Origin of the sequence: Kitasatospora sp. NPDC089913 (genome assembly GCF_044748625.1) — a bacterium.
In the GTDB taxonomy this organism is placed as follows: Bacteria; Actinomycetota; Actinomycetes; order Streptomycetales; family Streptomycetaceae; genus Kitasatospora.
In genome coordinates, this window is the sequence record NZ_JBIVGI010000002.1 from 121,075 (window position 1) to 351,760 (window position 230,686).

Here is a 230,686-nt window from a genome sequence, read left to right on the forward strand (position 1 = left end):
AGGGCCTCGTCGTGGACGAAGAGCCGAACGGTGACCTCGGGCGGACCGGCGATCTCGACCAGTGCCTCGTGCGGTATCGCGGCGAGTTCGTCCGCACCCGCGCCCGCGGCGTCGGTGCCGACCAGTCCGGCGAAGGTCCGGTCCCGGCCGATGTCGTGGGTGGTGCTCACCTCGCGGGCGTGCCGGGCGGCCATCGCCTCGACCGCCAGGACGGCGCTCTGGGTGGAGGGCAGCGGGGGGTGGGGCATCGGGCGGTCCTCTCGTCGGCGGGCGCGGGCTCGACCTCGGGCGCGGGTTCGATGTCGGGTTCAGGCTCGAGCGGTCGGGGCCGATGACCCGGGGGCCAGTGACTCGGCAGCGGTGATGCGGCCCCGCCCACCCCGCCCCGGTCGCCCGGCCCGGTCGATCATCGTCGTTCGATCATCACATTGGTCGATTTGATGACAGCAGTCGCGGGTGCTCCGGGCACCAGCTCCAGTTCCTCCGCCGACTCCCGGCTGATCAGCGACACCACGCGGAAGGGCCCGGCCTGGATCTCCACCTGGGCGGCGACGTCGCCCAGCACCACGGCGGTGACGATGCCCGGGAAGCGGTTGCGGGCCGAGGAAGGACGACCCTCGGCCGCGGCGGTCTCCGGGCGGGCCAGCTCACGCGCGAAGGCGGCCAGTCGGGCGCCCGCGATGATCCGGTGGCCGTGCTCGTCGCGCTCGGCGGCGACCCGGCCGGCGTCCACCCAGCGGCGCATGGTGTCGGCGCTCACGCCGAGCAGCGCGGCGGCCTCGCCGATCCGGTACGGGTTGGCCGGTGCCCCTGGGTGGCCCATGGTTGCGACTCCTGACGGTGGTTCGGACGGTCCGGCGGGCGCGCGGCCCGACGGGCGGACCGCTGATCGGGCCGACCGTCCGTCGGCCGGCCCGGGCCCGCCGCCCATCCTGCCGCACCGGGCACCCACCCCGTGAAGCCCCGGTCCGCGCCGGCCCCCACCTCACCCCCCGCCGCCCGCCCCCTCACCTCCGCTGCTCGCCTCCTCCTCGGCGTCGGCTCGAGCGCTCCTCCCGTCCTCCTCGCCCCCGCCGCTCTCCGGCCCCGCCCCCCGGAACACTTTGCAAAGTCCCGTCAACCTTGCGACGAAACACTTTGCAAAGTCGCATCGGAGCAGCTCAGCAGCACTTCGCAAGGCCCCGGCGGCCTTGCCCGAATGCACTTTGCAAAGTTCTGTCAACCCGGCTCCGGGGCACTTTGCAAAGTCCGCCCGGCCCGCCCGAAGAGGCACTTTGCAAAGTGGGGAACTTTGCAAAGTTTCGTCAACCCGCCCCGGCGCCCGCCGCTACGGCTCGCCGAAGAGGTCGCGGCGGACGGCGTCGCCGGCGGTGAGGACCGCGCCGCCGAGGATCGCGCCGCCGCCCGCCTCACCCGCGCGGACCTCGGTGCGCACCGGCGAGAGGGCGGCCAGCCGCCGTTCCACCCGGACGGCGAGCTCCTCCCCACCGGCCCGGCCGACCTCACCGCCCAGCACGACGCAGCCGGGGTCCAGGACGACGCAGATGGCCGAGGTGCCGAGCGCGATCCGCTCGGCCAGCTCGTCGAGGAAGGCCGCGCCGGGCCGCCCGTCGCCGAGCGACTCGAGGGCGGCGCGGACGGCGGCCTCGGCGGCCGCCGCGTCGTCGGCCGGGTCCGCGGGCAGGCCGTGGGCCCGGGCCAGCGCGCAGACCGCCGCACTGCCGACCAGACCGTGGAAGCCGCCCTCGCAGCCGGTGGCGGTGGGCAGCGCCGTGGTGCCGGGCACGGGCAGGAAGCAGATCTCGCCGGCGCCGCCGCCGACGCCGCGGCGCAGCCTGCCGTCCAGCACGACCGCGGCGCCGACGCTGTGGCCTAGCCAGACGAGGACGAAGTCGTCCCGTCCCCGGGCGGCGCCGGTCCGGTACTCGGCCCGCCCGGCGAGGTTGACCTCGTTCTCCAGGATCACCTCGGTGCCGGGCAGCTCGCGCAGGGCGGCGAGGAGGTCGGCGTGCCAGGCGGGAAGGTCGCCGGTGGACTGGAGCCGCCCGGTGGCGGGGTCGACCAGGCCGGGGGCGCCGACGGCGACGGTGTGCAGGTGCGGGACCTCGGCCCGGCGGGCGGTGTCGAGCAGGGTGCGGACGATCCGGTCGGCGGCGGCGCGGTGCGCGGCGGGGTCGGCGCCCGGGTCCTCGACCGCGAGGTCGGCGGCGGCCAGGGTCCGCCCGGCCAGGTCGGCGACGACCAGGGAGACCCCGCCGGAGCGGACGTCGAAGGCGGCGAGGTGGGCGCGGGAGGCGACCAGTGCGTAGAGGCGGGCGTTGGGGCCGCGCCGCTGCTCGCCGCGTTCGCCGACGACGGCGACCAGGCCGCTGCGGCCGAGCCGGTCGAGCAGGTCGGCGACGGTGGGCCGGGAGAGCCCGGTGAGGTCGCGCAGCTCGGTCGCCGTGAGGGGTCCTTGGTCGAGCAGCAGGTTGAGCGCCAGGCGGTCGTTGATCGCCCGGGCGGTGCTCGGGGTGGCCGTGCGCGCGGTGGTCATGGCCGCACATCCTTCCAGAGTCTTTCTATCAGGGTCCCTTCCTGATAATTTATCGAACCGTCGCCCGGCGCACCTTCCGGACCAGCGACCGGCCGGGCACAGCCCGCCGCCGCGACGCCGCCCGCTGACAAGCGCGGCCGTCGGCAGGACCATCGAAGCCACCGTCCACGGGGCACCGCCGCGGCACGCGGCGGGGAGGGAAGAACCGGATGACCACCAGCCCGACCACAGGCCCAGCTCCCCTGGGCACGCCGGACGCCGCCCGCCGGGCCCGCGTCGCCGTCGCCCTCGTCTTCGGCGTGCACGGCGCCGTCGGTGGCACCTTCGTCAGCCGGATCCCCTGGATCCAGCACCATCTGGGCCTCTCCCCCGGCCAGCTCGGACTGGCCCTGGTGATGCCGGCGATCGGCTCGTCCCTCGCCATGCCCCTGGCCGGCCGCTTCGTGCACCGCTGGGGCGGACGGGCCGCGGTGCGCGTCCTGCTCTCGCTCTGCTGCCTGAGCGTCGCCCTGCCCGTACTCGCACCCTCGCTGCCGGTGCTCTGCCTCGCCCTGCTGGCCTACGGGGCGACGGCCGGCATGTCCGACGTGGCGATGAACGCGCAGGGCGTGGAGATCGAGCAGCGGCTCGGCCGCTCGATCATGTCCGGGCTGCACGGCATGTGGAGCGCGGGCGGCCTGGTCGCCTCCGGCATCGGCATCCTCGCGGCCCACCGGTCCTTCGACCCGCGGCTCCAGCTCGCCGTGGCGGCCGTCCTGCTGCTGGCCCTCGCCCAGCCGGTCTGCGCCGCCCTGCCCGATCTGCGGGCGCCCGAGCAGGCCGAGGAGCCGCCGCGGTTCGCCCTGCCGCCGCGCAGTTCGCTGGTGATCGGCATGGTCGGCTTCTGCGCGGTCTTCGCCGAGGGCGCGTCGATGGACTGGAGCGGTGTCTACCTGCGCGACGTCACCGGCGCCTCGCCCACCGTGGCGGCCGCGGCGTACACGGCGTTCGCGCTCACCATGGCGGCCGGCCGGCTGGCCGGCGACGCGGTGATCGGCCGGATGGGCGCCGTCCGTGCGGCCCGGCTCAGCGGCGCCGTCGCCACGACCGGCGGTCTGCTGGTGGTCGTGGCGGACCGGCCCGCGCTCGCGATCCCCGGTTTCGCGCTGATCGGGATCGGCGTCGCCGTGGTCGTCCCGCTGGCCTTCGCGGCGGCGGGCCGGATCGGCGACAACCCGAGCCAGGCCATCGCAGGGGTCGCCACCGTCACCTACACCTCGGGGCTGATCGCACCCGCCATCGTCGGCGGCCTGGCCCAGGCGTCCTCGCTCACCGTCTCCTTCGGAGTGGTCACCGCGCTCTCGTTCGCCCTGCTGCTCGGGGCCGGCGCGCTGCGCCGGGCCGAGGGCGGCCGGACCCCGGGCGGCACGGCAGCGGCGGCCGCGGCGGGCGGTCCGGGCACCCGGGAACCGGTCGTCGGCGAACGGTCCGCGCGGGAAGCGGTGACCGGGGGCTCCGGGCCGAACGCCCCGGCGGGCTGACCCCGGGACCACCCGCGTTCACGGCCGGGCACGCACCCCGCGTGCCCGGCCTCCGCGCGCCCGAGGCCGGATCGGCCGGCGGGCTTCTAATCTTTCGTCACATCGCGTGCAACCTCTTCGGGCCGCCGGCCGTCGGTCACCTCGGCACCGCGTTCTCGAAGCCACCCATCGAGGGGAACCCCATGACCCGCCCTCGCTCCGCCGCCGCGCTCGCCGCCGGCGCCCTCACCCTCACTCTCGCCGCCGTCCTCGCGGCGCCGGCCACCGCCGCCCCCGCTCCCACCTCCGCGTCCCGGCCCGGCGGCCCCGCCGACCCCATCGGCTCCGCCCGCCCGAGCGGCTCCGCCACCACCGCGGCCGCAGCCGCCCTCGCCGCCACCGCCCCGATGACGGTCATCACCGCCAACCCCTCCGACACCCAGAAGTGCCTGGACGTCACCGGGCAGAGCACCGCCTCCGGCACCCTCGTCGAACAGTGGACCTGCAACGGCGGCACCAACCAGCAGTGGTACTGGACCGAGGCCGGCGAACTGGTCAGCGTGGCCAGCGGCAAGTGCCTGGACATCCCCCGGTTCAGCACCGACGGGGGCGTGCAGGCGATCATCTGGCCCTGCAACGGCGGCGCCAACCAGAAGTGGACCCAGACCCTCGTCCACCACGCCGGTGTCTACAACCTGACCAACGTCAACAGCGGCCTCAACCTGGACGTCCAGGGTGCTTCCCCGGCGGACGGCACCCCGGTGATCCAGTGGCCGCAGACCTACGGGCTCAACCAGTGGTGGTTCTACGGGTCCGTGCCCACCGCCCGGGGCTGAGCCCGGCCGCTCCGCCCTCCCCGTCCGCCCGGGACCACCCACGTCCCGGGCCGGCGGGCGACCCCGTTACGCTCGAACGGTGCCCGCACCCGTGACCTCCCCGCCGCCGCCCGGCCCCGCGCCGGCCGACGGCTCCGCCACGGCCATCGGATCCGTTCCGGCCGACGGCCCCGCACCGGCGACCGGATCCGCCCCGGAACACGGCGCGGCTCCCGTCGGCACCGGAACCCCGACCCCGGCCCCGGCCCCGGCCGAGGGGCAGCCGGCCCGCTCGCCCTGGCCGCGGTTCGCCGTACTGGTGGCGATCCTCGGCGCGGCGGCCGGATCGCTGCTGCTGTGGAGCCCCACCGCCCTGCTCGACGGCGGACTGTCCCACGGGATGCCCTGGTACTGGCGCGGACCCCTGTTCGCCGCGGTGTACGCGGTGGGAACGGTGGCGTTCTTCCCCCGGCCCGCCCTGAACGCGGCCGCCGGACTGCTGCTCGGACTGCAGGAGGGCCTGCTGCTCGCCGTCCTGGGCACCACCCTCGGCGCGGCCGCAGCCTTCGGGCTCGCCCGCTGGCTGGGACAGGACGCGCTGCGCCGCCTGCTGCGCGGGCGCGTACTGGTGGCGCTGGACCGGCGCTTCACCGACCAGGGCTTCCGCAGCGTCCTGCTGCTCCGGCTGTTCCCCGGCCTGCCGTTCCAGGCGGCCAACTACGGCGCCGCCGTCTCCGGGGTCCGGTTCGGCTCCTTCATCGGGGCGACCGCGCTCGGGGTGGTCCCGGTCACCGCGGTCTACGTCGCGGCGGCGGCCACCGCGCGCGAGCCCGGATCGACCGGCTTCCTGCTCTCCGTCGGGGCGCTCGGACTGCTCGGGCTGGCGACCCTGGCCCAGGTCGGACGGGCCGCTGCCCGGCGGCGGCGCACGGTTACTGACTGAGCGCCGGGCGTCCGATCCGGCACGCCGGGCGCGCGGGAGATCAAATCCGCTCGGCCGGTCGGGGTCGTTGTCGGTCCCGTGTGAAATCGTTCCCGCATTGTTGACAGAAGGTCAATTGCGCGGTGACCGCGACCGATATGGTCTACGCGCGCAACCGTACGTCGTTCCCCCGCGTCGCAACTGGTGCCCGGGTCCACCCGGGGCCCCGGCGCGGCGCGACTCGTACGGACCGCGCGAGCGGGCACGACACCGGTGATCAGTGCGATACTCGGACAGTTCCGACGAGTGGATGACGTGTCAAAAGGACACGCGCACCGGGGGACCTGTACGGAACAGAGGCAGGGAGGCGCGGCATGGGAGCACTTCGCGACGAGCACCACAACGGGTGGCTGATGCCCTCCGGGAGCTACCCGGCCGCGGTGTACGACGACGAGTGGGTCGAGCAGGAGACGGTGTCGTCCTCGCCCGCCCCGACGAAGATCGTCTCCCTGCGGCCGACCGGGTTCGAGGCGGCCCGTACGGTCGGCGAGCACATCCGGGCGAGCATCCCGGTCGTCATGGACCTGACCGAGATGGAGGAGGCGGAGGCCAAGCGCATGGTCGACTTCGCCTCCGGCCTGATCTTCGGCACCCGCGGCGGCATCGAGCGGATCGCCAAGCGGGTCTTCCTGCTCACCCCGGCGGAGGTCGAGGTGATGGTCATCGACCGCCCGCTCGACGAGACCGGCTTCTACAACCAGAGCTGACCGGCGGCCGCGCGGACCGCGGCGCCCACGACCGGGGACGGCACTCGCCGTCCCCGGTTTTTTGCTGCCCGCCGACGGCCCACGGCCCGCTTCCCGTCCGCTGCCCGCCACCCGCCCGCCCGCCGGTCGCCCCCGCCCGCCGTCCGCTGCCCGGGACCGGACAGCGATGGCTCGATTGAAGCACCAAGGATAATAATGAGACATCCATGTCTCATTCGGAGTACACTCGCCTCATGGCCACCGACCGTGACTCCGTTCTCGAAGCCGCCGTCGGCGTGCTCTCCCGCCGCCCGACCGCCCATCTCGACGAGATCGCCCGCACCGCGGGCATCAGCCGCGCCACCCTGCACCGGCTCTTCCCGGGCCGGGACGCGCTGATCCGCGAGGTCGGCATGCTCGGGCTCCAGCGCTTCGGCGCCGCGCTCGACACCGCCGCCGTCGAGGAGGGCGACCCGCACGCCGCGCTGCGCCGCCTGGTCGACGCGGTGGTCCCGGACGCCACGCTCTGCGCCTTCCTCGCCGGGGAGAACCAGCTCTACGACGACGACCGGGTCAACGACCTCTGGGAGTCCCAGATCGCCCGGATGCACGCCCTGTTCCTCCGCGGACAGCAACAGGGCGTGTTCCGCGTCGAACTCTCCGCCGCCTGGCTCAGCGAGGCCTTCTTCGACCTGGTCGCCGGGATCGGCTGGGCGATCCAGGACGGCCGGCTGGCCCCGCGCGACGCCGCCTTCTCGCTCGCCGAGCTCTTCCTCGGCGGCGCGCTGCGCGCCCCGCGACCGCTCTGACCCCGCGGCCGCCCCGACCCCCCGCGCGCCACCGATCCCCCACACCCTCACCCCACCTGCCGCACACCGGACCGGAAACCGGACACCGATACCCATGAGCAGTACCGTCCACCTCCAGCCCCGCCAGCGCTGGACCGGCCTCGCCGTCCTCGTCCTGGCCGTCACCCTGGTCGCCGTCGACGCGACCGTCCTCTCCCTGGCCATCCCCTCGATCAGCGAGACCCTGCGTCCCAGCGGCACCCAGCTGCTGTGGATAGGCGACGCCTACTCCTTCGTGCTCGCCGGACTGCTGGTCTCGATGGGCTCGCTCAGCGACCGGATCGGCCGCAAGCGCCTGCTGCTGATCGGCGCCACCGCGTTCGGCGCCGCCTCGCTGCTGGCCGCGTACTCGCCCTCCGCCGGCTGGCTGATCCTGGCCCGCGCGCTGCTCGGCGTGGCCGGGGCGACGATCATGCCGTCCACCCTGTCGCTGATCCGGACCCTCTTCCCGGACGACCGCGAGCGGGCCACCGCGATCGGCATCTGGGGCGCCGCCGCGACGGCCGGCGCCGCGCTCGGCCCGGTGGTCGGCGGGGTGCTGCTGGAGCACTTCTGGTGGGGTTCGGTCTTCCTGCTGAACATCCCGGTGCTGGTGCTGCTGCTCGTGTTCGGCGCCTGGCTGCTGCCCGAGTCCAAGGACCCGAACCCGGGCCGCTGGGACGTGCTGAGCGTACTGCTCTCGCTCGCCGGTGTGATCGGCGTGGTCTACGCGATCAAGGAGGCGGCCGCGCACGGCGTCCTGCGCTGGGACGTGCCGGTCACCGCCGTACTGGGCGCGGTGGCGCTGACCGTGTTCGTCCGGCGCCAGCTGCGGCTGGACACCCCGCTGCTGGACGTCCGGCTGTTCCGCGACCGCCGGTTCACCGCCGCCGTGCTGGCCTCGCTGATCGCGCTGATCGGGCTCTCCGGCGTGGTCTTCGTGACCTCCCAGTACCTCCAGCTGGTCCGCGGCTACCCGCCGCTCAAGGCCGGCCTGGCCGAGCTGCCCGCCTTCGCCGGCGCGGTGGTCGGCGGTCTGCTGACCGCCCGGCTGGTGCGCCGCACCGGGGCCCGGACGGCACTGACCGCCGGTCTGCTGGTGATGGGTGTCGGGATCGGCATGCTCGGCTGGATCCAGCAGGACTCCACCTATCTGCTGCTGGCCGCCGCGTTCCTGCTCGTCGGCACGGCCGAGGGTGTGGTGTACACGCTCGGTGCCGACCTGGTGCTGACCGCCGCGCCCGCCGACCGGGCGGGCGCAGCGTCGGCGGTCTCCGAGACCGCGTACGAGCTGGGCACCGCGCTCGGCATCGCCCTGGTCGGCTCGGTGGTCGGCGCCCTGTACGCGGGCCGGCTGGTGGTCCCGGCGGGGGCGGACCCGGCGACGGCCGCGCAGGCCGGCGAGTCGCTGGGCGGTGCGGTGGAGGCGGCCCACGGGCTGCCGGACACTCTGGCCGGACCGCTGCTGGAGAGCGCCAGGACGTCCTTCGTCCACGGCGTCAACGTCGCCGGGATGCTGGCGGGCGCGCTGCTGCTGGGTGCGGCGGTGCTGGCCTGGCGCCTGCTGCGGGGGCTGGGCGACCGGACCGTCGCGGGCGCCCCGGAGCTGCCGACCGCGGCGCCGGAGCCGGAGCGGACCCCGGTGCACTGACGACCGGTGCGCCGACCCGCTGAGGCACCGACCCACCGGCGCGGGCCGCTCCCGGAATCCCCGGGGCGGCCCGCGCCGTCGTGCGTTCCCCGCCGGTCGGAGTCGGCTCAGCCGGAGTCAGGGCAGCCGGTCGGTGTACTCGATCAGCATCCGGCGGCTGTTGCGCAGTTCCATCAGCGGTGTGCCGTCCTGCGCGTACACCTCGGTGCGGACCCGTTCGGTGTCGACGTGCTCCTCGCGGACGGTCCGCCGGCGCTCCCGGTGGCGCAGCTGCGACCAGGCGTACGCGTCCGCCCGGCCGAGCCGGTACACGGCCCCGAACCGGGCCGGGCCGGACCGGGCCGGGCCGGGCCGGACCGGACCGGGCGGGCGGCTGTCGCTCAGCCCGCGCCGAAGGGGAGTTCCAGTTCGGCCCAGACCACCTTGCCGTCCCTGGTCAGGCGGCTGCCCCAGCGCTGGGCGAGTTCGCTGACCAGGAACATGCCGCGACCGCCCTCGTCCTGTTCGGCGAAGGGGCGCAGCTGCGGTGTCTGGCCGCCGGTGTCGGCGACCTCGACGGTGAGCACCCGGTCGCGGAAGAGCCGCAGCCGGCGCGGGGCGTCGGCGTGCAGCAGGGCGTTGGTGACGAGTTCGCTGACCAGGAGTTCGGCGTAGTCGGCGAGGGCGGACAGGCCCCAGTCGGCGAGGGTGCTGCGGGTGAAGCGGCGGGCCTTGCCGGGGAGACGGCCGTCGCCGGTGAGCGGGAGGGTGGCGACGCGGTCGGTGGGCAGGGGCAGTGCCCGGGCCATGATCATGGCGATGTCGTCGTCGCTGCCGCCGCTGACCAGTGCGGCGAGCACGGCGTCGCAGTTCTCCTCCAGGGTGCGGCCGGGGCCGGACAGGGTGCGGGCGAGCAGGTCGATGCCCTCGTCGAGGTCCTGGCCGCGCCGTTCGACCAGGCCGTCGGTGTAGAGGGCGACCATGCCGCCTTCGGGGAGGACGAACCGGACCGATTCGAAGGCCACGCCGCCGACGCCGAGCGGGACGCCGGGCGGTGTGTCGATCCGCCGGGAGGTGCCGTCCGGGGCGACCCAGACCGGGGGCAGGTGGCCGGCGGAGGCGATCTGGAGGGTGCGTTCGAGCGGGTCGTAGACGGCGCAGACGCAGGTGGCGAACTGGCCCTCGCCGATGCCGGAGGCAGTCTCGTCCAGGCGGGTGAGTACCTGCTCGGGCGGCATGTCGAGGGTGGCGAGGGTTCGGGCGACGGTGCGCAGCTGTCCCATGGTGGCGGCGGCCCTGATGCCGTGTCCCATGACGTCGCCGACGACGAGGGCGACCCGGCCGCAGGAGAGCGGGACGACGTCGAACCAGTCGCCGCCGACCTCGCTGGTGACGCTGGAGGGCAGGTAGCGGTAGGCGATCTCGAGGCCGAGGGTGCGGTGGATCTCCTGGGGCAGCAGGCTGCGCTGGAGGGTGAGTGCGGTCTCGCGTTCGCGCCGGTAGAGCCGGGCGTTGTCGATGGCGAGGGCGGTGCGGGCGACGAGTTCCTCGGCGAGTGCGACGTCGGAGGCGGTGAAGGGTTCGGGGTTGCGCATCCGGATGAATTCGGCGCCGCCGAGGACCATGCCCCGGGCGGTGACCGGGAGCATCAGGTAGGAGTGGATGCCGGCCGCGAGGCCGGGGGCGACGCGGTCGGGGCTGGCGACGAGGCCGCGCAGGACTTCTTCGTCGACGTGGGCGCGCAGCAGGGGGCGGCCGCTGCGCAGGCACTGGTTGTAGCTGCGGCCGGGGGCGTATTCGGTGACTTCGCCGACGGTGTCGACGGCGTGCACGAGGCCGGTCTCGTAGGATTCGCCGACGGCGACGGCGCGCAGTTGGACGCTTCGGTCCTCGGGGATGGGGGTGGGTTCGGCGCCGCGCAGGACGGTTTCGAGCAGGTCGACGGTGGCGAAGTCGGCGAATCTGGGGACGACGGCCTCGATGAGTTCTTCGGCGGTGCGCTGGAGGTCGAGGGTGGTGCCGATGCGGGCGGTGGCTTCGGCGATGGTGGCGAGGCGTTCCTGGGCGCGGGCGGCGCGGGCTTCGGCCTGGAAGCGTTCGGTGACGTCGATGATCGAGGAGCAGACGCCGAAGACGCGGCCGGTGGAGTCCTCGAGCCGGAAGTAGGAGGCGGACCAGGCGCGGTCGCGGCGGGGGTCGCCGGGGACGCGGCCGTGCGAGCGGGCGTCGACGACGGGTCGGCCGGTGGCGAGCACCTGCTTCATGATGTGTTCTATCTCGGCGCTGTTGATGCCGGGCAGGACGCTGCTGATGCGGCGGCCGAGGTGGGCGGCGACGGGTACGCCGTTCATCCGGGCCAGGGATTCGTTGAGCCGTACGTAGCGCAGTTCGGTGTCGTAGACGGCCATGCCGATCGGGGACTGGCCGAAGATGCCGTCGAGTACGGCGAGGTCGGCCTCGACGCGGTGCAGGGCGGCGGTGTCGGAGGCGGTGGCGAGCAGCAGCAGGGTGCCGCCGGGTCCGGCGATCGGGTAGGTGCGGAATTCGAGGTCGACGGTGTGGCCGTCGCGATGGCGGACGGGGAAGACGCCGGTCCAGCCTTTGCCGCTCATGATGCGGGCGAAGAGTTCGAGGACCTCGGGGCGGTCGCTGTCGTCGGTGAGCAGCCGGGCGGCGTGGTTGCCGACGGCTTCTTCGGCGGTCCAGCCGAGCAGTGCTTCGGCGTCCTCGCTCCAGTGCAGGATCAGTCCGTCGTCCTGGAGCAGGGCGGTGGCGAGGGGGACGAGGCGGTGGCCGTCCGGGCGTGCGGGGGCGGCGCCCGTTCGGGGGCCGGTGGCGTCGGGCGCGTCGGTCGCGTCCCACTCGTCTCTCCGCATGATCAGGCAGCACCCCGGTTCGGCTCGTGCCCGGCCGGGCGGGCCTCGTGGTCCGTGCGGCCGGGGTTCTTCTCCAGACTGCACGGACATGGTCCGCCCGGCGACCCCTTGGTGAGGGTTACCGGTCGGGCAGGTGTACGGGCGTCATGGGCCTACCGGGCGCAGCGTACTCTCAAGAAGGCTCGCCCACTGCCGGATCACTCCGGATCGTCGGAGGCTGTCGTCGGTGAGGAGATTGGCGAGGCCGAGGCCGCGGGCGAGGTCGAGGGTGGCCTGGACGGTTTCGCGCACGCCGGGTCGGCTCTCGTCGGCGCCGAGGAATTCGAGGGCGGCGCGGTGGGCCTCGCGTCCGACGTGTCCTTCCAGTCGGATGATGCGTTCGCGCAGTGGTTCCTCGGTGGCGGCGGCGACCCAGAGCTGGAGTGCGGCGCGGAAGAGCGGGCCGGTGTAGAGGCGGACGATCATGCCGACGACGGCTTCGGTGCGGGCCGGGCCGGCGGGTGGGAGCGTGTCGGTGTGGGCGCGGACGGCGGCGAGGCGTTCGGCGGTGACGTGCTCGACGGCGGCGGTGAAGAGGTCCTCCCGGGTGGGGAAGTGGTGCTGGGCGGCGCCGCGGGAGACGCCGGCGCGCTCGGCGACGACGGCGACGGTGGAGCCGTGCCAGCCGAGCTCGGCCAGGCAGTCGACGGCCGCCGCCAGCAGCCTGGCGCGGGTGGCGCGGCTGCGGTCCTGCTGGGGGGTGCGCGCGGCGGCGGGGTGGGTGGTCATCTGCGGCGGCGGTTCCTGTCCGTGCGGGGGCGGGCGGCTGGTCGATCCTCGCAGACGGCGGTTCGGGTGGTGCGGGGTCGGGGTGGGGTCTCCTCGAGGGGGGTGGCGCGGGACGGGAGGGCTTCTGCGCGGGGACGGGGGCGGAGTGGGGACGGGGTGCGGACGGGAGGGGCATTCGCGCGGGGACGGGACGGGGGCGGGGGCGGTGCGGCCGGGTGGGTGGGGGTGGCGGCCGGGCCGGTGCGCGGGCGGCTCAGCCGGCGGCGGCCGCCTCGCGCTCGCGCAGTTCCCGGCGGAGGATCTTGCCCGCCGCCGACTTGGGGACGGCGTCCAGGAACTCCACCGCCCGCACCTTCTTGTACGGCGCGACCTGGCCGGCCACGAAGGCGGCGACCTCCTGCTCGGTGAGGGCGCTGCCGGGGGCCCGGACCACGAAGGCCTTGGGGCTCTCGGTGCCCTCGGCGTCGCGCACCCCGATCACGGCGGCGTCGGCGATCTGCGGGTGGCTCAGCAGCAGCGCCTCGAGTTCGGCGGGGGCGACCTGGTACCCCTTGTACTTGATCAGCTCCTTGACCCGGTCGACGATGTGCAGGTAGCCGCGCTCGTCGACGAAGCCGATGTCGCCGGTGTGCAGCCAGCCGTCGGTGTCGACGGTGGCGGCGGTGTCGGAGGGGCGGCCGAAGTAGCCCTTCATCACCTGCGGGCCGCGGATCAGCAGCTCGCCGCGCTCGCCGGGGCCGAGGTCGGCGCCGCTGCCGTCGAGCGCGGCGACCCGCAGTTCGGTGGAGGGCAGCATCCGGCCGACCGAGCCCGGCGAGGGGTCGGGGTCGCCCGGGGACATCACGTGGCTGACCGGGGACAGCTCGGTCATGCCGTAGCCCTGGAGGATCCGCGGCAGCCCGAGGCGGCGGGCGCAGGCCTCGGCGAGTTCGCCGTCCAGCGGGGCGGCGGCGCAGAGCAGGTACTGGACCGAGGACAGGTCGAACTCCTCGACCAGCGGGTGCTTGGCGAGGGCGAGCACGATCGGCGGGGCCGCGAGCACGGACTGCACGCGCTGGTCCTGGATGGTGCGGCAGAACTGCTCCAGGTCGAAGCGGGGCAGTACGACCACGGTGGCGCCGCAGCGCAGCGGCTGGTTGAGCAGCGCGGCCAGCCCGTAGATGTGGAAGAACGGGAGCACCGCGAGCACCCGTTCGCCCACCTCGGGACGGAACACGGCGTCGGTCTGGGCGAGGTTGGTGGCGATGGACCGGTGGGTGAGCATGACGCCCTTGGGCAGGCCGGTGGTGCCGCTGGAGTAGGGCAGCACGGCGACGTCCCGGCCGGGGTCGAGGTCGATCGCGGGGGCGGGCCCGGTGGCGGCGAGCAGGTCGGCGAGCGAGAGGTGGCCCTCGGCGCCGTCCAGGACGACGATCCCGGCGAGTTCCCGGCCCTCGGCGGCCAGCTTCTCGGCGGCGGCGCGGGCGGTGGGCAGGAACGGCGACACGGTCAGCAGCCAGCGGGCGCCGCTGTCGGCGAGCTGTCCGGCGAGTTCGCCGGGGGTGGTGAGGGAGGAGACGGGGGTGACGGTCGCGCCGGCCCGCGTGGCGCCGAAGAAGGCCATCGGGTACCGGACGGTGTTGGGGCTGAACAGGGCCACCACGTCGCCCTGGCGGACGCCCGCTTCGGCGAGGCCGGCCGCGACCCGGCCGACGGCGTGGAGGAGCTGCGCGTAGCTGACCGTCTCGCCGGTGATCCCGTCGACGAGGGCGGGCCGGTCACCGTGGCGCTCGGCGTCGCCGAGAACGGCGTCGTGCAGGGCGAGGTCGACGATGCCGACGTCCGGGAATTCGCTGTGGAACACCAAGGCGTGCCTCCTGTGCGGTAGTTGGCGCGGGGCGGGGCGACCGGCGGGAGGTCCTGTGCGACCGGCCGTACGGCGCGCGGACAGGAGCATACGGACAGTGGGCGGTCGGTGCGCCCCTGTGACGGACGTTTGGCGGAGCGCGCGGGGCGCAGGGGTGGCGCGGTACGGCGAAACACGAGGTGGGGCCGGGTCGGCGGTGCGCCGGGGTGGTGGGGCGGGCACGATCCGGTCAGATGCCAGAACGATGATGCGACGATCTGTTCGAGGGCGAATCGGGTGGCGGGGCCAGGGGGCGGGCCGGGCGGAGGGGCCCGGGGGCGGGCCCGGATCAGTACGACTTGGGCAGACCGAGGGTGTGCTGCGCGACGTAGTTGAGCACCATCTCGCGGCTGACCGGCGCGACCCGGCCCACCCGGGTGGCGGCCAGCAGCGCGCCCAGCCCGTACTCCTGGGTGAGGCCGTTGCCGCCGAGCGTCTGCACCGCCTGGTCGACGGTCCGGGCGGCCGCCTCCCCGGCGGCGTACTTGGCCATGTTCGCGGCCTCGCCCGCGGCGGCGTCCTCGCCCGCGTCGTAGAGCAGCGCGGCCTTCTGGGTCATCAGCCGGGCCAGTTCGATCTCCACCGCACACTGGGCCAGCGGGTGCGCGAGACCCTGGTGGGCGCCGATCGGGGTGGACCAGACGACCCGGGTGCGCGCGTACTCGACGGCCCTGCCGAGCGCCTGCCGGGCCAGCCCGAGCGAGAAGGCCGCCGTCATGATCCGTTCGGGGTTGAGACCGGCGAACAGTTGCAGCAGTCCGGCGTTCTCGTCGCCGACCAGTGCTTCGGCGGGCAGCCGCACGTCGTCCAGGAAGACCTGGAACTGCTTTTCGGGAGCGACCAGTTCCATCGGGATGGGCCGGTACTCGAAACCGGGCGTGTCGCGCGGCACGACGAACAGGGCGGGCTTCAGCTTCCCGGTCCGGGCGTCTTCGGTGCGGGCGACGAACAGCACGGCGTCGCAGTGGTCGATGCCCGAGACGAAGACCTTCCGGCCGGTCAGCAGCCAGTCCTCGCCGTCGCGGCGGGCGACGGTGGAGATCCGGTGGGAGTTGGAGCCGGCGTCCGGCTCGGTGATGCCGAAGGCCATCCGGCGGCTGCCGTCGGCCAGACCGGGCAGCCAGTTCCGCTTCTGCTCCTCGGTGCCGTAGCGGGCGATCACGGTGCCGCAGATCGCCGGGGAGACGATCAGCAGGAGCAGTGGGCAGCCCGCGGTGCCGAGCTCCTCCAGGACGATCGCGAGGTCCGTGATCCCCCCGCCGCCCCCGCCGTACTCGGCGGGGAGGTTGACGCCGAGGTAGCCGGCCTTCCCGGCCTCGGCCCAGAGCTCGTCGGCGGGCCGGCCGGCGCGGGCCCGGCCGAGGTAGTAGGCGGAGCCGTAGCGGTTGCCGAGGTCGGCGACGGCGCGGCGCAGGGCGACGCGTTCGGGGGTCTCGATCAGCTGGCTGCCGGGGGCGGTGGTGCGCGGTGCGGACATGGCTGGTCCTTCCGGGCGGTTCTTCGGCGGGGGTGCGGGGCGGGCTTCCGCGGTGGGTGGCGGTACGGGGGTCGGCGACGCGGTGCTCCCAGGACGCCGGGTGCTCCAGGACGCGGGGGTTTTCAGGACGCGGGGGTTTTCAGGACGTGCGGTGCTTGAGGACGCGGCGGGGCTCCAGGACGTGCGGGCTTCAGGACGCGGGCTGCACGACGGCGAGCAGGGTGCCGAGTTCGACCTGCTGTCCGGGAACGGCCCGGAGTTCGGCGAGGACGCCGTCGGCCGGGGCGGTGACCTTGTGCTCCATCTTCATCGCCTCCAGCCAGAGCAACGGCTGTCCGGCGGTGACGGTGTCACCGACCCCGGCCGCGACGCGGACGACGGTGCCCGGCATCGGGGCCAGCAGGGCGCCGGGGTCGGTCCGGCCGACGGGGTCCGGGAAGCGGGGGAGCGCCGTGAGCACGGTGCTGCCGAACGGCGTGTCGACGTACACCCGGTCGCCGTGGCGGGCGACCTCGTAGGTGCGCAGGACCTCCCCCTCGCTCAGTACCACCCGCTCGGCGGAGGCCTCGGCCAGGACCACCCCGGGGTGCCCCTCGGCCCGCAGCCCGTCCCGGGTGAGCCGGTAGCGGACCACCGACTCCGCGCCGTCCTCGGTGCGGTAGCGCCTGACCTGGGGCTGGGACGGCAGATTGCGCCAGCCCGACGGCAGTGCGCCGGTCCGTGCCGCGGACCGGGCGGCCGCCTCGGCGAGGGCGGCGGCCAGCGCCGCGCGTCCGCTGCCCTTGGCGTCCGGCGCGAGCAGCCCGGCCGCGTGCTCGGCCAGGAAGCCGGTGTGCACCCGCCCGGCGAGGAAGGCCGGGTGGCGCAGCGCGCGGACCAGCAACTCCCGGTTGGTGGACGGTCCGTGGACCCTGGCCCGGGCCAGCGCGTCCGCCAGTCTGCGGGCGGCGGCCGTGCGGGTCGGCGCCCAGGCGATCACCTTGGCGAGCATCGCGTCGTAGTGCGGGGTGATCTCGCCCCCTGGCGCGAACCCGGGGTCGAGCCGCAGTCCGGACTCGCCCGTCGAGCTGAACTCCTCGTGATCACACACGAGTTCGAGACGGTGCAGGGTCCCGGTGGCGGGCTGCCAGTCCTTGGCCGGGTCCTCCGCGTAGAGCCGGGCCTCGACGGCGTGCCCGGTGGTCGGCGGCGCGTCCGGGCCGGGGAGCTTCTCCCCTTCCGCCACGGCGAGTTGGAGTGCGACCAGGTCCAGTCCGGTGACGGCCTCGGTGACCGGGTGCTCGACCTGGAGGCGGGTGTTCATCTCCAGGAACCAGAACCGGCCGTCCTCGGCGAGCAGGAACTCGGCGGTGCCGGCGCCGGTGTAGCCGATCGCCCTGGCCGCGCTCACCGCCGCGGCGTGCAGGGCCGTACGGACGTCGTCCGGGAGGCCGGGGGCCGGGGCCTCCTCGATCACCTTCTGGTGGCGCCGCTGCAGTGAGCAGTCCCGGTCGCCGACCGCCCAGACCGTGCCGTGCGCGTCCGCCAGCAGCTGGACCTCGACGTGCCGGCCGGTCGGCAGGTAGCGCTCGCAGAACACCTCGTCCGAGCCGAAGGCCTTGGCCGCCTCCGCCCGGGCGGCGTCGAGTTCGGCCGGCAGGTCGGCGAGGTCCCGGACGATCCGCATGCCGCGTCCGCCCCCGCCGGCGGCCGCCTTGACCAGCAGCGGCAGGTCGGCCTCGGTGGGGGCGTCGAGCGCGTCCAGCACGGGCACGCCGGCCTCGGCCATCAGGTGCTTGGCGGCGGTCTTGGAGCCCATCGCGGCGATCGCGGACGGCGTCGGCCCGACCCAGCACAGGCCGGCGTCCAGTACGGCCTGCGCGAACCCAGGGCTCTCGGAGAGGAATCCGTACCCGGGATGGACGGCGTCGGCACCGGCGTCCAGCGCGGCGCGGACGATCAGGTCGGCCCGCAGGTAGGTGTCGGCGGGCGCGGCGCCGGGCAGCCGGACGGCGCTGTCGGCCTCCCGAACGTGGGGGGCGGCCGCGTCCGGGTCGGCGTACACGGCGGTGGTGGCGATGCCGAGTTCGCGGCAGGTGCGGAAGATCCGGCGGGCGATCTCGCCGCGGTTGGCGACCAGCACGTTGGTGATCGGGGGGTTGGTGATCGGGGGGTTGGCGGTACCGCGCCGGTGGCCGGTGCCGCTCAGGTCGTCGGTGCCGCTCAGGTCGTCGGTGGTCATCGCGGGAAGCTCCCTCACATCCGGAAGACGCCGTAGCCAGGTGCGCCCTCGACCGGCGCGTTGTGGATCGCCGAGAGGCAGAGCCCGAGCACGGTGCGGGTGTCGCGCGGGTCGATCACCCCGTCGTCGTAGAGCCGGCCGGACAGGAACACCGGCAGCGACTCGGCCTCGATCTGCTGCTCCACCATGGCCCGGATCGCGGCGTCCGCGTCCTCGTCGTACGGCTGCCCCTTCGCCGCGGCCGACTGCCGGGCGACGATCGACAGCACCCCGGCCAGCTGCTGCGGCCCCATCACCGCCGATTTGGCGCTCGGCCAGGCGAACAGGAACCGCGGTTCGTAGGCGCGCCCGCACATGCCGTAGTGCCCCGCCCCGTACGAGGCGCCCATCAGCACGGACAGGTGCGGCACCCGCGAGTTGGCGACGGCGTTGATCATCATCGCGCCGTGCTTGATGATGCCGCCCTGCTCGTAGTCCTTGCCCACCATGTAGCCGGTGGTGTTGTGCAGGAACAGCAGCGGAACGGCCCGCTGGTTCGCCAACTGGATGAACTGGGCGGCCTTCTGCGACTCCTGGCTGAACAGAACGCCCTGGGTGTTGGCCAGGATGCCGACCGGGTAGCCGTGCAGACGGGCCCAGCCGGTGGCGAGGCTGGCGCCGTAGCGCGGTTTGAACTCGTCGAAGTCCGAGCCGTCGACGATCCGGGCGATCACCTCGCGCGGGTCGAACGGGACCTTGAGATCGCCGGGCACGATGCCGAGCAGTTCCTCCTCCGCGTACTTCGGCGGCTCGGCGAACCGGTCCGGATCGGGACCCGGCTTGCGGTGGTTGAGCCGGGCGACGATCCGGCGGGCCAGCCGCAGCGCGTCCGGCTCGTCCAGCGCGAAGTGGTCGGCCAGGCCGGAGACCCGGGCGTGCATCTCGGCGCCGCCGAGCGACTCGTCGTCGGACTCCTCGCCGGTGGCCATCTTCACCAGCGGCGGTCCGCCGAGGAATACCTTGGCCCGTTCCTTGACCATCACGGTGTGGTCGGACATGCCGGGCACGTAGGCACCGCCGGCCGTGGAGTTGCCGAAGACGACGGCGACGGTGGGGATCCCGGCGGCGGAGAGCCGGGTGAGGTCGCGGAACAGCGCGCCGCCGGGGATGAAGATCTCCTTCTGACTGGGCAGGTCGGCGCCGCCGGACTCGACCAGGTTCACCAGCGGGAGCCGGTTGGTGAGGGCGATCTCGTTGGCCCGCAGGGCCTTGCGCAGGGTCCACGGGTTGGAGGCGCCGCCGCGCACGGTCGGGTCGTTGGCGGTGATCACGCACTCGACGCCCTCCACCACGCCGATGCCGGTGACCAGCGCGGCGCCCACCGGGTAGTCGCTGCCCCAGGCGGCGAGCGGGGAGAGTTCCAGGAACGGCGAGTCCTCGTCGACCAGCAGCTCGATCCGCTCACGGGCGAGCAACTTGCCGCGCCCGCGGTGGCGTTCGACGTACTTGGGTCCGCCGCCGGCCAGGGCCTCGGCGTGCTCGCCGTCCAGGTCGGCGAGTTTGGCGAGCATCGCCTCCCGGGACGCGCCGTACTCGGCGCCGCCCGGGTCGAGGTGGGTGGGCAGGACGGTCACAGCAGGGCCTCCGGGATGTCGAGTCGGCGCGAACGCAGCCACTCCCCCAGCGCCTTCGCCTGCGGGTCGAAGCGGTGCTGGGCGGCGACGCCCTCGCCGAGCAGGCCGGTGATGGTGAAGTTGAGCGCGCGGAGGTTCGGCAGGAGGTGCCGGGTGATCGGCAACTCCGCCGTTTCCGGCAGGAGTTCGCGGAGCAGCTCGGTGCTGAGGGTGCGGGAGAGCCACTGCCAGCCGGGCTCGTCCCGGGCCCAGACGCCGAGATTGGCGTCGCCGCCCTTGTCGCCGCTGCGGGCGCCGGCCACCAGGCCGAGCGGAGCCCGACGGGTGGGCCCGGGGTCCGCTCCGCCGGACACCGACGCCTCCGCCTCCGGGCCCTCCCGGGCGGTGGCGGTTGCACTGGCGGTGGCGGTGGCACTTGCACTGGTCGTGGCAGTGGCAGTGACCGGCGCGGGCGGGACGGCCACCCGGCGCCCGTCCGGCAGGACGGCGGTGTGCTCGACCTCCCCCGCCCCGATGTGCGCGGCCTCGAACACCCCGTACGGCGCGCCCGGCCCCGGCGGGGCGGTGAGATGGAAGCCCGGGTACCCGGCCAGCCCCATCTCGACTGCCACCCGGCCGAGTTCGCGTCCGACCCGGGCCGGGTCGGCGTCCCTGGCGGTGAGCCGCAGCAGCGCGGAGGCGGCCTCCTCGGTGTCGGCGTCGGCGTGGTCGGTGCGGGCCAGTGTCCACCGCAGTCCGGCCGGCCGCCGGTCGGCCGCCAGCCCGTCCTCGAACTGCCGCCGCACCAGGGCGGCCTTGGCCTCGATGTCGAGCCCGGTGAGGACGAACACCACCTCGTTGCGGTGGCCGCCGAGCCGGTTGAGCCCGGCCTTGAGTGTGGGCGGGGGCGCCTCGCCGCGCACTCCGGAGATCCGCACCCGGTCCGGCCCGTCCGCGGTGAGCCGGACGGTGTCCAGGCGCGCGGTGACGTCCGGGCCGAGGTAGCGCGGACCGTCGGTCTCGTAGAGGAGTTGGGCGGTCACGGTGCCGACGGTGACCGCGCCGCCGGTGCCCGGGTGCTTGGTGATGACGCTGGACCCGTCCGGGTGCAGCTCGGCGAGCGGGAATCCGGGCCGGGTCACGTCGTGCTCGCGGAAGAACGCGTAGTTGCCGCCGGTGGCCTGGGCGCCGCACTCCAGCACGTGCCCCGCCACCACGGCACCCGCGAGCGCGTCCAAGTCCTCGGCCCCCCAACCGAAGTGGGCGACGGCCGGGCCGACCACCAGCGCCGCGTCGGTGACCCGCCCGGTCACCACCACATCGGCGCCGCCGCGCAGGCACTCGGCGATCCCGAACGCCCCCAGATAGGCGTTGGCCGCCAACAGCCCCTCGGGGAGACCGAGTTCCTTGCCGCGCGGCAGCAGATCATCACCCTCGACATGGCCGACGGCCGGATCCAGCCCCAGACTCTTCGCCAACTCCCTCACGGCGTCCGCCAGTCGCGCGGGATTCAGCCCACCCGCGTTGACCACGATCCGCACCCCGCGCTCCAGCGCGAGTCCGAGGCACTCCTCCAGCTGCCGCAGAAAGGTCTTCGCATAGCCGAGCGAGGGGTCCCGCAACCGGTCCCGCGCCAGGATCAGCATCGTCAGCTCGGCCAGGTAGTCGCCGGTGAGCACGTCCAGCGGCCCACCGGTGAGCATCTCCCGCATCGCCGAGAACCGGTCCCCGTAGAACCCCGAAGCGTTCCCGACCCGCAGCACCGCCCGGTCACCCACCCGGGCCTCCGACCCCACGCGCACGCCTACCCCCAGAGGTGGCCCAACGATCGCCGTCGGTGAGCACACTGACACCCACCGGGAGAAAAAGCAATCACGCCTGCTTGTTTTTCTCCCGGCCCCCGGGCGATCAAGGCGCTCGCGTTGTGACTGTCAGCGATAGTTGGCGGTTGTCATCGGTAGTTGGCGACCAAGGCGAGCACTAACCCTGAGTCACCGACCCTGGCGCGGCGAGCTGTGCTCAGCGGAGGACGCCACCCCGTGTCACAGTTCATACGTATCAGCACCCGCGATGGTGTCGACCTGCCATCCTCATTGGGCTGTCCGATCGGGAGTCATGCGAGGAGGCCAGGAGTGGGATGGGGAGCTGGCGGGCTGGGCCAGGGGCCGCTGGGGGTACTGGGAGAGACATATGACCAGTTGCTGTCGCTGTCAGGTCTGACCGAAGCGCAAATCAACGCGCTAGACCTTGCAGGACTGCACGAGGCACTTTCGCGGGTCAATGACGCCATCGCCCGCCCTGATCAATTTCCGAAAATTAACTTCGCAGCGCACAGCGGAAAGATCTCATCGATCCTCGCCGACCGCCCCGCTGAAGGCGCGATGGGGGTACTTCCCCTTCTTCTGCACCGCAAGCGCCTAATCCTGGAGCGGATCACCGAGCTGCGAAGCCAGGAGAAGATCAGTGGCTTGCGCGAGCTCATTGATCGGATTCCAGACGAGGAGACCAAGCAAGCTCTTAGCGAGCGGCTGGCAGCTCTTGAGGTGGCTGCCTCCGAGGTGGAGCATCTGGATCGCGATGCAACAGTACAACAGAGCGAACTTGAGTTTCGGCGGGAGCGGGAGCTTGCGGAACTGAGAATGCAGCTGTCCGAGCGCCGCTGGAAGCTACGTTCAGCACAGCTGGCGCGCGAATCGGTGGCCCCGATGATCGGTGCTGCGCTTCTCGTGGGCCTTGCGATCACCCTCATCATTGCAATGTTTACAAACGTTGAAGTATCCGCGCTCATAAGCAACAGCTTCCTGATCGTCCTGGGATACTTCTTCGGTCAGACGAGCTCCGACCCCCGATCGCGCCGACAGGACAGCAGCGATAGGGATGGCACCTGACCGAATTTACAGACTCAAATGAGCTAGCAGCTGGACGGACATCCATTAAATGTGACCGTTGGCGACAGTGTCGATCAGCAACCGCTGGTTCCGATCACATTCGGAGATCCATTCCTCCATGCGAATGGGACGTGCTGTCCTGTGAGTCATGGGTACGGAAGTCGGGCTCGGGATTCGTTCGGATGTGTGCGGCCTTGATTCTCTGATCAGGCCATACGCGGGTGAGGCGGCGGTCCGGGACCGGCTGCTGCTTGACGGCGGCCGGGCCAGCCGGTGGGCGACGTCGTGGACGATTGACGGTGATCAGGTCGTCTGGCCGGTGCGGGACTTGGGGTCGGTGGCGGTGTTGTCGTCGCAGCCCGTGCGGCGGTTCACGTGGCTGCCGCGGCAGTTGCACCGGCCTGGGCTGGAGTTCCTGGTGTCGACCGGGCGGATGCATGGCTTCGAGTCGTTGGAGGAGCGCTCGCTGCTACTGGTGCTGGACTTCGTCGGGGTGGCGGAGGTGTTGCCGCAGCCGTTCCGGTTGGACTTCGAGCACGTTGGCGGGCGGTCGGCGCACGTTCCGGACTTCCTGGCGGTGATGCCGGACGGCGGGCGATGGGTGCTGGACGTTCGGCCCGTCGGCCTGATCCGGGACGACGACCTGGTGAAGTTCGCCGCGACGCGGGAGGCCACGGCGATCGCCGGGTGGCGCTACAGCGTGGTGGCGGGGTGGCGGCGGCACGTGCTGGGCGTGGTGGACGCGCTGTCGGCCCGGCGGCGGCCGCGTTCGGACCGGCTCAGGCTGCAGCCGTTGCTGCTGGAGCGGGCCGAGCAGGGGCCGCTTAGGTTCGGTGACCTGGTCGGTTCGACTCCGTGGCCCGCTCCGGCCCGGGCGGAGGCAGTCCACCTGCTCTGGCACCGCCGTCTGGGCGTCGACCTGGCCGCGCCACTGGGCGACGGCTCGCTGGTCTGGGCCGGCGGCGACGCGGCGGCTGCGGGAGGCGAGTCGTGACCCGCGGCATCCTGGTCCTGGCACCCGGGTCGGCCGTCGAGGTCGACGGGGTGGAGTGGACGGTCGAGGTGGTGGAACCGCAGGTCGGCCGCATCGTGCTGGCCGGCGCGGACGGCAGCCGCGAGCGCCGGTCGCTGCGCTGGTTGGTCAACCACCCAGGCGTCCGGCCTGTCCTGGCTCCCGGGGCGGCCCCGGTTCTCAGCGGCCGACAAGGCGTCGCCCTGAGCGACCTGACCGAGGAACAGCTGATCCGGGCCCGGATCAGGGCCAAGCACGTGCTGGAGGCCGAGATCGGCTTCCGGGCGGACACCCGTCGCGGGCCCTGCCGGGCGAGCCCCGACTCGCCTACGACCCGGAGAAGACGTCGGTGGGCGAGCGGCGCCGGGCCAAGGCGGCCGAGGTCGCGGCGATGCCCGCAGTCGAGGCCGCCGCGCTGGGCATCCGGTTCATGAGCGAGCGGACGCTGGAGCGCCTGGCCGGGAAGAGCGGCCGTGAGCTGGTGCTAGCCTGCGCGGACGGCCGGTGGACCCGGGCCGGAGGCGGGCATCCGAGTGTCACGGCGGAAGTCCGGGAAGGGATCTTCGCGGTCCGGCAGGAGTCGCTGCGGCGGTCCCGGATGACCATGGCCGCGAGGCACCGGCTGCTGCACCAGTACGTCAACGAGGTGTTCCCCGACTTCCCGCTGGAGGACGTGCCGTCCCGCAACACGTTCGTCGCGGTCTGGCGGGAGTGGTTCGGCCCTGACGGCGCGCGCCAGCGCTACGTCCGCACCGCGCAGACGGCGGAGACCGGACAGCGGGTGGTCGTTCACCGGCCGGGCCAGGTGGTCGCGCTGGACTCGACGCCGCTGCCGGTGAAGGTCCGCGAGTCGGTGTTCGGCGAGCCGGCGTCGGTGGTGCTCTCGATCGCGCTGGACCTCTACACGCACTCGCTGGTCGCGTTCCGCCTGACGCTGGTGTCGGACACCTCGGTGGACATCGCGATGCTGCTGCGGGACGTGATGCTGCCGCTGCCGATGCGCGAGGGCTGGGGCGAGGAAATGGAGTGGCCCTACCCGGGCGTCCCGGCCTCCGTGGTCGCGGAGTTCGCGGGCCACCGGGTCGCCGCGCTTCCGTTCTTCGCGCCGGAGACGGTGACCACCGACCACGGCGGCCCCTACAAGAACCACCACCTGGTCGACGCCCAGCAGGTCCTGGGCTGCAACATCCTGCCGGCTCGCGCTCTGCGGGCCAGCGACAAGTTCGCCGTCGAGCGGGCGTTCTCCTCGATCAAGACGCTGCTGCTGGAACACCTGCTGGGCTTTACCGGCACCGATGTCGCCGACCGGGGCACCGATCCGGAGGCGGACGCGCTGCTGACGATGCCGCAGATGGAGCACGTGATCGCGACCTGGATCGTCAAGGTCTGGCAGAACCGCGTGCTGGGCGAGTACGCGCCGGCCTGGGGCCCGGGCGAGGAGCACAGCCCGAACTCGCTGTTCGCCGCCGCCGCCGTGCAGGGCGGGCTCGACCTGGAGATCCCCTCGCCCGAGCTCTACTACCAGCTGCTACGCGGCCACCACGTCAAGATCCACCAGGGCCGCGGGGTGAAGATCCGCGGGCTCTACCACCACCACCCGGTGCTGGAGGAGGACCGCTTCCGCGGCCCGTCCTCGCGCGGTGGCCAGCACAAGGGCCGGTGGCTGGTCCGCTCGGACCGGCGCGACCGCCGGTCCGTGTTCTTCGAGGACCCCGACGAGCCGAACCGCTGGCACACTCTGCGCTGGACCGGCCTGCCGCCCGAGGGCGAGGTCCCCGCGTTCTCCGACGCGACCGCCACCAGCCTGCTGGCCGAGGTCCGCGCCCGCGGCATCTCACCGCGCACCGACACCGAGCTGCTGCCCGTCCTGCTGGAGATCCTCGGCTCGGCGATCCCGGTCGAGAAGTGGCCGTCCCGGATGACCAAACGCGAGAAGACCGGCCGCTCGCGCCGCACCGCCCAGGCCGCGGCCGCCGCGACGGACCGACCCGCACCCGCGGAGACGCCCGCTCCCCCTGCGGACAACGTGGTGGCCTGGCCCGTCGAGGCGGCGGCGGTCGACGCCGCAGTCGATGCCGAGCGCCGCCGGCTGCGGGAGGCGGGCGTCGTCCGCGCTCCCGTCCCGCCTCCACGGCTGGGCGACAGCCTGCGGCGCCGCCGCTTGTTCGCCCTGCCGCCCGATGACGGCTCCGAGGCAAGGGAGAGTCGTGACCGACCCCATCGGGCAGCCGCATCCGCTCGGCGCGATCCTGGCCGGCAAGCCGCCACGGCGCGACACCTTCGACGGCTGGCAGCACTACCGCGCCAACCGCCGGGCGTTCGTCCCCGCGCCGGTGCTGACGCTGGACCAATGGCGGTCCCTGAGCCCCCGCCAGCGGGCCCTGCACGATCTGCACCGGACGGCGACGCACGCCAACCTGCCGCTGCAGGAGACGCCGATGGCGCTGAAGGTCTCCCGCCTGCTGTCCCGGCGAATCCTCGGCAACGCGCTGCAGCGGACGGCGGCGACCTGGCCGGGGGTGATCGTTGGCGGATGGGGCTACCAGGGCAAGACCGAGACGGCCTGCGAGGTCGCCGCGGAGTTCGAGGACACCTGGCTGGAGATGAACGACTTCGTGAATCCCGGCCTCCAGCGCGGAGTGCGGGCCCTGCACGCCCCGGTCGCCTACGTCCAGACGCCCGTCAAAGCGACACCGAAGAGCACCTGCGAGGCGATCCTGGCCTTCTTCGGCGCTTCCACCGAGAACATGACGCTGCCCCAGCTCATCCGTCAGGTCGCCGGGGCCCTGGACGACCACGGCGTCCTGGTCCTGATCCTGGACGACATCACCCGCCTGCGGCTGCACCGCGTCGACGACCAGGACACCTTCGACCTGGTCCGGGCGTTCATGAGCATGAACGTCACCCTGGTGCTCGTCGGCGTCGACATCGTCGGGTCCAACCTGCTGCGACGGGCCAGCTGGGACAAGCGGAGCCGGCAATGGGCGATGCCGCCCGCAGCAGGAGGCCGCGTCCACGGCCTGGAGATCACCCAGACCGAGCGCTGGTTCGACTTCGTCGAGATGGAGCGTTTCCGTTCCACCACGCCCGCCCAGATCCAGGCGTTCCACGACCACCTCGTCGGTCTGGAGTCCTCCCTGCGGCTGTTCAACGCGGCCCCGGGCATGCTGACCGGCGGCAGCATGCCGGAATACCTCATGCGCCGCACCAACGGCGTCATCGGCATGCTCGACCGCCTGCTCCGCGGCGGCGCCGACGAGGCGATGGACAGCGGCAGGGAACTGCTCGACGAGGAACTGCTCGACCGCATCGTCGTGAGTCTGGACGACCCCGGCCGCGACCCCGGCGCCGGCGAGGTCCCCAGGTCCCGACAGCCCCCTCGGCTCCGGCAGCGGCCCGCAAACCCAAGGCCACGGGACCCGGCCGCGGGGGGCGCAACACGGTCTTCGACGACGACGGCCCCCTGCCCGCGCAGGCAGGGGCCTGACCGGTGGACGACATGCCTGCCACCCCACTGCCCCGCAGCCTGGAGCCACTGCCGGGCGAGAGCCTGACCGGCTTCGTGCTGAGGCTCTCCCACCGCCTGGACCTGCGGCCGACCCAGGTCATTGACCTCACCGGCCTGGCCACGCCCGGTATGACAAAGGCCGCCCGCGCGCCCGCCCGGCTCCTCTTCATACTCGAAGCCGGTGCTCAGGCCCGGTTCGCCCGGCTGGCCCGGCTGAGCAGGGAGGAAGTCAACCAGCTCACGCTCTGGCGCTGGGCCGCCCACTACCCGCCGATCGCCGACGCGGCCGGGCGGCAGGGCGAGTGGACCAGGCTCCGCTTCCTGAACCGGGAGTGGGTGCTCCCGACGTCCACCCGCTACTGCCCGCAGTGCCTCGCGGGCGACGCCAGCGACATCCAGCGCCAGCACGGCGGGCCCTGGAAGCTCGAATGGCGCCTGTCCATCGTGTTCGCCCGCCTGGAGCACAACCGCCTTCTTGCGGACGTCTGCCCGGGCTGCCGCCTCCCGGCCCTGACCGGTGGCTCCACGACCAGCTCCATCGGCCACGGCCTCATCCCCGGCCCCGGCCGGCCGATCCTGCACCCCGCGCAGTTCCGGAACATTCCCGACAGCGAAGCCCGAGGAGTGCCCTGCGGGACCCGGCTCGACTCGGCCGAGATCGCAACTGCCGCCCTCGCCCCGGAACAGGCCGCCCTCCAGCGCAGACTGCTGGAGATGCTCTCGCCGGGCGCCGATCCTGCCGCGTCGTTCCATGCCTTCGCCGACCTGCGGGCCGCTGCCGCGATGATCACCGCAACCTGGCCGAAGGCCGCCGCCCGCTCGCAGCTCCTGGAGAGCGAAGGCGACTTCACAGTCCAGGGACTTCCCTATCCCAGCAGGCGTCTCCCAAGGAAGACCGGAGGCCGCTGGGGAGGGGCCCCGCACACCAGCCAGGCCGCCGCCTGCGTTCTCCGCCTTGCGGACGGCCTCGTCACGCTGCCGGCCATCGAGCTCCGCCAGGCGATCAGCGATCTCATGACGACAGCACCCAGCCTGCACGCGCCCGAATGGGGCCGGACCTGGGCACTCGTCCGCGACGACTGTTCGCCGTCGTTCCAGCGCGAGCTTCAGCAGGGGTCCCGACGTCGATTCTCTCCGGCCGTCCAGGAGGTCGATACCAGCCTGGTGATCCCCGTCCGTCAACGCGGCTACCTACCCGACCACATCCCGCAGCGACTCCCCCGCGAATGGATTGAGATCCTCCTGGTCAACGGGGCTCCCCGCACGATCGGAGACGTCCTCAGCCGCTTCCGTCGCGCCGCGGCAATCCACCTTGTCCAAGCCACGGACGGCACCACGACAGCCGACGCCGCACGGTTCCTCGGTTTCCCCCGACACGAACCGCCGCCCGGCCTCCTCGCCCTCACGCCCACCGCGGACCATCCCTGGACCGAGAAGCACGTCACCGAGCAGCTGCCGGAGGCGTTCGAGGCCCTGGCCCTTTACATCGCCGGCCAGTCACATCCCGTTGACTACCACGAACGGCGCCAGCAACTCGCCTTCTGGCACCTTCCCCAAACCGACTGGGAGAACATCACCGGGCAACTGCCCCCACCCCGCCAGACAGGGCACCGCTACGGCGACAAGCTGCACCGCGAATGCGCCTCGGCCTACATCTGGGCCCGGACAACCAGCGGCGAGTGGAGATACGCACCGATCTTCCGGCCGCCGCTGTCCCCGGTCGCGCTCCACATCAACCAGCCCAGCGTCCGGCACGCGCTTCTCCGACTCATCGACAAACGGCGCGATCGCTACTACACCGCGCTCCGCCAGGCCCTGAACGAGTACGCCCAGGCACTCGCCGCCCCGCCCACACCGTCAGACGATCACCGTCTGTCATCACCAAGCGGAATGCCCGCCAACTACCACTGACAAATCCCTCCGCGACCTCCACAGACGCACAGGCCATCCGCCAACTACCGATGACAGTCACACGCGTTGTGACTGGCAGGGATAGTTGGCCATTGGCGGAGATAGTTGGCCAGGGGGCGATCAAGTAACTGTGAGTTACGAACAGGTTCGGAGATCCACCACCGGCCCGCACGCGGGGGTGGTGTCGTATGCCCATGGGTACGGAGACTGCACCCCGAGTCCGTTCTGACGAGTGCAACTTGGTCCATCTGATCGCGCCGTACGGCGGTGACAGCGCCTGTCGACCTTCCACTTTCTGCGACAATGCATCCTAACTCGCGAGCCGAACATGGCTTCACGGCTAATTATTTGAGGAGTCGGAAGCGCGGTTGAACAGCCCATGCCCGCAGAAACTCTGCCGTGCCGAAAACAGTCGGCCACGGGCTGCCCGTCATAGCGAGCACACCCGGAAGACCCGCCACCACGTCAACCTGGTCATCCAGTAGCTCAGCACTAGCGACGCCGCCGACCACGTCCATGATGGCGGCCGTCAACAGGGCCGTGGTGATGTGATCGATCGGCCTATTGCATCCGGCGATGACGTCCACTGCGTGTGTCGGGCTGAAGCCAATGAGCGGTTCCAGGTTGGGGCCATCCGCGTGCTCGGCCTCGAAAATCTCCTCGTCCCCGATTCCGGGCCCCATGATGTGAACCAGAAATGGCCGGCGCCCGTCGACTTCGCCCAGGTCCGTGACGCCGATCCGATCGGCGACTACGTTGAGGTCGTAGCCACCAGGACGCTTCTCCACGAACCAGGCCGACGAGCCCACCAAGACATCCCGGAGCCGCTCGACTGTCGCGGCAGGAACCGCCTCGGCCAACTCAATCACCAATACTGGACCACTCACAGCGGGAGCCTACTGAACTTGCACTCCTGACATTGTCGGGGCACTGACTCCTGTGCCCAGGTAAGTGCAAGGTCGCGCGCTCAGATGGTGTCCTCGCCTGGGGTCATGTCGTACTCGTCCACGTCGAGCTCGGCGTCGACTGCGGCGAGGAAGTCCAGGACATCGCGCTCCAGATGCCAGCCGAAGAGGTTGGGCGTGTCGGGAGCGTCCGGGTGGCTGGGCGATTCGTCGTGGTCGGTGTCGTTGAAGTAGCGCACGACCTGCAGGACTGCCCCGCCGCCGCCATTCGCCAGTTGGCCCACGAGCTCGGCTACGCGGGCCGTGTGGGGCCGGAGCCTGCAGAGGAGCCGGGCGATCTGTTCGTCGACGCTCAGGCCGGGCTCCCGGCAGACGACCTTCCAGCGGTGGCTGGCGGGAATCGCCTTCGGCTCGGTGAAGCGGCTGCCGCGGACGGACACTTCGTCAGGGGTGATGCCCAGTTGCGAGGTCATCTCGTCGGCGGAGACGTATTGGCTGAACAATGCGAAGTACGCGTACTGGCGGAGAGGCATCCGGGGATGATAGCGGTGCTAGGAGCGCGCGCCGAGCGGGATTTATGCAGGTGGTCCCAGGGTCGGCGGAGACGCGAGTTCGGCGTCACCTGAGCAGTCCCCTTCGCCGCAGCTGCAGCCACGTGGGACCATCCGGTCATGCGTCTGATCGCCGATGGGACCACAGCCGCCTCACGCTTGGTGCTCGTGAACGAACTCGAAACCGATGACGGATACGCCTTCGAGCTGGACAGCCCACTGTTCTTGGCAGTTGGCGATCGGGTCGGCTTCGAGGCCGGCAACCTCGTCGTCGCTCGCGCGAGCGGTGAACGGATCCGGCGCGCTGGCTTCTGGTCCACGCGCTGCCGGATCGGCAATTGCCGCCCCGCCACCACCTCTTGAGCTCGATGTCGGGCTCACGAAGGTGGCCGCAGCCACCGACGCGCTGCGGCAAGATTCACCTCGGCGTCATCGCTCCATGAGCAGACCTCCAGCCACGACAGGTAGCCTCCCTGCGCGAAGACCAGGACTTCGCCAGGGCACTCGCCGGATTCAGTGAAGAGCTGTGCATCAGCCGCTACCACGGTGCCGGGGCCGGTCGGTGCGGGCTCCACCTCGCTGGTGTCGAGCTCGAAATAGGCGGTACCGCACCCGCATGTGCAACGGGATTTCACGCTGAGTCGTGGAACCTGCTGTCGGAGCGCAACGTGAACTGGTTGGTCCGTACTCAGGACGCGCTCAAGCACATCGGCTACGTCATCGGGCAGGCTCTCGGTCATTCCGCCACCGTAGCTGACCAGCGCATTCTGGCTCCGGCCAGTCCCGGCTCGTTGAGCGTGGGGCAGCCTGGGCGCGAACGTCCAGCGCCAGGTCGGTGCCCGCGAGGCGGCCACCGGTGACCTCCGGTCGGCGCTACAGCGCCTTCAACTTTCGCAGCAGTCATGGCCAGCTGGCCAACCGCAGCCTCCGCTACCTTCCGTGATCGAGTACCCACGGCATTGGCCAGCTATCGCTGCCCAAAGTGGCCAACCATCACTGCCAACTCACCCCACCACCCGCACAGAGCACGCGTTGACTGGCCGACTATCCCTGCCAGTCACACACGTCTCCACGGGAACACCGGTTGCCCGCCCTCACCCGGCCGGACGAGGGCTCCGGGACCGGAGGACGAGCTTCGGCCTTCCCCGCCGACGCAGCACGCCGCCCCGGAGCTGCCGTCGCCCCGCGTGCAGCGACCGGGCCGGATCGTGACACATTCCGGCAGGTCGCGCGCATCTCCCTCGGCCTGCGGGTCAGGGCCCCTGACGGCGGGTCGCAGCCGTCAGGGGCCCTCGTCGCCCGGTCAGTCGGAAGGGGTCGTCGGGCACGAGAAGACGGGCGCGTCGGGCTTCGCGCCGGACGCGCTCAGCCTGGCGAAGCCCTTCAGCGCGGGGGAGAACGCCAGGGTGGCCTGGACCGTCGCCCGCAGGGCGGTGGGGCGGTCGAAGCCGGTCGCGTCGTACGGGACGGCGCCGCGCTGATCGGCGGGCGCGCCGCAGCGCAGTTGGCGCGGCTCCAGCCACTTGAGGGCCCGGTAGCCGCCGCTGGAGCCGACGGTGAAGAGGGTGTGGGAGACCCGGCCGGTGGTCACGGCGTTGGGCTCGGTGGCGCCGGGGGACACGAAGCCGCCGTCCGGACGCTGCCGGTTGACCAGCCAGCCCGTCGCGTGCCCCGAGGAGCCGGCGGGGTTGCCGGCGTTGTAGCCCTGGATGCCGAGCGCGGTGGCGTCGGGATCGCCGGTGCAGGTGGCCGGGCTGCCGAAGGAGACGGGATAGCCGCCACCGCTCGGCACGCACTGCGCGGCGCCCAGGAAACTGCGGGCGATCGACGGGACGCCCGCCGCGGTGCGGGAGAGGGCGATCAGGGCGAACGACTGGCTGGCGATGTCGCTGCGGTCGCCCGCCTGCGTGCGGTCGGCGAAGCGGCCGTTCGGGGCCATCAGCGAGCGGAGGCGGGCGACCAGGTCGACGCCGCCGAAGTCCGTCGGATCCAGCCCGCGGACCTGGGCGAGCAGCAGCAGCTTCGCGGTGGGGCCCGCGTACGCCTCGGTGGTCCCGTCGCCCAGGTAGTCGGCGAGGACGTCGGGGCGGGCCAGCCAGGCGGTGGCCCGGGCCGCGGCGTCGTCCGCGACGGCCGCCGCGGCGAAGGCGAGCACGGCCTCGACGGTGAGGTCCTGGTCCGGGCGGACGGTGCCGTCGACGATCCTCTCGAAGTGGTCGCCGTCGACGAGTTGGCGGGCCAGCCAGCCGGCCGCCGCCTCCCTCGGCACGGAGGTCGTGCCCGGGACGGCCGAAGCGGACGAGGCCGGCAGAGCGGACGAGGCGGGCTGAGCGGGCGCGGCGAGCGCGGGGGCGGTCGGGAGGGACACGACGGCGGCGGCCAGCGCCGGTGTCGCGAGCAGGCGGAAGAGCCGGTGGCGCAGGGGCATGGGGTGCCTTTCCGGGCGCTGGGCACGGGAGTTCCGCCGGGCGGGGCGCGACCCGGCGAGCCCCGTCGTCGGAGGCTTCGTCCGACGGTCCATCATGTTCGCGCGGCGGAAAGAGGGTCAAGGCTCCTCCGTGTCCGGATGAGGACGGCCGGGAGGGGATCGTCCGCAGACGACCACCCCGGATCCGACCGAACGGCAGAGCCCGGGGCACCACCCCGTCGGACCACTACCCGGCCAGGCGCGCCAGGGCCAGGGAGTGCGCGCGGTCGAGTGCCTGCGCGGCGTCGCAGGGGACATCGGGGCGGACGCCGGTGCCCTCCCAGTTGGTACCCGAGACCGGGTTGACCGCACGGGCGATCGGCACGCTGAGCTCCAGGTTCGGGTGCACCGTCCAGCCGTTGCGCGGGTGGGCGCCGCCGCGGGTGGTCTCGCCGACGATCTCGGCGCGTCCGAGCTGCTGGAGGTCGTAGGCGAGCTCCTCGCCCGCGGAGAAGGTGTTCCCGCTGGTCAGGACGTAGAGCGGCTTCTCGGCACCGAAGCGGGCGCCCGGCACGAACGCGGGCGTCCAGGACTGCTCGGCCACTTCGCCCTGGCGCTTGAGCATGGTGTTCAGATGGGTGCGGCCGGCGAGCAGGTGGGCGCAGACGAAGGCCACCGTGCCCGGATCGCCGCCGAGGTTGCGGCGCAGGTCCAGGACGAGCGCACTGGCCGGCGCCACCAGCGTGAGCGCCGCGGTCAGCGGCTGCGCCGCCCAGTCCAGCGGGAACATGTGGGACGAGATCTCCAGCACCGCGACGCCGCCGTCGAGCAGTTCCACACGCGGAACGCCACCCAGGGACGCGTCGAAACTCCGCCGCATCTCGGCGAGCACGGCCTCGCCCTGCCCGGGCGGCACCGGCACGGCGTGGTGCTTCAGGGCGAGGTGCAGGTCGCCGTTGACGGACCGCAGGTCCTCGGTGATCGCGTCGGCCAGCTCCTCGGCGGACCCGGCCGGGTAGGCGTCCTCGGCGTTCCGCCGCCTCAGCAGGTCCGCCAGTTCGCGGGCGACCTCGGGGAAGACGTAGTGCTCGCGGACCAGGTCGGCGACCGACTCGACGACGGCGGCGGTGTCCAGCGCGGGTGCTGATGTGGTGGAAGTCATGGGAGGGAGTGAATCAGCGGCTTGCCAAAGCGTCAAACATACTTAACGCTTGATCGGGTGAGCCATCAATCGGACGAGAGCGTCCAACGGATCAGCACGCCTCGGCAGCACACCGCACTCGCCCACCCCACGCGTCAGCGTCTGCTGTTCGCGCTGAGCGGCGGACCGTCGACGATCAGCCGGCTGGCCGCGCAGCTGGGAGTGAACAAGGGCAGCGTCTCCCACCACCTCGGGGTGCTGGGCGAGGCGGGGCTGATCCAGGAGGCGGGAACGCGAACGGTGCGCGGCGGCACCGAGAAGTACTACCGGCGGTCCGCGGAGCGGCTCGTCGCCGCCGAGCCCCGGGCCGAGGGCACCGCCGCGCTGTTCGGTGCCGTCGCCCAGGAGCTGGAACGCTCCCCCGTCGGCCATTTGCTGACGCTTCGTCATATCCGGCTCAGCCCGGCCAGGGCGGCCCGGCTCGCCAAGGCGCTGGCCGAAATCGTCGACGGGGCGGAGGAGGAACCGGAGGGCGGGCCGGTGCACGGAGTGCTGGTGACGCTGTACCAGCAGGCCGGGCCCCAGGGGCCGGCCGGGACGTAACGGCCGGGCCTGGACGTAACGGCCGGGCCGGGGCGGCCGGGGCAAGAGGCGGCGGCCGGAAGGGGTTCACTTCGCGGAGATGCTCCACTCGCCGCCGTCGGCGGCACCCGCGGCAGTGAGGGCGGCCCAGGCGCTGCCGTCGAGCCCGAGTGTGTCGAGGAGGTAGCCGGAGATCGCGTCGGCGACCAGCGCGACGCGGGCCGGGTCCTCGTCGGTGGTCTCGGCGACCGCCTCGCCGGCGATGCCGCCCAGGGTGTGCTCGCCCTCGGCGACGGCGAGCAGGCTCTTCGGGGACGGGCCGAGGTGGTAGGCGTCGGTGAACCAGTCCGGCCCCCGGGTGGAGAGCCGCGACCGGTCCTTGCCGCCCGCGACCACCAGGGTGGGGAGGGCCATGGTGGAGTAGTCCGGCCTCATGAACGGAAGGTGCTCGACGGCGAACGGCGTGAGCGTGTCGCCGGTTCCGGTCGCGGCGATCAGCGCTCCGGCCGCGACGGCGGGATGGGAGAAGTCCTCGCCGGGGACGCCAGCGGCGTCGAGCACCCGCGCACCGAGGACGGCGCCGGCCGTCTGGGCGCCCCAGGAGTGGCCGACGACCGCGATACGCCCACGGTCGACCCGGTCCTCCAGGCCGCCCGCCCGGCGGAGCACGTGGTCGAGCCGGTCGAGGACGGCGTGGAGGTCGGCGATCCGCACCCGCCAGACGGTGCCGAAGCGCGGGTCCTCCCAGCCGATGCCGTTGCGGCGGGAGTCCAGGTGGGTGGGCTGCACGACGACGAACCCGGCCGCCGCCCAGCGGTCGACGAGGGGCTCGTACCCGTCGAGGGACCAGGCGTTGCCGTGCGAGAACACGATGACGGGAAGGTCCCGGCCCGACAGCGGGGCGGTGACCTTGACCCGCAGTTCGATGCCACGGCCGGGCGCGGGCACGACGATGGGCTTGACCGCGACGATCCGCCGGTCCAGGGGGTCTACGGGCATGGGGGACCTGCGCTTTCTCCGGGAGGGGGCTCTGCCATAATTTGGCGGAGCAGCGTTCCGCCAATCTAGCGGAACATCGTTCCGCGAGTAAAGGAGAAGCCGGTGCCGGAACCGGTCGGAGTACGTCAAGCACAGGCCCGGCGCACCCGCAGCGGCGTGCTGGCGGCGGCCGCCGAGGTCTTCGTGGAACAGGGGGTCCAGGCCCCGGTCCGGGACATCGCCGAACGCGCCGGCGTCGGCGTCGGCACGCTCTACCGGAACTTCCCGACCCGGGCCGACCTCGTCACCGCCGTCTACCGGCACCAGATCGACACCTGCGCCGCGCTCGCGCCCCGGCTGCTGGAGGAATCGGACTCCCCGTTCACCGCGCTGACCCGCTGGGCGGACGCGTTCGTGGAGTTCCTGGTGACCAAGCACGGCCTCGGCGCCGCACTGGGCTCCGGCGATCCCGGGCTGGAGAACCTCCACACCCTGATGCTCGACACCCTGGTCCCCGCCTGCGCGACGCTCCTGGACGCCTGCGCGGCCGCCGGCGAACTCGAACCCGGCATCACCGCCTACACGTTGATGCGCGCCATCGGGAACCTCTCCATCACCGGCCCCGACTACGGCCGGGCCGAGGCGACGCGCATGGTCGCCGCCCTCCTCGCGGGGTGCCGCAGCACGGCGTAGCCACGGGGAGGGGAAGGCGCTCGCAGGCCCGCTCGCCGCACCCGGGCCCCGGAGCCCGGGTGCGGCGAGCGGGCCTGCGACCGGGGAGGATGGGGGGCGGCGAGCGAGCCGGTCGCGACGACGAAGGAGAGGACCGCATGGCAGCAGTCGGGGTGCACCATCCCAAGGAGGACGCGGAATTCGACTTCGTGCTCGCGCACGTCGACGGTCCGGCGCTCCTGTACTTCTGGGGCGTGTGGGCCGCCGCCTGCAAGAGCCTGGAACCGGTGGTCAAGGACGTGGCCCGCGCGTACGCGGGCCGGGTCGCCGTCGTCCGCACCGACATCGTGCGCTGCCCGGCGGCCACCGAGCGGTACGAGGTGCTGGGCGCGCCCACCTTCGTGCTCGTCCTGGACGGCGAAGCGGTGGCCACCACGACGGAGGCGACCGACGGGGCGGGCGTCCGGGCCTTCCTGGACGCCCACCTCCGACCCGTCGGGGACGGCTGACGGACGCGGCCCGGACGGAGTCCCCGGGCCGCGGGCGAGGACCGTCCGGGCCCGGCGTCCGGCACGGAAGGGCCGACCGCGGCGGCCTTCGCGCCTAGGATCGGGCGCATGATCGTATGGCTGAACGGCACCCACGGTGCGGGCAAGACGACGACGGCCGCGCTGGTGCAGCCACTGATTCCGGACTCCCGGGTGTTCGACGCCGAGAAGGTCGGCGAGACGCTCATGGACATCACGCCGGGACTGCCCGGCACCGACAACTTCCAGCACTGGCCGCCGTGGCGGCCGCTCGTGGTGGAGACGGCGCGGCGGGTGCTCGACTACACCGGCGGCACCCTGGTGATGCCGATGACCGTCCTGGTCGAGCGGTACTGGCGCGAGATCGCGGCGGGCCTGGCCCACCACGGCATCCCCGTGCGGCACTTCGTCCTGCACGCCGACCAGGAGACCTTGCACGGGCGGATCCTCGGGGACACCGTGCTCGGCCCCTCGCCGTTCCGCCTCAGGTATCTGGAGCCCTACGCCGAGGCGGCCCGCACCTGGCTGCACGCGGAGGCCGAGGTCGTCGACACCACGCACCTCACGCCCGCCCAGGCCGCCGGGCGGATCGCGGCCGCCGTCACGAGCTGAGCCGGGCGGCGGGGTCGGAGGCGGCCTCGGAGGCGGTGCCGGAGGCGGCCTCGCCGGGCACGTCGGGGGCCGGGGGCGCGGGGCGGGTGCGCTCGGCCCAGCCCACCAGCGGCGTGGCGGCGGCGCCGAGAGCGGCGAAGAAGAGGCCGAGGAGCAGCCAGCCCGTGTGGCCGAGGCCGAGGACGGCGCCGGTCAGGACCAGCGGGGCGAGGGCCTGGCCCGCGTTGAAGCCGATGCCGAGGAGACCCTGGTACTGGCCGTGGGCGTGGTCGGGCGCGAGGCCGAAGCCGAGGGCGTAGCCGGCCGAGGACTCCCACACCTCGCCGAGGCTGTGGAGGGCCACCGCGAGCACGGCGAGCACCGGCGCCACCCAGGCGGGGACGTCGGCCGTCAGTGCCATCAGGGGGCAGCTGAGGAGGAACATCAGCCCGGCGAGGCGGAAGGCGCGCCCGCCCTGACGGGGGGTCTCCACCTTGGCCCCGAGCCTGCTCTGGAGCAGCACGCAGATGCCGCTGTTGATCGCGTAGATCGCCGCCACGGTCCAGCGCGGTGCGTCGGTGTGGGCGCTGATCCAGATCGGCAGGAGCAGCGAAACGGTCTGGTACTGCAGGCCCATGGCGCTGTAGAGGGCGACGAAGGACACGTACGGCCGGTCCGCCAGGACCGACCACTGGCGGTGCTGCTCGGGCCGGGGCAGCGGCGGGTAGGCGGGGACGCCCAGCAGGACGACCAGTGCGGCGCCGGCGAAGCTGGCGGCGTTGGCGAGGATCAGCGCGGTGTAGGCGGCGCGGGTGTCGATCTGGAGGGCGACGGCCGCGCCCAGGGTGCCCGTGACCACGCCGAGGTTGACGTAGGTCCGCAGCCTGGCCCGGAACGCGGCGGGCCGCTCGCCGCCGACCCTGGCGATGAGCGCGCCGCCCGCGGCGCCGCCCGCCGTGGCGGCCAGCCGGTCCACCGTGGCCAGCAGGACGAACACGGGCCAGCTGTCGATCAGGACGAACGCCGCCATCGAGGCGGCCTGGACCAGGAAGGCGATCAGCCAGATCACCCGCGGCCCGTACCGGTCGGCCAGGTTCCCCGCCGGTATGCCGGCCGCCAGGCCGCAGAGGCCGGCGATCGTCAGGCCCGCACCGACCTGGGTGGCGGGCAGGTGCGCCACGAGCGTGAAGTAGAGGACGGACGCGGCGTTGAAGAGGCCGTTCCCCACCCGGTTGACGAAACTGGCGACGATCAGGGCCCGCTGCGGACCGGCCTCGGACTCCTCGGACACCTTCCGGTCGGCCCCCCGCTTCATCATGATCATGCCGAGGAGGCTAACAGGGCGCCTCGGGGCACCCTCCGGCGCACCGGCCGTTCGCACACCTCGCGGTCCGTGGGCCTCTCCGGGACGGCCGTCAGGGCCGTCAGGGCCGTCAGGGCCGTCAGGGGCGTCAGGGGCGTCAGGGGCGTCAGGCCGGGACGAGGGCGTCCCACTGCTCGCGGGTCGGGCCGTCGTGCGTCGGCTCGAAGTCCGGACGGGCGGCCAGCCAGGCGGTGACGCTGCGGGCGACCTCCTCGGTCGTGTAGGCCTCGCCGGGCGTCCGGAGCAGGTGCCGCACCTGGGCGCGGGCGCGCATGACGACGGGATCGTCGAAGGCGCACGCGGCGAGCGCGGCGGCCCGCCGGTCCGTGGACTCCGCGCCCTCGGCGAGGCGCTGCCCGGCCACCCGGTCGGCCGCCACCTGCGCGTCGAACCACGGACGCAGCGTCCGCACCGACCAGTCGTGGTAACCGCCCGGGTCGGCGGCCGTCTCCTCGACGTGGCCCGCGAGGTACTGGGCGGCGCGCAGGCCGAGGGCGGCGCCGTGGCCGAGGGTCGGGTTGGTGTGGACGAGGCTGTCCCCCGCGTTGACCAGGCCGGTGACGACGGGGCCCTCGTCGTCGACGAGGGAGGTCCAGCGATTGTCCAGCCCGGCCATCGCCAGGACGTCCGACAGCGGTTCGGCGGCCAGGTCGAGCCAGGCGGCGGTGGCGGGGAAGCTGCGGGCGACGGCCTCGAACACGGCCGGGTCGGTGAGCGCGCCCCGGGTCGGGTCGGCGGTGGAGACCACCACGTTCACCGCGAAGGTGTCGTTGTCGGAGGGGAAGACCCCGGCGAGCGCGAACGGCGCGGACGAGCCGTTCCGCAGCCGTCCCGGGTCGCGGGGGCCGTCCTCCCGCACGCGGTACCAGCGGCAGAGGTAGGCGATCCGGGCGCGGTGGCTCTCGACGACGGGCGGACGGCACCCGGCCGCGACGAGCAGTGCGGGGACGGCGGAGCGACGGCCGGCCGCGTCGACGACGAGGTCCGCCGGGTGGGTGTCCGCGCCGACCGCGACGCCGGTGACCCGGGCGGGGCGGCCCGGCGCGAAGGTGAGGCCGTCGACCCGGCGGCCGCGCCGCACGTCGACGGTGGGCTCCCGCCGCACGGCCGAGGCCAGGGCGGCCTCCAGCACGATCCGGCGGGTGCGGAGGGTCACCAGTTCCTCGTCGCCGTCCCGGTGCGGCGGGTGCTCGTCGAACCAGTCGAACTCGTGGTACTCCCGGGCGCCGCGCGCCAGCAGGTCCGCGTAGACGTCGGGCGCCTCGGCGCGCAGCACCGTGCGCACCGGTGCGAGCAGGGAGTGCGGCTGGACGGCCTGCGGGACGCGGGGGCGGTCCCAGTGGAAGAAGTCCCGGTGCAGGTCCTCGCCGGCTTCGCGGGTGTCCTGCTCGAACAGCGTGACCGCGTGCCCCCGCCGTCCGAGCATGAGCGCGACCCCCAGGCCGCCGATGCCGCCACCGATCACCGCAACCCGCGCCACTGGCTCCCCTTCGCGTCGTGTTGCGGGTGGAGCCTACCGCTCGATGATCTTGGGGCGACGGCCGGGGGCGGGCGACGACCGGGGGCGGGTGATGCGGGAGGGTGATGCGGGACGGGCACGGCGACGCGGGCGCGATGCGCGACGGCCGGGACGGGACGGGACGGGACGCGACGGGCGGGACGCGTGACGGGCGGGGCGCGGTGGGGGCAGGATGAGGCCCATGTGCGGTCGATTCGTCTCCACCACCACTCCGCCCGATCTGGCGGAACTGCTGCGCGCCTCGCTCTGGCCCGCGACGGAGGCGCTCGCGCCGTCGTGGAACGTCGCGCCGACCGACGAGGTGGCGAGCGTGCTGGAACGGGTCGACCGGGAGACCGGGGAGATCACGCGCCAGGTGCGCTCGCTGCGCTGGGGACTGGTGCCGTCCTGGTCGAAGGACCCGGGCTCCGGCGCGCGGATGATCAACGCGAGAGTGGAGACCGCCGCCGAGAAACCGGCGTTCCGCAAGGCCTTCAAGGAGCGGCGCTGCGTGGTGCCCGCCGACGGGTACTTCGAGTGGCGGCCCGTGCCGGCGGCGGACGGGCGCAAGGGGTACAAGCAGCCCTACTACCTCCACCGGCCGGACGGCGGCCTGCTGCTGATGGCCGGGCTGTACGAGTTCTGGCGCGACCGCACGGCCCCCGAGGACGCGGACGCGTGGCTGGTGACCTGCACCGTGCTGACCACCGAGGCGACCGACGCGGCCGGCCGGGTCCACGACCGGATGCCGGTCACCCTCACCGCCGACACCCTGGACGCCTGGCTCGACCCGGGCGTCACCGACCCCGCCGAGGTCCGCGGCCTGCTGCACGCACCGGCGGGCGACCTGCTGGTGCGACCGGTCGCGACCGCGGTGAACAGCGTCCGCAACGACGGACCGCAGCTGCTGGACGCGGTGCCGGACCCGCTGCCGGACGTGACCGGCGGCCACTACGCCTGACCCGGCGGCGCGGCGGGCCGGCGCCGACCGGAGGTTCTAACGTCCATCCGCGTTGTTCTTAGAATGGCCGGATGGAGGACATCGACGCGATCGCGGTGCTGCAGGACCCAGTGCGGCGCCGACTGTACGAGTACGTGGTGGCGCAGGGCCGGGAGGTCGGCCGCAACGAGGCGGCCGAGGGCACGGGGGTGGCCCGCACGCTCGCGGCGCACCACCTCGACAGGCTCACCGAGGCCGGACTGCTGGAGAGCGGCAGCCGCCGGCTGACCGGCCGCTCGGGTCCGGGGGCGGGCCGGCCCGCCAAGGTGTACACCCGGGCCCGCGCCGAACACGCGGTGTCGCTGCCCGCCCGTGACTACCGCACCGCCGCCGAACTCCTCGCCGGGGCGGCCGAGGCCGCCGGGCTGGACCTCGCACTGCACGAGGCCGCGCGCCGCCGGGGGGAGGCACTGCGCGGGACGGAGCCGCCCTGCGGCGACCTCGACCGGGCGATGGAGCTGCTGGCCTCGCGCGGCTACGAACCCTACGCGGTGCGGGCCGAGGACGACGCCGACAGCGGCGCGGCGACGGCCGTCCGGATGCGCAACTGTCCGTTCCACGCCGTCGCCGAGCAGTTCCCGCCGCTCGTCTGCGGCATGAACCTCGCACTGCTGGAAGGGCTGCTGGGGACGGACGGGCCGGTCCGGGCACGGCTGGACGCGCGGCCGGGCGAGTGCTGCGTGGTGGTCGAAGCTTCTAAAAACAATGACGATTGACATAGAAACTCGGGCCGTGCTGGGATGGGGCATGACCTCGCCCCTGCCTGCCCAGCTCGCACAGCTGAACGTCGCCACGCTGCTCCACCCGATCGACGACCCGCGGATCGCGCCGTTCGTCGCACTGCTCGACCCGGTCAACGCCGCCGCCGACGGGGCGCCCGGCTTCGTCTGGCGGCTGGTCGAGGACGGCACGGACGACGCGACCGGCCTGCGCCCGGCGGGGGCGGACGTCGTCGTCAACCTGTCGGTGTGGGAGAACCAGGACGCCCTGTGGGAATTCGCCTACCGCAGCGGGCACTTGGAGGCGATGCGGCGACGGCGCGAATGGTTCGCACGGCACGTGGAGGCGCATCTGGTGCTCTGGTGGGTGCCCGCCGGGCACCGCCCGGACGTCGCCGAGGCGCTGGAGCGGCTGGCGCACCTGCGGGCGCACGGGCCCTCGCCGCGCGCGTTCACCTTCGCCTCCGCGTACAGCGCCGAGGAGGCCCGGTCGGTGACGGCCTGACGGCCTGACGGCCTGACGGCACGAACGTGCGAAGGCGCGAAGGCGCAACGGCCTGAGGGTGCAAAGGCACGACCGGCCGGGAGGAGGACCGGGTCAGACCAGCGGCAGCGCCATCTCCAGTTCGCGGGCGGCCGGGTCCAGCGGGTACGGCTTGGTGCCGCCGGTGAGTTCGAAGCCCCGGCGCCGGTAGAAGGCGGCGGCCCTGGCGTTGTCCTCGTGCACGGTGAGCAGCAGGCGCCGCGCACCCGTCTCCCGGGCCCAGGCGACGATCGCGTCCAGCATGCCGTCCGTCACCCCGCGCTCGCGGCCCCGGTGCTCCGGGTGGACCCAGACGCCGACCAGCAGCGCCGTCCCGGGCTCGGGCGTGAAGGCGATCATCGTCCCGACCCACTCCCCCGCCCCGGCGCCGTCGTCGTGCACGGCCGCCAGACCGACGCTGCCGGGCTCGTTGACCCGGCGGATCCGGGAGTGCCACTCCTCGTCGCCGTGCGCCAGTGCCGTCTCGTAGGTCTCCAGGAAGGCCATCGGGGTGTCCAGCAGCTGCGCGAGGCGCACCGCCCGCAACCGCTCCCAGTCCGTGTCCGTCCGGCCGATCCGTTCGATCCGGTAGGTCATGACGGCCCTCCCCGCAGTGGTCTCCGCTTCGGCACAGGAGCATAGGCACCCGCCCGGGACCGGCCGTCACCGGGGTATCGGTGCAGTTCAGGGGCCGGTCGGAGCCCGTCCGAGCGGATAGGGTGCGGTGGAGAACGCCGCCCCCGCGGTGGAGGCCGCCGCCCCCGCCGGCGGAGACCGCCCCTGCCGCCCCTGCCGATGGAGATCCGCCATGCCGACCGCCCACGCCGCCGCAGCGCACGATCCGTCCGGACCGTCGATCGCACGGTTCGGGCTGGGCACCGCCGCCGTCGGACGGCCCGGGTACATCACGCTCGGCCGCGATCTCGACCTCCCGGCCGAGCGCACCGTGGAGGCGCTGCGCGAGCGGACCCACGCCCTGCTCGACGCCGCTTTCGCCGCCGGTGTGCGTTACTTCGACACCGCTCGTTCCTACGGCCGCGCGGAGGAGTTCCTCGGCGCCTGGCTCGCCGCCCGGCCGCTCGCCGCGGCCGAGGTGACGGTCGGCAGCAAGTGGGGCTACACGTACACCGCCGACTGGCGGGCCTCCGGTGTGCCGGTGCACGAGGTCAAGGAGCACTCGACGGCCGTCTTCGACCGTCAGGTGCGGGAGAGCCTCGCTCTGCTGGGCCGCCGTCCGGACCTCTACCTGGTGCACTCGGTCACGCCGGACAGCCCCGCGCTCACCGATCCCGCGCTGCACGCCCGGCTGGCCGAGCTGGCCGCCGACGGCGTGCGGGTGGGCCTGTCGACCAGCGGCCCGGAGCAGGCGGCGGCGGTCCGGGCGGCGCTCGGGGTGACGGTGGACGGCCGTCCCCTGTTCGGCGCCGTGCAGTCGACCTGGAACCTGCTGGAGCCCTCCGCCGGACCGGCGCTGGCCGAGGCGCACGCGGCGGGCCTGCTCGTCGTGGTCAAGGAGGGCATGGCCAACGGCCGGCTCGCCGACCGCAACGCCACCGGTCCGGACACCGCCGCCCTGCGCGAGCTCGCCGCCCGGACCGGCGCCTCCTGCGACGCCCTCGCGCTGGCGGCCGTCGCCGCGCAGCCCTGGGCGGACGTGGTGCTCTCCGGCGCGGCCACCACCGACCAGCTCGCCTCGAACCTGGACGCCGTCGGGCTCGCCCTCGACCCCGCCGCGTCGGCCGCTCTGGCGCCGCTCGCCGAACCCGCCGAGCAGTACTGGGGCACCCGCTCGGCGCTGCCCTGGGCCTGACGGCCGCGGAGCCCGGGCCCGGGCCGGCAGCATCCCCGGGACGTCAGCGCGGGGCGCGGCGGACCGTCAGCATGTCCTGGGTGTGACCGATAGCGTAGCCGCCGTCCGGCCGGGCGAAGTGGCGTTCGACGTAGGCGGTCAGTTCGTCCCGGTCGGGCAGCCGGTCCAGCACGGCCAGGTCGGCGACGTTCACCATGAATTCCGCGACGTCCACCGCCTCCGCCAGCCGGTCGGTCCGGTAGTGCAGGTCGAGCGTCTCCAGCGCCACCGTGTGCTCCGGTCCCTGTTCCGCCAACTGCTCGGCGAGCGGCCGCAGGTCGTAGCGCACGCCGGCGAAGTGCGCGGCCATCCGCATGCAGGGGCTCTCCGGGTTCTGCAGCACGACCAGCAGCGTCCCGCCGGGCGCCACCCAGTCCAGGACCCGGCCGACGGTGCGCAGCCAGTCCCCCGGCGGCACGTAGTAGAGCACGTGGGAGAGGTGGACGAGGTCCGCCGGCCCGGGCGGTTCGGCGGCGTCGATCCGGGCCGGCAGGACGAGGGCGTCCGGGCAGACGGTGCGCAGCCGCTCGCGCATCACCGCGCTGGGCTCGATCGCCACCGTGCGCTCGAAGTACTGCGCGAGGTGGGCGGTGGTCCGGCCTTCGCCGGCGCCGACGTCCAGCAGGACCCGGCGGCGGTCCAGGCCGGTGGCGACCTCGGTCAGCCGGGCGTGGGTGAGGGGCTTCTCGTCCGTACCGGCGAGGAAGAGCTCGAACGCCCGGCGGTAGGCCGCGCCGGAGGTGTCCAGGACGCGCAGCGGGCCGGTGGCCGCGTGCGGCGGTGCGCCTACCCCCGGGGCCCGGGCCTCGCCGGCCTCCCTGCTCGTGCCCGCTCCCGTGCTGGTCGTCCCCATCGTGCGGTCTCCTCGTCGACGCGGCGTGTACGGCCGGACCAGTCCAGCGCTCCGCCCCGCCCCCGCCGCGCAGGCACGTTCCTGCCCGCGTGTCGTGGAACGCGCACCGTCCGCCGCTCCGGGGCCGTCCCCGGCCTGCGTCGACGACGCCGTGCGCCGACCCCGGCCGGACCGCCGCCGTCCGCTCACCGTGCATGTCGTGGCCACGTCCGCGATCGTCGCGCCCGGCACGCTCGGGGCGACCGGCGGGGCGCACCCCGCACCCGCCCGGCGCCTCCCGCACCACCCCGCCGGAAGGAAGACCACCACCCGTGTCCCGTACCGCCCGCCCGCGCCACTACCTGATGTGCCGTCCGACGCACTTCACGGTCGACTACTCGATCAACCCGTGGATGGAGCCGGCGAAGCCGACCGACGCCGACCGCGCCGTCGCCCAGTGGGAGCAGCTCCACGCGCTGTTCCAGGAGCTCGGCCACACCGTGGAGTTGATCGATCCGCTGCCCGGCCTGCCCGACATGGTGTTCGCGGCCAACGGCGCGACGGTGGTCGACGGCACCGCCCTGGTCGCCCGGTTCCGGCACGAGGAGCGCGCGGAGGAGGCCCCGGCGTACGTCGAGTGGTTCCGTTCGCGCGGCTACCGGGCGGTGCACCGGGCCGAGTTCACCAACGAGGGCGAGGGCGACTACCTGCTGGTCGGCGAACGCCTCCTGGCCGGCACCGGCTTCCGCACCGACCGGCGGGCGCACGCCGAGACCGAGCGCGTCCTCGGCCGCCCCGTGGTGACCCTGGAGCTGGTCGACCCGCGCTACTACCACCTGGACACGGCGCTCGCGGTGCTCGACCACGACGAGGTCATGTACTACCCGGCCGCCTTCTCGCCCGAGAGCCGGCGCACCCTGGCCGGGCTGTACCCGGACGCCGTGCTCGCCACCGACGAGGACGCGGCCGTCTTCGGCCTCAACGCCGTCTCGGACGGCAGCCGGGTGGTGCTGCCGGAGGCGGCGGTCGGGCTGGCGGCGCGGCTGCGCGAGCGGGGCTTCGAGCCGATCGGGATCGACGTCACCGAGCTGCTCAAGGCGGGCGGCAGTGTGAAGTGCTGCACCCTGGAGCTGCGCGGGGCCCCGGCCTGACGGGTCCGGACCGAACACCTGACGGGACCGGACCGAACGCCGGGCGGCGCACCGGACCGAACGCCGGGCGGCCCGCGAGGGGGTGGCGGCGCGGGGCTCGAGCGGCAGGTCGAGGGCGCGCGGGCGGCCGCGGAAAACCGGATGCGGCCCCCGCACCACCCGGTGCTACTGTCGTCCCGGCCGGCCGCGGGACTCCGGTGCGACTTCCGGAATGTGCCTTTAACGCAATGATTCGCAGCTCGTACCCCCATTCCCCGGCCGGCCGTCCTCGTCGACGACCGCGCCCGCCCGGGTCCGTGGCGCACGTCCGCCCGGGTGGTCCGGCTCCCGGCGTGGGCCGGCCGGAGCACCCGGGCGGGAGGCCGGTCAGAAGATGATCCGCCAGCTGTCGATGCGGCCCGAGTCGCTGCGGTACATGTCCTGCACCCGGAGCCGCCAGGTGCCGTTGGCCTGCTGGGCGGAGGCGTCCACGGTGTAGGTCTCGACGACGTCGTCGGCCGAGTCGCCGATGGCGGCCTTCTTCAGCGGGTACACGGTCCCGTCCGGGCCGATCAGGTCGACGGCCAGGTCACCGCGCCAGGTGTGCTTGATGTCGACGCCCACCTTGAGGTCGCCGGGCGCGGCGCCCGGGATCCGGTCGACCACGATGTCGGAGAGGACCGCCGGGCCGCCGTCCGGGATCGGCACGGCGGTGGCGTTCGCGAAGATGCCCCGGGAGACCTTCCAGGTGAAGGTGGTCGAGAGCCGCCGGTTGTGGGAGGCCTTGGCGGTGACGGTCACCGTGGAGGTGCCGGCCGCGGTCGGGGTGCCGGTGATGCGGCCGGTGACCGGGTGGAGCTGCAAGCCGTCGGGGAGCCCGGTCGCGTGGTAGGTGACGGCGCCGGGGTTGAAGTTGATCGCCTTGACCTCGAGCGCGGCGGGAGCGCCGACCTCGGTGATCTGGTCGGCGACGGGGTCGAGGAGCAGGCCGTCGACGACGCGCGGGCCGACGTTGATCGCGGCCCAGGCGTTGGCGGCGTTCATGTAGGTGGGGCTGAGCTGCCCGTACAGGTCGGCGGTGGCCCGGAGGGTGGCGGTGCGGGCGCCGGCGTAGTCGGTGGACGAGGTCATGTAGGTGGTGAGCGCCCGGTACCAGATCCTGGCGGCGGCCTCCCGGCCGATGCCGGTCACCGGCAGGCCGTCGGAGGTCGGGGAGTCGTAGGCGACCCCGTTGACGGTCTTGGCGCCGCTGCCCTCGGAGGCCAGGTAGAACCAGTGGTTGGCCGGGCCGGAGGAGTAGTGCACGTCGACGGTGCCGAGGTCGGCCGACCAGGCGTCCCGCGACTTGCCGTCCTTGGAGGGCTTGTCCATGTAGCGCAGCGGGGTGCCGTCACCCCTGATGTCGATCTTCTCGCCGACCAGGTAGTCGCCCTGGTCCTCGGGGTTGCCGGCCCAGAACTCGATGGCGGCGGCCATGATGTCGGAGGTCGCCTCGTTCAGGCCGCCGGACTCGCCGCCGTAGATCAGTCCGGCGGTGGCGGAGGTGATGCCGTGGGTCATCTCGTGGCCGCCGACGTCGATCGAGGTGAGCGGCTTGACGTTGCCCGCGCCGTCGCCGTACGTCATGCAGAAGCAGGTGTCGGACCAGAACGCGTTGACGTAGTTGCTGCCGTAGTGCACCCGGGTGTAGGCACCGACGCCGTCGTCCTTGATGCCCTCGCGGCCGTGGACGTTCTGGTAGTAGTCCCAGGTGAGTTGGGCGCCGTAGGCGGCGTCCACGGCGGCGGTCTGGCGGTTGCCGACGGTGCCGTCGCCCCAGGTGTCGGTCGGGTTGGTGAACAGCGTCCTGGTGGAGCTGGTGCCGTTCAGGTCGTAGGTGCTGTGGCCGCCCCGGGTGGGGTCGGTCATCGCGTAGCCGCCGCCGTCGGCCGCCGAGGTGCCGATGGTGACCTGGCCGGAGTACTTGCTGGTGCCGAGGCCGGTCTCGATGCCCTGGTACTCGAAGATCTTCTTGCCGGAGTCCGCGTCGGTGACGACGTGCAGCTCGGAGGGTGTGCCGTCCTCCTGGGTGCCCGTCACGACCGTCTCCCACGCCAGGCGCGGGGTGCCGGAGCCGGCCCAGACCACCTTGCGGGCGTCGCCGGCCGCCGCCCCCGCGACCTTGGCGTCCGCGGCGCCGGCCAGCGCGAGGCCCTTGGCGCTCTCGGCGCTCTCCCGGGGGCCGGTGTCGACGGCGATGTCCGCGCCGGTGGCCCGGGTGACGCTCCTGATCGCTCCGCCGGGGGCGGCGTGCACGACGAGGTCGCCGCCGAGCACCGGCAGTCCGTCGAAGGTCCGCTCGTAGCGGGTGTGCACGGTGCCGTCCGCGTCCCTGGTGACGCCCCGGACGACCAGGGCCTCCTTCGGGCCCAGCTTCAGCGCGGCGGCCGTGCTCGGCCTGTTCGCGTCGGCGGCGGCCAGCAGGGCGCCGCGCTGCGCGGCCGACAGCTTCGCGGGCAGCGCGCCGGCGATCGCCTGCGGCGCGGCCTGCACCCCGGTGGGCGCCCCGGCCGGGGTGTCCGCCGCGGCGGCGGCACCGGCGGGCAGTGCGGCCACGACCATCGCGGCACCGGCGATCAACGCGCTGACGGGGAGGGACTTCTTGCGGAATCGAGTCACACGGAACTCCTTCTGCGACGGCCGGGTTCAGGCGGCCGGAGTCAGCCGGGCGGCCGAGAGGGGTGGCGCCCGGTAGAGCTGGTGGTTCGACTGGCTGGAACGGCCTTCCAGGTACTCGCCGCGCGACGCGGCACCCTGGCAACTGCCAGTGCCCCGGCGGCGACGGACGGTACACAGTGCCATTCTTGGTGAGGGCATGTCATCAATGCCGGAACAAGTTGGCCGAAATGCTCCGCCGACGACCGAGGCGTGCCCGCACGGACCGGCCTGCCCGCGCCCGCACCTCCGCCAACCCGTCGAGGGAGCCGCGCCCGGTCGGTCGTGCGGGCCGGGAAATCGGGTTGGCCCATCCGATTCGTCCCGATAGCATCCGGGGACCGGAGGGGCGACCGGCGCCGTGAGGGTGCTGGTCAGCAGCGTGACAGACCAGGGGGGCGGTCCTTGTGGAGACGTACGGCGACCTCGTCGCCGCCGAGGACGTGCTGCTGTTCGTCAACGCGGCGATCACCGGCACCGGGCAGCGCGAGTTCCACAGCGGGGCGGACGAGCAGCGACTGTCGCTCGAGTTCCTGCACGAGTACATGCTCGTCAACTACCGCGGCCCGTACGCCGCCGCGCTCGCCCTCGACATCAACGACCACAACGCCGCCCTGATCGTCCGCCGCCTGCTGGAGAGCTCCCGCGAGGCCACCGAGGAGCAGCGGCGCACCGAGGGCCGGCTGATCGCCCGTCGGCTGCGGCTGCTTCCGCCGCAGCGGGTCTACCGGCTGATCGGCGAGCTGCGCCGCGCCAAGGTCAACAACCGCCGCACCCGGGCGATCCTGCGCGACTGGCTCGCCGCCCGCCCCGACCAGGCCCTCGACGCCGTCAAGTACCGCGCCGGGCTCAAGCTCGCGCTGCGCCACACCCATCTGCGCCCCGTCGCGGAGGAGACCGGCGACTTCTTGTACGCCCCGCGCCGGCGCCCCCGGTACGCCGCGCCGCTGCTGGACGCCTGGCGGCGCGCCCACTACGAGCAGGGCGCGCTCTACGAGCTGCCGTACACCGTCGCGGAGGGCTTCGCCGACCGCCACGGCATCCCCCGGGCCGCCTTCCTGCGGCGGATCGAGCCGCGGCTGACCGGACTGGAGCGGCTGCGCCTCCAGGAGTCCGCCCGCACGCTCGGCGCCACCGCCGTCACCGGCGACGCCGGCGCGCTCGCCCGGATGCCGCTCACCCGGCTCGCCTCGTACGTGCTGAGCCTGCCGCCGGCCGACCGGAGCGCCCGCCGGACGGAACTGACCGAGGCCCTGCGGGGCGCGGCACGCCGGGCGGTGCGCGCGGCCGGGGCGGAGGAGGGCGGCTGGGGCCGGGTCACGGCCGTGCTCGACGACAGCTGGTCCGCGTACGGCTCGGGCGTCAAGCGCCGCCGGCCGCTCGCCGCCTCGCTCGCCTGTCACTTCCTGCTCGCGGCGCTGGCCGGCGAGTACACGGCGCTGTGGACCTCCGGGCACGGCGACGCGCTGCTCGCCCGCCCGTCCGGGCCGACCCCGCTCGGGCGCCGCATCCTGGACGCGCTGGACACCGCGCCCGAGCGGCTGGTGATCGTCTCCGACGGCTGGGACAACGCCCCGCCGGGGCTGGCCGCCGAGGTGCTGCGGGTGTGGCGCACCCGGCTCGACCCGGAGCACCGGACCAGCATCGTGCACCTCAACCCGGTGTACGACGCGGAGGGGTTCGACGTGCGCCGGCTCGCCCCGACGGTGCCCACCGCCGGGCTGCGCGACGCCGAGGACCTGCCCGCCCTGATCGAGTTCGCGCGTTTCGCCGAGGGCCGGACGGACCTCGCCGAGCTGACGGCGCACCTGGCCGCCCGCACCGAGCGGTTCCTGGCGGCGGGCGGCGCGGCAGCGCGCCCGTCGGCCGCCCGTCCGGCCGACGGCGTCGGGGGCGGGGCCGGGGTCGGGGACCGCGACGAGGTGGACCGCGACGAGGTGGACCGCGACGTGAAGGACGTGAAGAACGCCACCGACGAGACCCCCGAGGAGACCGCCCGATGACCACCACCCCGGCCGCCCCGGCGTTCCGCCTCGACCTCACCGGGCTCGACACCCGCCCCGCCCAGGTGTGGGGCGGCGTGCGCCTGGTGCCGCTGGTCCGCGCCGAGCCGATCGAGGACCTCCGGCTCCACCAGGAGCTCTACGAGCCGGAGTACACCGCCGTCCCGGTCGGCCGTCGCACCGACTACCTCGCCTTCGTCCCGCACGGCTTCGTCGCCGACTGGACCCGCGACGGCACCCCCGCCGCCGCCTACGGCACCCGGCTCGACGCGCCCTCCGCCATCACCGCCAGCACCCCGCCCGAGCGGATCCGGGTACGGCCGCCGCGCCGGATCGCCAAGCGCGAGAACCGCACCCGGCTGCGCTTCCTGCCGCTGCACCTCGCTCTGGAGGGCTATCTCGCCCTGCACTTCGGCGGCCCGTCGATCGCCTGGGAGGAGTACTCCGAGCGCGCGCTGCGGCACGGCCTCTCGCCGCGCGCCGAGGAGGCGTACGCCGGCGACCGGGTCCGCGGCCTCGCCGACGCCCTGCGGGTCTTCGAGATCCACCCCGGCCAGTGCGGCCTGGTCGTGTACGTGGCCGACGCGCTCGCCGCGGCCTTCGTCGTCCCGCACCCCGACGACTACCGCGCGCTGCACCGGACCCTGCTGCTCGACCTGTTCGGCGAGCTGATCCACCACTACGCCCTCCTGTCCGCCCCCGTACCGGACTTCCGGGCCGATCTGCGCACGGCCGGTCCGGTGAACTCCCTGGCGCAGCTGCGCACGGCCGTCGACGGCCAGGAGCGCGAGTGGGCGGCCTTCCACGACGACACGATGGCCGGCGGTCTGCTGGACCCGGACTACCGGGCGCGGACGGTGCGCCGCCTGGGCCGATTCACCCTGGACCGGTTCCTGCCGGAGTTCCGCCCCAAGCAGGAGAACCACATCGGCGAGGCGATCACCGACGAGCACGGCCGCCTCGCCTACCTCAAGACCTTCCGGCTGTCAGAGGCCCAGGTCCGCCGCGGCCACCTGCTGGACCGCCTCGCCGCCCACGACTGGCACCTGCCGACGGCCGCCACCGCCCTCGGCCTCACCGAGCCCCAGCTCGGCCTGCGCCTCGAATCCGCCGGCTTCGGGAGCCTGCTGCGCCAGGACGTCCTGGACGGCTACCGCCGCGCCGCGCGCCGGTAGGGCGGCGCGGCGCGCCGGGCGCCGGTAGGGCGGCGCGGCGCGCCGGGCGCCGGGCGCCGGTAGGGCGGATCTCCGTGTCGGACGCTCCGGTCGGGCGGCTCCGCGCGCCGGGCCCGCCCGCCCCTGCGGCAGCCCCGCCCGGGCACTACCCCGCCCGGGCATGGTGCCGGGGGCGGGGCCGGGGGATGATGGGAGAAGGTTCGCAGAAGGACGGTCGGCGATGCCGAGAGGAACCGGACGGCCGGCGGGCCGGGCCGTGGTCCCGGCGCTGCTGGCGTCCGTGGTCGCGGCGGCGTCGGTGCTGCTCGCACCGGCGGCGGGCGCGGACACCTCGCTCCGGCTGAACCCCGGGCACGGCGCGGCGGGAACCGGCGTGACGATCGACGGGGCGGGCTTCGGCGACTGCCTCCCCGACACGAAGTCCGTGCGCTTACGGTGGGACACCGGCACCGACCTGGGCACCGGCCCGATCGGCGCGGACGGCAGCATCCACGCGTCGTTCACCGTGCCCGCGAGCGCCCGCCCTGCTCCGCACCGGGTCACGGCCTCCTGCCGGGTCTTCCCCCGGCCCAACCTCCGGGCGCCCGAGGCCCAGGGCCTCCGCGGCCCATTCGACCTGACGGCCTCCGCGACGTTCACCGTCGACCCCGCCGCACCGGGGGTCCTCACCCTCGACCCGGCGAGCGGCACCGCCGGCCGGACCTTCGTCGCCCACGGGAGCGGATTCGCCTGCCCCGCCGGTGAGCCCGTCGTGCTGCGCTGGGAGCAGCGGGAACTCGGCCGGGTCGCGGCGCCCGACGGGACCTTCGAGCAGCGGCTCACCGCTCCCCCGGACGCGCCGCCGGGCGCCCACCCGGTGGCGGCCGCCTGCGAACCGTCCACGGACCACGCGACCAGCGCGGCGTTCACCGTCCTCGCGGCCCCGGGGAGCGGTGCTCCGGCGGGACCGCTGACCGGGCCGTCCGACAAGGCGCCGGCCGGCGGCCCCGCCGGCACGTCGAACGGCAGGGCGGGCGCGGGAGCCGCACTGCGGGTGGAGCCGGGCGCCGCGCTGCCGGGGCAGCCGGTGGTGCTCACCGGGAGCGGCTACGCCTGCCGGGGCGGGGAGGCCGAGCTGACCTGGAACGGCGTGGTGTGGGAGCACGTCGGCACCGGCTCCGGCGGCGGGTTCACCGTGACCACCCGGATCGCGGACGACGCCAGGCCCGGCCGCTACCACCTGCGGGCGGTCTGCCCGGCCCACCCGGAGGCGGACGGTCGGACGGACTTCGAGGTCCTGTCCGCGGAGACCGGCGGCGGGTCGGGGAGCGGGTCCGGCGGCGGGTCCGGCGACGCGTCACCGACGGCGCTGGTGGTCGGCCCGACGGCGGGCGGCGCCGTGCTGCTCACCGCCCTCGCGGGCACCTACGTGCTCGGCCGCCGCCGGGGGCCGAGCTGGGCGTCCGCGCACGTCTCCGTCGCCCCGGTGGCCGGTGAGCCGCCGCGACCGCGGGTCGAGGAGGCCGCCGACCCGGCCGGTCCCGGCCTGACCGTCCGGCTGGAGCCGCGCCCGGACCCGGGCACGCACCGCGTCGAGGAGACGCCGGGCAGGGGGACACCGAGCCAAGAGGCAGCGGGTGAGGGGGCGGCGGGCGACCGGACGCACGTCGAGCGGCCGCCCGCCGGGGGCCCGCCCGCCGTCGCCCGCGAGGAAACGGAGGAGCAATGAGCACCCCCGCCCTGACCGATCCGGCCACCGCCCGCGAGCTGCTGTTCGGGGCCGCGCCCGGCAGCGCCGTCGAACCGCTCACCGCGTCCCTGCACGCGCGGGACACCGTCGGTGCCCTGCTGCACGGAATCCCCCGGCTGACCGGTGCGGCCGGGCAGGCCGTCGAGCGCGAGGTGGCCACCGCGCTGGACCGCCAGCTCGGGCGCGACCTGTTCGGTTTCGCCGCCGCCGGCTGGTCCCGGTACACCGCCCTGACCGCGGCCGCCCGGCGCCCCCGGGCCGATCCCGCGTCGGAGGAGGTGGTGGCACTCGTCGACCACCGCATCACCTCGACCAACAGCCCGCGTGTCGATCTGCTCGTCGACGGCACTCCGGTCGGCTCGGTCCGGATGGAGCTGACGCTCGTCATCGAGCTGGCGGGCATCGTCGCGGTGGTCCGGCACGACCGTCTGGTGGCGCTGCGCGCCGGCAGCTGCACCGTCACCGGGACGCTCACCGTGAACCGGGAGAAGATCGTCCAGCGCAGCCGCAGGTACGACCTCCCGGGCGCGGTGACCCTGCGGAACGGGATCCCGCTGCTCGCGGACGAAACGGCCCCGCCGGGAGCCTCTGCGGGAACGGAAACCCCGGCCGCGGCAGGAGCGGAAACCCGGGTCGGGGCAGGAACGGAAGCCCGGGCCCGGGCGGAGACCGAACGCCTCCCGCAGGCCGACGAAGGCGCCGCGGCCCGGGCCCGGGCGGAGACGGAACGCCTTCCCCGCACCGGCCACCGGGGCACCTGACGGACCGTGCGGGCGGGGCGACGGGGCGGCAGGTCGGCGGCGGGACGGACCTCCGGCAGGGGTTCGCCACCGCCCTGCGGACCTGGCCCCGGCCGAACGTCGTGGTCGTTCTGACGGACGGTCAGACACCGTAGCCGTCCGCGAAGCCGTTCTGCCGGACGGTGGTGGGCCTGTTCGGCCGGCCCGGCCGGTGGAGCGAGGACAGCACCGAGTACCGGCGGACGGAACCCCCCGACTGGGCGCGGGTGGTGACCATCGGGTCGGCGGCGGGCTCCCGCTCCTGACCGCCCGCGAGCCCCCGCCCGCACCCTCGCTTCCCCAACTCCTTGACGAAAGCATGACATTGACGCACCATCAAGCTCGCGGCGCCGCATCTCCTCCAACGTTCCGTCCCTACGGACCCCCCACAGGAGGACAGTCATGCGACTGCCCCGCCGAGGGAAGCCCGCCACGGCCACCGCCGTCCTGCTGGCGCTCGCCCTCGCCACCCCGCTCAGCATCCAGGCCGTCACCCCGGCCGCCGCCGTCCAGCCGGACTCCGTCGCCTCGGCCGGCGACGCCGACAGCGTCCGGCAGTACCGCCTGGACGGCCCGCGCACCGTCGCCGAACGCACCGCCGTCGCCGCCACCGGGGCCTCGGTCGACGCCGTCCGGGCCGACTCGGTGACGGTCACGGCCACCGCCGCCGAGGCCGCCCGGCTGCGGGCGCTCGGCTGGTCCCCCGTCCCGCTGCCGGGCCCCCGCTACGGCGACGGGCCCGGCGGGCAGGCCGAGTCCGGCGCCGCGCTGTACGACTTCCCGTCCGCCGACTCCGGGTACCACAACTACGCGGAGGCCGCCGCCGACATCGACGCCGTCGTGGCCGCGCACCCCGACATCATGAGCAAGCGGGTCATCGGCACCTCGTACGAGGGCCGGCCGATCGTCGCCGTCAAGATCAGCGACAACGTCGGCACCGACGAGAACGAACCCGAGGTGCTCTTCACCGCCCACCAGCACGCCCGCGAGCACCTCACCGTCGAGATGTCGCTCTACCTGCTGCACGAACTCGGCGACAAGTACGCCACGGACAGCAGGATCGCCAACGTCGTGAACAACCGGGAGATCTGGGTGGTCCCGGACCTCAACCCGGACGGCGGCGAGTACGACATCGCCACCGGCCGCTACCGCAGCTGGCGCAAGGACCGGCAGCCGAACACCGGCAGCAGCAGCGTCGGCACCGACCTCAACCGCAACTGGAACTACAAGTGGGGCTGCTGCGGCGGCTCCTCCGGCTCCACCTCCAGCGAGACCTACCGGGGCAGCGCGGCGGAGTCCGCCAAGGAGACCAAGGTGGTCGCCGACTTCGTCCGCACCCGGGTGGTCGGCGGCAAGCAGCAGATCACCGCGGCGATCGACTTCCACACCTACAGCGAGCTGGTGCTCTGGCCGTTCGGCTGGACCACCGCCAACACCACCACCGGCATGACCGCCGACGAGTACAACACCTTCGCCACCCTCGGCCGCTCGATGGCCTCCACCAACGGCTACACGCCGGAGCAGTCGAGCGACCTCTACATCACCGACGGCTCGATCGACGACTGGCTGTGGGGCGCCCAGCGGGTGTTCGCCTACACCTTCGAGATGTACCCCGGGCCGAACGGCAGCAGCGGCTTCTACCCGCCGGACGAGGTGATCGGGCGCGAGACCAGCCGCAACCGGGAGGCGGTGCTGCGACTGCTGGAGACCGCCGACTGCGTCTACCGGGCCATCGGCAAGCAGCAGCAGTACTGCGGGATCGCCAACTGAACCACCGGTAGGACCGGTTGACGACCACAGGCCCGGTCGGTGCTCCCCGGGGAGCATCGACCGGGCCTTCCGCATTGCCCCCCGCCTCCCCTCCCGCCCACTCTCCCGCCCCCGTTCCGTCGCCCACGAAGCGGTGCATGTCACTTCGTTCCGGCCAAACCGCCGCGTCCACCGGTCAGAACCGGCCCGCACCCGCCCGGGTACTGACGGGCCGTCATTCGGAATGCAAAGATCCCCCCAAGGAATGTGACATGTCACAGTGTGCGCACCGGACTTCACCGGCGCGCCGCACGAGGGAGGGAACCGCTCCATGAACCGCCTCACCACCGCCGCCCTGGCGGGCGCCGCCGGCCTCGCCGCGCTGACCGTCGGCCTGGCCCCCACCGCCACCGCCACCGGTCCGGTGGGCCCGGCCGGGCCCACCGGCACCGTCACCTGCGGCACCCCGGGCGCCCCCGGCTTCCTGCGCACCCGTGCCTGTATCGAGGTCAGCGGCACCAACGTCCGCCTCTACGGCCAGGTCGCCACCACCGACCCGGCCTGGGTCGCCCAGAACGTCGGTTTCACCATCACCGGCTCCACCCCCGCGCTCCCGCCGCAGCCGCCCCTCAACCTGACCGCACTGGTCCCGCCCGGCGGCGCCACCGTCGGCGACCTGCTGCTCACCGTGCCCTGCGGCAACACGGTGACCTCCAGCTTCAGCGTCAACAACGGCGGTTGGCCGCCCTCGACCGCGACGGTCTCGGCCTTCGTGCCCTGCTGACGCCCCGTCCGGTCCCACCCGCGCGGCCCGGCCCGTACCGGGGCCGGGCCGCGCGCCCACCCCGACCGCGCCCACCCCGACCGCGTTCCCGCTGGTCCGGCCCCTCTATGGTGTGACGGTGAGTCTTCATGTGATCGTCGGACACGGACCGGCCGGAGCGGCCACGGCGCGACTGCTGGCCGAGCAGGGCCACACGGTACGGGTGGTCACCCGGTCCGGGCGGCCGACCGAGCCCGGGATCGAACACCTCGCCCTGGACGCCACCGACACCGCGCGACTGACCGAGGCCGCACGGGGAGCCGCCGCGATCCACAGCTGCGCCGCACCTCCGCTCCCCCGCTGGACCGCCGACTGGCCTCCCCTGCACACCTCCCTCCTCGCCACCGCCGAGGCGACCGGCGCCGTGCTCGTCATGCTCGGCAACCTCTACGGCTACGGCCCGGTGGACGGCCCCCTCACCGAGGACCTCCCGCTCGCCGCCCCCGGCCCCAAGGGGCGCCTCCGGGCCTCGCTCTGGGAGCAGGCCCGCGCCCTCCACGAGGCGGGCCGCATCCGCGCCGTCGAGGTCCGCGCCTCCGACTTCTTCGGCCCCGGCGTGACCGACGGCGGCCACCTGGCCGGCCGCGTCGTCCCCCGCCTGCTGGCCGGCAAGCCGGTCAGCGTCCTCGGCGACCCCGACGCCCCGCACAGCTGGACCTACCTCCCCGACGTGGCCCGCACCCTGGCCGAGGCCGCCACCGACGAACGCGCCTGGGGCCGCGCCTGGCACGCCCCGACCGCCCCCGCCGTCCCGGTCCGCCGGATGGTCGACCTCCTCGCCGCCGAGGCCGGCGTCGCCCCCGTCCCCGTCCGCCGCCTGCACCCCACCGTGTTCGCCCTGGCCGCCCTCGTCACCCCACTCCTGCGCGAACTCCGCGAGACCCGCTACCAGTTCGACCACCCCTTCGTCGTCGACGCCGCCGCCTGGGAAGCCGCCTTCAGCACCCGCCCCACCCCCCTGGACACCCAGCTCCGCGCCACCCTCACCTGGTGGCGCGACCGTCCGGCGGCCCGACCGGGCAGGTAGACCGCGCGAGGCCGAGGCCCGGTGCCCCGCGCCGTCGGAAACCGTCGCCCGGCCGGCCGGCCGGGGACCGTCCCGCGGGCGGACCGGAGCCATGGTGCCGGGTTCGTGGTCCCGGGCCGACGGCGTGGCCGCGCCCGAGAAGCGGGCCCGAGGAGCGGGCCCGGGAGGGCGGCAGGCATCGGCGGCCGATTCAGCCCCCCGGCGTGGACGGCACCGGGTCGGGCGCAGGGGCGGTGCGCCGGAGGCGGCGGAACGGGAGGGCCGGCCGGACCGGGCCTGCGGGACGACGCGCGGGCCCGGTCCTCGAATCCCTCGCCCGTACGGCTGCGACGTCGAACGGCGTGCGGCCGTGCGGCCGTGCTTCGTGCGGCCGAGCGGCGTGCGGCAGACGGCCCTGCGGCCGGGGAGGTCGGTGTCAGAGGGCTTCGATGCGTTCGACGATCAGTTCGCAGAGCTCGTGGGTGCGCAGGGCGTCGTGGGCGTCGAGGGTCTTGCCGGTGCGGACGGCGTCGAGGAAGGTGAGGACGGCCTGTTCGATGCCGCGCTGGCGGGCGACCGGGACCCAGTCGCCGCGGCGGCGGACGGTGGGCTGGCCGCGGTGGTCGACGACGTCGGCGAGGTTGTGGACCTCGCGCTTGGAGTCCCCGCCGGAGACCTCGAGGATCTCCTCGGTGGAGCCGGACATGCGGTTCATGATGCCGAGGGCGGTGAAGCCCTCGCCCGCCAGGGTGAGGACCACGTGCTCGACCAGGCCCTCGCGGACCCGGGCGCGGACGTCGACGTGCTCGATGTCGCCGGGGACCAGGAAGCGCAGCGTGTCGACGACGTGGATGAAGTCGTCGAAGACCAGCGGGCGCGCCGCCTCGGGCAGGCCCTCGCGGTTCTTCCGCAGCAGGACGAGGTCGCGCGGGCGTTCCTTCGCCTGGACGTTGGCCGGCGCGAACCGCCGGTTGAAGCCGACCATCAGGGAGCGGCCGGTGCGGTCCGCCAGGTCGACCAGGCGGCGGGAGCCGTCGAGGGTGTAGTCGAGCGGCTTGTCCACGTACACGTCGACGCCCGCCGTCAGCAGCTGCTCCACGATCGGGACGTGCTGGTCGGTCGCGGCGTGCACGAAGGCGGCCCGGATCCCGCTGCCGATGAGCTGCCCGAGGTCGGTGAAGCGCCGCTCGGCCGGGATCCGGTGGGTGTCGCCGATCCGGTCCAGCTTGGCGCCGTCCCGGGTCATCAGCCGCAGGTCCAGACCGGGCAGCGCCGTCAGGACCGGCAGGTACGCCTTCTGGGCGATGTCCCCGAGGCCGATCACCCCGACCGGCAGCAGGGCGTCGGGCGCGGCGTTCGAACTCATCCGGATCTCCACGGGTGCGCGGGGGCAGCTTCCGCCCCCACCCTATGCACCGGCCCTCGAGCGGGACGAACCAGGCACCGGGCTGCGACGACGCGGCCGGGCGCCGGACCGGTGCGGACGCAGCGCGGGCGCCCGCGGTGGCGGACCTGACGGGACGCCGGGTCAGACCGGGTGGACGCGGGCGCGGCGCAGCAGGTAGGCACCGGAGGCGGCGGCGAGGACGGCCATGCAGGCGGCGAAGACCAGGCCCGCGTCGGCGAGGCCCAGCGGTTCGGCGAGCAGGCCGACCCCGATGACGGGGACGGAGATCCCGAAGTAGGCGACCACGAAGAGCGCGGAGAGGGCGCCGCCCCGGTGCTCGGCGGGGGCCGCGCCGGCGATCTCGCCGACCGCCCCGCGCAGGCCCATGCCCTGCCCGGCGCCGCCCACCAGGGCGCTGAGCACCAGCGGGGCGAGGAGCGTCCACGCGAGCGAGGCGGCCAGCAGCGCGAGGCCCGCGATGAGCACCAGGCAGCCGAGCGGGATCGCCCGGGCGGAGCCCAGCCGGGGCACCAGCAGTTGTCCGAGCGTGGAGGCGAGGAAGGCCGCGAAGACGATCAGGCCGACCACCGCGTGGTTGTCGATGCCCAGACTCTGCCCCAGGAAGGCCGGGGTGACCGAGGTGAAGACCCCCAGCAGGGAGAAGCCCGCGAAGGCCGCGATCGCCGCCGGCACGAACACCCCGCGGACCTCCGGCGGCAGCGACGGGCGCCGCGGCCGGGCGGTCCGCAGCGGACGGGCGCCGTCGACGGTCTCCGGCAGGAACCAGGTGACCGCGAACGAGGCGGCCAGCAGCACCAGGTGCACGACGAACGGCAGGACGAGCGGCTCCGGCGCGTACTCGGCGAGCAGGCCGGACAGCAGCGGACCGCAGCCGAGGCCGCCCATGTTGGCGGCGGTCGCGACGAAGCCGGCCCGGGCCCGGCGGTCGGGCGGGGCCAGTTCCAGCACGTAGGCGGTGGCGGTGCCGGTGAACAGGCCCGCCGACAGACCGGACAGCAGGCGTCCCAGGCAGAGCAGCGGCAGGCCGCCCTCGGCGAGGAAGGCGACGGCGCTGCCGGCGGCGAGCGCGAGTCCGCAGAGCAGGACGGGGCGGCGGCCGACGCTGTCGGAGACGTTGCCGACGAGCAGCAGCACGCCGATCACCCCGAACGCGTAGACGGCGAACACCACCGTCACCATCAGTTCGGAGAAGCCGATCTCGTCCTGGTACAGCCCGTACAGCGGGGTGGGCAGGGTGGTGCCCGCCATGCAGACGGCGAAGGCGGCGGCGGCGCCGAGGTAGCCGGGGTGACCGGCGGCGGGCGGGCGGCGGGTCCGGCGGTCGGTCATCCGCCCACGGTAGGCGCCGGGGCGGGACGGCGGCGGCCCGGTGGCCGGTGGCTGCGCCGAATGGCCGAGGCCCGCCGGCCCCGGCCGGTCGGCGGCGGGCGCGGCGGGCGGGCGGGCGGCGTGGAGGACGGCGCGGCGGCGGTCGGGGTCAGCGGTCGAGGGTCGCGGGCGCGCGGGTCACCGGTTCGGGAGCGGGGCCGGGCCCGGGCAGGGGCCCCGGGGCCGGGTGCGGGTCGGGTCGCGGAGCGGGCGGCGGGAGCGGGTCGGGCTCCGGCGGCACCGGGCCGGGCGGCCTCGGGTCCGGCCCGCCGGGACCGGGTACCGGGCCGGGCAGCGGTCCCGGCCCCGGCGCGGGTCCCGGGCCGGGGGGCGGGGTGGGGCTGGGCGGGACGGGGTCGTTCGGGGGGATTCCCACGGTCGGTCGTTCCTCTCCGGGTCCGGAAGCTCTGCCACCGCGCGGCTACCCCGTCGGTGTCGGCCCACACCCGCTGCCGTCCGACGCCGGGGAGGGCTCGGGCGGCACCGGGCCGGGCCGGACCAGGCCGGACCAGGCCGGACCGGGTGCCGGTCAGAGCGCGGCGCGGTGGAGGGCGGCCAGCATGGCGGCGACGGCGACGGTGACCGGGGTGGTGCGGGTGCGGCGCTCGGCCCAGCGCCAGTCGCCGTCGGGGTTGACCTCCAGGAAGACCGGGGTGCCGGCGCTGAGGAGGAAGTCGAACGCGCCGTAGCGCAGGGACATCGCGGCGGCCAGGGTGCGGGTCGCGGCGGCGACCTCCGGCGGGGGCGACGGCAGAGCACGGACACCGAGCCGGTCGGGCGCGGTCCAGGGGTCGGCCGGGTCGGTCTTGGTGACCTCGAAGGCGTGCAGTTGCCCACCGACGAAGTAGACCCGCAGTTCGGCCTCGTGCTCGACGTACTCCTGGACGATCACTGGCGGTCCGGGGCGCGGGCCGCCGGCCAGGTCGGCCCGGTCCAGCACGGTCGGGAAGATCCCCTGCAGCCGGCCGGGGACCGGCTCCACGAAGTGGTGGCCGGCCGCCTTGACGACCACGCGCGGGCCGTCGAACTCGTCGCGCACGAGGTGCGGGTCGGTGGTCAGCACGGCACGCGGCGCCGCGACCCCGTACCGGCGGGCGAGGTCCAGTTGGCAGAGCACCCCGGGGCGGTCGGGGCGGACCGCCGTCCCGGAGATCGCCGCCAGTTGGGCGGCCGCCGCCTGCCACGAGTCGCGGAGGAAGGCGCCGCGCGGCGTCCCGGCGGTGTCGGTGCCCTGCGGGACCGGGCCGCCCAGGAGCGCCGGACCGTCGAACCCGGCCGGGTCGAGGGCGGTGGCGGCGAAGTGGCGGATCCAGGTGACGGTGGGGGTCAGCTCGCGCCCGTTCAGCCGGACGGCGCGGCTGTCGGGGGCGATCGTCAGGGAGGTCGCGGCCAGCTCCTCGGCGTTCAGGCGGGCGGTGCGGATGCCGGCGCCCGCGAGCAGGTTCCGCACCGGGTCGAGGTCGGTGTCGCAGGCGCGGCTGAGCAGCAGGACGCAGGGGGCCGGTCGCGGGCGTGCGTCCAGGGTGCGGGCGGGGTCGTCGAGCTGGGCGAGGAAGGGCGAGCGCGGCGAGCGGGACGGGCGGGGCGCGCGCGAGGCGGGCGCCCCGGCGGGGCGGTCAGGCATCGGCGTCGGCGGTGGCCGTGGCGGCAGGGGTGGCGGTAGCGGTAGCAGTGGCGGTGACGGTGATGTCGGCGGTGGCGAGCAGGTCGTCGGCCATCGCCAGCAGCTTGCCGACGGTCGCGGCCACCTGGTCCGGGGCGCCGGGGAGCCGGTCGGCGACACGTTGCAGCACCGCCAGGTCGAAGGCCGCCGCCTTGCCGGGCACGGGCGCCGCCGCCACCGGGTCGGGGGCGGCGGAACGGAGGGTCACCAGGAGTTCCAGCACCGTCGCCATCTCGGTGGCCAGCAGGCCGAGCGAGGCCATGTCCCCGAGGTCGCAGCGCGGACGGCTGTCGCGGTCCAGCACGGACAGCACCCCGATGCAGTCGCCGTCGCAGATCAGCGGGGCGGCCATGATGCTGCTCGGCACATAGCCGGTGGACTCGGCGGCCGAGCGGGCGAACTGCGGGCTGTCCGCCACGTCGTCCACCACCACCGGCTGGCCGGTCATCAGCGCCCAGCCCGCGATACCGGTGCCGGCCGGGAAGCGGCTGCCCAGGAGATGGTGCTCCCCCTCCCCCGCCACCGCCTCGAAGACGAGGTCTCCGTCGGCCTCGTCCACCAGCAGCACGGAGGCGGCGGCCGCGCCGAACACGCTGCGGGCCACCTCCACGATCGACTGGAGCAGTCTGCGTTGCCGCAGCTCGGCACTCTCCAACGGGTCAGTCGACACGCGCACCTCCATCGGGTACGGCTACGTTCTCAGCGGCCAGGTAGAGGACGGACTTGAGCTGGAAGGGGGTGAGCGAGCGGTGCTTGCTGAGAATGAGCGCGCAGATACCCGCGATGTGCGGGGTCGCGAAGCTGTTCCCGGTGCTGAGCAGGTGGCGGCCGCCGGGTCCGGCCACCGGCACCCGTACACCCCGGGCGTAGAACTCCACCGGCGGTGACGGGTTGTAGTAGTACGTCATCGGGTTGGGGCTGTCGTGGCTGGCCACCGAGATGACCGAGGCGAAGGGCCACGGGTAGCTGCGCACCGGCATGTTGTGGGCGGAGGCGACGATGACGCAGCGGCGGAAGTAGGCGGAGTCGGAGAGGTCGCGCAGGGCGTCGCAGAACTCCGCCTTGGTCGTCGACAGGCTCATGTTGATGACGTCGTAGCCCTCCTCGATGGCCCAGGTCAGCCCGGCCAGCAGGGCGGCACCGCTGCCGTGCCGGCCGCCGGACAGGACGCGGACCGAGGTGAGCGCAGCGCCGGGGGCGACGGAGCGGATGACGCTGGCGCAGGCGGTGCCGTGGCCGGCCGCGTCGCCCGGCTCGGTCGGGGTGACGGTGAGGGTGCCGTCCTCGGCGCGCACCACGTCCATGGCCCGGTCGAGGCCGCCGACCAGTGGGTGTTCGGCGTCCACGCCGCTGTCCAGGACGCAGACCCGCACGCCGGAGCCGTCGGCGCCGCCCCAGGCCCAGTCCTGGGTGAGGTGGCCGCCGAGCGGGCTGACGTCGAAGGGCTCCTGGGGCACGACGGAGACCGGCATGCTCCAGGCGGGCACTCCGGGGAAGTGGTCGCGCGGCGGGCGGCGCCAGGGCGGGAGGTGGAGGTCGGTCATCGTCGGGCACCTCCTCCGGTGCCGGGCGCGTCGGGTGGGGCGGGCACCTTGGGCGGGGCGGGAACGTCGGGTGGGGCAGGCACGACGGCAGGGGCAGGCACGCCGGGTGGGGCAGGCACGCCGGCAGGGGCAGGTGCGGCGCCGCCGGGGGCGCCCGTTCCCCCGGCGGCGAGCCAGGCGCGGACCCGTCCGGCGGGCAGCGCGGCCCCCTTGGCCTCGAACATCCGCAACGCCTCGGTCCCTTCAGCCGTCGCCCGCTCGGCCCGGCCGGCCGCGCGGAGCACGATCGCCAGATCGAACAGCGTCTCCCCGACCAGGCACGGGTCGTCGGAGTCCTCGCTCAGCCGGCGGGCCGCCGTGGCGGCGGCGACCGCCTCGGGGTGGTCGCCGCGGGCGGAGGCGAGGCGGGCGCGCAGCGCCGTCGCGCCCAGCCGGGCACGCGGGTTCCCGCCGTCCCTGCCGCGGTCCCGCTGGTCGTTGTCCCTGCCGCGGTCCCGCTCCCCGGACTGCTCGCCGGGCCGGCCGCCGGGCCTTCCGTCCGGACCGTCCGGCGGGTCGAGCGCGGCCAGTGCGACGGCGGCGGCCCCGGTCCGGCCCTGGGCGAACAGCTCGCGGGCGATGGCGACCTCCGTGGTCCGGGTGTCCGGGGCGCGCTCGGCGGCGCGCAGCACGCCGAGGCTCTGCCGGTAGCGGGCCTCGGCGACCTCGTGGGCCCCGGCCAGCGACTCGACGAAGCCCGCCGCGTCCAGCACGACGGCGTCCGCGAGGTCGGTGTGCACGTCGTGGGAGCAGGTGAGCGCCTCGGCGAGGGTACGGCGGGCGGCCGCCACGTCCCCGGCGAGCGCCTCCAGGTGGGCGCGGGCGACGAGCACGGGGATCAGCAGCGAGCGGTTGGCGGCGAAGCGTCGGCCGAGCAGCGCGCACAGCTCCAGCGAGGCGGCCACCGGGGTGGGCGTCCACTGGGCCAACTCGCACACCGCGCAGAGGAGTCGGTCCTCCTCGTAGTTGTCGGCGAGGACCCGGGCGCGGGCCAGTGCGAGCCGGAAGGAGGACTCGGCGGAGGCGGTGCGCTCGGCGGCGAGTTCGAGGTGGGCGTGCAGTTGGTGGAGCCGGGACCAGCTGCGGTCGTCGCCCGGGTCGTGCTCCAGCAGCGCGGTGAGGCGGTCCGCGTCGGCGGCGACGGCGGCGGGCGGGGCGAGGCCGAGCCGGAGGGCGACGATCCCGCGCTGGACGGCGAGGGTCGCCGCGGCGCGCGGGTTGCCGGGCAGCGCGGCCTCGGCGGCGTCGAGCGCGGCCCGGCACCGGGCCTCGTCCTGGAGCCAGATCCCCGCGTCGCAGACGTGCAGCGCGAGCGGGATGTGCCGGGGGTCCCCGACCGGCAGCAAGGTACGGCCTCGTTCGAGGAGCTGGACGGCGGCGGGGAGGTCCTTGCGGGCCAGCGCGCGCGTCCCCTCGGCGATCAGGGTCCCGGCCGCCGCCCCGGCCAGAGCAGGCAACTCGTGCTCGCCCGGCCGTAGTTGTCGGCGAAGCTGCCATCCGGCCTCGACGTGGTAGGCGACCGCCATCGGGTCTCCCGGGCGGGCGCGGGAGAGCCGGTCCGCGAGGAACCCGTGCCAGCGTTCCCGCCTGGTCTTCGGGGTGAACTCGTAGGCGGTGTCCCGCAGCAGCGCCTGGGCGAAGCGGTAGGTGGCGGCGGGTCCGGGCTCGAAGACCCGGCGGCGGGCCAGCCGGGCGGTCGCCTCGTCGGCGGCGGCCGGCACCACGCCGTCGGCCTCGGCCATCGCCCGCAGCTGCCCGCGACTGAACTCGCGCCCGACGACGGCGGCGAGTTCCAGCAGTCCGCGCTCGGTGGCCGGGAGCCGGTCCAGCCTCGCACCGAGCAACGCCTGGACGGTGGGCGGCACATGGGTACCGGGGGCGGTCTCGGCGAAGACGTCCATGAGCTGTTCGGCGAAGAACGGGTTGCCGTCGCACAACGCGACCACCCGACCGGCCAGTTCCCGCTGTTCGTCGATCCGGAGGTCCTGCGGGTGGACGTCGCCGCGCAGGACCAGGCCGCCGACCAGGGCGGCGGTCTGCTCCTCGCTCATCGGCCCGAGGTCGACGGTGGTGGCGCACGGCTTGCCCCCGCCCCAGTCGGCGCGCTGGTCGAGCAGTTCTGGACGGGCGACGCAGAGCAGCAGGACGGGGACGTCGCGCAGCCAGGTCGCGATCTCGTCGACGAGGTCGAGCAGGGTCGCCTCCGCCCAGTGCAGGTCCTCCCAGACCATGACCACGGGACGGGAGCGGCCGAGCACCGCCAGGAGGTGGCGCACGGCCCAGGCGATGTCCTCGACGCCGACCTGTCCGGGGGGCGGGTCTGCGGGGTCGGCGGGGTCGACTGGGTCACCGAGGGCGGGATCGGCAACAGGGGGGTCGGCGAGGGCGGGGTCGGCGACGGCGGCGAGGGTGCGGGTGACCAGGCGTCGCGTGCGGCCGTCCGCACGGTCGGGAGACCCGGCCTGCGCGGCGTCCTCGGCGAGCAGCCGCACCAGTTCGGGCCGGCCGCCGGGCAACGAGCCGAGCATCTCGGCGAGCGGCCGGTAGGTGATCCCCCGGCCGTAGGCGGAGCAGCGCCCGGCCAGCACCAGCGCCTCGCCGTCGGGCAGTCCGGACAGGAACTCCCGGACCAGACGCGACTTTCCGATGCCCGGAGCACCGAGCACGGTGGCGAGGCACACCTCGCGCCGCTCCCGGGCCCGCCGGTAGCCGCGTTCGAGCGCGGCCAGCTCGTCCGTCCGGCCGATGAACGGGGTGAGCGGGCCCGGGGCGTCGGCCGTCGCGTCCGGGGCGGTGACCCGCCAGGCCGGCACCGGGCGGGACTTGCCCTTCAGCCGCAGCGGTTCGACCGGTTCGATGCCCACCTGCGCCCGCACCATCGCGGCGGTGTCGGCGCAGATCAGCACCTCGCCGGGAGCGGCGGCGGTCTGCAGCCGGGCGGCCGTGTTGACGGAGTCCCCGACGACCCGGAAGTCGTCCCCCGGGCGGGTGATCACCACGACGTTGCCGGTGCAGATCCCGGCCCGGGCCTCCAGCTCGACCCCGTACCGGGCGGCGAGGTCGGCCGTGAGGCCGGCCAGCGCGGCGAGCGCGCCGGTGGCGGCCCGGACGGCGCGCAGCGCGTCGTCCTCGCGGGCGGCGGTGGCGCCGAAGGCGGCGAGGATCGCGTCGCCGATGAACTTCTCGACGACGCCGCCGTGTTCGGCGATGCAGGCGCCGCAGCTGGCGAAGTAGCGGTCCATGACGCGGCGCAGCGGTTCGGGGTCCAGTCGCTCGGCGAGGGTGGTGGAACCGACGACGTCCAGGAAGAGCATCGACACCTTGCGGCGCGATTCGCGCGGTTCGGCGACGACCGGGGGCGGAGCGGGGAACGCGGCGGACGCGGCGGACGCCGGGGCGAGCGGGGTGCCGCAGCCGGCGCAGAACCGGTCCGCCTCGGAGGTGCGGCGTCCGCACGCGGTGCAGCTCACGACCGCTCCTCGGGGGCGGGACCGACCGCCTCGCCCGGGTCGGTCGGGTCGGTCGGGTCGGTCGGGTCGGTCGGGTCGGCCGGGTCGGCCGGATCGGTCGAATCAGCCGGGGAGGCCGGGGCGTCGGCCGATGCCTCCCCGGGGACTTCCCCGTGCGCCTCGACGGCCATGGCCACGGGCTCGCGCGCCGGTTCGGCGTCGGGTCCGGCCGCGAGGGGTGCGGGCTCGTCGGGTACGGGCTCGTCGGGTACGGCCGCCGCGGGTCCGGGCCGGGCGGCCGGGGCCGTTCCGCTCGCCGGGAGTCCCACCCGCGCATAGATGCCGGCGAGCACGACCACCAGCCCGGACACCGCGAAGATGGTGTCGATCGGGCCGAACCGCAGGCCCGCCACCGAGCCCGAGAAGTCCCGCAGCCCGCTGCCCGCCAACCAGCCGGACAGCACCGCCGTCAGCATCGCCGCGAGCCGGGTGACCGGGTAGAACACCGAGATCACCCGCCCCCGGAACTCCTGCGGGGTGGCGGCGAGCAGCAGTGGCGCCATCGCCGTGTTCAGCATGGTGATCGGCACCACGAAGGCGAACAGCAGCGTCACGGCCGCCGGAAAGCCGGTCTGCCGCGAGTACAGCACCAGCAGCGCGCCGCTCGCGATCAGGCCGATCCAGGTCGTCCGGCGGGCGCCGATCCACTGCACGACCCGCCCGGCGGCGAGCGCGCCCGCGATCCCGCCGATGCCGAGCGCCATGCCGAGGTAGCCGTACGACTCGGCGGAGACGTGCAGGTTCCGGGTGGCGAAGAAGATGTTCAGGGTGCTCAGGGCGCCCATCCCGAGCTGGCCGATCACCGTGAGCAGCAACAGCGCGACCAGGAACCGGTTGTGCGCGAAGAAGCGCAGTCCCGCGGTGAAGTCCTTGAACAGGCCCGGTCGTTCGGCGGCCTTGCCGTTCCTCGGAGCGGCCGGTCCGGACCGCGCGGGGTGCACCGGCCGCAGGTCGGCCGTACTGATCGCGACGTACGACACCAGGTACGAGAGCGCGTTGAACAGCAGCGCCCACTGCAGGCCCACCGCGAACAGCAGCGGTGCGGCGAGCGGCGGCCCGATGATCCAGGCGGTCTGCCCGGTCGCCTGGGCGATTCCCGCCGCCCGGGCCCGGTCGGCCTCGTCCGTCACGAGTTCCGCGATGATCGAGAACCGGGCCGGGGTGAAGAACTGGCCGGCCGCGTTGAGCACCAGCACCATCACGTAGATCAGCGCCAGCCAGACGCCCGCGGGCAGTTCCCGGGTCGGCACGAAGGCGACGGCGGTCAGGACGGCGACCAGCCCGCCGCGCAGCACCTCGGTGCCGAGCATGGTGGCGCGCTTGTCCCAGCGGTCGACGAAGACCCCGGCGAAGGGCCCGACGAACATCACGGCCGCGCTGGTCGCCAGGACCACGCCGCTGACCGCCTGCGGGCCCCAGGACTTCCCCTCCGCCAGCACGGTCGCCACCCAGAGCACCAGCGTGGTGCTGAACACCGCGTCCCCGACCGAGGAGACCGCCTGGCCGAACCAGAGCCGGGTGTAGGTGGGGTTGATGAGGGTCGGCCGCAGCCGGCCGAGGGCCGTCACTGGGTGCGCCCCGTTCCGGGCATCAGCAGCGTCATCAGGGCGGTCACCAGGGTGGTGTGGTACGCCTTGGCGAAGTACTCGGCGGCCGGGTCGGCGGTGCTCGCACGGGTGGCGGCGGAGCGGCCGGGGATCGAGCCGTCCGGGCCCTGGGCACGGGCCAGGCAGTCGACGGCGGCCGCACCCTCGGGCGTGCCCGTCGGGTCCAGGCCCAGGCAGACCCGGGTCATCAGGAGTTCGGCGGCGAGGTCCCACCAGTCGTGCCGGACGCAGTGGTCGAGCAGCCGGTCGGCCAGGGCCGCCGCCCCGGCCACCGCGCCGTCGGGCAGTTCCGGGCCGGTGCGGGCGAAGTCGCTGAGGTAGAAGGCGGAATGGGTGAGGGCGTAGGCCTCGGGAACGGTCACCGGCGGCTCGTCGGGGCGCTGCGCGGTGCCCTCCCGCCGCCGGCCCCGGGCCGCGGCAGTGGCGGGGAGGGTGACCAGGACGTTGCGGTCGGCCAGCTCCCGGTAGGACTCGATGCTGTGCGCGACCCCGGCCTTGTCCGCGTAGTAGCGCAGTTCGAGCCGTTGGTAGGGCGAGCGCCCGGCCGGGGCGAGGTCGGCGGCGCCGAGCCGGGCGAGCTCGGACCGGAACGGCGCGTCGTCCGTCCCGGTGGGCGCGAGGGCGGCGCAGGCCAGCCGGTACTGGGTGGCGCCGCGCGGCTCGGCGGTGAGCAGGCGCGGGAAGCCGGGGTGCCGCCAGACGGCGCGGACCCGGGCGGTCGCCTCGATGCGGCGCGGGTCGTCCCCGGCGTCGAGGCGGGTCCAGCAGTGGGTGAGCAGGGCGAGTTCCAGCCCGGCCTTGGCGGGGCGGTGCGCGTCGCCCGGGCCGCCACCGCGGCCGCCGCCGAAACCGCCGGGCGCGAACGGGTCGAAGTGGTCGAGGTGGCGGCCGATCCAGCCGAGGGTGCCGGAGCGGAGCCCGTCCAGGGCGGCGCCGGTACGGTCGGTGCCCGGACGATCGGCGCCGATGCCGTCGGTTCCGATGCCGTCGGTTCCGATGCTCTCGGTTCCGATGCTGTCGGCGTGGGCGCTGTCGACTCCGATGCTGTCTGCGTCGGCGCTGTCGGCGCTGTCGGCTCCGGCGCGCAGGCCGGGTGTCGTGGTCACAGGCGCCCCGTCTCGTCCAGGTAGTCGAGCAGCGCGGCGTCGACCGTGTCGTGGAACACGGCGAGCGTGCGCCGGTCCTCGTCGCGCCGGTAGAGGTCCTCGCAGCCGACCCAGCGGTCCCGGGTGAGGGCGCCCGGCAGGTAGCCGCCGGTGACGGTGCCGACCTCCCAGTCCGGCTTGCCCGCCGTCTCCCAGCAGCTGGCGAGGGTGCCGTCGGCGCTCACCACCGCGCCGTAACGGCCGTCCCCGTGCCCGCAGGTGGCGCACGGCCGGTGGGCCTGCGGGCGGGTCACACCGAGACCGAGGTCCAGGGCGCGGCGTTGCCAGCGGGTGAAGCGGGCGGAGAGGTCGCGGGAGTGCCGGAGGTCGTTGCCGTAGCCCACGCCGACATCGCCCACCTGGGCGAAGTACAGGGTGCAGCGGGCCGGGTCGAGCGCGCCGGCGAGCCGGTCGAGCAGGCTGTCCACGCCCCGGTAGGTCTCCTGGGAGACGTTGACCCGGAAGATCCACCGCAGCGGGGAGCTCTCGGAGGCGCGGGCGAGGTTGCCGACGATGGTGTCGAAGGTGCCGCCGCCCTCGGCCCGGCGGATCCGGATCCGGTCGTGGTCCGGCCGGTCCCCGTCGAAGGTGACCTGGACGGAGCGCAGGCCGCGGTCGGCGAGCCCGGTGGCGAGCGCCGGGGTGAGCAGGGTGGCGTTGGAGATCATCCAGGCCGAGGCGAGACCGTGGCCGGCGGCCCGTTCGAGGAGTTCCAGGCAGCCGCGCGGGTTGAGCAGGGGCTCGCCGCCGAACAGCAGGATGCGGAGCTTCGCCAGCTCGGCGGCGGCCATCTGCCGGTCGGTGAAGTCGAGGATCTCGGTGATGGTCCGCGAGGTCAGCCGCTTACGGGCGATCCGCGGCGGGCGGCTGCCGCCCGCGCCGTCCTGGGCGGTGTTCTGGAAGCAGTAGCCGCAGCCGAGGTTGCAGTGAGTGCTGGTCAGCACGGTCAGGGCGTAGCTGCGCGGGGCCGGGGCGGCCAGCAGGCCCTGCTCGCGCAGACGGCGTTCGGTGCCGGGCCGCAGGGTGCCGTCCTCGGCCAACTGGCCGGGGCGCAGCCGGGCGAGACCGCCGCCCGGGCCGAGGAACCACCAGTTGCGCTCGCCCCGGAGCAGGCGGGCTCCGGTGGCGGCGACCGTCGCGGGGCCGGACGTGCTCGCCGCGCTCACCGGGCACCGCCGCGCGCCGGGACGGTGGAGGCCGTGGGCGGCTGTTCGGCGGGTGCTGCCGGGCGCGGACGCAGCAGGACCACCGTCGCCAGGGCCACCACCAGCGTGGACTGGAAGGACTTGCGGAAGAGGTGGACGGCGCCGGCGCCGGCCGGGACCCGTTCGGTGGCCGAGCGGCCGGGGAAGGACCCCTCGGGCGACTGGGCCTCGGCGAGCAGGTGCAGAGCGGCCGCCCCCGAGGGTGTGGTCAGCGGGTCGAGCCCCAGGCAGTGCTGCGCCAGGACCAGCTTGGCGGTGAGGTCCCACTCACCGCGCCGGACGGACTCCTCGGTGAGCCGCTCGACCCGGTCGCGGGCGTGGGCGAGGTCGGCCCCGCCGAGGCCCGGGTCGCGGAAACCGAAGTCGGCCAGGTGGAACACGGTGTGAGTGACGTTGCAGACCTCGAGGTCGGCCAGCGGCCGGCCGTCAGTGTGCCCGGCCAGCCGGCTGATCCGGTACAGCTCCGGATAGTCGGACAGCTGGTGCCGCACACCAGCCAGTTCGGCGTAGTACCGGGTTTCCAGGTGCAGGAAGGGCGACTTGTGACGTGGCGTCAGGAAGTCACCCTCCACTCCTTCGGCCAGGGCCGCCCGGTGCGGACCGTCGGGGTCGAGGCCGGCCGGGGCGAGCGCACCGTACATCAGCTGGAACTGCCGGGCGTAGCGCGGCTCGACGGTGAGCAGGGGCGGGTGCTCGGGGTTGCGCCAGACCTGCTCGACGGTCGCGGCGACGGCGGCCAGGTCGGGGTCGGGGGCGGGGTCGGGGGCAAGTGTCCGGGCGGGCTCCGCCGCTCCGGCGGCCCTCGCCCAGCAGCGGTACAGCAGGGCGAGTTGCAGCAGCGCCTTGACCCTGGGGGTCACCGGCAGTTCGGCCCGGCCGACCGGCTCGTCAAGGAAGCCGCAGTGCCGGCCGATCCACTGCCGCGTGCCCGCCGAGAGGCTCTCCACGGCCGCGAGGTCCGGGGCGGCTGTTCGAGTACCCATGGTTCTCCCTTGAGGTTGCGGGCTGCCGGTCGGACGTACGGGCGGTCCGCTCGACGAGGTCGGCGGCGCGGTGCGGGGCGTCCGCCGCGGCCTCGGCGAGCCTGCGGCCGAGGCGGTGGGCGTGGGAGCGCAGCCGGTCGTCCCGCCAGGCCGTGTCCACCAGCCCGGACTGGTCCGGCTCGCCCGTGCGCGGGAGGTGGACGGCCGCGCCGGCCCGCAGCAGCGCACCGGCGAGGACTGGCTGCTCGGAGCCGTTGGGGGTGACGCCGAGCGGGCGGCCGCGCTGCAGGGCGCCGAGCACGGGCGCCGAGGTGCCGGCGGTCAGCACCAGTCCGGCCCGGTCGACGAGCGGCCCCAGCCAGGGCTTGCGGACGAGCAGGATGTCGGCGTGCGGGTCGGGGGCCGGCCCGGCGGTGCGGCCCTGTTCCACGACGGCCTGGTAACGGCCGCCGGTGAAGGTCGCGTTGAGGCGGGGCCACGGGGTGCCGCCGCCGAAGAACCGGCCCAGGTGCACATAGACGACCGGCTTGCCGCTGCGCGCCAACGCGGCGTCCACGGCGGCGAGTTCGCCGGGGTCGGCGGCGGGCTCCCAGGAAAGCGGGCCGATCCGGTGCACCTGCGGGGGCAACTCGGCTCCCGGGTACTCCAGTTCGGCGGTGCCCCGGAGCAGGAGCGCGTCACCGAGCAGGGCGGACGCGTCCGGCCCGCCGTCGGTCGCCGCGCCCCCGGTCCGCGGTCGGCGGGACGGCCGGGCGGGCAGACCGACCTCCTCCCGGGCGGCGTCGTACAGCGCCAGCGTCTCCAGGGTCCGGTTCTCCCGGCTTCGGCCGTACTGCGGCTCGCCCGCGCCGCCGGAGCGGTAGGTCCACAGGTGGATCGAGAGCCCGATCACGACCACCGGGACGTCGAGCGTCTCGGCGGCCAGCAGCGCGCCGTTGCACAGCACCGAGGTCACCAGCAGGTCGGCGCGGGCCTGCCGGGCGGCGCGCACGGTCGCCCGGTACTGGGCGGAGCCCATGACGCCCCAGCGGGCGGCGGAGAAGGCCCCTTCGCCGCCGAACTGCTCCGCCGCCGCGAACGGCAGGCCTGCCTCGGCCGCGAACGGCGCGGCCGTGGAGCGGCCCAGCACCGACACCCGGTGGCCGCGGCGGCGCAGTTCGCGGCCGACGGCGAGCGCCGGGTAGAGGTAGCCGCCGTCACTGAGCGGGCAGAGCAGGATGTTCACTGGGCCTCCGGGCCAGGGGGCCGGGTCGGGGAGCTGGGTCGGGGAGCTGGGTCGGGGGCTGAGGTCGCGGTACGGCGGCCGCGGAGGGCTGCGGTCGCGGAGGACTGCGGCCGGGGGACTGCGCTCGCGGAGGACTGCGGTCGCGGTGCGGAGACCGCGGTGGAACCGGCCGAACGGGCCACCCGGCCGCCGGCGGCTCGGGCCGGGGCCGGATGACCCGCTCGGGCGTCATGACGTCACGGCGTCATGACTCGACAACCGGACCGGCCGACGTCACATGGCCGAACTGTTGTTGATGATGCAGATGTCCTCGACGAGACCGTCGTCCTCGACGTCGACGCTGTGCGCCACGACGTCGACCTCGTCCTCGGCCTCGGTCGGCTCCGGGTTGATGGAGTCACTCATGCTGACCTCCCTCTGCAGTGCGGCGTCCGCTACGCCGGCCCGGGAGAAACCTAGGGATCCCCGGTATGGCGGCGATTAGGCGCCGGTTCGATTTCGGTATGACGGTTGGTCATGTGCCGTTCCCCGCAAGGTTTCCGCTTCTTCGCGAGGGCGTCGCCGCCGCGGCCGGGCGGCCCGCGCCGCGCGGCTCGCTCAGTGCAGGTGGACCGGCACCCGGTCGGCGGTCCGGCCCGCCCGCTCCCGGGCGTACGCGTACAGCAGCGCGGGCATCTCGTACCGCACGGTGTGGGCCAGGCCCTCCGCGCCGGCGACGGTCAGCAGGCTCGCCTCCAGCAGGTCCTCCAGCACCCGGACGGCCGCCGCCGGGTCGCAGTCCAGCACCGCGGCCGCCCGGTCCAGGGTGAACACCGGCCGGGCCAGCAGGCCCAGCCGCAGCACCGCCCGGTGCGTGGCCTCCGGCAGCTCGCCGACCGACTCCGCCAGCCGCACCCGCACCAGCGGGTCGCCCCCGCACAGCTCGTCCAGCAGCGCCCGGCCGCCGCTCAGCCGCGCGCCGTACTCGCCCAGCGGGACGTGCCGCAGGAACGCCAGCCGGTCGGCGACCAGCCGCACCCCGAGCGGCAGCAGCCCGGTCGCCCGGACGATCCGGGCGGCGGACTCCCGGTCCGCGTCGACCCGTTCGGCACCGATCGTCCGGCCCAGGAACTCCACCGCCTCGTCCGCCGTGAACGGTGGCAGCCAGACCCGGTGGGCCCCCTCCAGTCCGATCAGCCGGGGCCTGGCGGTGACCACGACGGCGCTCTCCCCCGCCTCCGGCAGCAGCGCCCGCACCTCGGACTCGCGGCGGGCGTCGTCGACCACCACCAGCGCGCGACGCCCGGTCAGCCACAACTGCCAGGCCCAGCGCGGGTCCGGGCAGTCCGCTACGGGCGACGCACCGGCCGGCCCGTCCCGTTCACCGCAGGCGGTGGCGGCCAGCAGCTGGCGCAGGACGTCCTCCAGCGGGCGGAGGCGGCCGTCCTCCCCGCGCAGCCGGACGAACAGCCGACCGTCCGGGAAGTGCTCGGCCAACCGGTGCGCGGTGTGGACGGCGAGCGCGGTCTTGCCCGCGCCGAGCGGCCCGGTCACCACCGCCAGCCGGCCGGCGCCGCCGGTGAGCACCTCGGCCAGTCGGCGCACGGGGGCCGCGCGGCCGGCGAACGCGGGCGGGTCGGTGGGCAGCAGGTTCGGCGCCGCCCGGTGCGGGCGCGGCACCGGTGGCCGCAGCTCGGCGGGCGGTTCGGAGCGCGGCCGGACGGGGCCGGCGTCGCAGAGCAGCGAACGGTAGAAGCGCGCCAGGGCCGGACTCGGCGGCAGGCCGAGTTCATGGGCCAGCGCCTGCCGCAGGTCGTCGTAGACGGCGAGTGCCTCGGAGCGGCGCCCGGCCTGGCACAGGGCGGTCATCTGCAGCATCCGCAGCCGTTCGCGCAAGGGGTGCCGCTGGGCGGTCTCGGTGGCGCGCTCGATCGCCTCCGCCCCGCGCCCGGCGGCGAGTTCGGCATCCAGCCAGTCCTCGAACACACCGAGGAAACGGCGGTCGAGACGCTGGGCGGCGCTGTCGATCAGGGGGACGTCCCGGAACCCGTCGAGCGCCGAGCCGCGCCACAGCTCCAGCGCCTCGGCGAGCGCCCCCGCCCGGGCCCGCTGTTCGAAGCGGAGCGCGTCGAGCTCCACCTCGGCGGTGTGCAGGACGTAGCCGCCGGCCCGGTGGCTGATCCGGGTGACCACGGAGCCGGGGCCCGGACAGGACTCCGGGGCGGACTCGGGACCGGCCAGTCGGCGCAGCCCCGAGACGTACACCTGGAGGTTCTTGCGGGCGGTGCGCGGCGGCGCGTCGTCCCACAGTGCCTCGACCAGGGAGTCGGCCGACACCCGGGTATTCGCGTGGGACAGCAGCGCCGCCAGGAGAATCTGTTGTTTCCGGGATCCCGGATCGACCGCCCGGCCGTTCTCCAGCACGTGCAGCGGCCCGAGAATCCCGAATCTCACCGCCATCTCACGCCAACTTGATGACGAAGGAATGCCCTTCCACCTCGGCGTCCGAAACAGCGTCCAGGCGCTGTTTCACGGAATTGAGGACGGCGACCTCGTCCTCGCTGAGCCGGGACAGCACGTCCCGTTGCTCCAGTGTCAGCAGGTCGACCGGGTTGCCCGCCTGCCGGAGGGCGGCGAGGGCGTCGAATGTCATGGTCCCCTCCTTCTCGGATGCCAGATCATCATCACCGTCGTCCGGGAGGCCGTCCATGAGACCTTTGGGCCAGAAACCCCGCCCGTCGGGGGAGGACGCGAGAATCAGTGCGAGCAGTCCGGCCTGCAGTCTTGACCGGAGTCCCAGTTTCGCCAGAATGGCGGTGACGAACCGTTTGACGGTGCGCTCACTGATATTGAGTTCGTAGGCTATCGAGCGATTGTCGTACCCGAGGCCCAACAGCTTCAGCACGGTCCGCTCCCGGGGCGTCAGCTCCCGGGTCAGCGGCAGCGCCGCCGCCGGCGGTAGCGGCACCCCCGGCGCGCGCGGCGCTCCGCACGCCGGACACACCGGATCTCCACCACCCATCGACGGGATCCCCCCTCCGGCGGCACACCACTGCGGTGCCCTCATGCTGACGCTCCGGTCGGACACCGGCAAGAGGTCGAACGTGCCCGGATAATGCCAACATCACGCCCGGGAGCGGCGGTCAGGCCTCGCCGAACGGCTCGTCGCTCCACCGGAACCAGGCGCGCCCGCCGTCGACGTGCAGCAGGAACTCGGCCACCGGCCCCGTCGGCGCCAGCAGCGACAGCGCACCGGCGATCCGCTCGTAGCTCGCGTCGAACCGCTCGTACTCCTCCGCCTCGAGCAGCGCCAACGACTCCTCGAACCACGGCCGGACCTCACCGAACGCCGCCGTCGGCACGAACCGCCCGTGCAGCCACGGGAAGTCCGCATCGTCGATCACGATCTCACCGAGCTCCTCCCCCTCCCGCACCAGCCGCCAGCTCTCCCCCAGGAACCCCACCCGGCACCACCCGTCCTGTAGTCCGTCGATCGTCGTCCCTGGCGCTCGTCGTCGTCCGCCGGAGGCCCCGCCCGGAGGCCCGCCGCCCCTTGCCCGTCCCTCGCCCGCCCCGAGGTACCCCGCGCCCGTCGTCGCGGGCAGCGGGCAGCGGGCACCGAGCAGCGGGTTGCCCGAGCCACCACCTTCGCCCTGTGTCCGCACTTTGCAAAGTGCGCTTTGCAAAGTGCGGACACGGGCCGAGGCCGCCCGGGGCGCCGCGATCGGCGGCGCCCCGGGCAGAGGTCAGAGGGTGGTCGGGGCGGCTTCGGCGAGCGCGTCGAGGACCGGGCGGATGAGCGGGTGCCCGTCGGCGCCGGCGCGGACGGCGGCGAAGACCCGGCGGGTGGCGAGGGCGCTGTCGACGGGACGGACGGCGACCTGCGCGAGGTCGACACCGAGGAGGGCCGAGCGCGGGACCAGGGCCACCCCGGCACCGGCCGAGGCGAGGGCGACGACGGCGCGGAAGTCGTCGGAGGAGTGCACCAGGCGCGGCTGGAAGCCCGCGTGCTCGCAGGCCAGCAGCACCACGTCGTGACACGGGTTGCCCGGGTAGGGGCCGATCCACGGTTCGTCGCCGAGGTCGGCCATCGCGATCGGGCCCTCGGCCGAGGCCAGCGGGTGGGCGAGCGGAAGAACGGCCTCGAAGGGCTCGGCGTAGAGCGGGACGCGGGTGAGCCGGGCGTCGTCGGCACGCGGGGCACCGCGGTACTCGACCGCCACGGCGAGGTCGGCCCGACCGTCGAGCAGCATCGGCAGGCTGGCGTCGCCCTCGGCGTCGAGCACCTTGAGCCGGACGCCCGGGGCACGGGTGGCGAGCGTGCCGATGGCGGGCGCGAGGACGAGGGAGATGCCGGTGGCGAAGGAGGCCACGGTGACCTCGCCGGAGACGCCCGCGCTGTAGGCGGCGAGATCGGCCTCGGCCCGTTCGAGCTGGGCGAGGACGGCGTCGGCGTGACCGAGCAGGATCTCCCCGGCCGCCGTGAGCCGCACGCCACGGCCCTCGCGGGCGAGCAGGTGGTGGCCGGTCTCCTGCTCCAGCGCGGCCAGCTGTTGCGAGACGGCGGAGGGGGTGAGGTAGAGCGCGGCCGCGGCCGCGGTCACCGTCCGGTGGTCCGCCACCGCTCGCAGGGTCCGCAGCCGTCTCGCGTCGATCACAGGCCAATTCTGCCAGCGTCGGCGGGGCCGCCGGGGCGGGGGTGACGAACCGGTCGGGAGTGACAGCGGAGTGGGAAGTCGGCCCCGCCGACTTCCCACTCCGGGCAACACCGCGTGCAGGACTCGGGCAACCCCGTCCCGTGCCCGGACCGCCCTCTCTCGGCCCTCTCACCACCTCTCTCGGCACTTTGCAAAGTCACACTTTGCAAAGTGCCGAGAGAGGGCGATCCCCTTGATTCCCGGGCGATCGGCCCCCCTAGCCCCCCTTCCCGCACTTTGCAAAGTGTGACTTTGCAAAGTGCGGGCCTCGGAGAAGCGGTGAGGGAGCGAAGGGGTGCAGGAAGGACGGACGGACAGCTGGAAGGCAGGGAGGAGAGGAGCCAGGAAGGAGAGGAGCAGGAAGGGAAGGAAGCAGGAAGGCGGGCGGCAGGAAGCGGTGCAGCGCGTCGGGCGAGCGCGGACGGCAAGGCCCCGGCCCCGGAAACCGCGAACGGGAGTGGGAAGTCGGTCGGGCCGACTTCCCACTCCCGCGGCGGGAGGGTGGGGCAGGTGGTCTTGGTGCTGTGCGATGTCGGCGGGGCCGGCCCCGCCGACATCGCACAGCGGTTCGGGAGCCCGTGGCACGTCCGGTTCCGAGCGGACGTGCCACGGGCGATCGAGGGGGGAAGGGCCACGGCAGGGACCGTTCCCGGTGGCCGCCGCCGGAGCGGTGACCGCGGCGGCGCGGGAGGGCTACTCCCCCAGCGCGGCGCGCGCGTCCACGAAGGCCGCGACGGCGCGCTCGACGTCCTCGGTGGTGTGGGCGGCGGAGAGCTGGACCCGGATCCGGGCCTGGCCGTGCGGGACGACCGGGTACGAGAAGCCGATCACGTACACACCGCGCTCCAGCAGCAGCTCGGCGAGCCGGCCGGCCTTCGCCGCGTCGCCGATCATCACCGGCGCGATCGGGTGGTCACCGGGCAGGATCTCGAAGCCCGCCTCGGTCATCCTCGAGCGGAACAGCGCGGTGTTCGCCGCCAGCCGCTCCCGCAGCTCGTTCGAGCTCTCGACCAGGTCGAGGACCTTCAGCGAGGCGGCCGCGATGACCGGCGCGAGCGAGTTCGAGAACAGGTACGGACGCGACCGCTGGCGCAGCAGCGCGACGATCTCCCGGCGCGCGGCGACGTAGCCGCCGGAGGCGCCGCCGAGCGCCTTGCCGAGGGTGCCGGTGATGATGTCGACCCGGTCCATGACGCCGTGCAGCTCCGGCGTGCCGCGGCCGCCCGCGCCGACGAAGCCGACGGCGTGCGAGTCGTCGACCATCACCATGGCGTTGTAGCGGTCGGCGAGGTCGCAGATCTCGCGCAGCGGGGCGACGTAGCCGTCCATCGAGAACACGCCGTCGGTGACGATCAGGCGGCGCCGGGCGTCCTGGCTCTCCTTGAGCTGCTGCTCCAGGTCGGCGAGGTCGCGGTTGGCGTAGCGGTGGCGGCGGGCCTTGCACAGGCGGATGCCGTCGATGATGCTCGCGTGGTTGAGGGCGTCGGAGATGACGGCGTCGCGCTCGTCGAGCAGGGTCTCGAAGACGCCGCCGTTGGCGTCGAAGCAGGACGAGTAGAGGATCGTGTCCTCCTGGCCGAGGAACGCGGAGAGGCGGTCCTCGAGCTGCTTGTGCACGTCCTGGGTGCCGCAGATGAAGCGCACGGACGCCATGCCGTAGCCCCAGCGGTCGAGCGCGTCCTTGGCGGCGTCGAGCACCTCGGGGTGGTCGGCGAGGCCGAGGTAGTTGTTGGCGCAGAAGTTGAGCACCTCGCCCGGGGTGCCGCCGGCGGTGACGGTGACGGCGGCGCTCTGCGGGCTGCCGATGACGCGCTCCGGCTTGAAGAGGCCGGCCTCACGGATCTCGTCGAGGGTGGCGGCGACCTCGTCGCGCACGTTGTCGAACACAGCTGCTCCTAATCGGATCGTCGGATCGGCGAGGGTGCTCAGGCGGTCCAGTCGAGGATGACCTTGCCGCAGCGGCCGCCGGCCGCCTCGTCGAAGGCGGCCTCGAAGTCGGTCGCGGCGTACCGACCGGTGATCACGGGGCTGAGGTCGAGGCCGCCCTCCAGGAGGACGGACATCGCGTACCAGGTCTCGAACATCTCGCGGCCGTAGATGCCCTTGATGGTGAGCATCGAGGTGACGACAGAGGCCCAGTCGATCGGGAACTGCTCGGCGGGCAGGCCCAGCATGGCGATCTTCCCGCCGTGGGTCATGTTCGCGATCATCGACTGCATCGCCTCGGGCCGGCCGGACATCTCCAGGCCGACGTCGAAGCCCTCGCGCAGGCCGAGCTTCTGCTGGCCCTCCTCGATGGTGTGCTCGGCGACGTTGAGCGCCAGCGTGACACCGACCTTGCGGGCGAGGTCGAGGCGGTACGGGGAGACGTCGGTGATCATGACGTTGCGGGCGCCGGCGTGCTTGGCGACGGCGGCGGCCATGATGCCGATCGGGCCGGCGCCGGTGACCAGCACGTCCTCGCCGACCAGCGGGAAGGACAGCGCGGTGTGCACGGCGTTGCCGAACGGGTCGAAGATGGCGGCGACGTCGAGGTCGACGGGGACCCGGTGCACCCAGACGTTGGAGGCGGGCAGCGCGACGTACTCGGCGAAGGCGCCGTCGCGGTTGACGCCGAGGCCGACGGTGTTGCGGCAGAGGTGGCGGCGGCCGGCCAGGCAGTTGCGGCACTTGCCGCAGACCAGGTGCCCCTCACCGCTGACCAGGTCGCCGACGGCGATGTCCGCGACGCCGGCGCCGATCTCGGCGACCTCGCCGACGAACTCGTGGCCCAGCACCAGCGGGGTCCTGATCGCCTGCTGCGCCCAGCCGTCCCACTTGCGGATGTGCAGATCGGTGCCGCAGATGCCGGTGCGCAGCACCTTGATGAGCACCTCGCCCGGGCCGATCGCCGGGGTGGGGACGTCCATCAGCCAGAGTCCCGGCTCGGCCTTCTGCTTGACGAGTGCCTTCACGGCGGTGGCTCCTGACGCACGGTGGGGCGGCCTGGTGTGGGCAGGCCGACGAGGCCCGGCGGTGGCGGCCCCCGGGAGGGCCGGAGGGTGGTGACGGGGCCGGGGTCCTGGTGTCGGTCCTGGCGTCCGTAATCCGGGCAGGCAGAAATCTGCCTGGTCGGAGGGGGTGCGGTCCATCGAGGAATTCTTAAGGGCCGCGACAGCTGGGCTGAACGATCGTGCCCGAGCTGCGCCCGGGGCCCGTCGCGGCATGCCGGTCGGCACCCCGACGGCGGAGCGCGCGGGGCGCGTTCGGGGCGCGCGGAGCGCCCGCCCGGCGACCTCTGGGGCCACGACCGAGCCGGTACCGGGCTCAGGACCGGGCGGCGGGGCCGGGCGCGGGGCGGGGCTCAGGGCCGTACGCGGTACCGGGCTCAGGGCGAGCGCAGGACCGACACGGGAGATCCCGCCCGGTCAGTCCCGTCGGACCGCGACGGCGTGCGCCACCACTGCCGCCGCCCCGAGCAGAGCTGCCGCGAGCGCGAGCAGCAGACCGGTCGAGCCGACCAGCTCCGCCGACCGGTGGTGGCCGGAGAGCCGGGTGAGCAGGAGGTTCACCGGCGGCAGGCCCTTGCCGAGGGTCAGCACGAGCAGCAGGACAAGGGCGAGCAGCAGTCCGTACCCCTGCCGCCGGACCACCGGCCGGGCGGCGAGCAGGCCGACGGCTGCGCCGGTGCAGCCACAGGTGAGCTGGGCCTCGGCGCCCAGGAGCAGATCGACGGGGGTGGGGTCGTGGGTGCCGACGAGCAGCGGCAGGACCAGGCCGAGGACGGTGAGGGGCAGGCAGACCACCAGCGCGGCGAGGACGGTCCCGGTGGCCAGGCGGCGGTGTCCGCCGGTGGCGGCCGTCACCACCGCCCGGTGGGTCGGGTCCTCGAGCCCGGCGAGCGCCGTGGTGAGCCAGGTGGCGGCGAGCAGCATCGCCAGGCCGGAGGCCGCGTGGGTGGCGGTGAGCGGGCCGGTGTCGTTGCTGGTGAGCACGGTGACGAGGGCGGTGAACAGGAGCAGCGGGGCGAGGTAGCGCTGGGAGAGCAGCAGGGTGGTGAGCCGGTAGCGGACGAGGGCGGTCATCGGGCGGTGGACCTCGGGGTGGGCTCGGCGGACGGGTGGGGGGCGGCGACCGGTCGGGACGCGACGGCCGCTTCGGACTCCGGCCGGGTGACGGCTCGTACGGACCAGTGGTCGCGCAGGACGGCGAGCAGGACGGCGTCGGTCCTGGACGGGTCCACCCGGAGGTGGAGTTCGGCCCCGCGGCGCTCGGCGGCGAGGACGCCCGGGAGGTCGAGGACGCCGGGGAGGTCGGGGACACCGGGGAGGTCGGGGAAATCGCGGACACCGGCAGGGTCGGCCCCGCCCGGGCGGGTGAGGACCACCAGCGCCGACAGGTCCCCCGCCGCCGCGACGGGACCGGCCCGACGACCGACCCGTCCGCCGGCGACGGTGTGCACGGCGGTGGCATGGGTCCGGGCGAGGGCTTCGCGGTGGTCCGTGAACACCACCGCCCCGCCCGCGGCGGCCACCTCGGCGAGGATCCCGGCGAGTGCGGTGTGGGCGGCGGCGTCGAGGCCGGACCACGGTTCGTCGAGGACGAGGAGGTCGGGCGGCACGAGCAGGGCCTGCGCGAGCGCGACCTTCCGGGCGTTGCCCTTGGAGAGGGTGCGCAGCTCCGCGTCCGGGCCGCCCGCGAGGGCGAGCCGGTCCAGCAGCCGGCCGGCGCGGTCCCGGGCGGTGGTGGTGGTCAGTCCGCGGATGCGGCCGAGGTGGGTGAGGAGGGAGACGGCGGTGAGGCGGTCGGGGGCGGTGAAGCGGTCGGGGACGTAGCCGACGGCGGCCCCTCGGGCGGTGACCGGTCCGGTGCGGCGGCCGGTGGTGGGGCGGGCGACGCCGGCCAGGATCCGGAGCAGGGTGGACTTGCCGGAGCCGTTGGCGCCGAGGACGGCGAGGACGTCGCCGGGTGCGAGGCTCAGGTCGACGTCGCGCAGGATCCAGCGGCCCCGTCCGTAGCGTTTGCCCACGGCTTCGCAGCGCAGCAGCACCTCGGTGTCCCCCTCCGTCGGTCGGGCGGTCGGCACCCTACTCGGCCGCCGGTAGGGGCCGGGTATGGTGCGGGCCGCGGCGGTGGTGGCGCGACCGGGGCCGGGCCGGGTGGCTGACGGGTGGGCCCGTTCGGGCCAGCGGGCCGCCGCAGGGCGCGCGGTGGCGGTGACCGGCGCATACGGTGGCGATCGCTCCCCCTTGCGGGCCCGTGGAGCGGTGCTCCGGGCCCGTCCGGCCCAGAGAGGCGCCTCGACGATGACGAACCACGACCGCGTGCCGAACCGTGCGACGACGGCCCGAGCCACGACTTCACGCCGCCCGGGTGCGGCCCGCGCGGCCGCGCCCCGGCCCGCTCCGGCGGCAGTCGCGCTGGCGCTGGCCGGGCTGCTGGCTTCCGCCGGGTGTTCGGGCGGCTCGTCCGGCGGTTCGCCGGCGGCCGGGGCGGTGACGGCCGTCCCGGCGGCGCTCAGCCCCTCGGCCTCGGCCTCGGTGTCGGGCCCGAGCGCGAGCGCGACGCTGCTCAGCCCCTCGCCGACCACCCCCGCCGGCCCGAGCCCGTCGGTGCTGCCGCTGACGCCGGACGTGACGGCCCGGTTGGACTCCGCGGTGCAGCGGGTGCTGACCGAGGCTTCGGTGCCCGGCGTGATCGTCAACGTGTCGACACCGCAGGGCGAGTACCTGAAGGCCTTCGGTGTCTCCGACAAGGTCGCGGGCACGGCGATGGTGACCGGGCTCAACATGCGGATCGGCAGCGAGACCAAGACCTTCACCGTCACCGCGCTGCTGCGCCTCGTCGACCAGGGCAAGGCCGGTCTGGACGACCCGATCGGCAAGTACCTGACCGGGGTCCCGAACGGCGGCACGATCACGCTGCGCCAGCTCGCGGACATGCGCAGCGGCCTGTTCCCGTACACCCAGGACGAGGACTTCGTGACGGCGCTCCAGTCGGATCCGCAACGCTCCTTCACCCCGGACCAGTTGCTCGCCTACTCGTACAAGCATCCGGTGGGATTCGCGCCGGGCACGGAGTTCGAGTACTCCAACACCAACACGGTGCTGCTGGGCCAGGTGGTCGAGAAGCTGGGCGGGCGACCGCTCGGGGACTTCCTGAAGAAGGAGGTGTTCGATCCGGCGGACCTGGGCCGGACGGTGTTCCCGACGACGAACGCGTTCCCGCAGCCGCACGCCCGGGGCTACACCGACCAGACGGCGGACGGGGCGATCGCGGACGCCACCGACTGGAATCCGTCCTGGGGTTGGGCCGCGGGGGCGATGATCTCGGACCAGGCGGACATGAAGAAGTGGGCCAGGGTGCTGGCCACCGGCACGCTGCTGACTCCGCAGACGCAGGCGCAGCGGCTCCAGCCGCAGCCCTCGGCAGTGCCGGACACCTGGTACGGGCTGGGGGTGTTCTACAACCACGGGTGGATCGGGCACAACGGCTCGCTGCCGGGGTACCAGACGGTGGTGGTGTATCTGCCCTCCGCGCAGGCCTCGTTGGTGGTGCTGCTGAACACCGACATCTCGTACAAGGGGTCGGCGCCGTCGACGCTGTTCGCGAAGGCGATCACGGAGATCGTCTCGCCCGGGAACGTGTACGACCTGCCGTCGGCCCCGGCGGGCGGGGACGAGCCCTCGCCGACGGCCGACGCGTCGGTGTCGACGTCGGTGACGCCGCCGGTGCCGTCGGCGGCATGACGGGCGGCGGACCCGACCGGCCGCGACGTGACCGGCGACGGACCCGACCGGCCGCGACGTGACCGGCGACGCAACCGACGAACGCAACCGACGAACGTGACCGGTCGTCACCAGGCGCAGGTGCTCCGCAGGAGCCGTCAGCCCCCGAGCACCTGCGCCAGGTCGTAGGAGACCGGTTCCTCCAGCTGCTCGTACGTGCAGCTCTCCGGAGTGCGGTCGGGGCGCCAGCGGCGCCACTGCGCGGTGTGCCGGAAGCGGGTGCCCTCCATGTGGTCGTAGGCGACCTCGACGACGCGTTCGGGGCGCAGCGGCACCCAGGAGAGGTCCTTCTTCCCGGTCCAGCGGCTCTGCGCCCCGGGGAGTCTGGCGTCGGCGTGGGCGGCCTCGTCGGCCCACGCTCCCCAGGGGTGGCCGGCGAGGTCGGTGGTGCGCAACGGCTCGAGTTCCTCGGCGAGTTCGCGGCGGCGGGCCATGCTGAAGGCGGCGCAGACGCCGACGTGCTGGAGGCGGCCCTCGGCGTCGTGGATCCCGAGCAGGAGGGAGCCGACGACGGGTCCGCTCTTGTGCTCGCGGTAGCCGGCGACCACGCAGTCGGCCGTCCGCTCGTGCTTGATCTTGTACATGGCGCGTTCGCCGGGCCGGTAGGGCTGGTCGAGCGGTTTGGCGACGATGCCGTCCAGGCCGGCGCCCTCGTACTGGGCGAACCAGGTCTCGGCGAGGTCGCGGTCGGTCGCGGCGGGGGCGGTGAAGACGGGGTCGGCGGCGTCGGCGAGGGCGGTCTCCAGGGCGGCGCGGCGGGCGGCGAGCGGCCGGTCGACCAGGGACTCGTCGCCGAGCGCGAGCAGGTCGAAGGCGACGAACGAGGCGGGGGTGCGTTCGGCGAGCAGTTCGACCCGGCTGGCGGCGGGGTGGATGCGTTCGAGGAGTTCCTCGAAGCGGAGCCGGCCGTCGCGGGCGATGACCACCTCGCCGTCGAGCACGCAGCGCGGGGGTGTTTCGCGGCGCAGGGCCGTGACGAGTTCGGGGAAGTAGCGGGTGAGGGGTTTGCCGGTGCGGCTGCCGATCTCGATCTCGTCGCGGTCGCGGAAGACGATGGCGCGGAAGCCGTCCCATTTGGCCTCGTACTGCATGCCGGGCGGGATCTTCGCGACGGACTTGGCGAGCATCGGGGAGACGGGCGGCATCACGGGCAGGTCCATGCTCCCGATCCTCGCGCCGATCCCGGCCCGCCGCGCGACGGCGCGCGACGGCGCGCGGGTGCCGCGACCGCCCGGAGGCGCCCCGGGATCGGGACGGGCGCCCAGGTCAGGACAGGCGCGGTGGGCGGCGCGCGCTTAGCGTGAGTGGCATGGGCTCTGCCGTGGAACTGGATGTCGCCGGGCGCACCGTCCGGCTCTCGAACCCCGACAAGGTGTACTTCCCGGAGCGTGGCTTCACCAAGCTGGACGTCGCCGAGTACTACCTCGCGGTCGCGGACGGGGTGCTGCGCGGGCTGCGGGACCGGCCGACCACGCTGCAGCGGTTCCCGGACGGGGTGGAGGGCGAGTTCTTCTACCAGAAGCGGGCCCCGAAGGGCCTGCCGGACTGGCTGCCGACCGCGCGGATCGCCTTCCCGAGCGGACGCTCGGCGGACGAGATCTGTCCGACCGAGCCGGCGGCGGTGCTGTGGGCGGCGAACCTCGGCTGTCTGACCTTCCACCCGTGGCCGGTGCGCCGCTCGGACACCGACCATGTGGACGAGCTGCGGATCGACCTGGACCCGCAACCGGGCACGGACTTCCGGGACTCGGTGCGGGTCGCGCACGAGCTGCGCGCCGTGCTGGAGGAGCACGGGCTGCGGGGGTGGCCGAAGACCTCGGGCGGGCGCGGGGTGCACGTGTACGTGCCGCTGGTGCCGGAGTGGACGTTCACCGACGGGCGGCACGCGGTGATCGCGCTGGGCCGGGAGCTGGAGCGGCGGCTGCCGGGGCGGGTGACCACGGCGTGGTGGAAGGAGGAGCGCGGGGAGCGGATCTTCGTCGACTACAACCAGATGGCGCGGGACCGGACGATCGCCTCGGCCTACTCGCTGCGGGCCCGGCCGCGGGCGACGGCGTCGACGCCGCTGCTGTGGGAGGAGCTGGACGACGCGCTGCCGGAGGACTTCGACCTGCGGACGGTGCCGGTCCGGTTCGCGGAGGTGGGTGATCCGCACGCGGGGATGCAGGGCGAGGCGTTCCGGCTGGAGGCGCTGCTGGAGCTGTACGAGCGGCAGGTCGCGGACGGTGCGCACGGCGAGTTGCCGTATCCGCCGGACCATCCGAAGGCGGCGGGCGAGCCGACCCGGGTGCAGCCGAGCCGGGCCCGGAGGAAGACCTGACGTGATCACGTAGGCTGGTCGCCCACGAAGATCGTCAAGAGATCACCGAAGAAGATCACCAGGGGGCGGGGAGCGATGGCTGCACGGGGGCTGCGGGAGATTCTGGCGGACGCGGGGGGCGGGGTGTTCCCGCCGTCGGACGGATCGGTGACGGTGGTGGCGCAGCCGTCGCCGCGCGAGGCGGGGGTGCTGTCGTTCTCCGCGCACGCGGTGGTCTTCACCGACGAGGACCCGGACTGGGTGCGGGCGACGCTGGCGGCGACGCCGAGCGACCCGTTGGCCGCGCCGCTGTGCCCGCCGTTCCTGACCGCGTTCGCCCGCCGCACCGGCCGGGAGAACGGCAACATCGACCTGCTGACGGTGGCCGACCGACTTCCCGGCGCGCCACCGCTGGCGCTCGCCCCGGTCGCGGACCGGGAGCACCCCCGGGTGGTGCGCGCGCTGCGGTACCGCGAGGACGTGCGGGTGTTCGAGGCCGACGGCGGGAGCGGGGTCCTGGTGCTGGGGCGCGGCGTCGCCGGGCGCTGGGAGTGTTCGATCGAGGTCGGTCCGGCGGCCCGCGGCCGGGGTCTGGGCCGGGCGCTGGCGCTGGCGGCGCGGCACCTGGTCCCGGACGGCGATCTGGTCTGGTCCCAGCAGGCGCCGGGCAACGCGACGAGCGTGCGGGCCTTCCAGGCGGCCGGCTACCGGCCGGTGGGCGCGGAGACGCTGCTGGTGGTGGGGCAGCCGTGAGCACCGGCCCCGAGGCCGGGGCCGCCGACCTCACCACCGTCCCCGAGGAGGTGCGGGACCGGCTGGTGAGCCGCTTCGGGCCGGACGCCCGGGAGTGGTGCGCGGGGCTGCCCCGACTGGTGGACGGCCTGGCCGGGCGCTGGGGGCTGGCGGTGCGGGCGGCCGGCGGCGGCGGAACGTCGCGGGTGTTCCGCTGCGAACGGCAGGCCGACGGGGCGACGGTGTGGCTGAAGCTGACGCCGGACGCCGAGGTGGCCCGGCAGGAGGCGGTGGCGCTGACCGCGTGGCGGGAGGTGCCGTCGGTGGTGGGGCTGCTGGCGGAGGACGTCGGGGCCGGGGCGCTGCTGCTGGCGGACGTCCGGCCGGGGACGACGCTGCGCGAGCGCGGTTGGCGGCCGGCGGAGGTGGCCGGGACGCTGACCGCGATGCGTTCGGTGCCCGCTCCGCCCGGTACGGCGCTGCCGTCCCTGGCGGAGCGGCTGGACTTCCTGTTCGAGCTCACGGAGCGGCGGGCTCCAGGGGTGTCGACGGCGGGCGCCCGGGCCCTGGCCGGGGAGCTGACCGGCGCCGGTGGTCCGGTCGGACTGGTCCATGGCGACCTGCACCCGTCCAACGCGCTGCTCGGCCCGGACGGGGCGGTGGCGATCGATCCGCGCGCCTGCCTGGGCGACCCGGACTTCGACCTGGTCGACTGGGCGCTCGACGGCGTGGCCGATCGGGCGGCGCTGTCCGCCCGGATCGCGGAACTGACCGACCTGGTCGCGGGCGCGGACGCCGACCGGCTGCTCGCCTGGTGCCGGGTGGGGGCCGTGCTGATCGCCGCTCCGCGCGTCGCCGCCGGCCGCCGCGACGACGGCACGGTGTTCCTGCGGGAGCTGGCAGGGCTGTAGCGGTCCGCCTGCGGGAGCCGGCGGGGCTGTAGCGGTCCGCCAGCGGGAGCCGGCGGGGCTTCATCGGCGCCGGCCCGGTGCGTCAGCCGGAGGACGGACCGGGGCCGCGGCGGTCCGGCCCGGAGGGCGGGCGCAGCCGGAACCGTCCCGTCGTCGTCGGCCCGCGGCGGGGCCGCCGGTCCTGTTCGTCCTGCTCCAGCTCCCGCCGGAGGTCCGCCAGGTTCGTGGAACCCTGCCGGAAGTCGTACGACTCCAGGCCCGCGAGGTCGAGGTCCCGGCGGAGGGCCGCGATCGCCAGATTCCGCCACCGGTAGAGGTCCTTCGGTCGCGGGCCGCCGTCCCGGGCCCAGCCCCGGCAGCAGTGCCGCAGGCCGAGGACGGCGCCCCGGGCGGTGGCGGTCGCACACATGCCGCCCGGCCCGTAGAACCAGCCGTTGAGCGCCGCCGCCACCTGCCCCGCCACCTCGGGGGTGAGCGGGGGGCCGGCGGCGTGCGACAGTCCGCCCAGGATCCGGAAGACCTCCGGGTAGGCCTCCAGTCTGGCCTTGTGGAGCTCCAGCGCCCAGCCGGACTTGAGGTCGGTCAGCCACCGGGCCCGTTCCCGCCGCTGCTGGGCGAGGGTCAGCGCCGCGCCGACGGCGGCCACCACCAGGGCGACGAGCCCCGACAGCAGGGCCGTGACGATCTGTTCGCTCATGGCCCCCGCCCCGTCACCGGCCGTCCGACGGGCCCATGATGGCAGCCCGATCGGCCGTCAGCAGCCTTTCGCGGAAAGCGAGTTGTTCGCCGTCGTCGGGCCGGGTGCGTCACCCGACGGTGCGGGCGCCCTCCGGGGCGGTGTCGGTGACGGTGCGGACGGCCTGCGTGATCTGCTCGTCCGTCAGGTCGCCGCGCGCGGTCAGCCGCAGCCGGGAGATGCCGTCCGGGACGGACGGGGGACGGAAGCAGCCGACGGCAAGACCGGCCCGGCGGCAGTCGGCGGCCCAGCCGACGGCGGCCTCGGGACCCGGGGCGCGGACGGACACCACGGCCGCGTCGGGCGTGGAGGCGTGCAGACCGGCGGCGGTGAGGCGGGCGGCCAGGGTGCGGGCCACCTCGCGGGCACGCTCGGCGCGGTGGGGTTCGGCGCGCAGCAGCCGCAGTGCGCCGAGGGCGGCCCCGGCCGCGGCGGGGGCGAGGCCGGTGTCGAAGATGAAGGTGCGGGCGGTCTCGGTGAGGTGGCGCACGACCCGGCGGGGGCCGAGCACGGCCCCGCCCTGGGAGCCGAGCGACTTCGAGAGGGTGACGGTGGTGACCAGGTCGGGGGCGCCGGCGAGACCGGCGGCGGCCGGGGCGCCGCTGCCCCCGGGGCCGAGGACGCCCAGGCCGTGCGCGTCGTCGACGAGCAGCGCGGCACCGAACCCGCGGGTGACGGTGGCGAGTTCGGCGAGCGGGGCGGCGTTGCCGTCGACCGAGAAGACCGAGTCGGTGACCACCAGCGCCCGGGGCCGCTCGCGCCCGGCGAGGATCCCGGCGACGGCCTGCGGATCGCTGTGCGGGGCCCGGTGGACGTCGGCCCGGGCAAGCCGGCAGCCGTCGATCAGCGAGGCGTGGTTGTAGGCGTCGGACACGATGAGGGTGTCCGGGTCGGTGAGCGCGGTGAGCGCGGCCAGGTTGGCGGTGTAGCCGGAGGAGAAGACGAGCGCGGCCTCGGCCCCGCAGAAGTCGGCGAGCTCCTGCTCCAGCTCGGTGTGCAGCGCGGTGGTCCCGGTCACCAGCCGGGAGCCGGTGGCACCGGCGCCCCAGCGCAGCGCGGCCTCGGCGGCGGCCCCGGTGACGGCGGGGTGGCGGGTGAGGCCGAGGTAGTCGTTCCCCGCGAGGTCGAGCACCGGATCGTCGGCGGGCCGACTGCGCAGCGTGCGGGTGAGCCCGGCCGCGGCCCGCTGCTCCGCGGTCTCGTCGAGCCAGTCGAAGACGGCGCCGGGAGCGAGGGTGCGCGGTTCGGGCGCGGTGCGGTTGACCATGCCCGGCACTCTGGCACGGCGGACGCGCACCGGGCAACGTGCGCCGGGGCACACGGCCGGACCAGGAAGCACCTGGACAACACTTCTGCAATGAACAGAAGGCACCTTCCATTCACCTCCCGTTTCCTCTTTTCGGCCTGGATCTTCCGGTTGCCGCAAAAACGGCCGATCGTTCGCGCTCCCCCGGTAATGTCCCCACCACTCGAACATTCCTGGGGGGACGAGGTGGCAGACCTCGAATTCGAGCGACGGATGAACCCGTGGCTCTTCGACAGTTCCGGAAACCTCACCGAAGAGGCGAAGAAGCAGTTCCCGGACCTGGCGGCGACCGCCACCGGTGCACCGCCACCGATCACGTTCCAGCCGGGCGGCGGGGGGCCGTCCGTCAAGGCGAACCCCGGCATGATCCGCCAGGCCGGGACCAACGCCACCGCCCTGCGCGAGTCGGTCCGCACCGAATGCGGGCAGCCCGCGGGGCATGTCACCGGCGCGATCGCCGCCCTGGCGGGCTGGAGCCTGTCCACCGCCCTCAGCACCGCATGGAGCGTCTGGTCGGGCCAGTCGCACACACTCGGGGAGGCGGTCGGGACGATCGGCAAGAACCTGCACACCACTGCGCAGAACTACGAGAGCACCGAGACCGCGATCCACAGCCAGTTCGCGCAGCAGCACTGAGGAAGGGACGAAGCGGCAGACCGCCATGGTCACGTACACCCAGCTCCAGAACGTCGACCTCGCCGGCCTCAACTCGGCGGCGACCGACTTCGAGAAGATGGTCCGGTCCTGGGACCTCTCGACCAGAATCCAGAACGAGGTGATCGGCCCGGTCCAGCAGTCCGGCTGGCACGGGCCCAGTTCGGAGTCGGCCGCCACCGCCCTCACCCAGGCGCGCGACCAGATCCGGGCCGCGTTCGAGGAGGCCTCCGCGATCGCGCGGACCCTGCGCGACGCGCACGACGAGTTCACCGCCGCACAGAAGGACCTCCGGACGGCGGTCCACAACGCCGCCGAACTGGGCCTGACCGTCGACGCCCAGGGCAACGTCCACTGGCCGCCGGCCACCGACCCGGCCGACAAGCGCGACGCCGACTACGCCAAGGCCCAGCAGGCCAATGCCCAGGGCGCCGCCCAGGAGATCGGCAAGGCCCTGGACCGCGCCACCGAGGCCGACTCCGCGGCCGCCCTGGCCCTCGCGATGGACACCGGGAACGACACCAAGAGCTTCAACAGCACCCCGCTGGGCAGCGTCGCCGACGCCGAGGCCAAACAGGCCGCCCAGATCCTCAGCCTCGGCAGGGCCGCCAGCGACACCCAGCTCGCGCAGTTGCAGGCGCTGCTGCAGCACCACTCCGGCGACCCCCGCTTCGCCACCGCCTTCTACGGCGGCCAGGACCCGGGCACGTTCCTCGCCTCCTACGGCTCGCTGGCGCAGAGCGGCGACTTCTCCGACAGCCCCGCCCGCAAGGCCGCGGTCAAGGGCATCCAGGAAGGGCTCGGCCTCACCCTGGCGACCGCCACCAGCACCGGACAGCAGCCGCACCTGCCCGCCGACTGGGCCGACCGCATGCGCCGGGCCGGCAGCCGCCACGTCCAGATCGCCCCCGGAGCCGCCTACGACTCCAGCCCGTACGGCTACCAGATCCTCGGCAACATCCTGAAGCACGGCAACTACGACGCCGCGTTCCTGAAGCCGATCGCCGAGCACGTCACCCAGCTCACCCAGGAGAACCCTGCCCGCTGGGACGCGGTGGCCATGAAGGGCGGCGCGCCGTTCCAGGAGTTCTGGTTCACCGGCACACCGGACGACAAGGGCAACTACCACGGGTTCAACCCGATGGGCTCGGTGCTGAACGCGCTCGGGCACAGCCCGGACGCCGCCGCCAAGTTCTTCACCGACCCGCCGACGACGTACTGGCCGGACGGCTCGGTGAAGAGCACCGGCGGGACGAACACCTACCTGACCCTGCTCGCCGACACCGGAGAGCGCTCGCTGCTGCGCGACGTCGCCTACCCGCTCGGACCGAACAGCGGCAGGGCGGGCCCGCTCCAGGTGGAGGCCCTGGGTCACGCCCTGGAGGCCGGGGCGACCGGCCGGGCGTACGACGACGAGACGGGGCCGCTGCCGCCGCACAACGAGGCGATGAACCAGACCATGCAGCAGGCCGTGGGCCTGTTCGGCGGGAAGGACGCCTCCGCGCTGCTGTACGGCGAGGACGCGCCCTTCGGCGACCTGCAGGGCTCCCTCGGCAAGATGACCGGCGCCTACATGGGCGACGTGCAGACCGCCCTCGGAGGTCCGTCCACCCGTCTGCCGATCAACGGGGAGCTCGCCGGCCTCCCCAAGGAGAACCTGCAGCACCTGCTGGTCACCCTCGGCCACAATCCGGAGGCCTACGCCTCGGTGGCCGCCGCGCAGCAGGCGTACACCACCGCGGCGATCAACGACGTACTGCTGCACCCGTCCGACCACGGCGACCTGACGTCCGCGGCCCTCGCGTCCGCCGCGCCCGGTGGCACGGTCGCCGGGCTCCTCAGCAGAGGCATGACCGACGAGGTCTTCACTCAGGGAAAGAACAACGACGAGGAGTACAACTCAGCCGTTTCGAACACACGCGAATGGGCGGGCACGATCTGGGAGACGACGGCCGGATCTGTCCTGGAGACCCGGGCGCCCATCGTCGGTCCGCTCGCCAACAGCATGGTCGACAAGATCATGGACGGTATCGCCGAGAGCTACCTGGTGAACACCGAGGCGGAGACCACCAACAAGGCACAGGCGGCCCAGAACCACGCGCTGGCGGGCGCGCAGGGGTCCGTCCAGGACGCGATCCGGGACGGGGCGGCCCAGGCCGGCCTCGAACGGAAGTACCTCAACGACATGGCGCCCGCCGTCGAAACCGCGATCGCCGGCTCGTTCGCCGCCGGCACCAACATCCTTTGGCAGGTGACCCATGAGAAGGACTGACACGGTGCGGAGCGGCCGACGAGGGCAGGTCACCGTCGCAGCCGCGGCTGCGACGCTGGTGCTCCTCGGTGGCGGCCTGTGGTGGTGGCAGCCCTGGAAGTCGGCGGACGTACCGGTCGGCGCGTGCTGGGGAATCGTCACGGCGGGGAACCTCCGAACGCTCATGAGCGACGAAGGGAAGGCTGTCGAGGTACCGACCGACGCCGACCTGTCCGGCCGCAGTGCCACGGCCGATTGCTACGTCAGTTGGCGACCGGAGCAGACGGACCCCGTGGTGAGAATCGAGGTGAGGCAGGTCGACGAACGCTCGTACCGCGCCACGCGCGACGAAGCGACCGAGTGGGTCCGCGTCGGACAGAGCACGGAGCTCGCCTTCGGAACCGGGGTCGAGGGGTGGCTTCAGGACAACTACGCCCCCCTGCTGATCCTGAAGTGCGACAGCGGCCGATCGGCGCGGCCAGAGGCCGTCTACCGGAAGATCTCCGTCTGGGGCGACTTCCTCACCTCGGACCTGCCCCGGCCGGAGCGCACCCAGCTCTTCGTCGACCTCGCCCGCCGCACCGCCGCCGAGGTCGTCCGCCAGGAGGGCTGCCCCGACGTGCGGATCGCCGACCGGGCGCCCGCGGTGGCGGGGTAGCTTTGCCGGGGGTGGCGGCGAGCAGGCAAGATGGGGCGGTGACCCTCCTTGATCTGATGCCGAAGCCCGCCACGCCCGACGCGCTGTACGAGACGTTCGCCGCCTGGGCGGAGGAGCGCGGGATCTCGCTGTACCCGGCTCAGGAGGAGGCGCTGATCGAGCTGGTGTCGGGGAACAACGTGATCCTGGCGACGCCGACGGGCTCGGGGAAGAGCCTGGTGGCGGCGGGTGCGCACTTCGCGGCGCTCGCGGAGGGGAAGCGGACGTTCTACACGGCGCCGATCAAGGCGCTGGTGTCGGAGAAGTTCTTCGACCTGGTGAAGATGTTCGGGACCGAGCAGGTCGGCATGATGACGGGTGACGCCTCGGTGAACCCGACGGCGCCGATCATCTGCTGCACGGCGGAGGTGCTGGCGCAGATCGCGCTGCGCGACGGCGCCCGGGCCGATGTCGGCCAGGTGGTGATGGACGAGTTCCACTTCTACGCGGAGCCGGACCGCGGCTGGGCCTGGCAGATTCCGCTGCTGGAGCTGCCGCAGGCGCAGTTCCTGCTGATGTCGGCGACGCTGGGCGACGTGCGGCGGTTCGAGGAGGACCTCACCCGGCGCACCGGACGGCCGACGACGGTGGTGCGCAACTCGACGCGCCCGGTGCCGCTGTTCTACGAGTACCGCCGCACCACCATGCACGACACGCTGGAGGAGCTGCTGCAGACCGGCCAGGCGCCGGTGTATGTCGTGCACTTCACCCAGAAGGAGGCGGTGGACCGGGCGCAGTCGCTGATGAGCATCAACATGTGCTCGAAGGCGGAGAAGGACGCCATCGCCGAACTGATCGGGAATTTCCGCTTCACCACCAAGTTCGGACGCAATCTGTCGCGTTTCGTCCGGCACGGGATCGGTGTGCACCACGCGGGCATGCTGCCCAAGTACCGGCGCCTGGTCGAGCGGCTCGCCCAGGCGGGTCTGCTGAAGGTGATCTGCGGGACGGACACGCTCGGGGTGGGCGTCAACGTTCCGATCCGCACGGTGCTGTTCACCGCGCTGTCGAAGTACGACGGGCAGCGGGTGCGGATCCTGCGCGCCCGGGAGTTCCACCAGATCGCCGGACGGGCCGGGCGGGCCGGGTTCGACACCGTGGGCCAGGTGGTGGCGCAGGCGCCCGAGCACGTCATCGAGAACGACAAGGCCGTCGCCAAGGCAGGCGACGACCCCAAGAAGAAGCGGAAGATCGTCCGCAAGAAGGCGCCGGAGGGCTTCGTCGGCTGGTCCGAGGAGACCTTCCAGAAGCTGATCGGCGCCGATCCGGAGCCGCTGGTCTCCCGGTTCAAGGTGACCCACGCGATGCTGCTGTCGGTGATCGCGCGGCCGGGCAACGCCTTCGAGGCGATGCGCAAGCTGCTCACCGACAACCACGAGGACCGGGCCGCGCAGCGCCGGCACATCCGCACCGCGATCGCCATCTACCGCTCGCTGCTGGAGGGCGGCGTGGTGGAGCGGCTGCCGGAGCCGGACGCCGAGGGCCGGATCGTGCGCCTCACCCTGGACCTCCAGGAGAACTTCGCGCTCAACCAGCCGCTGTCCACCTTCGCCCTGGCGGCCTTCGAACTGCTCGACCCGACCGAGCCGTCCTACGCGATGGACGTGGTGTCGGTGGTCGAGGCGACCCTCGACGACCCCCGGCAGATCCTCGCCTCGCAGCAGAACAAGGCGCGCGGCGAGGCCGTCGGCGAGATGAAGCGCGACGGCATCGAGTACGAGGAGCGGATGGAGCGGCTCCAGGAGATCACCTACCCGAAGCCGCTGGAGGAGCTGCTCACCCACGCCTACGAGGTGTACCAGCGGGCGCACCCGTGGATCGGGGACCACCAGCTCCAGCCGAAGTCGGTGGTGCGGGACCTCTACGAGCGGGCGATGACCTTCTCGGACTACGTCGGCTTCTACGAGCTGGCCCGCACCGAGGGCATCGTGCTGCGCTACCTGGCCGGCGCGTTCAAGGCGCTGGAGCAGACCGTCCCGGAGGACGTGAAGACCGACGACCTCAAGGACGTCATCGCCTGGCTGGGCGAGCTGGTCCGCCAGGTCGACTCCAGCCTGCTGGACGAGTGGGAGCAGCTGGCCAACCCGACCGGTCCGCAGACGGCCGAGGTGGCGCTGGACGACAAGCCGGCGCCGGTGACGGCGAACGCGCGGGCGTTCCGGGTGCTGGTGCGCAACGAGATGTTCCGCCGGGTCGAGCTGTGCGCGCTGGAGCACTACGACGAACTGGGCGCGCTGGACGGCGAGTACGGCTGGGACGCGGACCGCTGGGCGGACGCCATGGACGGGTACTGGGACGAGTACGACGACCTGGGCACCGGTCCGAACGCGCGCGGCCCCAAGATGCTGATCATCGAGCAGGAGGACTCGGCCTGGCGGGTGCGGCAGATCTTCGACGACCCGGAGGGCGACCACGACTGGGGCATCAGCGCCGAGGTCGACCTCTTCGGCTCGGACGAGGAGGGCCGCGCGGTGCTGCGGGTCACCGCCGTGGACCGACTGGGCGGCTGACGGACCGTCATGAATGGCTGACGGTTCGTCAGCGGCCCTGACCGGCCGACGGACCGGGGGAGGGGGCGGGCCGCGGCCCGCCCCCTCCCCCGTTCGGCCCCTGGGGCTGCGTCCGGGCCGCTACATCCAGACGAACGGCACGCCCGCGCTGTGCGAGACGGCCCGGGTGGCCTCGTCGAGCAGCTGGTCCAGGCCGGGAGTGCTCGCCGAGGGCACCGGCAGCGGACTCACCGGGGGCACGGACGGGCCGCCGGCGGGCGGGGCGGAGGCGGTACCGGAGGGCGCACCGGGGACGGCGGTACCGGGGGCGGTGGTGGGCACCGGCGTCGGCGCGGGGGGCGCGGCCACGCCACCGGGGTACATCTCGGCGGGCCGGGAACTGGCCACCGTCACGTAGTGGCCGACGAGTTCGACCCGCGGCTCGATGGCGGGCCGGGCCGATCCGGCCGGCAGCGCGGGCGCGGCCGAGGCGTCCGGGAGGATGAAGGCCACCGATCCGGACTTGGCGTGGAGCGCCTCGACGGCGCGGGCCGCGGCCGCGGCGTCGGTGAAGCGCAGCAGGGTGACGCTGCTCAGCACGGGCCGGTCCTGGGCGGTGAAGCTGACCGCGAGGTAGCCCTTGCAGCCGGGCTCGCGCAGCAGCTCCAGGGTGCGGTCCTGGAGCACCTCGGTGCAGTTGTCGCCGCGCCGCACACCGGAGCGCTTGCCCTTGTAGGAGCCGGACTCCACGATCCGCTGGGCGGGGAAGTAGGCCTCGACGTCGAGGGCCTCGGGGTCGACGAGCGTGCGCTGCGGCGGGTCGCCGACGATCGGCGGGGTCTTGGACTGCTCCTTGCTGGAGGGACCGAGCCCGGGTATGTAGTCGCCGGGCGTGGGGCGGGTGACGATCCAGCCGCCGGCGGCGACCACGCCGACGACGGTGATCCAGCCGACGACCCGTCGGGCGGTCACGCGTCTGGGCCGGTGGGTCCCGTCCGGCCGTTCGGACACGTCGTACCCCGGCCGCTCCGCCGGTGATTCTGCCGATGACGGGGCGCGCTCCCGCTGCGTGGTCATGCGGCCGATTGTATGCAGGTCACGAGTGGTGGAGATCACGGGGTCGGGACGGCGGGAGCAGCGCGGGGAGGGCGACGGGAGCAGCGCGCGGAGGACGGCGGGAGCAGCGCGGGGAGGCCGCCGGGAGGGGCTCGGGAAAGCACCGGGAGGGCCGTCGGAACGGGCCCCGAAATGGGCCCCGGAACGCACTCCCGAACGCACCCCCGAACACGCTCCGGAACGGGCACCGGAACACGCTCCGCAGCGGTCGCCGGAAGGACCTCCCGGAGGGCCGCCGGGACCTTCGTCCACGACGTGACCGGCGCCACTACCGTGAGCTTCGACACTGTGACAACTCGCACATCCTCCCCGGGATCTTCTGGTGGGTTTCCTCTGGCGTCCGTCGCGGCCCAGCAGGCAGGATCAGGCCCATGGATCTGCTCGATACCCTCACCGCCAAGGGCCTGCGTGGGGAGACCCCCACCCGCGAGGAGGCGCTCGCCGTCCTCGCCACCACCGACGACGAGCTGCTCGACGTGGTCGCGGCCGCCGGGCGGGTGCGCCGGCGGTGGTTCGGCCGCCGGGTCAAGCTCAACTACCTGGTGAACCTGAAGAGCGGGCTGTGCCCGGAGGACTGCTCCTACTGTTCGCAGCGGCTGGGCTCCAAGGCCGAGATCCTGAAGTACACGTGGCTCAAGCCGGGCCAGGCCGCCGAGGCGGCGAAGGCCGGCGTGTCGGGCGGCGCCAAGCGGGTCTGCCTGGTGGCGAGCGGCCGCGGCCCGACGGACCGTGACATCGACCGGGTGACCGACACCGTCGCGGCCATCAAGGAGGCCGACCCGGCGGTGGAGATCTGCGCCTGCCTCGGCCTGCTCTCGGACAACCAGGCGGAGCGTCTGAAGGCGGCCGGTGTCGACGCCTACAACCACAACCTGAACACCTCCGAAGGCACTTACGGCGACATCACCACCACCCACACCTACGCGGACCGGGTGGACACCGTGCAGAAGGCGCACGGCGCCGGCCTGTCGGCCTGCTCGGGCCTGATCGCGGGCATGGGCGAGAGCGACGAGGACCTCGTGGACGTGGTCTTCGCGCTGCGCGAGCTGGGCTCCGACTCGGTGCCGGTGAACTTCCTCATCCCGTTCGAGGGCACTCCGCTGGCGAAGGAGTGGAACCTGTCGCCGCAGCGCTGCCTGCGGATCCTCGCCATGGTGCGGTTCGTCAACCCGGACACCGAGGTCCGGATCGCCGGCGGCCGCGAGGTGCACCTGCGCAGCATGCAGCCGCTGGGCCTGCACCTCGCCAACTCCATCTTCCTGGGCGACTACCTGACCAGCGAGGGCCAGGCCGGGCAGACCGACCTCGACATGATCGCGGACGCCGGGTTCGAGGTCGAGGGCATGGGCGAGAGCACCCTGCCCCGGCACCGGGCGGACATCGCGGCGGCGGCGACCGGCGGTTGCGGCAGCGGGGCCACGGCCGGCCCGGGCGGCGGCTGCGGCACGTCCGTCCTGTCCGGCGAGAGCGCCGGGTCCGCCGTCGGCGGCGGCTGCGGGACGGGCGGCGGCTGCGGCCCGTGCGGCGGCCACGACCACGCGGCGCCGGCGGCGAGTGCCGACGAGGCCGACGACACCGCCGGGGCCGTCCCCACGGGCTCCGACGAGGTGCGCACCGACCTGGTCCGGGTCCGCCGCCGCGGCGCCGGGACCGAGCTGGCTCCGAACGCCTGACGCCCCCGGCCCACACCGGACCGGCACGAACCGGACCGGCCTGGCACGACCCGGTTCGGCCCGGCACGAACCGGGCCGGACCGGCCCCCACCGCACCCCGGAAAGTCCTCTCCCCATGACCCAGCTGTCCACCGACACCCTGATCGCGCTCGACCGGGCGCACGTCTGGCACCCGTACGGGCCGATGCCCGGCACCGCCACCCCGTACGTGGTGGAGTCCGCCTCCGGCGTCCGGCTGCGGCTGGCCGAGCCGGTCGCGGGCGGGCGGCGCGAGCTCGTGGACGGAATGTCCTCCTGGTGGGCGGCGATCCACGGGTACGGGCACCCGGTGCTGGACGAGGCGGTGCGCGGGCAGCTGGGGCGGATGAGCCACGTCATGTTCGGCGGGCTCACCCACGAGCCCGCCGTCCGGCTGGCGGCCACCCTGGTGGAGATCACTCCGGAGCCGCTACGGCACGTGTTCCTCGCCGATTCGGGCTCGGTGGCCGTCGAGGTCGCGATGAAGATGTGCCTGCAGTACTGGCAGTCCGTCGGGCGGCCGGAGAAGCGGCGGCTGCTCACCTGGCGCGGCGGCTACCACGGGGACACCTTCCACCCGATGTCGGTGTGCGACCCGGAGGGCGGCATGCACCAGCTGTGGGGCGGGGTGCTGCCGCACCAGGTGTTCGCCGCCGAGCCGCCGGCCGGCTTCGACGCCCCGCTCGACGACGCGTACGCCCGGGCCTTCGAGGAGCTGGTGGAACGCCACGCCGGCGAGCTGGCGGCGGTGATCGTGGAACCGGTGGTGCAGGGCGCCGGCGGGATGCGCTTCCACTCCCCCGCCTACCTCCGGATGCTGCGCGAACTGTGCGACCGGCACGGGGTGTTGCTCGTCTTCGACGAGATCGCCACCGGGTTCGGCCGCAGCGGCGAGCTGTTCGCCGCCGACCACGCGGGTGTCGCCCCGGACGTGATGTGCCTCGGCAAGGCGCTCACCGGCGGCTACCTCACCATGGCGGCCACCCTGTGCACGGCGGAGATCGCGGACGGCATCAGCCGCGGCACGGTGCCGGTGCTGGCCCACGGGCCGACGTTCATGGGCAACCCGCTGGCGGCGGCGGTCGCCAACGCCTCGATCGACCTGCTGCTCGGGCAGGACTGGGCGACCGAGGTGAAGCGGATCGGCACCGGGCTGGGCGCGGGTCTGGCGGACGCCGCCGCGATGCCGGGGGTCAAGGACGTCCGGGTGCTCGGCGCGATCGGCGTCGTGCAGCTGGACCACCCGGTGGACATGGCGGCGGCGACCGAGGCCGCCGCACGGGAGGGTGTCTGGCTGCGCCCGTTCCGGGACCTCGTCTACACCATGCCGCCGTACATCACCGGCGACGAGGACGTGGCGCGGATCGCCCGGGCCGTCACGGCGGCGGCGGCCGCCGGCTGAGCGCGGGGCGGCGGACACCACGATGGACGGGAACAGGAGCGGGACCATGGGCAGGGACGGGGACATGAGCGGCGACGCGGGCAGGCACACCGACGGCGGCACGGGCGGACGCGTGCTCTTCGTGACCGGGACCGGCACCGAGGTCGGCAAGACCGTCACCACGGCGGCCGTCACGGCCGCCGCCCTGCGGGCCGGTCTGCGGGTCGCGGTGCTCAAGCCCGGCCAGACCGGGGTCGCCCCCGGCGAGCCGGGCGACGCCGAGGAGGTCCGCCGGCTGGCCGGGCCCGCGGCGCCGGCGCCGGACGCCCTCACCCTGTGCGAACTCGCCCGCTACCCCGAGCCCTTGGCGCCCGACACGGCGGCCCGCCGATCGGGCCTGCCGTGCCTGGCGGCCGAGGACGTGGCGAAGGAGGTCGCGGCCCTGGCCGAGCGGCACGACCTGGTGCTGGTGGAGGGCGCCGGCGGGCTGCTGGTCCGCTACGACGAGCGGGGCCGGACGCTCGCCGACCAGGCCCGCGCGGTGCGTGGACTCGGCCTGCCCGCCGAGGTGCTGCTGGTGGCCACGGCCGGTCTCGGCACGCTGAACACCACCGCGCTCACCGCCGAGGCGCTGGCCGCGCGCGGTCTGCCGCTGCTGGGCGTGGTGGTCGGCGCCTGGCCGGACTCCCCCGGGCTCGCCGACCGCTGCAACCTCGCCGACCTGCCGCGGGCCGCCGCCGGTGCGCCGCTGCTCGGCGCGCTGCCCGAACACGCGGGCCGGGCGGCGGACTTCACCGCGCTCGCGGTCGCCGCGCTCGCGCCCGCGCTGCACGGCGACTGGGACGCCGCCGCCTTCACCGCCGAGCACGGAGCCGGCTGAACCGCGGACGGCCCGGCTCCCGCCGGTCGGGAGAAAGCGCACGGCCGACCGACACCGACGGCCGACGAACACCCACGGCCGGAGAGCGCCCGCGGCCGACGACGCGCGAGCCCGACGAACGCCCACCGCCCGCGACCCCGCACGGCCCCCGGCACTCCCGGAGGAGGAACCGCGCCGTTTCCCTCGATCGGGTGAGATCCCGCCCCGGCCCCGCCCCCGGCCCCCGGACGCTCAATACGGTTCTCCGCATGACGGATGGCCTGATGGTGGACGAGGCCCTGCGGGCCCTGGCCGCGCTCGAAGCGGCTTGGAAGGACGACGACGAGGCCCTGGCCGCGCTGGCCGCCGGGGGGCCGACCGAGCAGCCGCTCGCCGCGCTGGTCGCGCGCTACGGCGAGCACGCCGTCGACACGCTGATGGCGCTGGCCTTCGGCCTGCGGTCGAGCATGACCGACGAGGAGCTCGCCGAGCTCACCGACGCGGTGAGTTCCAACATCGGCGCCCGGATGAGCGCCCTGCTCACCCGGACCCTGCGCGCGTGGGGCGAGACGGCCGGGGACGACCTCGGTGTGGTCAAGGTGATCGCGCACGCGGTGATCGACGCCATGCGGGCCGTCACCGAGGAGCCGAGCAAGACCGATGTGCTGCCCCTGCTCGCCACTTTCCGTACCTACGCGCTGAGCGACAGTCCCTGACGGTCCGTCAGTCGCGCGGGTTCCCGGCCGCCGCGGCGGGCGGTCCGGGCGGGGCCCGATCCGGCCATCCGGCGGCCTTGAAGTGCCCTTGACACCCTCAAAGGTCTATACCATGCTGCCATCCGGCGCCCGGACGGCGGAGTCTCCTCCGCTTCCGCGGCGCCATTTCGGCGCAGGTGAGAGCGACGAACGGGGGCTGTATCGTGCTGGTGCACATCCTGGGACCACTCCAGGTCGACGTCGACGGAAAGCCAATACCACTCGGGGGACGGCGCAGCCAACTCGTGCTGGCGACCCTCGCCCTGACACCCAACTGGGTCGTGCCGCTGGACCGGCTGGTGGACAACCTGTGGGGCTCCGCGCCACCGGCCAGCGCCCGGACGCAGATCCGGATCTGCGTCTCGCAGCTGCGCCGCGCGTTCGCCGACGCGGGCGCGCCACCGGTGATCGAGACCCATCCGAACGGCTACCGGCTCCGGCTCGGGCCGGGCGAGCTGGACGCCACGCTGTTCAACGAGGAGGTCGCCCGCGCCCGGTTGCGGGCCGCCGCCGGGCACCTCCCCGAGGCCGCCGCCGTCCTGCGGCAGGCCCTCGCCCGGTGGACCGGGCCGGCCATGGCGGGGCTGGACTGCCCGCCGCTGGAGTCCTGGGCCCGGCGGCTGGAGGAGAACCGGCTGCGCGCGGTCGAGGAACGGGTGCGGCTGGAGCTGGCCCTCGGCCGGCCCGGGGACCTGGTCGGCGAGCTGCTCGAACTGGTCTCCGCGCACCCGTTCCGCGAGCACCTGCACGCCCTGCTGATGCAGGCCCTGCACCGCTCCGGACGGACGGTGGAGGCGCTCGGCGTCTACCGCACGCTGCGCGCCCAGCTCGTCGAGGAACTGGGCCTGGAGCCGGGACCGGAGCTGCGGACGCTGGAGCAGGACATCCTCAACGGCGCCTGCCCGGCCTCCTGAGCCGTCCGTCCGGCCCCCGGGCCCCGCCCGTTCGCGCCCGGCCCGCCGGGCCCCTGGCCGTCCGCCCGAGCGGCCCGCCGCAGCCACCCGCCCGGGCCGGCTCAGCCGGTGTGGCGCCACCAGAACGACCCGGGCTCGTAGTGCTCGGTGACCCCGAGCCTGCGCCAGAGCGGCTCGGCGATCCGCCGCAGCTCCGGGTCGGCGTGCACGAAGGCGTCCGGCAACTCGACGTCGAACCGCCCCGGAGCCGCCGTCAGCAGCGCGGCCAGCAGGTACTGCTCGGAGTAGTGGCGCCAGCGCCAGGAGGTCGGGTAGTCCGCCGGGAGCATGATGTCGTGCACGTGGACGATCACCCCGGGCCTGAGCACCGGCAGCACCTCGAAGAAGAACACCGCGACGTCCGAGCCCATGTGGAGCCGGTGCGACCCGTCGAAGAAGACGATGTCGCCCGGCTCCAGCTCGCGGAACACCGCGAGGTCGGCGTGCTGGAGCGGGGTGCGGACCACCTCGTCGCAGAGCCGGTCGACGGTGGCGCGCGGGGCCGGGTCGATCGAGGTGATCCGGGTGCTCAGCCCGAGGTCCTCGACGGCCCGGCGGGCGAACTTGGTGGAGTTGCCGGAGCCGATCTCCAGGTAGCGGGCGGGCCGCAGCTCGGCCAGGAACCCGTACAGCGACAGCGCGTCCAGCGGCGGCAGCCAGCCGTTGTTCCAGTACGGGGTGGAGCCGGCCGCGGTGCCCCGCAGCGGGATCCCGCTCAGCGCGTCGCCCAACTCCACGAAGCCGGCCAGCCGTTCCGCGTAGCGCTCGCGGTTCTTCTCCAGCAGGTCCCGGACCTCGGTGAGTTCGGCCCGGGGCTCGGGGGTGACCACATGGTCCCAGAACAGCGGCTTGCGCAGCCCGAACGCCCACAGGGTGAGGCCGTGCAGCACCGGCCGCTCACCGAGCCAGTCCACCGGCCGGCGCAGCGCGGGCAGGCGCTCCAGCAGTTCGACGCCGGAGGCGGTGCGGACGGCGGTCCGCAGGTCCTTGAGCACCATGTCGTTTCCTTTCGGGGGGAGTTCAGAGCGAGAGCCAGAGGTCCTGGAGCCGGTGTTCGGAGATGCCCTCGGCGGAGCGGAAGTCGTAGCGGTGCACCTTCACCGGGCCCCGGGTGAAGCTCCAGTCCAGCCGCCAGAGCGGGTAGGGGCGGTTGATCGCGCTGTCCCAGTCGAACCCGGCGGGCGCGGAGAACTTCCAACTCAGCGGCAGGAAGTCATTGTTGGCGCGAATCGCGTCGTCCGCGAGCGATCGGATCCCGTCCAGGTCGCGCATCGCGGGGCTGGCGTTGAAGTCGCCGGCGACCAGCGTCCGGTTGGGGTTCCCCTTGAGCTCCGTCTCCAGGCCCCGGATCTCCTCCTGGCGCCAGGCGAACTTGCGCTTGAAGTAGGAGTCGAAGTCGAAGCCCGAGAACGGGTCGAGGTCGGGGGCCAGCGGCACGGTGACGTGCACGTTGTAGACGCTGAGCACGGTGGCGCCGACCTGGAGGTCGGTGCGCATCACCTTGTCGCGGGCGAAGATCCGGCTGAACGAGGCGTCGGGTCCGAGAGCGGCTCCGGTGCCGACGGAGCGCTGCTCGAGGATCGGATAGCGCGAGACGGTGAGCAGTTCGCCGGTGCGGGCGATGTGGTAGCCGGGGAACTCGGCGGCGAGCCGGGCGTCGTCGTCGAGCCGCCGGTAGCCGTCCTCGCCGAGGCCGGGCTGCCAGACCACGTGCTCCTGGAACAGGTACACGTCGGCGTTCTGGCGGTGGATCAGGTCGTAGAGCCGGTCGACGCCGGTGGACGCGGCCCAGTACTGGGTGTTGAAGGAGACCACGTGCAGTGCCCCGGGCGGCACCGGCCGCTCGCCGTGCCACAGGGCGGGCCAGTTGAGGCCGGAGCCGGTGGTGAGGCCGAGCAGCAGCGGCGGCAGGGCGAGCCCGAGGGCCCAGCCCCGGCGGGGACCGCAGGCGCCCGCGGCGGCGAGCAGCAGGAACAGCGGCACGGCGACGAGGAGCACCGGCGGGACGGCGTCGAACAGGATCGCCCAGTGCCAGCGGCCGCTGACCGACCAGCGGAAGAAGGCGTAGAGCAGCCAGGCGCCGGTGAGGCCGACCAGGGCGCGGCCGTACCAGGTGCGCAGCCGGCGGGCGATCCGCCGGGCCCGGGTGGGTTCCGGCTCCGGGTCCGGCCGCGACACCGGGCCCGGCACCGGTTCCCCGACCGGGCCGTCCTGCCGGTACATCCGGCGGAAGCGCCGGCTGACCGCGAACTGGGCGACGCCGGCGGCGAGTCCGGCGGTGACGACGGCGTTCAGCAGGAGGTGGCAGAGGGTGAAGAAGGCGAGGAAGCGGTAGCCGCGTTCCTGGCGGACGAAACGGTACTGCCCGAGGTCGGTGAGGACGAAGGCGGCGAGCAGCAGGGCGGTGGCGAGCGCGGCCGCCGGCTCCAGGACGATCACGGGCAGGCTCAGCAGGGTGAGCGCGGCGAGCACCGAGGCGAGGGCCCGTCCGGGGGTCTCCATGCCCTGCATCGCGCGCCCGCGGTCGAGGTAGAACGGCACCCGCAGCCGGCTGCGCACGAAGGCCTTGCGCAGCAGCGGGCGGATCCGGTTCTCGTCGGAGAGCCGGCCCCGGACGCGCGAGGTGAGCAGCATGGGGTGGCGGGCGGCGAGCCGTTCGGCGTGGTCGATCTCCTCGGTCTGGCGCAGTGCCGGGTTGAACGGTCCGGCTTCCAGGAAGGCGGTGCGGCGGACGGCGCCGAGGGCGTAGAAGCCGCCGCTGACGAGTCCTTCGGCGCTCTTGCGCCAGTAGTGGTACTGGAGGATGCGGTACTGGCCGACGGGGCCCTCGGGGAACAGCGGTTCCTTGTCGGGGACGCCGAACACGGCGCCGTACTCGGGGTGTTCGGCGAAGACGGCGACGGCTTCGGCGACGGCGTCGGGGTGCATCGCGAGGTCGGCGTCGAGGAAGAGGACGATGTCGCCGGTGGCGTGTTCGACGCCGAGGTTGCGGGTGGCGCCGGGTCCGCCGTTGTGTTCGGCGCGGACCAGGGTGACGGGGTGGGCGGCGGCGAGCGCGGCGGAGTCGTCGGTGCTGGCGTCGTCGACGACGATCACCTCGTGCACGGGGTGGCTCTGGGCGAGGACGGAGCCGAGGCAGAGGTCGACGGTGCGGCTGTCGTTGTACATCGGCACGACCACCGAGACGAGCGGTGTGGTGGGCATGGCTCCTCGTTCGGAACGGCTGGAGGTCAACGGGCTCGTGTTTCAGGTGAGTTGGAACGTGAGCAGGAGGGCGGCCCAGAGCACGGCGGTGGCCAGCATGGCCCGGTCGCGCAGCAGGGTGTGCACGGGGTTGCCGCCCTCGGCGTGCACGACGACGATCTGCAGGTAGCGGAACAGGGCGAACAGGGCCAGCGGCGCGGTGAGCAGGGCGCCGGTCTCGTAGCCGGACTCGGTGCGCAGGTAGAGCAGGTAGCCGACGACGGTGAGTCCGGAGCAGAGCACCAGCACCAGGTCGAGGAAGTGCGCCGAGTAGCCGACCAGGGCGGGCCGGTGGCCGCTGCCGGCGACGCCGAGTTCGTGACGCCGTTTGCCGACGATGAGGACCAGGCAGAGGGTGAGCACGGTGAGGACCAGCCAGGCGGAGAGCGGGCGTCCGCTGGCCCCGTAGCCGCCGAGCAGACGGAGCACGAAGCCGGTGGCGACCACGAAGACGTCCAGCAGCGGGAGGTGCTTGAGCCGCCAGCTGTAGGCGGCGTTGACGCCGAGGTAGAGCAGGACGGGTGCGGCGACGCCCGGTCCGGCGACGGCCAGGACGGGCACCAGCAGGGCGGCGAGGAGCAGCGCGAGACCCACCGCGGTCCGCGGGGCGACCCGTCCGGAGGCGAGTGGCCGGTGGCGTTTCACGGGGTGGCGGCGGTCTCGTTCGATGTCGGCGAGGTCGTTGACGACGTAGACGAGCGAGGAGGCGAGGACGAAGGCGGCGACGGCGACGGCGATCCGGGCGCTCGTGTCCCGGGCAAGGTCGGCGCCGAGCAGGGGCAGCGGGACGACCAGGATGTTCTTGGGCCACTGGCCCGGCCGGAGCAGGGCGAGCGGTGCGGGCAGCCGGGAGGGTCCGGCGGTGCGGCGGGCGGGCCCGGGCGGTCCTTCGGGGCCGGGCGGTCCGGCGGACCCGGGCGGTCCTTCGGGGCCGGGCGGTCCTTCGGGGCGGGCCGTCTCGTGCTGCGAGCTCTGTTCGCTCAGGGAGGTCATGGCGGAGCGCTCCTCAGAAGAAGATCTTCACGGCGGACAGCAGTCCCTGGCTCCACGGGTCGCGGCTGGTGCGGCCCGCGTCGGGGCCGCCGGTGCGCGGGGCGGCCGGGGTCTCGTGCCGGGCGGTGCGCCACCAGTCGTAGGTGCGCAGGACGGCGTCCCGGTTGGAGAGCTTGGGGTCGAAGCCGAGCCGGTCGCGGGCCTTGTCGATGGAGACGTAGGAGTCGGCGGTGAGCTTGTGCAGCAGGCGTCCGTAGACGGGCGAGAGGCCGGCCCGTTGCAGGGTGTCGAGCACGGCGAGGGCGGGCCGGGCGGGCAGTCCGACGACCCGCTTGCCGTGGCCGGCGGCGTCCAGGACGGCCTGGAAGTCCTCGCGCAGGGTGCCGAACTCGGCGGCGGCGAGGTTGTAGGTGTCGTTGGCGAGGTGGTCGGGGGCGTGCAGGACGGTGACCACCGCGTCCACCAGGTCGTCGATGCCGAACATCTGGGTGCGGACGTCGCCACGGCCGAGCACGGGGAAGTTGCGGCCCTCCTCGGCCCATTCGAAGAGCATCGCGAACAGGCCCATCCGGCCGGGGCCGACGAAGGTCTTGGGCCGCAGGATCGGGACGCACAGGCCGTCGGCGCGGTGGCGTTCGGCGATCTCCTCGGCGGCGGCCTTGGCCCGGCTGTAGGTGTCGACGGGTTCGCGGGGGTGGGTCTCGGGGGTGGGGACGCGGCGGGGCAGGCCGTAGACGGCGGTGGAGGAGATGTGCACCACGCGGGGGGTGCCGGCGGCGCGGGCCGCGGCGAAGACGGTGCGGGTGCCGTCGACGATGATGGAGCGGATCTGCTCGTCGGGGTAGCTGGGGAGGGCTGCGGCGGCGTGCACCAGGATGTCGGCGCCGCGCAGGCCGCGGTCGAGGGCGGCGCGGTCGCGGATGTCGCCGACCACCTCGACGCCGGGACCGGGGCGCAGGTCGATGCCGCGCACGTGGTGGCCGTCGGCGGCGAGGCGTTCGGCGAGGCGCGAGCCGAGCATGCCGGCGGCGCCGGTGACGGCCACCGTGAGGCGGGGGCGGCTGCGGGGGCCCGTAGCGGTGTCGGCAGCGGTGGCGGTGTCGGCAGCGGTGGCGGTGGTCGTGTCGGCAGCGGTGGCCGTGTCGGTGCGGGCGTCGGGGCCGGTCGGGGTCACCACTGGGAGGTCACCTTCTGCTTGACGAAGCGGGTGACCAGGCGGCCGAGCCCCTCGTCGAGGACGGTGCCGAGGGCGTCCACGGTCCGCTCGACGTCGGCCGGTTCGGTGATCAGGGAGGGCCCGATGATCAGCGGATTGAGGCCGTTGAGGGTGTAGTAGGCGAAGATACCGTGGTCCTGGTAGAGGGCGCTGATGACGGCGCAGGTGACCAGCTTGGTCCGGAACCGGGGGTCGCGCGCCATCCCGCCGGGCGCGAGCTTGGCGACCAGGTCGAGGATCCGCGGCCCGCCGTCGATGAACACCCCCCACAGCGCGCCCGCGCCGTCCACCCGGGCGACGGTGTCCGGGTGCTCCTTCGCGAGCCGCCGCAGTCCCGGTTCGAGGACGGCGCCGATCGCCCGGGCCCGGGCCGGGTAGTCGTCCTCGATCGCGATGTTGACGGCCTCCAGGGCGGTGGCGCACTCTTCGCCGAAGCCGTAGTAGGTGGTCGAGGTGGACTGCAGCAGGGCGTCGCCCAGGTTGTCGTAGGCCTTGCGGAAGACGGGTTCGCGGGCGACGAACGCCGAGATGGAGGACTTGCCGCCGCCGAAGGACTTCGAGGTGGTGAGCACGTCCGGCAGCAGGCCCGGGTAGCGCATGAAGTGGAACAGGGTGCCGGTCTTGCCCCAGCCGGTGTAGATCTCGTCGAAGATCAGCACGATCTTCTCGCGGTCGCACAGCTCGCGCAGTCCGCGCAGGAACTCCTCCGAGCAGGCCTCGATGGTGGAGGCGCTGAACGGCTCGATCAGGATCGCGTAGACATCGCCGGGGTGGGCTGCCACAGCGCGCCGCACGGAGGCGAGGTCGTTGTAGGTGAAGGTGTCGATGCCGGGGATGGTGGGGAACGCGAACTGCGTCTGCCCGGTGAGGCCGCCGGAGCCGAGGAGCTTGCCGTGGAAGGCCCGGTCGGCGCGCAGCACCGTCCGGCGCTTGCCGTTGTGGTACTTGAACGCGAGCTTGACGGCGCCCTCGACCGCCTCGGCGCCGGAGTTGGGGAGGAAGGACATCGACAGGTCGCCGGGCAGCAGCTCGGCGAGGTTGTGGCCGAGGGCGGCGAGGTAGGGCGAGAAGTAGGTCTTGTGGACCTCCATCCGGCGCTCGCGGGCGAAGCGCTCCCGGACGGCGAGGATCCGGGGGTGGTTGTGGCCGTGGTTGAGCACGCCCACACCGCCGGTGACGTCCAGGATCCGTCGGCCGTCGGTGAGGGTGAGGTGGGCGCCCTCGGCGTGCGCGACCAGCTCGCGGCCGAAGCCGAAGGAAGTCATCAGCGAGACCTGGCTCTTGTTCACGTACCGGCGGTAGAGGTCGTGCACCTCGCCGACCTCGAAGCGTTCGGCGTCGTCAAGGGTGTACACGGGAGTCTCCGATCGGAGTGGGGGCGATGGAGGGAGCGGCGGTGGGAGCGGCGACAGGAGCGGCGGTGGGAACGGTCGTGGGAACGGGGCTGTCGGCGTCGGTACGGGCGCCCGGGGCGCCGAGCCGGGCCCGGGCGAGCGCCAGGACGACGGCGGAGCTGCCGAGTTCGGCGACCACGCAGACCACCCGGCTGGCGACGGCCGCCGTCGCCGCGGTGCCGTCGGGCAGCGCGGCCGCGAGCGCGGCGGCGATGGTCAGCTCGCGCACGCCCCAGCCGTCGGGGACCACCACGGCGAGACTGCTCACCACCGTGGCGAGCGCGAACGCCCCGATCGCCGGCCCGGCGGAGGACCCGGCGGGCGCGCCGAGGGCGATCGCCAGGAACCACAGGTGCAGCCCGGACACCAGCCAGGAGGCGACCGCCAGCGCGATCGCCCGGCGGACCGCGGCGTCCGGCGGCGGCTCCACCGTGCGGCGGGCCAGCCGGGCCAGCGCCACCACCGGCGCGGTCGCCAGGGCGGGCCTGGCCACGCAGGCGAGCAGGCCGAGGACGGGCAGGACCAGCCAGAACCACTGCCCCGGCAGGACGGCGGGCGCGGCGAACAGGCTGACGCAGGCTCCGGTGAGGACGGTCAGCGCGAGGCTGAGCAGATAGGCGGAGGTCATCGTGGCGGCCGGCACACCGACCGCGCGGCCGTGGGTGACATGGGTGACCACGCCCCACACCCGGCCGGGCAGGTACTTGGACAGCTGGCCGAGGAAGTAGATCCGGGCCGCGAGCAGACCCCGGACCGGTCCCGCCGTGCCGGGGGGACTGCCCGGCGGCGCGGGCACCAGCACCCGCCAGGCGTGCACCGCGAGCACCAGGCCGCCGACGTTGGCTGCCAGCGCGGCGAGCAGCGGCGGCACCGCGTCGGCGCGGGCGAGGGCGCGGGCGGCGACCGGGCCCTCGTGCCGCAGCAGCAGGCCGACACCGACCAGGGCGGCCAGCACGACGGCGGGGGTGAGGAGGGCGCGCAGGCGTTCCGCCATCAGTTCCGCTCCCCCGTCACCGGCGCCGGCTCTCCCGTCACCGGCGGTGCCGTCCGCCGCGTCGGCGCGACCGCGGCAGCGCCCGGTGCCGCCCCCGGTACCGCGCGCCGCCCCGGCCGCAGCATCCGCAGGGCGCCGACGCCCGCGCCGGCCAGCAGCGAGCCGACGACCAGGAAGTGCACGCCCGCCGCGTACGGCGCGAACGCCGCCCCGTGCCGCCGGGCGGCGAACCGCAGCAGCCCCGCGTTGGCGGCGCAGAAGGCGGCCAGGCCGGCGACCGGCAGCACCGGCCACCGGCCGGCCAGCGGCAGCGCGGCCAGGGTGAACGCGGCCGACACGACCGAGGCCGGGCTGTTGGCGGTCAGGTTGCGCCGCCCGCCGCGCCGCGCCGAGGCCAGCGCGGGCACCAGCACCAGCGCGCGCCGGTAGGTCTCGGCGAGCAGCGGGCCGAGCCGTTCGACCTCGTCGTGGTGGGCGACGATCCGGTCCGTCAGCACGATCCGGTAGTGCGGGGCCAGCCGGTCGCTGAGTTCGAGGTCCTCGGAGTCGCGCAGGCTCTCGTCGAAGCCGCCGATCCGCTCGAACACCTCGCGCCGCACCGCCGCCTGGGCGAAGAACGCCGTCTCCACCACACCCGCGCCGCGCACCCGCCACCAGTGCGCGTGCAGCACCCGGTAGCGCTCCACCGGTCCGTCGTCGAAGAGTGGTTCCGGGGCGATCACCCCGTGCACGCAGCCGCATTCCGGATCCTTTTCCAGGATTTCCAGCGCATTCGCCACCGAATCGGGCGTCAGGGCCTCGTCGGAATCCAGGAAGAAGATCACCTCACCGGTCGCCGCCGAAATTCCGGCATTCCGCGCGGCGGAAACCCCGCGATTCGGCCACTGCCGGATCAGCTCGCACGGCGGGCCGCCGGCCGGGCCACCGCCGGAGCCCCCGGCGGGGCCGCCGTCGACCGCGTAGGCCTCGGCGATCCGGGCGGTGGCGTCGGTGGATCCGTCGTCGACCACGATCACCTGGTGCGGCCGGTGGATCTGGGCGTACACCGAGTCCAGGCAGGCCGAGAGGGTTCTGGCCGCGTTGTGGGCCGGGACGACGACCGTCACGGAAAAGGTCATGGGCCAAGTTCAGGCGGACCGCGTATCGGGCGGATATCGTCCCCGTATCGGGGGTGTCCGGGTACTGGGCACCGGAATTCGGGTGCGCGGCCCGCCCTGCTACGCTCCGCCGCATGGATCCGGATTCCGTTTCCCCCCGTGCCCGGCACCGGCATTCCGCGGGGGTGCGCCTGCTGGTGGCCGCCACCGCGCTGTGGGCGGCGTTCCTGGCACTGGACCTGGTGGCGAACGGACGCTGGTGGTTCTGGCTGGTACCCGGGCTGGCGCCGCCGCTGCTGTTCCTCGCCGTGCCGGTGACGCTGCTCGCGCTGGCGTGGACACTGCCGGCCGCCGGCTCCGGCCTGCGGCGGTGGCTGGTGCCGGCGGTGGTCCTGCTGCTGGTCGCCGCACTGCCCCGGGCCGGCCTCAACTGGGCTGCCCTGAAGCCGGGTTCGACTGCCGCCGCGGCCGGTCCGGGGATCAGGGTGTTCTCCTGGAACACCGAGTACTGGGACACCACCGACGACCCGGACGCCTTCTACCGCTTCCTGCACGCCCAGGACGCCGACGTCTACCTCCTCCAGGAGTACCTGGCGTGGGTGCGCGGAACCCACACCCCGATCGACGAACTCGACCGGATCCGCCGGGAGTTCCCCGGCTACCAGGTGGTGGTGGCCGGGGAGCTGGTCACCCTCTCCCGGTTCCCGGTGCTCGCCGCACCGACCGTCGGCCCGGAGGTGGCGGCGGACGCGCCCTGGCCGGAGGTCTTCACCCGGCGCAAGGTGCTGCGCACCGACCTCGACGTCCGGGGCCGCGCCGTCTCCTTCTACAACGTGCACATCCCGGTCCAGGTGGACACCCGGGAGTCGCTGTTCGGCCGCGCCTTCTACCGGGTGGTGCGCGAGGCCGACGCGGCCCGGCGCGAGCAGTTCGCGGCCCTGGAGCGCGACACCGCCGCCAACTCCCGGCCGCTGCTGGTCGCCGGGGACTTCAACACCAGCCCGGCGATGGGCGACCTCGACCCGCTGCGCGCGCACCTGCACGACGCCCGGGCCGCGAGCGGCGACCTCTACCCCGGCAGCTGGGGCGGCATCCTGGGCGCCGACTGGTGGCGCCTCGACTGGGCGTTCACCAACGACGGGGCGGCGGTGGACCACTACGCCTTCGTCGACGACCGGGGGCTGTCCGACCACCGGGGCCAGGAGCTGCGGCTCTCGCTGCCGCACCGCAACCAGGACCGCTGTCGGTGGCACCTGCTTGAATCCTGGTGTGCACGACATCCGCGACACCCCTGACCCGACTCTCGAACTGCGGGCACTCCTCGCCCGACTGCCCGACCCGGCCGCCCTGCGCGACCGGTGCCGGGGGCTCGCGATGCTCGAAGCGATCCTCGGCCCCGTGTGGGGCGACCGCTACTACTCCTTCGACTCCCGGTGGGGCGACGGCCAGGAGCTGGCGTCGATGCGCGACGGCGAGGGCGACGACTGGTTCATGGTCTTCTCCGAGTCCGGCGTGTACGCCCGCGGCTTCGACCACACGGCGCCCAACGCCGCGCCGCGGCTGCTCCCCGAGGTGCCCGCCCCGTTCCGCTCGCAGACCGCGGAGCCGGCCTTCGGCGAGGAGGACGGCGTCCCGCTCGCCACCGTCTGCTTCTGGCACGGCACCGGCGACGACGACGTGTGGCAGGCGCCCTCGGCCGCGCCGACGGGCGGGGTGGAGCTGTTCGCCCTGCCGGCCGCCGCCGACCTGACGGGCGCCTACCTGGAGTGGGCCGAGGAGTACTACGAGCCCGAGCACGCCCCCGACCCGGCGGCGGTCGCCCACGTGCTCGCCCTGCGCCCGCTCACGGCGGCGGTCGTGGCGGCCATCGCCCCGGACGTCGACCTGGACGACCTCGCCGAGGACATCGCCGGGACCAGCTACCCGACGGCCTGAGCGGGCCGAAGCTCCCGGGGCCCGGCCGGGCCCCGGGAGCACTTCCTACAGCGCGGCCTCGTCCAGCCGCTTGCGCTGCTCCGCCGTCAGCGTCAGGTCGAGGGCTCCCAGCGCCTCGTCCAGCTGGGCGGTCCGGCTCACGCCGACCAGCGGCAGGATCCCCGCCTCGTGGTCGAGCAGCCAGCTGAGCGCCACCTGGTTGACGGTGGTGCCGGTCTCCTCCGCCACCGCGCGCAGGGCGGCGAGGCGCTTGGGCGTGCCCGGGTGGTCGTAGGCGGCGCCGATCTCGACGTCGTCGCGGGTGAGCCCGCCGGAGAGGATCGGGCTGTAGACCCAGAGCCGCAGGTCCCCCTCGGAGCGCACGTAGTCCAGGAGTTCGGACGTGACGTGCACGTGGGCGGAGGACAGCAGCGGCACGTCGAAGCGCGGCTGGAGGTAGGAGTAGCGGTACTGCAGGTGCGAGTAGCGCGGACCGTCGCCGGCGAGCGCGCGGGCCCGCTCCACCCGCCACACGGCGTGGTTGCTGGCGCCGACCGCCCCCGCCTTGCCGGAGGTCACCAGCTCGGCGAGGGTCTCCACGGTCTCGGCGAGCGGCACCGAACGGTCCTCGATGTGGGTCCAGTACACCTCGACACGGTCGGTGCCGAGGCGCCGCAGGCTGCCTTCGATGCCCGCCCGGATCGCCTTCTCGGACAGCCCCTCGGCCGCCTCCAGTCCGGCCCCCGGCACGGTGGGCCGGGCGCCGACCTTGGTGCTGATGACGACCTGGTCGCGGGCCTTGCGGCTGGCCAGCCAGCGGCCGATGACGGCCTCGCTCTCGTCACCGGTGGCACCGTCGAGCCAGAACGCGTAGTTGTTCGCGGTGTCGAGGACGGTACCGCCGCCCTCGACGAAGCGGTCCAGGATCCGGAACGAGGTCTCCTCGTCGACGATCGTGCCGAAGCCCAATGTGCCCAGGACGACGGTGCGCTGAGGAATGGTCATGAGTGTGGGTCCTCCCCGTAGTGGTCTGGACCATTCAAGACGCAATCGCGATCACCCGCAACAGCTTCCACCCACCTGCTCACCCTCCGAACAGGAACACCAGCGCCCCGAGCACCACCAGCATGCTCCCCCCGAACGCCGACCCGGCCCACAGCGCGGCCTCGGTGGCCCGCGCCCCGAGCCGGGTGCGGAGCACGAACACCAGCAGGGCGGAGACGGTGGAGAGGAGGACGGCGACCAGCAGCCAGGGCAGTCGGGCGCTCATCGGTGGCTCCCGGTCCGATCGAAGGAACGGCCCCGCGTCGCCCTCGCCGTCAGTGCGACGGCCGCATCCCGGGCGCGACCCGACTCCTCCGCGGTCAGCCAGTACGGGGCGTCGGCGTCGGCCGTTCCCGCCGCCATGGCCAGCCCGGCCAGGCAGGCCACGGCCGCGTCCCGGGCGGGCGGCAACGGCCTCCCGTTGCCGCCCGCCCAACGGCGCCCGTGCAGGTTCTCGTCGAGCAGGGCCAGCATCGCGAGAACCAGATCCCGGAACCGGTCCACCTCCTTCGCCCCCGTCCAGCCGCCGCGAGTGAACCGGCCGCCGAGGTGCCACACCGAGTCCCCTGGCGCACGCGGGACTTCGACCAGTTCGACCAGGTAGTCATGGTCGAGGTCGGACGGCATGTCCTCCTGGGGCCGCCTCCGGAGCCAGGACCGGAACGACACGGCGATCGGATAGGGCTGTACGGCCTCCAACAGTTCGACCAGCCGGTCCAGTTCATGGACGGCCTCAAGCATCGGCAGGAGGCATCTGGCCGGCCAACGGTCGTCCCGGGATCGCGCAGCGCATCGCAGCAGCACCGGCAGACGCAGCACGACGAAGGCGAGCGAACCGCACACCTGCTCGCGGACCCACTCCGGGATTCGGTCGGGCAGTTCTCCCCCGGGCCACCGTCGACCGAACGGGGAGGTCCGCACGCCTCTTCCGACCGCGCGCAGCAGCCGCCGAACGGATTCCCCGTCCTTGCTCTCGAACTCCAGGTGGGCCGCGATCACGCCGACCAGCTCGGAGATCGTGTCCTGCGCGTCGTTCGCGCGGAACATGCACCCGGCCGCCCAGGTGCCGCCCGGAGCCGCGGTCGCTTCCAGGACATCCTGCAGCGGTTCGACGACCAGCAGGACACAATCCACGGCGGCCGCCCGCAGATGCGACGGCATCGCGTCGCCGAAAGTGTGTCGCGGCATCGTGCTTCCCTCTGGCATGCGCCGCCCGTGCCCCGGCACATGCTCGTGGGCACGGTGGACCGAGGGTGATCGCGATGACTCAACTTCCGGCCGTCACAGGCGTCGTGGGCACGGGCCACAACGCACAGCCGCGGCCGTCGCCACGGCCGTGGCATCACTGTACGGCACGGCGGACCCCCGTGGAGGTCCAACCGGCCAGGTGCAGACGCTCGATGCCGTCGAGCAGGACGTCCAGGGCGAACTCGAACTCGAACTGGTCGTCGCAGCCGCCGCCGACCGCCGCGCCGTCGCCCTCCGCATGGGCGGCGGTGGCGGCGACCTCGGCGATGTGCGGGTAGCGGAGGGCCGGTCGGGGATCGGGCGGACCCGCTTCCGGGCCCGGGGAGGCGTCGAAGAGTTCCTGGGTGAAGCCCAGCAGACGTCCGCCGAGGGCGTGCATCGCGTGGTGGGCGAGGTCGACGGAGAGACCGCCCGCCCGGAACAGGCCGATCACCGCGTCCAGGTGGCCGAGCACGGCAGGGGGCGGCGCCGGCAGCGCCTCGATCACGCGCGGCGCCCACGGGTGGCGGCGCAGCGCCCGGCGGGCGGAGAGGATGCGCTCGCGCACGGCGGCCTTCCAGTCGGCGTCGGCGGCGGGCGGCTCGATCCCGCCGACGACGGTGTCGACCATGCCGGCGAGGAGTTCCTCCTTGTTGGCGACGTGCTTGTAGAGCGCCATCGGCACCACACCCAGGTCCTGGGCGAGTTTGCGCATGCTCAGGGCGTCGGTGCCGCCCGCCTCGCGGTCGGCGAACGCCACGGCGGCGGCCAGTACGCGGTCGCGGTTCAGCGGGGTGCGGCGCGTGCCCTCGTTCTCGCCCATCTCCGGTTCCTCCCTCGTCGGCTTGACGAGTGTACGGCGTACGCCTACCGTGAGCGCCAGGTGTACGCCGTACACCCGAGGGTGGCCGAGAGGGGATGGTTCTGGTGAAGGCGACCGGGGACAGGTACACGGCGGTGGTCACGGGCGTCCTGTTCCTCGTGACCGAAGTGGCGGCCGTCGCCGGGATGCTGCTGTACCGGCCCGCGCTGGACGGCGCCGCGTACGCGGCCGGGTCCGGTGCGGACGGCCGGGTGGCGGCGGGGGCGCTGTGCGAGGTGGTGCTGGTCCTGGCGGTGATCGGCACCGGGGTGTCGCTCTACCCCGTGCTGCGGCGCCGGCAGGAGGCGCTGGCGCTCGGCTACGTCTGCGGGCGGCTGCTGGAGGCCGCGGTGATCACGGTCGGCCTCGTCAGCATGCTCGCCGTCGTGACCCTGCGGCAGGACGCGGGTTCCGGGGCGGCCACCGCCGCCCGCGCCCTGGTCGCCGTCCACGACTGGACGTTCCTGCTCGGCCCCAACATCGTCCTGGGCGCCAACTCGCTCGCCCTGGCGGTCCTGATGCACCGCTCGCGGCTGGTGCCCCGCCCCGTCGCGCTGCTCGGCCTGGTCGGCGGCCCACTGATCCTCGCCTCGGCGGTGGCCGTGCTGTTCGGCCTCTACCCGCAGGTGTCGACGATCGGTTCGCTGGCCGCGCTGCCGGTCTTCGCCTGGGAGGTCACCCTCGCCGTCCGTCTCCTCACCAGGGGCTTCACTCCGGTGGCCGGGCGCCCGGCGGTCCTGGCGGGCTGAACCCCGTACCCTCGCGCGGGAGGTCGGCACACCCGACCTCCCGCGCCGCTCACCGGGCCGTCCGCTCCCACGGGACCTCCCGGTGCAGCAGCGCCCGCGCGAGCGGTTCGCCGGAGCGGCGGGCGTAGAGCGTGCGCTCACGCACCTCGTGCCGGGTGCGGGGCCGGTAGCCCGGGCCGCCGCAGCAGCCCTTGTGGAAGCCGATGCCCGCGTTCAGCAGCAGTGCGAGGGTGCGCCAGGCCGCGGTGTCCCGACGGGGCGGCGCCGCGAAGGCGGAGCCCGCGTGGATCAGCGCACCGGCGCAGCGCGGACAGCGCCGCTCCTCCGTCCACCAGCCGTACGCCTGCTTGTAGGAGGCCCGGCAGGGCAGACAGACGAAGGAGGTCCTGCTGTGAGCCATGGACCCCAGCCTACGACCCGCCCCTCCTCCCCCTCGACGGCTTTTCCGGCACCGGCCCGGTCCCCCGGGCCCCCGGGTCGGCCGGCTCCCCGAAGCCCATCGCGCGGGCCCGTGCGACGACGGCCCCGAAGTCCGCGCCGGGCGACAGCGCCTCGACCGTCCGACGGGTCAGCGGCGCACCCGCCAGGACCGCCGGCACCGCCGCGCCCACGAGCGTGTGCGGGAGATCACGGCGACCGGGGCCGCCGGGGAAGCCTACGATTCGTGACCGATGCACCTGTCCCGGCCGAGGAGCGGATCCCTTGAGCAGCAGCGACCTCGCGCGTGAGAGCTACTACCAGCGAACCGGCGCCCGGACGTTCAAGCCCACCGCGCACGCGGGTGGGGCGTGGAGCGCCGACGAGCAGCACTTCAGCCCGCTGGCCGGGCTGGTGGTGCACGCGATCGACCGGTGGCTGGCGGAGCGCCCCGGCGGCGACGGCGGGCTGACGCTCGGGCGGATCGGCTACGACATCCTCGGCCGCATCGCGCTCGACGAGTGCGAGATCACCGTGGAGTCCGTCCGGCCGGGCCGGACCATCGAACTCCTCGAGGCGACCGTGGTGATCGGCGGACGGGCCGTGGTCCGGGCCCGGGCCTGGCTGCTGGCCACCCTGGACACCTCGGCCGTCGCCGACAGCCCGGTCGAGCCGCTCCCCGCGCCGGAGGAGCTCGACCCGTGGGCGATGGACGAGGAGTGGAACGGCGGCTACGTCGCCTCGGTCGACCTCCGCCGGGTGCCGCCGACCCGCCGCGGCCGCACGGCGGCCTGGATCTCCTCCCGGACGGACCTGGTCGCGGGCGAACCGAGCAGCGCGCTCGCCTCCTTCGTCGCACTGGTGGACACCGCGAACGGCATCGCCGTGCAGCAGGACCCGGCCGAGTGGATGTTCCCCAACGTCGATCTGACCGTCCATCTGTTCCGGCAGCCGCGCGGCCCCTGGACCGGTCTGGACACCACGGCCAGCTTCGGTCCGACCGGCCAGGGCCTCACCAGCAGCGTGCTGCACGACGTCGACGGCCCGGTCGGCCAGGCCGAACAGATCCTCACCGTCCGCCCGCAGCCGCCCCGGTAGCCGGCAGGTACCCCGGTGGCCGGCTGTTCCCCGACGGTCGGCCGGTCCCCGGTGGCCCGCCGGTCCCCGGTCGTCGGCAGGTTCCCGACGGCCGCCGTCGCGTCGGCTCAGCCGTCGCGTCGGCTCAGGTCGCCGCCGGGTCGCCGGCGGCGTACGCGAGTGGCGGCGCGATCGCCTGGGCGTCCGCGCCCTCCCCGACCCACAGGCCGATGAACAGCGCCGCCGTCGCCTCCAGCAGGCCCGCACGGTCGAGTCCACCCGCCGCCACCGGCAGGCAGCCCGTGTCCCGCACCAGCCGGGACACCCGGGCGACGGCCGCCGCGTCGTCCCCGCACAGCGGCACCGCCAGCGGCCTGCCGTCGAAGACGGGCGGCCGCATCCGCCACACGTCCTCGTGGCAGAGGTTGAACGCCTTGACCACCTCGGCCCCCGGGGCCGCCGCGGCCAACTGCCGTGCCGCCGACGGCCCGCCGTCCGTCAGCAGCCGGAAGCCGGGGCCGACGGGGTTGGAGCAGTCGACCAGCACCGTGCCGTCCAGTTCCGCGCGCAGCTCCCGCACCACCTCCGCCCCGGCGCCGTAGGGCAGCGCGGCCAGCACCACCTCACCGGACGCCGCCGCCGACCGCAGCCCGGCGGCCCTGGCGCCGCCCCCGATCCGCCGGGCGAGGCGCGCCGCGGCGGCCGCGTCCCGCCCGCCGACCGTCACCTCGTGCCCGGCCCGCGCCCAGTGGGTCGCGAGCGCGTCCGCCATGTTGCCCGTGCCCAGCACGCCGATCCTCATCGCACCGGTACTCATCACGCCGTCCTCCGTGTCGTCGGGAACTCCCCGTCCCCCGCTGACGCTAGAGAACCCGTCGGGCACCATTCGGTACGTGACGACCGAAGCCTTCCTCGCCGACTGCCGTGCCCGCCTCGCCTTCGACCTGCTCTCCAACACCTGGAACGCCGTGGTCCTCCGGGCGCTGCGCGACGGCCCCCGGCGCCCGGTCGAGCTGCGGCAACGGATCGGCGGGATCAGTTCCAAGGTGCTCACGGAGACCCTGCGCCGGCTCCAGTTCAACGGCCTGGTCGACCGCCGGGCGCTGCCCGGCGCCCCGCCCCGCGTCGAGTACCGGCTCACCGGACTGGGCCGCAGCTTCCTCGGGCCGATCGAGGCCGTGGGCGCCTGGGCGTTCGAGCACGGCGACGAGGTGATGGCCGCCCAGGAGCGCGGCGAGGCGGAGCGGGGGCCGGCGGGAGGCGGGGCCTCAGCCGGCCAGGAAGGGCAGCAGGACGGCGGTGAGGGCCTCGGGTGAGTCCATGGCGACGAGATGGGCCGCGTCCGGGAACTCGACCAGGGTGGCGCCCGGGATCTCGGCGGCGTACCGGCGGGCGATGTCCCGGAAGTCCGGTACCTCCAGCCCGCCGACGCCCACCAGCGTGGGAACGGCGACGGCGGACACCTCGCGGTCGGAGGGGCCCTGCGAGTGCTCGCCCACGACGGACTGGTTGACCAGTGAGGTCCGCATCGGCTCGCGCAGCCGGTCGGCCAGTCCGTCGGCCACCCGGTCCCAGCCGCGGGCCGGGCCGCGCAGCCACATGTCGAGGTTTACCCGGACCGCGGCGTCGAGGTCGCCGGCCTCCAGCGCGGCGGTCTCGGCCTCGTCGTACGCGACCATGTCGGCGGACCAGCCGTAGCCGGGCCACGGTGCCGCGAGCAGCGCGAGGGAGTGGACCCGGTCCGGGTGGGTGAGCGTGAACTCCACGGCCACCCGGCCGCCCCAGGACGCACCGACCAGCCGGACCCGGTCGAGGCCGAGGTGGTCCAGCAGGCGCAGCAGGTCGTCGGTCTCGCGGAACGGCCCGGTCGGGGGCGCGGACTCGCCGAAGCCCCGCAGGTCGTAGCGGACGACGGTGTGGTGCTCGGCGAGCGCGGGCACGACGGCGTCCCACATCCGGTGGTCGGCGACACCGGCGTGCACGAGGACGACGGGCGGTCCGTCGCCGGAGACGACGTAGGAGAGGTGGCCGAGCTCGTCGGGAAGAGTGATCATCCGCGCATCGTCGCAGCTCGGGCCTGTCCGTGGCCAGCCAATTCGATGCCGGTGACTACGGCTCGACCGGCCCGGACGGCGCCTCGACGGGTCCGGACGACGTGTCAGCAGGTCCGGACGGCGTTCCGACCGCTCCGGACGGCGCCTCGACGGGTCCGGACGGCGCCTCGGCCGGCCCGGCCAGCGTCTCGACGGGCCACAGCGGCCACCTCGGCGCCTTGCGGGTGAGGCTCGCGAGCTCCTCCGGCGGTTCGGCACCGTCGCGCACGGCGGTCAGGTAGCTCCTCGCCTGCCGGAGGCTCAGCCCGGGGGCCCGCTTGCGCAGGTGCCCCATCGCGGCGACGGCCCCGGCGGACCGGGCGAGAGCGCGGACCTCGGCGGCCAGCGGATCGGGGCGGCGGACCCCCTTGACCTGGAGGAGGTAGTGGTCCTCCCAGCCCTCGTCGTCATCCCGGGCGTTGGGGACGAAGTGCAGACTGCCGTCCTCCCGGTCGACCAGCACATGGCTGCCGCCGCCACCGAAGCCGAACCGCGCGTCCCCGGTCCGGACGAAGGCCGCGCTCTCCCAGAACGCAAGCCAGCCGACGCTGTGCTCCTCCACCGCGTAGACGGCCGGCTCCGGCATCGGGCCGCCGCCCGGCCACTCCATCACGGCCAGGTAGGACTCGACGAGTTCGATCGCGCGTTGCCTGCTGATCACGTCCCCATCGTGCCGGACCGGTCAAGTGCCTTTTCCCGGACCCGAGGTGCGGCGCGCGCACGCGGCCCGCGCGGGACGTCGGACGGGCCGACGTCCCGCGCGAACCCGCTCAGCGGAAGGCCTCGACATGGCGCTCGGCCCAGTCGGCGAAGGACCTCGGGTCACGGCCCAGCACCTCCCGCACACCGGGGCCGATCCGCAGTTCGGCCGCGCTCGGGGCGCCGAGGATGTCGAGGGTGTCGTCCGCGAGCTCCACCGGCATGCTCCGGGCCATCGCGGCCGCGGCCTCCGCGCGGGACAGCTCCTGGAAGCGCAAGGGCACCCCCAGCGCGGCGGAGAGCGCCGCCGTCTGCCCGCGCGGGCTGATCACCTCCGGGCCGGTCAGCTCGTGGACGCCGCCGACGTGCCGGTCCTCCAGCAGGCAGGCGGCCGCGACCTCGGCGATGTCCCCCGGGTCGACGACCGGCGTCGCGACGTCACCGAACGGGGCCGCGACGAACCGCCCCGTCCGGATCGACTCGGCCCACCACAGCGTGTTCGAGGCGAAGCCGCCGGGCCGCACGATCGCCCACTCCGGCACGGACGCCCGGACCAGGTCCTCCAGCGCGCGCATCGCGATCCGGGTCGGACCGAACGGCCTGGTCACCACGCCCTGGGTGGAGAGCAGGACGATCCGCCGGACCCCGGCCGCCGCCGCCCGGCCGACCAGCTCGGCCGGGGCTCCGCCCGGACCGTGCAGATCGCCCGAGAGCAGCAGGAACAGGGCCTTCGCCCCCGTCAGCACCTCCTCCAGCGCGGCCGGGTCGGCCAGGTCGGCCGTCAGGCGGCGGACACCGTCCGGCACCGGCGCCGGGTGCCGCGACACCGCCGTCACCTCCGCGCCCGCCGCCGCCAGCGCCCGCGTCAGCGGCCTGCCGATGTTTCCGGTGGCCCCGGTCACCACGATCATGGTCAGCTCCTCGTTCGTTGCCCCGTTGGGACTTCCGACGCTAGAGCTGCCGGCTCACCGTTCGTAAGGACATACCCCGGGGTAAGCTCCGGACATGACGGAAGGTGTGCAGCTGGACCGGGGTGCCGTCGGCAAGCGCTATGAGGTGTTTCACACCGACTGCGCGGCCCGCGACACGGTCGACCACGTGACCAGCCGGTGGGGCGTCTGGGTGCTGATCGCCCTGGAGGGCAACGACCTGCGGTTCTTCGAACTGCGCGACAGCATCCGGGGCATCAGCGAGAAGATGCTCGCGCAGACCCTGCGGGCGCTGGTCCAGGACGGCCTGGTGTGGCGGGTGGTCGAACCGACGACACCGCCCCAGGTCACCTACGGGCTCACCGAGTTCGGCCGGGACGTCGGCGAACCCCTGCGGGACCTCCTCGGCCGGATCACCCGCCGTCTCGACCGGGCCTGATCACCGGTCCGTCCGACCGGGACCGGTCACCGGGCCGGGACCGGTCACCGGGCCGCCCCGGCGCCCTCCCGGCGCCGCCCCCACACCCACGCGCCGCCGGCCACCAGCACCGCCGTGCCCAGCGCGTAGGCGGGCAGCCACCGGGTCGTCGTCGCCGACAGGCAGTCGTCGACGGCGGTCCGGGCCTGCTGCTCCTGCTCGTACGCCAGCGCCTCGGGGTCGGCCGCCGCCAGGTCCGCCAGCGCGGCCCGGGTGTGCAGGCTCTCGTACCGGCCCGCCTGCGCGCAGCTGTCCCGGGTGCCGGGCATCGGGAAGAGCCGGTCCCAGCGCTGCAACGCCGGGGCCAGCGCCAGCGCCACGCACAGGCCCACCACCAGCGAGTACGCCGCCAGGTTCCACCCGAAGCCGGCGGCCGGGGCACCCGGCGCGCGGACCGGCACCCGGCCGAAGGCCAGCACCACCACGAGCAGCGTCAGCCCCAGGTAGGTGGAGAACCACTGCCACGAACCCTCCGCGAGCGAGAAGGCCAGCACCACGCCGAGCGCCGTGCCGAGCACACCGGGGTCCGCGCCCCCGGTCTGCCCGGAAGCACCGCCACCGCGAACGCCCACGCGCCCTCCCGACTGCCGACCCGACCGGAGCGACCAGCCTCCCGTCCGGGCCCTCCCCCGGCGGCCGACACCACCTCGCCCCGATCCGCCCCCACCCGGACGGGTCAGTCGTCCGCCGGCGGGTCGGTCGTCCACCCGCGGGCCGGGCGGCGGCCGGCGGGTCAGTCCTCCGCCAGCGGCTTGACCCAGCGCGTCCACTGCGGCTGCGGCCCATAGCCGGCCCCCCGCCAGGTGCGGTGGCCGAGGGCGTTCCCGTCCAGCACCATGGCGTCCGCCCGTCGTCCGCCCAGGGCCGCGAAGCGCTCCTCGGCGGCCGCCAGCAGGGCCGCGCCGATACCGCGCCGCCGGTGCTCCGGGTCGACGGCGAGGCGGTAGAGGTGGCAGCGCCAGCCGTCCCAGCCCGCGATGACGGTGCCGAGCAGCACGGCCGGCTCGTCCGCCCGGACGGCCACCAGCAGGCAGTCCGGGTCGCGGGCGAGCAGCGCCGCCACCCCGTCGGCGTCGTCGGTGATGCTGGTGCCCTTGGCGGCGCGGGCCCACAGCGCGAGCACGGCCGGGATCTCCTCGGGGCCGGCCGTGCGCAGAATGAAGTCGATCATGGGCGACTGTCTACCAGGACCGGCCGCCGGCCGACCGTGAATTCCGGGGGCCGGACAGGAAGGCCGGACAGGAAGGCCGGACGGGCCGGCCGGAGTGCCCCGCCGACCGGGACCGGCCGGACGGGACCGGCGGGACGGGTCAGTCGCCCGCCAGCTGCCACACCGTCGTGGTCTTCAGCGCCGTGTCCTCCAGGTCCGCCACCACCGGCACCTCGTACGCCGCCAGCGCCGTGAACCGTTCGCGCGGCAGGTAGGCGCGGCCGGGGTCACCGACTATCACCACCGCGCCGCGCGCCCGGGCCCGGAGCAGGAAGGGCAGGAACCGGGCCGCCATCGCCCGCTCGTAGAAGACGTCCCCGGCCAGCACGACCTCGGCCGGCCCGCCGTCGCCGTCCAACAGGTCCTCGACCGCCGCGTCCACCCGGACGCCGTTCGCCGCCGCGTTGACGCCGATCGCCGCGACCGCGTAGGCGTCGATCTCGGCCGCCCGCACCGACCGGGCACCGCGCAGCGCCGCCGCGATGCCGACCAGGCCGGAGCCGGCCGCGAGGTCCAGCACCGACCGTCCGGCCACCAGCTCCGGGTGGTCCAGCACGTACCGGGCCACCCCGACACCGCCCGCCCAGGCGAACGCCCAGAACGGCGGCGGCAGGCCGCGCTCGCCGCGCGCCGTCTCGGTGGTCTCCCACAGGGTGATGGCGTCCTCGGCCATGTGCAGGCGCACCTCCGGCACGAACGGCACCGGGGCGATCCCGGTCTGCGCGCGTACGAAGTCCTCGTCCGACAGCATGGCCGCCCCCGGACCGGCCGGGTGTGTGTCGCTCAGCATGCGGAGCAGCATACGGGCCCTGAGCAGGTGCTCCGCACCATCGCCGACCGACCGCGAGCCGACCGTGAACCGGCCGTCCCCACGGCCGCGTTGACCCCGGCCCGACTCGGCCGGATCCCGACCCCGGGACGGCGCGCCGGGCGGGTAGGTTCTCCCCGGAGCCGGTGTGCGGCCGGCCGGGAGCGGGGGTCACGGTGTCGGACAAGGTGCTGGCGGGCCGCGCGGCGGTCGTCACGGGCGGTTCGCGCGGGATCGGGCGGGCCGTGGTGGAGCGGCTGGCTGCGGACGGCGCGGACGTGGTGTTCGGGTACGCGCACGACGACGCGGCGGCGGCCGAGGTGGTCCGGGCGGTGGCCGCGAACGACGCGGCCGGGGCCGCCGGTTCCGCCGGGTCCGGGCGGGTGTTCGCGGTCCGGGCCGACCTCGGCACCCCGGAGGGGCCGGAGCTGCTGATGGCGGCCGCCGAGGAGGAGCTCGGCGGGCTGGACATCCTCGTCAACAACGCGGCCCGCGCCGTCACCCGGGCCCCGCTCGCCGAGACCGACCCGGCGGACTTCGACGCCACCATGGCCGTCAACGCCCGCGCGGTGTTCCTCACCCTGCGGTACGCGGCGCGGCGGATGCGCGACGGCGGCCGGATCGTCAACATCTCCTCCCTCAACACCCGCCGTCCGATGCCGGGGCTCGCCGCCTACCTGGCCGGCAAGGGGGCGCTGGAGCAGCTGACCGAGGCCGCGGCGGTGGAGCTGGGGCCGCGCGGGATCACCGCCAACACCGTCTCCCCCGGACCGACCGAGACCGAGATGCTGCGCTCCGTCAATCCCCCGCACGCGCTGGAGACGGTGGCCGGGCTGACCCCGCTGCGGCGGCTCGGGCAGCCGGCCGACGTCGCGGACGTGGTCGCGTTCCTGGTCGGCCCGGACGCGCGCTGGGTCTCCGGGCAGAACGTCGGGGCGACCGGCGGCCTGCGCTGAGCGCCCCCGGCCGCCGCTGAGCGCCCCCGGTCCGCGCCGGGCGCGGGTCCGTACCGCGCGGGTCCGTACCGCGCCGCGCCGGCCTCCGTGCCAGGCCGGACCGGCTCCCGCGCGGGTCCGGCGCGGCTCTCGCGCGGGCCCGGTGAAGCCCGGATCACGCACCGCCACCCAGTGCGTACCATTTCGATACCGAAACCGGGATGAGCTGGGAAGATGCTCGCCGGTCGGGCCCGGCCCCCGGTAGCATCCGGCACAGGCCGTCCGGCCCGGCGCAGGCGCCGCAGCGCCGCCGTGCCGGTCCGCCGGGCGGCGGACACCCGCGGGCCCTCCGGGGGCGGCCTCCGGCACCACAGCCCGGCGGCCCCGGCCGGCCGTGCCCGCGTCCACGGCACGCGCGCCAGGGCAGTCGCGCGGAACGGCGAAGGGCAGCGTCTTGGCGGATCGACTCACCGGTGGCGACTCCTCACTACTGCGGCGGATCAACGCGGCGGTGACCCTCCGGGCACTGCGCGAGGGCCATGCGGTGACCCTGACCAAGCTGGTCGGCGACACCGGGCTCTCCCGCCCCACGGTCGAGGGCGTGATCGAGGGGCTGGTGGAGACCGGGCTGGTCGCCGAGGTCGAGCAGCCGCCGCAACCGGACGGCCAGCCGGGCGCCGGGCGGCGCGGACGGCCGGCCCGCTGGTTCCGGTTCCGGGCCGAGGCCGGACACATCCTCGGCATCGAGATCGGCGTCCACGACATCCGGATCATCCTCGCCGACCTGGCCGGCGTCGTGGTGGGCAGCCACTTCAGACCCGTCGAGGAGACCCTGGACGCGGAGGAGCGGCTCACCGCCGTCCGGTCCGTGGTCGCCGAGGTGCTGCGCAAGGCGGGCGTCTCCCGGGACAACCTGTGGGCGGTCGGCGTCGGCACCCCGGGCATCGTCGACCGGGACGGCACGGTGCAGCTGGGCACCGCGATGCCCGGCTGGACCGGCCTGGACCTGGGCGCCCGGCTGCGGCGCTCGTTCCGCTGCCCGGTGATGATCGAGAACGACGCCAACCTCGCCGCGATCGCCGAGCACTGGCAGGGCGCGGCGGTCGGCGCCGACGACGTGGTGTTCGTGATGGCCGGCCTCAGCCCGGGCGCGGGCTCGCTCATCAACGGCCGGCTGCACCGCGGTTTCGGGGGCGCGGCCGGCGAGATCGGCGCCCTGCACCTGCTCGGCCAGGAGGTGACGCCGGAGCGGCTGCTCTCCACCACCGGCAAGCCGCTCAACCCGCTGGACGAGGCGGCGGTGGCCCGGGTGCTGAAGCTCGCCCGCGAGGGCGACGAGGTGGCGCAGGTCGCCACCGACCGCTTCCTGACCCGCCTGGTGCAGAGCGTCGCCGCGCTGGTCCTGGCCATCGACCCGCAGCTGGTGGTCGTCGGCGGCTGGGCCGCAGGCCTGGACGGCGTCCTCGACCCGCTGCGCGAGCGCCTCGCCAGCTTCACCCTCCGCGCCCCCGAGGTGGCCCTGGCCGCCCTCGGTTCCGAGGTGGTCGCGATGGGCGCCCTGCGGGTCGCCCTGGACCAGGTCGAGGAGCAGCTCTTCGCCGTCAACCCGCCGACGGGCGAGAACGGTTCGGCCCGCACCTGAGCGGCCCCGGCCGGGGTCCGAGCGGCCGGAACGACCGTCCGGTACGGCCGGGCCGGAGTCTCCGGCCCGGCCGTACCGCTCGGGTTCACGCCTGCCCGGCGCCCTCGCCCGCCCCCCGGTCCAGCCCGGCCGCCCAGCGGTCGAAGAGCCGGATGCCTCCACTCCACGGCAGCTCGTCCTCGTAGTCGCACGCGGCGACGGCGAGGTGCCCGGCGTCGTGGAGTCCGGTGAGGATGCGGGCCACCAGACCGACCGTCGCCGACGGCGGCGCGTCGAGGGGTTCGACCTCGACCAGGGCCGGCCACCGGAGGAAGTCCGCGGCGCCCGGGACACCGTCCGGGTTGCCCAGGACGTCGACCTCGATGCCGTCGAAGGTCAGAGAGTCTTCGTCATCGAACGCGGCGCCGAGCAGGGCTCCCAGCAGGCCGACGGCGCGTGCCGGGTCGGCGCCGTGTACGAAGATCTTGCAGTACTCGTAGCGGTCCATCAGGGAACTCCGATGAAGGGCGGGTTGTCGAAGGGGCCGCCGATCCTGATGACCGACAGGTCCACCTTCATTCCCAGTGTCCTCGCCAGCAGCTTGCGCAGACCCTTCATCCCGGCCTCCCCGGCCTGGATCTTGCCCGATTGCGCGGCGCGGTCCCGCGTCTTCTCCTTGGCGCTCCCGGGGTTGGGCGTGCCGAAGCACTCACCGATCAGCTGGTCGAACCGGTCGGAGTCCACCCTGATGGCGAAATCGATGTCCGAGTCCGGGCGGGCCGTGCCGGCCGCCCGGCTCCCCTGCACCACGAGGTCGCCCTCCTGCCCCCGGGGGTGGGCCCGCAGCTGCTCGGCCGCCTCCGCGAACTTCTCCGCGGTGACGCCCTGGGGCAGGATCTCGTCGGCGTCGCAGCTCGGGGCGTCCGCCGTCGGGGGCTTCCTGCCGCCCTGGCCGGCGTCGGCCGGGGTCGGGGTGGGGTCGAGGGCTCCGCCCGGGAGGCGGCCGGCGCCGGCGGTGTCGGTGGGGCAGTCGTCGGCGGGGCCGCCGGTGCCGCAGCCGCGACCGGGGTCGGCGGGGTTGTCGACGTGGGGGTCGGGGCTGTTGGTGTCGGTGGGGACCGGGAGCTGGATCGGGTTGGTGAAGTCGATCAGGGCCTTGCGCAGGGTCTCCCACAGGTGCCGGATGCTGACCTGCGGTCCGCTCTCGGTCCAGGAGCCGTCGGAGTAGTGGGTGGTGATGAAGGTGGTGTCGGTGATCCAGGTGTCGGTACGGGTGTAGAGGTAGGTGTCGTCCCACCAGTGGCTGGTCTCGGTGCGGACGTCCTCGGTGGTGCGCCAGCTGGTGCCGGTCTTGACGACGACCGGCCTGGGCGGGGTCGCCTGCGGGCGGGGCACGTTGGTCCGGGTCGCGGTGATCGTGGTACCGGCGGGCCGCGGCGGGCTCTTGGCGGCCGGGTCGGTGGTGCCGCTGGCACGCGGGCGCTGGACCCGCGGGTCGTCGCGGGGGTCGTAGCGCGGGGAGGTGCCGGTGCCGGTGCCGGTGGAGACCGGGCTGAGGCTGCCGTCGGCGTTGACGATCTCGTAGACGAGGTAGCCGGCCACCGCCACCACGATGACGGTGCCGACCACGATCGCGGCCACGCACCCGGCGGCGCAGACCAGTGCCGCGCCCGCGGCCTCGGCCGCGGTGGCGCCGACCGCGACGACCTCGGCCCCGGCGACGGCGAGGCCCTCCACCGCGGCGGCCCCGGCGGCGTCGGCGGCGGTCACCACGGCCCCGCCGACGGTGCGCAGCACCGCGCCGCCCTCGCCCCACATGGCGGCGAAGGCCTCCTCGGTGAGTTCGATCGCGTGACCGATGCCGCCGAGGACGGAGCCGATGCTGAAGTGGCCGCTGGGGTCCCAGTTGCCGAGCGGGTCGCCGTCGCCGTAGCCGTAGCGGTTGGTGGCGGCGGCGGAGCCGAGGCCGGGGACCCGGTCGTCGCCGGAGGTGAAGCGGCCGGTGCCGGGGTCGTACCAGCGGGCCTGGGCGTGGACGCGGCCGGTGGCGGGGTCGGTCCAACCGCCCTGGAAGCCGAGGCCGGGGGCGGCGCCGGTGGTGGCGGTGGGCTTGCCGAAGGGGCTGTACGAGCGCCCGGCGGCGAGTGCTCCGCTGCCGGTGTCGGTGGTGCCGAGCACGTCGTGGTGGGCGTTGGTGAGCAGGGTGCGGGCGGTGCCGCCGCCGCTCGGGGCCGCGGCGAGCGGGGTGCCGTCGAGCGCCCTGGCGTAGGACCAGCTGCCGTCGGAGTCCGGTTCCTTGGCGAGGCCGGGGTAGGTGAAGGAGGCCGCGCCGGCCGCGCCCGCCGTGGCGGCGGTGAGGCGGTCGAGGGCGTCGTAGGCGTAGGAGCGGCCGTCGACGCCGGTGAGCCGGCCGAGCGCGTCGTAGCGGTTGGTGGAGGACGCGGTGACGGCGCCGGCGGCGTTCTTGGTGGTCGTGGTGGCGAGGGTGCCGCGCGGGGTGAAGGTGTAGCCGGTGGTGGAGCCGTCGGCGGCGGTGGTGGAGGTGAGGCGGTTGCGCGGGTCGTAGGCGGCGGTGCTGGTGCCGGTGGTGGTGTGCTGGGCGGCGGTGCCGGTCCAGTCGGTGACGGAGGTGCGGTTGCCGGCGGCGTCCCAGCCGTAGTCGGTGCCGGTGCCCCTGGTGGTGTCGGTGACCCTGGTGAGGCGTCCGGCCGGGTCGTAGTCGTAGGTCTCGCCGTGCGGGTCGGCGGTGCCGGTGGAGCCGCTGGTGAGCAGTCGGCCGGCCGGGTCCCAGCTGTAGGTGAGCTGGGTGGAGAGGTGGCCGGTGGGGTCGGTGACGGTGTCGGCGGTGACCCGGCCGAGGCCGTCGTAGGCGAGGGTGCGGGTGGGTCCGGCGGTCTGGCCGGCCGTGCGCTTCTCGGTGGTGACCTGGCCCGCGAGGTCGTGGGTGAGGGTGCGGGTGAGGCCGGAGAGGCTGTCGGTGACGGTGCCGAGGTCGGTGTTGCCGCTCCAGGTGTAGCTGACCCGGGCGCCACCGGGGTCGGTCTCGGTGAGCGGGCGGGCGGCGGCGTCGTAGGTGAAGGCGCTGGTGCCGAGCGGGCCCCGGCTGCCGGTCAGCAGGCCGCGGTCGTCCCAGGTGAAGGTCTGGGGGCCGCCGGGGGCGGAGGCGGAGGTGATCCGGCCGGCGAGGTCGTAGCCGAAGGTGCGCGAGGCGTCGCCGTCGCCGCCGGTGCCGGTCTCGGTGGTCAGCCGGCCGAGGCCGTCGTAGCCGAAGGTGCGCCTGACACCGCCGGGTTCGGTGATGCCGGTGACCTGTCCGGCCGCGTCGTAGGCGGTGGTGGTGGTCCGGTCGGCGGCGGACTGGTCGGCGGGGACGGCCGGCAGGGACTCCGTCTCGGCCAGGCCCAGGGTGTTGTACCGCTGGTGGGTGGCGTTGCCGTTGGCGTCGGTGATCCGGGTGAGCCGGCCGAGCAGGTCGTGGCCGAGGCCGGTGACCGGGGCGGAGGCGGCGTCGCCGGGGCGCACGGGCGGGTCGGTGAGCGTGGTGGGCTGGTTGCGGGCGTCGTAGGCGGTGCGCCAGGTCTGGCCGTTCGGGTCGGTGACGCTCACCGTGTTGCCGGCGGCGTCGTAGCCGTAGCCGGTGCGGGCGAGCACGGTGCCGGCGGGGTCGGCGACGGCTTTGGTGGTGGGCCGGCCGGCCAGGTCGTAACCGGTGCTGGAGACGCGGCCGAGCGGGTCGGTGGTGGTGAGCGGGCGGCCCGCGAGGTCGTAGGTCCAGCGGGTGGTGCCGCGCCCCGCCGGGGTGCTGGAGGCCAACTCGCCGAGCTTGTCGTAGGTGTAGGCGGTGGTGGTCGTGCCGAGGGTCTCGGTGAGGACGTCGCCGAAGTCGTCGTGGGTGTAGGTGGTGGTGTACGTGTCGGGGGTGGCGGTGCCGTTGCGGACCACCGAGGTGGCGGAGATCCGCCGGTCCATGCCGTCGTACACGGCGAGGGTCTGGGCGCCGGTGGGGTCGATGACGGACAGGACGTTGCCGTTGTCGTCGCGGCGCACCACGGTGACGCCGGGCGCGGCGCCGGGGGCGGTGGGCGGCAGGGTGGTGCGCACCAGGCGGTCGCGCAGGTCGTAGGTGTACGTGACGGTGCGGCCGAGGGCGTCGGTGTGGGCGGTGGTGTTGCCGTCCGCGTCGTACGTCCACTTCTCGACCGGGTTCAGGGCGGCGGTGGCACCCGGCGGGGTGTAGGCGGGCAGCCGGGTCTCGGTGCGGCGGCCCTGCTGGTCGTACAGGTGGCGGGTGGTCCGGCCGGTCGAGTCCTTGAGGTCGGTGAGTTCGCCGAAGGTGTTGTAGCCGCGGGTGGTGACGGCCTGCCGGGCGGTCGGGGTGGCGCCGGGGGTGCCGTCCTCGACCTGGGCGGCGGGGAGGGTGACGGTGCTGGGGCGGCCGAGCAGGTCGTAGCCGGTGGTGGTGGTGTACGCCGGGTCGGGGCTGCCGGGGGCGCCGGGCTGCGGCATGCCGCGGGGGTCGGTGGAGGCGAGGACGCGGCCGTGGGCGTCGCGCAGGTAGCCGGTGACCAGGGCGGTGCCGGCGTCGGGGCGCACCACGGTACGGGCGAGCTGGCCGGTGGCCTGGTCCCAGACGTTCTCGCGGGTCTCGGTGCGGGTGCCGTCGGTGACGGTGCTCGCGGTGACCAGTCCGGCCCGGTCGTAGGCGGTGGTGGTGGTGCGGTTCAGGCCGCCGGGGTCGGCCGTGGTGCGGGTGGGGCGGTTGGCGGCGTCGTAGGCGTAGGTGGTGGTGCGGGCGTCGGGGCCGTCGCCGCGGACGTCCTTCACCACGTTGCCGGCGTTGTCGTAGGTGAAGGTGTGGAGGGTGATCTCCCGGCTGCTGTTCCCGTCCTGGGCGGTGAGCGAGTACTTCTCGGTGAGCACCAGGTCGTCGGCCGTGTAGGTGTAGGTGACCAGGTGGCCCATCGCGTCGGCGGCGGCGGAGAGCCGGCCGGCCCGGTCGTACCCGAAGGTCTTCAGCCGGACGGCGCGCTTCGGGGGGCCTGCCGTGCCCGGGTCGTCGACGAAGTCCTTGAGGTCGACGGTGGTGAGCCGGCCGTTGACGTCGTAGCCGTAGACGTAGTGGGCGCCGTTGGGACTCCAGCTGTCGGTGATGTTGCCGAGCTGGTCGTACGTCACGCGTTTGGTGGTGACGCCGTCCTGGGCGACGCTGGTGAGCCGGTCCTGGGCGTCGTAGCCGAAGGTGGTGGTGCGCGGGGCGTCACCGCCCTGGGCGGCCGGGGTGAGGTCGCTGACGGTGCGGGTGGCGAGGTTGCCGTCCGCGTCGTAGGTGTAGCCGGTGCGGGCCCGGTGGGTGACCCCGGTGACGGGGTTGGTGACGGCGGGCCCGGTCTCGGTGGCGAGCCGGCCGGCCTGGTCGTAGGTGTAGTCGGTGGCGACGCCCGCGGGGTGGGCGGGGTCGGCGACGGTGCGCGAGGTGACCCGGCCCAGGTCGTCGTGGAAGGTGTTGACGACGCGGCCGGCGGGGTCGGTGACCTGGGTCTGGTCGTTCTCGCCGTTGTAGCCGTAGCGGGTGGTGCGTCCGCCGGCGTCGGTGACGGAGACGGGGACGCCGCAGGCACCGTTCATGCCCGGGCCCTGGTGCCCGGGGTGGATGTCGTTGACGACCGGCTGGGCGAGCACGTCCCGGCAGCCCCACACGGTGGTGGTGACGCCGCCGGTCGGGTCGGTCTCGGTGTTCCGGAAGCCGGCCGTGTTGTAGGTCTGCTCGGTGGTGTGGCCGTTGGCGTCGGTCGACCGCACCGGCAGGCCGTTGCGCGGGTCGCCGGCCCAGGCGGGGTCGAGGTAGTACTCGGTCCGTTCGGTGTACGGCTGGGTCGGGGTGCGGTAGCGGGTGGTGGTGGTGAGTGCCCCGGTGACGTTGTCCCAGCCGTAGCGGACGACGTTGTCGTTCTCGTCGACGAAGGCGGTGAGCCGGCCGAAGGCGTCGTACAGGAACATCCGGGTGCGGCCCGGTGGCGGGGTCGGGGTGCCGTTCCAGCGGTACTCCAGCCGGCCGGCCTGGTTGTACTGGTAGTAGGTGTGCACGCCGCGCGGGTCGGTGCGGTGCACCCGCAGTACCGGCGTCGGCCCGGTGGTGTCGGTGCTGCGGTCGTACGTCCAGCCGTTGTCCACCCCGGTGGCGGAGTTGTCGGCCCTGCCGACGTGCTGGACGAGCGCGCCGTCGTAGCCGATGGTGGTGGAGTTCTCGGCGCGTGCCTGCTGGACCTTGACCAGGCGCTTCGGGCCGCCGTCGGGGCGGGAGGCCTCGTAGCTGTAGGTGGTGCAGCCGCCGCCCGGTGCGCACACCTTGGTGAGGTAGTCCCCGGTGTAGGTGTACGTCCAGGTGAGCGCCCCGGTGCCGGAGAAGCTCGGGCTGGTGGAGACGGTGGTGATGTGGCCGCCGAACCAGCGCAGGTAGAGCCTGCGGTCGGAGCTGGCGTTCACCAGCACCGAGGCGGAGACCTGGCCGCCGCTGTCGTAGGTGCGCTCGAGCTCCACCTTGGCCGAGCCGTGGTCGCGGGTGATCATCCGGACCTTGTCGCCCAGGTAGTAGTCGAGTCCGGCGAGCTTCAGGTGGCCCTGCTCGATCCACTGGCCGACGTTGGTGCCGCCGTACTCGGAGACGAGCGCGCCGTCGGTGTTGCGGCCGAAGTTGACCTTCCGGCCGTCGGCGAGCGCCAGGGTGAAGAGGCCGTTGCCGGCGTCCTTCATGCCCATGTCCCACAGGGAGGACCAGCCGATGCCGAAGGAGCCGTTGGCGGTTCCGGCGCTGTTGTACGTCCGCTGCACCTGGAGGCCGATGCCGGACTGCGGGAAGTCGGCGTCGGTCTCCTGGCTGGTGTAGTTGCCGAGGTAGAGGTTGACGCCGGTCTCGTCCAGCGCGCCCGGGTCCAGGCCGAGCCTGGCGGCGTCGTTCGGCGGCGGGACGACGACGGTGAAGGGGCTCATCCCGCTGAACGGCGAGGTGTAGCCGCTGTCCTGGACCCGCAGGCGCCACCAGTAGGCGGTGTTCCAGCGCAGCGCGCCGGCGGGCGGCGTCCAGTTGGTCAGCACTCCGAAGCTGTTCGGGTGCGCGGGCACGCCCTGCCAGCCCGAGCCCCAGCAGGTGCCCTTGGCCGGGTCGCTGTCGGTGCAGAGCTGGTACTCGACCTGGACGGGCGTGCTGGCGTCGTCGCCGACGAAGGCGGAGAGCGGCTGGGTGAGGGAGGCCACGGTGGCCCCGACGGCGGGCCAGCCGTCGCTCGCGGAGGGTGCGTAGTGCGGCACGGTCAGCGCGGCGGCCTGGGCCGCGGGCACGCCGTAGTGGGAGAAGAAGTACCCGCCGTTGCCGGTGTCCGCCATCTCGTACACCAGCAGGTAGTTGCCCGGGCCGAGGAACGGGACGACGGCGTCGAAGGTGAGGGCGGTCCCGGGGGCGACGTCCGCGGGCAGGGCCGTGAAGGCGGCGGTGTAGTTCAGGAGGGACTGGTCGGCGCGGTAGAGGTGCAGGCCGAGGGACTGGCCGGTGGTGGTCCAGGTGAAGTTCGAGGTGTTGGTGACCGTCAGCCGCAGATAGCCGATCGCGTCGTAGCGCGGGGCCAGGACCAGCTGGCCGACCTGGTAGGAGGCGCCGTAGGTCTGCGCGGCGGCGACCTGCGGGGCGGGGTGTGCTTCGGGGGTGGGCGGGGACGCCGCGGCTGCGGGCGGGGCGGCCAGTTGCTCCAGCGTCAGCGGGGCCGCGGCCGGGCCGGGGGCGGCACGTCGGCGCTTGCCGGTGTCGTCCACCTCCTCCGCCGCCGGGATCCGGTACTCCGGGGCCTTCCGCCCGGCGGCGAGTTCCTCGGCCCGCTCGGCGTGCTCGGTGGCGTCGGGGGCGGCCGGCGGGCCCGGCGCGGGCCGCGGCGGCTGCCGCGCGGCCTCGACCTCGGCCTCGATCCCGGCCCGCTCCCGGGCGAGCGGGCTGTCGTCCGGTGCCCGCTCCTGCGTCGGCGGCGGATCGACGGTCCGCGCGTCGGCGCCGACCTTGCCCGGCGGCAGCGGCGCGGAGAGCACCGCGCGCTCCCGGCCCACCGCCCAGGCCGCGGTCGGCGGAACGCCGAGGCCGACGGCGATCAGCGCGAGGATCAGTAACTGGACCGCCCGGCGTCCGGCCGGGCTGTCGACGATCGTGCGGTACCAGTGCGTGTTCATGGACCCCACCCCTGAATCAACGGACACTCGGGTTTCGCGCGGCAGTTCGGGTCGTACGGAGATCGTCCGTAACCTACCGACCCTTGTGCCGGGCGCCCAGGGGCGACCCCGAACGGTTGTCCCTCGTTCAGGAACCCGTGATCCGCCCCTCTCCCACGCACGAAACGGCCCGGGCCCGGACGCCTGTACGGCGTTCGGGCCCGGGCCTGAGGGTTTTCGGGAGTGGATCAGGAGGCGGCGGCACCCACGGGGGTGGCGCCGACGGGGGTGACCTCGACGAGGCCGGTCTCGCCGAAGGTGAGCTTGCAGGTGTCCGCGCGGTAGGTGGCGACGGCGAGCGCGACGAGCCGGCCGGCGGCGGCGTACTGGGTGGTCATCACCAGGACCGGCGAGCCGGGCGGGCGCTCCAGCAGGGCGGCCTCCTCGGCCTCGGCGACACCCAGCTCGACCGAGCGGGACTCGCCGTCGACCTCCAGGCGCTCCAGCTGGCGCAGCACCGAGCGGGCGCGGTCGCTCTCGGCGCGGAAACCGGGCAGGTGCGGCAGCACGGCGGCCGGCACGTGCAGCGACTCGGAGGCCATGCTCTGCCCCTGGACCAGCCGGACCCGGCGGACGGTGTGCACGGGCGCGCCCTCGGGGACGCCGAGCGCCGCGGCCAGCCGACGGGTGGCCGGGGCGGTGGTGCAGTCCACCGCGCGCCAGGCCTGGCTGCGGGCGGCGCCGGGCCAGCCCTCCTCCTGCCGGTTCACCGGGACGCCGACCCTGGGGGCGGCGATCAGGGTGCCGATGCCGCGCCGACGGACCAGGCGGCCCTCCAGCTCCAGCTGGTCGAGCGCCTGCCGGAGCGTGGCCCGGGCGACACCGAAGCGGGCGGAGAGCTCGCGCTCGTTGGGGAGGATCTGGCCGGTGGAGAACTCCGTGTCGATGGCGCGGAGCAGCACCGTGCGCAGGTGCCAGTACTTCGGCTCCGGAACCGCCGCGAGCTGCCCTGTCGTTCCCACCATGTCCTCCACCCGGTTTTCTTCCGCTGTGCCCGACCGTGACCGAAAGAGGTCGGTTCCGGCCCGCTGCCCGCTGTTGCGGCAGGTGGGAGAGCGGGCTTTTTCCGTCCTTCTTTATTAAAGGTCTTTGCAGTAAGTGACCCTAGGGGCTCGATCGGGAGATGGTCAAGACCAATGGCGCCCCCCGGCACGACCGACCCACAGTTTCATGGTGCGTTCACGCCAAGCACCCAAGCGGACGCGTCGCATCCCGCCCCTGTCAGTGCCACTCGGTAGGCTGCCCGGGTGATCGTGGTGACGAGTGTGAATGTGAACGGAATCCGGGCAGCGGCCAAGAAGGGCTTCATCGAGTGGCTCGCCGCCACCGAGGCGGACGTGGTCTGCCTGCAGGAGGTGCGCTCCGAGCCCGAGCAGCTCCCGGTGGAACTGCGCGACCTGGACGGCTGGCACACGGTGTGGGCCCCGGCCGCCACCAAGGGCCGGGCCGGCGTCGCCGTCCTCTCCCGCCGGGAGCCGAGCCGGACGGCCGTCGGGTTCGAATCGGCGGAATTCGACAATTCGGGCAGGTATGTCGAAATCGATCTGCCGGGCCTGACCGTGGCCAGCCTCTACCTCCCCTCCGGAGAAGTCGGCACCGAGCGCCAGGAGGAGAAGGAACGCTTCATGGCGGAGTTCCTCCTCCACCTTCAGAAACTCCGCACCCGCGCCGCCGCCGACGGCCGCGAGGTCGTGGTCTGCGGCGACTGGAACATCGCCCACCGCCCCGAGGACCTCAAGAACTGGAAGGCCAACCAGAAGGCCGCCGGCTTCCTCCCCGAGGAGCGCGCCTGGCTCTCCCGCGTCTACGACGAGGCCGGCTACGTCGACGTCGTCCGCCGCCTCCACCCCGACCGCACCGGCCCCTACTCCTGGTGGTCCTACCGGGGCCGCGCCTTCGACAACGACTCGGGCTGGCGCATCGACCTCCAGGTCGCCACCCCCGCCCTGGCCGACCGGGCCGTCGAAGCCTACGTCGAGCGCGCCGAGACCCACGCGGAGCGGTGGAGCGACCACGCACCGGTGACGGCGGTCTACGACCTGGAGGTCTGACGGGCTCCGGGAGGCGCCTCAGCGGCTCCCGGAGGGCGTTGCGACAGCGGCCCTGCTGGCGTGCTCCCCCGGTGGAGCACGCCGGCAGGGCCGCCGCATACGGAACCGACGCCGGACGGGACCCCGCACCGGGAACGTCCCCATGAAGGTCCCGAAACCTCCGGCCAGATCGAGAGACCGGCGGCCAGCGGCACGGTCGATCCATCGGGCGAAGGCGTTCAGGACACGAGTTCCCGCGACATCACGTGGCCACCGACCAGCGGCGCAACCCTCGAGCACAGGTCCGCTCGGAGCCATCCCCGCGCGTGCGGGGCCGACCGTTGGACGGCGTTCTGCCGCTCGTCCAACCGCGAGCAATCCCCGCGCCCGCGGGGCCGACTTTTTCGGAGCGCTCCCCCCGGCTGCTGTGCTGGAGCAATCCTTGCGTGTGTGGGGCCGACGGGCGAGCTCCGGGTGACGGACCGGCCCCAGGGGAGCAATCCCCGCGCATGCGGGGCCGACGAGCCGTCCGGCGGCCCGGCCCTGCTCGGCCAGGAGCAATCCCCGCGCGTGCGGGGCCGACCGGGTGGAGGCGTTCAGCAAGGCATGCGCGGTGGAGCAATCCCCGCGCGTGCGGGGCCGACTACAAGTTGGATCGCTTTACGCGAATGGGCGCAGAGCAATCCCCGCGCGTGCGGGGCCGACAACTTGCCGACTTCGTTGGCGGCCGGCGGGACGGAGCAATCCCCGCGCGTGCGGGGCCGACAGGGGCACCGGCTTGGAGCCGATGACCTGGCCGGAGCAATCCCCGCGCGTGCGGGGCCGACACTTCGTGACCTGCGAGTTTATCGGCGCAAGCGGGCTGAGAGAATCAGTCCGTCGAAGTCGACGGGCGTCCAGCGATCCTTCCCCGCCGTGCGGACGGTCCAGCCCTGCTCGTTGGTGGCGGGTTCGACGAGGACGGCCTGGCCGTCGCCGATTCGGGTGGCGAGGAGGTCCCAGAGACGGTCTCGAATGCGGCGGCTCGGGGTGCCGACGAAGACGCCGGCGTTGACTTCGACCATCCAGCGGGTGAGGTGTCCGCGGAGGCCTTCGGAGGCTGCGATGAGGATGATGACGGTCATGGGCTGCTCGTGTCCTGGGTGAACTCCGGTCCGATGATGGCCAGATGGTCGTCGCCCATGCCCGGGTCGGAGACGCCGGGCGCCGGTGTGCCTTCGGTGCCGGACCAGTTGACGCCGCCCTGGACGGTGCCGGCGCGTTCGTCCCAGAGTTCGTTGACCTCGGTGTCGGGCATATCAGCGCCCTCGGGAGTGAGGAGGGTCTTGACGTCGTTGACGATGCGGCCGAGCAACTTGTCCTGCGCGATGCGGTCCCGTAGCCCGAGGCGGGCGTCGCGTTCCTCGGTGTGGCCCTGCTGGGCGAGGTCAAAGGCCAAGGGGATGGTGTATTCGGCTTTGTAGAGGTCGGCGATGTCGAGGACGAACGAGGTCGCCAGGCCGGTGTGGACGAAGCCGAGGCCGGGGCTGGCGCCCAGGCCGGTGATGACGGCGTGGCAGATGCCGTAGAGCGCGGCGTTGGCCGCCGACAGGAGGCGGTTCAGGTCGTCGCCCGCAGCGTGGGCGTCGCCGGCCTTGTAGACGCGGCCGTTCCACGCAACCCCGGTCCGGCGCGACTCGGCCTGGTAGAGCTTGCGGATGCGAGCGCCCTCGCGGCCGCGCAACTGTTGCATGGTCGCCGCACTCACGTCCTCCCCGGGGAACCGCATGCGGTACATGTTCCGGGCGACGGCGAGGCGTTCCTTGGTGCGGCTGACCAGCCAGGCCTGTCGGTTGAGCAGGGCCGCGCCGCGGCTGGGGCCGAGACCCGCGGCGTACATGCGCACGCCCTGTTCGCCGACCCAGCACACGGTGGTGCCCGAATCGGCGAGGAGGTTGACGGCGCCGTGGGTGATACGGGTACCCGGGCCGAGGAGCATGACGGCGACCATGGCGGCGGGGACACGGACGGTCTCACGCTTGTTGATGACGACGACGGCGTTCTCGTCACGGTCGATGTGGCTGCGCTCGACGTAGACGCTGGAGACGCGGTCGGCGAGGCGGTGCAGGTCGTGGGGGTGGGCTTTCCACCAGATGTCGGCCACCGGTCAGCGCGTCCCTGTCGACAGCGGCGCGAGGGTGAGCAGACCGCAGCCGTAGGCCTTGGACGGGCCGATGCCGCCGAGGAGGGTGGCCTGCAGCAGACCGGGGTCGGTGATGCGCAGGTGCCCCTCGAAGGTGGCGGTGGTGAGGGTGACGGGGGTGCGGGTGCCGGGCTTGGTGAAGGTGCTGCGGCTGCGGTCGGTGATCCTCACCTCCCGCGCGGGCTGCGCATCCGCGGGGGTGTCCGGGTCAGCCGGTTCGAGGCCCGGTGCGGGGAGGTCGGTGCGGGCCTCGGGAACGGTGAAGCCCCATCGGGTGGTGCGGTCCAGGAACCAGGTGAGCTGTTGGGCGGCGGTGCGATGGGCCATGCGGTAGGAGCGGTGGCGCAGTTCCGCTTCGGTCCTGTTGCGGTGCGGGCTCGCCTTGTCGGGCTTGGACGTGTTCTGGACGGGGCTGGCCTTGAGCCGGAAGGCGAACTCGCGGCCGACGGCGAGCTGGGCGAGCAGCGGGCTGTAGTCGCGGACGGCGTAGTGCTCGCCGTCCGCGTCGGGCCATCCGGCCTTCTCGACGAGATGGGTCCAGTCCGGTTTGGACGGGGTGAGGACCAGCAGCACGGGCCTGCGCGGGTGGTCGGTGTCCAGGCGCCACAGGGTCCGGTCGCCGGGAGCGACATCGGGAGTTCCGGCCGTGACGGCGCCGTGCAGGGCGCGGGGGTTGGCGAGAAGGGTGCGGCTGGCGGCCCGCAGGGGGTTGATACGGACGCGGGAGAGGTAGGTCATGGGATCACCAGCCCAGCAGGGCGAACGGGTCGTGGCCGCCGGCCGCGTCGGCCGGCCTGGTCGGTGCGGCGGGGGCCGGGAAGCCGGTGGCGACGGAGAGCCATGTGTGGCGGATCCGCCGGGTGGAGAAGCCGCGTTCGCGGGGGGCGAAGGAGCGCGGCACGTCCTGCGCGGTGTCCTCGCCGGACGGGTCGTCGAAAGTGGCGGCCAGGTCGATCCGCTGCGGCGAGAACGGCTCCGGTGCCCGCTCGGCCCGTCGCCGGTAGGCGTTCCTCGCGGCATCGCCCGCCTGCCAGGGCTCCTCGGCGAGGACGGATTCCAGGGTGCCGTCGCGCATCGCGCCGAGGGCGATCGGCTGGGTGGGGACGCAGGAGCGGCGACCGAGGGCGAGCGGGAACGCGGGGCGGCGGATCGCCTCCGCGAGTGCCGTGACGAGGGCGGCCGGGCCCTGGACGGCGACGACGAACACCGCGTCCTGGAGGTAGTAACGGTGGGTGACGTGGGTGTCCTTCGCCGGGGAGGTCGGCTTCTGTGCCCCCTTGGCATTGACGCCGGCCTGCGGCAACGGACGACCGCGGTAGTCGCTGACGGTGTGGTAGTCGCGCAGCAGGGTTCCCGGCTGGTCGATGCGCACGCCGAGACTCAGTCCGACCAGATCGGTGATGTCGGCTTCGCGCGCTCGGCCCGCGGCGGCGGCGAGGAGGCCGACGACGCCGGACTTGGTCGGCTGGGGGCGGCTGTCGCGGCGGTTGAAGGCGCTGCGGTCGCCCCAGGACTGGAGCGGGCCGGCCAGGCGCAGGACGAGGACCGCCTGCTCCTCGTCCGGGCGCGCGGGGGTGAGGTCCGCGGGCATCAGTTGCCGTTCACCTGCTCGGTGAGGGCCTCGCGCAGGCCGTCGCGCAGCGCGGCGAAGGTGCGGTTCGCCCCGAACGCCTCCGCCAGTTCCGATCCGGTCTCGTCGGTGTCGGCGCCGAGGGTGTGGCAGATGCCGACGTACAGCGGGGTGTCGCCCCACTGTCCGGTCGCGGTGGCGTACTCCGCGGCGAGGCGGCGTGCGGACTCGGCGACGATGCCGTGGCTCGCCGGGACGGCGTTCTCGTAGGCGGAGACGAGGTTCACGGGCTGGTCGGTGCGGACGACGACGGCGACCAGGCTGGGGCGGGTGCGGTGGGCGAAGGAGTTGCCGTAGCCGGTGGGCATGGAGCGGGCGAAGGAGTCGACGAACAGGTCGACGGCGTCGACGGCGGCCTTGTCGTCGCCGAGGTTGTCGCGCAGCTGGTGCAGGCCGACGGTGGCGTACCGGTAGAGGGTCGCGGAGTTGAATCCGATGGTGCCGATCATGCCGGCACCGGTCTCGTCGGCGGCGTTCTCGTCGTCGACGGCCGTGTAGTAGTCGAATTCGAGCTCGGCGGCGTGGGTGGACAGGGCGTGGGCGACCTGGGTGGCGGCGTCGACGTTGAGGCCGGGGATGTCCGCGACCATGCGGCCGAAGAGCGCGACGTCGGCCGGGTGACCGCTCTGCAGCTGTTCCTTGACCGGGAGAGCCTTGACGGCCTCGTCGAGCGCCTTGGCGTCGAGGGCGGCGAGGTCGGTGGCGGTGTCGGCGACCAGGTCGACGATGCCGTCCAACTGGCGGCGCCCGTAGAAGAGGAGATAGGCGGTGTCGCCCTCCTTCTTGCCGGCGGAGATCCCGGTCGCCTTGATCAGCGCGTCGGCGATCCGCCGGGTGTCCTCCGCGGCGACGCCGGTGCGCTCGGCGATGCCCTTGGCGAGCTGGGAGGCGATCCGCTTGGTGCGGGTGGCGAGGTCCTGCCGGTCGCGGCTCTCGGCGAAGTGCATGCGGGTGGCACGCTTCCAGGCCTGGGAGGAGACGCGGGAGCGGCGCTTGCCGCCGTAGTAGGCCTCCTTGGGATTGCCGTTGTCGTCCCGGTTGAGGTTCGCCGGCGGGACGGTCTGCAGGATGTGCACGTCGATGTAGAGGCGGCCGGTCATGCGCTACTCCTCGGAGGACGTCGGTTCAGGTGGCGGGGCGGTTCAGGCGGCAGGGCAGGTCGTTCGGCGGGCGGTTCAGGCGGCGGGGCAGGTCATTCGGCGGGCGGTTCAGGCGGCGGGGCAGGTCATTCGGCGGGCGGTTCAGGCGGCGGGGCAGGTCATTCGGCGGGCGCCTTCTCCTTCCACGCCTGGTAGCCGACAGCCCACTTGAGGCGGATCTGCGGGCGCCGGTCGGTGTGGTGCCAGGCCCGGATGTCGGCCATCAGGTGGTTGTAGTCCAGCGGCTGCCCGATCGTGCGCAGTTGGGTGACCAGGCCGCGCAGGTGGACCAGTAGTGCGGACACGCTGGTGGCGCCGGCGAGTTGGGCGACCCGCGTGTCGAGCGCATCCTCGCTGAACCTGCCGCTTCGGCGCAGGGCACGCAGCGCCTGGCCGAGCTTGACGCCGCGGCGGTGCATCGGCGTGGACTGGCTCTGCTGGTGGAGGCCGAACAGGGCCAGGGCGGCGTGCTCGGCCTTCTGCTCGTCGGACACCTCGTCGCGCAGCGCGAGCCAGTCGTCGACCTCGCAGCTGTAGAGCGGCCACATCCTGGGGCTGTCCATGGCCGGCCGTCCGAGGCCGGAGCGCATGGCCGCGAGGTCCTCGCCCGGCGGCCGGCCCGGTTGTCCGGTGCGGGGGTCGATGCGCCAGGTGTGGTCGGGAGCGGTGTACCTCTCCCAGTACGGGCGCCGCTGGACCGGTAGCTTCTGCTCAGTGGTCAAAGTCCGCTCCAAGATCCGGGTCGTGGTCGGGGCCGGGGCCGATCTCGGCCTCGCGGGCAGCGGCGGCCTGCCGCAGAGCGTCGGTCCAGCGGGGCAGGATCTCGTCCAGTTGCCGACGGAAGTTGGCGCCGGCCGCGCCGAGACTGTAGGACCGCGTCCTGCCCGCCTTGCCTGCCTTGGCCGCCTCGCCCGCCTTGCCCGGCTGCTCAAGAGTGCGACCGCCGAACGTGGCGGCGGGCGCGGCCAGCAGAAGGGCGTCCGCCGCCTCCCGCGCGTGGCGATGAGCGACCTCCTCCCAGGCGAGCCGACCCTGGTGGAGCTGTTCCTCGTCGTCCCCCGCGCCGCGGACGCCCGCAAGCAGGCGGCGCACCAGCGGGTCGAGCAGGTGCAGGAGGAACTCACCGGGGCGCTGGCCCTTGTCCCAGGGAACGGGCTCCGCCCCCGCGGCGCGGCGCAGGTCGGCGGAGAGGTTGTTGACGGCTCTCGCCAGTTGCTCCGCCTGCTCGGCCACGTCCAGCAGCAGTTCGTGGGCTTCGCTGTCCTGGTGGAGGGCGAGCAGGGAGAGCGGGATGGAGTCGTGGAGGACGTCCTCCACCACGGCCGACTGGGTGCCGTACACCATGCCGAAGGTCTCGACCTGGAGCGGGTAGTCGGCGTCGAGGCTGCCGATCTCCCGCAGACCGCTGATCTCGTCGAGCAGGACGCTGGTCTCGAAGGCGCCTTCCGGGCCCTGCCGGGTCGCCGAGAGGAGGGCGTCCAGTCCGCGCCACGCGGCCTTGCCCTGGGTGTGGCGGCGCGGTCGGCGCTCGGGGCGTGCCGTGGCGGACTTCTTCGCCGGAGCCGTGAACGTCCAGGCGGTGTGCGGCTCCCGCTCGGGCATGGGCGTGAGGCGGTCGCCGGCGCTGATGACCACACGGGCCACCCTCAGCTGCCCGCTTCCGTCCTCGTGCGGGACGAGCCGGATGCGGCGGGCCTGCCAGGTCCACAGGTCGAGCAGTCCCTCGGCCGCGCGGGGCTTCCAGGCCGGGCCGTGCGGGCCACGAAGCCACTGCGGGACGCCGAGGACGGTGGGCGGGGTGACGGGCAGGTTCAGCAGGAGGGTCTCGTACAGGGTGCGCCCGGTGGGGACGATGACGCCGAGCTGACCGAGCGGACCGGTGGGATTACCGGTGGTCTTGCCCGCCTTGACCTGGTCGTCGCCGACGACGCCGGTCTTGATGGCCGCCGTGTCCCAGCAGTGGGCGTGGACGAGCCAGTGGGCGGCCTGGGCCGGTGTCAGGTCGAGCGGGTCTGCGTCGGTGCGGCTGGCGAACAGCGGGACGTTGTTGCCGCTCGCCGCGGTCGCCACGAGGGCGGCGGAGCCCTTGGTCTCGCCCTTGGCGGTGCGCAGCCCGGCGACCTGGCCGAACGGGTTCTTCGGGTCGAAGAGGTCGAACTGCGCGCGGTGCTCGTCGAGATAGGTCTCGAGGAGCTTGCGCTCGCCCTCCGTGAAACCGTGCTTCTGTGCGAGCCGTTCGCCCTTCTCGTCGAGGGTTCGGGGCGCTCCGGTGGCGTGGGCGACGACGGGCAGCAGGACCTGGCGCAGGACGGCCGGGAGCTGGGTGGAGAACTCGACGACGAGGCCCTCGAACTCGTGGGCCCGGGCCAGGACCTCGGCGATGCCCAGCCGAACAGGAGGCCCTCCGTCCATGGGCCGCGCCATCAGCCACGGTCCATCGACGAGGTTGTACCCAGGCACGTACTGATCTCCCAACTAGCCTTGTTTAGACTGTTGCTGGCTCATCGTGACACCGATCGGAGCCGAATGTGGGGCAAATGCTTGACTTGCTCGTCGGCCCCGCAGGTTCTGCGCGCGGGGATGGCCCGTGGCCGTGTTTGCACGCCCCCGGAGGAAACAAGTCGGCCCCGGCGTAGCGGGGTTGAGGTGGCGGGTCGGGACTTTCCCTGCCCGCCACCTCTCGCGGTCAGGCATAGTGGCGACCTCCGCTCACGACGAGGCCGAGCACGTCGTCGTAGCGGAGGTGGACGTCGTCGAGGGTCGCTTCGCCGCGCTCGTCCAGCTGGAGGGCGAGGCTGTACCGCAGCCAGGGATGGTCGCGCCAGCCCGGCAGCGGACCGAGAGCCTGCTCGGCGGCCGCGGTCAGACTGGCGGGGAGGCGCACCGTCCCCGAGAGCACGTCGTCGATCAGTTCGGCGGCGACTTCACCGTTCGGACCGAGCCTGCGGCCGGTCGTCGTGCGGAAGCCGTTCTCGGTGCGGCGCACCAGTACGACCTCCACGCTGCGTTCCCCGTCCCGCACCAGCGCCTCGAACTGCCCCTCGGCCAGCCTTCCGTGGGCACCGTAGTGCAGCCCGGCCAGGGTCGTCCCCCCGTGCTCCCCGGCCCGGGTCAGCAAGACCTGGGCGGCCGTCTCCCGTCGCCCGGCCTGCCGCTGCTCCCAGTCCTGCCGGGCACTCGCCTCGGCCTCGGCCCACGCCTCCGGGACGACCGGGCCGGTGCCGTACACGCGGGCCACCAGGTCGGGCACCCGACCGGGAATGCTCCAAGTGCCCTCGCCGCCCTTCGTCGCCCGCGCGACCTCGGCGGCCGTGCGCAGCAGGAGGTAGCGGCCGTAGATCCTCTCGGACGCACGGAGGATGTGCGGCGCTTCGCCGTCGTGGAGGTGCAGGCCGGTGACGACCACGGCGGGCTGGGCCAGCCGTGGGGGGCGTTTGACTCCGTCGTGGCGGTGGAGGCGTCCGATGCGCTGGAGGAGCAGGTCCATCGGCGCGAGGTCGGTGATCAGCAGATCGGCGTCGACGTCGAACGACTGCTCGGCGAGCTGGGTGGCGACGACGATCAGCCGCTCGGGGCGCTCGTGTCCTTCACGAGGTGGCCCCAGGAGCTTCAGCACCTCCTGTGTACGGTCCGCCCGATGGCCGGCGTGCAGGCGGCCGTGGAGGAGACGGACCTCGGATCCGTACTCCCTCCTGAGGGCGTCGACCGTGGCCTGGGCACGGGCGACGGTGTTGCGGATGACGAGGGCGCATCCGCCGTCGGCCAGTCGGTCCTTGAGACACTCGGCCACAGCCCTGTCGGCCGACTCCGCATCGGTCTGCCACGCTGCGGGGCCGGCGGGCATCGGCAGCTCGTCGAGCAGCTCGACCCGGACCTGGAGATCGCCTCGCCACGGCCCGGTGCTCTCGACCAGCAGCTCCGGCCGACCAGCCGGTCCGGGCCAGGCCGCCGTCACACTCGGATAGCCCTGCGGCTCGGGAAGCTCCAGCGCCACCGGCTCCTCCGCCGACTGCGTACCCGCCAGGTAGGCAGCGACCAGACGTCGCCGCTGCTCCGGCGGCAGGGTCGCCGACAGCAGCACCACCGGCACCCCGGCCTGCCCGAGCCACCACAGGCCCTCCAGCAGGAACTGCGACATGTAGACGTCGGCGGCGTGCACCTCGTCGAGGATCACGACCTTGCCCACGAGGCCGGCCATGCGCAGCATCACGTGCTTGGTGCGGGTCGCCGCGTACAGGAGCTGGTCGATCGTGCCGACCGCGAACGGGCTCAGCAGACCACGACGGCGCCCCAGGAACCACTCCGCGGGAGCCTTGCGCTCCCCGCCCTCGCAGCCGTCGAAGCAGTCGGTCGACATGCCGAACTCGTCCACGCCCACCGAGGAGTAGCGGGAATCGGCGTCCTGACCCCACTCCCCCGCGCCCTCCAGCAGGCCACGCCACTCCTTGTTGAACATCCGCTTGCCGTGCAGCAGCGCGACCTGGCCCTCCAGCCCCTCCCCGACCTCGCGCAACCACGTGCGCAACTGCGTGAACATCGGGTCGGCCGTCGCCTGGGTCGGCATGCCCAGGAACACCCCGTCCGCACCGTGGCGGGCCGCCATCAGCTCCGCCGCTGCCAGCGCCGCCTTCGTCTTCCCCTCCCCCATCGGCGCCTCGACGATGACCAGGCCCGGCCCGCCCGTCCGGCGCACCACATCGAGGACCAACTCCTGCGACGGCCTGGGCCCGTGGTCGAACCGGTCCCGGAACGCCTCCGGGCCAGCAACGGCCAACTGCCCCCAGCCGCCGCGCAACCCGAGCTCGGACCAGGCGGCGGTGGCCCGCTGCCGTGCCCCCGGCATCGTCACCTTCGCCAGATCGGGCTCGCCCTTGAAGTGCGTCTCGTCGCTGGCGATCCAGTCCGCCATCACCACAAAGCCGGACAGCTGGAGCTGCACCGCCCGGCTCGGCACCAGTGCGGGCTCCACCCCGGCGAGCGGAGAACCGCCCTCGTAGCCGAGTTCCCGGGAGAACACCTCCACCAGCGCTGACTGTGCCGACTTCCAGGACCTGCCCTTCCCCTGGAGGTCCTCCTTCCTCGGGGCCAACTGCCCCACCGTGGGGAACAATCCGTGGTGGCCGGCGACCAGCGGCCACACCCAGTCGATCTGCTCCCGCGCCCAACCCGCCCTCTCAAGCAGCAGCCGCAGCAGTCGGCCGCCCGCCTTGTCGTGCCGCCAAGTCGTATTTTTCACGGCGTACTTGTCCCAGGAAAGCCCCGCCCTGCGGACGGCCGCCTCGCCCGCCGCATCGATCCGCTGGAACGCCGGCGTCGCCTTGCCGAGGTCGTGAATGCCGCACAGCCACGAGAACAGCCGCCTCCCCTTGCCGGGACCTCCCGCCACGGCATCGAGCTGCCGCCGCGTCACCTGGGGCAGGTAGTGGTCCCAGACGACCTCCGCCACGGCGGCGGTGTCCAGCATGTGCGACAGCAGAAGGTTGACCGTCCCCCCGGCCTTCCCGGCGGACTTGCCCCACAGCGCGCCCAACCAGGCCCTGACATCGACCGGATACCAGCGCCAGCGATCCACGACCACCGTGTCCACCTCCACGTACGAGTACGCTGCGGAGCGTAGGACACGCCACTGACAACACGTCTCGGAGCGAAGGAAGATGAAGGCAGTACATCAGCTTCGCTCCGATCGAACCGAATCAACCAGCGCCCCGTGACACCGAACGTCGCAGGTCAGCAAGTGTCGGCCCCGCGCTCGCGGGGGTTGCTCGGCGCTCGTCTTCGGCGGCGCCGGCATGCTCAAGTCGGCCCCGCGCTCGCGGGGGTTGCTCTCTGGACCCGTTCAAGGACGGCTCCATGGTCCAGTCGGCCCCGCGCTCGCGGGGGTTGCTCCTGGTTGTTCCTTGCTCAACTGGTCGGCCCCGCAGTCGCGGGGATTGCTCCTGGCGAAGTGGCGGAACGCCCCCGGTAGAGGTCCGCCCCGCGCTTGCGGGGGTTGCTCCGTCGACCCGCCCGGCCACCCCTCGTATGGGGCGTCGGCCCCGCGCGCTCGCGGGGGTTGCTCTCCGGGAGGCCGCCCGTCGGTGGAGCGGCCCGCTCGGACCGGCTTCCGGCTCTACCGCCGGGCCTTCTGTCGCCATTCTGACCTGCCCACCTCAAAACGAGGCCACCAAAGCTCTAGATGGCAATGATTATCAGCGCTAATCTAACCCCGCCGCTCGCACCACAGCCGAGTCGGCGCCGTCCTTCGCCGTCGCTACCCTGCTCCGGCGCGGGTGCGGCAACGTGAACTTCTGCCGAGGGCAGCAGCCAAGGGGCGGGACCATGGGCGAACAGACCCACGCAGCCGCAGTACTCACCAGATCCCCGGACGGACCGCCCGGGGCCGGTGTGCCGTCGGGGCCGGGCGCACGGCGCAGCCCGGGCGTCGCGCTCGTGGTGGCCGCCGGGGTGGCGGCGGTGCTGCTCGGGACCGGGTTCTTCGGGTGGTCGCACACGCCCGCGCTGGCCACCTGGCGCACCGTGCTGATGGCCATCGTCGTGCAGGGCGTGCCGTTCCTGCTGCTGGGCACCGTGGTGTCGGCGGCGATCGGTGCGTTCGTGCCGTCCGACCTGTTCGGGCGGCTGCTGCCGCGCCGGCAGGCGCTGGCCGTGCCGGTCGCGGCGGCGGCGGGGGCGGTGCTGCCGGGCTGCGAGTGCGCCTCGGTGCCGGTCGCGGGCAGTCTGATGCGGCGCGGCGTCGCCCCGGCGGCGGCGCTGGCCTTCCTGCTCGCCGCCCCCGCGATCAATCCGGTCGTCCTGGTCTCCACCGCGGTCGCCTTCCCCGGCAGGCCCGAGATGGTGCTCGCCCGGCTGATCGCCTCGCTGCTCACCTCGGTGGCCATGGGCTGGCTCTGGATGAGGCTCGGCAAGGAGGAGTGGCTCCGCCTGCCGAAGGCTCCGGACGGTCTCGCCGACGACGCCGGCCCGTGGGAGCGGTTCGGCCGCGGCCTGCAGCACGACTTCCTGCACGCCGGCGGCTTCCTGGTGGTCGGCGCCATGGCGGCCGCCACGTTCAATGTCCTCGTACCGCCGTCGGTGCTCCAACTCTTCGTCGACACACCCTGGTTGCAGGTGCTCGCGCTCGGCGTGCTCGCGGTGCTGCTGGCGGTCTGCTCGGAGGCGGACGCCTTCGTCGCCGCGTCGCTGACCGGCTTCTCCCCGACCGCCCGGCTCGCCTTCCTGGTGGTCGGCCCGATGGTCGACCTCAAGCTGATCGCCCTGCAGTCCGGAGCCTTCGGCCGCTCCTTCGCCGCGCGCTTCCCGGCCGTCACCTTCCTGATCGCCGTCCTGGCCAGCATCGCCGTCGGAGGAGTCCTGCTGTGAGCCGTGTCCGAGCCCTCGCCCCGTCGCTGCTGGTCGCGCTGCTGGGCTGCGCCCTGCTGCGCATCACCCTCGGCAGCGACCTCTACCTCCAGTACGTCAAGGAGGGGCTGCACGTACCGCTGATCGTCTCCGGCCTCCTGCTGGTCCTGCTGGGCGTCGGCAACGCCGTGCGCCGGCTGCTGCCGCAGCGCGAGCCGGTGCTCGCCTTCAGCCGCGCGGAGGACGGCAGCGCGCAGTGGCACCGGCGCGCCGACCCCTCGGGTCAGGACCACCACGAGCACGAGAACGGGCAGGACCACGGACACGGCCACGGCCACGAGCACGGCGCCGCGCCCCGCGTCGCCGGGCTGCTCGCCGTCCCGGCCCTCGCCCTGCTGTTCTTCGCGCCGCCCGCCCTCGGCGCGTACACCGCCCAGCGCGAGGGCACGGCGGCCACCGTCGAGCAGGTCTCGTACACGGGGCTGACGGCGGACGAGCCGACCACCGCGATGTCGATGACCGAGTTCGTCGGCCGCAGTCACGACACCAACCGCAGCCTGGAGGGCCGCAAGGTCCGCCTCCTGGGCTTCGCCGCACCCGCCTCCGCGCCGGGCGCCACGCCCGGCGGCTGGTACCTCAACCGGCTGCTCGTCAGCTGCTGCGCCGCCGACGCCCGCCGGCTGCGCGTGCAGGTCCAGGGCACGGAGCCCGCGCCGGCCACCGACACCTGGGTCGAGGTGACCGGGGTGTGGCGGCCGGTCCCCGGCGCGCCGGCCACGGCGGCGCCCGTGCTCGACGTCCTGGAGGTCAGGGCCGTGCCCAAGCCGCGGAACCCCTACCGCGACGCGCCGCCCGAGAGCGACGGTGCGTGAGGGTGCATGAGGGCGCGTGAGGGTGCGCAGGGCGGTTCCCCGGAGCAGGGCGTCTATTCTCGACGGACACCCCCCTCCTACCGACAAGGACCGGCTCCGTGCCCAGCACCCCCTTCGTGTTCTCCGTCCGCACGGGCGAGCGCGCCGGCCAGGACAGCCGCCCGAGCGAGGACCGCGTGTTCGTCACGCCCGCCGGTGACGCCGTGGTGGTCCTGGACGGGGTCTCCACGCTCTCCGACGAGCGGCCGCGCGGCGGCTGGTACGCGGACACCCTCGGCGCGCTGCTGGTCGACGGCCTCACGGCGGCCCCGCGGGCGGAGCTGACCGAGGTCCTGCACGACGCCCTCGCGGCGGTCACCCACGCGTACGGGCTGGTGCCGGGCGCCTCACCGGCGGCGACGGTGTCGATCGTGCGCCTGCGCGGCCGGGTCGTCGAGGCCGCGGTCCTCGGCGACAGCCCGGTCGCGGTGGTCGGCCGTGACGGAACGGCCCGGGTGTTCACCGATCCGCGGCTCGCGACGCTGGTCGAGTCCCGTCCGCAGGCCGCCGAGTACCGCCGCCGCCTGGCCGGTGGCAGCGGTTTCGACGAGCGGCACCGGGAGCTGCTGCGCGAGCTCCGGGACGCGCAGATGGGCTGGATCAACCGGCCGGGCGGCTACTGGGTGGCCGAGGCGGTGCCGGAGGCCGGCCGTCGGGCGCTCACCGCCTCCTGGCCGCTCGACGAGGTCGCCCAGGTCCTCGCCGCCACCGACGGCGTCTCGGCCGCGGTGGACGACTACCGCCTGCACTCCTGGGAGGAGCTGGCCGCCGCCTGCCGGGCGGACCACCCGCAGGCCGTGGTCGACGGCGTCCACCGGGCCGAGGAGCGGGACCCGGACGGCCGGACGTGGCCCCGCAACAAGCCGCACGACGACAAGGCCCTCGCGGAGATCGCCGTCCACCCGGTCGGTGCCGGGTCGTGACGGGCTGATCCGGGCGGTCGGGGCCGGACGGCAGAGCGCGCCGGCGGGAATCGTGCTGCCCGTCCGGCCGCTCATGGAGGGCCCTTTCACCGTCGGTCGGTTGTCGGGCATCAGCCAGGAGCGGTGGCGTCCGCCATGCCGCCGAGGTCCGTGCGAGGGCATCGGAGCGTGCCCCATCGGGCAGTGTCCGGGTGTCGCCGCCCGCTCGCCGAAAGCACTCCGTTGACACTGAAGTTGGTCTAGTCCACCTTGGTGGAGCGAGGCCGCCGGCAGGGAGGCCGCATGCGCGGCGGGGGACGCCGGCGTGGAGGTCCGCCCGGGACGCCGGGACGCCGCGGTGGCGGCGCCGTACGCCGACCGCGCGCCGTCCCGCGACCCAACCGACCGCCGCCGCACCGAATCTGACGATCAGACGGAGAGTTCCACAGATGCAACGAGTCTGCCTCGCCCTGCCCACCATGCGTTCCTGCCCCGGTACCATCGTGGACCTCGCCGAGGAGGCGGCCTACGCCGTCGCGACCTTCGGGGTCGAGGTGCACCTCCTCGTCCTCGACACCACCGACGACGCCGAGTTCGCGAAGAACGCGGACGCCGTCGCCGCACTGGCCCCCACGCCCGGGGTGTTCGTCCACCACCTCGGCAACACGGAGCAGCGGGAGTTCTTCCGCGCGGTGGCCGAGCGCTCCGGTGGCACCGCCGACCCCGAGCTGCTGCTCGACCTGATGCTCCCGCCGGCCGTCGCGTACGGCTCCTGCGTCAACCGGCTCTTCCTCGCCGCGGCCGCCCTGGGCTGCACCTCGACGCACCTGCGCAACGACGACGCGGACTTCCAGGTCGTCGACGGCGAGAAGGTCTTCCCGATCCACCACGAGCTGCTCTCGATCGGCCGGCCGGCCGGCGAGGCGGCGGCCGTCGTGACCCGCTCCGAGCTCGACCCGGCCGACGCCGACCTGCCGGTGATGCTGGTCAGCGGCTCCTTCCTCGGCGAACTCAACGTGGACATCGGCGAGATCCTCGAACTCGACCCGGCCGTCTACCGCGACCTGGTGCGCCTGTGGACCCCGCCGGTGTGGTCGGACGAGGACCGGGACGCGATGGTGGACCTCTCCTTCAAGGGCGTCGGCGCCGAGCCGTTCGACGGGGACGAGTCCGTCCTGGGCGTGCCCGACATCTGGAACGTCTACATGTGCAACATCGCCCTGGACCACCGGGCCTACGAGGTGCTGCCGCTGCTGCCCTCGATCGAGACCATCGGCTGCGACTACGCCCTGCTGCACGCGCTGGTGCACTCCAAGTCGCCCGGCGTGGTCCATAACCGCCACATCGTCAACTACTACACGCCGGAGCGCCGCACCGGCGCCGGCTTCGTCTCGTACCAGATGCGGTTCGTCAAGTTCCTGCTCTCGATGCTGTACCTGTACCCGGTCTACGGCGGGATGATCGACCACGGCCGCGGGCTGCTGGACGAGCGGTACGGGCTGAGGGTCGAGCCGATCCTCGACCTGGTGCGCGGCAGCGTCGACTGGGACCGGGCCGGGAACGAGCACTGCCTGGACGTCCTGGACCGCTCCTACCGCAAGCTCGGCGGCAAGTACACCGAACTCGCGGACGTGGTGGCCGGGAAGCGGCAGCAGCTGATGGACGAGGCGCAGGAGGACGCCGAGCGCTGGGCGGTGCTGGTGGAGTCCTGGGCCGGGATGGTGGCCGCCGCCCGCGCCGAGGGCCTGCGCCCCGGCCTGGACGGGGCCGCCGGGTGAGCGAGGACTTCCTGATCCGGCAGCTCGCCGACGCGGACTGGGACGCCGTGGTCGCGCTGGAGCACGACGCCTACGCGGCCGACGGCCTGTCGGAGGGCCGGGAGGCGCTGCAGTCCCGCGCCGTCGCCTCGCCGGAGACCTGCTTCGTGCTGGAGCAGAGCGGCACGGTCCGCGGCTACCTGCTGAGCCTGCCGTACCCGCCGCTGCGCTGTCCGGACCTCGCCCGGGCGGAGGACACCGCGTTCGAGTCGGACAACCTGCACGTGCACGACCTGGTGATCGCCGAGGACCTGCGCGGCCGGGAGGTCGCGCTGGGGTTCATGCGACACTTCCGGTCGCGGGCCGAGGAGTTGGGCTTCGAGCAGATCTCGATGGTCGCGGTGCGCGGGGCGGACATCCTGCTGCGGATCATCGGCTACCGCTCGCACCGGGAGGTGGCCGTGCCCGCGTCCTACGGGCGGCGCGCGGTCTACATGTCGATGCCGGTGCACTGACTCCGCGGGGCGCCCCGGGGCAGCCCCGGCCCGGCGGGTGATCTCCCCGCCGGGCCGGGGCCGTCCTGTACGCCGGGGCCGCCCTGCACGCCGGGGCCGTCCTGTACGCCGGGCCCCCGGTTCCCCCGACCCGGGAACCCGCCCGGCAACCCGCCCGGCAACCCGCCCGGGAACCGGCCCGGGAACCTGTCCCGGCCAACACCGGCCGCCCACCCCACCGATTCCGTTCGGCGTTCTATGATGATCCGTTGTCAGGGGCCCGTCAGGGTCATGGACCGGGAGTCACGACGGGGGACGTGTCTCCGCGGGCCGGGTCGCGCCCTGCCGTCGCCGCTCCCCCGGACGACCACTCACCGGAGGCGATCGTGCTGGGGGACTTCGGAACACTGCTTCGGCAGTACCGGTACTCGACCGGGTGGACGCAGGAGGACCTCGCGGAACGGTCGGGCCTCTCGACCCACGCGATCAGCGTGCTGGAGTCCGGACGCCGACGGCCCCGGCTGTCGTCGGTGGCGCGGCTGGCCACCGCCCTCGGGCTGGAGCCGGCCGACCGCGACCGGCTGCTCGGCGCGGCCCGCGGGGAGTCGGAGCCGCAGCCCGCCGGGGAACGGCCGGCCGACCACGTGGTGCCCCGGCTGCTGCCCTACGCCGTCCCGGACTTCACCGGACGCCGCGGCGAGGTGGACCGGCTGCTGGCCCTGGCCGCCGGACCGGGCGGTCCGCGGGCGCGTCCGCTGGTGATCTCGGCCATCGACGGCATGGCCGGGGTCGGCAAGACCGCCCTGGCCGTCCATGTCGGACACGCCCTCGCCGACCGGTTCCCCGACGGGCAGCTCTTCGTGGACCTGCGCGGCGCCACCCCGGGCCAGCGGCCGCTCGACCCGGGCGCGGCGCTGGCCGCCCTGCTCCGGGCGGTCGGTGTCAATGAGAACGCGCTGCCCCCGGACACCGAGGAGCGCGCCCGGCTCTGGCGCAGCCGGGCGGCGGACCAGCGGTACCTGCTGGTGCTGGACAACGCCGTCGACGCGGCGCAGGTCCGCCCGTTGATCCCCGGCGGCCCGCACTGCCTGGTCCTGGTGACGTCCCGGCGGCGCCTGCCCGGACTGGACGGGGCGGTCGGCGTGCCGCTGGACGTGCTGGGCCACGACGAGGCCGTGGAGCTGTTCACCCGGGTCGCCGGACCGGACCGGGTCGCGGGCCACGACGCCACCGTGGAGGAGATCGTCACCCGCTGCGGCAGGCTGCCGCTCGCGCTGCGGATCGCCGCCGCCCGGCTGGCCCACCATCCCGCCTGGACGCCGGTCGAGCTGCTGGAGCGGATCCGGCGTCCGCAGAAGCTGCTGACCGAGCTGTCCAACCAGGACCAGAGCGTCGCGGCGGCCTTCGTCGAGTCCTACCGCTCCCTCACCCCGGCGCAGCGGGGCGCGTTCCGGCTGGCGGCGCTGCATCCCGGGGAGGACGTCACGCCGCACGCCCTCGCCGCCCTCGTCGATGCGCCGTTGGACGACACGGAGGAGCTGCTGGAGTCGCTGCACAACCACCACCTGCTGGTCGAGCACGCGGCGTTCCGGTACACCTTCCACGACCTGCTGCGCGCCTTCGCCGGTGAGCTGCTCGCGCGCGAGGCGGCCACGCCGGTCCGGCGGTCCGCGCTGGTCCGGCTGTTCGACCACTACCGGCACACCGCCGCCTCGGCGATGGACGTGCTCGTCCCGCTGGAGCGGCACCACCGGCCGCGGCCGCCCGCCCCCGGCGGCGCCGGCGGCGGCACGCCGCTGGTGTTCGCCGACCCGGCGGACGCGACGCGGTGGCTGACCCGGGAGCACGCCAATCTGCTGGCGCTCACCCGCCACGCCGCCGAGGCCGACCTGCCGGAGTACGCCGCGGACCTGCCGGCGATCCTCTGGCGCCACCTCAAGCGCCATCTGCCCGCGCAGGAGGCCCTCGGGCTGGGGCTCGGCGCGCTCCGGGCCACCCGGCAGCTCGGCAGTCCGGCCCGGGAGGCGGCCGCGCTGCGGCACCTCGGGCTGGTCCAGTACCAGCTGGGCGACTTCCCGCAGGCACTCGACCTGCTCCACCGGGCGCTGGAACTCCAGCGGCGCACCGGCAACCGCAACGGCGAGGCCCACGTCCTGGCCAACCTCGGCCTCACGCTCACCCGGACGGGGCGGCTGGAGGAGGCCCTCGACCACCACCTGGAGGCGCTGCGGCTCGCCCGGGAACTCCCCGAGCCGGCGGTGGAGTCGATCGCGCTGACCAATCTGGGTCCGACGCTGACCAGGCTCGGGCGGATGCGGGAGGCGCTGGACCACCACCGGGAGGCGCTGGAGTTCCACCGGCGCGGCGGCAACCGCCTCGGTCAGGCGATCGCGCTCAACCAGTTCGGCGAGCACCAGCAGAGGCTGAACCGCCACCCGGAGGCCCTCGACCTGTTCCAGGAGGCCCTGGAGCTGCACCGCGGCCTCGACGACACCTTCGGCCAGGCCGAGTCGCACACCCTGCTCGGTGACGCCCTGCTGGCCATGGACGCCCCGGAGAGTGCCCTGCGCCACTACCGGGCCGCGCTCGAGTTCCTGCCGCACACCGGGGAGCGCTACAACCTGGGCCGGATCCACGTCGGGCTGGCCCGTGCGCACCTGCGCCTGGGCGAACCGGAGGCTGCGCGGAGGCACGCCGGGCAGGCCGTCGGGATCCACTCCGCCCTGGGCGTCCCGGAGGCGGAGGAGGCCCGGGCCCTGCTCGAATCGCTGACCGACCCGCCGCTCGACCCGCCGCTGCCGGAGTGACGCGGACGGCGCTCCGGCTCCCGTCCGCACGGCCGCACCCGGCCGCACCCGGCCGGCGGTCGACCGGCGGTCGGCGGCCGGCGGTCGGCGGTCGGCCGGGTGCCGCTCAGGCCGGGTAGTGGACGGAGCCGAGCGGCGGGCAGGGGACGAGGACGGTCGAGACGCCGGGGCGTTCGGTGAAGGCGCGGGCCTGCGCGGCGTGGTGGCGGCGGGTGTCGAGGTCGTCCGCGTGCCGGGCGTCGTACCCGGCGCGGATCGGGTCCCAGGTGCCGTCGATCAGGTCGAGCGCGGTGTTGCCCGCGCTGCGGCCGAACTCCGCCTTCACGGCGGACCGCTGGAGCGCGCCCTGGACCACGGCGAGGTGGAGGCGGGTGATCAGGACGCCGGGGGTGTTCGGCTCGCGGGTGGGCAGCGGGGCCTGCGGGAGCGGGGACACCCCGGTGTCGAGGCGGCCGATGTTGTCGACGGTCGCGGTGCGGGCGTCGCTCACCGCGATCCGCATCTCCCGGTGCAGCCAGAAGAACTCGTCCAGGTCCGCCCGGGTGACGCGCATCCGCCCGTAGGCGGCCCGGAAGCGGGGGTCCCGGTGCAGCGGGAGCACGGTGGGGACGTGGAGGGCCACGCAGTCGTTGTAGCCGCTGTCCACGGCGGCGTCGAGATGGCGCAGGCCGAGGTCCACCTGCCCCTGGGCGACGGCCAGGTCGGACAGGTCGGCGTGGGCCGCGGCGGCGAGCCACGCGCCGTCGGGGCCGAGGACGGCGGCGCGCGCGACGACGTCGTGGAGGCCCGCCACCACGTCGACGCCGCTGTTGGTCAGGTGCCCGAACAGCAGGTCGCACAGGCGGGAAGTCAGCGAGTCGACGGTGGTGACCACGGCGCTCCTCGGCGGTGGACGGTGCGGATGCTGCTCCTCCCCTCCTGCTGCACCCCTGCTGCTCCCCGCTCCCGCGGGGAGGAGAGCGGCTCAGGTCCGGCGGCGGAGGCCGATGAGGGCGGCGCCGGCGACGCAGGCGAGGGCGGCGGTGAGGTAGGCGAGGTGGTAGCCGGCGAGGTGGTCGTCGCGGGTGCCGGCGACCAGGACCAGGACGGCCACACCGGCGCTCGCGCCGATCTGCTGGGTGACGACGTTGACCGCGCCGGCGACGGCGTGCTGTTCGCCGGGGACGCCGGAGAGGGCGGCGGAGGTCATCGAGGGAAAGTTGAGGCCCTGTCCGATGCCGCTGAGCACCAGGCCCGGCAGGACGTGCAGGGCGTAGTTCCCGTCGAGCGGGGTGGTCACCCACAGGCCGGTGCCGACGCCGATCAGGACGAGGCCGACCGCCATCAGGGTGCTCGGGGTCCAGCGGGCGAGCAGGCGGCCGGTGGCGAAGTTGGCGGTGAGGAAGACGGCCGCCGACATGGGCACCAGGGCGAGTCCGGACTCGAAGGGCGAGTAGTCCAGCATGCCCTGGAGGTAGAGCGGCGCGAAGAACAGCATCCCGACCGAGCCCATGTACTGGAGGAAGGCCGCGAGGCTGGCCGACCGGACCGGGGCCAGCCGGAAGAGGCCGAGCGGGAGGGCCGGGTCGGTGGTGCGGCTCTCCCGGAGGACGAACAGCGCCAGCGCGACCGCGGCGGCGGCGAGCAGGAACCAGACCGCGGCGCCGTCGCTGCTGACGCCGACGACCAGCAGGGTGAGGCCGAGGGTGCCGGTGATCGCGCCGGGCAGGTCGAGGCGGCCGCTGTGCCCCGGGCTGTCGGGCAGCCCGGCCCGGGTCGCGGCCAGCACGGCGAGGCCGAGGAGGACCGAGAACCACAGCACCGAACGCCAGCCCCAGAACTGGGTCAGCACGCCGCCGAGCATCACCCCGCCGCTGAAGCTCGCGGCGCCGACGGCCGCGTAGACGCTGAAGGCCCGGTTGCGGGCCGGCCCGGCCGGGAAGGTCTGGGTGAGCAGGGCCAGGGCGGCCGGTCCCGACAGCGCGGCGCCGATGCCCTGGACGGCCCGCGCGCCCAGCAGGACGCCGGTGCTCGGCGCGGCCGCCCCGACCAGCGCGGACACCGTGAACAGGGCGACGCCGGCCTCGAACACCCGGCGCCGGCCCAGCACATCGGCAAGTCGGCCGCCGATGAGCAGGAAGCCGGCGAAGGTGACGGCGTAGGCGGTCATCACCCACTGGAGTGTGGTGTCGGCCAGATCGAACCGCTCCCCCACCGACGGGAGGGCGGCGTTGAGCACTCCGAGGCCGCTCACGTCCAGGGCGAGCGCGCCGGCCAGCACGCCGAGCGCGAGGCCGGGCCGGACCACCGGTTCGACGGCGATGTCGGTCATGCGGGCCTCCCGCCGGCGTCGTGGCGGGCGGCCGTCCGGGCGGGGCCGCGCTGCACCGAGGACTGCGGGAAACGCCCTGGCCAGACGCCGTGAACGTGGTCGGACGGTACGTCGAAGGTCTCAACTGCCATGGGGCCAGCTTGCATTGCCCGATCAACGGCTGTCCAGCCCACTTGTACACGGATGGTACCCGAGCGTAACGCCCGGCTCCAGGAGATCGAATCGGACACTTTGTCGATCAAATCTCGCCACCACGACGACGGACACGCGTTGTACGCAATCCTGTAGCCGGTGCACTCCTCGCGTCTCACGGCGGACGAGGAGACCGTCGGCCCGTCGTAGGCCGCTGATGTGCGATCCATCGAGCAATCTCGCAAACGCCTCGGATGCCCGGGCTGCGCGGCCCGGCCGCGCGCTCCGGCGCTTTCGGGCCGTTCTTCTTGCCACGGGAGGAGCAGCGTTGCCCGGTCACGGAGTCATCCATGTCATGCCCATGATGATCTTACGGGCCGCCGGCCGCTCCTTGCCCCGCCGGCGCTGACGCTCCGCCCGGCCGCAGTACGCCGGCCGCCCCCGCCACCCCCACCCCGCCCTGCCGAGGGAGTCGCCATGCCTCAAGAGCGCGCAGCGCGAGACCTGTCCAGCGTCACCGATTTCCTGCTTTCCCGGTTCGCCGAGCTGCTGAACGTGCCCGCGCACACCGTCGACCGCCGTGCCCCGATGCACCGGTACGGTCTGGAGTCCGCGCAGTCGGTGGTCCTCGCCGCCGCGCTCTCCGAGTTCCTCGGCCGGCGCGTCCCGGCCACCATGATGTGGCAGTACCCGACCGTCGACGGACTGGCCCGCGCGCTGGTCGAGGGCCCGCAGGAGGCCGGGGCCGCCGCCGCGCCCGCCCCCGGCCGACGGGCCGCGCCGAACGAGCCGGTCGCCGTCGTCGGCATCGGCTGCCGCTTCCCCGGCGGCGCCGACCCGGCCGGGTTCTGGCAGCTGCTGGTGGAGGGCGGCGACGCCGTCGGACCGGTGCCGGCCGCGCGCCGGGCCCTGCTGAACGACCGGGTGCGCTGGGGCGGGTTCATCGACGACATCGACCGGTTCGATCCGCTGTTCTTCGGCATCTCGCCCCGCGAGGCCGTCCAGATGGACCCGCAGCAGCGGCTGGTCCTGGAGCTGTGCTGGGAGGCGCTGGAGGACGCGGGGATCGCGCCGCACAGCCTGGTCGGCAGCGACACCGGCGTGTTCATGGCCTCCTGCTGGGGCGACTACGCCGCACTGGCGCACTACCGCGGCCCCGATGCCCAGATCACCCCGCACACCGCGACCGGCATGCACGACGGCATCATCGCCAACCGGGTGTCCTACATCCTCGGCCTCCAGGGCCCGAGCATGGCCATCGACGCCGCCTGCGCCGGCTCGCTGGTCTCGGTGCACGTGGGCTGCCAGTCGATCCAACTGGGCGAGAGCGACCTGGTGCTGGCCGGCGGCGTGAACCTGAGCTTCGTCTCCGACTACTACACCGCCATGGACGCGATGGGGGCGCTCGCCCCGGACGGCCGCTGCAAGTCCTTCGACGCGCGCGCCAACGGCTACGTCCGCGGCGAGGGCGCCGGGGTCGTGGTGCTGGCCCCGCTGAGCGTGGCGCTGGAGCGCGAACTCCCGGTGTACTGCCTGATCAAGGGCAGTTCCTCCAACAACGACGGTCTGAGCAACGGCATGACCGCACCGAACCCGCAGGCGCAGGAGAAGATGCTCCGCACCGCGTACCGGCGGGCCGGCATCGACCCGCACCTCGTGGACTACATCGAGGCGCACGGCTCGGCGACGCCGCTCGGCGACCCGATCGAGGCCAACGCCATCGGCGCCGTCCTGGGCGGCGCCGACCGCGCGCAGCCGCTCCGGCTCGGCTCGGTGAAGTCCAACGTCGGGCACCTGGAGGCGGCGGCCGGCATCGTCGGCCTGGTCAAGCTGGCGATGTCGATGCGCAACGGGGTGCTGCCCCCGAGCCTGCACTACAGCGCGCCGAACCCGCAGATCCTGTTCGACGAGTACAACCTCACCGTCCAGGACCGGCTGACGCCCTGGCCGCGGTACTCCGACGCCCGCCGGGGCGGTGTCAGCTCGTTCGGTTTCGGTGGCGCGATCTGCCACGTCGCGGTCGAGGAACTGCCGCGCCCCGAAGCCTCGTTGCTGCTGCTGGCCGCGGATTCCCGGGAGGAGCTGGCCGAGCGGGCGCACGCCCTGCGGGACGGGACCGACCTGCGCGAGCTCTGCCGCCGCGCCCCGGGCGAGGGCCCGTTCCGGCTCGCGGCGGCCGCCCGCGACATGTCCGAACTCCGCTCCCAGCTGGACGCCTTCGCGAACGACGCGCCCGCCGCCGGGCTGAGTGCCGGGGAAGCGGCCGGGCGGCGGCCGCGGGTGGCGTTCCTGTTCTCCGGGAACGGCTCGCAGTGGGTCGGCATGGGCCGCCAACTCCTGGCCGGAATGCCGGTGTTCCGGCGGTCGATGATGCGCTCCGACCGCCGAATGCGGGAGCTGGTCGGCCTCTCCCCGGTGGAGCATCTGCTCTCCGCCGACGGCCGGCTGGACGACATGGACGTCTTCCAGCCGCTGCTGTTCTCGCTCCAGGTCGCACTGGCCGAGACCTGGCGCTCGCTGGGCGTGGAGCCGGACGTCGTGCTCGGCCAGAGCGTCGGCGAGTTCGCCGCCTCGTACGTCGCCGGCGCCCTGGACTACGACGACGCCTCCCTGCTGGCCGCCCACCACGGGCGGCTGCTCCAGCAGCTGGCGGTGGGCCGGGGCGAGGGCATCGTGGTGATGGCGCCGGCCGACGAGGTGCGGCCCTACCTGACCGGCGGACTCACCCTCTCCGGGCAGAACGGCCTCAACTCCACCCTGGTGACCGGCACTCCGCAGGAGATCGACGAACTCGTCCGGCGGCTCACCGAGGCCGACGTCACCAACCACCGGGTGCGGATGGGGCACGCCCCGCACTCGCCGCTGGTCGACCACGTCCTGGACCCGCTGAAGGCGGAACTCGCCGGCATCCGGCCCCGCACCGCCCGGATCCCGATGATCTCGACGGTCACCGGCGAGCACGTCGACGGGGCGGAGCTCGGACCGGAGTACTGGGCGGCCAACCTCCGCCAGGAGATCCTGGTGGTGGACGCGCTGCTGGAGCTGCGCGAGCACCGGGTCGACGCGGTGGTCGAACTCGGCCCGCACCCCCTGCTGCTGAAGTCGGCGTCCGAGATCCTGCCCGCGACCACGCTGCCCTCGATGCGCCGGGGTGCCGACGAGGCCGCCACCCTGCTCGGCTCGCTCGGCGCCCTGTTCACCGCCGGACTCCCGGTCGCGGCCCACCCGTTCCTCGCCGGTGACCGCGGGCGGCACGTCGCGCCCGGCCGGGGCGGGGCCGGGTCCACCGGCACGGCCCCGGCGGACGGCGACCCGTACCTCGTCACCGTCTCCGCCAGGACGGCCGGCGCGCTGACCGACACCTGCCGCGAACTCTCCAGCCACGTCGAGCGGAACACCGCCCTGCGGGTCTCCGACCTCGCCTACACCCTGGCCGCCCGGCGCAGCCACCACAACCACCGGATCGCGCTGCTCGCCCGCTCCCGCCAGGACGTCCTGGACGGACTCGCCCGGGTCGCCGCCGGACAGCCGCACCCCGGGCTCGTCACCGGCACCGTGTCCGGCGGCGCCGACCGCCGGGTGGCGCTGGTGTTCTCCGGCGGGGGCACCCAGTGGGTCGGCATGGGCCGCGAACTGCTGCGCTCCCACGCCGGGTTCCGCACCTGGATGCGGGCCTGCGACGACGCCGTGCGCGCGGCCGGCGGCGCCTCGGTGCTCGACCTGCTGGCCGCCCCGGCCGAGTCGGCCAGGTACGAGGAGATGGACTTCCAGCAGCCGGTGCTGTTCGCCCTCCAGGTCTCACTGGCGCAGGTCTGGCTCGGGCTCGGCATCCGGCCGGCGGCCGTGGTCGGGCACAGCCTGGGCGAGGTCGCCGCCGCCTGCGTCTCCGGCGCGCTGTCGCTGGAGGACGCCGCCCGGGTGGTGGTCGCCCGCTCCCACCTGCTGGAGCGCGAGGCCGCCGCCGGAGCGATGATCTCGGTCGACCTGCCGGAGGCGGAACTGCTGCCCCGGCTCGCACCGTACGCCGCGCACGCGGCGATCGCCGTGGTCAACAGCCCCACCAGCGCGGCGGTCTCCGGCTCGCCCGGGGCCGTGGACGCGCTGGAGGCGGAGCTGAAGCGGGACGGCGTCTCGGTGCGCCGGATCCGGGTCGAACGGCCGGTGCACAGCCCCGGCATGGACCCGCTGATCGCGCCGCTGCGGGCCCGCATCGACGGCATCACCCCGCTGACCCCCCAACTCGACTTCCACTCGACGGCCCTGGCGGGCGCGGTGAACCCGGTCGCCGACGTCGACTACTGGGTCCACAACCTGCGCAACCAGGTCCGGTTCGCCGAGACGATCGGCGCTCTGGTCGACCGGGGGATCGGCACCTTCGTCGAGATCGGACCGCACGAGACGCTGCGCGGCGCGGTCGAGGAGATCGCGCTGACCCGGGGCGCCCGGGTGCACGCGGTCAACTCCCTGCGGCGCGAGGAGAGCGACCTCCGCTGCCTGCTGGACGCCGTCGCCTCACTGTACGTCCGGGGTGTCCCGCTGACCTTCGACCCGCTGTTCGCCGACGACGTCGAGGTGGTGGAGACGCCGCTCGTCCAGTGGCAGAAGGACCGGTACTGGATCGACACCGAGGCCCACCTCGCGCCCGCGTCGCTCCCGGGCGTCGGCCCGTCCTCGACGGTGGGCGCGAGCACGAGCACGAACGCCGCGCTGAACGCCGCCCCGAACGCCGTTCCGAACGCCACCCGGAGCGCGGCGGAGGCCGGGACGGCGGCACCGGCCGCGGCACCGGCAGCGGCGGCGGCACCCGCGGCCCGGGCGGTGGACGAACTCGTGCTGGCCGAGCTGGCCGACGCGCTGGGCGTGCCGGTGAGCCGGTTCGACGCGGACGCCGGACTGCGGGACTTCGGCCTCGACTCGATGCTGGCGATCCGCCTGGTCAACCGGATGCAGTCGCTGTTCGGGCACCGGGTGTCGCCGGTGGTCTTCCTGGACGGACGCTCGATCGCCGAGGTGGTCGCCCACTTCGTCGGGATCGTCGGCGGCACGCCCGCACCCGTACCGGCGCCCGCGCCCGCGGTCGCCCCCGCACCGGCCGCCGCCGCACCAGCCCAGGCGCCCGTACCCGGGGCCGAGCCCGCGCCCGTACCCGCGCCCGCGGCCGCCGCGGCACCGGCCCCCGAGCCGTCCTTCCTCGACAGCCTGTCCGAACTCGACGCCGAGGAGCTGGTGGAGGAACTCGACGCCCGCGGCCTGCTGGAGGCCACCGACGCGCCGGCCCTGGAGCAGCTGCGCGCCGACGGCCTCGGCCTCACCCTCGCACCGGCCTCGCACGGCCAGGCCTCGCTGTGGTTCATGCAGATGGTCGCGCCGGACGCCGTGCCCTACAACTTCATGGTCACCGCCCGGATCCGCACCGCGGTCGACGAAGCGGTGCTGGAGCGCGCGGTCCGGGCCGTCCTGGACCGCCACCCCGCCCTGCGCACCCTGTTCGTGGAAGCGGGCGGCAGCCCGTACCAGGTCGTCCTGGACGAGCCGGTGTACGAGTTCGTGGTGGCGGACACCTCCGGACTGGACGACGAGCAGGCCCGCGAGGAGCTGGCCCGGCACGGGCACCGGCCGCTGGACCTGGACTACGGGCCGCTGGTGCGGGTCGTCCTGCTGCGGCGCGGCCCGGCGGACCACTACCTGCTGGTGCTGGTCCACCACATCGCCTCGGACGCGGCCTCGGCGGACGTCATGATCCGCGAGATCCAGGAGTTCTACCAGGGCGCCGACCCGGCCGGCCGGGCCCCCGCAGCCCCGTACACGGAGTTCGTCGCCCGGGAGCGGCAGTGGCTGGCCGGTCCGGCCGCGGACGCCGCCCTCGACTGGTGGTCGGCGAAGCTGGCCGACCCGCCGGCCCGGCTGGACTTCTCCGACAAGGAGCGCCCGCCGGGCGTCACCTACGAGGGCCGCGACCTCGCCTTCCGCTGGAGTGCCGAAGAGACCCGACGGCTGCGGGAGTTCGCGCTGCGCGAGGGCGTGTCGGTCAGCACGGTCGTGCTGGCCGGGTTCTTCGCCACCATCAACCGGGCGACCGGGACGGAGGACTCGGTGCTGGCCACGGCCATCGCCCAGCGCTCCGAGCCCGGTTGGGAGTCCGCGGTCGGCTACTACCTCAACACGGTACTGGTCCGGGCGAACCCCTCCGCCGGTCGCAGCTTCCGCGAACTCCTGGGCGAGGTGCACGCGTTCTCGCTCGGCCTGCTGGAGCACATGAACTACCCCCTGGACCTGCTGGCGGCCCAGCTCAAGCCGCCGCGCCTGGAGGGCCGCTCCCCGTGGTTCGACGTGGTGGTCAACTGGCTCTCCTCGGACGCGTTCCCGCGCTCGGTGAAGCTCTTCCACGGCGTCGGCGACACGCTCGCCCCGGACAGCGCGCTCCCGCTCGAACCGCTCCAGGTGCGCAGGCACCTCGCCAAGTTCGACCTGGAGATCTCGATGGCCGACATCGACGGCGAGGTGGCCGGCCACGTCCAGTTCAAACCGAGCTACCTGGAAAGGCGGACCGTGACAGACCTGCTCGCGCTGTACCGCACTGTGCTCTTCGACTCGATCGATCGACCCGACCTGGCGCTCGGCGACCTCGCGCCGGGCGGCCTCCCGGAGGAGACGGACCGGTGACCGAAACCCTGCACTCCGAGTTTGTCGCGCAAGCGGCCAAGAACCCCGACGCGATCGCCGTCCACTCCGATGCCGGAGCGCTGACCTACCGGGAACTCGACCGGCGTTCCCAGGCGCTGGCCGAGCGCCTGGTGGCCGACGGTGCCGGCCCCGGCGTCCCGGTCGGCATCTGCGTCGAGCGCACCCCCGACCTGCTGGTGGCGATCCTGGCGGTACTGCGGTCCGGGTCCTGCTACCTGCCACTGGACCCGAACTACCCGGCCGAGCGGCTGGCGTTCATGGTCCGGGACAGCGGCACCCGGCTGCTGCTGACCACCCCCGCCTCCCGGGCCGGCTGCCCGGCCGGGCCGACCGTGGTGGTGCTCGGCGAGAGCGTCACCACCGAGCCCGGTGAGGCGCCCACGGCCGTCGTGCCCGGGGACACCGCGTACATCATCTACACCTCCGGCTCCACCGGCACCCCCAAGGGCGTGGCCGTCCGGCACGCGGGCTGCGTGGCGATGCTCGCCGAGATGGACCGGATCCTGGAGGGCTGCGACCTCAGCGGTGTCGCGGCGGCCAGTTCGGTCTGCTTCGACATGTCGGTGATGGAGATCTTCAACGCGCTCTGCCGGGGCGGCTCCCTCGTCCTGGTCCAGAGCGCCGTGCACCTGGCGGAGAGCCGGCACGCCGACCGGATCACCCATCTGAACATGGTCCCGTCGGTCATGAACGGGCTGCTCGACGCGGGGGCGCTGCCGCCGAACGTGCGCTCGGTCGTGTTCGGCGGCGAGGCGCTGCGGCGCAAGCTGGTGGACCGGACGTACCGGGAGACCGGCGTCGAGCGGGTGTTCAACGCCTACGGCCCCACCGAGGGGACGGTGTTCTGCTCGTTCGGGCCGGTGCCCGCCGGGGGGACGGACGAGCCGACCATCGGCCCGCCGACGACCACGGCCCGGGTGTACGTGCTGGACGAGGAGCTGCGGCGGGTCCCGGCCGGGGAGGCGGGCGAGCTGTTCCTCGGCGGCGTCGGCCTCGCGCACGGCTACGTCAACCGGCCGCGCACGACGGCCGAGCGCTTCCTGCCGGACCCGTTCCTGGACGGCGAACGGATCTACCGCACCGGGGACCTGGTCAGGTTCACCGAGGACGGCGAGCTGCGCTTCCTCGGCCGGACCGACCACCAGGTCAAGCTGCGCGGCTACCGGATCGAGCTGGAGGAGGTCGAGGCCCGGCTGACCGGCTGCCCCGAGGTCCGCGAGGCCGCCGTCGTCGTCCGGGGCAACCGGCTGGTCGGCTACGTCGTGCCCGCCGGGGACGTCGCGGAGGCGGACGCGGCCGCCCCGGCCGGTCCCCGGCTGGACGCCGCGCTCCAGAGCGCCGTCACCGCCCGTCTCGCCGCCGGCCTCCCCGACTACATGGTGCCCGCCGCGGTCGTGGTCCTGCCCGCCCTGCCGCTGGGTCCCGGCGGGAAGCTCGACCGCGGCGCGCTCCCCGAGCCGCCCGCGCCGACCACCGGCGCCGACGGCCCGCGGACGGCGCCGAGCACGCCGACCGAGACCGCCCTCGCGGAGATCTGGGGCGAGCTGCTCGACCTCGACCCGGCGGGCATCGACGTGCAGGCAGCCTTCTACGACCTGGGCGGGGACTCGCTGCTGCTGGTCCGGCTGGCCCGGCTGATGACCCGGCGGTTCGACCGCCGGGTGCGGGTGCCCGACCTGTTCAGCTTCCGCGACATCGCCTCCCTCGGGCGCTGGCTCGACGACGACAGCGGTGCCACCCCCGAGGTGGTCCAGTCGGCCCGGCAGCGTGCCGACGCCCGCCGGGCCGCGCTGCGCGGCCGGGGCAGCACCGGCCGCTGAACGAGTACTTCGACCGGACCGGCACCGCACCCGCCACCGCACCGTCCACCGCACCGCCCGCCGAGTCACCACCCTCGACCGAAGCAGGAGCGTTCCCCATGACCGACAGCCCGGAGCAGGACTACGACCCGGGCGACGTGGCCATCATCGGCATGTCGCTGCGGGCCCCCGGCGCCCGTACCAAGGAGGAGTTCTGGGACAACCTCGTCCACGGCCGGGAGTCCGTCTCCTTCCTGGCCAAGGACGACATCCACGTCGACGAGACCCTGATCCACAGCCCGTTCTACGTCCGGGCCTGCGGCGTGCTCGACACCTACGACCAGTTCGACCCGTCGGTGTTCGGCATCAGCGACCGGATGGCCGCCGCGATGACCCCGGAGAACCGCCTGTACCTGGAGAGCGCCTGGGAGGCGCTGGAGGACGGCGGCTACGACCCGGACCGGCTCACCGCCGAGATCGGCATGTACGGCGCCAACAACCCGCAGACCGCCGCGCTCTACAGCTCCCCGCCGGACCGGGTCTCGGTCGGCCCGGAGGCGATCGAGGCCAGCCTGGCGTGGTCGCCGGACACCATGACCTCCAACGCGCTGTACTACATGGGGCTCACCGGCGAGGCCGTCACGGTCGCCGCGGTCTGCGCCGGCTTCCACTACGCGGTGCACCTGGCCTGCCAGTCGCTGCTGCTCGGCCAGACGGACATGGCCATCGCCGGCGGCTCGATGGTCCGGCTGCCGCACCCCCGCGGCCACCTGTGGGAGGAGAACCGGGTCCTGTCCCGGGACGGCCACTGCCGCCCCTTCGACGCCAACGGCACCGGCACCGCGCTGTCCAGCGGTGTCGTCACTCTCCTGCTGAAGCCGCTGGGCCGGGCCGTCGCCGACCGCGACCACGTGTACGCGGTGGTCAAGGGCTCGGCGGTCAACAACAACGGGGTCAGCGCGATGGCGTACGGCCTGGCCCAGCCCGAGCGGCTGAGCGCCTGCATCGCCAACGCGATGCAGGTCGGCGGCGTCGACCCGGAGACGGTGTCGATGTACGAGGCCAACGGCCTGGGCCTGCCGATGACCGACGAGCTGGAGGTGCACGCGGCGGGCATGGCCTTCGGCAAGCAGACCGGGACCACCTCGATCGGCGGCGTCAAGGGCAACGTCGGCCACGGCGGCGTGGTGTCGGGCGGCTTCGGCGCGATGAAGGCCGCACTGGCGCTGTACCACCGGACGCTCCCCGCCACCATCAACCTGACCGAGGTCAACCCGGACCTCGACTTCCCCAGCACCCCGTTCGTGCCGCAGCTGGAGACGGCCGCCTGGGACCCGGAGGCCGGCATCCGCCGCGCCGGCATCACCTCGATCGGCGGTGGCGGCTACAACGCCCACCTGCTGCTGGAGGAGGCCCCCGACGCCGCCCCGCGCGAGCCCGAACCGGCCGGCCGGCCCCGGCTGGCCACCCTCTCCGCCCTGGACGACGAAGCGCTCGCCGACCAGCGCGCACGGCTGCTGGCCCGCCTGGAGGCCGACCCGGAACTCCGGCTGGACGACGTCTGCTTCAGCCTCAACCTCGGCCGCAAGGTGATGGCCCGCCGCTGGGCCGCCGTGGTGCGCAGCCGCGAGGAACTGATCGCGGCACTGTCCGGGGAGGCCGCCGGGACGACGGTCACCTCGACGGCCGCCGCCCCGCCGTCCGACCCGGGCGCGTTCGGCCGCACCGACCACGGCCTGGTGCCGGCCGGCGGCGACGCGCGGGCGCTGGCCGCGCTGGCCGACGCCTGGGTGGGAGGCAGCCAGGTGGACTTCGACGCCCTGCACCGGGGGCAGTCCGGGCGCCGGGTGCCGCTGCCCACCTACCCGTTCCGGCCCCGCCGGTTCTGGCGCACGGACTGGTGAGCATGAGTGCCTCCCCCACCGTCCCGGCCGCGGACGCCCCGGCCGCCCTGGACCTCGGCGACCCGGCGACCTTCGCCGACCGCCGCGCCGACCTCGACGGGTACTGGCGCGGACTTCGCGACCACGCGCCGCTGCACTGGAACCCGCCGGCCGACGGCCGGCGCGGGTTCTGGGTGCTGTCCCGCCACGAGGACATCATCGCCACCTACCGCGACAACGTGAACTTCACCTCGGAGCGCGGCAATGTGCTCGTCACCCTGCTGGAGGGCGGCGACGCGGCGGCCGGCCGGATGCTGGCCGTCACCGACGGGCACCGGCACCACGAGCTGCGCAAGATCCTGCAACGGGTGCTCTCGCCGCGGGTGCTCGACGAGGTCGCGCGGACGGTCCGGACCAACACCCGGGTGTGGATCCGGGAGGCGGTCGAGGCCGGCGGCTGCGAGTTCGCCGAGGAGATTGCGAGCCGGATCCCGATGACCACCATCTCCAGCCTGCTCGGGGTGCCCGAGGAGGACCGGGACTACCTGCTGAGCCTGACGAAGGCGGCGCTCTCCGCGGAAGGCGAGGACGTCGACGAGGTCGACTCCGAGATGGCCCGCAACGAGATCCTGATGTACTTCATGGACGTCGTCGAGGAGCGTCGTGAGTCGCCCGGCGAGGACGTGATCAGCATGCTGGTCGCGAGCTCGATCGACGGGGTGCCGCTGTCCGACGAGGACGTGGTGCTCAACTGCTACAGCCTGATCATCGGGGGCGACGAGACCAGCCGGCTGACGATGATCGACTGCCTCCACACCCTGGCCGCCCGGCCCGACGAGTGGCGGCGGTTCAAGGACGGCGAGGTCGCGGTCGGGACGGCGGTGGACGAGGTGCTGCGCTGGGCCTCGCCCACCATGCACTTCGGGCGCAGCGTGGTGCGGGAGACCGAGGTGCACGGCGTCCGGCTGCGGCCGGGCGAGATCGTCACCCTCTGGCACGCCTCCGGCAACCGGGACGAGCGGGTCTTCGACCGGCCCGGGGTGTTCGACCTCGGCCGCGCGCCGAACCGGCACATGGCCTTCGGCTACGGTCCGCACTTCTGTGTCGGCTCGTACCTGGCCAAGGTGGAGATCGCCGAACTGCTCAATGCCCTGAGGGACTTCAGCACCGGCTTCGAGCAGACCGAGGAGGCGCGGCGGATCCGGTCGAACTTCCTGACCGGGTTCTCCACGATGCCGGTGCGGTTCACCCCCGACCCCTCCGGACTGAAGGCCGCCGAGGGCTGAGGCCGGCCACCATCCGATCAGTGAGCGCAGGAGTACGGATGAACATCTACATGTCAGGACAGGGGGCGTTCGCGGTCCAGGTCGCGGAGGCCCTGAGGGACGAGGGACACAAGATCGTCGGCGCGGCCGCGCCCCGGCTCCGCAAGGGGAAGTCCGACGAGGGCGACGCGATGTCCTGGGACCGGCTGCGCTCCTGGGCGTACCACCGGGACGTCCCGTGGACGGATTCGGCGGAACTGCGGGCGATGCACGTCCCGGACGGGGTGGACATCATCCTCGCCGCGCACTCGCACGCCTTCCTCGGCCGGCGGACCAGGGCCAGGGCGGCGGTCGCGACCATCGGTTACCACCCGAGCCTGCTGCCGCTGCACCGGGGCCGGGACGCGATCCGGTGGACGGTCCGGGACGGCGACAAGGTGACCGGGGGCAGCGTCTACCACCTCACCGAGCGCACCGACGGCGGGCCGCTCGCCGCCCAGGAACACCTGCTGGTGCCGCCGGGTTCGACCCCGCAGTCCCTGTGGCGGGACCATCTGGCGCCGCTCGGGGTGCGGCTGCTGCTGAAGGTGGTCGCCGACCTCGCCGCGAACCGGCGGATCGAGGTGCCCCAGGACGAGAGGCTGGCGACCTGGGAGCCCGCGATGGACGCGCCGCCGCTGTTCAAGCCCGAACTCATCGCCCTGCCGGGCACCGACACGGTCCGGGTCGAGAGCGGCCGGTGGGCCCTGCACGACCGCTGAGGCGGCGGCACGGCCGGGCGGCGGGCCCCCCCCCCCCCCGGGGGGGGGGGCGCCGGGGCCGGGGGGCCCGGCCCCCCCGGGGGGGGGGCGGCCGGGGGGGGGGGGGCCCCCCCCCCCCGGGGGGGGGGGGGCCCGCCGGGACCGGGGCCGGGACCGGGGCCGGCGGCGGGCCCTGTGACCGAGACCTCCCGGATCCGGTCAGGGCGCGTGGCCGGGCGTCCGCCGGACCAGCGCCCCGGCGACGGCCCGCAGGGTGTGCGCGGTGGCGAAGTGCGGGAGTCGCAGGCCCTCGAGACCGCGGCGGCGCAGGGTCTCGACCACGGCGGGGGCGAGGATCGCGCGGCCGCCGGCCTCCGCGTAGGTGAGGGCCAGGTTGACCGCCCCGAAGCCGTGGGTCTCCTGGAGGGCCGCGACGAGTTCGCGCTCGGGCTCGGTGGCCGGACCGAGCACCGGGGTGCCGTCGCCCGGCCGCCACTCCGCGCCGGCCGCCAGGTCGGGCAGGCCGGGGCCGGTGGCCCGGCTCGCGCTGCCCCCGGCGAGGCGGTACCGGTGGGGCGCGATCAGGTCGCCCTCCAGGTGGAGCCGGGAGAGCACGTACTCGTGCACGTCGAACAGGCAGGACGACCCGTCGAGCGACACCCGGGCCACGATGTCCCCGTCCTCCTCGGCCGCCTCGGCGGCGAGCACCCCGGGGCAGCCGGCGATCACCCCGGCGACGGTGTCGAGGTGGACCCACGTCCCCCGCACCAGCCGCGCCTCGGTGTCCCGGGCGAAGTCCGGCGGGAGCAGCGTGCGGGCGGCGGACAGCGGGGCGTCCGGCCGCTCGGCGACCAGCCGGACGAACGCGGGCAGCAGTTCGGCCATGCGGTGGACGACGCCGGCCGGGAGCATCACCGCGTCGACGTCGAAGTCGACGGAGACCGTGGTGCCGTCGACGTAGATCCAGGTGGCGTAGCTCCAGGGCTCCTCGCCGGAGCGCCACTCGTCGGTGCGGGAGACTCCGGTCTCCGGGACGGAGGGGCTCCCGGCCGGCTCCGGGGTGTCCGGCTCGGACGGGCCCTGGTAGTTGAAGTAGAGGCCTCGGACGGAGCCGATGCCGCGCTCCTTCTCCAGCCGCAGGCGGGCGTCCTGGTCCCGGAGGCCCAGCCGCAGTTCCTCGGTGTACGCGCGGAGGAACCCGGCCGCGACGGCGGTCAGGGACTCCGCCAGCGTCCGGTCCTCGTCGAGGTCCACCATGACCTCCATCGCCTTGGCGACCAGGTCGACGCTGTCGTCGCTGGGCAGCCGCAGGCCGATCGCGTTGACGACCATGATCCGGGGGATGCCCGAGTAGCGGGAGATCAGCCAGCCGACGGCGTGCATCAGGACCATGGCCCGGGACACCCGGTGGGTCCGGCAGACCCGGTCCAGCAGCGGCAGGAACCCCTCGTAGCGCACCGCGGACATCAGGAACCGCGGCTCCGGGGTCTCCTCCTTCACGGTGGCCGGCACCAGCAGCCTGGGCGCCAGCTCCCTGGGGTCCCGGCTGCGCGCCGGCCGGCCCTCCGGGGTCCGCGGGGTCCGGCGCTCCCCGGCCGCCCGGTCGAGCGGGTGGGTGATCCGCAGGGCTCCGCCGGGCTCCTCGCCGCAGAGGGCCAGGAACTGTTCCCGGAGGTTCCGCACCCCGGATCCGTCGAGCAGGATGTGCTCGAACACCAGGCTGAGCACCCGCACCTCGTCGTCCTCGACGAACAGCCGCACCGACCACGGCGGCCGGGTGTACATCGAGCCGCCGACGAGCGGGTGGATCCCGCCCTCGTCGGTGTACTCCGCCAGGGTGTCCAGCCCGGCGACGGTCAGCGGCAGGCGGAACCCCTCGGCGGCGAAGACCAGTTGGTACGGCAGGTGGTCCGGTCCGAGCCCGAACCCGGTCCTGAGCACCTCGTGCCGCTCGACCAGTGCCGTCAGCGCCGCCGTCGCCGCCGCGACGGACACCCCCGCCGGGAGGTCCCAGCGCTTGGACCAGGCGTTGTCGATGTCCCCCTTCTCCCGCCAGTAGAGCCGCAGCCACCAGCGTTCCTGCTGTTCGGTGAGCGGACCGCTCCGTACGACAAGACTCAACTTCTCCACCCCTCCGTGCATCGACAGTCGGACACGGCCGGTCGGCCGTCGAGCTCTAGCCCCCGGACGCCCGCCGGGCCGCGAGGAGTGCCCGGTTGATGTCTTCGTGGTCGTCCTCGTAGCTGCCGTTGAGCAGAACGTGCCCGACCCCCGCGCGCAGGTACTCCGCGAGCCGGGAGCCGACGTCGTCGTGGCTGCCGACCAGGAACGGCGCGCTGGCGTGGCCGCTGCGGAAGGCTCCCAGCCAGTACGTGTCCGGCGCCGCGTCGGCGGCCGCGGCGGCCTCGGCCACGGCGTCGACGGCCAGCTGACGCGACCAGGAGTTCTGCGAGACGGTCTTGAGCAGCGTCTCCTGCCGCCCCCGCCAGGTCTCGGGGAACCGTTCCCGGGCCGTCGCCCAGGCGTCCTCCCGGTCCGGCCCGGCGACGATGCCGATCCGGATCCCGAGCTCGCCGGTGTAGCCGCCGGCCAGCAGCGGTTTCAGGAAGGTCTCCTCCCACTCCGGGTAGCGGGCGGGGTGGGTGACCACCACGTCGGCGACGTCCCTGGCCACTGCGATGCTGGCCGGGGAGGAGCCGGCGACGAACAGCTTGCACTGCGAGAGGACTTCGGGCCGGGGCTCCAGCCGGAACCCGCGGTAGGTGTAGAAGCGGCCCTCGGTGTCGACCTCCTCGCCGCGCAGCAGTGCGCGCAGCACCGTCCCGTACTCGCGCATCCGCTCGTACCGCTCGTCGTGGCCGAGTCGGTCGCCGGTGCGGCGCAGTTCGTCGTCCCGGGCGCCGGCGACCAGGTTGAAGTGCAGCGGGCGCCCGTACAGGGTCGCGTACGCCGCGGCCATCGCGGCGGCGGTGTGGGGCGGCACCGAGGAGGGCTGGACGGCGACGAGCGGGACGAGGGTGTCGGTCGCGGCGCCGAGCTGGCCGGCGATCAGCCAGGGGTCGACCTCGTGGAGGTTGTGCGGGACGAGGATGCCCGACCAGCCCGCGCGCTCGCAGGACGCTCCGGCCTCCCGCAGCCGGGAGAGGTAGTCCTGCTCGAACTCACGCTGCTGGCTTGCCGATTCCGGGGTCACGGAGTAGACGTGCACGGTGGTCCTCCGTCAGTCGATGGCGAGTACGCCGGTCGGGTCGTTGCTGTTCCCCTGCGGGCGCAGGTCCTCCGGGTCCACGTAGTCGCGGATCCGGCGGATCAGCGTGGTGCTGTTCTGGCCGAACCGGTGCGGCTCGCGGAGGTTGGTGATCTCCAGCCGGCCGCCGTCCCGGCCCCTGAGGGATTCGAGGTAGCGCAGCACCGCCCGCCCCTGCGGGTAGGTCATCAGGTAGTGCGCGGCGAACACGCCGCCGGCCGGGTTGACCAGTTCCCAGTACTCGCGGACGAAGGCGAGGGTGTCCCAGGTGTCGATCCAGGCGAAGTCGATCAGACCGAAGGCGTCCCTGACCTTGTCGGCCGAACCCCGCAGGTCGCCCTCGACGACCTCGCAGACGCCGGTGAGGTCCAGTCGGTCCAGGACGTCGAGGGCCCTGGGGGCGGAGGACGAGGTGTCGGTCATCCGGTCGATGCAGATCAGCCTGGGCTCGTACGGCTCGTCGTAGTACGGGGCGTGGGCGAGCGGCTGGAGCTCGGCGGACCCGGGGGTGCCGAGCAGGGCGCGTTCGGCCTCGAAGGCCTCCTTGTTGTCCTTGAGCGCCCTGGCCAGGTAGGGGGTGGTGTACCCCATGCCGACCTCCAGGACGTGCTGCGGCCGCAGCGTGCGGATGAGCCAGTAGAGCAGCGGGGCGGTGGAGTCGGTCCCCATCTCGGGGACCTCCAGGGACTTCACCGTCGAGACGAACGCGTCGTCGATCATGAGACACCTGCCGGGTGCGGCCCCGGGGCGGGGCACGTGGTGGATGGGCCTTCGGACTTCGGTGCGGCCGGCCGCGCCCGCGTCATCGACACGGGGCCGGGCCGTCGTCGTGCGTGTACTCGACCGCCAGGGCCGACCAGGAGTACGGTCCGCCGGTCGCGAGCAGGAGGCGGTCCCCGGGATCGAGCGCGCCCGCGGCGGCCAGCCGGTGCAGGGTGATCAGGAGGTCCGCCGAGAAGCAGTGCCCGAGTTCGGTGACGGGCCCGAGCAGGAGCCTGTCGGGGGGCATCCGCATGGCCGCGAGCAGGAACTTCTGGGCGGCCGGGCGGTAGTTGGGCAGGATCGCGTACCGGAACGGGGCGCCGGTCCGCCCGAGGCCGGCGAGCAGGGCGGTGACGGTCTCGGAGGCCAGCCGGACGGTCGAGAGCAGCCCCTGTCCGGCGGGGTCCGCGTCGGCCGGACGGACGGCGGTGCGGCTGCCGGCGGCCTCCACCCGGAGCCGGGGGCCGGCCGGCTCCGGTCCGCGGGAGAGCAGGCACGCGGCGGCCCCGTCGCTGAACACGGACAGGCCGCTCGCCATGATCCGGTCCCGGCCCTCCGCCCGGTCGGCGAGCAGCAGCAGGACGCGCTCGGCCCGGCCGGAGGCCAGGGCGTCGGATGCCACCCGGACGGCGGGGACCAGGTTGCCGCAGTCCTGCCCGGACAGGGCGAGGTGCTCGACGTCGTTGAGGCCGAGCCGGTCCAGGATCCGGGCCAGCGAGCCGGTGGTGTCCGGGTCGTTCTCGCTGACGTAGAGCACGAGGTCGGGCCGGGCTGCGGTGGCGAGGGTCCGCTCGGCGGCGCCGGCCGCGAGGTCCCAGATCTCGCGGCGGCTCTCCCGGAAGTGGACGATCTCGGTGACCAGCGGGGAGATGTCCGCGGTCGTGGTCCCGGCCAGGTCGGAGACCGGGCGGATGTCGCCGCACTCGTATCCGATGGCCGAGATGGTGGTGCCGTGCATGGTTCCCTCTCACTCGTCGTGGGCCGGGGCGGTCGGGTCGGTGCGGGGCTGGGTCGGTGCGGGGCGGGCCCGGGGGCGGGGGCAGGACCTGCTGCGGGCGTGGGGCGTCGGGCTCACCAGGTGACCGGGAGCCGGTGCACCCCGTAGAAGCCCATGTCGGTGGCGAGCGGGACCTCCTCCGGCGGCACCGCCAGGGCCAGGCCGGGGAAGCGCCGGAAGAGGGCGGGGAAGGCGACCCGCATCTCGGTCCGCGCCAGGTTCCGGCCCAGGCACTGGTGGATCCCGTGGCCGAAGGCCAGATGGCCCGTGGTCCGCCGGGAGAGGTCCAGCCGGTCGGGGTCGGCGAACCGCGCCGGGTCCCGGTTGGCCGCCGACAGCGACACCGTCACCGACTCCCCCGCCCTGAGCAGCCGCCCCCCGAGCTCGAGGTCCTCCAGCGGAGTGCGCGGGACCCCGAAGTGGAAGATCGTCAGATAGCGCAGCAGTTCCTCCACCGCGTTGTCGGCGAGCGCCGGATCGTTCTTCAGCGCGGCCAGTTGCCCGGGGTGCGACAGCAGGGCGAAGGTCCCGAGGGCGAGCGAGCTCGCGGTCGTCCCGTGTCCGGCGGTGAGCAGCAGGACACCGGCGCCGGCGATCTCCTCGGTGCTCAGGGTGCCGTCCCGGACGAGCATGCTCAGCACGTCGTCGCCGGGCCGGGCCCGCCTGCTCCGGGTGAGTTCCCGCAGGAACCCGTCCAGGCGCTCCATCGCCAGGGCGGCTTCCCCGGCGGAGGCGTCCAGGCTGAACAGCAGGGCGCTGTCGTGCTGGAAGGCGGCCCGCTCCCGGTAGGGCACACCGAGGAGTTCGCAGATCGCCAGCGAGGTCACCGGCAGCGCGAACCGCTCGACCAGGTCCGCCGGTGGCGCCGAGTCGGCCGTCGCGGTGAGGTGTTCGTCGACGAGCTGTTCGATCCGCGGCCGCAGGGCCTTCATCCGGTGGGCGGTGAAGGTGGCGGCCAGCGGCCGGCGGACCCGGGTGTGGGCGGGTGGGTCCATGTCGACCATCCAGCCGGGCAGTGCCGGGGCGCCGAAGAAGGGCTCGGCGCCGGGCCGGGCCACGGGAGCCCGTTTGAGCTCGGAGCCGGCGCTGAACCTCGGGTCCGCCAGCACGCTCCGCGCCAGGGCGTGGCCGGTCACCAGCCAGCCGGTGTGGCCGTCCGGGTAGGCGAGCGGGCGGATCGGCTCCCCGCCGCGGTGGTCGGCCAGTCCGGTCGGCGGGTCGAAGGGGTTGGGCCGTTCCGTGGGCAGCGGGGCCGGCAGCGGGGCGGGGCACGGGGACGGCCGGGCGGGGCACGGGGACGGCCGGACCGGGAGCGCGGACGGCTCGGACGGGTGCGTCATCGGACCTCCTTCCGGAGGAACCCGGCGAGCCGCGCGACCCCGGTCTCGATCTGCCCGGGGTCGAGGTAGCTGCAGGAGAGCCGCAGCCGGTGGTCGCCCCCGGAGCCGAGGTGGAACGGCGCCATCGGCGTCCACAGCACGCCGTACTCGGCCGCCGACCGCTCCAGCAGGGCGGTGTCGGCGGGCACCGGCAGCGTCATCCGCACGAAGAACCCGCCCTCGGGCCGGTTCCAGCTGATCCCGTCGGGCAGGCCGTCGGCCGCGTGGCGGTCCAGCTCCTCGGCGAGGTGGCCGAGGTTCCGCCGGTAGAGCTCCGACTTGCGCCGGCTGAGCGCCATCAGCGAGCCGCCGTGCTCCAGCAGCATGCCACCGATCACGGCCTGGCAGACCGGGGAGGTGTTGACGGTCACCATGCTCTTGGCGGCCGCGAGTTCGTCGGCCAGCAGGGTCGCGGGTCCGCCCGGGCGGACGACCTCCTGGTCCGCGACCACGTAGCCGACCCGGGCGCCGGGGAAGCAGACCTTGGCGAAGGTCCCCAGGTGCACCACGCGCCGGTTCCGGTCCAGGGCCTTGAGCAAGGGCAGCTCCGCCCCGGGCGCCGCGGTGAAGCCGTAGGCGTTGTCCTCCAGCACCAGGAAGTCCTCGAGCTCGGCGAGTTCGAGCAGGCGGTGGCGGACCTCCAGCGGCATCCGGCCGCCGCCCGGGTTGGCGAAGTCGGGCGCGACGTAGCACGCGCGGACCCGCCGGCCGGTGCCGCGGGCGGTCCGGCAGCGCGCCGCCAGGGCGTCGAGGTCGAGCCCGAGCGGGGTCTCCTCGACCCCGACCAGGTCGATGTCGAGCAGCCGGGCGGCCCCCCTGATGCCGACGAAGCAGGGGTCGGCGACGGCGAGCACGTCCCCACGGGAGCCGAACAGGGTGCGCAGCGTCAGGAACATGGCCTCCTGGGCGCCGACGGTCACCACCACCGCCGCCTCCGGCACGTCGACGGCGTGGTCCCGGCGCAGCGCCCCGGCGACGAGGTCCCCGATCAGCCCGCGGCTCGGCCCGTACTCCAGCAGCAGCCGGCGCGCCCGGTCCGGGGTGTGGCCCCGGTCCCGGACGAGGTGGTCGAGGAAGCGGTCGAGGTAGCGCCCGGGTTCGAGGTCGGGCAGCAGGTCCGGGTGGGGGGCGCCCGGCGCGAAGGAGACGGCGTCCGGGTAGCGGGCCATGATCTCGTTGAGGAAGCCGATCGAGCCGAGTACGGGTTCCGCCAGCGAGGCGTGCAGCGAGGTGGCGTCCAGGCGGACCGGGCGGGGGTTCACCGGCGGGCCGAGGAGCGCTGCTGCCGGGCCGGGGTGCGCTGCCGACGGGCCCCGGCCGGGAGGTGCCGGCCGCGGTCCCGGGCCGCCAGGGCCGGAGCCGTCACCGGGGGCTCCCCGGTGTCCCCGGGGCCGCGGCGGCCAGCCGGCGCAGCTCGCGGTCGCAGGCGGCCAGGTGGGCGCCCAGGGCTTCGTCGTAGTCGGCCGAGCCGGCCTCCAGCAGGAGCCGGCGGCGGACGGCCAGTTCCCGGTCCGAGATCCGCCCCATCAGCACGGTCGCGGTGTGCACCGCCTCCGCGACGTCCTCGCTGAGCTGGTCGATCAGGCCGAGTTCCAGCGCCCGGTCGACCGAGATGTCGTTGCCCCACATGACGATCTGCCGGGCCCTGGCGACCCCGAGGTGCTGGACCAGCCGGTAGAGCGACATGCCGGGCCAGAAGTGGCCGTCGTTGACGGGCACCATCAGCAGCAGGTCCGGTGCGCCGATCCGGAAGTCCGCGGCCAGCAGGAGGTCCAGGGCGGGGCCGCCGCAGGCGCCGTGCGCGGCGGCGATGGTCATCGCGGCCAGGCGCTCGAACCGGCGCACGGCCCGTTCCCAGCGGTTGACCTGCCGAACGTCGACGGCGCCGGGCCAGGCCCTGGAGCCGGCCGGGGTGACGTCGAGCCGCAGCACCACGACGGACCGCTCGGGCCGGTTCTCCACCTCGTCGCAGACGGCGTTCACCGCCGCGGTCAGGTCGGCCAGCGGCCGGGATCCGTCGATCCTCACCTCGGGGCCGAGTCCGTCGGGCAGCGGGGTCGGGTCGAGGTTCGCGTGCATCGTGACCGCCATTCCTTCCGTCACCAGCCCACCAGGGCCAGTTCGATGGTTGCTCCGGGCCCCATGGTCATCAGGACCCCGAAGTCGCCGGGTTCGGCGCAGGCCTCGGCGGCGAGCCGCCGGTAGGAGAACAGAAAGGATCCGCTCGAGAGATTGCCGTGGTCGCGCAGGACCCCGGTGGTGTGCCGGACGTCCCTGCGGGTGAGGCCGAGATTCACCCGGACCGAATCCACGACCTTCTTCCCGCCGGAATGGATCACCCAGTGGGAGATGTCGGAGCGGTTCAGTCCCGTTCCTTCGAGGAGGCGGTCGAGCGAGGGTTCCGCGTGCGCCCCCACCACGTAGGGGATGTCCGGGTCCAGGTAGAAGCTGAACTTCCCCCGTTCGTCGTCCCAGTCGTAGCGCATCGCGGCGGAGGCCTCGGGGACGATGCAGCTGGAGAAGCGCAGCAGCGCCGGGCCGGCGGGCGTGCCGGCGGGGCCGGTGGCGGCGGGAGCGGCGGCACCGGTAGCGGCAACGGCACCGGTGGCGGTGGCGGTGGCGGTGGCGGTGGCGGTGGGCGGTGCGACCACGGCGGCCGCGGCCGAGCCGTCCCCGAAGAGGCTGTTGACCACCGCCGAGCGCATGGTGCCGTCCATCACGTACGCCGCCGAGCACGCCTCGATGCAGACCAGCAGGGCCAGCTCGCCGGGGTGGGCGGCGGCCCAGGAGGCCACCGAGGTCAGGCCGTTGAGGCCCGCGTTGCAGCCCATGCCCACCACGTCCAGCCGGGCGCAGTGCCGGTCGATGCCGAGTTCCTTGATCAGCAGCGCGGAGAAGCCCGGGGTGAGGAGACCGGTCGAGGTGACGCAGCACAGGTAGCGCACGTCGGCGAGGGTCGCGCCGGCCGCGCGGAGGCAGTCCTCGACCGCCCGCCGGCCCAGGGCCACGCCGCTCGTGACGTGTTTCGCCAGCAGCTGGCCCTGGGTCTCGACGGGCATCGAGCCGTCCGGCAGCGGCGGCGGGAGGGTGAGCGCGCGGCGCTCGATGGCGCTGTTCAGGAAGATCGACCGCACCCGCGGGTCGGTGATGCCGAAGAGGTCGAGCAGTTCTCGCTGCGAGTAGGAGGTGGCGGGCACCGAGGTGCCGACCCCCACGATCGCGGGCGATGTCGCCCGGGATTCCGCGGACAAGGATCCCGGGCGGTTCCGGACACTCCGGTCGGCCACTTTCATCGTCGTCTCCTCCGGACTCTTCCTCGGTCGTTTCTTCGGTGTCGCCCGGGCCGGATCCGGCCGGGCCGGAGGAGTGCTCGGGGACGTTCGGGAACGGGAACACGGCGGACGGCGGGAACACCCGGAGCCCACGGGCCCGGGAGCCCACGGCCGGGAGGACCCGCGACCGGTCCCCCGCCGCGGCCCGGTCCACCGCCCCGACCGGTCCACCGCCCCGACCGGTCCGCCGCCCCGACCGCGTCAGTCGAGGTAGTCCTCCGACCCGCCCTCGCGGACCGTGTCCAGCGTGAAGCAGTGGAAGCCGCCGCCGAAGAGCCGCCGGTGGCGGTGGCGCACCGGCACCACGGTGAAGCCGTGCCGTTCGAGGGTGCGCCCGAGCTCCGGGCAGGCCTCGTTGACCAGGACGGTGTCCGGGGCGACGGAGAGCACGTTCAGGTCGATGAACGGGCTGGTCAGGATCAGGTCGTCGTCGTCGTACTGCGGGAAGTTGTTGCCCTCGGCCGGCGGCGGGACGATCAGGTCCCACTTCCGGAGCGCCTCGGGCAGCTTCTCGGCCACCTGCTCGGACCGGACCAGCAGGGTTCCGGGCCGCAACGCCAGCACCATGCTGTCGATGTGACTGTCGCTCAGCCGGTGCACCCGGTGGATCCGGAACCGGCCCTCCAGGTGGCGCTCCAGCCAGTCGCAGGCCATCGCGTGGTTGGCGGTGGAGATGTTGACGACGAGGTCGCGGCCGAGCCGCAGGCACTGCGCGCCGTCGAACATCATCTCGAAGCCGACGTCGTACGGGGAGGGTTGCGGCTCCGCGATCGGCTCGGTGGGTCCGCCGACCGTACTGGTGCGCGCGTAGTCGAGGTCGAAGGAGGCGTCCGTCATCAGCGGGCGGGGCATGACGGTCCAGCGGGCGCCCCGCCGGAAGTAGTCGTTGAAGATCCCGGTGAGGAACTGGGTCTCGAAGTACCGGGACCGGATCATCGGCGGTGTCTCGATGATCTCGTCGCCGAGGATCAGGGTGTTGTCGCGGACGTTGAGGGGCGGCACCACCGAGGCCGTCCAGGCCGGCGTCTCGACCCTGGCGGTCGCGGCGTCGACGCTCATCGGCCGGTGGACCGTCACGGAGAGCGATTCGAGCGCCTCGACGATGCCGTGCAGGTCCTCGTTCAGCTCGTCCACATAACGCTGCTTGATCGATTTCCGGCCGGATCCGGCACTCGGCCGGCCGTCGGCGGCGGCCGTCAGCCGGGGGTAGTACCACTCCGAGCGCGAGGAGTTGTCCTTGGCGATGTTGTCGTGGAAGAACAGGTCGAAGGACAGCTCGCGTTCGTGCGAGGTGTAGTTCTCCGCCGAACCGACGATCACCTCCTTGAGCGGTGACCATTCGTCGAAGCTGTTCAGCTGCATCGCGGGCTCCTCCAGTGGTGGTTCCGTCGGCACGTGAACGGTCCGGGAACCAGGGTGATCACGGGGTGCGGAAGGCCGTTCGTCGCTCACGGCCAGGGGGGGCGGAATCGCGCCGGAACCGGGACGCCCGGACCTCCCGGACCGATGTCCGGTGGCCTGAGGGATCGTCACATGTGCTTCGGGGGGGCGCTGCGTCGCACACCATCACTTCATCCCGCCCGACCGCGCGTCAAGACCCCGACACCGAAAGGGGCTTCGTGACCTGCGGGATGATTCACCCATAAGCCCACACAGTCGTCCGCGCCGAGCTTCTTGATCCCGAGGGCTCGCCCAGCGGTGCAATGTGACGTACCATCTGCTGGGCACCGGGATGTCCACCGGGCCGGTCCTGGCCGTGGATCCCCGGACCGGCGGCCCCGCGAGGATCGTTCCGCTCGGGTCGCCCGCATTCCCCCGGGCGTTCCCGGGTTCTCCGCCTTTTGCGTTCCGAGTTGTCGCGCTTCGGGAAGTCCTCCACCGACGGTCCAGAAGGGAATGCTCGTCCAGATGAGCAACGTGCACGAAGGTGATCCGGTCTACGAGCGCTTCCGGTTCCTGGTGAACGCGCCCGCGCTCTTCAACGCCGTGACGACAGCCGTCGAACTCGGCGTCTTCCGCTACCTCGGGGAACACGACCGGGCCTCGTTCGAACAGCTCCACGCCGTCACCGGCGTCCCCGCCCACCAGCTCCGGGTACTCCTCCAAGGCGTCTGCTCGACCGGCCTCCTGACCAGGACCGACGGCCTGTACGCCAACTCCGCGGTGGCCGGTGACCTGCTGGCGACGGACGCGCCGGACAGTTGGTCCCACATCCTGGTGGGCTGGAAGGAGGTCTACTACCCGGCCTTCTCGCACCTGACCCGGGCGCTGCGCGCCGGCACCAACACGGCGCTCGCCGACCACCCCGGCGACGAACCCACGCTCTACCAGCGCCTGTCCCGCAACCCCGGACTGGAGGCGGTGTTCCACCGGGCGATGAGCGCCTTCACCCTGCGCAGCCTCGACGCCCTGGTCGAACGCGACGAGTTCGCCGCGGTGAAGCACCTGCTCGACATCGGCGGCGGCGACGGCACCACCTCCGCCGAGTTCGCCCGGCGCCGCCCCGGACTGCGGGCCACCGTCTTCGACATGCCCAGCGTGTCGCGGCTCGCCGGCGACGGCGCGGCCGCCGAACTCGCCGACCGGGTGGAGCTGCACCCCGGCGACATCTTCGAGGACGCGTTCCCGTCCGGTGCCGACGCCGTGCTCTTCAGCCACGTCCTGGAGATCTTCGCCGAGGAGCAGATCCTCGCCCTGCTGACCAAGGCGTACGACGCCCTGCCCCCCGGCGGCCAGGTCTTCGTCTACGGCTTCAACGTGTCCGACGACGAGACCGAGGGCATCTTCTCCGCCCGGCTGGGCCTCTACTTCAACGTGCTCGCCAGCGGCCGCGGCATGGCCTACCCGGCCAAGGACTACGAGGAGTGGCTGCGCCGGGTGGGCTTCACCGAGGTGCGCACCGTCACCGGACTCCCCTACGAGCACGGCCTCACCCTCGGCACGAAGGCTTAGACACCCCCATGCACCGTTTCCCCGAACCCGACCCCGGCGAGCCCGCCCTCGGCTCCCCCGGCCGCTACCTGCTGTGGCTCGCGTCCGCCCACCGCGCCTCCGCGGTCCTCGCCGTCGGCTACGGCGTGCTCTGCACCCTGGCCCAGGCCTTCGTGCCCGCCGCGATCGGCCGCGGGGTCGACCGGGGGCTCATCGCCGGGGACCGGGGTGCGCTGGTCGCCTGGTGCGCCGTGGTCCTCGGGCTCGGCGTCACCCAGGCCGTGGCCGGCACCCTGCGCGACCGCTGCTCGGTGACCAACCGGTTCGGGGCCGCCTACCGCACCATGCAGCTCGTCACCCGCAAGGCGGCCCGGCTGGGCGCGGAACTGCCCCACCGGGTCTCCGCCGGGACGGTGGTGAGCGTCGGTGCCACCGACATCACCCGGATCGGCGCCGCCCTGGAGAGCACCGCCCGCGGCGGCGGCGCCGTGGTGTCCATCGCGGTCGTCGCCGGCGTCATGCTGACCGTCTCCTGGCAGCTCGGCCTGGTCGCCCTGGTGGGCGTACCGCTGTCGGCGGCGGCGATCGCCGCGCTGATGCGGTTGCTGCACACCAGGCAGCACGGCCTGCGGAAGGAACAGGGCGCGCTGGCGGACCTCGCCGTGGACATCGTCGACGGCCTCCGGGTCCTGCGCGGCATCGGCGGCGAGCGGGTCTTCGCCGACCGGTACCGCGAGCGCTCGCAGCGGGTGCGCCACGAGGGCGTCCGGGTCGCGGGGGTGGAGTCGAGCGTGGCCGCCGGACGGCTGCTGCTGCCCGGGCTCCTCGTCACGGTGATCGTCTGGCTCGGGGCCCACTTCGTCGGCACCGGCCGGATGAGCCCGGGCGCGCTGGTCGCCTTCTACGGGTACGCCGTCTTCCTCGCCGAGCAGCTGCGCCGCGCGACCTCCATGGTCGACCAGCTGACCAGGGCGTTCGTCGCGGCCCGGATGGTGACCGACCTCCTCGCGATGGAACCCGGGCTCGACCCGGGCGGGCGGGAGCCCGGTACCGAGGGTGCGCGGGGGCCGCTGCGGGACCCCGGATCGGGCCTGGAGATCCCGCCGGACCGGTTCGTCGCCGTCGCCTGCGCCCGGCCGGACGACATGCGGCTGCTGGCCGACCGGCTCGGCCGGTACGTGGACTCCCCGGCCACCCTCGGCGGCATCCCGCTGGCCGCGTTCCCGCTCGCCGAGGTGCGCCGCCGGATCCTGGTCGTGGACCACGACGCCCGGCTGTTCTCCGGCAATCTCGCCACCCAGCTCGATCCGCACGGCCCGGCGGACGGCGGCACGGACGGCGGCACGGACGGCAGCACGGACGGCGGCAGCACGGCGGGCGACGGCGCCGGCGCGGACGGCGGCACGGACCGGCTGCGGAGGGCGCTCGACACCGCCTCGGCCCACGACGTCGTCGCGGCGCTGCCCGAGGGCCTCAACCAGGAGATCACCGGCGGCCGGGAGTTCTCCGGCGGCCAGCGGCAACGGCTCAACCTGGTCCGGGCCCTGCTCGCGGACCCGGACACGCTGGTCCTGGTCGAACCGACCAGCGCGCTCGACGCCCACACCGAGGCCCGCGTCGCCGAACGGCTGGGCGCCCACCGGCGCGGCCGCTCGACCGTGGTGTTCACCACCAGCCCGATCCTGCTGGACCGCGCCGACCACGTCGTGCTCGTCGAGGGAGGGACCGTCGTGGCCGAGGGCCGGCACGGCGAACTGCTCGCCGACGCCCGCTACCGGACCGTCGTCACCAGGGAGGTGACGGTCGCATGAGCGCCCTTCCCGTCGCGACGCCCCGCGAGGTGCGCGGCTACGCCAGGCGGCTCGCCCTCCGGTACCCGGGACAGCTCACGGTGTCCCTGCTGCTGCACGCCCTCGCCACCGCGGCGGGGCTGGTCGCGCCGAAACTGCTCGGCGGGCTGGTCGAGGACGCGGGCCGGGGCGGCGGCATCGACGGCGCCACCGGGACCGCGCTGACGATCGGTGCCGCCGTCGTGGCCCAGGCCGTCCTCACCCGCTTCGCGCTGCTCGCCTCGCTGCGGCTCAGCGAGAAGGTCCTCGCCCGGTTGCGCGAGGAGTTCGTCGACCGGGTGCTCGCCCTGCCGCTGGCCACGGTGGAACGGGCCGGCCCGGGCGAGCTGATCACCCGGACCACCCGGGACATCGACGTGCTGGCCGGCACCGTGCAACTCGCCGTCCCCGACACCCTGGTGGCACTCGCCACGGTCGCCCTGACGCTGGGCGCGGTGGCCCTCACCGCACCCGTGCTGGTCCTGCCGTGCCTGGTCGCCGTGCCCGTCCTGTGGCTGTCCACCGCCTGGTACCTGCGCCGCGCCCGGGCCGGCTACCTGCGGGCGAACGCCTCGTACGCCCGGCTCACCGGCGGCCTCGGCGAGACCGTCGACGGGGCGCGCACGGTGGACGCGCTGCGACTGGCCGACCACCGCTTCGCACGGGTCAACGAGGACATCGCCGAGTCCTACGCCGCCGAGCGCCGCACGCTGTACCTGCGCAGCGTCTACCTGCCGATCGCCGACACCGGCTATGTGCTGCCGGTGGTCGCCACCCTGCTGATCGGCGGCCTGCTGTACCTCGACGGCCGTGTCTCACTGGCGGCCGTCACGGCGGCCACCCTGTACGTGCAGCAGATCATCGGCCCGGTGGACCGGCTGCTGTACTGGATGGACGAACTGCAGGTCGGCGGGGCCTCGCTGGCCCGGATCCTCGGGGTGCACGGGCCCGCGTCCGAGGCGGGCAGCACGGCCGGGACGGAAACGGGCGGTGCGACCGGGACGGGGACCGGCAGGCCGACCGGGACGGGCACGGACGGTACGACCGCGGCCGACCCGGGCGGTACGGGCGGTACGGGCGGTACCGGCGCCGGGAAGGACATCGTCCTGAAGGGCGTGTCGCACGCCTACCGGGAGGGCCAGGACGTCCTGCACTCCGTCGATCTGACGATCCGGGCCGGCGAGCGGATCGCGGTCGTCGGTCCGTCGGGCGCCGGGAAGAGCACGCTCGCCGGACTGCTGGCCGGGCTGCACAGCCCCACCGCCGGCTCCATCACCATCGGCGGCACCGCGATGTCGGCCGTCCCGGTGGCCGAACTCCGCCGCCGGATCGCGCTGGTGACCCAGGAGCACCACGTCTTCCGCGGCACCCTGCGGGACAACCTGCTGATCGCCCGGCCGGACGCCGCGGAGCACGAACTCGAACACGCGCTGAAGGCGGTCGACGCCTGGGACTGGGCCTGCGAACTCGGCCCGGACACCGAGGTCGGCTCGGGCGCCGCGCCGCTCTCGCCGATCCAGGCGCAGCAGCTGGCCCTCGCCCGGCTGGTGCTGAGCGATCCGATCGCCGTGGTCCTGGACGAGGCCACCTCGCTCCTGGACCCGCGCGCCGCACGGCAGCTGGAACGGGCCCTGGCCGCCGTCCTGGCGGGGCGCTCGGTCGTCGCCGTCGCCCACCGGCTGCACACCGCGCACGACGCCGACCGTGTCGTGGTGATGGAGGACGGCCGGATCACCGAGACCGGCAGCCACGAGCAGTTGGTGCGGCAGGGCGGTCCGTACGCCCGGCTGTGGCGCTCCTGGCACGGCGACCGGGCCGAGTCGGCCGACCGGCCGGACTGACCGGGCTCCCGGACTCACCGGGCAGACCGGGCAGACCGGGCTCACCGGGCGGACCGGGCTCCCGGCGCGACAGCAGAGACACCGGCGACAACAGGGACAGCAGGGACAGCAGGACGACGGCACGGCCCGTCGCGCCTCCGGCCCCGCATGCCCTCGCACCAACCGGACACCGAAGCACGAAGGGGGACCACATGACGGACACCGCGTCGATCCGGTCCGGGGCCCGGCACGGGCACCTCGACGGAGCGACGGAGATCGACCTGGCCACCGACCGGCCCCGGGCCACCGCCGGACCGTACCGGCCCGGGACCGAACGCCTGCCGCTTCCCGCCGCCACGGCGGCCCTCCTGGACGAGGTGAGCGGCTCGGCGGGAGTTCCCCCGTCGATCACGGTGCTCACCGCCTGGGCCGCCGTGCTGCACCGGCACACCGGGCAGTCGGACCTGCTGCTGGGCCTGGCCACCGGCCCGGGGACCGGTCCCGGGGTCCGGCCGCTGCTCCTGCGGCTGCGGCCGGCGGCCCCGTTCGCCGAGGAGCTCCTCCGCGTCCACACCGCCGCCACCGCTGCCACCACCACCGACGCCGGCGCCGCCGCCGACCCGCACCGCGCTCCGCCGGAGCTGCGCGCCCTCGCCGGCCACCCCGGCGATCGCGAGCTGCGCGAAGCGGCGCCGGACCTCGCCCTGTCGCTGGAGCGCGAGGACGGGGCCGCCGGCCTCTGCCTGCGCTACAACACCGGCCTGCTCGCCCGCTCGACCGCCCTCTGGGTGCTCGGCCACTGCCTGACCCTGCTCGGGGAGGCCCTGGCCGACCCCGGACGGCCGGTCCGGGAGCTGCGGGTGCAGGACGAGCCGCCCGCCGCCCCCTGGTCGCTGCCGGTCCCGGCCGGCTTCACCGCCCCCGCACCGCCCGGGCCGGGCGAAACCCTGGTCGACCGGTTCCTGCGGACCGCGGCCGAGCACGCCGGCCGCACCGCCGTGACCGGCCCCTCCGGCACGCTCGACTACGCCGGGCTGGAGCGCGTCACCGCCGCGACGGCCCGGCGGCTGCGCCGCTTCGGCGGCCCCGGCAGGCGCGTCGCACTGCTCTGCGCCCACGACATCGGCGCCGTGGTCGGCGCCTGGTCGGTGCTCAGGACCGGCGCGGCGTACGTCCCGCTGGACCCCCGCCAGCCGGACGGCCGGCTGACCAGGCTGCTGCTCGACGTCGACGCCGCCGCGGTCGTCTGCGACCCCGAACTCGCCGAGCGCGCCGCGCTCCTGGCCCGCGGCCGGCAGATCGTCCCGCTGGACCCGACCGATCCGGGCGCCGACCCGGGCGCCGACCCGGGCCCGGTCCCCGGTGCCGAGCCGCGGCCCGGCGCCGGGGAGCCTCCCGCCGCCGGTGCCGACGCGCTCGCCTACCTCCTGCACACCTCGGGCTCCACCGGAAGGCCGAAGGCGGTGATGCAGACCCGGGGCAACGTCCTCGCGCACGCGCTCACCTACGCGGACCGGATCCGTCTCGGCCCGGGCGACCAGGTGCCGCTGCTGGCCCGCCACACCTTCGACGCGGCCGTGATGGACCTCTACGGCGCGCTGCTGACCGGAGCCACCCTCCACGTACTGGACCCGCTGCTGCCGGCGCCCCGGCTGCGCGAGCGGCTGGGCGCCGCCGGGGCCACCGTGCTGCACTGCACCCCGACCGTCTTCCGACACCTGACCGGCGACCTCGCCGAGGACGCGGCAGGCCACGAGGCCGCGCTCGGGACCGTCCGGGTCGTGGTGCTCGGCGGCGAGGAGGCCGGCCGACACGACCTCCGTCGCTTCCTCAGGGCCTTCCCCGACGGCAGCGCCCTGGTCAACGGTCTCGGCCCGACCGAGTGCACCCTGGTCACCCAGCACCTCGCCGGCCGGGCCGACCTCGGCGGCGGTGCCCTCCCGGTGGGCGGACCGGTCGACGGGGTACGGATCCGCCTCCTCGACACGGACGGGCACCCCACCGAGCTCCGCGGCGAGCTGGAGGTCCGCGGCGACCGGGTGGCCACCGGCTACTGGAACCAGCCCGAGGTCACCGCCGGGGCGTTCGGCACCGCACCGGACGGCACCCGGTACTACCGCACCGGCGACCTGGTGCGGCGCCGCGCCGACGGGGCGCTGGTGTTCCTGGGCCGCGGGGACCGGCAGATCAAGATCCGCGGCCACCGGATCGAGCCCGGGGAGATCGAGGCGGTGCTCCGCGGCCACCCCACGGTCGCGGAGGCCGTACTGACCGTCGACACCCGGCGGCCGACGGCCCGGCTGGTCGCGTACGTGACCCCGGCGACGGCCTTCCCGCCGGACGCCGAGGAGTTGGGGCGCTACCTGGCCCGCACCCTGCCCGAGCACGCCGTGCCCTGGCGGGTGGTCGCCCTGGAGCGGCTGCCGCTCGGCCCGACCGGCAAGCTCGACCGCGCCGCGCTGCCCGCGCCGGAGGAGGCCCCGGCCGGCATCGGCGACGCCCCGGACACCCCGACCGAGCGGGCGGTCGCCGACGTGTGGTGCCGGGTCCTCGGCGTCCCGTCGGCGCGGCTGCACAGCAACTTCGTCGCCAGCGGCGGGGATTCGGTCCAGCTGCTGACCCTGCTCACCGAACTCCGGGCCGAACTCGGGGTCGAGCTGGACCTCCTGGAGGTCCTCGCCGCCCCCACCGTCGCCACCATGGCCCACCTGATCGAACGGGAGAACCGATGCTGATCATGCCCGGCGCGCGGACCGCGCGGACGGCCGCCCGGGACGCGCACGCCACCCGCGTCCTCATCGGCAACGACTTCAGCGAGGACGTGCGCACCGACCGCGGCTGGACCGGCTGGTGGGTGCAGCGGATCGCCTGGTTCGCCGAGGACGGCGACGTCCTCGTCCTGCCGGTGCGCCCCGAGGAGGACTTCCTGGAGTACGTGACCTCGTCGACCGGCGTGCGGCGGGAGAGCCTCACCGTCGTCGTCCCGCCGGCCCACGCCGGCAGCGAGGGCACCCTCTCCCCCGCCCGGCTGGCCGACCCGGAGTTCGTCGAGGCGCTCGAACTGGCCGTCGGCGAGCGGGAGGTGACCCATCTGTCGGCCCTGTGGCCGGACGCCGCGGTGGCCCGGCTCGCCACCGTCCTCGGGGTGCGGGACGCGATGCCGGGCCACGGCTTCGTGGACCAGGCGGGCGGGGTGATGGTCAACAGCAAGTCGGCGTTCCGGACCGTCGCCGGCGGTGTGGGAGTGCCGATGCCGGAGGGCGCCGTGCTCGTCAGCCCCCAGGTCGCCGAGGAGGCGATCCTGGACCTGCTCGGCGGCGGCCCGGTGATGGTCAAGCACGACTTCCTCTCCGGCGGGCGCGGCAACGAGGTCCTGACGACGGGCGAGAGCTTCCGCCCGATCGGCGCCCGCCGGGTGATCACCGTCGCCGGCCGCGAGGACGTGCGGGCCTACCTGCGGGAGCGGTGGGAGTGGCTGACCTCCGGCGGCCGGGGGCGGCCGGTCGCGGAGCGCTACGTCCGCGACAGCTCCGCGTTCTTCTCGGAGTTCCTCCTCACCGACGAGGGCGTGGAGCTGACCGGTGACGGCGAACTGCTCTCCGCCCCCTACGCGGTCGGGCAGATCATGCCCTCCCAGGGCCTGGAACCGGAGGTGCTCGAACGGATCCTCGACGGCGGCCGCCGGCTGGCCGAGGCGCTGCACGCGATCGGCTACCGGGGCGTCCTGGGCCCGGACGCGATCGTGACCCCGGACCGCGAGGTGCTCTTCACCGAGTACAACGGCCGGGTCACCGGCTCCACCCACATCTACGGCCGGATCGGCGGGATCGTGGTGGGCGAGGGCTTCGGCAAGGACCGGATCGTCCTCGAACGGGTGTGGCCGGAGGGCTGGGCGACCACCTCGTTCTCGGCCGCCCTCGCCGCCGTGGAGGGCGCCGGCCTGCGCTACGACCCGGCCACCCGGACCGGGGTCGTGCTGACCAACGCCTTCGACGGCAACAACGGGGTCATGTACTGCATCGTGGCCGAGGACCTGGCCGCCGCCTGGGCCTGCGACCGGGCGCTGAAGCCGGTGTTCGCGGTTACCGGGCCGGGCGGTTCCGGGGCCTGAGTCCCCGCGCTCGCCCGGCGCGGCCGTACCGCCCCGCGCCTCCCCGGCGCGTTCGTTCCTCCCGGTGTTCCCCTTCGAGCGTCCCGCCACCTCCGGCGGGGCTTCTCCCCGGTATGCCTACCGGCAAGTCAGGAGACGTGTGACGTGGCAGATGTGAACAGCCGCCTGGCGGCACTGTGGACCGAGCTCCTCGGGTGCGAGGACGTCACCGAGGACTCGGACTTCTTCGAGTCCGGCGGCACCTCGGTGGTGGCCGTGTACCTCGCGGCCGAGATCCAGGACCGGCTGCGGATCGAGATCGACGCGATCGAGATCGTCACCCACCGGACGTTCGGCGAACTCGCGGCGCTGGTCGGCGGGCGGGTTCCCGGGGAAGTGGTCTGAGGCCCCGGAGTCCGACGCGCTCCGGCCGCCCGGGTGGACCGACCCCGGCGGCCGGAGCGCTCCCCGGTCAGGCCGGGCGGGCGGCGGGCCGGTGCCCCCATGCGGTGAGCAGGCCGGCCGCCAAGGCGGCGCAGTCCTCGGAGTCCAGGTAGCGGACCGCCTCGTCCACCCCCGCGTCGTCGACCAGGCCGGTGGCGACCATCGCGGCCCGGCTCCGCTCGAAGGTGTCCGCCCAGAACCGGCTGATCGGACTGCCCGGCAGCAGCGGCGGCACCCGTACCTCGGCGCCGACCCGTTCGAGCCCCGCCCCGCGCAGCAGGCGCGGGTAGGAGGGCACCCAGGAGACGTCGGTGCCGATGGTCTCCCGCAGCCCCCGCCACATCGCCCGCATCGCCCGGTCGTACGGGGTGGCCGGGTCCCGGTCGGCGGCCGGTTCGACCGCGTCGCCGAGCACCAGCACCCCGCCCGGCTCGACGAGTTCGGCCAGCCGCCGGACCAGCCGCTCGTGGTCGGGCAGGTGCATCAGCACGAAGCGCGCGTGCACCAGCCGGAACCGGCCGGGGGCGAAGTCGGGGGCGGTGACGTCGGCCTCCCGCACCTCCATCCCGGGCACGGCCCGCTCGGCGAGGAAGCGCACATCGCGGTCCACGGCTAGGACTTCCGCCACCCCGGCCTCCTCCAGCAGCCGGCGGGAGACCGTGCCGGTGCCCGCCCCGATGTCGAGGCAGCGCCAGCCGGGGCCGACCCCGAGGGCGTGCAGCCGGGCCATCGTGACCCGGTCGTAGGCGAGGGCGCCGAAGTCGATCCGCTCGCCCTCGCCCGCCTGCTCCGGCCGGAACACCGCCTCGCCGTAGCGGCCGCCGGTCACCGGGCGGCCCTCCGTGCCCCGGGGGAACCGGCGGCGGGGGTACCGGGGGCAGCAGCGGGGGAACCGGGGGCGCGGGTACCGGGGGCAGCGCGCCCTCCGGGGCGACACGGCGGCGGGTCGTCGAGGAGTTCCATGGCCGGGCCTTTCGCGGACGCGGGATCGGCGGTGCGGCGCCGGCGCGGCCGCCGCTCCTCGATCGTCCCTCTCCCCCGCGCCTGCCGCCCGCCGCGCCCCACGCCGACCGCTCCGCACCCCTGCCCGTTACATCTTGACAATGAGTGTCACAATGTAACGCGCGTGGGGCCGGCAGGCCCGGCGGCGACCGATTCCAGCAGCTCGGAGCACGTCATGCACCCCTTCCTCGACCATCCGGGGCCGCTCGCCTTCGCGCACCGGGGCGGTGACCTCGGACGGCCGGAGAACTCGTCGGCCGCGTTCGAGGCCGCCGTCGCCCTCGGGTACCGGTACCTGGAGACGGACGTCCACGCCACGGCCGACGGCGTGCTGGTGGCGTTCCACGACAGCCGGCTCGACCGGGTCACCGACCGCACCGGGGCACTGTCCGAGCTGCCGTGGCGCACCGTGCGGCAGGCCCGGATCGGTGGCACCGAGCCGGTGCCGCTGCTGGAGGACCTGCTCGGCGCGTTCCCCGAGGCCCACTTCAACATCGACGTCAAGGCGGCGCCCGCCGTCGGCCCGCTGGTCGAGGCGGTGCGCCGGACCGGGGCCTGGGACCGGGTCTGCGTCGGCGGCTTCTCCGACGCCCGGCTCGCCGCCGTACGGGCCGCCGCCGGGCCCCGGCTGGCGACCTCGCTCGGCCCGCGCGAGGTCGCGCGGCTGCGGCTGCGCTCGCTGGCCGGGCCGCTCGGGCGCGGCGGCGGGGCGCCGTGGGCCGGGATCTGCGCCCAGGTGCCCGAGCGGCACAAGGGCGTCCGGGTGGTCGACCGGGCCTTCGTCCGGACCGCGCACCGCCTGGGCCTGCAGGTTCACGTCTGGACTGTGGACGACGCCACACGGATCCGGGCTCTCCTCGACCTGGGTGTGGATGGCATCATGGCCGATCGCATCGACGTCCTGCGCGATGTCCTCCGCGAGCGCGGATGCTGGCCCCACGACGGCAACGGCTCCAGCACGGTGATAGGAACCGCCCCATGAGCACAGCGACCGACCTGCCGGAGCATCCGGCCACCGCCACCGCCGCCGACGACGGGCGCGCGCTGCGCCGCATGCAGTTCGGCTGGTACATCAACGACTGGGCCAACGCGGCCTTCTCCGCCACCGTCCTCACGGTCTTCCTCGGTCCGTACCTGACCTCCGTCGCCAAGGAGGCGGCCGACGCCCAGGGCAATGTGCACCCGCTCGGCCTGTCGATCCGGGCGGGCTCGTTCTTCCCGTACACGGTGTCGTTCTCGGTGCTGCTGTCGGTCGGCGCGATGCTGCTGCTGGGGACGGTCGCGGACCGCACCGGGCGGCACAAGGAGCTGATGTGCGGGGCCGCCTACGTCGGCTCGGCCGCGACGATGGGCATGTTCTTCCTCGGCGGCGACCGCTACCTGCTCGGCGGCGGCCTGCTGGTGGTCGCGAACATCGCGTACGCGGTGTCGGTCGCGCTCTCCTACGCCTACCTCCCCGGCCTGGCCTCGCCCGACGAGCGGGACAAGGTGTCCTCCAAGGGCTGGGCCTACGGCTACGCGGGCGGCGGCCTGCTGCTGATCGCGAACCTGGCGCTGTTCCAGGGCCACGACGCGTTCGGACTGGACTCCGGCACCGCCGTGCGGATCTGCCTGGCCTCGGCCGGGCTGTGGTGGGCGGTCTTCACCCTGGTGCCGCTGCTGCGGCTGCCCTCGCGGGCCGGTGTGCTCCCGGGGCAGCCGCCCGGGACGGCGCAGGGCCCCCGGGACGCCCGGCCGGCCGCCGGGAGCCTGCGCGAACTCGGCCGCACCCTGCGCGGCATGCGCCGCTACCCGCTGACGCTGCTCTACCTGGGCGCCTTCCTCTGCTACAACGACGGCATCCAGACCGTCGTCTCGCAGGCCTCGCTCTACGGCAGCGAGGAACTGGGCATGGACCAGACCTCGCTGGTCGTCGCCGTGCTGCTGGTGCAGATCGTGGCGATCGGCGGCGCACTGCTGCTCGGCCGGATCGCGCACCGCTTCGGCGCCAAGAGCACCGTGCTCGGCTCGCTGGTCGGCTGGGTGGTCACCCTCGCGCTCGGCTACTTCATGCCGGCCCACCAGCCCGCCTGGTTCTACGCCCTGGCCTGCATGATCGGCCTGGTGCTCGGCGGCAGCCAGGCGCTCTCGCGCTCGCTGTTCTCGCACATGATCCCGGCCGGGCGGGAGGCCGAGTACTTCAGCGTCTACAAGGTCAGCGACCGCGGCACCAGCTGGATGGGCCCGCTGGTCTTCGGCCTGGCCTACCAGATCACGGGCAGCTACCGCTCGGCGATCATCTCGCTGCTGGTGTTCTTCGTGATCGGCTTCGCCGTGCTGCTGAAGGTCCCCGTCCGGCGCGCGATCGAGGCGGTCGGCAACCCGGTGCCCGAGCGGCTCTGACCGCGCCGGGAGCGCACGGAACGGAACCGCACGGAACGGGGCGGGGGCTGTGACGGCCCCCGCCCCGTTCCGTCGTTCGCGGGGCCGCTGCCGGCCGGCGGCCGGTCAGACGCCCGGCTTCCAGCCGAGGGCCGGGGCCAGGTGGGCGGCGATGTCGGTGAGGATCTGGACGTAGTCCTCGTGGCCGAAGGTGAACGGGAGCGCGAAGACCACCTCGTCCACCTCCCGGAAGCCCGCGTGGGCGGACAACTGCTCCGCGATCGCGGCGGACGGCCCGACCAGGTCCCGGGCGAACATCGTGCGGGCCGGGCCCTGCGGGGTCGAGGTCCGCGGCGTCCGGGCCCGGACGTACTCCTCGTAGCGCGCCCGCTGCTCCGGGGTGGCGCTGTCGGTGGGGATCACCACCAGCCCCTGGGAGACCCGGGCCGCGGCCCCCAGCGGGTGGTGCGCGCGGAAGGCCGCGATCTGCGAGCGCTGGATCTCGGCGAAGTCCTCCGACTCCTCGGCCCGCACCACGTTGCTGGTGAGCAGCGAGAGCCCCTGCTCCCCGGCCCAGCGGGCGGAACGCAGGCTCCCCCCGCCGTACCAGAGCCGGTCGGCCAGGCCCGGCGAGACCGGCTGGACCCGGTCCGAGTACACCTCGATGCCCTCGACGCCGCTGAAGTCGGTGGCCCGCTCGCCGCGCAGGAAGCCGAGCAGCCGGCGGACCCGCTCGTAGCCGAAGTCCTCGGCCTCGGCGGTGTCCGGGTACAGCGCGCCGGACACCCGGTCCCAGTGGCCGGGACGGCCGACGCTGACGCCCGGGTTGAGCCGGCCGCCGGACAGCAGGTCGGTGGTGGCGAGGTCCTCGGCCAGACGCAGCGGGTTCTCCCAGCCGACCGGGACGACGGCCGTGCCCAGCTCGATCCGGCGGGTGCGCTGGGTGGCGGCCGCGAGCACCGCGACCGGCGAGGAGATGCCGTACTGGAGGTGGCGGTGGCGCACCCAGGCGCTGTCGAAGCCCAGCTGCTCGCCGAGTTCGATCAGCCGCAGGGTCTGCTCGTGCCCCTGCGCCGGGTCGGCGGGGTCGAAGAGTCCGATGGTCAGGAATCCCAGCCTGCGCAGGGGCCTCGCGTGCGACGGCACCGGTGTCCTCTTTCCTCGGCGTCCCCGGCGCGGACGGTGACCGGCCGGGCGGCGTGCCGTCCACCGTCACACAGGGGCCGGGGACGCTCAAGGGCCGCCCCGGATTCGTCATCGGGCGCAACATCGCTGTCACGCCGCCGAATCCGAACCCGGGGCGGCCCCTCGGCGTGGCGGCCCCCCGGCCCCTCGGCCTGGCGGCCGTCAGCCGCGGGCGAGCAGCTCCAGGGTGTCGATGACCCGGTTGGAGAAGCCCCACTCGTTGTCGTACCAGGCCACCACCTTGACGTGCTTGCCGTCGACCCGGGTGAGCGCGGCGTCGAAGATCGAGGAGGCGGCCTCGCCGGTGATGTCGCCGGAGACCAGCGGCTCGTCCGCGTAGTCGAGGATGCCCTTGAGCGGGCCGTCGGCGGCGGCGCGGTAGGCGGCGAGCACCTCGTCGAGGGTGACCTCGCGCTCGACGGTGGTGTTCAGCTCGACGATCGAGCCGACCGGGACCGGCACCCGGATCGAGTCGCCGGACAGCTTGCCGTCGAGCTGCGGCAGCACGAGGCCGATCGCCTTGGCGGCTCCGGTGGTGGTCGGCACGATGTTGACGCCGGCGGCGCGGGCCCGGCGCAGGTCGCGGTGCGGCCCGTCCTGGAGGTTCTGCTCCTGGGTGTAGGCGTGCACCGTGGTCATGAAGCCGTGCTCGATGCCGGCCAGCTCGTCCAGCACCGAGGCCAGCGGGGCCAGCGCGTTGGTGGTGCAGGAGGCGTTGGAGACGATCGTGTGCGCGGCCGGGTCGTAGTCGGCGGTGTTCACGCCGTAGGCCAGGGTGACGTCCGCACCGTCGGACGGGGCGCTCACCAGGACCCGGGCGGCGCCGGCCTTCAGGTGGGCGCGGGCGGCGTCCGCGGAGGTGAACCGGCCGGTGGCCTCGAGGACGAGGTCGACACCGAGCTCGGCCCACGGCAGGGCCTCGGGGTCGCGCTCGGCGAGCACCTTGATCCGGTTGCCGGCGACGACCAGCTCGTCCCCCTCGACGGCGACCGGGTGGCGGAAGCGGCCGAGCGCGCTGTCGAAGCGGAGCAGGTGGGCGAGCGAGTCGATGGGGGCGAGGTCGTTGACCGCGACCACCTCCAGCTCGCTGCCGCGCTCCACCAGGGCGCGCAGGCTGTTGCGGCCGATGCGGCCGAACCCGTTGATGGCGATGCGGGTCATGGAGGGCTCCCTCTGCGGTTCCGGGGCGTTCCGACGCGTCCCGTCGTGCGGTCCCGTCGTGTGGTGACGCGTCCATCCTCGGAGTTCCGGGGCGCCCCGGACAGGGGCTGGATCGACACGGTGCGCAAGGATCTCGCCGGCCTTCGTGCCAGCGGCCGCAAGGATCCCGCCAGCAGGATCCCGCCACCACCGGTGCCACGGGTCCCGCCGCCCTTCCCCGGCCGTGTCCTCAGCCCTCGGCGCGCGCCGCGAAGGTGTGCCGGTACTCGGTGGGCGAGGTGCCGAGAACGCGGTGGAAGTGCAGCCGCAGGTTCGCCCCGGTGCCGAGCCCGACCCGGTCGGCGATCTGCTCCACGCCCAGGTCGGTGCGCTCCAGCAGCTCCCGTGCGAGGTCGACCCGGGCCCGCAGCACCCACTGCATCGGCGTGTAGCCGGTGTCCTCGACGAACCGCCGCGAGAAGGTCCGGGCCGAGACCCGCGCGTGCCGGGCCAGCCCCTCCAGCGTGAGCGGCTCGGCCAGGTGCGCCAGCGCCCACTCCCGGGTGCCGGCGAACAGGTCGCCCAGCGGCTCGGGCACGCTGCGCGGCACGTACTGGGCCTGACCGCCGCTGCGGTAGGGCGCGGCCACCAGCCGCCGCGCGACGTGGTTCGACAGCCCCACCCCGTGGTCGCGCCGGACCAGGTGCAGGCACAGGTCGATGCCGGACGCGGCGCCGGCCGAGGTGAGCACCGCGCCCTCGTCGACGAACAGCACGTTCTCGTCGACCCGGATCCGCGGATGGCGCTCCGCCAGGACCTTGGCGTAGTGCCAGTGGGTGGTCGCCCGCTTCCCGTCGAGCAGTCCGGTCGCGGCCAGCGCGAACGCCCCGGTCGAGATGGCCGCCAGCCGGGCGCCCCGGGTGTGGGCGGCGACCAGCGCCTCGACCACGGCGGCCGGCGGCGCGGTGGTCGCCGGATCGCGGTAGCCGGGGACGAACACGGTGTCCGCGTGCTCCAGCGCCTCCAGGCCCTCGGCCACGTGGTAGGACAGGCCGTCGCCGCCGGCCACCAGGCCCGGGGCCGGACCGCAGACCCGGACCGTGTACGGCATGCTCGGCCGGCTGGAGAACACCTGCGCGGGGATGCCCACGTCCAGCGGCTTCGCCCCCTCCAGTACCAGCACGGCGACCCGGTGCTTGCCTCGGCCCATCGGGCCGCCTCCACTCCCCGCGGACGACCCGGGCACCGCGGCGCGCCCCGGCCGGCACCGCACCGACCGCAAGCATCCTGCCATCAGCCCGGGTCTGCCGGGCCGGTCAGGGCCCGGCTCGCCGGTCAGGAGCCACCGGTCGGGGCGCGCCGGGCAGGACACACCGGTCGGGGCGGGCCGGCCGGGGCGGCCGCTCCGGTCAGGGTGTGGCGGCGGCCGGACGGGCGGTGCGCGGCAGCAGGGCCGGGACGGCCTCGCTCTTCACCAGCCAGGCAACGCCGAAGGCGAACACCGACACCGCCTCACCGAGGTAGGGCAGGGTGAGCGGCCAGCCCCGCGCCAGGTGCAGCACCCCGGCGACGGCGACCGTGAGCACTCCGGCCACGATCACCCAGCCGCAGACCAGGTACACCCAGTCTCGCGCCGGGCGGCGGTGGCCGGCCGCCGGGGAGTCCGCGAACAACCGCAGGCAGAAGTACCCGAGGACCCCGAACAGGCCCGCCGCGAAGACCAGATGGAGCATCCCGACGGTGGTCTGGACACCGCTGGGGTGCGGCACCAGCGCGGACGGCGGCTCGGTGGGGAACAGGGCCACCGCGATCGCCAGCACCCCGGCGACCGAGCTCAGCCGGTCCTCCCGGCGGTCGTGGCGGTAGCAGATGAGGAAGACGCCGACGGCGCACAGTCCGCCGACGAAGACGTTGCGCATATGGGTGTAGTAGGACGCGCTCATCGAGTCGAGCAGCGCGATCCGGGCGGAGGTGAGGCTGTTGCCGAGCGGAAGGGCGATCGGCAGCAGGAACCCGAGGACACCGACGCCGAGGCGCAGGCGCCGCACGGTACGGACGTCCTGGGCCCGGGGGTCGGGATCCACGGGGTTCCGGGCTTCGGCAGGGGGGTGGGCGGACATGGCGAGGCCTCCTTCGACACGCTGAGGCTGTCTGCACCGCGGCCGGGACGGCGGCCGCGGCAGGGTGATACCCGCCCGCCACCGTCCGGGAACCCCCTTCCGGCCTGCTGTTCTGACCCTCCGTCACGACTGTCGCGGCGGCGGTCCCGTCAGACCGGTCGGAGCAACTCCTCGACGGGCTGCGCCCGGCGCAGCGGCACGAACCGCACCGCGCCCGCCGCGTCCACCGTGAAGCCGTGCACCGCCGGCTCGGGCAGGCTGTTGTACTGGAAGTGGGTGGTCGCGTAGTAGGCGCCGGTGTCCAGCAGGGCGACCAGGTCGCCGGGCTCCAGCAGCGGCAACGGGCGGCCCGTCGCGACCAGGTCCCCGGCGAAGCAGCACGGTCCGGCGACGTCCTGCGGCACCGGCGCGCCGTCCTTCGCCGCGCCGGAGGAGTGGTGCGCGGTGATCCGCAGCGGCCAGGCGTCCGGCATGAACACCGTGCGGGTCGCGACCTGGGCCCCGGCATGGGTGACGGCGATCCGCCGGCCGCCGGAGGTCTTGGTGTACTCGACGTACGCGGCGGTGAAGCCGTTCTTCGCCAGCAGCGAGCGGCCGAACTCGGTCGCCAGCCGGTGGCCGCCGTCGAACAGCTCCGGCACCCGGGCCCGCAGCAGCCCGGCGTACTCGGCGAAGGTGGGCGCGGTGGTGTCGTCGGCGAAGTTGACGGGCAGTCCACCGCCGAGGTCGACGCCGACCACCTGGCGCCGCCCCAGCTCCTCGTTCACCCGCGCGGCGAACGCCACCGCCCGGGCGACCCCCTCGGCCATGAGGTCGAGCGGGCAGCCCTGGGAGCCGACGTGCACATGGACCCAGGTCAGCCAGGGGCGTTCGCGGAACGCCTCGACCAGCCGCTTCCCGTTCCCCTCGTCGGCCAGCCCGATGCCGAACTTGGAGGTCGCGGTGGCGGTGCTCATCGCCCCGATGCTGCCGCCGCCGACCTGCGGATTGAGCCGGACCCCGATCCGGGACCCGGGCGTCCCGGACCCCACCAGGGCGTCGACGCGTTCCAGTTCCTGCCAGTTGTCGACGTTGACGGCGACACCCAGCTCCAGTGCGGCGGCCAGCTCCCGCCGGGTCTTGGCGGGCGAGTCGAGGACGATCCGGTCCGGCCGGAAGCCCGCCGCCAGCGCCTGGGCCAACTCGCCGGGGCTGGCCACCTCGCAGCCCAGGCCCAGTTCACGCAGCCGGGCCAGCAGCGGGACCAGGCAGTTCGCCTTCGCGGCGAAGGTGTGCAGCACGTCGGGCCCGGCCGGGAAGGCCGCCCGCAGGCCGGCGACGCTCGCCGCCACCCCGTCGAGGTCCACGAAGGCGGCGAGCAGCGCGTCCTCGGGGTCGAGCAGCCGGTGCCGCACGGCCTCCCGCAGCACACGCTCACGACGGGCGGCGGCGCGCTCGGCCGGGTCGGCGGCAGGCTGAGGAATCGTCATGGTCCGGCACTCCCGTGGCTCGTCGGGCGGTCGGAGGCCCAGTCTGCCGCAGCCGTTGCAGTCCGGTGACACGGAAGGCCCGATTCCGTCGACTGTTCGCACTACGTTCGATCGTGCACGCCGTCGCACGACGACCACCCGGCACCCCGCTCAGGAGAACCTCCATGTCCCGCAAGGCGACCCGCCGTCCGACCACCGTCCGCGCGCTGGCGGGAGCGATCCTGACGGTTGCCCTGATCGCGCCCGCGGTGACGGCCTGCGGCCCCGACTCCGACGCGTCCGCCACCGCGTCCGTCACCACGACGGCCGCCACCGTGCCCACCGCCACCGGTACCGCGCCGACGACACCGACCGCCGCCGCACCGAGCACACCGAGCGCCACGGCCAGGCCCACCACCGCGGCACCGACGGCCACCACCGCGGCACCGACGGCCGCGTCCACGGCGACCAGCACCGGCACAGCCGGCGCCAAGCCGAAGTCCCCCGGCAAGAGCTTCCCCCTGGCCGACGGCATCAGCACGGCCGAGGTCCAGCCCACCGGGAACCAGAACTACACCGCCAGGATCGTCGCCCGCGGCTCCGTCCTGGCCACCCTGGAGACCAAGGACGCCGACGCCGGTCTCGACGCCAACGACATGTTCGTGGTGCTCTCCGTCGACGGCACGGTCCACTCCTGGACGGGCGGCGCCCACCAGGGCCCGGGCACCTTCAAGCTCGCGGGCGGCTGGACGGCCAAGGTCACCAAGGTCGGCGAACTCCACTACCGGGCGCAGATCCTCGGCCTCGACAACACCGTGATGGACACCTTCGACGCCGACCAGCACGACATCGGGGCCGTCGCCAACGGCGTGTCCATCGTGCTCACCGCGGGCGGGCGGATCAGCGCCCACATGTGAGGTGAGCACCGGCGTCGAGCGGAGCCCGGCCGCCCACCGATGATCCACTAGGCTCCCCGCCATGACTGACATCCGGCCGGCCGTGGTGCTGCACGGGACCCGGTACACCGCCCGGCTGGACGGCGACGCGCTCGTGCTGCAGCGGCGCCGCACCACCCACCGGATACCCGTGACGGCGATCGACCGGATCGACGTCCGCCCGGGCCGGGTGGACGTGGTGCTGCTCACGGCAGGAGCGGAGGCCCGGGTGTATCCGGTCACGCACCACAACGGCGCGGCCGCGAAGGCCTTCGCCCGGACGGCGGCCACCGCACTGCCCGAGCGGGCGGCGGCGGACCGGTCCGTGGACGGCGCCGCGCTGGTCACGACCACCGTCGAACCGCGTGGACGTACTCCGCTGCTCAAGCCGTTCGACTCGTGGCGGAAGCTGCTGCTCTGGTTCTACCTGGCGGGGCTGGTCGCCCCGTTCCTCGCCCGGGCGCTGGCGGCGAACCCCCGGATCGCGTCCAAGCCCGCGCTGGCGTGGCTGCTCACCCTGCCGTTCACCGTCCTCGCGGTGCTGGGCCTCTACGCCGTCGTCTCCTCGCTCCGGACCGACTGGCTGCTCTACCGCCGCGGCGTCACGGTGACCGCCCGGGTCACCGGCCACGACGACGACGGCGACACGGAGAGCCCCAGCCACTTCGCCCGGTACGCCTTCACCGACGCCGAGGGCATCGCCCGGGAACACACCGCCAAGGACCAGCCGGGCCTCGTCCGCACCGACACCGTGGACATCTGCTACGACCCGGCCGACCCCGGCCTGGTCCGCCGCCGGGCGGGCCTCGGCCGGGGCCTCGCCCGGGGCACCTTCCTCGGTCTGCCCCTGACGGTGGCCGCCGCCGTGCTGTTCGTGGGACTGGCCGGCTACATCCTCGCCTGGCCGTACCTGGGCGGGCCGGAGTAGCGCGCCCGGAACCGCGGGCCCCGGGGTCGCCCCGCCCCGGCCCGCCTACCCCTCCGCCGCCAGGTCGACGAAGAGCGCCGCGGACCAGCCGAAACCGGAGGTCGCCGTCCGGGCCCGGGTACCGGTGAGGGGGTTCCAGTACTCGTAGAGGCCCCCGGCGTCGCGGACCATGGCGAGGGTGCGCGCACGCAGTTCGGCGGCGGTGCCGGCGAAGCCGGAGCGCCGCAGTCCTTCGATCAGCAGGTAGTTGATGTTGAGCCAGACCGGACCGCGCCACATCGCCTCCGGGTCGAAGGCCGGATCGTCGAAGGCGACGGTGGGGACCGGCCGTTCGCCCCAGAAGGCGGGTGAGCGCAGGATGCGGTCCAGCGCGGCGGCGATGTCGGCGGGCAGCCGGCCGGTGAACAGGGGCATCAGGTCGAGCGCGGTGCGGACGGGCACGGGGGCGCCGGCCGCCAGGGTGGTGAAGCGGGTGCCGTCCCAGCGGCGGGCGACCAGGAGGTCGGTGTGGGCGGCGGCCCGCGAGCGCCAGTCGGCGGCCTCGTCCGGCCGTCCGAGGGCGTCGGCGATGTCGGCCAGCCGGTCGGCCTCCAGGACCAGGTAGGAGTTGAGGTCGGGCGGTTCGGCGCGGGGGCCGTGGTCCCAGACCGGGCTGTCGTCCAGGCCGGAGGAGTAGGGGTGCAGGTACTCGGGCAGGCCGTCGCCGTCCGGGTCGGACACGGCGAACCACCACCGGTGGGCGCGGACCAGCCGGGGGTAGGCGGCGGCGAGGAAGGGCAGGTCGGGAGCGGTCTCGTGGACCTTCCAGACGGCCCAGGCGGCGAGCGGCGGTTTGGTCACCGGCACCGGCCCGGGGGTGGGCCGGGCGCCGTTGGCGGTGCCGACGTGCTCGGCGAGCCGGGCGTGGTCGCTGCGGGGAAGGTCGGTGGTGTCGGAGAGCACACCGTGCTCGTGCACCACGTCGGGGAGCCGGCCGTCGGGCAGTTGGTGGTCGAGGAAGAGCAGGATCTGGTCCCGGGCGAGCGCCGGATCGGCGTGCCGGAGGGCGACGGCGTGGAACAGCGCGTCCCAGTTCCACACGCCCACGTAGCCGTACTTGGACGGGACGAGGCCCTCCCGGCCGGCGATCGGCAGCAGGTTGACGGCCAGGGTCCACCAGGCGGTGGCGGCGGCCACGACGAGGTCGGGGCGGACGGCCGGCATCCGGGCGAACCAGGCCGCCCAGCGGGCCTCGGCGGCGGCGCGCACAGCGGCGGCCGACCACTCCCCCGGCGGGCCGAGCAGGACGTGGCAGCCGTCGAGCGAGAGCTGCCGCGCGGTGCCGTCGGGCAGCCGCCAGGAGGCGTGGACGTCCTGCCCGGTGAGTACCAGGGTGACCGGGTCGGCGAACAACAGCGCGGCCCCGCCCGCGAATTCGACCGCCGTGGGGGTGGCGGCGCGGACCGGCAGCGGGTGACCGTCCGCGTCGCGCAGCACCAGCCCGGTGAGTTCGAGGGTGTCGGCGAGCCGGGTCTCGTACTCGGCCCGGGCCACCCGCAGCCCGTCCGGGCCCGCGGTGACCAGCAGCCGGGAGCCGCGTTCGGTGAACGGCCGCTCGTCGAGGTCGAGTTCGACGGCGCCGTGGGGATCGGGGGACATCAGCGGCCTCCCAGGCCGGAGGAGGCCATGCTGTTGAGGATCTTGCGCTGACCGACCAGGAAGGCGATCAGCATCGGCACCACGGTCATCGCGGAGAGCGCCGCGGTGAGCCCGTAGTCGATGCCGCCGCGCTGGGAGTTGAAGGAGTCGAGCAGCAGCGGGACGGTGAACAGCTCCGAGGTGTTGAGGAACACCAGCGGGAAGAAGTAGCTGTTCCAGCTGGCCAGGAAGACGATGATGCCGAGGGTCCAGAGGCCGGGCCGGATGTTGGGCAGCACGATCCGCCAGAAGATGGTCCAGCGGCCGGCGCCGTCGATCCTGGCCGCCTCCTCCAGTTCCACCGGCACGGCCCGGATGAACTGCCGGAGCAGGAAGACGGCGAACGGGTTGGCGATCGCCGGCAGGATCAGCGCCAGGTGCGAGTCGATCAGCTGGAGCTTCGCCAGCATGATGTACAGCGGCACGATCGTCACCTGGGCGGGCACCATCTGGGTGGCCAGGAACAGGCCGAACAGCGGGCCGGAGCCGCGGAACGGGATCCGGGCGAAGGCGTAGGCGGCCATCGCGCCGGTGAACAGGGTGGCGGCGACGGTGATCGCCGCGATGTACATGCTGTTCCAGTACGCGCGCCCGATCGGCACCTCGTTCAGCACGTCGGGGTAGTTCTGCGCGCGCCAGGGCGTGGGCAGCCAGGACAGCGGCTCGTTGATCATCTGGCTGACGCCCTTGAAGGAGGTCAGGACCATCCAGACGAACGGGAACAGCATCAGCAGGCCGCCGAGGACGAGCCCGGTGTGCAGCAGGAGCTGCCGGGGGGTGGTGGAGTGGCGGACGGTGGTCATGGCGGCGCCTCAGGACTCGTAGTGGACGAAGCGCTTCTGCGCCTGGAACTGGATCGCCGTGACGATCAGGGTCAGCAGCAGCAGGAGCAGGGCGGCGGCGCTCGACAGTCCGAAGTGGAACTCCCGGAAGCCCTGTTGGTAGACCTTGTAGACGATGGTCTGGGCGCCCTCGTTGTGGTCCGGGTTGACCAGGACGTAGACGAGGTCGAAGGCCTGGAACGAGCTGATCACCGACACCACCACGGTGAAGAAGACGGTGGGCGACAGCAGCGGCAGGGTGACCGAGCGCAGCGTCTGCCAGGGCCCGGCGCCGTCGATCCGGGCCGCCTCCAGCAGATTGGTCGGCACGGTGGCCAGACCGGCCAGGAAGATCACCACATTGAGGCCGAGCGAGGACCAGACGGTCACCACCGAGACCGCGACCACCACCCAGTCGGGGTCGGCCAGCCAGTCGGGCAGGGTGATCCCGAGGATGTCGTGCACGGTCCCGTTGAGGATGCCGTCCGCGCCGCCGCCGAGGATCATCTGCCAGATCACCGACACCGCGACCGAGCTGGTCACCACCGGGAGGAAGTAGACGACCCGGTAGGCCGTCCGCCCGCGCACCCCGTGCAGGGCGAGGGCGATCAGCAGCGCCAGGGCGAGGCCGCCGGGCACGGTGATCAGCCCGATCTTGACGGTGTTCCACACCGCCCGGCCGAACTCCGGATCGGTCAGCTGGGTGCGGAAGTTGTCCAGACCGACCCAGGTGGCGTCGCCCAGGCCGTCCCAGCGCATGAAGGAGAGCACCACGGCGAAGCCGAGCGGTCCGACCAGGAAGACCAGCAGGCCCAGCAGTTGAGGGCCGAGGAAGACCAGGGCCCACCGCCGGTCGCGGCGGCGCCAGAGCGGCTCGCGGCCGCCGCGCGCGGTGGGGGCGCCGCCCGCCGGGCCGGCGGCGGGACGCTCCCGCCGCCGGGCCGCGGCCTGGGTGAGGGCACTCATCCCTGCTTGCCCTTCATGCCGTCGACCAGGGTCTGGAGCTGGGTCATGCCCTCGTCGAAGCCGGTCTTGCCCTCCCAGATCTTCATCAGCTGGTCGTTGATCGCCTTGGTCAGACCGGGGACGGCCACCTCGTCGGGGTAGTTGGCGAAGCCCCGGTCGCGGACGTCCAGGAAGGTCCTGGCGTGCGGCGGGTAGTTGCCCTCGGTGACCAGGCTCTCGGCGCCCCGGACGGAGGGGACGGCGCTGCCGCCCTTGAGCCGCAGCTGCTGGCCCTCCTTGCTGACGAACTCGGTCAGGAAGGCGAAGGCCTCCTTCGGGTGCTTGCTGTCCTTGTTGATCGTCAGGTAGGAGGCGGCGACGGCGCCGGGTATCGGCTGCCCGCTCTCGGACGGGAACGGCACGATGTCGTAGCTCGCGCGGTCGCCGCCCTTGTCGATGCCCTCGATGACCCAGCGGCCTCCCGCGTAGAAGCCGGCCTTGTGCTTGATGAACTGGGTGGCCGCGCCGTTGCCCTCGGGCAGCAGGTCGGCGGAGGCGAAGGTCTTGTCCTTGTAGCCGTCGGCGAGGGTCTTCAGCGCCTGGCGGGTCTTCGGGTCGGTGGTGGCGACGAACTTCCCGCCGTCCCAGACCTTGCCGCCGAAGCCGTTGACGACGCTGTAGTTGGCGCCGTACCAGTTCCAGAAGATGGTGCCGGTCCGGTCCGCCGCCTTGAGCTTGGCGTTCATCTCCAGGAACTTCGCCGTGGTCCACTGCCCGGCCTCGTTCAGCGCGGCCGGGTCCTCGGTGATGCCGGCCGCGGCGAGGGCCTTCTTGTCGAACCAGAGCACCTCGGGGTTGGTGTCGTTGGGGACGCCGTAGGTGACGCCGTCCTTCTTGGCGCCGCCGTAGATGCCCTCGAAGAAGTCGGCCGGCCTGCTGCGGCTGTCCGGTCCGGCGAGCTGCTGGTCGAGCGGGGAGAGGACGCCGTCGGCGACCAGCTTGCCGATGTAGTCGTCACCGACGTAGAAGACGTCCGGCGCGGTCTTCGAGGTGAGCTGGGTGAGCAGCTTGGGGTGGTAGTCCTCGTAGGAGGCGACCTGCTCCAGCTTGAGGGTGATGTTCGGGTGGGTCTTGGCGAACTCGTCGGTGAAGGTCTTGAAGACCGCCATGTCCTCGGCCGAGCCCCAGGTCGACCAGCGGAGCGTGACCTTGCCGCCGTCGGCCTCGGCGTCGCCGGAGCCGCCCGCGCCGCCGGAGCCGCTGCACGCGGTGGCGGTGACGGCCAGGGCCGCGGCGGCGGCGACCAGGGCTGTTCTTCTGGTGAGGCGTGCGGGACTCGTGACACTCGTGAAAGCGGACATCGGATGCCTCCTGGGCTTTCGTGAGGGTGGGGGGAGGGGGCGTTCGGGTGGTGCGGAAGAGGGGCGTTCGGGTGCTGCGAAGGGGGGTCGTGCGGGTGGTGCACGGGGTCAGGCGAGCCCGCCGCCGTCGACGACCAGGGCGGATCCGGTCATGTAGCTGCTGGCGTCGCCCGCCAGGAAGAGCACCGCGGCGGCGATCTCCTGCGGCGTGCCGGCCCGGCCCATCGGCCGGTCGGCGGCGTCCTTCTCGAACACCGCCCACTCCTCCTGGAGCTGGCGCGCCTCGTCGCGGAGCATCGGCGTCATGGTGTCGCCCGGGTTGACGGAGTTGACCCGGATGCCGGCGGCCGCGTGGTCGATCGCCAGCGCGCGGGTCATGTTGACGACCGCCGCCTTGGAGGCGCAGTAGGACAGCGCGTTGCCGCCGCCCTTCAGCCCCCACCCGGAGCCGGTGTTGACGATCGACCCGCCCTCGGTCATGGCCGGCACGGCGAAGCGGCACATCAGGTAGACGGACCGCACGTTGACGGCCATCACCCGGTCCCAGTCGTCGGCGGATATCTCCAGCGCGGTCTGGCGCCGGATGATGCCGGCGTTGTTGAACAGGACGTGCAGCCCGCCGAAGGTCTGCACGGCGATGGTCACGATCCGCTCGCAGTCGGTCTCGGAGGAGACGTCGGCGCGCACCGCGACGGCCCGGCCGCCGGCCGCCTCGATCCCCCGCACGACCTCGCTCGCGTCCGCGAGGTCGGCGACGACCACGGCCGCGCCCTCGGCGGCGAACAGTTCGGCGGTGGCCCGGCCGATGCCGGAGGCGCCGCCGGTGACGATGGCGACCTTGTTGCGCAGGGTGTTCATGAGAGCTCCTCACTTGCCGAACTGATCCGGTACAGCACTGATTCACGGTGTCCGGTGACCACCCGGACGTGGCCGTCGAACGCCGCGTCGGCCCGGGGATCGCCGCTGTCGACCAGCAGCGGCCGCCCGCCGAGCGCGGCGAGCTTCTGCTGGGTGGCGAGCACGACGACCCCGGCGAGCGCGGCCAGGACCCGGGGACTGAACTGCTGGTTCCCGCGTCCGATCACGAAACCCTGCCCACCGATGACCGATAGCACACCATGCGTGACCTGTGACATGGCAATGGCATGCAGCCGCTGCTCGGTCACATCACGGGCGAGCAGGGCGCCGTCCCGCACCACGTCCACGCCGAGCGGTGTCAGCGCCAGCCCGAGCGCCCGCCCCACGGCCAGCGTGGTGGCGCCGGGTCCGAGCGCGTAGGCGGTGCCCGGGAGCATGCCCGCCACCACCGCGCGGGCGATGGAGTCGGCCGAGCCGGGCGGCGCCGCCGAGGAGCCGGTCTTGCGTCCGCTCAGTCGGTCCCGGGCCGCCGGCACCCGCAGCGTGCCGTACAGCCGGGCGCCGACCAGGCCCGCGCGGTGGCCCTCCTCGTCCAGGTCGACCACCTCCGCGTCGACCGTGCGGCCGTCGAACCCGGCGGCGGTCGCGCCCGCCGCGGCCGGGCCGAGGGCGAAGCAGCCGGAGTAGACCTTCACCCCGGCCGGGACACCGAGCACCGGTGGGCGCGGCCCCGCGTCCAGGACGTCGCGCGCCGTCCCGTCACCGCCCGCGAACAGCAGCAGGTCCACCCCGCCGAGCGCCGCGACCGCCGCGCGGGTGTCGGCGGCGCCGGTCGACCCCGCCGCCGGCCGGTGCTCCAGCCGGTACGGAACGCCGGCCGCCCGGGCGCTGTCCTCCCCCATCGGGCCGGCCACGGTGCGCACCAGGACGTCCGGCCGCCGGGCCCGCAGGGCGCGCAGCGCGGCGGCCGCGCGCTCGGCCGCCCGGGGGACGGCGCCCAGCGCGAGCGCCCTGGCCTGGACGTCCGGCCCGTCGCTGCCCTTGAGGGCCACGGCGCCGCCCAGGCCGGCGACGGGGTTCACGATCAGACCGACGATCATGCGCGGGGCTGCCCGCCGTGCTTGCGGAGGTAGGCGCGCCAGCTCGGCGACCACTGGGCCGGGTCGTCCAGCGGGGTCGGGTCGGTCCGGTGCACCGTCTGGCGGTAGGGCGCGTTGCGGACGAACTCCGGGTCCTTGCGGGCCTCGTCGGCGACATGGGCGAGGATCGCGGCGTACTCGTCGAGGTCCTCCCTGGAGTAGGACTCGGTGGGCTCCAGGGTGAACGGCTCGGGCACCACGTACGGGTGGTGGCTGGTCCAGTAGTGCACGCCGAAGTCCGCCGCGCGGATGCCGATCTCCTCGGAGTGGACGCCGGTCTCCTCGGTCAGCTGCTGCCAGGAGTAGCGGACCTGCTCGACCCGGCGGCGGTCGGCCCACGGCACGGACGCGCCGGGGATCCGGGCCACCTTGGCCAGCAGGTAGTTGTTGTTGAGCACGGCCGTCTCGGCTACCTCGCGCAGGCCCTCGGCGCCGAGCGCCATCACCCAGGCGTAGGCGCGCACCACGTTGGGGGTGACGCCGAGGAAGGGGCGGATCTTGCCGACCGAGCGCTCGGGGACGGCCAGGGTGAAGACCTCCCCCTTCTCGCCGGGGGCGCGGTCGACCACCGGCCCGGGCAGGAAGGGCACCAGCGCCGCCGAGACGCCGCAGGCGCCGGCCGCCGGACCGCCGCAGGCGTGCGGGGTGGAGAAGGTCTTGTGCAGGTTGAAGTGGCACAGGTCGAAGCCCGCGTCCCGGGCCCGGGTGATGCCGAGGATGCCGTTGGCGTTGGCCTGGTCGTAGCAGGCCAGGCCGCCCGCCTCGTGGACCAGGTCGACGAACTCCTTGATCCGCGGGTTGAAGATCCCGGTGTCCTCCGGGTTGGTGATCATCAGTGCGGCGGTGCGCGGCCCGACCGCCGCCCGCAGTGCCTCGATGTCCGGGTTGCCGTCGGCGTCCGGCATCAGGGTGATCACCTCGTAGCCGGCGACCTTGGCGCAGGCCGCGTTCGAGGGGTGCGAGAACATCGTGGTGATCACCTGGTCCCGCTGCCCGCCCTCGCCCCGCGAGGCGTGGTAGGCGCGGATCATCGCGATGTTGGCGTAGATCGCCGCGGAGCCCGCCCCCGGCTGGAGGGACACCCGGGCCATGCCGGAGACCTCCTTGAGGATCTGCTCCAGCCGCCAGTAGATCTCCAGCACGCCCTGCACGGTGGACTCGGGCTGCAGCGGGTGCAGCGCGGCCACCCTCGGGTCCCGGACGAAGGAGTCGTTGACCTTGGGGCTGTACTTCATGGTGCAGGTGCCCTGGCCGACGTCGATGTTGAAGTCGGCGCCGAGGGTCTCCTGGGAGAGCCGCAGGTAGTGCCGGACCACCTGGTTCTGGGACAGCTCGGGCAGCGCGGGCGGGGTACGGCGGGCGATCGACTCCGGGAGTTCGACCACGGGCGCGTCGGGCGCGGGGACACCCACGCCGCGACGGCCGGGCCGGGACAGCTCGAAGACGATCTCCTCGTCCCAGCGGGCCTGGTGGAAGCGGCGCAGGCCCGGCTTGGGGGTGACCGGCAGGCTGGCGAAGGGTTCGGTGTGCGAGCTCATTCGGCGCCTCCCAGGGCGGAGAGGGCGTCCTTGACGGCCGCCGCGAGGGTGTCGATGTCGGCGATCGAGTGCCGTTCGGTGACGCAGACCAGGACCTCGCGGTCCCCGAGCCGCACACCGCCGAGGATGCCCCGGCCGTGCAGGTCGGCGAGCAGCGCGTCGGCGTCCGGCACCTCCACGGCGAACTCGCGGAAGTGCACGGCCTCCTGGTGGCGGACCACGGCGCCGGCCGCGACCAGCGCGCGCATGGCGTAGCGGGTGCGGGCGAGCACGGTCTCGCCGATCTCCCGCATCCCCTGCGGGCCCATCAGTGCGAGGTAGACGCCGGCGGTGATGCCCCACAGGGCGGCCGCGGTGCCGACCCATTCCTTGCCCTCCTCGCGGAGCGCGAACGAGGTCCGGTCGTAGAAGACGTCGCCGAAGCCGTACTCGCCGGGCACCGCCGTCGGGGCGATGCCGAACAGCCGGGACGGGAACTCGGCGACCAGCCGCTCGTCGTCGTGGCTCGCGATGAACCCGGCCTGGCCGCCGCCGTACTGCGGGTGCATGCCGAGCGACTGGATGTCCCCGCAGACCAGGTCCGCGCCGTAGGAGGCGGGCGGGGCGAGCACGCCGAGCGAGATCGGGTCGGTGCCGACGACCAGCAGCGCGCCGGCGCCGTGCGCCAGTTCGGCCAGCTCCCGGCCGCGGGTCTCGACCACGCCGTGCACAGTGGGCGTCTCCAGGTAGAGCGCGGCGAAGGTGTCGTCGAGCCGGACCTCGCCCATCTCCCCGGAGTCGGCCACCGGGGCGAGGTGCACCTCGACGTCGGGGGTGAGGTAGTCGCGGATCTTGGCCAGCTTGTCGGCCGCGATCGCCCCGCTCACCAGCACCTTGGAGCGTCCGGTGCGGCGCGCGGCCATCCGCAGGGCCGTGCCGGTCGCCTGGTAGCCGTCGTACACGGGGACGTTGACGACGTCCATCTCCAGCAGCTCGGCCATCATCGAGACGTACTCGAAGAGGGCCTGGAAGCGGCCGTGGTCCTCGTAGGGCTCGCCCGCGTAGGCGGTGAGGAACTCGCCCCGGCCGTTGACCTCGTCGCACACCGCCGGCACGTGGTGGTGGTAGCAGCCGTGGCCGAGGAAGCTCAGCAGTGCGGACGGGTGGGTGTTGCGCGCCAGCAGGCCGTGCAGGTGCCGGACCAGGCCGGGTTCGTCGGCGAACGGCGCGGGCAGGTCGAGCGGGCGGTCGAGCCGCAGGTCGGCGGGGATGTCGCCGTAGAACTCGGCGACGTCGGGGGCGCCGATCTCGGCGAGCATCGCCGCCCTGGTCTCGGGCCCCGCGTTGGGGATGTAGGGATGGGCCACTGGCACTCCTCGGGTCAGGGCTTCGGGCTGCTTCGGGCTGCTTCAGGACTGCTTCAGGACGACGGCGTCGCCGGGCGCGAGCGACAGGGGGCCGTTCGGCAGCGGACGGCCGGTCAACAGGTCGGCGCAGGTAGTGGTCGGGTCCGGCAGCGGGACGGTGGCCGCCCGGGTGCCGTGGTTGAGCAGGAAGAGGTAGGGGCCGCGGCGGCAGGCCTCGACGCCCTCGGGGAGGTCGGGCCCGGCGACGCCGGTGACCCCGGCGGCGGTCAGCACCTCGTCCAGCAGCGGGGCCGGGTCCTCGGGCAGGCAGCTCAGATAGGTGGCGCTCCCGGTACCGGCAACCCGCCGGGTGACGGCCGGGCGGCCGTCCAGCGGGCCGCCCCGGTAGCGCGCCACCACCTCGGCGCCGTCCGCCTCCACCCACTCGGTCCAGGTGCGGGTGGACAGCCGGGTGCCGTCCGCCGTCTCCACCTCCTGGCCGACGCCGTCCGGCAGCGGCCGCCACTCCTCGACCCGCACCCCGAGCAGCTCGCGCAGCGGACCGGGCGCCCCGCCGTCGTGGACCCGGTCGGCGGTGTCGACCACCCCGCTGAACGGTCCGACCACCAGGTGGCCGGGGAACTCGGCCAGCGCGGCGGCCTGCTCGGCGGTGCAGAGGTAGAGGTTGGGGGCGATCACCAGCCGGTAGCCGGAGAGGTCGCGCCCGGGCGGGGCCAGGTCGACCGCGATGCCCCGGGCGTGCAGCGGCGCGTACCAGGAGAGCAGCAGCTCGTGCAGCCGGAGCCGGTCGGAGGGCATCGACTCGGGCGCTTCCAGCCCCCACCAGCTGTCCCAGTCCAGCAGCAGCGCGACCTCGGCCCGGGTGGTGCTGCCGGCGACCTCGGCGAGCCGGCGGACGTCCGCGCCGAGGGCGAGCGTCTCGCGCCACTGCCGGGTCGCGGTGCCGCCGTGCGGCAGCAGCGCCGAGTGGAACTTCTCCGGTCCGTAGCGGGCCTGCCGCCACTGGAAGAACATCACGCCGTCGGAGCCGTGGGCGAGCGCCTGGAGGCTGTGCAGCCGCATCACCCCGGGGTCCTTGGGGACGTTGACCGCCCGCCAGCTGACCGCGCTCGGCGCGGACTCCAGCAGCAGCCAGGGCTGCCGCTTCAGCGAGCGCATCAGGTCGTAGCTGAGCGCGGCCTTCACCGCGGCCCGGGGGTCGGCCGGGTCCGGGTAGGCGTCGTCGGTGACGACGTCCTCGGCGGCGGCCCACTTCCAGTAGTCGAGGTCGCGCAGCACGCTCATGAAGTTGGTGGTCACCGGCACGTCCGGGGTGACCTCCTTCAGCACCGCGCGCTCGGCCTCGAAGCAGGCGAGCAGCGCGTCGCTGGAGAAGCGGCGCCAGTCCAGCAGCTGGGCCGGGTTGACCGGTCCGGGCGCCTTGCGGGGCGGCTCGATCTGCGTCCAGTCGGTGTAGTGCTGGCCCCAGCAGGACGTGCCCCAGGCCGCGTTGAGGCCGTCCAGGGAGCGGTGGCGCTCCTCGAGCCAGCGGCGGAAGTCGCGGGCCGACTCCGGGCAGAAGCACTCGGCGGTGTGGTCGGCGTACTCGTTGCTCACGTGCCACATGGCGAGGGCGGGGTGGTCGCGGTAGCGCTCGGCCACGGCCCGGGCGAGCCGGACGGTGGCGGCGCGGAACACCGGCGAGGAGGGGCAGTAGCCCTGCCGGGAGCCGAACTCCAGCCTGGTCCCGGCGGCGTCGACCGGCATCACCTCCGGGTGGTCGCGGACCAGCCAGGGCGGCGGGGTCGCGGTCGCGGTGGCGAGGTCGACGGCGATGCCGTGCTCGTGGAGCAGGTCGAGGACGCGGTCCAGCCAGCCGAAGTCGTAAACGCCGGGGGCGGGTTCCAGTCGGGACCAGGAGAAGACGCCGACGGTGACGAGGTTGACGCCCGCCTCCGCCATCAGCCGGACGTCCTCCTGCCAGACGTCCTCGGGCCACTGCTCGGGGTTGTAGTCGCCCCCGAACACCAGTCCCGGCACCCGGGTCAGGCCCATGCTCCGCCTCCTCGAGGGGTCGAGGACCCCGTTCAGAATTTTGTATTCAAAATACATAGTGCAGTACACTGAATGCGGTCAAGGGCTATGCTGCGAATCCGGAAAAAGGGGGACCCCGATGGCGATCGAGCGCCGCCCACTGCGCGAACAGATCCGCGACGAGCTGATGGACCGCCTCACCCGCGGCGAGTTCGCGGCCGGCACGGACGTGAACGAGGCGGTCCTGGCGGCCGAACTCGGGGTCAGCCGCACCCCGTTGCGGGAGGCCCTGATCGCCCTGGCGGGCGAGGGCGTACTGGAGAGCAACCAGGGCCGGGGCTTCCGCTTCGCACCGGTCAGCCGCACCGAATTCCGCGAGCTGGTCGCGATCGTCGCGGCCCTCGAGTCGCTGGCGCTGGAGTCCTCCGACCCGGCGCACCTGCGCACCATCGCCCCGCGCCTGCTGGACCTCGCCCAGGGCTTCCCCGACCAGGTCGCCACCCACGCGACCGTCGACCGGCGCGACGACGAGTGGCACGGTCTGCTGCTCAGCGGCTGCTCCAACGAGCGCCTGATCGACCTCCTCACCCGGGTCAAGGCCGGGATGCGGCGCTACGAGAACCTGGTCGTGGCGGAGGACGAGCCGGTGGCGCGCGAGTCGGAGGAGCACTGCGAGATCGCCCGCCGGCTGCTGGACGACGACCTGCCCGGCGCCATCACCGCGCTGCGGGCCAACTGGATCGGCGGCATGGAGCGGATGCTCGCGCACATCCCGGCGGAGTGAGGCACGACTGCCCCTTGGGGCAGCGCCCGACGCTCCGACGGGGGCCGTGCGGGCGGTCTGCGTTGACACCCCGTCCGAGCTGGGACACCGTAGTCGCAGAGCCGGACCGCGACCCCTCGTCGGTCCGGCGAACGCGCCTGTCAGCGGCGCGCTCCCAGCACGTCCCGGGCCCGCATCCCCCGTCGGGCCCGGGACGGCGGTGACCCTTCCCGCCCGCACCCCGGCCGGCAGCTGCCGTCCGACCCTTTCCCCGCCCGTTGCTCGACGGCGTCGGTTCCCGACTGCCGTCCGATCGCCGTTCTTCACCAACTCCCTTGCGCTCAGGGCATGTTGCGCGCGCGATGGTGATGATGGCGGGATGTCGCCGAAGGCCCGCCGCAAGCCGTTGACGGCGTCCCGCCCGAACCGCTTGGCTCGACCCCGAGCCGACCGCCCGGGGGGCGGGCCGCGCGCCGACGGCGGAGTGCCGCGCGCGTGGGCGAGGGCGCGATCCAGGGAGAGTCCCGATGAGCAGCACCACCGCAGCAGCACGAACTTCCGCTACCAGAACCGCCGTTGCCCGGACCACCGGCACGCGGCCCGGCCGTCGGCGCCTCGCCGCCACCGCGGCCCTGCTGGCGGCCGGCCTCCTCGCCGGCACCGCCACCGCCGCGACCGCCGCACCGGCACCGTCCTGGGCCGGCGGCACGGCCCGGGTCTCCGTCGGCCTCGGCGGCGCCCAGCCCGACGACTCGGCCTGGGCCGAGAACCTGAGTGCCGACGGCCGTTACGCCGTCCTCGGCGCCGACGCCACCAACCTGGTGCCCGGCGACACCAACGGCGTGACGGACGTGTTCGTCCGCGACCTCCTCACCCGCCGGACCGAGCGGGTCAGCCTCACCTCCTCCGGCGGCCAGTCCGACGGCCGCTCCTACGACGGCGTGATCAGCGGCAACGGCCGTTACGTCGCCTTCACCTCCACCGCCGCGCTCGTCCCCGGCGACACCAACGGCGCCGAGGACATCTACCTCCGCGACCGCTGGACCGGCCGCACCGAGCGGCTGACCGCCGGCGACCCGCAGCGCGAGGTCCCCGGCCTCAACTCCTTCCTGGCGTCGATCAGCTGGGACGGCCGCTACGTCGCCTTCGCCTCCAGCCGGACCGACCTGGTGCCGGACGCGGTCGACCCGCGCGCCAACATCTACCTCCTCGACCGGTGGAGCGGCACCACCCGGTTGATCAGCCGGGCTCCCGACGGCACGCCCGCGAACCGCGCGTCCACCGCGCCGGTGATCAGCGGCGACGGCAGCAGGGTGGGCTTCACCTCCCAGGCCACCAACCTGCTCCCGCCCGGGGAGGGCGGCGGCGATGCCGCCCGCACGGCCGACGCCTCCGACGCCGTCCCGGCCTCCGCCGACGAGCACGTGCCCGGCCGCCCCGCCCGTACCGGGGCCTCCCCCGCCGCGGGCGCCGCCGGCTCCCGCGCGGAGCTCACCAGGCCCCGCTACTACCCGTTCTACGTTCACGACGTCGCCACCGGGCAGCTCAAGGGCGGCAGCGTCGACGAGACCGGCCAGCTGCTCGGCTCCTCCGTCGGCAGCCTCACCCCCGACGGCCGTTACGCGCTCTTCGCGGTCCCCGTGCCCAACTCGCCCGCCGATCCCAGCGGGCCGCGCCACTTCGAGATCGTCGTCCGCGACCTGCGGCAGGGCACGATCCGCCGCCTCCCGCCCGCCCTGCCCGGCACCGTGACCACCGGTTCCTCCTACAACGCCGTCATGCCCGCCGGGAACCGCTGGGTCTACTTCCTCTCCGAGGCCGAGAACCTCGTCCCCGGCGACACCAACCTGGTCGACGACATCTTCCGGCACGACCTGTGGACCGGCCGCACCGAGCGCCTCAGCGTCTCCACCGACGGCGTCCAGAACACCGGTTACTCCTACAACCCCCTGGTCGACGCCCTCGGTACCACCGTGCTCTTCACCTCCGAGGACGGCACCCTCGTCCCCGGCGACACCAACACCACCGCCGACGCCTTCACCCGCCGCCTGCCGCTGTTCTGACCCCGCTTCCGACCGCGTGCCGGTGCCCGCCCCGCCGCGTTCGCGGGGCGGGCACCGGCACATCTCCCCTCTCCCCCCGGGTCAGTGCCCCTGGGGCCCCGGGGGCGCGTCGGCGGGGTAGACGTGGAACGGGGCCGCGTGGGGATAGGGAGCCTGGAGCGCGGCGGGCGCGGCGGGAGCGCCAAGGGCCCCGGCCAGGATCAGGACGAAACCGGCCAGGTGGAACAGGGTCGCGATCCCCGAGACGACGGTCAGCGCCACCAGCGGATCCGCACCGGCGAACACGGTGTCGAGGCCGAAGCCCGTCCCCAGAACGAGGACGACCGGCCCCGGGGCCGTCACCAGACAGCCGATCATCGCCAGCCGGGCGTTGCGCCCCCGGCGGCGGAGGAACGTACCCGCCACCACGGCGCCGGCCAACGGGACGAGGACCGAGAGGGCCGCGATGAACAGATGGACGAGGCCGACGGTCCGGTAGTCGGTCATGGGACTCCAAGCGTGTGCGGGGACGGGAAGTACCGGGACACCCCCGATCACGCACGGACCCCGACCGGCGGTTCCGCACGGGAGCGGCGAGGCTTCGGAGCAGCGACCGGGCCGCCGCGCTCCACCGGGAGCTCGGCGACGTGCGGGGCGAGGGCGAGGCGCCCTTCCGGACCGGGATGTTCCACCAGGTGCTCCGGGGCGACGCGGCCGCCGTCGTCCTCACCGAGGCCGCCGTCCACCGCCGTCCTCACCGAGGCCGCCGAACCGGCCGGGGCCGCCGAGGCGCACGGCGTGCCGAACCGGATCACCGAGGCCCGCAAGGAACTCGCGCTCCCGCAGGGCGGGTTCGGCCCGGTCCGCCCCGATCCGTTCAGTAGCCCTGGTAGGAGAAGGCCGCCCACACCTCCAGGGCGTCCGGGGCGCGGCCGGCCAGCGAGTGGAGTTCGGGCGGGGCCTGCGGGGGCAGGCGGCGGTCGGGGTCGAGGGCCCACAGCTGGGCGCGGCGCAGGGCCTCGGCGGGCGGGTCCCCGGCGGCGAGGCGGCCGTGCAGGACGTACATCAGCACGCAGACCATCTCGTCGGAAACCTCCCAGCGCGAGCCGATCGCGCCCGTCGCCCCGGCGGCGAGGAAGGCGCTGGAGAGGGTCAGCGCCTCGTCGAGGTCCTCGCCGGTGTGGTCGCTGACGCAGGCGTCCAGCACGACCAGTCCGCCCGGGGAGCCGGGCGGGCGGCCCAGCGCCTGGCGCAGGATGTCGCCGACCGGCAGTCGGCCGTGCCGGTCCCCGGCGCCCGGGTCGGGGGCGAGGGCGAGGCAGGCATCGAGCGGCGAGCGCCCGGACGGCAGCGCGTGGCAGGCAAGATGGAGCACGGACGCCCCGGCCCGTCCGGGCGCCGGAAGCGCGGCCAGCACCTCGGCCGGGGTGCCCGCCCCCTCGGCGTCCTCGACGTAACCGAGCAGGGTGCCGTGCGGGTAGTGGTCGGCGTGCAGGTACTCGGCCTCGACCTCGGCGAACATCAGGTCCCGGGTGGGGTCGCCGACGACCACCGGCCGTTCGGCGAGCGGCAGCCGGGGCCGCCGGACCACCTCGCAGAACTGCCGGGCGGAGGCGGCGTAGGAGACCACCGCCCGTTCCACGACCCGCACCGGCCGGCCGCCGTCGCGCAGCCCGCTGCTGAGCAGCCCCGCGTGCCAGGGCACGCCGCCCAGGGCGCCGTACGGCACCAGCACCAGCCGGGGCGGCGCACCGGGCGCGCGCCGGGCGGCGGCCGCCCGCAGGGCCGGGTGGCGCAGCAGCGGGCGCATCACGGCGGTGCCGGCCCAGTCGCAGAGTTCGCGGAGGGTGCCCTGCCAACGCCGCCGGGCGGCGATCCGCTCCGGGTGACGGGACGGCAGGGCGTCCAGGGTGGCCTGGCGTTCGCGGTGCGCCCGCCGGTAGGCGTGCAGCAGGTCGAGCGCGGCGGTGCTGACCAGGGTGAGCGGCAGCCGGTCGACGGCGCCGCCCTCCTCGCCTGCGGTGACCAGCAGGGCCTGGCCGCTGCGTCCGTCGGCGGGCGGCAGCAGGTAGACCAGGGCGTCCGCGTCGGCCGCGCGCAGGCTGCGGGCGATCTCCTCGACCGGGGGCACGGACACCAGCGCCGGGCCGGCCGGGGCGGCGGCGAGGGCGGTGAGCGCGCGGCGGCGCAGGTCGTCGGGCATCGGGATGTCGGCGCCGCCGGGGAGGTTCGCGAGCAGGGTGCCGGGCAGGTCGAGCAGCGCGTCGAAGGCGTAGGGGTCCTCCGCGCCGTTCGCTGTACCGCCCGCTGTACCGCCCGCTGCGCCGTCCTCCGCGCCCGTGCCCGGGCCGGGGCCCAGCCAGGCGTCGGCGAGGTCGTGGTGCCCGGCGGTCCGCAGCAGGTCGGGGACGTCGGTGGTGGCGGTGGAGGCTTGCAGCACCAGGCCGCGGCCGAGCTCCAGCACTTCGACGGCGGTCCGCAGGAAGGGCTCGTCACCGGGGCCGGACGCACCGGCGGCGGCCTGCCCCGCCTCCTGCTCCAGGTCCTCGACGCACCACCCGGCGACGGTCAGCGCCTCGAAGGCGGCGGCCCGGGCCAGCACCAGCGCCGGTTCGGCCGACGCCTGGATCAGGGTGGCGGCGGCGAGCTCGCGCAGCCCGGCCAGCCCGAGCTCGCGGCCGAGCCGGCGGTCCTCCGGCCCGAGCCGGGCCCGGTGGACGGCCGCGACGATCCCGCTCACCTTGGCCAGCAGCAAGGTCGGCGTCCCGTGCCGCATCCGCTCGCGCACGGCCCCGGCGGCGGCCAGCGCCCCGGCCGCGTCGGCGGGCCGGCGCGCGTGGCGGTAGCGCTCCAGCAGCAGGACCGCCCGCAGCAGCAGGGCCCGGGAGCCCTCCAGCCCGGTCGGGTCGGTCTCGGCGAGGAAGGCGTCGAGAAGGCGGAGCGCGGCCTCGGCCCGGTGCTCGTTGAACGGCCGCTGCACGGCGATCATGACGAGCGCTCCGGCGGCCCGCATCGTCAGCACGGCCTTGTACAGGTGCCCGGGCGGCGTCCCGTTCGCCGCCTCCGCCATCAGTCCGAGCGCTTCCGGCAGCCGGTCCGACCCCGTGTGCACCGCGTGCATGAACATCACCGCGCCGAGGTCGCCGCGGGCCAGCAGCCGGAGCGGGTCGTCCTCCGGAACCGCCGCGACCAGCGGTTCCAGCGCGGCCACCACCCGCCCCATCGCCTCGACGTCCCGGACCAGCAGGGCGGCCTGGAACTCCAGCATCAGCCGGGTCCGTTCGAGCATCGGACGCTGTGCGCCGAGCAGCCGCCCGACGCCCGGGTGGTCGCTGCCGGCGAGGAAGGCCACCACTTCGTCGGTGTAGCGGCGGGAGGCCTCGAGGTCCTGGTGGTCGCCGCCGAGGAGGTAGCGCCGGTAGAGGCTGACGGAGAGGTTCTCCAGGTGGACGACGCGGTTGACGTCGTCCGGCGCGGCCCGGCGGAACGCGGCCCGTTCGTGCCGGATCGCCGCGTCCAGGTCGGCGGCGGCGTTGGTGAACGCGAACCGCTTGCTCATCACGGCCGCCAGCGAGCCGTCCAGGTGCTGCTCCGACCACAGGGTGCCGGAGGGCCGGGCCCGGGCGTCGTCGAGCAGGCCGATCACCCGGTCCAGCGCGGCCCGGTCGGTGGAGAACTCGTCCCGGGCGATGGAGGCGTGGGCGAGCTGCTGGAGGACGTCGCTGCGGCGGACGCCGTGGTCCTCCTCCGCCATGGTGCGGACGGCGCGTTCGAGGTGGTGCAGCGCCTCCTCCAGGTGGTAGGACTCCGGTTCCTGCTCGCACAGCGCGTTGACCATGGTGCCGAGCACCGCGTGCGAGGCGGGCCGCACCGGGTCGTCCCCGGCCATCCCGTCGAGGCCCTCGCGCAGCACCTCGACCGCCTCCCGGGCCTCGGCGGTCAGCAGGTAGCGGTCGAGCCGGGCGAGACCGCCGAGCGTGCTGCCGAGCACCCAGCGCACGGTGCCGCCGTCCGGGTGCCCCGGCGGGAGCAGCCGGCGCAGGTCGCGCAGCCGGGCGAGGCGGTGGGCGGCGTCCTCGGGGCGGGCGGTGCCTCCGCCGCGGGCGACGTACTGGTCCACCAGGACCAGGCCGGCCCACAGCCGGGCGGGCGCGTCGGGCGCGGTGGTGGCGGCGATCGTCTCCAGCTGGGCGAGGGCGCGGTCGACCGTCCCGAGGTCCCCGCCGCCGTCCTCCTCCGGGCCGAGCAGCAGCCGGACGAGGCGTTCGCGGGCGAGCAGTTCGACCTGTTCGGCGAGTTCGGCCGGTCCCGGATCGGCCTCCGGGTGGGGGCGCGGCGGGGCGGTGCCCGGTTCGTGCCACGGCTGCGGGCGGAGCCGGTCCAGCAGGCCGGTCAGGACGGCGTCGGCCGCGGCGCGGTCGGCGGGGGCGCCGTCGCGGTCGTGGCGGTCGGCGAGGGCGCAGCCGAGCGCCAGCAGGAGGCCGGGGTCCTGCTCGTCGTACGGGTCCTGCTCGTCGTACGGGTCCGGCGCGTCGAACGGGTGCGGCGCGTCCCGCAGGTGCTCCGGTCCGACGGGGCCGAGCAGTCGCCAGGGTCCGAGCGGCACCGGTACGGGGCAGGCGAGGCGCAGCGCCTCCACCGCCCGGTCGAGGTCCTCCGGGCGGGCCCGCTCGTCCTCCTCGCCGTCCCCGGAGCGCGCGTACAGCAGCAGCCCGAGCTTCCCCGCGGCCACCGCCCGCTCCGGCGCGGCCGGGTCGAAGACGGCCACGGCGAGCGTCAACAGACCTGCGGCGTCGGCACGTTCGGCCCACACGGCGGCGCGGACGTCCTCGTCCTCGGCGAACTCCGGCCGCTCGACGCCGTTCCAGTAGCGGACGGCGAGCGTCAGCCCGAGCAGGCACCGCACCTCCGCGAGCGCCCCGCCCGGCGCGGCCGGCCCCGCGTCCTCCAGCAGCGTGCGCGCCGCCGTGAACGCCGTCAGCGCGCCGGACAGCGCCATCGCGGCCCGGCGCGGATCGGCCGCGGCGTCGTGCTCGTCCAGCAGCCGCCGCCCGCGGCCGACCAGCCCCTCGACCTCGTCCCCCACCACCCGGTCCTCCCCACGAATCCAGATGCCCCGCACGCAGCCCACACGCTACGGTGCGGGGACCGTTCCCGGAGGTGAACCGGTGCAACCCCTGCTCCTGCTCGACGTCGACGGCCCGCTCAACCCGTACGCGGCGAAGCCGTCCCGGCGCCCCGAGGGCTACGGGACCCACCGCCTCCTGACCCCTCGTTGGCACACCGCCGAACGCGCCCGCCTGCGCGCGTACGGCCTGCCGAACAAGCCGGTGAAGCCCCTCCGGATCTGGCTCAACCCGGACCACGGCCCGGCCCTCGCCGCGCTGCCCTTCGACCTCGTCTGGGCGACCACGTGGGAAGCGGAGGCCAACGATTTCGTCGCCCCGCTGCTCGGCCTGCCCGAACTCCCCGTCATCACCTGGCCCGACCCCCGGCCGCAGCCGGACGGCGGGGTGTTCTGGAAGACCCCCACCGTCGTGGCCTGGACCGGCGGCCGCCCGTTCGCCTGGGTGGACGACGAGATCACGGACGCCGACCGCACCTGGGTCGCCGCCCACCACCCGGGCCCGGCCCTGCTGCTCCGCATCGACCCCAAGGTGGGCCTGACCGCCGACGACTTCACCACCCTCGCGGACTGGGCGGCCGCATCGCGTAACCGATGAGCCCGCCGTGCTCGCCGGTCGGCGTGAATCCGGCCTTGACGAGCACGCGGCCGGAGGCGGGATTGTCCGGGTGGTGCCTGGCCCCGACCTCCGGCAGCCCGAGGTGGCCGAAGGCGAGCGCCAGCAGCCGCCGGACCCCCTCCGTTGCATACCCACACCCCCAGGCATCCGGCCGCGAAAGCCGACGGTCCCCGTCCGGCCCGAAAGGTACGGGGGGGGTGAACTCCGGCGGCCTCCGACGACTTGGCGCGGCGACGCAAGTGGCTTGCTACAGTGGGCTGTACGGGAGCCTTTGCCTACTGCAAGGGGCAGTAGAGGCTTCTGCCTGCCGAGTCTGACAACCTGTTCGACCTTCGAGCACGTGCAGCGAGTCGGAGCCCGGGAACCACGTTCCTCCGGGGTGAATCGGCGCCAGGGCAGCCTTCAGGGTTCGCTGAGGCGTTGTAGGGCCTCCCTCCGGCCCGAACCCGTCAGCTCACCGGGTAGGCAGCGGATTCCTGATGAGGGACGCTCATTCCTGTCGTGCAATCGTTGCTGGCTGTCGGCCTTCGCAGCCAGCGGGCACTTGTTGCCGCTCTCTGCATCGTTCTCCTCCTGGCGGTAGTGCTCCTGACCGCCCCTTCCTGGGTTTTCTATGTCTTCTTGAGCGACAGTCGCCAAGAGTCGATCAGGAAGCTGCTCGGTCAGATCATCAACGGGGTACGACTTGTCCTGGGTGCAGGTCAGTCCACCCCCACCGCCCCCAGAAGCGGGGGTGGCCGTTCGGAGTGACGCTCGTTTCGACTCCCGGCACCAGGCCCACGACCAGGCCTGGTGCCGGGGACGGAGCGGGCTTCCCCGATGCGGCAGCAAGCTCTCGGGCACTTGAGCAGCGTTCTGCGCGTGGTGGACCTGGCCCGGCCCGAGTGCTCAACCGAGACACCACTGGACACCGTCTCCCTGCTGCCCTCTCCGAGCCTTCTCATCTCTCCGAAGGCCTCCACCCTGAGTCCGCTCGACCGGACCGACTCGTATTCCCGCCGCGTTGCCATGGCTGCCCCCTCTCGACGCCGTTCGTGTCGCCGACCGATGCTCGCAGTCTGGGACGGGGTACACAGACGCTGCACGCTTCCCTCCCCGGGACGACGTACGTCGAAGCGGGGCCGATCGGGTGGATCAGCAGCATTTTCGATGGTTCGCACAGGTGAACGGGGTAGTTGGCCGGGGTTCGTCGCCGTGGTCGGTGGCGGAGTCCCCCAGCCGAAGAGAGGCCCCTGATCATGAGAAGACGTTCGCCGGTCCGTACGCTCCTCGTCGCCGCGCTCGCCGTCACCGGGCTGCTGCCGCTGACGGCGGCCGGGGCGCCCACGCTCGCGGCCGCCGCCGTGCCCGCCGTGTTCGGCGGTGCGGAGGACGAGGAGGCGCGGGAGCTGAGTCCGGAGCTGCGGGCCCGGCTGGACGAGGCCGTGCAGCGGGTGATGCGGGAGGCGGGCATTCCCGGGGTGCAGGTCGGGCTGTGGCTGCCGGGGCGGGGGCGCTACGTGCGCGCCTTCGGGGTGGCCGACAAGGTGACCGGCGAGCCGATGACGGACCGGCTGAACCAGCGGATCGGCAGCGAGACCAAGACCTTCACCGCCACCGCCGTGCTGCAGTTGGTGGACGAGGGGCTGGTCGGCCTGGACGAGCCGATCTCCGCCTATCTGGACGGCGTGCCGTGCGGGGAGATCATCACCGTGCGCGAGCTGCTGGAGATGCGCAGCGGGCTGTTCCCGTACAGCGCGGACCAGGACTTCGCGAACGACTTCCTGGGCGACCCGCAGCGCGTCTTCACTCCGCAGGAACTGCTCGCGTACGGGTACAAGCACGACAACGTGTTCCCGCCGGGCACCCAGTACCAGTACTCCAACAGCAACTACGTCCTGCTCGGCCTGCTGGTGGAGAAGCTGAGCGGGCGGAGCATCGAGCAGTTCGTCAGGGAGCGGATCACCGGGCCGAGCGGTCTGGATCACACCCTCTACCCGGAGGGCACCGCGCTGCCGTCGCCGTACGCGCACGGCTACACCGACCAGACGCTGTCCGGGGAGGTCGCCGACTCCACCCACTGGAACCCGTCCTGGGCCTGGTCGGCGGGCGCGATGGTGTCCGACCTGCGCGATCTGAAGCACTGGGCCAAGGACGCCGCCACCGGCACCCTGCTCTCCCCCGCCACCCAGGCGGAGCGGCTGAAGATGCTGCCGACCGGGATCCCCGGCGCCGACTACGGGCTCGGGATCTTCAACATCGGCGGCTGGATCGGCCACAACGGCTCGCTGCCCGGCTACGAGAGCCTGACGATCTACCTGCCGGAGGAGTGCGCGACCCTTGTGCTGATGCTGAACACCGACATCACCGCGCAGAACTCGGAGCCCAGCACGCTGGTCGGCAAGGCGGTCACCAGCATCGTGACGCCCGATCACGTCTACGACATCCCGCCCGGCAAGTAGCCTCGGAGAGGTGCCGTGAGGTGACGTGAGGTGACGTGGGGTGGGTGGCCGGCCGGTCGCCCACCCCGGTCGGACGGGGGTGGGTCGTGAGCGGTGACGGCGACGACGGGCGGGCGGTCCCGCCGGCGGTGGACGCGGAGGTGCGGGCCGCCGGGGTGCGGCCCGGGGAGCCGCTGACGCCGGGGAACCTCGCCGCCCGGCAGGCCCGGGACGCGGCGGTGCGCCCGAGGCCCGGGCTGGCGGAGCTGCGGGACGGCGGCCGTTTCGAGGTGGCCGAGCTGACGGCGGAAGGGCCCGGCGACGGACCGGAGGTGCGGTTGGTGAGCGCCCGGCCCGCCGGGGCGGTCGGACCGCTGCCGCTCCTCTACTACCTGCACGGCGGGGGCATGGTGATGGGGAACGCCCGGTCGGTGCTGCCGCGGCTGCTGCGCGAGGTGGCGGAGCCGCTGGGGCTGGTCGTGGTCTCGGCGGAGTACCGGCTGGCTCCTGCGGCGCCGTACCCGGCGGCGCTGGAGGACTGCTACGCCGGGCTGCTCGCGGTGGCCGGACGCGCGGCGGAGCTGGGCGCGGACCCCGGGCGGATCGTGCTCGGCGGCAAGAGCGCGGGCGGCGGTCTGGCGGCGGCGCTCGCCCTGCTGGTCCGGGACCGGGGCGGTCCGGGACCGGCCGGCCAGCTGTTGCTGAGCCCGATGCTGGACGACCGGGACCGCACCTTCTCCACCCGTCAGCTGGCCGGCCACGACACCTGGGACCGGACCTCCAACGCGACCGCCTGGCGGGCCGTGCTGGGTGAGCGCTACGGCGCCGCCGACCTGCCGCCCTACGCGGCGCCCGCGCGGGCCACGGACCTGGCGGGGCTGCCGCCGGCCTATGTCGAGGTCGGCTCGGCCGAGACCTTCCGGGACGAGGCGGTGGCGTACGCGGACGGGATCTGGCGGGCCGGCGGCGACGCCGAGCTGCATGTCTGGCCGGGCGCGTGCCACGGTTTCGACACCTACGCCCCGCGGGCCGCGGTCAGCCGCGACGCCCTGGACGCACGGCTGCGCCGGGTGCTCCGGGTGCTCCGGGACTGACCGCAGGGGCGACTACTCCGCTTCCAGTGCCTCGACCAGCTGTGGCAGGGTGCCGGTGAGCACGGCGAGCGCCAGGTGGTCGTGGAAGTCGCGGCTGTGCACGATGAGTCCGTCCCGCACCCGAAGCACCTGGATGTTGGCGGCGGTGCGGCTCCGCCCGGTGGTGCGGTGGCGCACCAGGTAGTCCCATTCCGCGACGATCACCTCGGGGTCGTCGGTCTCGCGGACCACCACGTTGTGGTGGCTCAGTTCCAGCGGGGAGTGCCCCCCGACCTGGGCGAACCGCTCGGCGAGCACCTTCCGCCCCTCGAACCGGCCCGGTCCGCCGGGCTCGAAGACCGTCTCGACCACGGTGTCCTCGGCGTACAGTGCGCCGAGCTCGGTGAAGCGTCCGGCCGTGATGCCGTCGAGCAGTGCGTGGAAGGTCTCGCGCGGTGACCGCGTTTCGGACATGATCAACCCCCGGAGCGACAAGGACGTGAATGCGGCCGCCAGAACCGGACCAGCGACTCCGGAAAGACGATACGGACTGAGCAGTCCGGTTGTCCAGGGTCGGCCGTCCGGCGTTCCCGCCTTCGGACGAAAGGGAGTTGAGAGGATGAGCGGCACACAGGAGCGCCCGCTCCGGGCGGACGCGGCCCGCAACCGGGCCAAGTTGCTGGACGCCGCCACCGAGGTGTTCACCACCCGTGGCGTCGGTGTGCCGACGGAGGAGATCGCCCGCGCCGCCGGGGTCGGCGTCGGCACGCTCTTCCGGCACTTCCCCACCAAGGAGGCCCTGCTGGAAGCGGTGATGGTGCGCCGGCTGGAGACGATCGCGGAACGGACCGCCGAACTCGCCGCCGGGGCCGAACCCGCCGAAGCCTTCTTCGGCTGCTTCCGGCTGATCGTCGAACAGACCGCCGGGAAGAACGAGTTCGCCCAGGCCCTCGCCGCGGCCGGCATCGACGTGCACTCCTCGCTGCGCGCGTCGTCCGCCGTCGTCCGCGCCCGGCTGGCCGAACTGCTGGACCGCGCCCAGCGGGCCGGGGCGGTGCGCGCGGACCTGACCCTGCCCGAGCTGATCGCCCTGCTCGTCGGCACCGTGGCGACCCTGGAGCAGCTCGGCCCCGACCCGGCCGCGCACGGGCGTGTCCTCGACGTGGTGTTCACCGGGCTGCGCCCGCGCTGAACCCGGTGGGAAAACGGGGACGGCGCCCCCGTGCGCCCGGATTCGACGGACGTCGAAGGGCTTTGCCCGGGTGCGGCGGGCGCGCCGAGACTGGCCGCACCCAGGCAGATACGACTTCGGGAGTGTGTTCCGTCATGAGAATCACGAGATCCCTCGTCCCCCGCGCGGGTGTCGCGGCCGGCGCGGTGCTGATGGCGGCCGGCCTGCTGGGCGGTCCCGCCCAGGCGGCCGGCGGCGCACCGGCC

At 74.1% G+C, this 230,686-nt stretch carries 183 protein-coding genes, 2 pseudogenes, 1 CRISPR repeat array and 1 riboswitch (2 of these 187 running past the window's edge); of the genes and pseudogenes, 79 read left to right on the top strand and 106 right to left on the bottom strand.

The annotated features are described in order from the left end of the window. From ACIPYS_RS04750 to ACIPYS_RS04760, 3 genes are all read right to left on the bottom strand, one after another. A protein-coding gene (locus ACIPYS_RS04750) for a hypothetical protein (RefSeq protein ID WP_093863445.1) crosses the window boundary here: on the bottom strand, positions 1-248 show its 5' portion. Its footprint begins 208 nt before the window's first position; the window shows 248 of its 456 coding nt (coding positions 1-248); its start codon is at positions 246-248; the stop codon falls past the left edge of the window. A gap of 158 nt (positions 249-406) precedes the next feature. After that, on the bottom strand, positions 407-823 hold the full coding sequence (locus tag ACIPYS_RS04755; protein ID WP_400743127.1) for a molybdopterin-binding protein: 417 nt from the start codon (positions 821-823) through the stop codon (positions 407-409). A gap of 504 nt (positions 824-1,327) precedes the next feature. Next, positions 1,328-2,536, bottom strand: a complete 1,209-nt coding sequence (locus tag ACIPYS_RS04760; RefSeq protein ID WP_400743130.1) for an ROK family transcriptional regulator — start codon at positions 2,534-2,536, stop codon at positions 1,328-1,330. A gap of 209 nt (positions 2,537-2,745) precedes the next feature. On the opposite strand from ACIPYS_RS04760, the gene ACIPYS_RS04765 reads away from it, so the two are divergent. The 6 genes from ACIPYS_RS04765 (at position 2,746) to ACIPYS_RS04790 (ending at position 8,996) form a co-directional block, all read left to right on the top strand. After that, on the top strand, positions 2,746-4,056 hold the full coding sequence (locus ACIPYS_RS04765) for an MFS transporter (protein ID WP_400743133.1): 1,311 nt from the start codon (positions 2,746-2,748) through the stop codon (positions 4,054-4,056). Between the two features lie 182 nt (positions 4,057-4,238). Next, positions 4,239-4,871, top strand: coding sequence for an RICIN domain-containing protein (locus ACIPYS_RS04770; protein WP_400743136.1), 633 nt, complete (start codon positions 4,239-4,241; stop codon positions 4,869-4,871). Between the two features lie 79 nt (positions 4,872-4,950). Further along, positions 4,951-5,793, top strand: coding sequence for a VTT domain-containing protein (locus ACIPYS_RS04775; protein ID WP_400743139.1), 843 nt, complete (start codon positions 4,951-4,953; stop codon positions 5,791-5,793). Positions 5,794-6,146: 353 nt separating this feature from the next. Then, positions 6,147-6,539 (top strand): cell division protein SepF, encoded by a 393-nt coding sequence (locus tag ACIPYS_RS04780; protein WP_107452631.1) that lies wholly within the window; start codon positions 6,147-6,149, stop codon positions 6,537-6,539. Between the two features lie 233 nt (positions 6,540-6,772). Next, positions 6,773-7,327 carry a TetR/AcrR family transcriptional regulator gene (locus ACIPYS_RS04785; protein WP_400743143.1) on the top strand — a complete coding sequence of 185 codons (555 nt, stop codon included), beginning with the start codon at positions 6,773-6,775 and terminating at the stop codon, positions 7,325-7,327. Between the two features lie 94 nt (positions 7,328-7,421). Then, complete coding sequence (locus ACIPYS_RS04790; protein WP_400743145.1) at positions 7,422-8,996, top strand: MFS transporter; 1,575 nt, start codon at positions 7,422-7,424, stop codon at positions 8,994-8,996. Positions 8,997-9,113: 117 nt separating this feature from the next. On the opposite strand, the gene ACIPYS_RS04795 is transcribed toward ACIPYS_RS04790, so the two are convergent. From ACIPYS_RS04795 to ACIPYS_RS04830, 8 genes are all read right to left on the bottom strand, one after another. Beyond that, entirely contained in the window at positions 9,114-9,308 is a 195-nt protein-coding gene (locus ACIPYS_RS04795) for a hypothetical protein (RefSeq protein ID WP_400743148.1), read from the bottom strand. A gap of 68 nt (positions 9,309-9,376) precedes the next feature. Next, positions 9,377-11,851: a SpoIIE family protein phosphatase gene (locus ACIPYS_RS04800; RefSeq protein ID WP_093863438.1), complete on the bottom strand. Its 2,475-nt coding sequence runs from the start codon at positions 11,849-11,851 to the stop codon at positions 9,377-9,379. 144 nt (positions 11,852-11,995) lie between these two features. After that, positions 11,996-12,619: a TetR/AcrR family transcriptional regulator gene (locus tag ACIPYS_RS04805; protein WP_093863437.1), complete on the bottom strand. Its 624-nt coding sequence runs from the start codon at positions 12,617-12,619 to the stop codon at positions 11,996-11,998. Positions 12,620-12,872: 253 nt separating this feature from the next. Continuing rightward, positions 12,873-14,465 carry a 4-coumarate--CoA ligase family protein gene (locus ACIPYS_RS04810; RefSeq protein WP_093863436.1) on the bottom strand — a complete coding sequence of 531 codons (1,593 nt, stop codon included), beginning with the start codon at positions 14,463-14,465 and terminating at the stop codon, positions 12,873-12,875. A gap of 328 nt (positions 14,466-14,793) precedes the next feature. Continuing rightward, positions 14,794-15,981 (bottom strand): acyl-CoA dehydrogenase family protein, encoded by a 1,188-nt coding sequence (locus tag ACIPYS_RS04815; RefSeq protein WP_093863435.1) that lies wholly within the window; start codon positions 15,979-15,981, stop codon positions 14,794-14,796. 190 nt (positions 15,982-16,171) lie between these two features. Next, on the bottom strand, positions 16,172-18,127 hold the full coding sequence (locus ACIPYS_RS04820; RefSeq protein WP_400743953.1) for an acetyl/propionyl/methylcrotonyl-CoA carboxylase subunit alpha: 1,956 nt from the start codon (positions 18,125-18,127) through the stop codon (positions 16,172-16,174). Positions 18,128-18,216: 89 nt separating this feature from the next. After that, positions 18,217-19,815 (bottom strand): acyl-CoA carboxylase subunit beta, encoded by a 1,599-nt coding sequence (locus ACIPYS_RS04825; protein ID WP_400743151.1) that lies wholly within the window; start codon positions 19,813-19,815, stop codon positions 18,217-18,219. Next, entirely contained in the window at positions 19,812-21,506 is a 1,695-nt protein-coding gene (locus ACIPYS_RS04830) for an acyclic terpene utilization AtuA family protein (RefSeq protein WP_400743955.1), read from the bottom strand. The genes ACIPYS_RS04825 and ACIPYS_RS04830 overlap by 4 nt, the downstream gene beginning before the upstream one ends. A 420-nt stretch (positions 21,507-21,926) precedes the next feature. On the opposite strand from ACIPYS_RS04830, the gene ACIPYS_RS04835 reads away from it, so the two are divergent. The 5 genes from ACIPYS_RS04835 (at position 21,927) to ACIPYS_RS04855 (ending at position 29,113) form a co-directional block, all read left to right on the top strand. Next, a complete protein-coding gene (locus tag ACIPYS_RS04835) occupies positions 21,927-22,682 on the top strand; it encodes a hypothetical protein (protein WP_400743154.1) in 756 nt (251 codons plus the stop codon). Between the two features lie 184 nt (positions 22,683-22,866). Continuing rightward, positions 22,867-23,676 carry a TnsA-like heteromeric transposase endonuclease subunit gene (locus tag ACIPYS_RS04840; protein ID WP_400743958.1) on the top strand — a complete coding sequence of 270 codons (810 nt, stop codon included), beginning with the start codon at positions 22,867-22,869 and terminating at the stop codon, positions 23,674-23,676. Continuing rightward, a complete protein-coding gene (locus tag ACIPYS_RS04845; RefSeq protein ID WP_400743156.1) occupies positions 23,673-24,128 on the top strand; it encodes a hypothetical protein in 456 nt (151 codons plus the stop codon). Before ACIPYS_RS04840 ends, ACIPYS_RS04845 begins: the two co-directional genes overlap by 4 nt. A 1,773-nt stretch (positions 24,129-25,901) precedes the next feature. Beyond that, the gene (locus ACIPYS_RS04850; protein WP_400743159.1) at positions 25,902-27,248 is read left to right on the top strand and encodes an AAA family ATPase; all 1,347 of its coding nucleotides are present in this window, start codon (positions 25,902-25,904) and stop codon (positions 27,246-27,248) included. Next, the gene (locus tag ACIPYS_RS04855) at positions 27,194-29,113 is read left to right on the top strand and encodes a TniQ family protein (protein ID WP_400743961.1); all 1,920 of its coding nucleotides are present in this window, start codon (positions 27,194-27,196) and stop codon (positions 29,111-29,113) included. Before ACIPYS_RS04850 ends, ACIPYS_RS04855 begins: the two co-directional genes overlap by 55 nt. A 344-nt stretch (positions 29,114-29,457) precedes the next feature. On the opposite strand, the gene ACIPYS_RS04860 is transcribed toward ACIPYS_RS04855, so the two are convergent. Together ACIPYS_RS04860 and ACIPYS_RS04865 are read right to left on the bottom strand one after the other, a co-directional pair. Then, positions 29,458-30,000: a DUF6368 family protein gene (locus ACIPYS_RS04860; protein ID WP_400743161.1), complete on the bottom strand. Its 543-nt coding sequence runs from the start codon at positions 29,998-30,000 to the stop codon at positions 29,458-29,460. 80 nt (positions 30,001-30,080) lie between these two features. Next, complete coding sequence (locus ACIPYS_RS04865; RefSeq protein ID WP_400743164.1) at positions 30,081-30,551, bottom strand: DUF4279 domain-containing protein; 471 nt, start codon at positions 30,549-30,551, stop codon at positions 30,081-30,083. Positions 30,552-30,689: 138 nt separating this feature from the next. Between ACIPYS_RS04865 and ACIPYS_RS04870 the strand changes: the two genes are divergently transcribed. Continuing rightward, the gene (locus ACIPYS_RS04870) at positions 30,690-30,932 is read left to right on the top strand and encodes a hypothetical protein (protein WP_159425111.1); all 243 of its coding nucleotides are present in this window, start codon (positions 30,690-30,692) and stop codon (positions 30,930-30,932) included. A gap of 14 nt (positions 30,933-30,946) precedes the next feature. Here the strand turns inward: ACIPYS_RS04870 and ACIPYS_RS04875 are convergent, their stop codons facing one another. The 3 genes from ACIPYS_RS04875 to ACIPYS_RS04885 all read right to left on the bottom strand — a co-directional run bounded on the left by ACIPYS_RS04875 (position 30,947) and on the right by ACIPYS_RS04885 (position 34,138). Beyond that, positions 30,947-31,309: a hypothetical protein gene (locus ACIPYS_RS04875; protein WP_093863429.1), complete on the bottom strand. Its 363-nt coding sequence runs from the start codon at positions 31,307-31,309 to the stop codon at positions 30,947-30,949. A gap of 563 nt (positions 31,310-31,872) precedes the next feature. Next, the gene (locus ACIPYS_RS04880) at positions 31,873-32,997 is read right to left on the bottom strand and encodes a peptidase (RefSeq protein ID WP_400743168.1); all 1,125 of its coding nucleotides are present in this window, start codon (positions 32,995-32,997) and stop codon (positions 31,873-31,875) included. A gap of 226 nt (positions 32,998-33,223) precedes the next feature. Beyond that, complete coding sequence (locus ACIPYS_RS04885) at positions 33,224-34,138, bottom strand: S41 family peptidase (RefSeq protein WP_400743170.1); 915 nt, start codon at positions 34,136-34,138, stop codon at positions 33,224-33,226. 57 nt (positions 34,139-34,195) lie between these two features. Between ACIPYS_RS04885 and ACIPYS_RS04890 the strand changes: the two genes are divergently transcribed. Next, entirely contained in the window at positions 34,196-34,720 is a 525-nt protein-coding gene (locus ACIPYS_RS04890; RefSeq protein ID WP_400743173.1) for an ArsR/SmtB family transcription factor, read from the top strand. A gap of 66 nt (positions 34,721-34,786) precedes the next feature. On the opposite strand, the gene ACIPYS_RS04895 is transcribed toward ACIPYS_RS04890, so the two are convergent. Next, a complete protein-coding gene (locus tag ACIPYS_RS04895) occupies positions 34,787-35,698 on the bottom strand; it encodes an alpha/beta hydrolase family protein (RefSeq protein WP_400743175.1) in 912 nt (303 codons plus the stop codon). Between the two features lie 102 nt (positions 35,699-35,800). On the opposite strand from ACIPYS_RS04895, the gene ACIPYS_RS04900 reads away from it, so the two are divergent. The 3 genes from ACIPYS_RS04900 to ACIPYS_RS04910 all read left to right on the top strand — a co-directional run bounded on the left by ACIPYS_RS04900 (position 35,801) and on the right by ACIPYS_RS04910 (position 37,488). After that, positions 35,801-36,370: a TetR/AcrR family transcriptional regulator gene (locus ACIPYS_RS04900; RefSeq protein WP_093863423.1), complete on the top strand. Its 570-nt coding sequence runs from the start codon at positions 35,801-35,803 to the stop codon at positions 36,368-36,370. 137 nt (positions 36,371-36,507) lie between these two features. After that, entirely contained in the window at positions 36,508-36,858 is a 351-nt protein-coding gene (locus ACIPYS_RS04905; protein ID WP_400743179.1) for a thioredoxin family protein, read from the top strand. 108 nt (positions 36,859-36,966) lie between these two features. After that, on the top strand, positions 36,967-37,488 hold the full coding sequence (locus tag ACIPYS_RS04910) for an AAA family ATPase (protein ID WP_093863421.1): 522 nt from the start codon (positions 36,967-36,969) through the stop codon (positions 37,486-37,488). On the opposite strand, the gene ACIPYS_RS04915 is transcribed toward ACIPYS_RS04910, so the two are convergent. After that, a complete protein-coding gene (locus ACIPYS_RS04915) occupies positions 37,478-38,791 on the bottom strand; it encodes an MFS transporter (protein ID WP_400743184.1) in 1,314 nt (437 codons plus the stop codon). The two genes, ACIPYS_RS04910 and ACIPYS_RS04915, sit on opposite strands and share 11 nt — an antisense overlap. 145 nt (positions 38,792-38,936) lie before the next feature. Beyond that, a complete protein-coding gene (locus ACIPYS_RS04920; protein WP_400743187.1) occupies positions 38,937-40,310 on the bottom strand; it encodes an NAD(P)/FAD-dependent oxidoreductase in 1,374 nt (457 codons plus the stop codon). Positions 40,311-40,530: 220 nt separating this feature from the next. On the opposite strand from ACIPYS_RS04920, the gene ACIPYS_RS04925 reads away from it, so the two are divergent. The 3 genes from ACIPYS_RS04925 to ACIPYS_RS04935 all read left to right on the top strand — a co-directional run bounded on the left by ACIPYS_RS04925 (position 40,531) and on the right by ACIPYS_RS04935 (position 42,552). Then, positions 40,531-41,289 carry an SOS response-associated peptidase gene (locus ACIPYS_RS04925; protein WP_400743190.1) on the top strand — a complete coding sequence of 253 codons (759 nt, stop codon included), beginning with the start codon at positions 40,531-40,533 and terminating at the stop codon, positions 41,287-41,289. A 71-nt stretch (positions 41,290-41,360) separates the two neighbouring features. Next, positions 41,361-42,044, top strand: a complete 684-nt coding sequence (locus tag ACIPYS_RS04930) for a metalloregulator ArsR/SmtB family transcription factor (RefSeq protein WP_093863418.1) — start codon at positions 41,361-41,363, stop codon at positions 42,042-42,044. A 31-nt stretch (positions 42,045-42,075) separates the two neighbouring features. Then, positions 42,076-42,552 carry a DUF3291 domain-containing protein gene (locus tag ACIPYS_RS04935; RefSeq protein ID WP_400743194.1) on the top strand — a complete coding sequence of 159 codons (477 nt, stop codon included), beginning with the start codon at positions 42,076-42,078 and terminating at the stop codon, positions 42,550-42,552. Positions 42,553-42,645: 93 nt separating this feature from the next. Here ACIPYS_RS04935 and ACIPYS_RS04940 read toward each other — a convergent pair whose 3' ends face one another. Then, positions 42,646-43,167 (bottom strand): N-acetyltransferase, encoded by a 522-nt coding sequence (locus ACIPYS_RS04940; protein WP_093863416.1) that lies wholly within the window; start codon positions 43,165-43,167, stop codon positions 42,646-42,648. A 211-nt stretch (positions 43,168-43,378) separates the two neighbouring features. Between ACIPYS_RS04940 and ACIPYS_RS04945 the strand changes: the two genes are divergently transcribed. Further along, positions 43,379-44,380 (top strand): aldo/keto reductase, encoded by a 1,002-nt coding sequence (locus tag ACIPYS_RS04945; RefSeq protein ID WP_400743197.1) that lies wholly within the window; start codon positions 43,379-43,381, stop codon positions 44,378-44,380. A 43-nt stretch (positions 44,381-44,423) separates the two neighbouring features. Here ACIPYS_RS04945 and ACIPYS_RS04950 read toward each other — a convergent pair whose 3' ends face one another. Further along, positions 44,424-45,272 (bottom strand): methyltransferase domain-containing protein, encoded by an 849-nt coding sequence (locus ACIPYS_RS04950; protein ID WP_400743200.1) that lies wholly within the window; start codon positions 45,270-45,272, stop codon positions 44,424-44,426. A 311-nt stretch (positions 45,273-45,583) separates the two neighbouring features. On the opposite strand from ACIPYS_RS04950, the gene ddaH reads away from it, so the two are divergent. Next, the gene (gene ddaH / locus ACIPYS_RS04955; protein WP_400743203.1) at positions 45,584-46,402 is read left to right on the top strand and encodes a dimethylargininase; all 819 of its coding nucleotides are present in this window, start codon (positions 45,584-45,586) and stop codon (positions 46,400-46,402) included. A gap of 366 nt (positions 46,403-46,768) precedes the next feature. Here the strand turns inward: ddaH and ACIPYS_RS04960 are convergent, their stop codons facing one another. Beyond that, the gene (locus ACIPYS_RS04960; RefSeq protein WP_400743964.1) at positions 46,769-48,982 is read right to left on the bottom strand and encodes a M4 family metallopeptidase; all 2,214 of its coding nucleotides are present in this window, start codon (positions 48,980-48,982) and stop codon (positions 46,769-46,771) included. Between the two features lie 500 nt (positions 48,983-49,482). On the opposite strand from ACIPYS_RS04960, the gene ACIPYS_RS04965 reads away from it, so the two are divergent. The 8 genes and pseudogenes from ACIPYS_RS04965 to ACIPYS_RS05000 all read left to right on the top strand — a co-directional run bounded on the left by ACIPYS_RS04965 (position 49,483) and on the right by ACIPYS_RS05000 (position 58,360). Beyond that, positions 49,483-51,078 carry a hypothetical protein gene (locus tag ACIPYS_RS04965; RefSeq protein ID WP_400743206.1) on the top strand — a complete coding sequence of 532 codons (1,596 nt, stop codon included), beginning with the start codon at positions 49,483-49,485 and terminating at the stop codon, positions 51,076-51,078. After that, positions 51,075-52,253 (top strand): ARPP-2 domain-containing protein, encoded by a 1,179-nt coding sequence (locus ACIPYS_RS04970; protein WP_400743209.1) that lies wholly within the window; start codon positions 51,075-51,077, stop codon positions 52,251-52,253. Before ACIPYS_RS04965 ends, ACIPYS_RS04970 begins: the two co-directional genes overlap by 4 nt. Before the next feature lie 220 nt (positions 52,254-52,473). After that, positions 52,474-53,961, top strand: a complete 1,488-nt coding sequence (locus ACIPYS_RS04975) for a hypothetical protein (protein ID WP_400743212.1) — start codon at positions 52,474-52,476, stop codon at positions 53,959-53,961. Then, positions 53,958-54,743, top strand: a complete 786-nt coding sequence (locus tag ACIPYS_RS04980) for a hypothetical protein (RefSeq protein ID WP_400743215.1) — start codon at positions 53,958-53,960, stop codon at positions 54,741-54,743. Before ACIPYS_RS04975 ends, ACIPYS_RS04980 begins: the two co-directional genes overlap by 4 nt. A gap of 35 nt (positions 54,744-54,778) precedes the next feature. After that, positions 54,779-55,027 (top strand): annotated as a pseudogene (locus ACIPYS_RS04985) (hypothetical protein); the annotation flags it as partial. Positions 55,028-55,163: 136 nt separating this feature from the next. Continuing rightward, positions 55,164-56,531, top strand: a complete 1,368-nt coding sequence (locus ACIPYS_RS04990; protein WP_400743218.1) for a M14 family metallopeptidase — start codon at positions 55,164-55,166, stop codon at positions 56,529-56,531. A gap of 310 nt (positions 56,532-56,841) precedes the next feature. Then, positions 56,842-57,294 carry a hypothetical protein gene (locus ACIPYS_RS04995; protein WP_400743221.1) on the top strand — a complete coding sequence of 151 codons (453 nt, stop codon included), beginning with the start codon at positions 56,842-56,844 and terminating at the stop codon, positions 57,292-57,294. Positions 57,295-57,412: 118 nt separating this feature from the next. Next, positions 57,413-58,360 carry an NAD-dependent epimerase/dehydratase family protein gene (locus tag ACIPYS_RS05000; RefSeq protein ID WP_400743224.1) on the top strand — a complete coding sequence of 316 codons (948 nt, stop codon included), beginning with the start codon at positions 57,413-57,415 and terminating at the stop codon, positions 58,358-58,360. A gap of 415 nt (positions 58,361-58,775) precedes the next feature. Here ACIPYS_RS05000 and ACIPYS_RS05005 read toward each other — a convergent pair whose 3' ends face one another. From ACIPYS_RS05005 to ACIPYS_RS05100, 20 genes are all read right to left on the bottom strand, one after another. Beyond that, complete coding sequence (locus tag ACIPYS_RS05005; RefSeq protein WP_400743966.1) at positions 58,776-59,675, bottom strand: Gfo/Idh/MocA family protein; 900 nt, start codon at positions 59,673-59,675, stop codon at positions 58,776-58,778. 192 nt (positions 59,676-59,867) lie between these two features. Beyond that, entirely contained in the window at positions 59,868-61,076 is a 1,209-nt protein-coding gene (locus tag ACIPYS_RS05010) for an MFS transporter (RefSeq protein ID WP_400743227.1), read from the bottom strand. 568 nt (positions 61,077-61,644) lie between these two features. Beyond that, a complete protein-coding gene (locus tag ACIPYS_RS05015; protein WP_400743230.1) occupies positions 61,645-62,739 on the bottom strand; it encodes a RimK family alpha-L-glutamate ligase in 1,095 nt (364 codons plus the stop codon). Then, positions 62,732-63,448 carry a GAF domain-containing protein gene (locus tag ACIPYS_RS05020; protein ID WP_231978026.1) on the bottom strand — a complete coding sequence of 239 codons (717 nt, stop codon included), beginning with the start codon at positions 63,446-63,448 and terminating at the stop codon, positions 62,732-62,734. Before ACIPYS_RS05020 ends, ACIPYS_RS05015 begins: the two co-directional genes overlap by 8 nt. Beyond that, positions 63,438-64,322, bottom strand: a complete 885-nt coding sequence (locus ACIPYS_RS05025; RefSeq protein ID WP_400743234.1) for a S8 family serine peptidase — start codon at positions 64,320-64,322, stop codon at positions 63,438-63,440. The genes ACIPYS_RS05020 and ACIPYS_RS05025 overlap by 11 nt, the downstream gene beginning before the upstream one ends. Then, positions 64,319-67,831 carry an AAA family ATPase gene (locus ACIPYS_RS05030; protein ID WP_400743237.1) on the bottom strand — a complete coding sequence of 1,171 codons (3,513 nt, stop codon included), beginning with the start codon at positions 67,829-67,831 and terminating at the stop codon, positions 64,319-64,321. The genes ACIPYS_RS05025 and ACIPYS_RS05030 overlap by 4 nt, the downstream gene beginning before the upstream one ends. Further along, the gene (locus tag ACIPYS_RS05035; RefSeq protein ID WP_400743240.1) at positions 67,828-69,438 is read right to left on the bottom strand and encodes an MFS transporter; all 1,611 of its coding nucleotides are present in this window, start codon (positions 69,436-69,438) and stop codon (positions 67,828-67,830) included. Before ACIPYS_RS05035 ends, ACIPYS_RS05030 begins: the two co-directional genes overlap by 4 nt. Continuing rightward, positions 69,435-70,583: a DUF6895 family protein gene (locus tag ACIPYS_RS05040; RefSeq protein ID WP_400743243.1), complete on the bottom strand. Its 1,149-nt coding sequence runs from the start codon at positions 70,581-70,583 to the stop codon at positions 69,435-69,437. Before ACIPYS_RS05040 ends, ACIPYS_RS05035 begins: the two co-directional genes overlap by 4 nt. Beyond that, positions 70,580-71,788 (bottom strand): radical SAM protein, encoded by a 1,209-nt coding sequence (locus ACIPYS_RS05045; protein ID WP_093863402.1) that lies wholly within the window; start codon positions 71,786-71,788, stop codon positions 70,580-70,582. Before ACIPYS_RS05045 ends, ACIPYS_RS05040 begins: the two co-directional genes overlap by 4 nt. Beyond that, on the bottom strand, positions 71,785-72,810 hold the full coding sequence (locus ACIPYS_RS05050) for a DUF6895 family protein (RefSeq protein ID WP_400743247.1): 1,026 nt from the start codon (positions 72,808-72,810) through the stop codon (positions 71,785-71,787). The genes ACIPYS_RS05045 and ACIPYS_RS05050 overlap by 4 nt, the downstream gene beginning before the upstream one ends. Beyond that, positions 72,716-74,035: a glycosyltransferase gene (locus ACIPYS_RS05055; protein ID WP_400743250.1), complete on the bottom strand. Its 1,320-nt coding sequence runs from the start codon at positions 74,033-74,035 to the stop codon at positions 72,716-72,718. Before ACIPYS_RS05055 ends, ACIPYS_RS05050 begins: the two co-directional genes overlap by 95 nt. 273 nt (positions 74,036-74,308) lie before the next feature. Further along, positions 74,309-74,440 carry a hypothetical protein gene (locus tag ACIPYS_RS05060; RefSeq protein ID WP_286158599.1) on the bottom strand — a complete coding sequence of 44 codons (132 nt, stop codon included), beginning with the start codon at positions 74,438-74,440 and terminating at the stop codon, positions 74,309-74,311. Between the two features lie 192 nt (positions 74,441-74,632). Then, on the bottom strand, positions 74,633-76,474 hold the full coding sequence (locus tag ACIPYS_RS05065) for a BTAD domain-containing putative transcriptional regulator (RefSeq protein WP_400743254.1): 1,842 nt from the start codon (positions 76,472-76,474) through the stop codon (positions 74,633-74,635). A 1-nt stretch (position 76,475) separates the two neighbouring features. Next, on the bottom strand, positions 76,476-77,081 hold the full coding sequence (locus ACIPYS_RS05070) for a helix-turn-helix transcriptional regulator (protein WP_400743257.1): 606 nt from the start codon (positions 77,079-77,081) through the stop codon (positions 76,476-76,478). Positions 77,082-77,157: 76 nt separating this feature from the next. Next, positions 77,158-77,478, bottom strand: coding sequence for a hypothetical protein (locus ACIPYS_RS05075; protein WP_400743259.1), 321 nt, complete (start codon positions 77,476-77,478; stop codon positions 77,158-77,160). A gap of 282 nt (positions 77,479-77,760) precedes the next feature. Continuing rightward, positions 77,761-78,672, bottom strand: coding sequence for a LysR family transcriptional regulator (locus tag ACIPYS_RS05080; RefSeq protein WP_093863399.1), 912 nt, complete (start codon positions 78,670-78,672; stop codon positions 77,761-77,763). A gap of 732 nt (positions 78,673-79,404) precedes the next feature. Then, positions 79,405-80,598: a glycine C-acetyltransferase gene (locus ACIPYS_RS05085; RefSeq protein WP_093863398.1), complete on the bottom strand. Its 1,194-nt coding sequence runs from the start codon at positions 80,596-80,598 to the stop codon at positions 79,405-79,407. A gap of 38 nt (positions 80,599-80,636) precedes the next feature. Then, entirely contained in the window at positions 80,637-81,665 is a 1,029-nt protein-coding gene (gene tdh / locus ACIPYS_RS05090; RefSeq protein WP_093863397.1) for an L-threonine 3-dehydrogenase, read from the bottom strand. Between the two features lie 453 nt (positions 81,666-82,118). Further along, positions 82,119-82,775, bottom strand: a complete 657-nt coding sequence (locus tag ACIPYS_RS05095) for a hypothetical protein (RefSeq protein WP_400743264.1) — start codon at positions 82,773-82,775, stop codon at positions 82,119-82,121. After that, positions 82,772-83,734, bottom strand: a complete 963-nt coding sequence (locus tag ACIPYS_RS05100; RefSeq protein WP_400743968.1) for an ATP-binding cassette domain-containing protein — start codon at positions 83,732-83,734, stop codon at positions 82,772-82,774. The genes ACIPYS_RS05095 and ACIPYS_RS05100 overlap by 4 nt, the downstream gene beginning before the upstream one ends. A gap of 262 nt (positions 83,735-83,996) precedes the next feature. On the opposite strand from ACIPYS_RS05100, the gene ACIPYS_RS05105 reads away from it, so the two are divergent. After that, complete coding sequence (locus ACIPYS_RS05105) at positions 83,997-85,439, top strand: serine hydrolase domain-containing protein (protein WP_400743267.1); 1,443 nt, start codon at positions 83,997-83,999, stop codon at positions 85,437-85,439. Positions 85,440-85,576: 137 nt separating this feature from the next. Here the strand turns inward: ACIPYS_RS05105 and ACIPYS_RS05110 are convergent, their stop codons facing one another. Further along, complete coding sequence (locus tag ACIPYS_RS05110; RefSeq protein WP_400743270.1) at positions 85,577-86,638, bottom strand: ATP-dependent DNA ligase; 1,062 nt, start codon at positions 86,636-86,638, stop codon at positions 85,577-85,579. A 161-nt stretch (positions 86,639-86,799) separates the two neighbouring features. On the opposite strand from ACIPYS_RS05110, the gene ligD reads away from it, so the two are divergent. From ligD to ACIPYS_RS05125, 3 genes are all read left to right on the top strand, one after another. Continuing rightward, positions 86,800-87,798: a non-homologous end-joining DNA ligase gene (ligD, locus tag ACIPYS_RS05115; protein WP_400743971.1), complete on the top strand. Its 999-nt coding sequence runs from the start codon at positions 86,800-86,802 to the stop codon at positions 87,796-87,798. Positions 87,799-87,873: 75 nt separating this feature from the next. Continuing rightward, positions 87,874-88,530, top strand: coding sequence for a GNAT family N-acetyltransferase (locus ACIPYS_RS05120; protein ID WP_400743273.1), 657 nt, complete (start codon positions 87,874-87,876; stop codon positions 88,528-88,530). Beyond that, complete coding sequence (locus tag ACIPYS_RS05125) at positions 88,527-89,420, top strand: aminoglycoside phosphotransferase family protein (RefSeq protein WP_400743276.1); 894 nt, start codon at positions 88,527-88,529, stop codon at positions 89,418-89,420. Before ACIPYS_RS05120 ends, ACIPYS_RS05125 begins: the two co-directional genes overlap by 4 nt. A gap of 82 nt (positions 89,421-89,502) precedes the next feature. Here the strand turns inward: ACIPYS_RS05125 and ACIPYS_RS05130 are convergent, their stop codons facing one another. Together ACIPYS_RS05130 and ACIPYS_RS05135 are read right to left on the bottom strand one after the other, a co-directional pair. Then, the gene (locus ACIPYS_RS05130; RefSeq protein ID WP_400743279.1) at positions 89,503-90,117 is read right to left on the bottom strand and encodes a hypothetical protein; all 615 of its coding nucleotides are present in this window, start codon (positions 90,115-90,117) and stop codon (positions 89,503-89,505) included. A 109-nt stretch (positions 90,118-90,226) separates the two neighbouring features. Next, positions 90,227-91,423: an 8-amino-7-oxononanoate synthase gene (locus ACIPYS_RS05135; protein ID WP_400743282.1), complete on the bottom strand. Its 1,197-nt coding sequence runs from the start codon at positions 91,421-91,423 to the stop codon at positions 90,227-90,229. Positions 91,424-91,513: 90 nt separating this feature from the next. Here ACIPYS_RS05135 and ACIPYS_RS05140 point away from each other — a divergent pair, with 90 nt between their 5' ends. The 4 genes from ACIPYS_RS05140 (at position 91,514) to ACIPYS_RS05155 (ending at position 97,574) form a co-directional block, all read left to right on the top strand. After that, on the top strand, positions 91,514-92,098 hold the full coding sequence (locus tag ACIPYS_RS05140; protein WP_400743285.1) for a WXG100 family type VII secretion target: 585 nt from the start codon (positions 91,514-91,516) through the stop codon (positions 92,096-92,098). A 25-nt stretch (positions 92,099-92,123) separates the two neighbouring features. Beyond that, positions 92,124-94,388 (top strand): hypothetical protein, encoded by a 2,265-nt coding sequence (locus tag ACIPYS_RS05145; protein ID WP_400743288.1) that lies wholly within the window; start codon positions 92,124-92,126, stop codon positions 94,386-94,388. A 163-nt stretch (positions 94,389-94,551) separates the two neighbouring features. Continuing rightward, entirely contained in the window at positions 94,552-95,025 is a 474-nt protein-coding gene (locus tag ACIPYS_RS05150) for a hypothetical protein (RefSeq protein WP_093863387.1), read from the top strand. A gap of 56 nt (positions 95,026-95,081) precedes the next feature. Then, positions 95,082-97,574: an RNA helicase gene (locus tag ACIPYS_RS05155; RefSeq protein ID WP_173862310.1), complete on the top strand. Its 2,493-nt coding sequence runs from the start codon at positions 95,082-95,084 to the stop codon at positions 97,572-97,574. A gap of 120 nt (positions 97,575-97,694) precedes the next feature. Here ACIPYS_RS05155 and ACIPYS_RS05160 read toward each other — a convergent pair whose 3' ends face one another. Further along, a complete protein-coding gene (locus ACIPYS_RS05160; RefSeq protein ID WP_400743291.1) occupies positions 97,695-98,630 on the bottom strand; it encodes a hypothetical protein in 936 nt (311 codons plus the stop codon). 410 nt (positions 98,631-99,040) lie between these two features. Between ACIPYS_RS05160 and bioB the strand changes: the two genes are divergently transcribed. The 5 genes from bioB (at position 99,041) to ACIPYS_RS05185 (ending at position 104,269) form a co-directional block, all read left to right on the top strand. After that, positions 99,041-100,342, top strand: a complete 1,302-nt coding sequence (gene bioB / locus ACIPYS_RS05165) for a biotin synthase BioB (protein WP_400743293.1) — start codon at positions 99,041-99,043, stop codon at positions 100,340-100,342. Positions 100,343-100,457: 115 nt separating this feature from the next. Further along, positions 100,458-101,762 (top strand): adenosylmethionine--8-amino-7-oxononanoate transaminase, encoded by a 1,305-nt coding sequence (locus ACIPYS_RS05170; protein ID WP_400743296.1) that lies wholly within the window; start codon positions 100,458-100,460, stop codon positions 101,760-101,762. A 64-nt stretch (positions 101,763-101,826) separates the two neighbouring features. Beyond that, complete coding sequence (bioD, locus tag ACIPYS_RS05175) at positions 101,827-102,621, top strand: dethiobiotin synthase (protein ID WP_400743975.1); 795 nt, start codon at positions 101,827-101,829, stop codon at positions 102,619-102,621. A gap of 248 nt (positions 102,622-102,869) precedes the next feature. Then, the gene (locus ACIPYS_RS05180; protein WP_159425104.1) at positions 102,870-103,316 is read left to right on the top strand and encodes a hypothetical protein; all 447 of its coding nucleotides are present in this window, start codon (positions 102,870-102,872) and stop codon (positions 103,314-103,316) included. A 203-nt stretch (positions 103,317-103,519) separates the two neighbouring features. Continuing rightward, on the top strand, positions 103,520-104,269 hold the full coding sequence (locus tag ACIPYS_RS05185; protein ID WP_400743300.1) for a BTAD domain-containing putative transcriptional regulator: 750 nt from the start codon (positions 103,520-103,522) through the stop codon (positions 104,267-104,269). Between the two features lie 101 nt (positions 104,270-104,370). Here the strand turns inward: ACIPYS_RS05185 and ACIPYS_RS05190 are convergent, their stop codons facing one another. From ACIPYS_RS05190 to ACIPYS_RS05220, 7 genes are all read right to left on the bottom strand, one after another. After that, a complete protein-coding gene (locus ACIPYS_RS05190) occupies positions 104,371-105,306 on the bottom strand; it encodes a class I SAM-dependent methyltransferase (protein ID WP_093863381.1) in 936 nt (311 codons plus the stop codon). Between the two features lie 22 nt (positions 105,307-105,328). Further along, the gene (locus ACIPYS_RS05195) at positions 105,329-107,512 is read right to left on the bottom strand and encodes a glycosyltransferase (protein WP_093863380.1); all 2,184 of its coding nucleotides are present in this window, start codon (positions 107,510-107,512) and stop codon (positions 105,329-105,331) included. 42 nt (positions 107,513-107,554) lie between these two features. Further along, entirely contained in the window at positions 107,555-108,544 is a 990-nt protein-coding gene (locus tag ACIPYS_RS05200; protein WP_400743305.1) for a UbiA prenyltransferase family protein, read from the bottom strand. A 13-nt stretch (positions 108,545-108,557) separates the two neighbouring features. Beyond that, positions 108,558-109,589, bottom strand: coding sequence for an NAD(P)-dependent oxidoreductase (locus ACIPYS_RS05205; protein WP_286158664.1), 1,032 nt, complete (start codon positions 109,587-109,589; stop codon positions 108,558-108,560). A gap of 125 nt (positions 109,590-109,714) precedes the next feature. Continuing rightward, complete coding sequence (locus tag ACIPYS_RS05210) at positions 109,715-111,115, bottom strand: aspartate aminotransferase family protein (protein ID WP_400743308.1); 1,401 nt, start codon at positions 111,113-111,115, stop codon at positions 109,715-109,717. After that, positions 111,102-112,148, bottom strand: coding sequence for a lysylphosphatidylglycerol synthase domain-containing protein (locus tag ACIPYS_RS05215; RefSeq protein ID WP_093863378.1), 1,047 nt, complete (start codon positions 112,146-112,148; stop codon positions 111,102-111,104). Before ACIPYS_RS05215 ends, ACIPYS_RS05210 begins: the two co-directional genes overlap by 14 nt. Continuing rightward, the gene (locus ACIPYS_RS05220) at positions 112,148-113,266 is read right to left on the bottom strand and encodes a glycosyltransferase family 2 protein (protein ID WP_400743313.1); all 1,119 of its coding nucleotides are present in this window, start codon (positions 113,264-113,266) and stop codon (positions 112,148-112,150) included. Before ACIPYS_RS05220 ends, ACIPYS_RS05215 begins: the two co-directional genes overlap by 1 nt. Positions 113,267-113,379: 113 nt before the next feature. Between ACIPYS_RS05220 and ACIPYS_RS05225 the strand changes: the two genes are divergently transcribed. Next, positions 113,380-114,540, top strand: coding sequence for an endonuclease/exonuclease/phosphatase family protein (locus ACIPYS_RS05225; RefSeq protein WP_400743316.1), 1,161 nt, complete (start codon positions 113,380-113,382; stop codon positions 114,538-114,540). Further along, positions 114,515-115,180, top strand: coding sequence for a hypothetical protein (locus ACIPYS_RS05230; protein WP_400743319.1), 666 nt, complete (start codon positions 114,515-114,517; stop codon positions 115,178-115,180). The genes ACIPYS_RS05225 and ACIPYS_RS05230 overlap by 26 nt, the downstream gene beginning before the upstream one ends. Positions 115,181-115,225: 45 nt before the next feature. Here ACIPYS_RS05230 and ACIPYS_RS05235 read toward each other — a convergent pair whose 3' ends face one another. The 4 genes from ACIPYS_RS05235 to ACIPYS_RS05250 all read right to left on the bottom strand — a co-directional run bounded on the left by ACIPYS_RS05235 (position 115,226) and on the right by ACIPYS_RS05250 (position 118,253). After that, the gene (locus ACIPYS_RS05235) at positions 115,226-116,164 is read right to left on the bottom strand and encodes an aldo/keto reductase (RefSeq protein WP_093863375.1); all 939 of its coding nucleotides are present in this window, start codon (positions 116,162-116,164) and stop codon (positions 115,226-115,228) included. Positions 116,165-116,243: 79 nt separating this feature from the next. Beyond that, positions 116,244-116,429 (bottom strand): hypothetical protein, encoded by a 186-nt coding sequence (locus ACIPYS_RS05240; protein ID WP_400743323.1) that lies wholly within the window; start codon positions 116,427-116,429, stop codon positions 116,244-116,246. Continuing rightward, complete coding sequence (locus tag ACIPYS_RS05245) at positions 116,426-117,430, bottom strand: hypothetical protein (protein ID WP_400743326.1); 1,005 nt, start codon at positions 117,428-117,430, stop codon at positions 116,426-116,428. The genes ACIPYS_RS05240 and ACIPYS_RS05245 overlap by 4 nt, the downstream gene beginning before the upstream one ends. Before the next feature lie 115 nt (positions 117,431-117,545). Then, positions 117,546-118,253, bottom strand: a complete 708-nt coding sequence (locus ACIPYS_RS05250; RefSeq protein ID WP_400743329.1) for a TetR/AcrR family transcriptional regulator — start codon at positions 118,251-118,253, stop codon at positions 117,546-117,548. A 95-nt stretch (positions 118,254-118,348) separates the two neighbouring features. Here ACIPYS_RS05250 and ACIPYS_RS05255 point away from each other — a divergent pair, with 95 nt between their 5' ends. Then, on the top strand, positions 118,349-119,041 hold the full coding sequence (locus ACIPYS_RS05255; RefSeq protein WP_093863371.1) for a DUF4386 domain-containing protein: 693 nt from the start codon (positions 118,349-118,351) through the stop codon (positions 119,039-119,041). A gap of 49 nt (positions 119,042-119,090) precedes the next feature. Here ACIPYS_RS05255 and ACIPYS_RS05260 read toward each other — a convergent pair whose 3' ends face one another. Further along, on the bottom strand, positions 119,091-119,441 hold the full coding sequence (locus ACIPYS_RS05260) for a deoxyxylulose-5-phosphate synthase (RefSeq protein ID WP_400743333.1): 351 nt from the start codon (positions 119,439-119,441) through the stop codon (positions 119,091-119,093). Positions 119,442-119,743: 302 nt separating this feature from the next. Between ACIPYS_RS05260 and ACIPYS_RS05265 the strand changes: the two genes are divergently transcribed. Beyond that, positions 119,744-120,556 (top strand): thioesterase family protein, encoded by an 813-nt coding sequence (locus ACIPYS_RS05265; RefSeq protein ID WP_400743336.1) that lies wholly within the window; start codon positions 119,744-119,746, stop codon positions 120,554-120,556. Between the two features lie 124 nt (positions 120,557-120,680). Here ACIPYS_RS05265 and ACIPYS_RS05270 read toward each other — a convergent pair whose 3' ends face one another. Further along, on the bottom strand, positions 120,681-121,337 hold the full coding sequence (locus ACIPYS_RS05270) for an NADPH-dependent F420 reductase (RefSeq protein WP_400743979.1): 657 nt from the start codon (positions 121,335-121,337) through the stop codon (positions 120,681-120,683). A 91-nt stretch (positions 121,338-121,428) separates the two neighbouring features. Here ACIPYS_RS05270 and ACIPYS_RS05275 point away from each other — a divergent pair, with 91 nt between their 5' ends. Then, positions 121,429-121,851, top strand: coding sequence for a winged helix-turn-helix transcriptional regulator (locus tag ACIPYS_RS05275; protein WP_400743339.1), 423 nt, complete (start codon positions 121,429-121,431; stop codon positions 121,849-121,851). Here ACIPYS_RS05275 and ACIPYS_RS05280 read toward each other — a convergent pair. From ACIPYS_RS05280 to ACIPYS_RS05290, 3 genes are all read right to left on the bottom strand, one after another. Next, a complete protein-coding gene (locus ACIPYS_RS05280; RefSeq protein WP_400743342.1) occupies positions 121,804-122,589 on the bottom strand; it encodes an alpha/beta fold hydrolase in 786 nt (261 codons plus the stop codon). The two genes, ACIPYS_RS05275 and ACIPYS_RS05280, sit on opposite strands and share 48 nt — an antisense overlap. A gap of 55 nt (positions 122,590-122,644) precedes the next feature. Next, positions 122,645-123,289 (bottom strand): YrhB domain-containing protein, encoded by a 645-nt coding sequence (locus ACIPYS_RS05285; RefSeq protein WP_400743345.1) that lies wholly within the window; start codon positions 123,287-123,289, stop codon positions 122,645-122,647. Positions 123,290-123,398: 109 nt separating this feature from the next. Beyond that, entirely contained in the window at positions 123,399-124,238 is an 840-nt protein-coding gene (locus tag ACIPYS_RS05290; protein WP_400743348.1) for an SDR family oxidoreductase, read from the bottom strand. A 94-nt stretch (positions 124,239-124,332) separates the two neighbouring features. Between ACIPYS_RS05290 and ACIPYS_RS05295 the strand changes: the two genes are divergently transcribed. Continuing rightward, positions 124,333-124,695 carry a helix-turn-helix domain-containing protein gene (locus ACIPYS_RS05295; protein ID WP_093863363.1) on the top strand — a complete coding sequence of 121 codons (363 nt, stop codon included), beginning with the start codon at positions 124,333-124,335 and terminating at the stop codon, positions 124,693-124,695. A 44-nt stretch (positions 124,696-124,739) separates the two neighbouring features. Here ACIPYS_RS05295 and ACIPYS_RS05300 read toward each other — a convergent pair whose 3' ends face one another. The 3 genes from ACIPYS_RS05300 to ACIPYS_RS05310 form a co-directional block, all read right to left on the bottom strand. Further along, positions 124,740-125,306 (bottom strand): hypothetical protein, encoded by a 567-nt coding sequence (locus ACIPYS_RS05300; RefSeq protein ID WP_400743351.1) that lies wholly within the window; start codon positions 125,304-125,306, stop codon positions 124,740-124,742. Positions 125,307-125,467: 161 nt separating this feature from the next. Further along, positions 125,468-125,905: a GNAT family N-acetyltransferase gene (locus tag ACIPYS_RS05305; protein ID WP_093863361.1), complete on the bottom strand. Its 438-nt coding sequence runs from the start codon at positions 125,903-125,905 to the stop codon at positions 125,468-125,470. A 139-nt stretch (positions 125,906-126,044) separates the two neighbouring features. Next, entirely contained in the window at positions 126,045-126,734 is a 690-nt protein-coding gene (locus ACIPYS_RS05310; RefSeq protein WP_107452694.1) for a methyltransferase, read from the bottom strand. Positions 126,735-126,928: 194 nt separating this feature from the next. Here ACIPYS_RS05310 and ACIPYS_RS05315 point away from each other — a divergent pair, with 194 nt between their 5' ends. Together ACIPYS_RS05315 and ACIPYS_RS05320 are read left to right on the top strand one after the other, a co-directional pair. Next, positions 126,929-127,708, top strand: a complete 780-nt coding sequence (locus ACIPYS_RS05315) for an SDR family oxidoreductase (RefSeq protein WP_400743355.1) — start codon at positions 126,929-126,931, stop codon at positions 127,706-127,708. A gap of 433 nt (positions 127,709-128,141) precedes the next feature. Beyond that, positions 128,142-129,329, top strand: a complete 1,188-nt coding sequence (locus ACIPYS_RS05320) for an ROK family protein (RefSeq protein WP_400743358.1) — start codon at positions 128,142-128,144, stop codon at positions 129,327-129,329. An 85-nt stretch (positions 129,330-129,414) separates the two neighbouring features. Here ACIPYS_RS05320 and ACIPYS_RS05325 read toward each other — a convergent pair whose 3' ends face one another. From ACIPYS_RS05325 to ACIPYS_RS05335, 3 genes are all read right to left on the bottom strand, one after another. After that, entirely contained in the window at positions 129,415-129,816 is a 402-nt protein-coding gene (locus ACIPYS_RS05325) for a hypothetical protein (protein ID WP_400743361.1), read from the bottom strand. Further along, the gene (locus ACIPYS_RS05330; RefSeq protein WP_400743364.1) at positions 129,816-137,516 is read right to left on the bottom strand and encodes an RHS repeat-associated core domain-containing protein; all 7,701 of its coding nucleotides are present in this window, start codon (positions 137,514-137,516) and stop codon (positions 129,816-129,818) included. Before ACIPYS_RS05330 ends, ACIPYS_RS05325 begins: the two co-directional genes overlap by 1 nt. Positions 137,517-137,743: 227 nt before the next feature. Continuing rightward, positions 137,744-138,517, bottom strand: a complete 774-nt coding sequence (locus tag ACIPYS_RS05335) for a GntR family transcriptional regulator (protein WP_093865322.1) — start codon at positions 138,515-138,517, stop codon at positions 137,744-137,746. 285 nt (positions 138,518-138,802) lie between these two features. Here ACIPYS_RS05335 and ACIPYS_RS05340 point away from each other — a divergent pair, with 285 nt between their 5' ends. Continuing rightward, a complete protein-coding gene (locus ACIPYS_RS05340) occupies positions 138,803-139,606 on the top strand; it encodes an exodeoxyribonuclease III (RefSeq protein WP_400743366.1) in 804 nt (267 codons plus the stop codon). Between the two features lie 289 nt (positions 139,607-139,895). Then, positions 139,896-140,412: direct repeats of the CRISPR family, unit length 29 nt; unit sequence GGAGCAATCCCCGCGCGTGCGGGGCCGAC. Between the two features lie 18 nt (positions 140,413-140,430). Here ACIPYS_RS05340 and cas2e read toward each other — a convergent pair. The 8 genes from cas2e to cas3 form a co-directional block, all read right to left on the bottom strand. After that, positions 140,431-140,709: a type I-E CRISPR-associated endoribonuclease Cas2e gene (gene cas2e, locus ACIPYS_RS05345; protein ID WP_400743369.1), complete on the bottom strand. Its 279-nt coding sequence runs from the start codon at positions 140,707-140,709 to the stop codon at positions 140,431-140,433. After that, complete coding sequence (gene cas1e, locus ACIPYS_RS05350; protein ID WP_400743372.1) at positions 140,706-141,728, bottom strand: type I-E CRISPR-associated endonuclease Cas1e; 1,023 nt, start codon at positions 141,726-141,728, stop codon at positions 140,706-140,708. The genes cas2e and cas1e overlap by 4 nt, the downstream gene beginning before the upstream one ends. Positions 141,729-141,731: 3 nt before the next feature. Then, positions 141,732-142,505 (bottom strand): type I-E CRISPR-associated protein Cas6/Cse3/CasE, encoded by a 774-nt coding sequence (cas6e, locus tag ACIPYS_RS05355; protein WP_400743375.1) that lies wholly within the window; start codon positions 142,503-142,505, stop codon positions 141,732-141,734. A 4-nt stretch (positions 142,506-142,509) separates the two neighbouring features. Then, entirely contained in the window at positions 142,510-143,358 is an 849-nt protein-coding gene (gene cas5e, locus ACIPYS_RS05360) for a type I-E CRISPR-associated protein Cas5/CasD (protein ID WP_400743378.1), read from the bottom strand. Beyond that, positions 143,358-144,497 carry a type I-E CRISPR-associated protein Cas7/Cse4/CasC gene (gene cas7e, locus ACIPYS_RS05365; protein ID WP_400743381.1) on the bottom strand — a complete coding sequence of 380 codons (1,140 nt, stop codon included), beginning with the start codon at positions 144,495-144,497 and terminating at the stop codon, positions 143,358-143,360. The genes cas5e and cas7e overlap by 1 nt, the downstream gene beginning before the upstream one ends. A gap of 158 nt (positions 144,498-144,655) precedes the next feature. Further along, positions 144,656-145,258: a type I-E CRISPR-associated protein Cse2/CasB gene (gene casB, locus ACIPYS_RS05370; RefSeq protein WP_400743384.1), complete on the bottom strand. Its 603-nt coding sequence runs from the start codon at positions 145,256-145,258 to the stop codon at positions 144,656-144,658. Beyond that, entirely contained in the window at positions 145,248-146,996 is a 1,749-nt protein-coding gene (casA, locus tag ACIPYS_RS05375; RefSeq protein ID WP_400743388.1) for a type I-E CRISPR-associated protein Cse1/CasA, read from the bottom strand. Before casA ends, casB begins: the two co-directional genes overlap by 11 nt. Positions 146,997-147,222: 226 nt before the next feature. Continuing rightward, the gene (gene cas3 / locus ACIPYS_RS05380; RefSeq protein ID WP_400743391.1) at positions 147,223-150,129 is read right to left on the bottom strand and encodes a CRISPR-associated helicase Cas3'; all 2,907 of its coding nucleotides are present in this window, start codon (positions 150,127-150,129) and stop codon (positions 147,223-147,225) included. A gap of 725 nt (positions 150,130-150,854) precedes the next feature. Between cas3 and ACIPYS_RS05385 the strand changes: the two genes are divergently transcribed. From ACIPYS_RS05385 to ACIPYS_RS05410, 6 genes are all read left to right on the top strand, one after another. Continuing rightward, positions 150,855-151,895: a permease gene (locus tag ACIPYS_RS05385; RefSeq protein WP_400743394.1), complete on the top strand. Its 1,041-nt coding sequence runs from the start codon at positions 150,855-150,857 to the stop codon at positions 151,893-151,895. Next, on the top strand, positions 151,892-152,746 hold the full coding sequence (locus ACIPYS_RS05390; RefSeq protein ID WP_093863348.1) for a TIGR03943 family putative permease subunit: 855 nt from the start codon (positions 151,892-151,894) through the stop codon (positions 152,744-152,746). The genes ACIPYS_RS05385 and ACIPYS_RS05390 overlap by 4 nt, the downstream gene beginning before the upstream one ends. Positions 152,747-152,844: 98 nt before the next feature. After that, the gene (locus tag ACIPYS_RS05395) at positions 152,845-153,708 is read left to right on the top strand and encodes a protein phosphatase 2C domain-containing protein (RefSeq protein ID WP_231978018.1); all 864 of its coding nucleotides are present in this window, start codon (positions 152,845-152,847) and stop codon (positions 153,706-153,708) included. A gap of 428 nt (positions 153,709-154,136) precedes the next feature. Then, complete coding sequence (locus ACIPYS_RS05400) at positions 154,137-155,465, top strand: DUF6271 family protein (protein ID WP_093863347.1); 1,329 nt, start codon at positions 154,137-154,139, stop codon at positions 155,463-155,465. Beyond that, positions 155,462-155,959, top strand: coding sequence for a GNAT family N-acetyltransferase (locus ACIPYS_RS05405; RefSeq protein WP_400743399.1), 498 nt, complete (start codon positions 155,462-155,464; stop codon positions 155,957-155,959). The genes ACIPYS_RS05400 and ACIPYS_RS05405 overlap by 4 nt, the downstream gene beginning before the upstream one ends. 365 nt (positions 155,960-156,324) lie before the next feature. Then, positions 156,325-158,745 carry a tetratricopeptide repeat protein gene (locus ACIPYS_RS05410; RefSeq protein WP_400743401.1) on the top strand — a complete coding sequence of 807 codons (2,421 nt, stop codon included), beginning with the start codon at positions 156,325-156,327 and terminating at the stop codon, positions 158,743-158,745. A gap of 106 nt (positions 158,746-158,851) precedes the next feature. On the opposite strand, the gene ACIPYS_RS05415 is transcribed toward ACIPYS_RS05410, so the two are convergent. Both ACIPYS_RS05415 and ACIPYS_RS05420 read right to left on the bottom strand, forming a co-directional pair. Beyond that, on the bottom strand, positions 158,852-159,619 hold the full coding sequence (locus ACIPYS_RS05415; protein WP_400743404.1) for a hypothetical protein: 768 nt from the start codon (positions 159,617-159,619) through the stop codon (positions 158,852-158,854). 90 nt (positions 159,620-159,709) lie between these two features. Continuing rightward, positions 159,710-161,056 carry an MFS transporter gene (locus ACIPYS_RS05420; protein ID WP_093863343.1) on the bottom strand — a complete coding sequence of 449 codons (1,347 nt, stop codon included), beginning with the start codon at positions 161,054-161,056 and terminating at the stop codon, positions 159,710-159,712. 609 nt (positions 161,057-161,665) lie between these two features. On the opposite strand from ACIPYS_RS05420, the gene ACIPYS_RS05425 reads away from it, so the two are divergent. The 5 genes from ACIPYS_RS05425 (at position 161,666) to ACIPYS_RS05445 (ending at position 173,580) form a co-directional block, all read left to right on the top strand. After that, positions 161,666-167,851 (top strand): acyltransferase domain-containing protein, encoded by a 6,186-nt coding sequence (locus tag ACIPYS_RS05425; RefSeq protein WP_400743407.1) that lies wholly within the window; start codon positions 161,666-161,668, stop codon positions 167,849-167,851. Further along, a complete protein-coding gene (locus ACIPYS_RS05430) occupies positions 167,848-169,692 on the top strand; it encodes an amino acid adenylation domain-containing protein (RefSeq protein WP_400743410.1) in 1,845 nt (614 codons plus the stop codon). Before ACIPYS_RS05425 ends, ACIPYS_RS05430 begins: the two co-directional genes overlap by 4 nt. A 98-nt stretch (positions 169,693-169,790) precedes the next feature. Next, a complete protein-coding gene (locus tag ACIPYS_RS05435; protein ID WP_400743413.1) occupies positions 169,791-171,575 on the top strand; it encodes a beta-ketoacyl synthase N-terminal-like domain-containing protein in 1,785 nt (594 codons plus the stop codon). Between the two features lie 2 nt (positions 171,576-171,577). Further along, a complete protein-coding gene (locus ACIPYS_RS05440) occupies positions 171,578-172,840 on the top strand; it encodes a cytochrome P450 (protein ID WP_093863339.1) in 1,263 nt (420 codons plus the stop codon). 20 nt (positions 172,841-172,860) lie between these two features. Next, entirely contained in the window at positions 172,861-173,580 is a 720-nt protein-coding gene (locus ACIPYS_RS05445; protein ID WP_231978017.1) for a formyltransferase family protein, read from the top strand. A gap of 198 nt (positions 173,581-173,778) precedes the next feature. Here ACIPYS_RS05445 and ACIPYS_RS05450 read toward each other — a convergent pair whose 3' ends face one another. The 9 genes from ACIPYS_RS05450 to ACIPYS_RS05490 form a co-directional block, all read right to left on the bottom strand. Beyond that, a complete protein-coding gene (locus ACIPYS_RS05450) occupies positions 173,779-175,680 on the bottom strand; it encodes a hypothetical protein (RefSeq protein ID WP_400743418.1) in 1,902 nt (633 codons plus the stop codon). 55 nt (positions 175,681-175,735) lie between these two features. Next, on the bottom strand, positions 175,736-176,767 hold the full coding sequence (locus ACIPYS_RS05455) for an LLM class flavin-dependent oxidoreductase (RefSeq protein WP_400743421.1): 1,032 nt from the start codon (positions 176,765-176,767) through the stop codon (positions 175,736-175,738). 12 nt (positions 176,768-176,779) lie between these two features. After that, on the bottom strand, positions 176,780-177,526 hold the full coding sequence (locus tag ACIPYS_RS05460) for a class I SAM-dependent methyltransferase (RefSeq protein ID WP_093863335.1): 747 nt from the start codon (positions 177,524-177,526) through the stop codon (positions 176,780-176,782). 82 nt (positions 177,527-177,608) lie between these two features. After that, a complete protein-coding gene (locus ACIPYS_RS05465; RefSeq protein WP_093863334.1) occupies positions 177,609-178,526 on the bottom strand; it encodes a 3-oxoacyl-[acyl-carrier-protein] synthase III C-terminal domain-containing protein in 918 nt (305 codons plus the stop codon). A 113-nt stretch (positions 178,527-178,639) separates the two neighbouring features. Beyond that, complete coding sequence (locus ACIPYS_RS05470) at positions 178,640-179,905, bottom strand: cytochrome P450 (protein WP_400743426.1); 1,266 nt, start codon at positions 179,903-179,905, stop codon at positions 178,640-178,642. Then, positions 179,902-181,206: a PLP-dependent aminotransferase family protein gene (locus tag ACIPYS_RS05475; RefSeq protein ID WP_231978016.1), complete on the bottom strand. Its 1,305-nt coding sequence runs from the start codon at positions 181,204-181,206 to the stop codon at positions 179,902-179,904. The genes ACIPYS_RS05470 and ACIPYS_RS05475 overlap by 4 nt, the downstream gene beginning before the upstream one ends. 100 nt (positions 181,207-181,306) lie before the next feature. After that, positions 181,307-182,023, bottom strand: a complete 717-nt coding sequence (dpgB, locus tag ACIPYS_RS05480; RefSeq protein WP_400743430.1) for an enoyl-CoA-hydratase DpgB — start codon at positions 182,021-182,023, stop codon at positions 181,307-181,309. Between the two features lie 20 nt (positions 182,024-182,043). Beyond that, a complete protein-coding gene (gene dpgA / locus ACIPYS_RS05485) occupies positions 182,044-183,237 on the bottom strand; it encodes a 3,5-dihydroxyphenylacetyl-CoA synthase DpgA (RefSeq protein ID WP_400743433.1) in 1,194 nt (397 codons plus the stop codon). Between the two features lie 240 nt (positions 183,238-183,477). After that, complete coding sequence (locus tag ACIPYS_RS05490) at positions 183,478-184,638, bottom strand: glycine amidinotransferase (RefSeq protein WP_400743436.1); 1,161 nt, start codon at positions 184,636-184,638, stop codon at positions 183,478-183,480. A 546-nt stretch (positions 184,639-185,184) separates the two neighbouring features. Here ACIPYS_RS05490 and ACIPYS_RS05495 point away from each other — a divergent pair. From ACIPYS_RS05495 to ACIPYS_RS05520, 6 genes are all read left to right on the top strand, one after another. Further along, positions 185,185-186,228: a methyltransferase gene (locus tag ACIPYS_RS05495; RefSeq protein WP_400743439.1), complete on the top strand. Its 1,044-nt coding sequence runs from the start codon at positions 185,185-185,187 to the stop codon at positions 186,226-186,228. An 8-nt stretch (positions 186,229-186,236) separates the two neighbouring features. Continuing rightward, a complete protein-coding gene (locus ACIPYS_RS05500; protein WP_400743442.1) occupies positions 186,237-188,018 on the top strand; it encodes an ABC transporter ATP-binding protein in 1,782 nt (593 codons plus the stop codon). Beyond that, positions 188,015-189,877, top strand: a complete 1,863-nt coding sequence (locus ACIPYS_RS05505; protein ID WP_400743445.1) for an ABC transporter ATP-binding protein — start codon at positions 188,015-188,017, stop codon at positions 189,875-189,877. The genes ACIPYS_RS05500 and ACIPYS_RS05505 overlap by 4 nt, the downstream gene beginning before the upstream one ends. Positions 189,878-190,068: 191 nt before the next feature. Continuing rightward, positions 190,069-192,591, top strand: a complete 2,523-nt coding sequence (locus ACIPYS_RS05510; RefSeq protein ID WP_400743448.1) for an amino acid adenylation domain-containing protein — start codon at positions 190,069-190,071, stop codon at positions 192,589-192,591. Next, positions 192,585-193,967 (top strand): peptide ligase PGM1-related protein, encoded by a 1,383-nt coding sequence (locus tag ACIPYS_RS05515; protein WP_400743451.1) that lies wholly within the window; start codon positions 192,585-192,587, stop codon positions 193,965-193,967. Before ACIPYS_RS05510 ends, ACIPYS_RS05515 begins: the two co-directional genes overlap by 7 nt. Positions 193,968-194,111: 144 nt before the next feature. Continuing rightward, positions 194,112-194,351, top strand: coding sequence for an acyl carrier protein (locus ACIPYS_RS05520; protein ID WP_159425099.1), 240 nt, complete (start codon positions 194,112-194,114; stop codon positions 194,349-194,351). Positions 194,352-194,418: 67 nt separating this feature from the next. Here ACIPYS_RS05520 and ACIPYS_RS05525 read toward each other — a convergent pair whose 3' ends face one another. After that, positions 194,419-195,219 carry a class I SAM-dependent methyltransferase gene (locus tag ACIPYS_RS05525; RefSeq protein ID WP_400743456.1) on the bottom strand — a complete coding sequence of 267 codons (801 nt, stop codon included), beginning with the start codon at positions 195,217-195,219 and terminating at the stop codon, positions 194,419-194,421. Between the two features lie 348 nt (positions 195,220-195,567). Between ACIPYS_RS05525 and ACIPYS_RS05530 the strand changes: the two genes are divergently transcribed. Both ACIPYS_RS05530 and ACIPYS_RS05535 read left to right on the top strand, forming a co-directional pair. Then, positions 195,568-196,374, top strand: a complete 807-nt coding sequence (locus ACIPYS_RS05530; RefSeq protein ID WP_400743459.1) for a glycerophosphodiester phosphodiesterase — start codon at positions 195,568-195,570, stop codon at positions 196,372-196,374. After that, on the top strand, positions 196,371-197,774 hold the full coding sequence (locus ACIPYS_RS05535) for an MFS transporter (protein WP_400743462.1): 1,404 nt from the start codon (positions 196,371-196,373) through the stop codon (positions 197,772-197,774). Before ACIPYS_RS05530 ends, ACIPYS_RS05535 begins: the two co-directional genes overlap by 4 nt. 105 nt (positions 197,775-197,879) lie before the next feature. Here ACIPYS_RS05535 and ACIPYS_RS05540 read toward each other — a convergent pair whose 3' ends face one another. The 5 genes from ACIPYS_RS05540 to ACIPYS_RS05560 all read right to left on the bottom strand — a co-directional run bounded on the left by ACIPYS_RS05540 (position 197,880) and on the right by ACIPYS_RS05560 (position 203,667). Then, positions 197,880-198,899 carry an LLM class flavin-dependent oxidoreductase gene (locus ACIPYS_RS05540; protein ID WP_093863322.1) on the bottom strand — a complete coding sequence of 340 codons (1,020 nt, stop codon included), beginning with the start codon at positions 198,897-198,899 and terminating at the stop codon, positions 197,880-197,882. 201 nt (positions 198,900-199,100) lie between these two features. Next, positions 199,101-200,099: a type I glyceraldehyde-3-phosphate dehydrogenase gene (gene gap, locus ACIPYS_RS05545; protein ID WP_093863321.1), complete on the bottom strand. Its 999-nt coding sequence runs from the start codon at positions 200,097-200,099 to the stop codon at positions 199,101-199,103. Positions 200,100-200,328: 229 nt separating this feature from the next. Further along, entirely contained in the window at positions 200,329-201,288 is a 960-nt protein-coding gene (locus ACIPYS_RS05550; RefSeq protein WP_400743467.1) for a GlxA family transcriptional regulator, read from the bottom strand. A gap of 199 nt (positions 201,289-201,487) precedes the next feature. Further along, a complete protein-coding gene (locus ACIPYS_RS05555; protein ID WP_400743470.1) occupies positions 201,488-202,198 on the bottom strand; it encodes a DUF998 domain-containing protein in 711 nt (236 codons plus the stop codon). A gap of 149 nt (positions 202,199-202,347) precedes the next feature. Beyond that, positions 202,348-203,667 (bottom strand): diaminopimelate decarboxylase, encoded by a 1,320-nt coding sequence (locus tag ACIPYS_RS05560; RefSeq protein ID WP_400743473.1) that lies wholly within the window; start codon positions 203,665-203,667, stop codon positions 202,348-202,350. Between the two features lie 164 nt (positions 203,668-203,831). Here ACIPYS_RS05560 and ACIPYS_RS05565 point away from each other — a divergent pair, with 164 nt between their 5' ends. Next, on the top strand, positions 203,832-204,563 hold the full coding sequence (locus tag ACIPYS_RS05565) for a hypothetical protein (RefSeq protein WP_400743476.1): 732 nt from the start codon (positions 203,832-203,834) through the stop codon (positions 204,561-204,563). A gap of 61 nt (positions 204,564-204,624) precedes the next feature. Beyond that, positions 204,625-205,509: a DUF3592 domain-containing protein gene (locus ACIPYS_RS05570; RefSeq protein WP_400743478.1), complete on the top strand. Its 885-nt coding sequence runs from the start codon at positions 204,625-204,627 to the stop codon at positions 205,507-205,509. A gap of 45 nt (positions 205,510-205,554) precedes the next feature. Here the strand turns inward: ACIPYS_RS05570 and ACIPYS_RS05575 are convergent, their stop codons facing one another. The 9 genes from ACIPYS_RS05575 to ACIPYS_RS05615 form a co-directional block, all read right to left on the bottom strand. Next, positions 205,555-207,147, bottom strand: coding sequence for an amylo-alpha-1,6-glucosidase (locus tag ACIPYS_RS05575; protein ID WP_400743480.1), 1,593 nt, complete (start codon positions 207,145-207,147; stop codon positions 205,555-205,557). After that, a complete protein-coding gene (locus ACIPYS_RS05580; protein WP_093863314.1) occupies positions 207,147-207,989 on the bottom strand; it encodes a carbohydrate ABC transporter permease in 843 nt (280 codons plus the stop codon). Before ACIPYS_RS05580 ends, ACIPYS_RS05575 begins: the two co-directional genes overlap by 1 nt. Positions 207,990-207,998: 9 nt before the next feature. Beyond that, complete coding sequence (locus ACIPYS_RS05585; protein ID WP_400743484.1) at positions 207,999-208,973, bottom strand: carbohydrate ABC transporter permease; 975 nt, start codon at positions 208,971-208,973, stop codon at positions 207,999-208,001. After that, positions 208,970-210,313, bottom strand: a complete 1,344-nt coding sequence (locus ACIPYS_RS05590) for a sugar ABC transporter substrate-binding protein (protein WP_093863312.1) — start codon at positions 210,311-210,313, stop codon at positions 208,970-208,972. The genes ACIPYS_RS05585 and ACIPYS_RS05590 overlap by 4 nt, the downstream gene beginning before the upstream one ends. A 108-nt stretch (positions 210,314-210,421) precedes the next feature. Then, on the bottom strand, positions 210,422-211,171 hold the full coding sequence (locus ACIPYS_RS05595) for an SDR family NAD(P)-dependent oxidoreductase (RefSeq protein ID WP_045940822.1): 750 nt from the start codon (positions 211,169-211,171) through the stop codon (positions 210,422-210,424). After that, the gene (locus ACIPYS_RS05600) at positions 211,168-212,271 is read right to left on the bottom strand and encodes an ATP-NAD kinase family protein (RefSeq protein ID WP_400743489.1); all 1,104 of its coding nucleotides are present in this window, start codon (positions 212,269-212,271) and stop codon (positions 211,168-211,170) included. Before ACIPYS_RS05600 ends, ACIPYS_RS05595 begins: the two co-directional genes overlap by 4 nt. Beyond that, entirely contained in the window at positions 212,268-213,848 is a 1,581-nt protein-coding gene (gene gcvPB / locus ACIPYS_RS05605; RefSeq protein WP_400743492.1) for an aminomethyl-transferring glycine dehydrogenase subunit GcvPB, read from the bottom strand. The genes ACIPYS_RS05600 and gcvPB overlap by 4 nt, the downstream gene beginning before the upstream one ends. After that, complete coding sequence (gene gcvPA / locus ACIPYS_RS05610) at positions 213,845-215,194, bottom strand: aminomethyl-transferring glycine dehydrogenase subunit GcvPA (RefSeq protein WP_400743495.1); 1,350 nt, start codon at positions 215,192-215,194, stop codon at positions 213,845-213,847. Before gcvPA ends, gcvPB begins: the two co-directional genes overlap by 4 nt. A gap of 42 nt (positions 215,195-215,236) precedes the next feature. Further along, complete coding sequence (locus ACIPYS_RS05615; protein ID WP_400743497.1) at positions 215,237-217,228, bottom strand: beta-galactosidase; 1,992 nt, start codon at positions 217,226-217,228, stop codon at positions 215,237-215,239. Between the two features lie 118 nt (positions 217,229-217,346). Between ACIPYS_RS05615 and ACIPYS_RS05620 the strand changes: the two genes are divergently transcribed. After that, on the top strand, positions 217,347-217,991 hold the full coding sequence (locus tag ACIPYS_RS05620) for a GntR family transcriptional regulator (RefSeq protein WP_400743500.1): 645 nt from the start codon (positions 217,347-217,349) through the stop codon (positions 217,989-217,991). A 506-nt stretch (positions 217,992-218,497) separates the two neighbouring features. Beyond that, positions 218,498-220,033 (top strand): TolB family protein, encoded by a 1,536-nt coding sequence (locus tag ACIPYS_RS05625; RefSeq protein WP_400743503.1) that lies wholly within the window; start codon positions 218,498-218,500, stop codon positions 220,031-220,033. A gap of 81 nt (positions 220,034-220,114) precedes the next feature. On the opposite strand, the gene ACIPYS_RS05630 is transcribed toward ACIPYS_RS05625, so the two are convergent. Both ACIPYS_RS05630 and ACIPYS_RS05635 read right to left on the bottom strand, forming a co-directional pair. Beyond that, complete coding sequence (locus ACIPYS_RS05630) at positions 220,115-220,519, bottom strand: hypothetical protein (RefSeq protein ID WP_400743505.1); 405 nt, start codon at positions 220,517-220,519, stop codon at positions 220,115-220,117. 370 nt (positions 220,520-220,889) lie between these two features. After that, positions 220,890-225,101: a CHAT domain-containing protein gene (locus ACIPYS_RS05635; RefSeq protein ID WP_400743508.1), complete on the bottom strand. Its 4,212-nt coding sequence runs from the start codon at positions 225,099-225,101 to the stop codon at positions 220,890-220,892. A gap of 88 nt (positions 225,102-225,189) precedes the next feature. On the opposite strand from ACIPYS_RS05635, the gene ACIPYS_RS05640 reads away from it, so the two are divergent. Beyond that, positions 225,190-225,735, top strand: coding sequence for a hypothetical protein (locus ACIPYS_RS05640; protein ID WP_400743983.1), 546 nt, complete (start codon positions 225,190-225,192; stop codon positions 225,733-225,735). On the opposite strand, the pseudogene ACIPYS_RS05645 reads toward ACIPYS_RS05640, so the two are convergent. Continuing rightward, positions 225,692-225,898, bottom strand: a pseudogene (locus ACIPYS_RS05645) (GNAT family N-acetyltransferase); the annotation flags it as partial. The gene ACIPYS_RS05640 and the pseudogene ACIPYS_RS05645 overlap by 44 nt on opposite strands. Positions 225,899-226,051: 153 nt before the next feature. Beyond that, positions 226,052-226,239, top strand: a riboswitch (cyclic di-AMP (ydaO/yuaA leader). Positions 226,240-226,994: 755 nt separating this feature from the next. Here ACIPYS_RS05645 and ACIPYS_RS05650 point away from each other — a divergent pair. Both ACIPYS_RS05650 and ACIPYS_RS05655 read left to right on the top strand, forming a co-directional pair. Beyond that, positions 226,995-228,197: a serine hydrolase domain-containing protein gene (locus tag ACIPYS_RS05650; RefSeq protein ID WP_400743509.1), complete on the top strand. Its 1,203-nt coding sequence runs from the start codon at positions 226,995-226,997 to the stop codon at positions 228,195-228,197. An 86-nt stretch (positions 228,198-228,283) separates the two neighbouring features. After that, entirely contained in the window at positions 228,284-229,270 is a 987-nt protein-coding gene (locus ACIPYS_RS05655) for an alpha/beta hydrolase fold domain-containing protein (protein WP_400743512.1), read from the top strand. Between the two features lie 12 nt (positions 229,271-229,282). Here the strand turns inward: ACIPYS_RS05655 and ACIPYS_RS05660 are convergent, their stop codons facing one another. Continuing rightward, positions 229,283-229,723, bottom strand: coding sequence for a nuclear transport factor 2 family protein (locus ACIPYS_RS05660; RefSeq protein ID WP_093863297.1), 441 nt, complete (start codon positions 229,721-229,723; stop codon positions 229,283-229,285). 145 nt (positions 229,724-229,868) lie between these two features. Here ACIPYS_RS05660 and ACIPYS_RS05665 point away from each other — a divergent pair, with 145 nt between their 5' ends. After that, positions 229,869-230,441, top strand: coding sequence for a TetR/AcrR family transcriptional regulator (locus ACIPYS_RS05665; RefSeq protein WP_400743516.1), 573 nt, complete (start codon positions 229,869-229,871; stop codon positions 230,439-230,441). A gap of 134 nt (positions 230,442-230,575) precedes the next feature. Then, positions 230,576-230,686 carry the 5' end (the start) of a hypothetical protein gene (locus ACIPYS_RS05670; RefSeq protein WP_400743519.1) on the top strand. 435 nt of this gene lie beyond the right edge of the window, so the window shows 111 of its 546 coding nt (coding positions 1-111); its start codon is at positions 230,576-230,578; its stop codon lies beyond the right edge, outside the window.

Coding starts and splice junctions, on each gene's coding strand:
- ACIPYS_RS04755 (WP_400743127.1), bottom strand. CDS start 823: ATGGGCCACCCAGGGGCACCGGCCAACCCGTACCGGATCGGCGAGGCC.
- ACIPYS_RS04760 (WP_400743130.1), bottom strand. CDS start 2,536: ATGACCACCGCGCGCACGGCCACCCCGAGCACCGCCCGGGCGATCAAC.
- ACIPYS_RS04765 (WP_400743133.1), top strand. CDS start 2,746: ATGACCACCAGCCCGACCACAGGCCCAGCTCCCCTGGGCACGCCGGAC.
- ACIPYS_RS04770 (WP_400743136.1), top strand. CDS start 4,239: ATGACCCGCCCTCGCTCCGCCGCCGCGCTCGCCGCCGGCGCCCTCACC.
- ACIPYS_RS04780 (WP_107452631.1), top strand. CDS start 6,147: ATGGGAGCACTTCGCGACGAGCACCACAACGGGTGGCTGATGCCCTCC.
- ACIPYS_RS04785 (WP_400743143.1), top strand. CDS start 6,773: ATGGCCACCGACCGTGACTCCGTTCTCGAAGCCGCCGTCGGCGTGCTC.
- ACIPYS_RS04790 (WP_400743145.1), top strand. CDS start 7,422: ATGAGCAGTACCGTCCACCTCCAGCCCCGCCAGCGCTGGACCGGCCTC.
- ACIPYS_RS04800 (WP_093863438.1), bottom strand. CDS start 11,851: ATGCGGAGAGACGAGTGGGACGCGACCGACGCGCCCGACGCCACCGGC.
- ACIPYS_RS04805 (WP_093863437.1), bottom strand. CDS start 12,619: ATGACCACCCACCCCGCCGCCGCGCGCACCCCCCAGCAGGACCGCAGC.
- ACIPYS_RS04815 (WP_093863435.1), bottom strand. CDS start 15,981: ATGTCCGCACCGCGCACCACCGCCCCCGGCAGCCAGCTGATCGAGACC.
- ACIPYS_RS04830 (WP_400743955.1), bottom strand. CDS start 21,506: ATGCGGGAGATGCTCACCGGTGGGCCGCTGGACGTGCTCACCGGCGAC.
- ACIPYS_RS04855 (WP_400743961.1), top strand. CDS start 27,194: ATGCCTGCCACCCCACTGCCCCGCAGCCTGGAGCCACTGCCGGGCGAG.
- ACIPYS_RS04865 (WP_400743164.1), bottom strand. CDS start 30,551: ATGCCTCTCCGCCAGTACGCGTACTTCGCATTGTTCAGCCAATACGTC.
- ACIPYS_RS04870 (WP_159425111.1), top strand. CDS start 30,690: ATGCGTCTGATCGCCGATGGGACCACAGCCGCCTCACGCTTGGTGCTC.
- ACIPYS_RS04875 (WP_093863429.1), bottom strand. CDS start 31,309: ATGACCGAGAGCCTGCCCGATGACGTAGCCGATGTGCTTGAGCGCGTC.
- ACIPYS_RS04880 (WP_400743168.1), bottom strand. CDS start 32,997: ATGCCCCTGCGCCACCGGCTCTTCCGCCTGCTCGCGACACCGGCGCTG.
- ACIPYS_RS04885 (WP_400743170.1), bottom strand. CDS start 34,138: ATGACTTCCACCACATCAGCACCCGCGCTGGACACCGCCGCCGTCGTC.
- ACIPYS_RS04895 (WP_400743175.1), bottom strand. CDS start 35,698: ATGCCCGTAGACCCCCTGGACCGGCGGATCGTCGCGGTCAAGCCCATC.
- ACIPYS_RS04905 (WP_400743179.1), top strand. CDS start 36,508: ATGGCAGCAGTCGGGGTGCACCATCCCAAGGAGGACGCGGAATTCGAC.
- ACIPYS_RS04910 (WP_093863421.1), top strand. CDS start 36,967: ATGATCGTATGGCTGAACGGCACCCACGGTGCGGGCAAGACGACGACG.
- ACIPYS_RS04915 (WP_400743184.1), bottom strand. CDS start 38,791: ATGATCATGATGAAGCGGGGGGCCGACCGGAAGGTGTCCGAGGAGTCC.
- ACIPYS_RS04925 (WP_400743190.1), top strand. CDS start 40,531: ATGTGCGGTCGATTCGTCTCCACCACCACTCCGCCCGATCTGGCGGAA.
- ACIPYS_RS04930 (WP_093863418.1), top strand. CDS start 41,361: ATGGAGGACATCGACGCGATCGCGGTGCTGCAGGACCCAGTGCGGCGC.
- ACIPYS_RS04935 (WP_400743194.1), top strand. CDS start 42,076: ATGACCTCGCCCCTGCCTGCCCAGCTCGCACAGCTGAACGTCGCCACG.
- ACIPYS_RS04940 (WP_093863416.1), bottom strand. CDS start 43,167: ATGACCTACCGGATCGAACGGATCGGCCGGACGGACACGGACTGGGAG.
- ACIPYS_RS04945 (WP_400743197.1), top strand. CDS start 43,379: ATGCCGACCGCCCACGCCGCCGCAGCGCACGATCCGTCCGGACCGTCG.
- ACIPYS_RS04950 (WP_400743200.1), bottom strand. CDS start 45,272: ATGGGGACGACCAGCACGGGAGCGGGCACGAGCAGGGAGGCCGGCGAG.
- ACIPYS_RS04960 (WP_400743964.1), bottom strand. CDS start 48,982: ATGGTCGTGGCCGCACTGCCCGCCGGTGCCGCCGCCGCGGCGGACACC.
- ACIPYS_RS04970 (WP_400743209.1), top strand. CDS start 51,075: ATGACCACCACCCCGGCCGCCCCGGCGTTCCGCCTCGACCTCACCGGG.
- ACIPYS_RS04975 (WP_400743212.1), top strand. CDS start 52,474: ATGCCGAGAGGAACCGGACGGCCGGCGGGCCGGGCCGTGGTCCCGGCG.
- ACIPYS_RS04980 (WP_400743215.1), top strand. CDS start 53,958: ATGAGCACCCCCGCCCTGACCGATCCGGCCACCGCCCGCGAGCTGCTG.
- ACIPYS_RS04990 (WP_400743218.1), top strand. CDS start 55,164: ATGCGACTGCCCCGCCGAGGGAAGCCCGCCACGGCCACCGCCGTCCTG.
- ACIPYS_RS04995 (WP_400743221.1), top strand. CDS start 56,842: ATGAACCGCCTCACCACCGCCGCCCTGGCGGGCGCCGCCGGCCTCGCC.
- ACIPYS_RS05010 (WP_400743227.1), bottom strand. CDS start 61,076: ATGACCGACCGCCGGACCCGCCGCCCGCCCGCCGCCGGTCACCCCGGC.
- ACIPYS_RS05015 (WP_400743230.1), bottom strand. CDS start 62,739: ATGCCTGACCGCCCCGCCGGGGCGCCCGCCTCGCGCGCGCCCCGCCCG.
- ACIPYS_RS05025 (WP_400743234.1), bottom strand. CDS start 64,322: ATGACCGACCTCCACCTCCCGCCCTGGCGCCGCCCGCCGCGCGACCAC.
- ACIPYS_RS05050 (WP_400743247.1), bottom strand. CDS start 72,810: ATGGGTACTCGAACAGCCGCCCCGGACCTCGCGGCCGTGGAGAGCCTC.
- ACIPYS_RS05060 (WP_286158599.1), bottom strand. CDS start 74,440: ATGAGTGACTCCATCAACCCGGAGCCGACCGAGGCCGAGGACGAGGTC.
- ACIPYS_RS05065 (WP_400743254.1), bottom strand. CDS start 76,474: ATGGCGGTGAGATTCGGGATTCTCGGGCCGCTGCACGTGCTGGAGAAC.
- ACIPYS_RS05070 (WP_400743257.1), bottom strand. CDS start 77,081: ATGAGGGCACCGCAGTGGTGTGCCGCCGGAGGGGGGATCCCGTCGATG.
- ACIPYS_RS05095 (WP_400743264.1), bottom strand. CDS start 82,775: ATGACCGCCCTCGTCCGCTACCGGCTCACCACCCTGCTGCTCTCCCAG.
- ACIPYS_RS05105 (WP_400743267.1), top strand. CDS start 83,997: ATGACGAACCACGACCGCGTGCCGAACCGTGCGACGACGGCCCGAGCC.
- ACIPYS_RS05110 (WP_400743270.1), bottom strand. CDS start 86,638: ATGGACCTGCCCGTGATGCCGCCCGTCTCCCCGATGCTCGCCAAGTCC.
- ACIPYS_RS05120 (WP_400743273.1), top strand. CDS start 87,874: ATGGCTGCACGGGGGCTGCGGGAGATTCTGGCGGACGCGGGGGGCGGG.
- ACIPYS_RS05130 (WP_400743279.1), bottom strand. CDS start 90,117: ATGAGCGAACAGATCGTCACGGCCCTGCTGTCGGGGCTCGTCGCCCTG.
- ACIPYS_RS05135 (WP_400743282.1), bottom strand. CDS start 91,423: ATGGTCAACCGCACCGCGCCCGAACCGCGCACCCTCGCTCCCGGCGCC.
- ACIPYS_RS05140 (WP_400743285.1), top strand. CDS start 91,514: ATGAACAGAAGGCACCTTCCATTCACCTCCCGTTTCCTCTTTTCGGCC.
- ACIPYS_RS05145 (WP_400743288.1), top strand. CDS start 92,124: ATGGTCACGTACACCCAGCTCCAGAACGTCGACCTCGCCGGCCTCAAC.
- ACIPYS_RS05150 (WP_093863387.1), top strand. CDS start 94,552: ATGAGCGACGAAGGGAAGGCTGTCGAGGTACCGACCGACGCCGACCTG.
- ACIPYS_RS05155 (WP_173862310.1), top strand. CDS start 95,082: ATGCCGAAGCCCGCCACGCCCGACGCGCTGTACGAGACGTTCGCCGCC.
- ACIPYS_RS05160 (WP_400743291.1), bottom strand. CDS start 98,630: ATGACCACGCAGCGGGAGCGCGCCCCGTCATCGGCAGAATCACCGGCG.
- bioB (WP_400743293.1), top strand. CDS start 99,041: ATGGATCTGCTCGATACCCTCACCGCCAAGGGCCTGCGTGGGGAGACC.
- ACIPYS_RS05170 (WP_400743296.1), top strand. CDS start 100,458: ATGACCCAGCTGTCCACCGACACCCTGATCGCGCTCGACCGGGCGCAC.
- bioD (WP_400743975.1), top strand. CDS start 101,827: ATGAGCGGCGACGCGGGCAGGCACACCGACGGCGGCACGGGCGGACGC.
- ACIPYS_RS05180 (WP_159425104.1), top strand. CDS start 102,870: ATGACGGATGGCCTGATGGTGGACGAGGCCCTGCGGGCCCTGGCCGCG.
- ACIPYS_RS05190 (WP_093863381.1), bottom strand. CDS start 105,306: ATGGTGCTCAAGGACCTGCGGACCGCCGTCCGCACCGCCTCCGGCGTC.
- ACIPYS_RS05195 (WP_093863380.1), bottom strand. CDS start 107,512: ATGCCCACCACACCGCTCGTCTCGGTGGTCGTGCCGATGTACAACGAC.
- ACIPYS_RS05200 (WP_400743305.1), bottom strand. CDS start 108,544: ATGACCTCCCTGAGCGAACAGAGCTCGCAGCACGAGACGGCCCGCCCC.
- ACIPYS_RS05215 (WP_093863378.1), bottom strand. CDS start 112,148: ATGGCGGAACGCCTGCGCGCCCTCCTCACCCCCGCCGTCGTGCTGGCC.
- ACIPYS_RS05220 (WP_400743313.1), bottom strand. CDS start 113,266: ATGACCTTTTCCGTGACGGTCGTCGTCCCGGCCCACAACGCGGCCAGA.
- ACIPYS_RS05225 (WP_400743316.1), top strand. CDS start 113,380: ATGGATCCGGATTCCGTTTCCCCCCGTGCCCGGCACCGGCATTCCGCG.
- ACIPYS_RS05235 (WP_093863375.1), bottom strand. CDS start 116,164: ATGACCATTCCTCAGCGCACCGTCGTCCTGGGCACATTGGGCTTCGGC.
- ACIPYS_RS05240 (WP_400743323.1), bottom strand. CDS start 116,429: ATGAGCGCCCGACTGCCCTGGCTGCTGGTCGCCGTCCTCCTCTCCACC.
- ACIPYS_RS05250 (WP_400743329.1), bottom strand. CDS start 118,253: ATGGGCGAGAACGAGGGCACGCGCCGCACCCCGCTGAACCGCGACCGC.
- ACIPYS_RS05255 (WP_093863371.1), top strand. CDS start 118,349: ATGGTTCTGGTGAAGGCGACCGGGGACAGGTACACGGCGGTGGTCACG.
- ACIPYS_RS05260 (WP_400743333.1), bottom strand. CDS start 119,441: ATGGCTCACAGCAGGACCTCCTTCGTCTGTCTGCCCTGCCGGGCCTCC.
- ACIPYS_RS05270 (WP_400743979.1), bottom strand. CDS start 121,337: ATGAGGATCGGCGTGCTGGGCACGGGCAACATGGCGGACGCGCTCGCG.
- ACIPYS_RS05280 (WP_400743342.1), bottom strand. CDS start 122,589: ATGATCACTCTTCCCGACGAGCTCGGCCACCTCTCCTACGTCGTCTCC.
- ACIPYS_RS05290 (WP_400743348.1), bottom strand. CDS start 124,238: ATGATCGTGGTGACCGGGGCCACCGGAAACATCGGCAGGCCGCTGACG.
- ACIPYS_RS05295 (WP_093863363.1), top strand. CDS start 124,333: ATGACGGAAGGTGTGCAGCTGGACCGGGGTGCCGTCGGCAAGCGCTAT.
- ACIPYS_RS05305 (WP_093863361.1), bottom strand. CDS start 125,905: ATGATCGACTTCATTCTGCGCACGGCCGGCCCCGAGGAGATCCCGGCC.
- ACIPYS_RS05310 (WP_107452694.1), bottom strand. CDS start 126,734: ATGCTGAGCGACACACACCCGGCCGGTCCGGGGGCGGCCATGCTGTCG.
- ACIPYS_RS05325 (WP_400743361.1), bottom strand. CDS start 129,816: ATGGACCGCTACGAGTACTGCAAGATCTTCGTACACGGCGCCGACCCG.
- ACIPYS_RS05330 (WP_400743364.1), bottom strand. CDS start 137,516: ATGAACACGCACTGGTACCGCACGATCGTCGACAGCCCGGCCGGACGC.
- cas2e (WP_400743369.1), bottom strand. CDS start 140,709: ATGACCGTCATCATCCTCATCGCAGCCTCCGAAGGCCTCCGCGGACAC.
- cas6e (WP_400743375.1), bottom strand. CDS start 142,505: ATGACCTACCTCTCCCGCGTCCGTATCAACCCCCTGCGGGCCGCCAGC.
- cas5e (WP_400743378.1), bottom strand. CDS start 143,358: ATGCCCGCGGACCTCACCCCCGCGCGCCCGGACGAGGAGCAGGCGGTC.
- cas7e (WP_400743381.1), bottom strand. CDS start 144,497: ATGACCGGCCGCCTCTACATCGACGTGCACATCCTGCAGACCGTCCCG.
- ACIPYS_RS05385 (WP_400743394.1), top strand. CDS start 150,855: ATGGGCGAACAGACCCACGCAGCCGCAGTACTCACCAGATCCCCGGAC.
- ACIPYS_RS05400 (WP_093863347.1), top strand. CDS start 154,137: ATGCAACGAGTCTGCCTCGCCCTGCCCACCATGCGTTCCTGCCCCGGT.
- ACIPYS_RS05420 (WP_093863343.1), bottom strand. CDS start 161,056: ATGACCGACATCGCCGTCGAACCGGTGGTCCGGCCCGGCCTCGCGCTC.
- ACIPYS_RS05425 (WP_400743407.1), top strand. CDS start 161,666: ATGCCTCAAGAGCGCGCAGCGCGAGACCTGTCCAGCGTCACCGATTTC.
- ACIPYS_RS05435 (WP_400743413.1), top strand. CDS start 169,791: ATGACCGACAGCCCGGAGCAGGACTACGACCCGGGCGACGTGGCCATC.
- ACIPYS_RS05440 (WP_093863339.1), top strand. CDS start 171,578: ATGAGTGCCTCCCCCACCGTCCCGGCCGCGGACGCCCCGGCCGCCCTG.
- ACIPYS_RS05460 (WP_093863335.1), bottom strand. CDS start 177,526: ATGATCGACGACGCGTTCGTCTCGACGGTGAAGTCCCTGGAGGTCCCC.
- ACIPYS_RS05465 (WP_093863334.1), bottom strand. CDS start 178,526: ATGCACGGCACCACCATCTCGGCCATCGGATACGAGTGCGGCGACATC.
- ACIPYS_RS05470 (WP_400743426.1), bottom strand. CDS start 179,905: ATGACGCACCCGTCCGAGCCGTCCGCGCTCCCGGTCCGGCCGTCCCCG.
- dpgB (WP_400743430.1), bottom strand. CDS start 182,023: ATGCACGCGAACCTCGACCCGACCCCGCTGCCCGACGGACTCGGCCCC.
- dpgA (WP_400743433.1), bottom strand. CDS start 183,237: ATGAAAGTGGCCGACCGGAGTGTCCGGAACCGCCCGGGATCCTTGTCC.
- ACIPYS_RS05490 (WP_400743436.1), bottom strand. CDS start 184,638: ATGCAGCTGAACAGCTTCGACGAATGGTCACCGCTCAAGGAGGTGATC.
- ACIPYS_RS05495 (WP_400743439.1), top strand. CDS start 185,185: ATGAGCAACGTGCACGAAGGTGATCCGGTCTACGAGCGCTTCCGGTTC.
- ACIPYS_RS05500 (WP_400743442.1), top strand. CDS start 186,237: ATGCACCGTTTCCCCGAACCCGACCCCGGCGAGCCCGCCCTCGGCTCC.
- ACIPYS_RS05505 (WP_400743445.1), top strand. CDS start 188,015: ATGAGCGCCCTTCCCGTCGCGACGCCCCGCGAGGTGCGCGGCTACGCC.
- ACIPYS_RS05510 (WP_400743448.1), top strand. CDS start 190,069: ATGACGGACACCGCGTCGATCCGGTCCGGGGCCCGGCACGGGCACCTC.
- ACIPYS_RS05515 (WP_400743451.1), top strand. CDS start 192,585: ATGCTGATCATGCCCGGCGCGCGGACCGCGCGGACGGCCGCCCGGGAC.
- ACIPYS_RS05530 (WP_400743459.1), top strand. CDS start 195,568: ATGCACCCCTTCCTCGACCATCCGGGGCCGCTCGCCTTCGCGCACCGG.
- ACIPYS_RS05535 (WP_400743462.1), top strand. CDS start 196,371: ATGAGCACAGCGACCGACCTGCCGGAGCATCCGGCCACCGCCACCGCC.
- gap (WP_093863321.1), bottom strand. CDS start 200,099: ATGACCCGCATCGCCATCAACGGGTTCGGCCGCATCGGCCGCAACAGC.
- ACIPYS_RS05550 (WP_400743467.1), bottom strand. CDS start 201,288: ATGGGCCGAGGCAAGCACCGGGTCGCCGTGCTGGTACTGGAGGGGGCG.
- ACIPYS_RS05555 (WP_400743470.1), bottom strand. CDS start 202,198: ATGTCCGCCCACCCCCCTGCCGAAGCCCGGAACCCCGTGGATCCCGAC.
- ACIPYS_RS05560 (WP_400743473.1), bottom strand. CDS start 203,667: ATGACGATTCCTCAGCCTGCCGCCGACCCGGCCGAGCGCGCCGCCGCC.
- ACIPYS_RS05565 (WP_400743476.1), top strand. CDS start 203,832: ATGTCCCGCAAGGCGACCCGCCGTCCGACCACCGTCCGCGCGCTGGCG.
- ACIPYS_RS05570 (WP_400743478.1), top strand. CDS start 204,625: ATGACTGACATCCGGCCGGCCGTGGTGCTGCACGGGACCCGGTACACC.
- ACIPYS_RS05575 (WP_400743480.1), bottom strand. CDS start 207,147: ATGTCCCCCGATCCCCACGGCGCCGTCGAACTCGACCTCGACGAGCGG.
- ACIPYS_RS05580 (WP_093863314.1), bottom strand. CDS start 207,989: ATGACCACCGTCCGCCACTCCACCACCCCCCGGCAGCTCCTGCTGCAC.
- ACIPYS_RS05585 (WP_400743484.1), bottom strand. CDS start 208,973: ATGAGTGCCCTCACCCAGGCCGCGGCCCGGCGGCGGGAGCGTCCCGCC.
- ACIPYS_RS05590 (WP_093863312.1), bottom strand. CDS start 210,313: ATGTCCGCTTTCACGAGTGTCACGAGTCCCGCACGCCTCACCAGAAGA.
- ACIPYS_RS05595 (WP_045940822.1), bottom strand. CDS start 211,171: ATGAACACCCTGCGCAACAAGGTCGCCATCGTCACCGGCGGCGCCTCC.
- ACIPYS_RS05600 (WP_400743489.1), bottom strand. CDS start 212,271: ATGATCGTCGGTCTGATCGTGAACCCCGTCGCCGGCCTGGGCGGCGCC.
- gcvPB (WP_400743492.1), bottom strand. CDS start 213,848: ATGAGCTCGCACACCGAACCCTTCGCCAGCCTGCCGGTCACCCCCAAG.
- ACIPYS_RS05615 (WP_400743497.1), bottom strand. CDS start 217,228: ATGGGCCTGACCCGGGTGCCGGGACTGGTGTTCGGGGGCGACTACAAC.
- ACIPYS_RS05620 (WP_400743500.1), top strand. CDS start 217,347: ATGGCGATCGAGCGCCGCCCACTGCGCGAACAGATCCGCGACGAGCTG.
- ACIPYS_RS05625 (WP_400743503.1), top strand. CDS start 218,498: ATGAGCAGCACCACCGCAGCAGCACGAACTTCCGCTACCAGAACCGCC.
- ACIPYS_RS05630 (WP_400743505.1), bottom strand. CDS start 220,519: ATGACCGACTACCGGACCGTCGGCCTCGTCCATCTGTTCATCGCGGCC.
- ACIPYS_RS05650 (WP_400743509.1), top strand. CDS start 226,995: ATGAGAAGACGTTCGCCGGTCCGTACGCTCCTCGTCGCCGCGCTCGCC.
- ACIPYS_RS05660 (WP_093863297.1), bottom strand. CDS start 229,723: ATGTCCGAAACGCGGTCACCGCGCGAGACCTTCCACGCACTGCTCGAC.
- ACIPYS_RS05665 (WP_400743516.1), top strand. CDS start 229,869: ATGAGCGGCACACAGGAGCGCCCGCTCCGGGCGGACGCGGCCCGCAAC.